Here is a 229,541-nt window from a genome sequence, read left to right as displayed (position 1 = left end):
ACTCAAATCAGCGCTCAATTTACACCTGTCCTCGACAGATCGCGGCCACCTGACCACCCAGGACGTCATGGCCCGCAATCAGGTGAATCTGCTGCTTAGCCTCTATGCGTACCAGGTGCTGCACAGTGTGCGTTGCGTGATGGAACGTCGGACCGGGCAAGGTTGGAGCTTGATCAAGCTGCGTGAGCAAGTGTTAAAAGTGGCGGCCACGTTCACGGTGAAATCCCGCCAAATCCGCATGCGCTTGAGTGTTGCAGCCGACAAGTGGTGGCCTCGTTTACTCCCGGGTATCCGCCGACTGCAGCCGCTTCCCGACTGACATTGGCAGCTTCAACGGCGCAAGTATCATCATCGGCCAAGGGCCGAGAGCACACCGTGGGAAGATGACGGCTATCTATGCAAAAACGCGATAGAAACGGGACACTAAAGGCCTATCTCGCATCACTATCGCGTCGGTAAGACGTTAAATAGCCTCAACGCATCCACCATGCAGACGTAAAGCGCTAAATAATGGCGCTACCGCCGCGATGAATGAGGCGGGGTGAAGTGTCTTTTCAGGCCTAATTGCTGATCAGATTATGAATTATCAACAGACAGCTAATCTTTCAGTTCACCCAATGATTCTGGCTGGCAATGTTGGTAACGACGTCACCATCATGTCGGTGGTCGTTTGGCAATACGGATACTAAACAAAGCCGCCAAAAAAATACTGGCGGCATTGGCTGAGTCACAAAATAGACGGCCTATTGCGGTTGTAAGGCAGGAGGTTCAGGCCGCCAAAACAGGTTTTGGCCGAGTCGGCTAAAGCCCCAGCCACCGGTACGGCTAAACGCTCGCGCTTGGTTATCCACCATGGCGCTTTGCCCGTCGGCATCGCGCACATAGCGTGCCAGCGTCATGGCGGCCGGCTGGCCGTAGCGCGCGCCAGGTGACGCACATGTCCATACGTGTCGCAGCATGATCGCAATATCCGGTGCATGCTGGTCCAAGTACGCCAGTCCATAGGCGCAAGCTTCCAAGGTCAACGCATCATGGCTGCAGAGTTTCCATGCCGCGTTCGGCTTGCCTTTCGAGTCGTAGGTGTAGGTTTTACCGATATCGTGCAATAGCCCCGCAACGAAACACGTCTCCTGCATCAGGCGTGACATTGTGGGCTCGTTTAAGCGCAGCATTGCTACCGCATTATTAGCGACGTCGAGTGAGTGCTGCAGCAACCCACCCGGGTAGGCATGATGATACGAGACGCTGCCCGGGGCGTTTAAAAATGACTCCAGGCGATCCTCGCGCTCAAGTACCCGGGTTAAGCACTCGCGCAAGTGTTCTGACTGCAGGGATTGCGCGGTCGACACCAACTGATCGAAGGCCTCGGGCACTGGGCAATACAAGCGCGGCAGCGACTGAAGCGTCTTTAATGCGGCCACTTCTTGTTGATCCGCCCGGCGACACGCTTGAACCACAAACTGACCTGAAAAGGACTTTACACCGGTCGCCGTCACAAGATCCAAGTGGCCAATACGCTCAGGGGCCAGCATTTTATCCAAGTTTAGAAAGGCAACATGATCCCCCTCACAGTCGGAGAACCGCAGCTTTAAGAAAGGCGTTTTGGCATCGTCGAATACCGCCAGGCGGCCTGTCAGACGATACGTGCCCGAAAAGGAGCGCGAAAGGGAGTGATGTGGGTGGTTATCAAGCCGTTTCATGGCTGTGCTCCTTCTTTGTTGACGTAGTAGCAGATGACGTATTGCCGAGTAGGCGCTCAAAGGCCGAACCATCCATACGGGTGGCATTCGGGACGTAGCGCGAATAGACCTTAAACAGCATTTCGGTAGAGCTGTGGCCCAGCATCCGCGCGACCCATTCCGGGTTCTCCCCGGAAGCAAGAAACAGCGTCGCGGCGGTATGACGGGTTTGGTAAGGGCGGCGCTTATTCAGGCCAAGCGCTTTCAGCAGCGGATACCACACCCGCTTGGTCACGTTGTTGTGATCCAGGGGTTGGCCCAGCTGATTGCAGAATACGTACTCACTCTGTTGGCCTGTGGCCGCGTATTGCGTCTTGAGCGCGTCATACACCTGGCTGAACATCGGGATTTCCCGCTGAGAGCCGTCGGTTTTGGTGTACTCCGTTTCGCCATTGATCAGTGTTTCGCGCACCAAAATTTCCCGCTTGGCAAAATCGACGTTTTTCCACTTTAGGCCATCAATTTCGCCGGTACGCATGCCGGTAAAAAAGCGCACGGTGTAATAGTTGCGATAGTCCGGGCGAACGTTATCGATGATGCGCTGCACTTCTTGGAGCGAAAACGGTTCGATGTGCGTCTTCTGTAGCTTCAGCGGCTTGATGTTCTTGTAGGGCGTTTCAAAATCGAAGCGCTCCGCCGCCTCATCGAGCACCATCCGCAGAATGGTCATATGGCTATTGATCGTCTTGGGCGACACCACGCCCGTCGCACTGCGGCCTTTGCGTTTGGCCAGCTTGGCGCGAAACGCCATGATGTGCGCTTTGGTAATCTCTCCAACCGGCTTTTTGCCAAACGCCGGTATGAGCGAGCTATCCAGAATCGAGTTGACGTTGCGCACATGCGAGGCACGCCACTGAATTTTGTTCTCTTCAAACCACTGCGAAGCGAAGTCGTTGAATGAGGGAGTATCGGCAGGTGTTTGGCTACTCTCTAATTGTGTCTCTGAAGGCGGTTGATGACTTGACGCTGCAGTATCTAAACCAAGTTTGCGCAGATTTTTACTGCCAGGAAAGAATTCAGCGTAATCAAAATCACCCAATAAAATCTTTGCCTCTACGCGGGCAAGTAGCTGTTCTACTTTTTTTCGATTCGCGGGGGTGTCTTTAAGCGCTGTTTGTTCGCGAAGGCGCAGTCCCTGGTAGAAGAAATCCAGATAAAGCTTTCCCGTCTCTTTGCGTTGGCGAACCTTACCCATGGCTGAAACCTCCGTTGGCCATAGGGATAGCGATATTGCTGGTAGCACTTTTCAGCATTTCTTTTTCGACGGCTTCCCAGAGGAAGAGGATTTTCCGACGTCCAAAGGGCTTGATGTAATGAGTGCCCTCAATCAAGACACTATCTTTGAGTTGCTGGCGAATAGTGCGGCAGTCGTACTTGATGCGCTGAGCAAGCTCCTCAGTCGTTAAATAGGTGTATGACGCTTCCATCGAAAACCTCCAAAAGGGGTGGTATTCTGCGTGACTAAAAGGCATTCAAAACATCAGAATGTCATTCTAAATGTTATTTTAGACAGCATTAGGCCATTTGCAAGGTTTTTTTGCTATCCAGAATGACAAAAATGCTTTTGAGGAGGTTTAGATGGTCCGTTGCCACCTTGCTCGTTTGATGGGCGAGCACAAAATGAAAATTGTCGATGTGGCACGTGAAACCGGCCTAAATCGCAATACCGTGACGCTGCTTTACAAGGAGACTGCCCAGAGAGTTGAGCTAGATGCGTTGGATAAGCTATGCAAATTATTCAACTGTGAGGTGGGAGACTTGCTTGAATTTCAAGATAAGCGTGGAGAGTAGGGTGGCGATTAAACGGTTTGCGCCGATGCCTGAAGGTCACGAGAAAAAAATGCAGAGGGAAGCGTAGGCGTGAATGTGTCACATATGCGTCACAAGAAATTAGCATGCTAAAGACAATAAAAAAGGCAGATCAGTAAGTAACTGATCTGCCTCTAAAAATATTGGTAGCGGGGACCGGATTTGAACCGATGACCTTCGGGTTATGAGCCCGACGAGCTACCAGACTGCTCCACCCCGCATCAACGTGTTGCGTATACTACGCTTTTTTAGCGCTGCGTCAAGGCTTAATACCAAACCTTTGCCTTATAGTCGTGAATGTCCTGTTGCTGCAACATGGCTGTATAGAAGCTATGCTGCTATAACAACGACATAGCGCTCGCTTACAACAACAAATTTTGTTGGCGGCATGCATAAATCAACGCAAATACGCGTGCCGTTGATGTTTTGGCGCAAATGCGCCTGTTCGTAGATGGCTTGCGAAACACGAACGTGATCCAAGCCATGTGTCATATCAGGGAGGTAGTCTATGGCCAATCAAGCCCCCGTCGCCTGGGTAACTGGTGGAACTGGTGGTATCGGTACAGCAATTTGCCGCACGTTGGCGGATGCGGGTTACCAGGTAGTGGCGGGTTATCATAACCCCGACAAAGCCAAAACCTGGCTAGAAACGCAAAAAGCTGACGGCTACAACAATATTGCGCTCTCCGGTATTGACCTATCTGACTTTGATGCGTGCCTTGAAGGTGCGCGCGAAATTGAAAGTCAGCATGGGCCGATCACGGTACTGGTTAACTGTGCGGGGATTACTCGAGACGGCACGCTGAAGAAGATGTCGCACGAGCAGTGGAGCGAGGTAATCGATACCAACCTCAACAGTGTTTTCAATACTTGTCGTAGCGTTATCGAGAGTATGTTGGAGCACGGCTACGGCCGTATTATCAATATCTCTTCCATCAATGGTCGAAAAGGCCAGTTTGGGCAAGTGAACTACGCGGCAGCCAAGGCGGGTATGCACGGCCTTACCATGTCGCTCGCACAGGAAACAGCGACAAAAGGCATTACCGTTAACACGGTCTCTCCCGGCTATATCGCAACCGATATGATAATGAATATTCCGGAGAAGGTCCGAGAAGCCATACGCGAAACCATTCCGGTGAAGCGTTACGGCACGCCAGAAGAAATCGGCCGCTTGGTAACATTCCTGGCAGATAAAGAGTCGGGCTTTATTACCGGTGCCAACATCGATATTAACGGTGGCCAATTCATGGGGTAACCCCAGGCCAACAAGTAGCTAGAATCAAGTAGCTACTGTTTGATAGCGATAGAAATGCAAAGCGGGAGGCTCTAAGCCTCCCGCTTTGTTGTTACGGGCTGTTGTTACGAGCTGTTGTTAAGGACTTTTTACATACTGTCGATTCGCTAAAAATGAATAGAGGGTTTATGGCGGAGGCAGGCGCGAAAGTCGTGAGAGCAAGTCGTCGAGTTCGCCTACCTCAGCGTTCCACAGTGTTTCTGGCATCGGGCCGAGCGCAAGTAGTGCGGTGAGAATCGCTTCTAGCTCTTCGGCGCGGCTACGCGTTTGCTGTAAGCCCTCGTTTAAGCGCTCAACTTGAATGGCCAAACGAAGGGGTTCGTCGCTTTGCTTTACGCGTCCGAGCGCCAGTAGCGAGAGATGAACGCGTAACCGTGCCAGCTCTTCGTGTATGGCGTCTTGCTGCGTTGAATCAAATGTGGCGGCGTTTGCACGCTTCGCATTGCGGGCGTCATGGGCCGGAATAAATGCGTCTGGTAGTGGCGTTTTGAGTGTTTCGTCGGCATCAACGGAAGCTACTGCATCAGGGTTGTCCAGCGCGAGTTGATCAGCGGCTAGATGCGCATTGACAAGCGGTAAGATGTCTTGCCACTGAGTGACTTGCAACATGACATCGAGGCGGCTCAAGCGTTCTCGCCGGGCGCGAACGATGCCGCTTAGGCGTTTTTGCATGCCGTCACTTCGCCGGCTTCTGGGAAGAGGCTCTAATGCTTCTGCTTCGCGCAGAAACCCTTCAAGCGTTGCAGCATCGTCAGGGCTATTCGGTTGCCAGGCGTCCATGCGCTCAATCAGTGCCTGCATAGCATCAAGCTGTTGTTGCTGGTGCGCGGCGCGTTCTGATTGCTGGGCGTCACGCTGGGCAAATACTTGATCACAAGCGTGGCGGAAAGTTTTCCACAGCGCTTGTTCTTCCCCTTTAGGCGCACGGCCCAGTTGGCGCCACTGCTGTTGCAAATGCTTGGCCTGCTGTGTGCGTGCGCTGATGGGGGTGTCGCTTGTGTCCACAAGGGCGCGCGCGTGCTCCACCAGCTCGCGTTTTTGCTCAGCGATGACGTGGGCGCGTTCGTCGATCAGCGTTTGCAGGCGGTGGCGCACGCGGCCAAAACGGCGGCCGATGCTTTCGGCGTGTTCGCGCGGCACCGGCGAGTAATGGCGCCACTGGTGACGGGCTTTATCGCGAATTTCGCGCAATACGTCAGGGTCAGCGTCGGCGGAAGGCTGTTCTAACAACGCTTCAAGCTGCTCGCATAGGGCTTCTCGCGCGGCAAGGTTCTCTTGGCGCTGCTGGGTTAGGCGCTCGCGCCACGACGCTAAACGTTCATGGATACGGTCTGAGGCCGCGCGAAAGCGAGTGGAAAGTTCGCGGTTGGCGGCTGCATCGCCGAGGGATTTCCACTCTTTGACGAGTTGCCGGTGACGTCGGTCTAGCGCGGCTTCGGCGAGTTGTGAGTCGTCAGCAAGCGCTTCGATGCTTTCACATAGCTGCTCGCGTTTGGGGCCAGCGACAAAGCCGCGCCAATCACGAAGTTCCGCAAGTCGGGCGCCCAGATGTTTGAGCCGTGAGATAAGCGGCTTGGCCTGTTTGCCGCTAAGCGCCTCAATTTGCGGTTTAATACGCTGATGCAGGCGGCTAGCACTTTTGAAAGCGCCGCGCTCAAGTAAGTGCTCAAAGGCGTCGAGCTCTTGATTCAACGCCTCCAGTGTGTCGGGCGTGGGTGCATCTGCCGTATTGGCTTCTTTCTGGGCGTTTAGGGCTGCTTGAGCCTGCTGCAGAAGTGCTGGTGCCACCAGTGAACGGGGCCAACGGCAGGCGCTCACATGCGCGGCGAGGGCGGTGTTATCCGCATCGTATTCATCAGCCTCGTGTAACGCGCTTTTAATGGCTGGCTGCTCGGCAAGCCAACGTTCCCACGCGGCACTGATTTCTTCATAGCGTTGCATCGCGCGGTGGTAGCGCTCAAGGCTTGCCTCGCTTGGCAAATGCGTATCTGAAAGGGCTTGCCAGCGTTGGGCCAGTAATCGGTGTTGCGCGCGCAAGCTGTCGATATCTTGGTCGCTGATGCTCTCGCCATGCTGAAGGCCGTTTAGGGTCTCTTCCAGCCCTTCAAGCAGTTGCTCCCGCGTATTTTCGGCGGCTTCTTGGTGCTGTTGGCGCTGCTGGCGGGCATGCTCGTGAGTTTCATGGTCGTGAAGGGTTTTCCGACACCCTAGCACCGCTTGCTGGTAGCGCGCGTCTTGCTCAGTGGTGGGAGGCTTTTCAAGTTGTTCCCACTCACGCTGAAGGTGGCGAAAACGCCCCGCGTAGAGTGGCTCCCAGGGCGATTTTGCGTGTTGCTCTAGGGCCTTCAGCAGCGCTTCGCGCCGTTTGTGCTGGTTTTCCCCCCACTCGGCATCGGCCTTGAGGCGGTTGAGCCGTTCACGCGCGAGGCGTGTCACCTGGCGGTCGCGGCGTGACTCTTTGAGCAAGCGCTTAAGGCCGGCTTCGCTTTCTACCTGCTCGGCAGCGCGGTGGCGCACCGTGACGACGGCGTTGTGACACGCTTGATGAATCAAGTCGTCTTCTTCAGTGAGCTGTTCGAGTGCGCTCAAGCGCAAATCTAAATTGTCACCTTCAAGGGCGACGGCATTGAGTAAACGCGAATCGTCAAGCGCCTTTAACTTGGCTTGGCGCTCGGCTAAATCGTGTTGGCCAACCTGCCCACATAGACGCACTAATATAGCGGTGAACCAAGCCTCGTCATGGCGCTGCTTAGGGTACTCCGCGATCAGCCCGTCAAGATCATCAAGGGTGATGAAGGCTTCTAAACGAATATCGGCTTGCTCATCATTAGCCAGCGTTTCGAGCGCTTGATGCTGTTCAGGCTTTGTGGGGTCGAGCCGTGAAAGGGCCTGGCGACGCACCTCGGGGTCGGGATGTTGCCACCGAGGAGCGAACAGGCGTCGTAACAGTCCGTGCATGGGTTATCCTGCTGTGAGGGGCCTAGCGAAAAAAATAGACGTAAAAAATCGATCAGTGCCTTTTGGCGGTTGCAGTTGCCGGCACTGTCGCTTAGTTTTGGTTGACTTAGCTTTAGCAGACATAGTTTTGGCAGACATAGCTTTGGCTGACATAGTGTTGCTTACGCATCCTTTTGATGGTGCCTCCTAATGGTACTTTCTGATAGTGCAGAGTCTTTATAGAGCAATTCTTTTTAGAGCAGCGCCTTCATAGGGCAGAGAATGTTAAGCTCCATCGCCGTATCGCATGGGAATGCGCTACCTTTAAATTCTACCTGATCAAGACACGGAGTTTCGGCCATGAATCTAACAGCGGATAATGCCGACGTGGCCTTCACTTTTAAAGGCGGCATGTTGCCCATGATGGTGATGGAGCTTAACAGCGCCGACCCTGAGTCGATCCGCCAGCAGCTCAAGGACAAACTCTCGCAATCGCCAGCGTTCTTTCAGCATACACCGGTTGTCCTGAGTGTGGAAAAGCTTGATACGCCACATTTAGCACTTGAACGGATTTGCGCAGTGTGCCGTGACCATAAATTGCTGCCGGTGGCGGTGCGCGGCGGGGCAGACCCAGTGAAGCAGTCGGCGTGGGCACTGGGGCTAGGCTGGTTCGCCCCGGTAGAAGAAGAGCGTGCACGTCGCTTAGCCAGCATAGCAGCGGAAAATGACAGCGTAGAGGAACAAACTCCTCAAGACGCGTCGGAGGAAGCGCCGGCCGGGGCGCGCGTATACCGCGGCACAGTGCGTTCAGGACAGCAGGTAAGCGCCTCAACGGGAGACTTAGTAGTGATCGGTGCGGTTAACGCCGGCGCTGAAGTGTTGGCAGCGGGCAGTATTCACGTCTACGGTGCGTTGCGGGGGCGAGCGCTTGCGGGGATTCATGGCAATTTAGGCGCCGGTATTTATTGTCGCGAATTGCATGCCGAGTTGTTGTCGGTGGCGGGTAACTATAAGCGCCTGGAAGATATTGACGCGCGCCGTCTCGGGCTGCCCGCCGAAGTGTATTTTGCTAGGGAGCAGCTGGAAATAAAACCGCTTGCCTAGTGACGTGTGGAACTTAGTGACGTGCGAACAAAAGCTAAGCGCGAAATATCGTAAGAAAACGTCACTATCCGGCGAATGACCTAGGTTTAAGTCAAAAATGTTAGCGTCATTTATTTGCGGGATGTCAGGGCGCAAGGTGCTGGCGTATGATGCGATGCAGTAAATACTGTCAACCACGACTATTGCCATCTACGATTTAAGCGTGCGCGATGCACGCCAGCAAAGCGTGCACAATGTCAAAAAGGAAGAAGACCTTGGCCAAAATTATTGTAGTAACCTCAGGTAAGGGTGGGGTGGGTAAAACCACCAGTGCCGCCGCGATTTCGACGGGTCTTGCGCTGCGCGGTAAAAAAACCGTCGTTATCGACTTCGACGTGGGCCTGCGCAACCTGGATTTAATTATGGGGTGTGAACGGCGCGTGGTGTACGACCTAGTCAATGTCATTCAAGGCGAGGCCGGGTTGAACCAGGCGTTGATTCGCGATAAGCGGGTCGAGAATCTGTTTATTCTCCCTGCGTCGCAAACCCGCGATAAAGATGCGCTGACCCAAGAGGGTGTGGAAGACGTCCTCACCAAGCTCAAAGAAGAGTTCGACTATATTCTTTGCGACTCGCCTGCCGGTATAGAGCGTGGCGCGCAGTTGGCAATGTACTTTGCCGATGAAGCGGTCGTGGTAACCAACCCCGAAGTATCATCGGTGCGTGATTCTGATCGCATTTTAGGCTTGTTAGCCTCTAAAACGCGTCGCGCGGAACGCAGCGAGGATCCGATTAAAGAGCACTTGCTGGTCACGCGTTACAACCCAGAGCGGGTTACCAGCGGCGACATGCTGACCTTGGACGATATTCGCGAAATCTTGGCTATCGACCTGTTGGGCTTGATTCCGGAATCAGAAGCGGTGTTACGTGCCTCTAACCAAGGGGTTCCCGTGACGCACGATGCGGCGAGTGACGCCGGCCAAGCTTACACCGATACCGTATCGCGCCTGCTAGGTGAAGACGTACCACTACGCTTTCATGAAGCACAGAAGAAAGGCATTTTGACGCGTATGTTTGGGGGAAGTCGCCGATGAAACTTATGGAGTTTTTGAAACGCGAGCGCAAAAAATCGGCCTCGGTGGCGAAAGAGCGCTTGCAAATCATTGTGGCGCACCAGCGTAGCCAGCGCGGCCAGCCAGACTATATGCCGATGCTTGAGCGCGAGCTTTTGGAAGTGATTCGCCGCTACGTCCACGTTGACGACGATGCGATCCAAATCTCGCTGGACAGCGAAGATAATTGCTCTGTGCTGGAGCTTAACGTTACGTTGCCCAAAAGCTAACGTCCATTAATCTCGTTGGTTTGATTAACGACCTCGTTTTTATTAAAAATAAGTGGAGCACGGGTTTTCATGGCGCCACCTAACGCGGCCCCGGCCAGCTTTCTCTGGCACGATTACGAAACGTTTGGCGCCGACCCGCGGCGCGACCGCCCGGCACAGTTCGCGGCGCTACGCACTGATGCCGAGCTCAACGAAATCGGCGAGCCGATTGAGCTTTACTGTAAGCCCGCTGATGATTTTCTGCCGCATCCAGCGGCGTGCCTGATCACTGGCATTACCCCGCAAAAAGCCCGCCATAAAGGCTTGCCTGAGACGGAGTTTGCGGGAGAAGTGCTGCGCCATATGAACGAGCCCGGCACGTGCGTGGTGGGCTACAATAATTTGCGCTTTGACGACGAAATTTCGCGCCACCTGTTTTACCGTAATCTCCTTGATCCCTACGCTCGGGAGTGGCAAAACGGTAATTCTCGCTGGGATTTAATCGATGTCGTGCGCGCATTTTATGCCCTTCGCCCCACCGGTATTGAGTGGCCCCTGCGCGACGATGGCGCACCAAGTTTTAAACTCGAAGACCTTACTGCCGCCAATGGTATTGAGCATGGCGGGGCTCATGATGCCCTGGCCGATGTGCGTGCCACCATTGCACTGGCGCGGCTTCTGCGTGAGCGTAATGCCAATTTGTTTGATTACTTGCTAGGGCTTCGCGGTAAGCGTGCGGTGGCCAAACTGTTGGATTTGCCTCACGCTAAGCCGCTGTTGCACATTTCCCGGCGTTACCCGGCAAGCCGTGGCTGCAGTGCCTTGGTCATGCCGCTGGCGGAGCACCCCTCCAACCCCAACGGGGTGATTGTTTACGATTTGAGCGTCGACCCGAGTGAGCTATTATCGCTCTCCGCCGCCGAGGTGCGTGAACGCGTCTTTGTCAGCCAACAGGATTTGGCCGAAGGCGAAACGCGCATTCCACTTAAAGTGATCCATATTAACCGCTGCCCAGTGGTGTTTCCGGCCAGTGCGCTGAAAGACGTTTCTGGCCCGCATCAGGGAGAGTACGGCGAGATTGTGTCCCGCTTGGGGCTGGATATGCCCGCTTGCCGGGCGCACTGGAAAGCCTTGCACGACGCTATCGTGCCGGTGGCTAATAAAGTGGCTGAGGTGTTTGCAGAAGGTTATGCCGAGGGCGTGCAAGACCCTGATTTGATGCTCTATTCCGGCGGCTTTTTCTCCGCGGCAGACCGTCAGCAAATGGAGCGTGTGCGCAGCATGGAGCCGTGGGATCTGGTCGGGCAGCGCTTTGCTTTCCAAGACCCTCGCCTTGAGGAAATGCTGTTTCGCTATCGGGCGCGCAACTACCCCGAAACGTTGGAAGGCGAGGAGTTAGCGCAGTGGGAGGCGTTTCGTTGGTCACGGCTAAATGACCCGGCTCTGGCAGGTTTCACGCTGAAAGACTTTGCCCGCGAGATTGAGCGTTACAACCAGCAATCACTGAGCGACCGCGAACGGCAAATTCTTGAAGAGTTAGTGATGCACATTGAGGCGATTTTGCCGGCCCAAGCCTTTGATGCCGACTAACGGCAACGAGCGGAGGGGCGCAATGCCCCTCCTGATGGTTGCCGGTACGGGTTTGCAAGTGCCGTATTAACTTGCGGTTAACGCGCAAATGCCTCAAGCGATTCGCGATAGGCTTTGACGTCGCTTTTCTCATCATTGGGATCAAAGCGGATATCAAGTGTCCGCTCGCGTAGCGTGTCCCATAACCCCCGCAGATCATCGACATTTACCTCAAGAGCCAAATCGGCGCGCTGCTCGCGGCGGTCGAACGCAACGTCATCCAGCGCGGTCGTCTGCCAGTGTCGGTTAGCCAGTGCTTCAAGGCTGGTATCGCGCTGGGTTAGGCGCTCATATACCGCCTGTCGGTAAGGCGCCAGCGCCTCATTATCAAGCTCGTGCAACCGCATTTCGGCCTCTTGTAGAAAGGCATCCATACGTTCGGCAATCGCGGCGCTTGGTGTATCCGGTGACTGCACCACAAGCGCTATGCCCGGTGCTTCAAGTAGCGGCGAGTAGCCGGCATTGACGATATAGCCTAGCTGCTCTTCGGTGCGCAGGCGTTGGTAGAACGGCGTCTCCAGCCATTGGGCCAACACAGCAGCGACCGCTTGTTGCTCAAGCGTTGCGGCGTCCCCTTGCAGGTAGCGCAGCACTAACGACTCATCCCGGGTGCTATTGGGGTGCAGCACCGGGGCATTCGCGTTGACGCTAAGCGGTGTGAGCTCTGGTATGTCGTCGCGGGTTAAGCGTGGGCGTAGCGCGCCGCGAATGAGTTCGGCCTGAGTCCTGGCGTTGGCCTCGTTGATGTTGCCGACGGCCATGGCATCCACGTACAGCGACGCTAAAAAGCGCTGGCGGAAGTCTTCAAGATGATGGCGGCGTAAGCGTTCACTGGCAGCTAAAAGTGCTTCGCTTGAAAACTGCGGGGTGAGAAGCGCTTCGCCGAGTGTGCGCTGCGCTTGGCGTGTGAGCGAATCATCGGGTGCGTTGCGCCATTCGCGTTGCAGCTGGAATTTCACCCGTTCGAATGCGCCATCGGCGATGTCCGCGTCTGCCAGTTGCGTTAGCGTACGCTCAATCAGCGGTGTTTGCCCGTCGCGCCAGCCGGAAAATGCCAGCGTGATGCCGCGCGAATGGGCGTAAGCCCTGAGCGACTGCCCGGCAAGCCGCGCGGGGTAGAGTGATTCGTTCAAGCTGTCGTTAAGCCATTGAGCCAACAACCGTGTTAACACCGCCTCTTCCGCTGAGTAACTCGTGCTGGGGTGCTGCAGGCTAACGCGCCACTCTACCTTAGGGGTATTAAAGCGATCCTCTTGCATGTGCCAGACGCGGAAAGTGGGGGCGTCGATCAAAGCGCCTGGCATGTCGTCGCTGCCCGTGAGAAGCGTTAAATCTTCCGCAATAAACGGGTTGGGGTTGGGCAGTGCCAAGCCCTTAAGCGGGGTGCCGGCCGTGGTTGAGGTTCCCTTGCGCCATTGGGTATTAAACCACGGCGAGACGCGCTCGCTTTCTACGTCGGGGCCGGTATAAACGCGTAGCCTTTGCGCCGGCGTTAGGTTGTCGAGGTAGGCGTGGTGCATTGCGGCGTCAAAGCCATCCATACGGTAGGGCGCATACTGCACGTCTTCGACTGGGTAGCGTGACAGATTCATCGCAAGCCCGGTGGCTTCCTGTTGCGGCGCGCCGTGTTGCTGAAAACGAAACGCCTGTTCACGCAGGTTTGCTTGCTCTTGGTAGCGCCATGGCTCCACGCCATGGGCACGAATGTTGTCGATGGCGGCAAACAGCGTGGCTTCAATGTCGTCGAGTCGCTCGGCACCTTCCGGCGTTAAGCTGACGGATACGCTAAATAACGCGTGCTCCCCATCGCGGCGCCCTACGCCAGCAGAGAGTCCATCGGCCAGGCCGGCTTCGCGCAACAACGCCAGTACGCTGCCATCACCCTCGTCGCCAATCAGGTGGCTGAGAAGCTGGGTGGGTTGGTGGGTGTAGTCGTCTATCGGGTCTGGGATGGGGAAGTGAAAGCGGACTTGGCGGCTGTCTTTCAGTGATTGGCGCTCTAGGGTGATCGGCAGTGCCTGTTCATCGACGAGCGGCTGATCAATCTGAGGTACCGTTAGCCCGCGATTGGGGATGGCGGCAAAGCGCTCGGCGACCCACTTTTCCAGTGTATCCAATGGTTGTGGGGCGACGATGGCGAGCGTCATGACGTTGGCATCGTAATGCTGATGATAAAAATCGATGACGCGCTCGCGCAGTGAGGGTTCGCCCTCTGGTCGGTCGGCTAGGGTTTCGCGACTGCCCACGGAGAAATGCGTCATTGGGTGGTTGGGGTTTAAGACCTGATTCATTACGTCGTTTTCGCGCCGGCCTTCGTCGCGGATGCGTGCCATGTACTCGGAATGGACAATATTGCGTTCGCTTTCGAGTTTCTCGGCATTAAACAGCGGCGAGAGGAAGAACGCGCTAAAGCGGTCGAGCGCACCCGGCAGCGCGGAGGGTTCGATATCAAAGAAATAATTGGTGTCTTGTGGGGCGGTAAAAGCGTTGTGCGAGCCAGCATTGCGGGAGATGTAGCCTTGGTAAGCATCCGATTCTGGGTACGGCTCGGTACCGAGAAACAGCATGTGTTCAAGAAAGTGCGCCAGCCCTTGAAGATCTTCAGGGTCTTGGGCACTGCCCACGCGTACATTCATCGACGTGGCGGCTTTGTCGGCGTCGGGGTCGCTGACCAGCAAGGTTTGCAGACCGTTTTCTAGCGTAAGTACGCGGTAACTGCGCTCATCAAACGGGCTAACGATGGGGGTAACGACATCGCTAACGCCTTTGGCGTTGCTGGCATTCGCAGGAGAAAACCCGAGCAGGCTCAGCGAAAGCGCCGTGCCTACCGCAAGGGGAGGCAGGGCAAACGGTCGGTGATAAGCAGGTAACGTAAAAATTCGTAACATTAATGACTCCTAAGGCGAAGCCCATTGCAGCATCGGGCCGACAGGGTGCGCGCAAGCCGGTGACTGATAGGCAGGGTTGTTCACATGTTTTGATACCGGAAAAGCGCCCAACAGTTTCAACGGCGCGGGGGTTAGTTGCCGTTTCGCTTTGGCGATGTCGGTTTCCGGGTGAAGCCATTGATCCATGTCGTTAGGCGCCACAAGCGCGGGTAAGCGGTCTGTGAGGGGGGAAAGCCATAAGTTGGCGGGCACGGTTATCAGCGCCATGGAATCGGTAAACTCGGTGAGCGTGGTGTGATAACGACACCAAAGCCCTGCCAGCAAGAGCGGTGTGCGCTGCACATGGGTAATCAAGTAAGGCTGTTTGCTTCTTGGCTTTATTTTCCACACGTAAAAGCCGTTTACCGGGATAAGACAGCGCCGCGATTGAAACGCGTCACGAAACATCGGGCGGGCGTCCAGCGTTTCGGCCCGCGCGCAGTGAGGGGCGTGATCGAGCACCTCCAGCCACGGCGGTGTCAGGCCCCAAAAAAGGGGGGTGAGACGGCGTTCGCCTTGCTCCCAACGGATCGTTGACACGCCTTGGCGTGGGGCTAGATTGGGTGATGTCACGAGGGGGGTGGCGACGTTGATGGCAAGCGCGTCAGGCAAGGCGTTGTCGCGAACATAAAGGCGTCCGGTCACACGAGCCTCCCAAGGGAGTGGAGTAAGGGCGTGGAGTCAAAAGACATGAGGCGAAATCAGCGTGTGAATGAAGCGCAATACAACATTCGTGTCGAAAGCGTATCGAAAACAGTGTTCGATTTGAGGTATCCTATCGTATTCCCTTTCTATGCAACAGTGCGAAAGGTTTTCCTCCTTCTGCTGTAACCTCAAGAGATTGCCATGGCCCGTCCACGTCAGCATGCGCCCGATGCCCTCCACGCGCAGGTAATGCACGCCTGTGATACGTGGTTGGAGGACAAGCCCGTTCACGGGTTATCGCTGCGTGCTATTGCCCGTGAGGTGGGGTGTGCGCCGAGTACGCTACTGAAACTCTACGGCAGCTTTAATAACTTGTTGCAGTACGTCAACGTCGAAACGCTGGCGCACTTGGAGCAGACGATTACCACGTTAGCCGCGGACGACCCGGAACCTTGGCTGCGTTCGCTGGCCCACGCGTACTGGCAATACGCTGAGCAGGCATGCTATCGCTGGCAATTACTTTTTGACTACCCCCTCGCCCAGGAAGGAGAGCTTGATCAACGTCAGAGTGACTTGATCGAAGCGCTGTTTACCCAAGTCGAAAATTGTTTGAAACGCTACCAGCCCGCGCTAGATGAACTAGAAGCACGGCGGTTGGCTCGCACGCTGTGGGGCAGTGTGCATGGGCTCGTACAATTAGGCTTGAATGAGCGGCTTGGCTATTGGCAGGGGCAGCAGCTTAAAGTCGATGAGCTCTTAGAGCAGCTGTTAAGTACGGTGCTGGCTGGGCTTCGTCATCATGGGGTTGTTGAGTGATGGCGCCAGTGGTTTATATGCGCTACGGGTTGCGTTGGGTGATTCTGGCAATAATGCGGATTTGTTACCGCTTAACGGTGCGCGGCCAGCATCATGTGCCGAATAAAGGCGCGGCGCTGATGGTCTGCAATCATGTCAGTTTCATGGATGCGCTTGTGCTAGGGGGCGCGAGCCCACGGCCGGTGCGTTTTGTCATGGATCAGCCGATTTTTGAGTCGCCCTGGCTGAAATGGTGGTTTCAGCTGGTGGGGGCGATTCCGGTTGAGTCGGAGCGACGTAATCCCGGTTCGCTACGTCGCGCGCTTGACGAGGTGAGCCAGGCATTACAAAACGGCGAGGTGGTGATGGTGTTTCCGGAAGGTCGGTTAACTCCCGATGGAGACGTCCAAACGTTTCGCCGTGGCGTGGAGACGATTCTTGCCCGCGATGCCGTGCCGGTGATTCCGGTTGGACTTGCGGGGCTTTGGGGGTCTTGGACGTCAAACCAAGGCGGGCCGGCATTGAAAAAGTGGCCCAAGCGCTTTCGCGCACGGGTGAGCTTGCACTTTGGCCCGTCAGTGGATCCGCGCAACACGCAAGAGGTGGCGTTACGCCGCTATCTTGAAGCGCGGGTTCGCGTGCTTAAAGCTGCCGCGCTTGAAGACGTGCGTCCTTAACGTCGGCCGCTGCGTGCCGCCTGCCAGCAGCGCGCTGAGGTAATCAGATTGTCGCGAATTTCGATTATCTCCATTCGCGTGGTACCGATTTGCAGGCATGCGGCGCCATCCGGAAAAGACTCCAAGTGCTCCAGAATTAGGCCGTTAAGGGTTTTGGGACCATCGGTCGGCAGGTGCCAGCCCAGCAGCTTATTGATATCGCGAATATTGGCGGTCCCCTCGATGACGTGGCTGCCATCTTCTTGGGTGTGAATCTCCTCATCTTCAGAAACGTCGGTCGTAAACTCGCCGACAATCTCTTCGAGAATATCCTCTAGTGTCACAAGGCCTTCTACGTCGCCATACTCATCGACAACAATGCCAATGCGGCGCTTTTGCTTTTGAAAGTTGAGTAATTGCGTGTGCAGTGGCGTGGATTCGGGGATGAAATAAGGCTCACGCGCCTCTTGGACGATGGCGGCTTTGGTGACTTCGGGTCGTGAGAGAAAGCGTGCGGCGTTACGTAGATGCAGCATGCCGACAATGTTGTTGATATCGCCTTTATAGACCGGAAGCCGTGTGTGTTGGCTGGTGCGAATTTGCTGCAAGATTTCCTCAAGCGAGTCGTCAAGGTCGATGCCTAGCACTTCCTGGCGGGGGACAAGAATGTCATTGACCGTGACATTCTCAAGATCAAGGATAGACAAGAGCATGGCCTGGTGACGGTAAGGAATCATGCTGCCCGCTTCATGCACCACGGTGCGAAGCTCGTCCCGCGTTAAATTGTCACCGCCGTTTTCAACACTTTTTACGCCCGCTAGGCGCAGTAAACCGTTGGAGATGACATTGACTAACAGCACCAGCGGATAGAGCAATTTTAACAGCGGTATCAGCACGCGGGAGGCGGGATACGCGATGCGCTCTGGCCTGATGGCGGCGTAGGTTTTGGGTGTCACCTCGGCAAAGATCAAAATCGTTATGGTCAGTAAAACAGTAGCAACGGCGGGGCCTGTCACTTCGCCAAAGAAGTGAATGGCAATAATGGTGGCAATCGACGCTGCCAGGTTATTGACAAAGTTATTGCCAATTAAGATAACGCCAATAAGGCGGTCAGGGCGCGCTAACAAATGCAGCACGCGCTTAGCCCGAGAGTCGCCGCTATTCGCCTGGTGGCTCAGGCGGTAGCGGTTGATTGACATCATTCCGGTCTCAGAGCTGGAGAAAAATGCAGACAAGAAAATGAGTAGCGCTAGCAGGCTAAAGAGTAGTCCCAGAGGGAAATCGTCGCTCAAGTTGGGCGTCCTTTATTGCGTGTCGAGCTTGGTTTTTAGAAGTTAGGCCTTTGCGTGTCAAGGCAACGAAAGTCAGAGTGACACGCTTAGGCTCGCCTAGCGGTTTAGCAATATCTCAAGCACGAACTTGCTGCCGAAATACGCGAGTAGCAAAAAACCGCAGCCGGCGAGTGTCCATTTGACGGCACGCATGCCGCGCCAGCCAAAACGGTAGCGGCCGACCAGTAGCGTGGTAAACACCAACCAAGCAACAATCGAAAGTAGTGTTTTATGCACCAAATGCTGGGCGAATAGGTTGTCTAAAAAGAGAAAGCCGCTGGCGATGGAAAGCGTCAACAGCAGCACGCCCGCCCACACGAGCTCAAACAACACTCGCTCCATGGTGGTCAAGGGCGGTAGGGATTGCACAATCCCACGGATATGGTGATGCCGCAGGGCCTGGTTTTGCAGCCCCACCAACACCGCTTGAACCGCGGCAATGGCGAGTATGGCAAAGGCCAGGGCGGAACTAATGGCATGAAGCAAAATGCCCGGCGTTAGCCCGGTTTCGCTACCCTGGCTTGGCAGCCCCGTCGCCGTAATGAGCACGATGCCGGCGAGAGGAAAGAGGGCCACGCCAGCATTAAGCACCGGCTTGAACAAGCTGGCCACTAAGACCACGTTAACCGCGACGGCCATGAAAAGCGTCGCGCTGGTGGTGAAGCCAGGCAACAGCCCCGGCGCTTGGCCCAACAGTTTGACCACCATGGGGATATGCAACAGAAGACCTAACGCCGCGAGCACGCGGACCATGCCCGGGCGTGGCGGTACGCGACGCAGAAGTGTCATGCCCTGCCAAGTTCCAGCGGCGATATAGAGAATAAAAGCCATCGTGGCGAAAGGGAGCGCCTGCATAATGCAATCCGTACGCTGTTTAGCGTGTTAATGAGAACATATCGTGAAAAGACGCCACTACTATAACCAATCCGTTGCGCTGCGCACAGACGCTTGAGGCGCAATTGCACTGTCTGTTTGGCCGCGTAGGCACGCCACCCATGGAGACTCGCGGCGCCAGGGCGTATAATCGCCCCCATTCTTGTCCGCGGCGCGTGCGCCTTGTGACCACGACGGAGGCAGAGAGGCCCCATGTTTCAGAATCTTAGTGAGCGTCTATCGCAGACGCTAAAGTCGATCAAAGGTCAGGCACGCCTGACCGACGATAATATCAAAGACACCCTGCGTGAGGTGCGTCGCGCGCTGTTGGAAGCCGACGTTGCGCTGCCGGTGGTGAAAGACTTTATCGAACGTGTGCGCGAGCGGGCGGTGGGCCAAGAAGTCTCGAAGAGCCTGTCGCCAGGTCAGCAGTTCGTCAAAATCGTCCAGCAAGAGTTGGAAGTCACCATGGGCGAGGCCAACGAGGGGCTTAGCCTTAAAGGCACGCCCGCCGTGGTGTTGATGGCTGGCTTGCAGGGCGCGGGTAAAACGACCTCGGTGGCGAAGCTGGCGCGTTACTTGCGCGAGCGTGAAAAGAAAAAAGTGCTGGTCGTGTCAGCGGACGTCTACCGCCCGGCGGCGATTGATCAGCTAGAGACGCTGGCGAAAGAAGTTGAGGTCGATTTCTTCCCCTCGCGCTCAGATCAAAAACCGGTTGATATTGCCAATGCGGCAATGAAGCACGCCAAAATTCAGTTCCATGATGTGGTGCTGGTCGATACGGCGGGGCGTCTGGCCATTGATGAAGCGATGATGGCCGAGATTCAAGCGCTGCACCAGGCGATTAAGCCGGATGAGACGCTGTTCGTGGTCGATGCCATGACGGGCCAGGATGCGGTCAATACCGCCAAGGCATTCCACGAAGCGCTGCCGCTGACCGGGGTGATTCTCACCAAGGCCGACGGTGATGCTCGTGGCGGCGCGGCGCTTTCAGTGCGCCATATCACCGGTAAACCGATCAAGTTTATGGGGGTGGGGGAGAAGGTTGATGCACTGGAACCCTTCCACCCAGATCGCGTGGCGTCGCGCATCCTCGGCATGGGCGATATGCTGTCGCTGATTGAGGAAGCCGAGCGCACCGTCGATCAATCCAAAGCGGAAAAGCTGGCCAAAAAGGTCAAAAAAGGCGACGGCTTCGACCTTGAAGACTTTCGTGATCAGCTTCAGCAACTCAAGAAAATGGGCGGCATGGGCGGTTTGCTCGGTAAGATGCCGGGGATGGGGCAGATGGCCGAGATGGCGCAGGGTCCCGGCCCTGAAAAAGAGTTGGCCAAACTTGAAGCGCTGATCAACTCCATGACGCCTAAAGAACGCCATAAGCCTGACATCATTAACGGCTCGCGCAAGCGCCGCATCGCCAACGGTGCCGGGTTGCAAGTGCCGGATCTTAACCGTCTGCTCAAGCAGCACAAGCAGATGCAAAAAATGATGAAGAAAGCCGGCAAAAAAGGCGGGATGCAAAAAATGATGCGCGGCATGTCCGGTATGATGGGCGGCGGCGGTCCTGGTGGACCCGGTGGCCCAGGCGGCATGGGTGGTATGGGTGGCCCCGGGGGTATGGGCGGCCCGGGTGGCTTCCCTCGTCGCTAGCGTTATAGCGCTGCCCTGTTGTTGGTGACGCGTTGTGGTGAAACGTTGTTGCAAACCGTATTGCAAGCCGTCGCGTCTAAGCGTTGCGGCCAAACGGGGCAGTTTTCCTGCGCCTAGGCTTTCCAAATTGGGCGCATTTGCGTAGAATGCGGCCTCTTCATGCGTAGGGGGTGCGTCAATATGGCGTTGCTTGATGCGTTATGAGGGGCTTAAAACACGATTTTATATCGTCGATAGAGGCTTAAACCGTTAGTGGTTACCTCTCTTGTAACCTCAACCGAAGGATAGTTATCGTATGGTTACCATTCGTTTGGCACGTGGTGGCGCCAAAAAGCGTCCCTTTTACCATCTGACCGTGACTGACTCACGCAATGCGCGCGACGGTCGTTTCATCGAGCGTATCGGCTTTTTCAACCCGGTCGCCCGTGGCCAAGAAGAGCGTCTGCGCGTCGATCTCGACCGTGTTGTTCACTGGCAGAACCACGGCGCGCAGCTTTCTGGCCGCGTTGCAGAGCTGGTTAAAGAAGCACGTAAGCAAGCCTAAGTTTGCTTCAATGCTGTCGAGCCGAGGTCGTCAATGACGCGTTTTGCAACCCATCACTTAGACGACACGCACGTGGTGCTCGGCAAGTTGACTAGCCCCCATGGGGTGAAAGGCTGGCTTAAGGTGTATGCCTATACGAGTCCCATTGACAGTATTTTTGATTACCCCGAATGGTGGCTGCGTAAAGATGAGAATCTAACGTGCTATACCGTGACTCAGGGGCGTCGGCAAGGCAAAGGCTTGGTGGTTCAGCTTGAGGGCGTGGAGAACCGCGACGCGGCCGAAATGCTGGCGAACGCGGATATTCTAATGCCCAAAGAGGCGCTACCAGCGCTTTCCGACGATGAGTATTATTGGCATGAGCTCGAAGGTTTAAGCGTCTTGACTCAGGCCGGCGAACGGTTAGGGCGGGTCAGTTACCTGTTCGAAACCGGCGCCAACGATGTCATGGTGGTACGCGGCGATGCTGAGGCGATCGACAAGCGCGAGCGTTTACTGCCGTTTCTCCCCGGCGATGTCATTATCGACGTGGATACAAACGCGCAGTGCATGGTGGTGGATTGGGATCCTGAGTTTTGACTGAGCATTTTGAACAGGATGCGCAGGACTTCGATGTTCCGCCTGCCATGTGGATTGGGGTCGTATCGCTTTTCCCTGAAATGTTCGATGCGCTGACCCGTCACGGGGTTACCGGTCGAGCGGTCGAGCGTGCGCAAATTGCGCTGGAGTTCTGGAATCCACGCGATTACGCCACCGACCGCCATCGCAGTGTCGATGATCGCCCCTACGGCGGTGGCCCTGGCATGTTGATGAAGGTTGACACGCTGCGCAGTGCGATTGCGGATGCACGTAAGCGTGCGTTCGCCGCTACCGGTAAAACGCCGAAAGTGATCTATCTCTCCCCTCAGGGGCGCACGTTAGATCAGCAGGGCGTAAAAGCCCTGGCGAGTGAAAGCCCGTTAGTGGTGGTCGCGGGACGCTACGAAGGCATCGACGAGCGTGTGGTGGAACATGACATTGATGAAGAATGGTCGATTGGCGACTATGTGCTGAGCGGCGGTGAACTGCCGGCGATGGTGCTAATTGACGCGGCGGCAAGGCTGGTTCCCGGCGTGTTAGGGCATCAAGATTCCGCCATTGAGGACTCATTTAATGATGGCTTGTTGGACTGTCCGCATTACACGCGTCCGGAAGTGATTGACGGGCGGCAGGTACCGGACATTCTGCTAAGTGGCAACCACGCAGCGATCCGACGCTGGCGATTGAAACAATCGCTGGGCCGCACGTGGCAGCGGCGTCCTGATCTACTCGAAGGGCGAACGTTGAGTTCCGAGCAGCGCAAGCTGTTGGATGAGTTCATCGAGGAATACGCTGTGACCAATCGGTAGGTCAAAGCGGCGGTGCAGGGCGAAGGCGAGTTATGTAAGTCGAACGTACACGCCGCGTACCTGTGTCACCCATCACGACTCCCGTGTGGCTCGTTTTGAGCGCCGGGATCACGGCTTCCGCCTTCCACAACTGAGCGGTTAAGCCACAAAGTTATTTAGGAGTGAGATGATGAGCAGTAAAAACAAGGTGATCCAGGCGCTTGAAGCCGAGCAAATGGGCAAGGAAATTCCGGCATTCGCCCCGGGTGACACCATCATTGTTCAGGTAAAAGTGAAGGAAGGTAACCGCGAGCGTTTGCAGGCCTTTGAAGGCGTTGTCATCGGTAAGCGTAACCGTGGTCTGAACTCCGCATTCACCGTGCGTAAGATTTCTCACGGTGTGGGTGTTGAGCGTACCTTCCAAACCTACAGCCCGCTGGTTGACTCCATCGAAATCAAGCGCCGTGGTGACGTTCGCCAGGCCAAGCTCTACTATCTGCGTGAGCGCAGCGGTAAGTCGGCGCGTATCAAGGAAAAGCTGGCGTAAGCCAGGCTTACCACAGACGCTGCCGCTGTGCGGCGCGTCTGGATACCAAAACCCCGTCACCGCTTTGCGGGGCGGGGTTTTGTTTGTCGACTAATCACTGTCGTTAATCGTTGTCGTTAATAACTGTGAGACTGCTTGCCTATGGACCTTATTGACGCCTTTCTGGATAGCCTTTGGCTAGAGCGTGGCGCCAGTGAGCATACGCTAGCGGCCTACCGGCGAGATTTGAGCGCTTGGAGCGCGTGCTTGGTCGAACAGGGCGGTGAGCTGACTGCGCCGCCTGACGGCGTGCTCATCGCTTGGTTTGATGAGCGTCGGGCACAGGGGTATCAGTTGCGTAGCAATGCACGGCTACTCTCCAGTTTGCGTAGTTTCTACCGTTGGGCACGTTTGAATGGTCATGCCGAGCGTGACCCACTCGCGACCATCAAACTGCCTCGCGTGCAGCCAGGATTGCCCCATACGCTTGATGAAGATGAGGTGGAGCGACTGCTTATCGCGCCCGATACCGCCACTGCCATCGGCGTGCGCGACCGTGCTATGTTGGAGCTTTTATACGCCTGTGGCCTGCGTGTTTCTGAGCTTGTAGGCTTAACGCTTGATGCGCTCAACCTGAAGCAAGGGGTGGTGCGCGTGCGCGGCAAGGGCGATAAAGACCGCCTGGTGCCGCTCGGTGATGAAGCGGCGGATTGGCTTGAGCGTTACTTACGCACCGCGCGTAATGAAATGATGAAGGACCCGATGCGTCCGGCGCTTTTTCCTGGGCGCAGCGATAACTCCATGACGCGGCAGACGTTTTGGCACCGCGTCAAAGCGCATGCGATCACCGCGGGGATTCGCAAACCGCTTTCGCCGCACACGCTGCGCCATGCGTTTGCCACGCATTTATTGAATCATGGCGCCAATTTGCGGGTCGTACAGCTGCTGTTAGGCCATAGCGACCTTTCCACTACCCAAATTTATACCCATGTCGCGCAGGCTCGATTAGAGAGCCTGCACGCACATCATCACCCACGAGGTTAAGCGGACAATGCGTCGATACCCAATGTTTACCCTGGCTCTGGCTGCCGCGCTCTTACCGGTGACGGCGATAGCGCAAAGCGTGCCTGAGCAGTTAGCCAACTCCTTAAGCGTTAATGGCCAAGCCATGCCGGTGGAAGACGTGACCGAAACACCGCTAGACGGTATTTATCAGGTGCGTCTGACCAGCGGTGAATCTTTCTACTCTAACGCTGATGGTAGCCACTTTGTGGTGGGCGATTTGTACGAAAACAGCGATAACGGGCTTGTGAACCTCACCGAGCAGGCGCGCAATCAAGAGCGTATTGCGGCACTACAGGCGGTACCGCAAAGCGAGCAAATCATCTTTCGCGGTATAGAGGAGCCTGAGGCGACGGTGACGGTTTTTACCGACACCAGCTGCCCTTATTGCTCGCGGCTGCATGAAACCGTGCCGGAACTCAATGCGCGTGGCATAGCCGTTCACTATTTAGCGTTCCCACGAAGCGGCATGCAAAGCGAAGCGGCCCGGGTGATGCAGCAGGTCTGGTGCGCCGATAACCCCAGCGAGGCGATGACGGCGGCCAAGCAAGGCGAAGCGCTTTCGAGCAGCGCTAGTTGCGATAATCCGGTAGCATCGCAGTACGATTTGGGCTTAGCGCTCGGCGTGGAGGGTACGCCCGCGATTATTCTTCCAGATGGCCAAATCGTGCCCGGCTTTGTGCCGCCGGAACGCTTGACCGCCATGCTGGGCCTGGATGACGAATAAGGTGCGAGACGCCTAGGCTATAACGATTCAGTCACTTTTTAACGCTGAGACACACGCACTTTTAAGTACATACATTCGAGTGCAATACGGAGAGGGGATTTATTTTGAAACCGGTGAGAGTAGGCATCTGTGGGCTAGGTACGGTCGGTGGCGGTACCTTTAACGTGCTAACACGCAACGCGGACGACATCGCCCGTCGCGCGGGGCGCCCTATTGTGATTGAGCAGGTGGCGCATCGCAGCATCCATCCCGATTGCGACATCACCGGTATTAAAGCCACCACTGATGTATTCGAAGTGGCCCGCAACCCCGACATCGATGTTATCGTCGAGTTGATTGGTGGCTACGATACGGCCCGTGAGCTGGTGTTAACCGCAATTGATAACGGCAAACACGTGGTTACTGCCAACAAAGCACTGATCGCGGTACACGGTAACGAAATCTTTCAGGCCGCCCACGAAAAAGGCGTGATTGTCGCGTTTGAAGCCGCCGTTGCCGGCGGTATTCCAGTGATTAAATCGCTGCGCGAAGGGCTCGGTGCCAACCGTATCGAGTGGGTCGCGGGTATCATCAACGGCACCGGCAACTACATCCTGACGCACATGCGCGACGAAGGCCGTGCCTTCGAAGACGTGCTCGCCGAAGCCCAAGCCCTTGGCTATGCCGAATCCGACCCGACGTTTGATGTGGAAGGGATCGATGCCGCGCACAAGCTCACCATTCTCGCCTCCATCGCTTACGGCGTGCCGCTGCAGTTCGATAAAGCCTTCACCGAAGGCATCGCCCGGATTACCGCCGAAGATGTCGAACAGGCGGATAACCTGGGCTTTATCATTAAGCACTTGGGTATTTCTAAGCGCACCGAAGCGGGGCTTGAGCTGCGCGTTCACCCGACGTTGATTCCCAAAGAGCGCCTTCTCGCCAACGTGCACGGGGTGAAAAACGCCATCGAAGTGATGGGCGACGCCGTGGGGCCGACACTTTACTACGGCGCCGGCGCCGGCGCGGAACCCACAGCCTCAGCCGTGGTGGCGGATTTGTTGGACGTGGCGCGCGATATCGCCACCGACCACCATTACCGTGTGCCGTATCTGGCTTTCAGTGGCGTCGGCCAAAGCGCTAACGCGCTGCCGATTATGCCGATGGAGGAGATCACCACGGCTTACTACCTGCGCTTGTTGGCGGTGGACCGCCCCGGCGTGTTGGCGCGCGTGGCTACCATCCTTGCCGAGCAGGGCATTTCGATTGAAGCGTTGATCCAGAAAGAAGCCACCGAAGGCGAGCTGGTGCCGATCATTTTGATGACGCACCGCACCAAAGAGAAGCAGATGAACGATGCGATTCGTGAAATCGAATCCATGGCAGACATTGCCGGCGCCGTGACCCGTATCCGTGTCGAAAGTCTGGACGAAGGCGAATAAAAGGAGCATAACGCCATGCGTTATATCAGCACGCGCGGGCAGGCGCCCGCGTTGTCTTTCGAAGAGGTGGTGCTCACCGGAATGGCGAGCGACGGTGGCCTTTACGTGCCGGAAACCTTGCCTTCGTTCTCGCACACCGAGCTTGCCGAGATGGCGGGCCTGTCTTATGCCGAGATCGCGTTTCGCGTGATGAAGCCGTTCGTGAACGGTGAAATCGACGACGCGACATTCCGCCAGCTTGTGCATGACGCCTACGCGACGTTTAACCACGACGCCGTGGTGCCGCTTAAGCAACTCGACGCCAATCACTTTTTGTTGGAGCAGTTTCACGGCCCGACGCTGGCTTTCAAAGACGTCGCGCTGCAACTACTAGGCCGCATTCTCGATCACTTCCTGAAAAAGCGCGGCGAACGTGCGGTGATTATGGGCGCCACGTCCGGCGATACCGGCTCGGCGGCGATTGAAGGGTGTCGTCATTGCGACAACCTGGATATTTTTATCCTGCACCCATATAACCGCGTCTCCGAGGTGCAGCGTCGCCAGATGACCACGGTGTTGGCCAACAACGTGTTCAACATTGCCATTGAGGGCAATTTCGACGACGCCCAGGCAATGGTGAAGGCGAGCTTCGCCAATCAAGACTTTTTGAACGGCACGCGACTGGTGGCGGTGAACTCGATCAACTGGGCGCGCATCATGGCGCAAATCGTTTACTACGTGGCGTCAGGTGTTGCCTTGGGCGCGCCACACCGCGAGGTGAGCTTTTGTGTGCCGTCGGCGAATTTTGGCAACGTCTTTGCCGGCTTTATGGCGTATAAGATGGGCTTACCGGTGAAGCAGTTCATCATTGCCACCAACGCCAACGATATCCTTCACCGCACGCTAACAGCGAACGATTTCTCCAAGCAAGAGTTGGCCGCCACGCTTGCGCCATCAATGGATATTGTCGTTTCGTCCAACTTTGAGCGCTTGCTGTTTGACGCCTACGAGCGTGACGGGGCGGCGGTAGCGGCCTTGCTGGAACGCTTCCAACAAGAGCCCACGGCGCTTGCCGACGCACCGCTGGCTAAGCTGCGCGAGAAATTTGCCAGCCACAGCGTGGATGATGCGACGATTCTGGAAGTGATCCGCGAAGCGCACCACCGCACCGGCGAAATCCTCGATCCGCACACCGCTACCGGTTATCGCGCCGCCGAGCGTGCCCGGGCCGATCAGTCCACGCCGGTCATTACGCTTGCCACCGCGCACCCGGCGAAATTCGCCGAGGCCGTGGTGAAAGCGGGCTTCCCCGGTGTGTCGCTGCCCCCGCACATGGATGATTTATTGGAGCGTGAAGAGCGCTATAGCGTGTTGCCCTCCGAGCTTAGCGCGGTGCAGCAGTTCGTCGCCGAACATCGGCGCTAAACGGGGTGATATGAACGCGCTAACCGATTTGCCCCTTAGTCTGACGCAACCGCGCCTGGAGCCTCGTCCCCGCGACGAGGCCATTTACACGCGCGCTCAGGACGAAGGCTTAAGCGAGCTGCAGGCGCGCCTTTTGGCCTCGCGGTTACCGGGCTATGAAGGCGAACTTGCGCCGCTAGTGTCGCCGAGTTTGCGCTACCTGGCCCACCCGGAGAAGCTCAAAGACGGCCGCCGCGCCGCCGAGCGTATCGCTCAGGCCGTGGCCGAGGGCGAATCGATCGGTATTCTGACCGATTACGACGTCGACGGGATCACCTCGCACGTGGTCATTCGGCGCACGCTGGTCGAGCTTTTTGGTGTGCCCGAAAGCAAGCTGCACAGTTTGATTGGTCACCGAATTCACGATGGATACGGCATTAGCCTGCCGCTCGTTGAGCGCACACTCGCCCTCAAGCCTGAGCCAACGCTGGTGATCACTGCCGACTGCGGAAGCTCTGACGAGCCACGCATTGCGCGGATGAAAGCGGCCGGGATCGACGTGGTAGTGAGTGACCACCACGCACTGCCGCTAGAAGGCCCGCCGGCCTCGGCTTTTGCCTGTGTGAACCCCACGCGGGAAGATTGCGCTTATCCGGATAAAACCATCGCTGGCTGCATGGTGGCGTGGCTTTTAATGTCGCTTGCCCGCGGCGTGCTGATCGAGTGGGGCGCCTTGTCAGAAGCGACGCCTAAGCTCTCGCCGTGGCTCTCTTACGTGGCGCTAGGTACCGTGGCGGACTGCGTATCGCTAGGGGGCAGCCCCGCCAACCGCGCGGTGGTCAGTCACGGACTTACGCTGATTAACCGCATGGACGCCGCTTGCTGGCGCGCAATGGCTGCCCGTCTTGGGCAAGATAGCGTGCCGTTTAACGCTGAAACCCTGGCGTTTCAGATGGGGCCGCGCATCAATGCCCGCTCGCGGCTCGATGACCCCTATGCGGCGTTGCATTTTATGCTCGCGGAAAGCGATGGCGTGGCAACGCGCCAACTCAACGTGCTCGATGAGGACAACCAGTCGCGCAAAGCAATTGAAGCCGACATGGCCGAAGAAGCATGCGCCCTGGCTGCCGATGACCTCGCCGCTGACTCGCCTGCTGTCGTGGTGCTGCTTGAAGATGGCCACCCTGGCGTTCAAGGCATTGTTGCATCGCGGCTGGTGCAAGCCTACGGCCGCCCCGCGCTTGTGCTGACGCAAGCGGCGCAGCCGGGAATGCTCACTGGCTCGGGTCGCTCAATCGACGGCCTGCACCTGCGCGACTCGCTGCAGCGCACTTTTGAGCTCGCGCCTGAGGCGCTGCCGCGCTTTGGCGGCCACAGTGGGGCGGCGGGAGTCGGTGTGCCTCGCGAGCAGTTAGATGCGTTTAAAGCCGCGTTTTTACACGCCGTGAGCGAGCAGCTCGGCGACACGCCGCTTTACCCGCGGCTCTGGACCGACGGCGAGCTATCTACCGCGCAGTTAACCCTTGGTACGCTCAGTGAGATCGAAGCACTGGGTCCTTATGGGCGCGAGTTTGACCCGCCGCTGTTTGAGGGACGTTTTATTGTTGAGGCATTGCGCCCGGTGGGGGCTGACGGCACCCATTTAATGCTGGAGCTCTCCACGGGGCCGGTTACCTGCAAGGCGATTTGGTTTCGTGCCCTCACCCCTGGCGAGCTGCCTTCGTTTAGCGTGGGCGATACGTTGCACTGCGCGTATAAGCTTAATCGCAACCGTTGGCGTGGCCGCGATTCATTGCAGCTGATGGTCGAGCACGCCCGTCCCGTTGCATAAAACGTTAGCGTAAAACTCCTCTCCTCTTAAGTAAGGACACTGTCATGCGCGTGGAAGATTTTCCCCAAGACCCGCACAAGCCCTATGAAGACGTGATGGCGATGCTGCTCGGCACATTGTTCGTGGCGCTAGGCGTGACATTTTATACCCATTCGGTATTGCTGACCGGCAGCACCGCGGGGATGGCGCTGCTGATCAACTATATAATTGGTGGCGGCTTTGGCGTTTGGTTTTTTGCCATCAATCTGCCGTTTTATTACTTGGCCATTAAGCGCATGGGCTGGAGCTTTACGCTGCGCACCTTTGCCGCCATTGGCTTGGTGTCGCTTTTCTCAGAGCTAACCCAGGGCTGGGTGCAGTTTGCCGAGGTGCCATCGCTTTATGCCGCTATCATGGGCGGGGGGTTAATGGGTATCGGCATGCTGATGCTGTTTCGCCACCGCACAAGCCTTGGCGGTATCAATATTTTGGCGCTCTACCTGCAAGACCGTCACGGCCTGCGTGCAGGCTATGTGCAGCTGGGTATCGACGGTTTGATTTTGCTCGTTGCACTGACGCAGCTGCCGCTGGATCGCGTCGGCTATTCGGTACTCGGCGCATTGACGCTCAACCTGATTATCGCCCTGAATCACAAGCCAGGGCGTTATATTGGGGTGAGCTGAAGAAACTTTTTCGTTTTTAGTGGGCAGCAGTGCTGGGCGGGTTCGCGACGCTTAATGTATAGCGACTTGGTAAGCGGCCCCCAACTGGTTTGCTAAATCAGCTAGCCGCTTATCTAACGTCCATAACTTGGTCTCTGGCGTAATGAGTGTTGAGGCCAGCAAACATATATCGACTAGCCCGCAACCTTTGCCATACAGCGCTTCGCGCTCAATGAATGTCATCACCTCTCGCAAACTGGCTTGGTTGCAGGGTTTAAGAAGACTAATGTTACGTAGTGTTTGTTCACGTGGTGATGGTGGTGTGCCGCAGGCAAGCTCTGCCGTTACCATTGGATGACTCAAGGCGCAATCAGCCTCCAATAACTCGATCAGACCCGCATTTCCATTTCGGAAATGCTCAACCCATACCGAGGAATCAATTAGCACGCTGAAAGCGCTCATTGAGCAGAAGACTCCTCTCGCCGGCGGGGAATGTCTTGCATGTTGGGCGCCTTTCCGCTCAAGGCGGCAAGGCGCCGAGCTGCCTGTACGCGTACGTAGGTTTTCATCGCTTCTCTGCAGAGATCGGATGCATTCGAGACGCTAGGATCAGCAAGTTCGAGAGCTTGCTGATATAGGTCATCGTTGATTGTTACCGTGGTTCGCATTGCCCTTTCCTCATCTTAAATGATGCCTAAAGGTATCAATATAGGCATCAATCTGATGTATGCACAAGAATAGTCGCAATATTGCCAGCGATATGAGGAGGAAACGTTACGTTTCACTCAGCCAGAACCACCAAACAATCAGCGCGATCAGGCCCAGGCCTGCGAGATTAACCAGTAAACTCATGCGTTATCTCCTTTGGATGCGTTTCCACTGGCTTGCCAGAGGCGTAGCCGGTTGGCGTTACTGACCACGGTGATAGAGGAAAGCGACATCGCCGCCCCTGCAATCATGGGCGAGAGCAACATACCGGTGACGGGGTAGAGCACCCCAGCGGCGATGGGAATACACAGTACGTTGTAGCCAAAGGCACCGACCAAGTTCTGCTTGATGTTGGTGAGCGTTGCTTGGCTGATTTCGATGGCATCAGTCACCCCGTGCAGCGAGCCGCGCATTAGCGTCATACCAGCGCTTTCAATGGCGACATCCGTGCCTTGGCCGATGGCGAAGCCGACATTGGCACGCGCAAGCGCCGGGGCGTCGTTGATGCCATCGCCGACCATGCCGACGACCTCGCCGTTGTTTTGCAGCCGCTCGATTTCAGCGTGTTTATCCTCGGGTAAAAGCCCCGCGCGGAAGTCATCGATGCCCACTTCGCGGGCAATCGCACCGGCGGTGTGCTCGTTATCGCCGGTGAGCATCACCACTTTGATGTTATCGGCCTGCAGGCGTTTGATGGCGTCGATGGTATCCGAGCGCAGCGGGTCGCTGATGCCAAACAGGGCGGTAAGCTCACCGTCCACGGCGAGATACACAAGGGTACGGGCTTTCTCTTCCAGTTCGCGGGCTTTGTCTTGGCCAGCGCTGAGATCAACCCCGGCTTCTTCCAGCAGGCGTGCGTTGCCGAGCAGCAGCGGTTTATCGTCGTCGGTGCGCGCTTTGACGCCGCCGCCGGTGACGGTGTCAAAGTCGCGTATCTCGGCGGGGTTGGCGTCACGCTCTTCGGCCTGTTCTTGACAGTAGTTCATTAGCGCTGCGGCCAGCGGGTGCTCTGAGCCACGCTCCAGCGCGGCCACCCAGCCAAGCGCGCGGTTTTTGTCGCCGCTTAGCACTTCCGCCTCGGTTACGCGGGGCTTGCCTTCGGTGAGCGTGCCGGTCTTATCCACCACCAGCGTCGTCAGCTTGCTCGCGGTTTGCAGCGCTTCGCCGCTTCTGACCAGTACGCCGTGTTCGGCCGCTTTGCCCACGCCGATCATAGTAGAAATCGGTGTGGCAAGCCCCAGCGCGCAAGGGCAAGCGATAATCAGCACGGCGGTGGCGGTGACCAGCATGTGAATGATCCGCGGCTCAGCGCCGAAGTTAAACCACGCCAGCGCCGTCAACACGGCGATAATCATCACCGAGGGCACAAAGATGCTGGAAACTTTATCCGCCAGCTCGCCAATTGGGGGGCGCGAATTTTGGGCGCTAGCGACCTGCTCGGTAATTTGACCGAGACGGGTATCGGCGCCCACGCGGGTCGCGCGATACACCAGCCCGCCTTTGCCATTGACGGTACCGGCGCTGACTTCGTCGCCTTCGCCTTTTTTCACCGGCACGGGTTCGCCGGTGAGCATGGATTCATCGATATGGCTTGCGCCTTCGATCACCACGCCATCCACCGGTAAACGCTCGCCGGGGCGCACGCGAATTTGGTCGTCTTCGCGCACGGCGTCAATCTCGATCTCTTCTTCCTTGCCGTCGCGAATTACCCGCGCGGTGCGACTTTGCAAGTCCAGCAGGCGCTTGAGCGCATCGCTGGTACGGCCGCGCGCTTTCAGCTCCATGGCGTTGCCCAATAGAATCAGGCCGATCACCATGGCGGAGGCTTCAAAGTAAATGCCGAGGGCGACCTCGGGCAGCCAAGGAGCCAATGTCACGACTACCATCGAATAGAGCCAAGCGGTGCCGGTACCCATGGCCACGAGGGTGTCCATATTCGCTTGATGGTGTGTGAAATTTTTCCACGCGTTAACGAAGAAGTGGCGGCCAGGGAACGCCATGATGGCTAGCGTTAAAAGCCCAATGACTAGCCAGAATAGCCGACCGGTGCCCTCAGGGTGCGGGTGGTAGACAAACATGCTGAGCATTAGTGGAATGGCGAGCGCTAACGAATAGATGCCGCCTTTTAGCCGCCGCTTGTATTCGCGAGCTTCCTGTTCGCCGCGGGTCTTCTCGGCTTCGCGCATGTCGAAAATCGGCTCGGCGCCGTAGCCCACCGATTCTACCGCGTCGATCAGCGCTTGCTCGTCGGCACGGCCAAATACCTGCGCGGTGTGGGTGCCAAAGTTAACGCTGGCAGTGTCAACGCCTTCGGTGCGCTCCAGCGCTTTTTGCACGCTTTTGACGCAGCTAGCGCAGGTCATACCGCTGATGGCGAGGCGGAATTGTTGGCCGCTGCTGCGCGTTTCGCTTTTGGCGTTTTCGCTGTTTGAGGGCCTCTCTTTCGCATCGCTTTCTGTGGCATTGCGTTTATCGTCGGCGTCGCTTTCAACGTCGGTTTCTTCACCGTCATCCGGTAGCTCGCCGGGTGGGTAGCCGGCATCCATCAGCGCTTGATCGAGTTCTGCCTCATTCAATGCGGTGGTGACGTCAAGGCGTTTTTCCGCCGGGGTGCCGGTTACCTCTGCGTGGCTGTCTTGCTGTTGAATCGATTCGCGCATGCGTTTAACGCAGCCCTGGCAATTCATGCCGGGTACCGTGCGCGTTAGGGTGTGTTGGCTCATTGTGACTCCTTAGGTTCAGGGACGCGCTCAGGAAAACTTTCGATCAAGCGGCACAGGCTATGGCCGTCGGGAGCAGCGTCGGGCATGTCCTGCCAGCTTTCTAGCGCTTGTTCCATACGTGATGCCAGCGCTTCCAGCTCGGCGATCTGCGCGCGTACTTGGGGCAATCGGTTGGCGAGCAGGTCGCGTACCAGTGGGCAGGGCGAGTCGCCGTGGTCGGCATGGGCGAGAATGTCGCGGATTTCTGCCACGCTAAACCCGAGTTTGCGCGCCCGTTGTATAAAGCGTAGGCGCTCCAGATCATGCTGATTAAAAAGTTGGTAGCCGTTATCGGGGTGGCGCTCAGGCGAAATTAAGCCTTCGCGCACGTAGTGACGCACGGTCTCTCCGGTAACGTTTGCCTGTTTGGCGATGTCATTCACTTTCATCCGCTGCCCCTGTCGCTGACGAATGTCCTAATAAATAGTGTAAAACCTTTGGGTTACCCATAGGTCAAGGCGCTCCGGTAGAAATTTAAAAAAGCAGTAAAACGCTGATTTAAAACGACTGTGCGACTAATGTATAAGGCTTAAATGAAATAAAACGCTCGTTTGCCCTTGAACCAAACGCCAGTGTGCGAGAAAACAGTTATGTAAAAACAAATGGGTGGTCGCTAGCACTAGTCGACGCCGGATCATCGGGAAGATAGAGGCTCTATATGTATAACAACTTTAAAAAGCTCACGTTAGCGGCAGCTGTCGCCGCAGCCGCCTTCGCCAGCCAAGCCCAAGCGGGTGGTTACCAAATCAACGAGCAAAGCGTCAGCGGCCAAGGCTATGGTCACGCCGGACGTAGCTCCAACGTCAACGATGCCACTATCGTCTTCGGCAACCCAGCGGGTATGTCGTTTCTTGACCGCGCGCAGATTTCAGTGGGTGGGACATATTTAAACGTAAATAGTGATATCAGCAACGTGCAGGCTTCTCAGAGTAGCCCGGCGTTCTTGCAAGCTACAGGAGGACAAACGGATACACTGCCGGTTTCGGGAACTAACGAGGGTGATATGGTGCCGGGCACACTAATCCCTTACGCCTTTTACGCGCATCCCGTTGACGAAAAGTTGGCGTTTGGTTTTGGTGTTTACGCACCGTTTGGTTCAAAAACAGATTACGAAGATGGTTTCCAGGGGCGTAATCAGGGTAACTATACGGAGGTCGCCGTCTTAAGTGCCCAGCCGACTGTCTCCTACCGTTTTAATGAACAGTGGTCTGCCGGTTTAGGTATTACCTACAACCGTGTGGAGGGCGAATTACATCGACAAGTCCCTGTGGCAACACCGGCGGGACTGACTGAAGCTGATTCACGGGTGGATGGTGATGATGAGGCGTGGGGATATAACCTCGGGGTAATCTACCAGCCTGTTCCCGAAACGACGCTAGGCCTTACTTACCGTTCTAAAGTGGATTACACACTGGAAGGCGATTTTACCGCTAGTTCGCCCGTTTTAGATCAGCTCGGTATCGGGACTGTAACTGACGATGCATCGCTTGATTTGACGACGCCAGAAACGGTTAACTTCTCCCTAACGCAGCAAATGAGCGACAACCTTAAGCTCATGTTCGGCGCATCCTGGGCCCGTTGGAGCCGTTTCGATCAGATTCGCGTTGATGGGCGTGAGCGAGGTATTGTTACTCTCGAAGAGCAGAGCTACTCTAACGCTTGGGCGTTTTCAACCGGTGGTGAGTACCAGCTTACGCCTACGCTTGCCCTTCGCGCTGGGGTAGCGCTTGATTTTACGCCGACTCAGGATGATACGCGTAGCGTACGTATCCCTTCTGACGATCGTCGTATCTTTTCCCTTGGCGCAGGCTGGAAACCGACACCCGATCTGACACTGGATGTTGCTTACTCCTATTTAACCGAGCGCAGCACTCAGGTTGAGCAAACTAAAACCGACAGTTTCACTGTGGCCGGTCAGCAAACGCCACCGATTACCTCCAACTACTCCGCCGACTACAAAAACGAAGCCCACGGCTTCGGGGCGCAGTTGACCTACCGCTTCTAAGCGAAATGCGGTGCTTTGACGCAAAAACCCGGCTACGGCTGGGTTTTTGCGCTTTTGTCACTAGTCCAGTGGATGCGGTAGGCGCTGTGTTTCGTTACAATGCGCGCTTTACTTCACTAGGGCTGACCCATGCTGGAAACCAACCCGATTCATAGCCAAATCAAGGATCTGTCGGAGCGGACAGAGGTTCTTAGGGGGTATCTTTGACTATGCCGAAAAGAAAGACCGGCTAGAAGAAGTCACCCGCGAACTGGAAGACCCCAATGTCTGGTCTGATCCCGATTACGCTCAGAAACTGGGCAAAGAGCGCGCCTCGCTAGAAACGATCGTCGCGACCATCGATGAGCTGGAGCAGGGCCTGGGCGATAGCGGCGACCTCTTAGAACTTGCCGAGATGGAAGACGACGAAGGCACGGTGGCTGAAGTCACCAAAGAGCTCAATGGCTTGCAAGCGGCGCTGGAAAAGCTTGAGTTCCGCCGTATGTTCTCCGGTGAAATGGACGAAAATAACGCGTATCTCGATATCCAGTCTGGCTCCGGCGGGACAGAGGCACAGGACTGGGCCAATATCTTACTGCGCATGTACCTGCGCTGGGCCGAGCACCATGGTTTTAAAACCGATATTCTTGAAATATCGGCCGGCGACGTCGCGGGGATTAAATCGGCGTCGTTGCATATTCAGGGTGATTACGCCTTTGGCTGGTTGCGCACTGAAAACGGCGTACACCGCTTAGTGCGCAAAAGCCCGTTTGACTCCGGCGGGCGCCGCCATACGTCTTTTGCTTCGGTGTTTCTCTCCCCGGAAGTGGATGATAATTTCGAGGTTGAGATTAACCCCTCTGATTTGCGTGTGGACACCTACCGCTCCAGCGGTGCGGGCGGGCAGCACGTTAACACCACCGACTCCGCGGTGCGGATTACCCACGAGCCGAGCGGCATTGTGGTGGCGTGCCAGAGCCAGCGTAGCCAGCATGCTAACCGCGACTTCGCCATGAAGCAGCTGAAGGCGAAATTGTGGGAACTGGAGATGCAAAAGCGCAACACGGCGAAGCAAGAAGCGGAAGATTCCAAAGCCGATATCGGGTGGGGTAGCCAAATTCGCTCTTACGTATTGGACGATCAGCGCATTAAAGACCTGCGCACCGGCGTGCAATCCAGTAACTGCGAAAAAGTGCTCGATGGCGATTTGGATCAATTCATCGTTGCCAGTCTCAAGCAGGGCCTGTAAGCAACGCCTTTCGCGTTAACGGTTATTTTTCAGGGTTTTATTATTAACAAGGTGCCACATGGCTAACCAAGACGCCTCTTCTGAGAACGAAAACCACCTGATCGCCGAGCGCCGCGCCAAGTTAGCGGCGCGGCGTGAACTCGCCGCCGAGCAGGGTAAAAGCGCCTTTCCCAATGATTTTCGCCGCGACAGTCTGACCGTCGAGCTGCAAAATACCTTCGGCGACAAAGAAAAGGCTGAGCTGGAAGCGCTTGACCATCACGCCTCGGTGGCCGGGCGCGTGATGCGCAAACGAGGCCCCTTTATCGTCATTCAGGACGTGGCTGGCCAGATTCAGCTCTACGTGGACAAAAAAGGGCTGCCTGCCGAGGTGCTCGAGGATGTTAAAGGCTGGGACATTGGCGATATCGTCGCCGCCCACGGCCCGGTGCATAAATCGGGAAAGGGTGACTTGTACGTGATGATGAAGGAGGCGCAGCTTCTGACCAAAAGCCTGCGTCCGTTGCCGGATAAATTTCACGGCCTGACCGACCAGGAGGCGCGCTACCGTCAGCGCTATGTGGACCTGATTATGAATCCGCAGTCGCGCAAGGTCTTCGAGACGCGCGCGGCAGTGATCAGCGCCATGCGCCGTTTCTTTGAAACGCGCGGTTTCATGGAGGTGGAAACGCCAATGCTGCAGCCGATCCCTGGCGGTGCGGCGGCGCGACCGTTTATCACCCACCACAATGCGCTGGATATCGATATGTACCTGCGTATCGCACCGGAGCTCTATCTAAAGCGCCTGGTGGTGGGCGGCTTCGAGAAAGTCTTTGAGATTAACCGCAACTTTCGTAACGAAGGCCTTTCGACGCGCCACAATCCAGAATTCACCATGGTCGAGTTTTACTGGGCCTACGCGGATTACAACGACCTTTTGGACCTGACCGAATCGATGGTGCGCACCACCGCCGAAGAGGTGTTGGGAACGACAACCATTACGTACCAGGGCGCCGATTACGACTTCGGCAAGCCGTTTGCGCGGCTGACACTGCGCCAAGCGATTCTGGATCACGGCGACGGTATTACCGATGCCGATATTGATAGCCTCGACGCCGCACGAGCACTGGCGAAAAAGCTCGGTATGCAGGCCAAAGAAAGCTGGGGCCTGGGCAAGCTGCAAACGGAAATCTTCGAGGAAGTGGCCGAGTCGAAGCTCGACCAGCCGACCTTTATCACCGAGTACCCGGCGGAAGTCAGCCCTCTGGCGCGGCGCAACGATGCCAATCCGTTTGTCACCGACCGCTTTGAGTTCTTCGTTGGCGGGCGCGAAATCGCCAATGGCTTTTCGGAGCTTAACGACGCGGAAGATCAGGCCGAGCGCTTTCGCGAGCAAGCGGAGGAAAAAGATGCTGGCGATTTGGAAGCCATGTATTTTGACGCCGACTACGTGCGTGCATTGGAGTACGGCCTGCCGCCCACCGCGGGTGAAGGGATTGGCATTGACCGTTTGGTAATGCTATTTACCGATAGCCCCTCGATTCGTGATGTGCTGCTGTTCCCGGCGATGCGCCCAGAAACGAGCGAATAAGGCATTGCGAGCGCTGGCAAGTGGGCGCGTTAGCGCCCATAATGTTCCCGTTTCGACGGCGAGGAGAGACCTATGAAACTGCTAAACCGCTCCGCTCTAAGTGTTAGGCCGACCCAAGCCTTTGTGGATTGGATCAATGCGCTCGAACCCACCATGGGAGACGACGACCTAACCCTGGACGACGTCGAACGTGAAAGCACGATTTACCTGATTCCTGAGATGGACGCGCCCGAAGCGCTGCATGCCTTTGTGCATGAACGCTATGCCGAAATTCTCGAAACCGAGCTGCGTGCGTGGGAAGAGGACGAGCGTCAGTGGCCCGAGACGTTGGATTGGTCACTGTTCCAGACGTTTCTGCGCATCGAGCACAGCTATCTCGCCATCGATTTAGATGACGAGACGGCGCTGGAAATTTCGGAAGTCGACGATGCACTGTTGCTGGACAGCGACGAAGCTTAATGCTCAATTGGTAGCACCTTTAAGCGTTAAGCATAAGCGTTGAAGGAACCGGCCTAGGCCGGTTTTTTTGGCACTCACGTTTGCTGTGAAAAAATTTGCCGGGAAAATGGTACTGGGAAACCCTCATGCGACTGTTTGAAACCCGCTCGGGAGATGACGGCCTGCCTGGCCGTGAACGTTTGCTCGCCGTGCTGGCGCTAATCACCGGTACGCTGATGGCGGTGGTCGATACCACCATGATTAACCTGGCGTTGCCCACGATTGCCGCCGATTTGGGCGTGCCCGGCTCGCGAGTGGTGTGGATCACCAACCTCTTTCAAGTGGTGTGTGCGGCGTTTTTGTTGGTCTTCGCCGGGCTGAGTGAACTGGTGACACGGCGGCGGCTGTATCTTGTTGGTTTAAGTACTTTCGTACTGGCGGCACTCGGGGCGGCCCTTTCGCGTAACCTTGAGACGCTGTTGGTATTTCGCGCGCTGCAGGGGCTTGGCGCCGCCGCAACGCTCTCCATCGGGCCGTCTATTTACCGCGCGATTTTTCCCTCACGGCTTCTGGGTAGCGCCCTTGGGCTCTCTGCGCTGGTGGTGGCAGGCGGCTACGCGGCGGGGCCAACGCTTAGTGGCGTGATTCTCTCGTTTGCTGATTGGCCGTGGCTGTTTGCGCTTAATGTGCCCCTTGGCTTGGCCTCATTGTGGCTTGCTAAGCGCGCGCTGCCGCGAGAAACCCCACGCCAAGGCAGTTTCGATGTGCTGGGCGCGCTGTTGTCGATGTTGATGCTGGCAAGTTTTTTCTTGGCCATGGACGCCGTGGGCCACGCCGCGCCGCTATGGCAAAGCGGCGGTTGGTTGCTTATCTCGGTGACCTCCTGCACGGGCTTTATCCGTCGCCAACGCCGAGCGCCTTACCCCTTGCTGCCTCTGTCTGTGTTTACGGAAAAGCGGTTCACGCTAGCCGTGTCGGCCTCGGGGCTGGCGTTTATTGGCCAAGGGCTAAGTTTTGTGGCGCTGTCGTTTTTCTACCAAGAGCAGATGGGCTTTTCGCCGCTTGAGACCGCGTGGCTGTTCACGCCTTGGCCGCTTGCCATCATGGTGGTCGGCCCCTTGGCCGGGCGCCTGGCGGATCGCATCAACCCTAGCGTGCTTTCAAGCACGGGGCTTGTCTTGTTGATGATTGGCCTGATTTCGCTCGGGCTGGTGGATGAGAACACCGGGGTGGCGGGCAGTCTATGGCGAACGGCGCTGTGCGGGATGGGGTTTGGGCTGTTTCAACCGCCCAATAACCGCGAAATGATGGCGAGCCTGCCGCCAGAGCGAAGCGCCAATGTCTCCGGCGTGATGAGCACTACGCGCACGGTAGGGCAGTCGCTCGGCGTGGCGTTGGTGGGGGCGGCATTGGCGCTGGGGTTGGCGGTACAGCTGACGCTGTGGCTTGGCGCGCTGACCACGCTGTTGTCGTTGGTGGCAAGCCTTGCCCGAGTGCCGCTGGCGCGCGAGGCGAACCGTGCCCGTCGGGCATCGTCTCAGCCAAGCTGAGCGCGTACAATGAACGTATTTCGAGCGAGGAGTGAGGCATGACGCTGCAGACCCAAATCGAGCAGAAGCTCGCGGCGCTAGAACCCGAGGTGGTGCAGGTGGAGAGCGAAAGCCACATGCACAACGTGCCGGCTAACTCAGAAACGCACTTTAAGGTTACGCTGGTAAGCGATGACTTTAAGGGTTTAATGCCGGTGAAGCGTCACCAGAAAATCTATGCGCTGCTGGCCGATGAGCTCTCAGGACCGGTTCACGCGCTGGCGCTGCATTTGTATACGCCGCAGGAGTGGCAAGCGCGCGGCGGAGAGCGGCCCTATTCACCCAACTGTCGTGGCGGCGGGAAGTGAACACAGAGGTCGTTCGCCGGCAGTATCTGGATGCCATGGGCATTACCGCCTGGGCATCCCGTTATCGGCTGCCCAATGCACTGGAAACACCCGCCTGCGAGTGGGAAGACACCACACCGACGCCAGTGTCGCCTAGCCAGCGGCTTCATACGCTGTTGGATGACGCCCAGCAGGCGGAGCAGGCGCGCAAAAAAGTCTCTCCATCGACTTCATCGGCGTCGTCACCCGCCTCTGTGAGAGCGCTACTGGACGATTCGCCGGTCAATTCGGCACCCGGCACGCCATCCGAAGCACCACCCTCTTCGCTGTCGCCAGCACACACTGCCACCACTGAAAGCACAGAAGCCTCTCGCGAGCCGGTAACGTTCACGCTGTCGTGCTTTTGTTTAGCGGGGCGCTGGCTGAGCCTCCATGCTGGCCAGCTAAGTGCTCAAGAGCAATCGCTGCTCGCCAATCTTTATCGCGCCGTAGGCGTGACGTTTTCGCACCCATTACAGCGCGTGACGTTCAATTGGCCACCGATGGCGGACGCCCCCGCGCCTGAGGAGCCGCTAGAAGAGGCGCGCGAAGGCCTTCATGCGTTCATTAATGGTGTCGCCGGGCGTAACGGTTGGGCGCTTGAACGCGTGCTTTGGTGGGGTGATGCCGAGGCGTATCCGTTTGGTGAGGTACTGGCTATCGCGGAAGGGCAAAGCCGCACCCTGGAACTTCCTGTTTGGCAAGGGCCGAGACTTGCGACGCTTTTAGACAGCGCTGACGCCAAGCGTGCGCTGCTGCCCTCGCTTCTTGCGCTCGCTCGGCAGTGGTAGCAGCGATGAAGCCGTCGCAATGGCCGTCTCAATGAAGCCGTCTCGATGAACTTGTCAATCCGAACGCTGAGCAGCGTCGATGCCGAGGCGCTGTTAGCGGTGGAGGCGCAAGCGCAAAATGCCATGACGCCCGCTCAGCTCAGAGAGGCACTAGCCGATGTGGAAGTTGCCGTGCTGGGAAGCTATCGGGGTGAAACGCTGGTGGGTTACGCGATGGTGGCCAAGCAGCCATTTGATGCCGAGCTTCAGGCCATCGGTGTTCTGCCCGGAGAGCGTGGTTGCGGCGTAGGGAGCGCACTCATGCAGGCGGTAGTGTGGGAAGCGTGCCAATGGCAAAGTGAACGCTTGTTGTTAGAAGTGCGGGCGGGCAACCAAACAGCGATTGCCCTCTACCAGCGCATGGGCTTTAAGCAAGACGGGCGGCGTAAAGGCTATTATCCATCAGTGCCAAAAGAACACATACGGCTGCAAAACGTTCGTCCGGAAGCGCAGGGGGCTACCGGACGAGAAGATGCACTGCTGATGTCGCGGGTATTAACGCCCTAGGCGTTTGTGCTTAGGCGCTAAAGTTAAGGCGTGCTGCTAGAGTTAAGGCGCGCTGCTGGTATCCACCTCGTCAAACTTACTGAGTAGACCGTTCAAACGGCGCTCCCACTCATCGCGATCTTCCTTCAAGCGGCTGTTCTCTTCGCGCAGCTCTTCGTTTTCGAGTTTCATCATCTCAAGCGCGTCGACGGCGGCAGTGATTTTTTGCTCAAGCTGGTTAAACAGTTCCTGACTCATTGATAACTCCTTAAAAGGGGGTGATGTAGCAGTTTTGTATGGCTTGGGCGAGCCTAACGTTACGTGGAATTAGCGGCAAGCGTTGATGTAGGGCTTTCGCGTTGATAAAGCCGGGCGGTGCTCTCGCCTGCCGTCGTTTCGCGGTGTAGCGCCCAGTTAGCAGGCACTTCTGGGGGCAGCGCCGTTTCGGTCTCAACATAGATCATCGCACCTGGTGACAGCCAGCCGTTTGCCTCTAGCGCTATGCAGCAGGGCGCGGCAAACCCTTGGTGGAAGGGGGGGTCGAGAAACACGAGATCAAACAGCGCCACAGGTGTTGCCAGAAACGCCAAGGCATCGTGCGTGATGACCTCGGCATTTGTCGCCTTCAATGTTGTTAAGTTGGCGCGAATTTGCGCGGCCACCCCGCGGTCTTGCTCAATAAAGTGTACGCTTGCTGCCTCACGGGAGAGCGCCTCGATGCCGAGCGCGCCGGTGCCAGCGAACAAATCCAGCACGCGCTGACCGTAAAGCGCCTGGCCGAGCCAGTTGAATAGCGTTTCTCTCACCCGATCTGGCGTCGGGCGTAGCCCCGGGCGTTCGAGCACGGGTAATTGGCGGCGACGAAAATCACCGCCAATAATGCGTAGTTTGCCGCTAGCGCTTGCACCTTGATGGAAGCCGGATGAGCGGGCAGGGCGTTTTCGTTTGTGAGCATTGCGTTTCATGAAAGAGATTGTAGCGGCCTGCGTATCCAAAGTCTTGAGGCGCAGTGGTAGGATGGCGCTAATGTTTCCCCGATTGGTTGGATGACACCCATGTTTGGTTTGTTTAAGCGTAAATCGAAGCAAGAGAAAACCCCGCAAGATACAACGCAGCAAGATACAACACAGCAGGAAGCTCAGCCCGATGAGGAGGCCGGCGGCGCGGCCACGGGAGAAAACGAGCGACAGGCCGACCAGGCGTCGTCTCAAGCCCAGGAGCAAACGCCTGATATCGAGACCCTCGAACCGTCAGTTGAGCCTGATTCTGAGCCCGAGCCTGAGCCCGAGCCCGAGCCCGAGCCCGAACCGGCTTCCAAGCCGGAACCGGAACCTACACCTGAACCTGCTCCAGCGCCCAAGCCCGCGCTGCAGGAAAAGCCGAAAGCGGCCGATAAGGGTGGCGAGAAAAAAGGCTGGTTCTCCCGCATCAAAGCCGGCCTGGGGAAAACCCGCGCCAATTTAACCGATGGCATTGCGGATCTGTTTTTGGGTAAAAAGCAGATTGACGATGAGCTGTTGGAAGATTTGGAAACGCAGCTGCTGATGGCCGATGTGGGGATTGAAGCAACCACCGATATTATTGAACGGTTGGAAGCACGCGTGTCGCGTAAAGAGCTCAAAGACCCTGAAGCGCTCTACCATGGTCTGCAAGAAGAGCTTGCGGCGATGCTCGAACCGGTCGCTAAGCCTCTTACGCTTGAAAAAGAGGGGGATGGCCCCTTCGTGATTCTAGTGGTCGGCGTCAACGGCGTGGGGAAGACCACGACCATCGGCAAGCTTACCCAGCGCTTTCAGCGTGAAGGTAAAAGCGTCATGCTCGCCGCGGGTGATACGTTCCGTGCAGCGGCCGTCGAGCAGCTTAAAGTGTGGGGCGAACGTAACAGTGTGCCGGTCATTGCCCAGCACACCGGCGCCGATAGCGCCTCGGTCATTTACGATGCCGTGGCCGCCGCAAAATCCCGCGGCGTTGACGTGTTGATCGCCGATACCGCCGGGCGTTTGCATAACAAAGGCCACCTGATGGAGGAGTTGAAAAAGGTCCACCGGGTGATGCAGAAGCTGGATGCCACCGCTCCCCACGAAGTGATGCTGGTCCTTGATGCAGGCACCGGGCAGAACGCAATTTCCCAAGCGAGCACCTTTAACGAGGCGGTGCCGGTCAGCGGTATTACCCTGACCAAGCTCGACGGTACCGCCAAAGGCGGCATTATTTTTGCGCTGGCCAAGCAGCTGGAAACGCCAATCCGCTTTATCGGCGTGGGTGAGAGCTTGGATGATTTACGCCCGTTCGAGGCAGATGATTTTGTCGGCGCGCTGTTTGATCGCCAGGGCCAAGGCGACGATACACGCGCATGATCGCTTTCGAGCATGTGGGAAAACGCTATGGTGGACGCTTTGAGGCGCTTGCCCACCTGAATTTTCGCGTGGGACGCGGGGAAATGGTGTTTCTTACCGGCCATTCCGGTGCCGGAAAAAGCTCGCTATTACGCTTGGTGATGCGCCTAGAGCGCCCAACACGCGGGCGGATTGTGGTGGCAGGGCATGACATCGCCACGCTGCATTCGAGCCAAGTGCCGTTTTATCGCCGCCAGATTGGCGTGGTGTTTCAGGACCACCAACTGCTGTTTGATCGTTCAATATTTCACAATATCGCCCTGCCGCTGGAAATTCAGGGCATGGAGCCGCGTGAATCCGCACGCCGCGTACGTGCGGCACTCGATAAAGTGGGGCTTTTGCACCGCGAAAAGGCACTCCCTATTGAGCTGTCTGGGGGTGAGCAGCAGCGGGTCGGCATTGCGCGCGCGGTAGTGAATAAACCTGCGCTGCTGCTCGCCGATGAACCCACTGGTAACCTCGACCCGCAACTTTCCGCCGATATCATGGCACTATTTGAAGACTTTAACCGCATTGGCACGACGGTGATGATCGCAAGCCACGATCTGGCGCTAATTGCCCGCCTGCGTCATCGTATTTTGCGCCTGCGTGATGGGCGCCTGGTGGGCGATGAGGGGGCACGATGAGCGCATCACGAACGTCACAGCAGCCACCCCGCGGCGCACGCTCGCAACAGGCGCGCTTGGGTAGCCGCTTGCGAGCGTGGGGTCGTCATCATCGTGCGATGGCATTGGATAGCCTGCATCGCTTGGTTCGCTACCCACTGGGTAATGTGTTGACGATGCTGGCCATCGCGATTGCACTGGTACTACCGGCTGCGCTCTGGTTGACGCTGGATAGCGCTCGCCTGTTAGACGCAGAACTCACCGAAAGCGCGACTTTGACCGTGTATTTGGCTAATGACGTTAATGCGGCGCAAGCGCAGCGTATCCATGAGGCCGTGACGGCGCAGCCAGCGGTGGAGCAGACCCGTTTTATCAGCGCCGAAGAAGGCATGGCGGAGTTTCAGCACTCGCTTGGCCTGGAGGATACCCTCGCCGGGCTTGATGCTAATCCGTTGCCCGCGAGTATTGTGATTCAGCCCGACGACGTAGACTCGACAGCCATGCAGGCGCTAGCCGAGCGGTTAGGCGAGATGGCAGGCGTCGATGAAGTGCGCCTGGATCTTGCTTGGATCGAACGGCTGCGCCACTTGGCTGATCTCGGGCGGCGTTTGGCGCTGGCGCTGGGCGTGCTCTTTGGGCTTGGGGTGCTGTTGGTGGTGGGCAACACGGTGCGCCTCTCAGTGGAAAGTCGGCGACGGGAAATTGAGGTGGTGATGCTCATCGGGGCGACGCATGCTTTTGTGCGCCGACCTTTCTTATACAGTGGTGCCTGGTATGGCCTCGGCGGCGGTTTTTTAGCCCTGGCGTTATTGAGCCTTGGTGGGCAGTGGTTGGCGTTGCCCGTGGCGGCCCTGGCCGAAAGTTATGGAGCGGCGTTTTCGCTACCGTCACTTGACGTGACAGGCTCTACAATTTTGCTATCTTGCAGTACACTACTCGGCTGGCTGGGCGCGTGGCTTGCGGTCACGCGGCATTTGGCCAGCATCAAGCCGGGGTAAGTAAAAACGCTAATGTCGTTGTTATAAATGCGTTTTTACTGATTTGCCCGGTCAATGCATTGCAATGTGGTGTGTTTGGGAAAGGCGATAATGGCCGAATTGGCGAACTTTTCCTGGCAGACAGTGTCTAAGAATTTAGTCAACCACAATGGGGTTATAAGGGAGACCACCTGCACATGAGCAACAGTCTTCTACCGGTGGGACAGCTTTCACCAGGTCATGACCTGGGCGGCTATATTCATGCGGTTAATAGCATTCCGGTGCTGAGCGCCCAAGAAGAGCGTGATCTAGCATTTCGACTGTACGATGAGAGTGATTTAGAAGCGGCCCGTCGGCTCGTGCTTTCACACCTGCGTTTTGTGGTGCATATTGCCCGCAGTTATTCAGGCTATGGCCTGCAGCAGGCTGACTTGATTCAAGAGGGTAACGTGGGCCTGATGAAGGCCGTGAAGCGTTTTGACCCGAATCAAGGGGTTAGGTTGGTGTCGTTTGCGGTGCATTGGATCAAAGCCGAAATCCATGAGTTTGTGTTGCGTAACTGGCGGATTGTGAAAATTGCCACGACCAAAGCTCAGCGCAAACTGTTTTTTAACTTGCGTGGCGCGAAAAAACGTCTGGCATGGCTGAATAACGACGAAGTCGATGCCATTGCCAAAGATCTCAATGTGAAACCTGAGGTCGTGCGTGACATGGAAGGGCGGCTAACATCGTTCGATGCAGGCTTTGACGCCTCGCCAAGCGACGATGAAGAGAGCGTCTATCAAGCGCCGGTGCACTATCTTGACGATGCGGCCTCTGATCCGGCAACGCAGCTTGAGGATAGCGATTTTGAACAGGATTCCACGCGCCGTTTGCAAACGGCCCTAGAGAGCTTGGACGAGCGTTCGCGGGATATCCTACAGCGGCGCTGGCTTGGCGAGTATAAATCGACGTTGCACGATCTGGCGGATGTTTATGGCGTCAGCGCAGAGCGTATTCGTCAGTTGGAAAAAAACGCGATGAAAAAACTGCGTCAAAAGATGGGTGACGACGCTTTCGCGGCCTAATAGTCTCTTCGCAGTGAAAAAAACCGGCTCATCGAGCCGGTTTTTGTGTATCAGGCAGGCTGGGGAATATCTCGCAGCAGCGGCTCGGCAAGAAACGCCCATTGATCCTCCCAGTGTTCGGTTGGCAGGCGCTTGAAGTCGCTGCGAACGTATTGCGAAATGCGTCCTTCGGCTTGCGCGATGAGTAAGTTGGCCGCAGCGGAAGCGGTAATGGTCGGGCGGCGCCCCTCGTTAATTTCGGCTTCGCGTAGCACCTGCTTTAATTGCATCTCTAAGCGCTCAAAGAGTTGGTGCACGCGCTGTCGAAGACGCGCGGTTTCGCCGGTGAGTACGTCGCCATGCATCACCCGAGCCAACCCTGGGTTTTTTTCCGCGAACCCTAATACCAGCGTAAGAAGGGTGCCGCAGCGGCCAGTGGCGTCGGGTACGTCTTCGAGAATCCGCGTGATACGGGCAAACAAACTCTCTTCGATAAAATCGATCAAACCCTCAAACATGCGCGCTTTGCTCGGGAAGTGACGGTACAGCGCCGCTTCCGATACGCCTACCTGGCGTGCAAGCGCGGCGGTCGTAATGCGCTTGCCACTATCTTCTTCCAGCATGAGTGCAAGCGCCTGCAAAATCTGCTCACGGCGATGCGGCTTTTGTGAATCGCTCATGGCCACCTCCCTTAGCTGTTAACCCGCATCGGTGATCAGTGTGCCTACCCCGGCATTGGTGAAGATCTCAAGCAGCACCGCGTGCGGAACGCGTCCGTCAATAATATGGGCGCTGTTGACGCCGCCTTTGACAGCATCCAGCGCGCAGCGAATCTTCGGCAGCATACCGCCGTGAATCGTGCCATCGGCAATTAAGCCGTCGACTTGGGCCGTGGTAAGCCCCGTGAGCACTTCACTTTGAGCGTTCATCAGGCCTGCCACGTTGGTTAGCAACATCAGTTTTTCAGCGCTGAGGGCTTCGGCTATTTTGCCCGCGACGAGATCGGCGTTAATGTTAAAGCTGCGGCCATTTTCATCTACGCCGATGGGGGCAATCACGGGGATAAAGTCGCGGGCGGCGAGCATTTCGATCAAATCGGTGGAAATGGACTCGACTTCGCCAACATGGCCAATGTCGATAATCTCCGGCGCGGTCATTTCGGGACTTTGGTGCTCTACCTTGAGCTGGCGGGCACGGATTTGACCGCCATCTTTGCCAGTCAAACCAATGGCTTTGCCGCCGCTTTGGTTAATCAAGTTGACGATGCTTTTGTTGACCAACCCCCCGAGCACCATTTCTACGACGTCCATGGTTTCGGCATCGGTGACGCGCATGCCGTTAACAAAACGCGACTCGATGTTGAGCTTGGTTAAAAGCTCGCCGATTTGTGGCCCGCCGCCGTGGACGACGACCGGGTTAATGCCCACCTCCTTCATGAGCACGATATTACGCGCGAAGGAGTCGATCAGGGTGGTTTCGGTCATGGCGTTGCCGCCGTACTTCACCACCACGGTTTTTCCGGAGAACTGCTGGATGTACGGGAGGGCTTCGGAAAGCACCTCCACAACGACCTGCGGGTCGCGACTGGGTGAACTCATTGGGTTTCCCTTGCTTAATAATGCGTTTTGAACGCTTATTTTAGAATTTACATCTGCGGCAGTGCTGGGTCGACCTGGGCGAGTGCTTCGGCAAAACGTGTTTGAATGCGCGCGAGCGCCTCGGCGTTTTTGCCCTCAAAGCGCAGCACCAGCACCGGCGTGGTGTTGGATGCACGACATAGCCCCCAGCCGTCTGGATAATCAACGCGAATGCCGTCTATCGTGGTTTTGATACCTTCGCCGAAGTCGCCTTCACGAGCAAGCTTCTCGACCAGTGCGAACTTGTTTTCGTCGGTGACGTTGATATTGATTTCCGGGGTGCCCACATCGAGCGGGAAGCGTTGGAAGTAGGCATCGGCATCGTCTTCCTGTTTGGCCAGAATCTCCACCAAGCGAGCGGCGGCATAAAGGCCGTCATCGAAGCCATACCAGCGTTCTTTGAAGAAAATATGCCCGCTCATCTCGCCGGCAAGTTGCGCGCCGGTTTCTATCATGCGCGCTTTGATCAGCGAGTGGCCGGTGCGCCACATTTCCGGTTCGCCGCCGGCTTGTTCAATGACGTGGGTGAGATTGCCGGTGCATTTGACGTCGAAAATCACCTTGGCGCCGGGGTTGCGTGAGAGCATATCGGTGGCAAACGCCATCAACAGATGATCCGGGTAAATCAGCTTGCCGCTGGGGGTAATCACCCCTAGCCGGTCGCCGTCGCCATCAAAGGCAAGGCCGATATCGGCGCCGCTCTCTTGTACAGTGGCGATCAGGTCTTGAAGGTTTTCCGGCTTGCCGGGGTCCGGGTGGTGGTTGGGAAAGGTGCCGTCGATTTCGGCAAAAAGCGGTATCGTTTCCACGCCTAAACGCTCGATCAGTTTGGGGCCGAGTTCACCTGCAACGCCGTTGCCGCAGTCGACCACGGCTTTGAGCGGGCGGCTAACGTTGATGTCGCCAAGGATGCGTTCAAGGTAGGTCTCGCGGACGTCTTCGTCGCGCACCGTGCCTTCGCCGCTTGCAAGATTGTCGTCTTGAATGCGCTGATACAGCGCGGTAATCGCATCACCGGACAGTGTTTCGCCGCCGAGCACGATTTTGAAGCCGTTGTAATCGGGTGGGTTGTGGCTGCCGGTGACCATCACGCCTGAGGCGGTGCCATCGAGCACGTGGGTGGCAAAATAAAGTACCGGCGTTGGCACCATGCCGATATTGATAACGTTTTGCCCGGCGGCGTTAAGCCCGCGAGTCAGCGCCGCCTGCAAGCGCTCGCCGGAGAGGCGACCATCTCGCGCCACCACCACGGTGGATTCCCCGCGTGCGGCGGCTTCACTGCCAATGGCGCGGCCAATCTGCTCGACACCGGTTTCCGTTAAGGTGTCGTCGACGATGCCGCGAATGTCGTAGGCGCGAAAAATTGAGGCCGGAAGTGTTGTCGTCATTATGTGAATCCCTATCGGTAGGTGATGAGTCGTTAAGTGGTGAATCGCTATGTGAGTCAACGTGCGTTGCTAACGTCGGTGGATACAAGCTTAGACCGCACCGGTGCTACCGAAACCGCCACTGCCGCGCACGCTATCGGTAAATTGTTCCACTACGTCGAGTTCGGCTTGCACCACCGGTACCAACACGTATTGTGCCAAGCGCTCAAGTGGCTCAATGGTAAAAGCGCGCTGACCGCGATTCCACGCTGAGATCATCAACTCGCCCTGATAGTCGGAATCGATGAGCCCGACGAGATTCCCCAGCACGATGCCGTGTTTATGCCCAAGCCCTGAGCGCGGCAGAATCATTCCCGCAAGCGTTGGATCCTGGATATGAATAGCAAGCCCCGTGCGGACCAGCTCGCATTCGCCGGGCGCTAGGGTTAGGGGCGCATCAAGGAGTGCGCGTAAATCCAACCCGGCTGACCCCTCGGTGGCGTAAGTGGGCAGGTAATGACGAATGCGCTCGTCGAGAATTTTGCACGGCAGCGTGGGGTGCGGGCGGGCGGTCATGATGAGGTTCCTTAAACAAAAATACGCAAACGATAGACGTTAAAAAGGTAAAAGTGATAGCGCGCGTTGAATGATGACGTTGGCCAGCGCTGTTTTGGATTGTGCGGGCTGGTGTTCACTATCAGTGCCGTCTGGCGTGCGCCACAAAAGCCACGCGGCATTGTCGTCGCTGCCAAAGCCCAATTCGGCGGAAGAGACATCATTGGCAACGATCATATCGAGCCCCTTGCGCGAAAGTTTCTCGCGGGCGTAGTGCTCAACATCTTGTGTCTCGGCGGCAAATCCCACCACCAGCGGGCGCTGATCGGCGGGTAGGGCAGCGATACCGGCGATGATATCGGGGTTTTTGACCAGTGTAAGCGTGAGCGTATCGCTATTCTCGCGTTTTTTGATTTTATGCGCGGCGGCGGATTCGGCGCGGTAATCGGCCACCGCCGCGCAGCCAATGAAAAGCGCAGCCGTTGTCGCCAGGCGTTGGGCTTGGGCGTTCATTTCGGCGGCGGATTCCACGTCGATGCGCGTCACGCCCCGTGGGGTAGGCAGATTTACCGGGCCGCTGATTAGCGTCACGTTGGCGCCACTTGCGGCGGCCGCAGCGGCCAGCGCGAAGCCCATTTTTCCCGAGCTGTGGTTGGAAAGATAGCGCACGGGGTCAAGCGGTTCGCGGGTAGGGCCGGCGGTAATCACTACCTGTAGCGCATCGTTTGCCATGGGCGGCGGAGTAAGGCGCTTCAATACGGCGTCAACGATGGCCTCGGGCTCGCTCATGCGCCCCGGCCCCACATCGCCGCAGGCTTGATCGCCCGCATCAGGGCCAATCTGCTGCCAGCCGTCTTGCTCAAGTACCGTGATATTGCGCTGGGTCGCCGGGTGGCGCCACATGGCTTGGTTCATCGCCGGGGCGATGAGCTTGGGCGTCTCACAGGCCAAACACAGCGTGGTGAGTAAATCATCCGCCATGCCGTGTGCAAGGCGCGCAATGAGATCCGCCGTTGCCGGTGCAATCAGCACCACGTCGGCCCAACGGGCGAGTTCGATATGCCCCATGCCTGCTTCGGCTTCAGGGTCGAGAAGCGAGGTGCGCACCGGCTCGCCGGAGAGCGCCTGCAGCGTCATCGGGGTGATGAACGCCTGGGCACCATCGGTCATCACGACGCGCACCTCGCACCCTGCCTGTTTGAGCAGGCGGATAATCAGCGCGCTTTTGTAAGCGGCAATGCCGGCACTTACGCCAAGTAGTACGCGCTTTCCTGTCAATAACGCCATGTCGGGTGATCCATGCTTAACGGTTGTCGGTTAAAGACAAAGACTGAGAGGGGTACCATACCACTGGCACGCGTGCCTTGGCAGGCCTAAGCTAGTTCAGCAATGGCTGATATCAATGGATCGATAAAACCGCAAGGAGAGCGAATGGGCATCAATCATTGGCCTGAGGGTGAAAGGCCGCGGGAAAAATTACTCACGATGGGCGCGCAGGCGCTATCCGATGCCGAGTTATTGGCGATTTTTTTACGCGTGGGGGTACAAGGGCGTTCAGCGGTGGATTTAGCCCGGGACTTGCTCGCGAGTTTCGGCGGTTTGCGACCCCTTTTAGAGGCGGATCAAGACGCGTTTTGTGCCGCGAGAGGCTTAGGCAGCGCCAAGTTTGCTCAACTTCAAGCCACGCTTGAGCTTTCACGTCGCCATCTCGCCAGCCAGTTAGCGCGCGGCAATGCGCTGACATCGCCGGCATTGGTGCGCCACTATCTGACCTCGCAGATGCGCCATCTCGGCCACGAAGAGTTTGCGGTGCTGTTTTTGGATACGCAGCACCGCATCATTCGTTACGAATCACTATTTCGCGGCACGTTAGATAGTGCCTCGGTGTACCCGCGTGAAGTTGCCAAACGGGCGCTGGAGCTTGGGGCGGGGGCGATGATCTTGGCGCATAATCACCCCTCAGGCGTTGCCGAGCCAAGCGATGCCGACCGGCGCATCACCGAGCGCTTACAAGAGGCGCTAGGGCTTTTTGATATCCGCGTACTGGATCATTTCGTGGTTGGCGACGGCGATGTGGTGTCATTTGCCGAACGCGGCTGGATATAGTAACCAAGGTATGTGATCATAATGGGCTGTCAGTAGCGTAACTATCGCGCGGCTGCTCCCGTATTTTTCAGGCCTTAGCCTCTGGATGCTGCGATAAAATGAAGCAAATAGGCGTATTTTTGCTCTTTTGAAGCGGTTTGACTTGCCGCTTGTCAGGTCCTCTGGTATAAAGTGCCCCCTTTAACTTGGGTTGAATATCGGGCTTGGGAAACGTCAGGCGGTTCATCGCGCCAACTGCCTCCCTGCTCCGGTTTGCCCGACAGTTTTGAACAACTCGCCAAGCGGTTGGAGGCTCTTATGTCCAAAGTATGTCAGGTTACCGGCAAACGTCCGGTATCCGGTAACAATGTATCTCACTCCCAGCGTAAGACGCGTCGTCGCTTCTTGCCGAACCTGCATACCCATCGCTTTTGGGTAGAGGCAGAAAGCCGCTTCGTTAAGCTGCGTGTTTCCACTAAGGGCATGCGCATCATCGACAAGAAAGGCATCGAAACGGTTCTGGCTGATATCCGCAAACGCGGCGAAGCTATCTAATAACGCAAGGCAGTAAAATTGGGAGAGTTAAATCATGCGCGATAAGATCAAGTTGGTGTCTAGCGCCGGTACCGGCCACTTCTACACCACTGATAAAAATAAGCGTAACACCCCGGATAAGTTCGAATTCAAAAAGTACGATCCGGTCGTTCGCAAGCACGTGATCTATAAGGAAGCTAAGATCAAGTAAGCGTTTTACGTTGATCAGCTTTCACCGCAGGCGAGCAAGCCTGTCGAAAAACCCGGCCACGGCCGGGTTTTTGCATGCTCAACAAGCACAGATGTCACGCTTATTCCAACGACGCCACGATTCCTGAATTGCCATGCCCGAATTGCCCGAAGTTGAAACCACGCGTCGCGGTATTGCGCCGTATGTGAAAGATCAGGAAGTGACCGAAGTGCTCGTGCGTCAGTCGCGCCTGCGGGTGCCGGTGCCCCAGGATTTGTCTGAGCGTTTGGTCGGCACGCGCATCGGCACGCTACGTCGGCGCGCCAAATATCTGCTCTTGCCCGTCGAGGGTGCCGACCAAACACAGACGCAGACGCTTTTGTGGCATCTGGGTATGTCGGGGAGTTTGCGCATTGCTCGCGTGGGCGATCTGCCCAAAAAGCACGACCATATTGATCTTGTGCTCGCAAGCTCGCATATTTTGCGCTATCACGACCCGCGCCGATTTGGCTTTGTTGATTGGCTGCGCCATGAGGAACGGTACGATCCACGGCTGGCGCATTTAGGCCCCGAGCCGCTTTCTGACGCGTTTACGGGCGCGCACCTTTACCGTCTTTCACGCGGCAAGCGTATGGCGGCAAAACCGTTTTTGATGGATAACCGGGTGGTCGTGGGCGTGGGTAATATCTACGCGACAGAGGCGCTTTTTATGGCGGGCATTGACCCGCGTCGCGCCGCCGGGCGTATTTCGCTTGCGCGCTACGAGCGCTTGGCCGCTGCCGCGCGCGATGTGCTTTCGGCGGCCATTACCCAGGGCGGCACCACGCTGCGCGATTTTGTTAGTGGCCAAGGTGAGCCGGGCTACTTTGCCCAACGTCTTAATGTCTATGGTCGCCATGGCCAGCCTTGCCGGCGCTGTGGCAGCGAGTTAAAGCGTATTATGCTCGGGCAGCGTGCTAGCGTTTATTGCCCCCGGTGCCAGCGTTAGAAAACGCTTACCCGACACTACCGTTTTTTGGAGACAACCGTGACCCAACGCCTGCGACTGAATAAAAACGCCGACCGCCGTTTAAAAGCCGGTCATCTGTGGATCTACTCCAACGAAGTGGATACCAAAGAAACCCCATTGAAAAACTTCGCCGGCGGTGAAACGGCCATTATCGAAGCATCGAACGGTAAGGCGCTGGGTGTGGCCTACGTGAATCCGCACTCGCTGATCTGTGCGCGGGTAATGTCTCGCGACCCGTCCATGCGCTTAGATCGGTCGTTGTTTGTGCATCGCTTTAATCAGGCGCTAGCGCTGCGTGAGCGGCTGTTCGATAAGCCGTTTTACCGTTTTATCCACGGCGAGGGCGATCTATTGCCGGGGCTTGTGATTGACCGCTTTGGCGATGTTGTCGTGGTGCAGCTCAATACGGCGGGTATGCAGGCGCTCAGTGAAGAGATTGTCGACGCGCTGGAAAAAGTGCTCAAACCGGATGCCATTGTCTTTCGTAACGACACGGGCGGACGTCGGCAAGAAGGCTTGGACGCGAACGTGGAAGTGGTCAAAGGTACGTTGCCTGATGAAGTGGTGATTGAAGAGAACGGCGTGCGTTTTGTCGTGCCGGTACTCGAAGGACAAAAAACCGGTTGGTTCTTCGACCACCGCACAAACCGTGAATGGTTGAACCGCCAGGTGGCGGGTAAGCGCGTACTCGACGTGTTCAGTTATGTGGGTGGTTGGGGCGTTCAGGCAGCCGCCAGCGGCGCGTCAAGCGTGCTGTGTGTCGACAGCTCCGGCCCGGCGCTTGCACAAGTGGCGCGCAATGCCGAGCTAAACGGCCTTCATGAGCAGGTCGCTATTGGCGAGGGGGATGCCTTTGAAGCCATGGCAGCGTTGAAAGCCGATGGTGAAGAATTCGACGTGGTGATCCTTGACCCGCCGGCGTTTATCAAAAAGCGCAAAGACATTCCCAATGGCGAGCGCGCCTATGCACGCCTTAATCGTGAAGCGATGCGCCTTTTGGGTCGTGATGGGCTGTTGCTTTCCGCGTCGTGCTCAATGCATTTGGCGCCGGAGCGGTTGATGGAAGTGGTGCGCAGCTCAGTTCGCCATCAGGACCGCCATGGTCAAGTGATTTTTCAAGGCCATCAGGCAGGCGATCATCCGGTGCATCCGGCAATTGCCGAAACGTCATACCTCAAAGCGTTGGGCGTGCGCGTCTTCCGCGACTAATGTACTGCAAGCATGGAGGTGATTTTTTCGTGCTTGCAGCGTAAACATACGTTTTTTCTCCTAAAAAACGCCTTCACCGGCGTTTTTTTTGTTTTATTGTTAGGGGGATGGGAAGTGCGTTCAGCTGTGCTGTAATGGCGTCGAAAACGTACGTCACACCCGTTGATATAAGGAGCTCGCCCATGCGCGTCGCTGTCCCCAAAGAGATTAAAAACCACGAATATCGCGTTGCATTAACGCCCACCGGCACGCGGGAGCTGACCGCCCGGGGTCATGAAGTGAGTGTGCAGGCCAGCGCTGGGGAAGGCGCTGGCTTTAGCGATGCGGACTATGAAGCCGCTGGCGCGCGTATTGACGCTGATGTAGATGCGTTGTGGCAAAACGCCGAGCTCATACTGAAAGTCAAAGAACCGCAGCCAGACGAAGTGGCGCGGCTAACGCCGCAGCATACGCTGTTTACTTATCTGCACTTGGCGGCGGAAGAATCGCTTACGCGCGGATTGATCAAGAGCGGTGCGACGTGTATCGCGTACGAAACGCTCACCGATGCCCGTGGCGGTTTACCACTGTTGGCGCCGATGAGTACCGTCGCCGGACGCATGGCCGTTCAAGCCGGCGCGCATAGCTTGGAGAAAGCCCAAGGCGGCGCCGGTGTGCTGCTGCCTGGGGTGCCGGGTGTGCCGCCGGCCACCGTGACTGTGATTGGTGGTGGCGTCGTGGGGGAAAACGCCGCCCGTATGGCGTTAGGGCTAGGCGCTGACGTGACCATCTTGGATAAATCGCTGGAGCGGTTGGAGGTGCTGGATGACCGTTATCAAGGCCGCATCAAAACGGTTTACTCCACGGCCGATGCACTCGATAGCGCCGCGCGCGAATCCGACATGGTGATTGGCGCGGTGCTGATTCCGGGGGCCGCCGCGCCGAAGCTGATCACGCGCGAGATGCTAGGCAATATGAAGCCGGGTAGCGTGTTAGTGGATGTGGCGATCGACCAGGGCGGCTGCTTTGAAACCAGTAAGCCCACGACCCACGCGGAGCCCACCTATCTCGTCGAGGGTATCGTGCATTACTGTGTCGCCAACATGCCAGGTGCTGTGGCGCGAACTTCCACTCAAGGGCTTACCAACGCCACCTTACCGTTTGTGTTGGCGCTGGCGGACAAAGGTTGGAAACAGGCACTGAGCGATGACCCACACTTTTTGCCGGGACTTAACGTTCACGCCGGGCAAGTGACGTATCAAGCGGTTGCTGACGCCTTTGGTTTGGATAGCGTCGACCCGGCGAGCGTGGTTCGGTAAAAGCTAGAGGTTAGCGTGATTTAATAGTGCGGCGGCACGTCGTCTTCGGGGCGGAGTGTCGTCGTGCTGTCGTGGTTGGAGGGGTTTTGATGCTGATCGCGCAGACGCTCACGCATTAAAGCGCTTATGTGTTCAAGCTTTTCTAAGCGGCGCTCTTGCTGGGCGACCGCGTTATCCAACGTGTCTAGCCAGTGCTCTTGATAAACGAGGCGAGTTTCTAACGTTTCAAGACGTTGGTAGAGCTCGGCGGGCGATAATGCTTGGGTCATGGTAACATCGCAACCTTGTAAGTGTGTGAATAGTAATCACATGTAAAGTAGGGCCGCTGCGTATTGGCAGTGGATGGTAGGACGACGTATTGTCCTGTTTCTGTTACCCATACAACAAGAGAGCTTTTTATATCCATGAACCCGAAAGTTGTAGTTCGTTGCATCTTAATCAGTCTTTTACTTGCCGCCCCCGCACCGTTGCTACTCGCGGGGATCGTTCACCTATTCAATGCACCATTGGCAGGGCTTTTGATGACGGAGCTTGCCATCAGCGGTATCGCCGGTACGTATTTTGCCGTGGCGTTTGGTAGCTTTATCGTTTTGTGTATCGGTACCTTGGCAACGGCGGGGCTTGCGCCTTCGGTGGTGGTAACGCCTGACGTCGCACGCACGAAACCCGCGCCGCGTCAGCCGGCGGCCTCAGCGCCAGAGGAAGACGATTGGGATGAAGAAGAAGATATTATCGATCCCAACGATGGCCGCGAAGAAGGAGAAGTAAAGTGGTTTAATACCAATAAAGGCTATGGCTTTATTACCCGTGATAACGGCGAAGATGTGTTTGTACACTTTCGCGCGATTCGTGGCCGTGGGCCGCGGATGCTAACGGAAGGGCAGATCGTACGTTACTACGTGATCAAAAATGAGCGTGGTTTACAGGCGGATGACGTGAGTATTATCGTCGAGTAGACGCGCGAATAGCACCCTCCGCTAGTGCATCCCACTCAACCCCGCTTAGGGGTTGAGTGCGTTTGGGAGCTAAAAATGAAGGTCAACGCCCCGAGTCGGGCCAGTTAATGGCACGCTCTTCGCCGCCAGGTAATACCTGCCAGAAGCGGTCAGGGTCGTCGCCCGGGCTCCACCCGCCCAGTGAGCAGCGAACCTCGGTTTGCAGCGCTTCGGCGGCATGCTGGGCGGCTTCTTGGTCGGTATGCCACGGTGTATGTTGGCTATCTATCCATAGGCTGGCAAAGCCGTCGGCGACTTTTTCGACCAGTAATACGGGTACACGCTGACCATTAAAGTGTCCTTGGGTGCGCCATTTGCCTTTGCCGGCAGGGTCCAGTGGCGGCGCATCAAGTGCCTGTGCCAGCCAGGTGTTGAGCGCGTCATGGGGCGCGCGCGCCAGATAGATTTCAATATCCGGGTAATGCTCCATCAGCCGTTCTCCCTGGCGTTACCAGTGTCGTCGACAAACAGCGCCTTGAGCGTTGCCTCGTAGATGCGGCTTAAATCATCCAGGTCGGCTGCGCGTACGCGCTCGTTGACCTTGTGAATCGTATCGTTAAGCGGTCCTAACTCCACCACTTGCGCGCCGAGGGTGGCGATAAAGCGCCCGTCGGAGGTACCCCCGGAGGTAGAGAGCGTCGGGCGTTTGCCGGTTACCGTTTCAACGCCTTGAATCGCGGCATCCACCAGTGCGCCCTCGGCGGTCAAAAAAGGCTCGCCGTTGAGCGTCCAGTCCAGTTCGTACTCAAGCCCATGCGCGTCCAGAATGGCGTGGGTACGCGCCTTCAACTCGTCGTGGGTGACCTCGGTGGAGAAGCGTAAGTTGAACACCACTTCCACCTCGCCGGGAATGACATTGGTGGCCCCGGTGCCCGCGCGGAAATTGGAGATTTGAAAGCTGGTCGCGGGGAAGAAATCGTTGCCGTGATCCCAGTGCTCGTGAGCCAGCGCATCCAAGGCGGGCATGGCCTGATGAATCGGGTTGCGTGCCAAGTGTGGGTAGGCCACATGTCCCTGCACGCCTTTGACATGCAACACGCCGCCTAGCGAGCCACGTCGGCCGTTTTTGATGACATCCCCGAGGCGCGTTGTCGACGAGGGCTCGCCGACAATGCAGTAATCCAACCGGTCGTGGGCTTCGCGTAGATGCTCGACGACCGCACGGGTGCCATCGATGGCAGGTCCTTCTTCGTCGGAAGTGATCAAAAATGCGATGCGGCCGTCGTGGTTGGGGTGGGCGGCGACGAAGCGCTCTACCGCCGTTACCATGGCCGCAAGGCTGCCTTTCATATCCGAGGCGCCGCGCCCGCATAGCATGCCGTGCTCGTCGATGCACGGCGTAAATGGCGGGTATTCCCAGCGCGTGGGCGGGCCGCTGGGAACGACATCGGTGTGCCCGGCAAAGGCGAGCACCGGGCCGTGATGGCCGCGCACCGCCCAGAAATTGTCCACGTCGCCAAACGGGAGACGCTCGACGTGAAAGTCGAGCGCTTTTAAACGCTCGATCATCACCTCTTGGCAGCCTTCATCGTCCGGTGTCACCGATGCGCGGCTGAGCAGGTCAAAGGCAAGCTGCAGCGTCGGCGATAGCGCCTTGGCTTCAGTTATGGGCATGCAGTGCCTCGTTTAGTGCAACGGCGCTTTTATTGGTCAGGCACTCAATGCGACCGTTTTGCGAGTTACGGCGTAACAGCAAATCGTCCTGGCCGGCAAGATCACGTGCGGCGACGGTGTCAACTTCCTGATTTTTCTCGTCAAGCAACGTGACCTTAGCGCCGGCAGTAATATAGAGGCCCGCTTCGACCGTACAGCGATCACCCAGCGGAATGCCGATCCCGGCATTGGCACCAATCAGGCAGCCGTCGCCGACTTTGATGACAATATTGCCGCCGCCGGAAAGCGTGCCCATGGTAGAGCAGCCGCCGCCTAAATCTGAGCCTTTGCCGACCATCACCCCGGCGGAAATACGCCCTTCAATCATGCCCGGGCCTTCGGTGCCGGCGTTGAAGTTGACGAAACCTTCGTGCATGACGGTCGTGCCTTCGCCAAGGTAAGCGCCTAAGCGCACGCGGGAGGTATCACCGATGCGAATGCCACCCGGCACCACGTAATCGGTCATCTTGGGGAACTTGTCCACACAATCGACCGATAGCGCGCGACCGGCCAGGCGCGCTTTCAAACGGCGGGTAGGGAGCTCTTCAATATCGATAGCGCCTTCATTGGTCCAGGCGATGTTGCGTAACAGGCCGAACATGCCGGTGAGATCCAACCCGTGTGGCTTAACCAAGCGGTGCGAGAGCAAGTGCAGCTTGAGATAGACTTCCGGCGCGGTTTGCGGCGGCTGGTCGATTTCCATAAACATCGCCACTAACGGGCGCGTGCTTGCTGCAAATGACTCGGCAAGCTCGGCCTGTGCCGGGTGGCCAGCCGCTTCGAGCGCTTTTGCCAGGCGTGTGCAGTCTTCGGGTAGGAAGCTGATGGCAGCGTTGCCTTGTGGCGCGTCAAGCACCTCTTTAGCGGCGTTTACCAGACCCTCATCGGGGTTCAAGAGTGGGGCCGGGTAGTAGATCTCCAGCCAGTCGCCTTGGGTGTTTTGCGTGCCGATTCCAAGCGCAAAGCTCAGCATAGTTAAATTCCTTTGAGTCAATGTTCAGTCAAGCTGTTTAACGTTTGTCGTAATCTAGCGTTGTGATATCTAGAGTCTGTGTGATCTAGCGTTTGTGTGATTTAGAGCTTGTCGTAATCGCCGTCTTGGTAGCCGACAAGGATGGTGTCGTCGTCAAGTTCTAGCAGAGGGCGCTTTAAAAGCGTTGGGTGTTTTAATAGCAATTGGCGGCCAGAATTGGCGTCAAAATCCTTCTCTTCGTCGGAAAGCTCGCGCCAGGTTTTGCTGCGTTTATTGATCGCCTCAACCAGCGGAACGCGATGCAGAATGTGCTCTAAAAGGGCCGCTGAAAGCCCGTCTTTACGGAGGTCGTAGGTCTTGAAAAGAAGCCCTTTTTCTTCCAGTGCCTTACGCGCTTTGCGGCAGGTATCGCAGTTATCGATCATGTAAAGCGTGAGCATATGACCTCCTTTTGTCTATTAAAACGGGTCTCGATTAAGACAGACCTTGATTGAGACACAGACCTTGGTGAAGACGGATCGTGGTGAAAACGGGGTTGGATTCTGGCTAGCGGTTAGAGGCCCGTTTCGTCATTCGCAATTAGCCGCTCTCAATTAGCCGGCGAATCCGCTGGGCAGCTTCACGCGTGGGGCCAAGCTCCGCCACCAACGCTAAGCGCAGTCGCCCGGCGCCGGGGTTAGCGCCGTTTGTGCCTGGGCGCCCCATAAGACTACCGGGCAAAACGCTAACGTGCGCCTGCTCAAACAAGCGCTGGGTGAAGGCGATATCGTCACCATTAGGTACCGCTGGCCAGAGGTAAAAACTCGCTTCGGGCGTGGGGAAATCCAGCACCGGGGCAAGTTCCTGCGTCACGGCGGCAAACTTATCCCGGTAGGCGTCGCGGTTGACGCGCACGTGGCTCTCGTCTTGCCAGGCGGCAATAGAGGCGTGTTGCAATGGCAGCGACATCGCGCAGCCATGGTACGTGCGGTAGCGTTTAAATGGCTCAATTAACGCCGCGTCGCCGGCGACAAAGCCCGAGCGCAGCCCCGGCAGGTTGGAGCGCTTGGAGAGCGAATGAAACACCAAGCAGCGGCGGTAGTCGTGGCGGTTGAGTTCAGCGCAGGCTTGTAAAAGTCCAGGCGGCGGGTTGGTCTCATCCAAGTAGAGTTCGGAATAGCACTCGTCGGAGGCGATGAGAAAATCAAATTCATCGGCCAGGGCAATCAGCTCTTTGAATTCTGCAAGCGGGGTCACCGCCCCGGTGGGGTTGCCCGGCGAGCAGATAAACACCATCTGAACCTCGCGCCAGGTCTCGGCTGGCACCGCGGAAAAATCGGGACGAAAGCCGTTTTCCGCGGTGCAGTCAAGATACAGCGGTTCGCCACCAGCGAGTAGTGTTGCGCCCTCGTAGATTTGGTAGAAGGGATTAGGCATCGCGACCTTCGCCGCCCGGGTACGGTCGAGTGCAGCCTGCACGAAGGCAAAGATAGCTTCTCGCGTCCCATTGACTGGGAGTGCCTGGGTCTCTGGGTCAAGCCCCTTCAGGGAGAAGCGCTCTGTCGCCCAATCAGCGATGGTTTGACGCAGTAAAGGTAGCCCCGCAGTGGCGGGGTAGCGGGCGAATTCGGCTTGATGGGCATGAAGCGTATCAAGCGCGGCGGCAAACGGCGCGTGCTGCGGCTCGCCGATGGTCAATGGGATATGGGCGAGATTCGACGGCGCTGTGAGCGTTGCCTTTAGCGCGGCCAGCTTTTCAAACGGGTAAGGGTGCAAGGCATCAAGATCGGGGTTCATGAGAATCCAGAGTGCGTGTCCAGGGTGCCTGAGCGGCATCGTTGTCGGCGTTTGGCTTGCCGATTATAGGCAAGCCCCAAGGCAGGCTCAAATAAGCCGGGCTCAAATTAAACACTCAATTCGTCCGTCAAACGCTCGCGTAGCTGCTGCTGACGATCCGGGTCGGTCAGTGGCTCACCAGCTTTGGTGGTGATGAAAAAGACGTCTTCCACCCGTTCCCCCAGGGTGGCGATTTTAGCCGCCGAGAGGGCAATACCTTGCTCCATGAAAATGCGCCCGACGCGTGCCAAAAGCCCGGGGCGGTCCGGTGCGCTGAGTTCCAGCATGGTGCGATCATTGGCCGGATCCTGTTCGATCAGCACTTCGGTGGGGACTTTGAAATGCTTAAGTTGGCGCGGCGTGTGGCGGGAGACGATATCGGGATAGTCGTCTGGGTCATCAAGCTCTTCCACCAGGTGACGGCGCATCTCTTCGATGTGTTCGGGGTCGCAGATGGCATGACCTTGGTTGTCGAGCACGATAAACGTATTGAGTGTCCAGTTGTTGTGCGACGTCGCGATGCGCGCATCGTGAATCGAGAGCCCTAGTTGCTCCATGGCGGCGGCGGTCGCGGCGAAGAGATCATCCACCGAGCGGGTGTGAATAAACACCTTGGTGCCCCCTTCGGTCATGCCCTCTGTCGGGGCGCTGATCAACACCAGCGGCAGGTGGGTGTCGTTGTGGGCCATGATGCCTTGGGTTTGCCAGACAATTTCGCTGGGCGCGTACTGGAGAAAGTAGTCTTCGCCGAGCGAATCCCACAGCGGGTCGATGTGCTCGGCGTCAATGCCGATGGTTTGTAAAAGCGAACGGGCTTCCATGCGGGTTTCGCGCACCCAGTCGTCGCGGTCGGGCGGATTTTTTAGCCCGCGACGTAGCGCGCGCTTGGTTTCGCTATGGAGTTGACGCAATAACGACGCTCGCCAACCGTTCCAGAGCGTCGGGTTGGTAGCGTTGATGTCGGCGACCGTAAGTACATAAAGGTAATCCAGGCGCGTTTCGCTGCGTACGACTAGGGCAAAATCGCGAATCACATCGGGGTCGGTGATATCGCGTTTTTGCGCTGTCATCGACATCAAAAGGTGCTGCTCGACCAGCCAGCTCACTAGATTGGTATCGTGAGTAGAGACACGGTGGCGTTTGCAAAAATGCGTGACATCTTCCGCGCCGATCAGCGAGTGATCGCCGCCGCGGCCCTTGCCGACGTCATGAAAGAGCCCGGCAATCCAAAGGAGGTCGAGCTTGGGCAGCTGCGGCATGATGGCGGCGGCGACCGGAAATTCTGCTTTCGCTTCCGGTTTGCGGAAGCCGTGAAGAAACTTAAGCAGACGCAAGGTGTGGGCGTCTACGGTGTAAATGTGGAACAAATCATGCTGCATCAGCCCGACCGCACGACCGAATTCGGGCAGGTATTTGCCTAAAATGCCATAGCGATTCATCCGCCGTAGTTGGCGCGGCACGTTGCCAGCCGAGCGCAGCAGCGCCATAAAGAACCGCTGGTGCAGCGGGTCTTCGCGGTAATGGTCATCAATCTGATGGCGATGATCGCGAATGAGGCGAATGGTGTCGGCGCGCACGCCTTCGATCTCAGGGTGTTGCGCCATGAGCAGAAAAAGCTCCAGCATCGCTGAAGGTTTATCGTGAAAAAGCGTTCGTGAACGCACTTGAATATAGCCGCCCTTGGTCTCAAAGCGCTCATTGAGCTTAATCGTTTCCAGGGATTCTTGGCCGCGCAGGATGACTTCGTCAAAGTGCTGCAAGAGCATGTCGTTGAGCTGTGCAAGGGCTGTTACATGGCGGTAGTAGCGCTTCATGAACTGTTCGACCGCGAGGCGTTCAGGCGTGTCGCGAAAGCCGAATAGCTCGGCAATGGTGCGCTGATGGTCAAATAACAGTCGGTCTTCAGCGCGGCCGGTGAGCATATGTAAGGCGTAACGTACTTGCCATAAGAACGCTTGGCCTTGGCTTAAAATGCGCAGCTCAGCATCGTTCATGAAACCATTAGCGACGATGTCGGTGTACTGCTCGGTGCCGAAGTGGCGCTTGGCGACCCAGCCAATCATCTGGATATCACGCAAGCCCCCAGGGGAGCTTTTAAGGTTAGGCTCTAGGTGATACTCGGAGTTATTGTAGCGATAGTGACGCGTGATCTGCTCTTGCCATTTCGCTTCAAAAAAACGATCCGCTGGCCACACCCGATCCGTGCTAATGCGTTCACGCATGGCGTCACGCAGACGCTCTGGCCCTGCGATTAAACGCGACTCCAGCAGGTTAGTGATCACCGTAACATCGGCGTCGGCTTCGCGCTCGCAGTCATTGAGTGAGCGCACGCTGTGGCCAATCTCAAGGCCGATATCCCACAAAAAGGTAATAAAGGCGGTGAGTGGTTCGCGGTAGGGCGTGTCGTCGTCGTGCTCCAAGAGTAGCAGTAAGTCGATATCCGAGTGCGGGTGAAGCTCGCCGCGCCCGTAACCGCCTACAGCGACTAACGCGACGCCATCATCGGGCCATGCATGTTGCGCCCACGCCATTGCCAGCAGTTGGTCTAGGTACCAGGCGCGCCCACGCACGAGGTCGCGAATGTCCGCCCCGGCGCGGAATTTCTCATCCAGGCCCGCTTGTAAATCCCGTAGCGCCGCTTTGAACGGAACGACCGGCGAGCGAGAGCCAGCGAGTTCGTCGCGAAATACGTCGAGATCAAGGAGCGATGTGTCCGGCTCAAATCGGTAATGGTGAAGTAGCATGGGCCGCCTAGTGGTTGTGCGTTCGGTGAATGCGTTAGGCGTTGAGAAAGCTGAAATCTTCATCGCTGCGCGCGGTGAGCACTTCTACGCCGTTGTCGGTAACCAGAAGCGTGTGCTCCCACTGAGCAGATAGGCTGCGATCCTTCGTGACCGCGGTCCAGCCGTCGCGCAGTATCTTGGTTTTGTAGTCACCGACGTTGATCATCGGCTCAATGGTAAAGCACATGCCGGCCTTCAGGGTAATGTCGGCATCCGCGGCATAGCCATCGTAGTGCAAAAATTGCGGCTCTTCGTGAAAGTCGGCGCCAATGCCGTGCCCGCAAAAATCGCGCACAACCGAGTAGCCGTGAGCTTCTGCATGGTGCTGAATTTCACGCGCAAGTTCAGAAAGACGCACGCCCGGCGTGATGCGCGCAATACTTTTATACAGGCACTCTTGGGTCACGCGACTTAAGCGTTCGCCTTGAATGGTGTCACCTAGCACGAACATAACGCTGGAATCGCCGTGGTAACCGTCAGCGGTTTTGACGGTGATATCCAAGTTCATGATGTCGCCGTTTTTAAGTTTTTTGCTGTCATCGGGAATGCCGTGACACACCACATGATTGATCGAGGTGCACGTTGCTTTGGGAAAGCCATGGTAGTTCAGGGGCGCTGGTGTAGAGCCGAGTTCTTTGACGATGTAGTCGTGGCAACGGCGGTCGATCTCACCGGTGGTAACGCCCGCTTCAACGAAAGGGGTGATCATCTCAATGACGCTGGCGGCTTGGCGGCCAGCGTCGCGCATTTTTTCGATTTCAGCAGGGGTTTTGATGGGAACGTTCATGGGCACTCGTTACCTTGGAAATGGGTCAGCCGTTGCGCCAGTATAAAGGCTTGGCAGCAATAACGGGAAAGTGGTGGTGATAAGTGGTGGTGAAAGTGGTGATGGCTTCATCTTAGCGGTAATCTATGGTATAAAGCCGCGCGCTTTCCTGCAATCGCCCAGCCGTTTTTGCATGAGGTTAATGGAAAGGCACAACGGCATGGCGCAATGGTGCGCGATGCTGCTAACAGCAAGCCTTAAATCACACATGCACCGTCACATGGTCCCGGGTGCCTTTGAACGCCACGTCTGAGCCGATATCAAACGTTGTGTCTCTGGTCGGATCCATGGGGTGTGTGGAGGCCTAACCCGAGTTTCAGGAGTTTTACCATGGCACACGTTAATATGCGTGACCTGCTCAAAGCAGGCGCTCACTTCGGTCACCAAACCAAGTACTGGAATCCGAAGATGAGCAAGTTCATCTTCGGTGCGCGCAACAAAATCCATATCATCAACCTTGAGCACACCCTGCCGGCGCTGAACGAAGCGATCGACGTGGTTGAGAAAATGGCGGCTTCCAACAACAAAATTTTGTTTGTTGGTACCAAGCGCAGCGCGAGCAAAATCATTAAAGAAGAAGCGAATCGCGTTAACCAGCCGTTCGTCAACCATCGCTGGTTGGGCGGTATGCTGACCAACTTCAAGACCATTCGCGTGTCCATTAAGCGCCTGCGCGAACTCGAAGCGATGCATGAAGATGGCACGTTCGAGAAGCTGACCAAGAAAGAGGTCTTGATGGCAACGCGCGAGCAGGACAAGCTTGAGCGTTCCGTGGGTGGTATCAAGAATATGGGCGGTCTTCCTGACGCGCTGTTCGTGATTGACGTTGACCACGAGCGTATCGCGATCAACGAAGCCAACAAGCTGGGCATTCCGGTCATCGGCGTGGTCGATACCAACTCTAACCCAGACGGCGTTGACTACGTTATCCCGGGTAACGATGACTCTATTCGCGCGATTCAGATTTACGTGAAGGCCATTGCCGATGCCTGCGGTCGTGCTAAAGAAGGCCGTCCGGACGAGTTCGTTGAAGTCGCCGAAGACGCCGCCGACACTGAAAGCAGCGCTGCTGCCGAGTAATAGGCCGCATAAGATGGGATGTGTGCGAATATGTCTCATCGCGTTAGGAGGGGGCCTTATGCCCCCTTTTTCCCGCCTTGGCGGGCCTTGTCTCCAATTTCTAGACCCATTTAGATCAGAGGTGAATCCTTATGGCAGCTATTAGCGCCGCTCAGGTAAAGGAACTGCGCGAACGCACCGGCCTTGGCATGATGGAGTGCAAAAAAGCACTTGCCGAAGTTGACGGTGATATTGAAGTCGCGATCGAAAACCTGCGCAAAAATTCTGGCCTCAAAGCCGCGAAAAAAGCCGGCCGTACCGCAGCAGAAGGTGCCGTGGTAACGCGTGTCTCTGAAAGCGGTGATTACGGCGTTATGGTTGAGATTAACTCCGAAACCGACTTCGTGGCTCGCGACGACAACTTCATAGCGTTCACAGACAAAATCGCGGATGCCTTTTTTACCGCGAAAAACGAAGATGTCGCTGCGGTAATGGAAGGTGATCTGGAAACCGCTCGCGAACAGCTGGTGCAGAAAATCGGTGAAAACATTGGCGTGCGTCGTGCCGTCGTCATCGAAGCAGGTGAAGGCAATCTCGTCGGTGAGTACGTCCACGGTGGCCGCATTGGCGTTTTGACCGTACTTAAAGGCGGCACGTCTCAAGCCGCAAAAGACGTTGCCATGCACGTTGCCGCGATCAATCCGACGGTAGCCCGTCCGGATGAAATGCCGCAAGAGAAGCTGGACGAGGAAAAAGCGATCATTTTGGCCCAGCCGGACATGGCCGGTAAGCCGGAGCAGATTGCTGAGAAAATGGTTCAAGGCCGCTTGAAAAAGTACCTGGCCGAGAACAGTCTCACCGAACAGCCGTTCGTTAAAGACCCGAACCAAACCGTGGCTGAGTACGTGAAAGATGCCGGTGGCGAAGTGCTTGGTTTTACGCGCTTTGAAGTTGGCGAAGGCATTGAGAAAGAAGAAGTCGATTTTGCTAAAGAAGTGATGGAACAGGCTGGCCGCAGCTAAGGTCATAAGTTCCAAGCAAGTGGGCGTGCGCGCAAGCGCACGCCTTTGCGTATCCGGCTTTTGTGCTTACGTTGCATGCGCTAACGCTCATTTGGTTTGCGCTAATGTTGAAAAGAGAGCGCAGGAGTCACACGCCAATTCGGTGTAGGTCTGCCTTGTTGTTAAAGCCTTACGTGTGGTTAACGCTTTAGGAGAGATGCCATGTCCCGCAATGCTGATGAGCCCCTTGCCTCGGTTTCCCCCAGCAAAAAAACGGAAGGGTCGAAATCGAAGTCGAAGTATAAACGTATTTTGCTCAAGCTTTCGGGTGAAGCCCTGATGGGCGAGCACGATTTTGGTATCGACCCGGCGGTATTGGATCGTATGGCTTTAGAGATTGGCCAGTTAGTCGGCATTGGTGTCCAAGTAGGGCTTGTCATTGGCGGTGGTAACCTGTTTCGAGGTGCTGCGCTTAATGAGGCGGGAATGGATCGTGTGACCGGCGACCATATGGGAATGCTGGCGACCGTAATGAATGCGCTGGCAATGCGTGATGCGCTTGAGCGCTCTAATATTCGCTCGCGGGTGATGTCAGCGATTCCTATGAGTGGCGTGGTCGAGCATTATGACCGACGCACGGCGATTCGCTATCTAACGTCGGGAGATGTCGTACTCTTTTCTGCGGGTACTGGTAATCCGTTTTTCACCACCGACTCCGCCGCTTGCCTGCGGGGTATTGAAGTGGATGTCGATGTGGTCATCAAAGCCACGAAAGTTGACGGTGTTTATAATAAAGACCCGGTGAAACACCCTGATGCGGTGAAGTATGAGCAACTTTCCTACGACGATGCGTTGGATCAAAAGCTTGGCGTGATGGATTTGACCGCTATCTGCCTGGTACGTGACCATGATATGCCAGTGCGGGTATTTGACATGAATAAGCCTGGTGCCCTGCTGAACCTGGTTGTTGGGGGCAAGGAAGGCACGCTGATTGACAGAGGGGAATAACGTGATTAAAGAAATTAAGAAAGATGCGCAATCGCGGATGAAAAAAAGCGTGGATGCGCTGCATACCAACTTTAACAAGATTCGCACCGGGCGAGCGCATCCGAGTATTCTCGATGCGGTGACCGTGGAGTACTACGGCAGTCAAGTGCCGCTGGGGCAAGTGGCGTCTATTAACGTAGAAGATGCCCGCACGCTTTCCATCTCCCCGTGGGAGCAGGGCATGGTGCCGAAAATTGAAAAGGCGATCATGACCTCGGATCTAGGCCTTAACCCGGCAAGCGCCGGTACCGTCATCCGGGTGCCGATGCCGATGCTGACCGAAGAAACACGTAAAGGTTACATCAAGCAAGCGCGTAGCGAAGCCGAGCACGCGCGCGTGGCCGTGCGTAATGTGCGCCGTGATGCTAATGGCGACTTCAAGTCGCTGCTTAAAGACAAAGAGATCACTGAAGACGATCAACGCCAAGGTGAGGAAGAAATTCAAAAGCTTACCGATCAGTATGTTGCTGAAATCGATAAAGCATTGGCTGCTAAAGAGCAGGATTTGATGCAGGTGTGATATTGACACTTTAGTCGCGGGCAGTGTAGCTGCCCGTTCGGCTTTTTGCCGGTGAGATGAACGATCTTTGGTGCGATATTTTTATGACGTTACCGCAACCTCCGGATAAACAGCCGGCGAATGTAAGTACGCGCTCATCGACTGAGCTTTCAGCGACAAAATCTGAAGGGTTAGCTTTGATTCCATCTCATGTCGCCATCATTATGGATGGCAACAACCGTTGGGCGCGCGCGCGTGGCCTTTCGGGTGCGCGAGGCCATCGGGCTGGGGTTGAGGCTGTGAGGGCGGTGATTCGCCGCGCGGTAGAGTGTGAGGTTAAAACGCTGAGCCTTTTTGCCTTTTCCAGCGAAAACTGGAAGCGTCCTGCGGCGGAAGTCAACGCGCTGATGGAGCTCTTCTTAATGGCGCTCAAGCGTGAGGTGAAGAAACTTCACGAGCGCAATATTCGCCTCACGATATTAGGCGAGCGCGAAGGGTTTTCGCACGCGATTCAGAAACACATTCAGCGCGCCGAAACGTTGACGAGTGAAAACACGGGAATGCACCTGGTGATTGCGGCCAACTATGGCGGCCAGTGGGAAATTACCCGTGCTGCACGAGCGTTGGCTCAGCAAGTTGCTGATGGAGAGCTGACCGCCGACGAGGTAGATGAAGCGCGTATGGATCAAGCCATCTACACAAGCCAAATGCCACCGGTAGATTTGTGTATTCGCACCAGCGGTGAGCAGCGATTATCCAATTTTATGCTATGGCAGCTAGCGTATGCGGAATTGTACTTTTCGCCTTTGCTTTGGCCCGACTTTGGTGCCGAGGCATTTGATGCAGCACTTGCCGACTTTAGCCAGCGTAAACGACGTTTTGGTATGACCGACGAGCAATTATCCTCAACGCCGTCGCCAACAAAAACAGAGGCGCAGGGTGCTTAAACAACGAATTATCACCGCCGCTTGGCTGGCACCGCTGGTATTAGCGGGGCTGTTTAGTCTTCAAGGCGGCGCTTTCGCCTTTTTTACCGCCGCAATCGTGCTGCTCGGCGCCTGGGAGTGGAGCAATCTAGCAGGTGTTCAGCGTGCGACTCACCGAGCAATCCTTGTGGTCGGGGTTGCCCTCTTGATGGTATTGCTTTGGCAAAGCGGCGGCGTGTTATCGCCCTGGCCGTTATGGGTTGCCGCCGTTGGCTGGCTGGTCAATCTTTATTGGGTGACGCGTTATCCCGCAGCGCTGTCGCAGTGGGGCTCCACGCCAAGGCGCTTGTTGATGGGGCTATGGGTGCTATTACCGTGCTGGATTGGTTTTAACGTGCTTCGCGACAGCGGCAGCGTGTGGTTGCTGTTCGTCTTGCTGCTAGTGTGGGTCGCCGATATTGGCGCCTACTTTGCCGGTCGAGCATGGGGCAAGCGTAAATTGGCTCCTCAGGTCAGTCCGGGGAAGTCTTGGGAAGGCGTTGTAGGTGGCCTTACTGCCACGCTACTCCTGGCGTTGGTGTTCAGCGCTTGGCAAGGCCTTAGTTGGAGCGGTGGTCTTGTGCTCTTGGTCGTGACGTTCTTTGTCACATTGGTATCGGTGCTAGGGGATTTGCTCGAAAGTATGCTCAAGCGCTACCGCAAGATTAAAGATTCAAGCCAGTTACTCCCCGGTCATGGAGGCGTGCTGGACCGTATCGATAGCCTGACCGCCGCCGTTCCGCTATTTGCCTTATTGTATACTCTGGTGCCTAACCTATGAGCCGCCTTCAGCGTGTGACCGTCTTAGGGGCAACCGGCTCGATTGGCACCAGTACGCTAGACGTCATCGCCCGCCACCCGGAACGCTATCAAGTGTATGCACTGACAGCGCATACTGCCCGTGATGCGTTGTTGGCTCAGTGTATTGCCCACCATCCCGAGATCGCCGTCATAGCGCATGAAACTGATGCGCAATGGCTGCGTGAGGCGCTTTCTAACGCGCGGGTGAAAACGCAGGTAGCCGTTGGAGAGCAGGCGTTGGTAGAGGTTTCTCGTGATAGTGCCGTGGATGTAGTAATGGCCGCCATTGTTGGCGCCGCCGGTCTACTGCCAGCGCTTGCCGCCGCGCAAGCGGGAAAGCGAGTGCTGCTTGCGAATAAAGAAGCGTTGGTGATGAGCGGCGCGCTGTTCATGCAGGCAGTGGAAGCCGCGCAGGCGACGCTTTTACCTATCGATTCTGAACATAATGCAATTTATCAGTGTCTACCTAGCGAGCATCGCGGTGGGCTTGCGCGTCACGGGGTTTCGCAGCTGCTTCTTACGGCATCGGGCGGGCCATTTCGCACATGGAGCCGCGCAGCACTGGCGGATGTTACCCCTGAGCAGGCGTGCGCTCACCCTAACTGGTCGATGGGGCGCAAAATTTCAGTCGATAGCGCCACGTTAATGAATAAAGGCTTAGAGCTGATTGAGGCGTGTTGGCTGTTTGATGCCACGCCCGAACAGATTCAAGTCGTCGTGCACCCACAAAGTGTCATTCATTCCATGGCGGCCTATCATGATGGCTCGGTGTTGGCACAGTTGGGCAACCCGGATATGCGTACGCCGATTGCTTATGGTTTGGCTTGGCCAGAGCGTATTGATGCAGGCGTTGAAGCGCTAGACCTCTTTCAGGTTGCCCGTCTAGACTTTGAAGCCCCGGATGAGGCGCGTTTTCCCTGCTTGCGGCTGGCGCGCGATGCCATGCAGCAAGGCGGTAGCGCGCCGGCAATTTTAAACGCCGCCAATGAAGTTGCCGTTGAGGCATTTTTAGCCAAACGGTTAGGCTTCAATGCCATCAGTGACGTCGTGGCGGCCGTTTTGAACGATCAGCCAACCGAGCCGGTCCATAATCTCGACGTCGTGCTCAATGCCGATCAGCAAGCACGCCGCACCGCTCAGCAGTGGGTTAGGCACTATGCGCGCTAAGGGGTTACTCTAGCGGGCGACCAGCAAGAGCGAAATCAGTGGGAATTCAACCAGCAAGACAAGAACTGCGGAGATAAGCGTGGGCCTAATACAAAACATATTAGCGGTGATCGTCGTGCTGGGCCTTTTGGTGACGTTTCACGAGTTTGGTCACTTTTGGGTGGCACGTCGCTGCGGTGTGAAGGTGCTGCGTTTTTCAGTCGGGTTTGGTAAACCGCTGTGGTCTCGTACTGATCGCCACGGCACTGAATATGCCGTGGCGGCCATCCCGCTTGGTGGCTACGTCAAAATGCTGGATGAGCGTGAAGCGCCCGTGCCAGATGAAGAACTTCAATACGCGTTCAACCGTAAAAACGTCTGGCAGCGTGTGGCCATTGTGGCGGCAGGGCCGTTGGCCAATTTTTTGTTGGCCATTGTGGCTTACTGGGCGCTTTTTGTGGCGGGCACTTCAACCGTAATGCCGCTTGTTGGTGACGTCGTATCGGGCTCGCCGGCAGAGCAGGCAGGTCTTGAGCGTGGTGCCGAAATCGTTGCGATTGAAGACGAGCCTGTGCGTGCGTGGGACGAGATCAACCTTAAATTGGTGGCGCTGATTGGCCACAATGGCGAGCTTAACATTGAGGCACGCCCTGAAAATACGACTACTTCACGTCGCTATGCGCTGCCGGTGAATAACTACCTGGTACGTCAAGATCCGCCACAACCGCTGCAAAGCTTAGGGATTACCCCTTGGCAGCCAGACTTTCCGGCGGTGTTGGGCCAAGTGATGGACGGAGAAGCGGCGCACGCGGCGGGGCTTCGTTCGGGGGATCGTATTGTCGCGGTGAATGGTGAAGCGGTCGACGATTGGATGACGTTCGTTAATATTGTGCGCGGTAATGCGGGAGAAGCACTTGATGTGCGCATTGAGCGTGACGGTAGCGAACAAACGTTGTCCCTCACTCCAGGACGTAATACGTTAGAAAACGGCGTTGAAGTAGGCTACATCGGCGCCGGGGTTGAGCCTGTGGAATGGCCGGAAGAGCTGCGTCGTGAAATCCGCTATGGCCCTGTCGAGGCCGTGGGGCAAGCGTTTAATAAAACCGGTGATATGGTCATACTAACCCTCGATGCCATCCGCAAGATGCTGGTGGGGTTGATTTCACCGTCGAATTTATCGGGACCAATTACCATCGCGCAGATTTCTGGTGACTCCGCGCGCGCTGGCATGGAAGCGTTCGTTGGCTTTCTCGCCTATCTTTCTATCAGCCTGGGCGTACTGAATCTGTTGCCCATCCCGGTTCTCGATGGCGGCCATTTGCTTTACTACCTAGTGGAAATTGTCCGTGGGCGCCCGGTGTCAGAGCAGGCGCAAGCGGTTGGGTTACGTATTGGCTTGGCCATGGTAGGAACGTTAATGATAATGGCGCTCTATTTTGATTTGATGCGCCTGTGGTGATCACGCGTGTAGCGAGCAGCTGGCTTGCCAGCCGCCTGCACAAATGTATAAGGTGCCTGTCGAAACATGAAGGCAGACTAACGCGAGCGAACTGACTGCATGAAAATTAAGACCCTGGGAGTGGCGGCATTCCTGCTGGCAACAGCGGGGAATGTCCAAGCAGAATCTTTTGACGTTTCCGACATTCGTGTAGAAGGGCTACAGCGGGTTTCTGCCGCCTCGGTCTTTAATGCATTCCCCGTGAGTGCTAATGATCGTGTTGATGACCAAGAACTTGCGGAAGCGGCGCGCGAACTATTTGCGACCGGTTTATTTGATGATGTTTCATTAGCGCGTGAAGGCGATGTGCTGGTGGTTCAAGTCGTTGAACGCCCGACGATTGCACGGCTAACTATTACCGGGAATAAGCAGATTTCCGAAGATGATCTGCGTCAAGGGTTACAACAGTCAGGCTTGTCCGAGGGACAAGTGTTGCAACTGTCTACCCTCGAAGAGATGCAGCGCGAGCTCGAAGGCGTCTATCAATCGCAGGGTCGTTACAGTGCACAGATTGACGTTGACGTAGAAGAGGTCGATGAAGGGCGCGTTCAGGTCAATATCGACATCAACGAGGGAGGGGTGGCGAAAATTCGTCAAATCAACATCGTTGGCAATGAATCTTTTGATGATGAGACCTTGCGTGATCTGTTTGAGCTAGAAGACTCCCCGGGCTTCTTTTTTGGCTGGTTTTCAAGCGACGAATACTCGCGTGAAGCGTTAGCCGGTGATATTGAAAGATTGCGCTCATATTACCTGGATCGCGGCTATGTGAACTTCGAGGTAGTATCCACTCAGGTTTCTATTGGACCTGAGAAGAATGATATTTTTATCACCTTGAACGTTGACGAGGGCAGGCAGTTCCAGGTGGGGGATATCCGTTTCAGCGGCGATCTGCAAATCGCGGAAAACGAAGCGCGTGATCTTTTGCAAGTGCAAAGCGGCAACACCTTTTCACGTAGCGAGCTCAATGCTTCGACAGAAGCGTTGCGTCAGCGTTTGGGTACGGAAGGGTTTGCCTTCGCCGAAGTGGAGGGCATCCCGCAGGTGGTTGATGATAGCGGCACGGTAGATTTGATCATCGGCGTTGATCCTGGTCAGCGTACGTATGTGCGGCGCATTGAATTTGTCGGCAACACCACGACTCAGGATGAAGTGCTGCGACGTGAGATGATTCAAATGGAAGGCGCACCCGCGTCTACCGAAGCGATTACTCAGTCGCGACAGCGTCTGCAACGGCTAGGCTTTTTTAGTCAGGTCGAAGTGGATACCCGTCGGGTGCCGGGTGAAACGGACCAGCTTGACGTGACTTATAACGTTGAGGAACAGCCATCAGGGTCAATTTCCGCTAGCATTGGTTTCTCTCAAAGCGCCGGGGTGATTTACGGCGCCTCGCTGTCACAAAACAACTTCCTCGGTACGGGGAACCGCGTCAATGTCGGCGCTCAGCGAAGCGATACGTTTACCAGTATTAACTTCGGTTTTACCGACCCTTACTGGACCCTAGACGGGATTTCGCGTGGCTACAACGTCTTCTACCGTGAAACGGATTACGAAGATTCGGATATCTCCACGTATTCAACCGACGCTTACGGCGCAGGAATCAACTTTGGCTACCCGATCAGTGAACTCGCGCGGTTAAATTTTGGCGCGAGTGTTGACGACACGACGGTGAAAACGTATTTCGACACGGCCTCAGAAATTGAACGCTATGTCATGGACGAAGGCGACAATGCCCAAAGCATTAAGCTGACGGGAAGTTGGACGCGCAATAACCTTAACCGCGGGATGATGCCGACCGCCGGTAGCTACCAGCGTATTTCATTAGAGACGGCGGCCCCCGGCAGCGATGTTGGCTACTATAAAGCCCGTGCGCGTGCGCAGCAGCTCTTTCCCATCGATGACGATCATCGGTGGGCGCTCAAGTTTAGCGGTAATTTAGGCTACGCTGATACCTTGGGCAATAACGATCCTTATCCTTTCTATGAAAATTTCTATGCGGGCGGTTTAGGGTCGGTGCGCGGCTTTACCTCCAATACGTTGGGCCAGCGCACCACACCGAAGCGTGAAGGGGGGCGCGACCGCACCATGGGGGGGAACATCCTCGTGGAGGGCAGCGCCGAAATGATTTTTCCACTGCCCTTTATTGAAGACCAAAGCGCGTTGCAGTCCTCTGTGTTTTTCGATGCGGGTAATACCTTCCTGACGTCTTGTTATGACGTGCTAGAAAATGATGCGGATCGTCAGCGTTGCAACTCAGGTGTGGATCTGGGGGACTTGCGCTACAGCGTGGGGATGGGTCTGTCTTGGCTAACGCCCGTTGGGCCGCTAACCTTCAGCGTGGCAGAGCCGGTGAATGACGAAAGCGACGATGATACGCAGTTCTTTCAGTTCTCTTTGGGGCAAACGTTTTAAGGCATAAGCCAGGGCGAATCCAGTGGTAACCGGGTTCGCTTACTTAGCGCCCCTTGATGGCGACACATACTTTGGTTGCGATGCATACCGATAAAATTTAGGAGTGAATAACATGCGTAAACTCATAGCGGCAGTGTGTTTGATGGGTGCGATGATTCTTCCGGCACACGCGGCCGAAGTTGCGGTGCTTGATTGGCGAGCCGCGCTGATGAATACCGAGGCAGCGCAAGCCTCGTTAAGCCAGTTAGAAAGTGAATTGGGCGAGCAGCAGCGTGAAGCACAAAGCTTGGGCCAAGAATTGCAGTCTCTACAGCAACGCCTAGAGAACGAAGGCGAGTTGATGTCTGATGCTGAGCGTGAGTCATTGATTCGCGAACTGCAGCAAAAAGGTAGCCGCTTTGAGCAGCTGCGCCAACAGGTGGGTCAGGCTCAGCAGCGTTCCGAACAGCAGTTTTTGCAACAAGCTGAGTCTACTCTTGAACAAGCCGTGGATCAGGTCATTCAGCGCCATGGCATTGATATTTTGGTCGAGCCTCAAGGCGTGTTGCACTCATCCATGGATTTGCCCAACCTGACCGATGAAGTGACGCAAACCTTTAATTCGCTGAACTAAATGCGCCAGAAAGGTTAATGTCGTTGAGAACGTCGCTGCGGTGTTTTAATACCGTTCGCAATTTGTGCTACGAGTTTGGGCTAACATGACGCACGCTGCTTACACCATCCCCCTGGCGGATATTGCCCGCCACCTAGATGTCGCGTTTAGCGGCGACGGAAACTTGCCCATTCGTGGCTTAGCGACGCTTAAAGATGCTAAACCAGATCAAGTGGCATTTCTTGCTAATCGCGCTTACCTGAAAGATTTGGTCAAGACTCAGGCTGGCGCCGTTCTGCTTCATCCCGAGCACAGCAAAAGCTGTCCGGTACCCCGCCTGGAGATGGATAATCCTTACCTTGGCTACGCCAAGCTTTCTCAGTTATTCGACCCTCTGGCGGCCCTGGATACGCCCGGTGTTCATCCCTCGGCAGTAGTGGCGAAAGATGCCACGTTAGGGGCTGATGTTTCGATTCAAGCAAACGCAGTCATCGCCTCTGGCGCGGTACTTGAAGACCGTGTAGTCGTTGGGCCGGGCAGCGTTGTAGGGGCGGATAGCCATCTCGGTGAAGCGACACGGCTGCATGCTAACGTGACGGTTTGTCACGGCATTGTGGTGGGTAAACGGGTGATTTTGCATAGCGGCTGCGTCATCGGCGGCGATGGCTTTGGTTTTGCCCATGATGGTGCCGGTTGGCACAAAATTGCGCAGTTAGGTGGCGTGATTCTTGGAGATGACGTAGAGGTCGGTAGCTGTTCAAGCATTGACCGAGGCGCGCTCGGGGATACCGTTATTGGCCGTGATGTTAAAATCGACAGCCAGGTGCAAATTGCCCATAACGTGCAGATTGGGGATCATAGCGCGCTAGCCGGATGTGTGGGAATCGCCGGCTCCACCAGCGTGGGAAAACACTGCATGCTTGGCGGGGGGGTCGGCCTTTCGGGGCATTTAACCCTGTGTGATGGCGTACAAGTCACGGGAATGAGCTTAGTGACCAACTCCATCCATGAGCCGGGCGTGTACTCATCAGGGACGGGGGCAATGAATAATCGCCAATGGCGGAAAAATGCCGTGCGTTTTAAGCAGCTTGATGAGATAGCCAAGCGCTTGTCACGGCTAGAAAAAACAGCAGTTAAGTAAGCATGAAACAAGACAATAGTTACGAAGGGTAGGTTGAGGCTAATGCGTCGCGCGTTATAATCCACTGCCTTCACCAGCAGGAGAGCTGGACGTTCCTGAGGTTGGCTCAGGATATATGTTATTTAGAGGTCGCCACGATGGTCATGGATATCAACGAAATTCGCGAATTTTTACCCCACCGCTACCCGTTTTTGCTGGTGGATAGGGTGATCGAGCTCACCGAAGGCGAAACCATCGTTGCGTATAAAAATGTCAGCATTAACGAGCCGTTTTTTAATGGTCACTTTCCCCATCATCCGATTATGCCGGGCGTGTTGGTGGTAGAAGCGCTCGCGCAGGCTTGTGGGATTTTAGGGTTCAAAACCGTCAATAAACGCCCAGCCGATGGCTATGTTTATTATTTAGTAGGTAGCGATAAAGTCCGTTTTAAGCGCCCTGTCATGCCGGGCGACCAGTTAAGGCTGGAAGCGAATGTGATTCGTGGTAAGCGCGGTATCTGGAAGTTTGCCTGCCGCGCCACGGTAGAAGGCGAATTGGCCTGCGAAGCAGAAATTATTTGTGCTGAGAGGAAGGTGGCTTGATTCATCCGACTGCACTGATTGATCCATCGGCCCAGTTGGCCGATGACGTCGAAGTAGGTCCATACAGCATCATTGGGCCTCAAGTCGCGATTGGAGCCGGCTCAGTGATTGGTTCCCACGTGGTGGTGAAAGGGCCGACAACGCTGGGTGAGCGCACGCGTATTTTTCAGTTCGCGTCGGTGGGGGAAGATTGCCAGGATAAAAAATACGCGGGTGAGCCTACGCGTTTAGTCGTAGGCGATGACAATGTTATCCGTGAGGGAGTGACCATCCATCGCGGCACCGTCCAAGACCGGGGCGAAACCACGATTGGCTCGCGTAACCTGTTGATGGCGTATGTGCATGTGGGCCATGACTGTGTCATTGGTAACGATTGTATTCTTGCTAACCAAGTGACGCTCGCGGGGCATGTCAATGTGGGCGACTGTGCCATTTTAGGCGGATTGGCCGCGGTGCATCAGTTTTGCCACTTTGGCGAGCATGCGATGGCCGGTGGCGGGTCCATCATCACCAAAGATACCCCTGCTTACACCATGATCAATGGTAATCCAGCACAAGTGCATGGACTCAACCTGGTCGGCTTAAAACGGCGTGGTTTTAGCCGTGAGGCGATCAAAGCGTTAACGGACGCGTATAAACTGCTTTATCGCCAAGGGCTAACGGTTGAGCAAGCGCTTGTGGAGATGCGTAAGCGCTATGAGCTGCCGGAAGTTGAACGCTTTGCCGCCTCTATTGAGTGCTCGACTCGCGGTATCGTGCGCTAAACGAGGCCTGCCATGACGCTTAAGCGTATCTACATTGTTGCCGGTGAGTTATCGGGCGATATCCTCGGCGCGGGCCTGATGCGCGAGCTCAAAGCGCGCCACCCCCACGTTGAGTTTCGTGGCATCGGTGGGCCGCGAATGATGGCGCTTGGCATGCAAAGCCGCTTTCCGTTAGAAACCTTATCGGTGATGGGGTTGGTCGAAGTGCTCAAGCACTTGCCCGAACTGCTTCGCGTACGAAAAACACTCAAAGCTGACGCTCTCGCGTGGCAACCGGACTTGATGCTAGGGATCGACGCCCCCGATTTCAACTTAGGCCTAGAGCGCGCGCTGCGCGATACGGGCATCACAACCGCGCACTACGTTAGCCCATCGGTATGGGCGTGGCGCCAGGGACGGGTGAAAAAGATCGCCCGCGCAGTCGATGGGATGCTGACGCTGTTGCCGTTTGAAGCCGATTTTTACCGTGAGCATCGCGTGCCGGTGACCTTTGTCGGCCATCCGCTTGCCGATGAATTACCCCTTCATACCGACCGCCACGCGACGCGCGAGGCGCTTGGTTTGTCCTCTGAAGGGCCGCTTGTGGCGCTACTGCCCGGCTCGCGAGCCAATGAAATCCGCTTCATGGGGCCGACGTTTTTAGCCGCCGCGGTAATGCTGTGCGAGCATTTTCCCGCGCTTCAGTTTGTGATCCCCGCCGCCACGCCTGCGCGTTATCAAGAACTAAACGCCCTGCTAACCGAGTACCCTGAGCTCGCCACGCGAGTGACGTTACGTGACGGCCAAGCGCGTGAGTCGATGGTAGCAAGCGACATTGTGCTGTTGACCTCTGGCACCGCCGCGCTGGAAGCGATGCTTTGCCATCGGCCGATGCTCGTTGCGTATAAAATGGCGCCGGCCACTCACTGGCTTGCCAAGCGGCTGGTGAAAGCCCGCTGGATCTCATTACCCAATCTTATCGCTCAAGACACATTGGTGCCGGAGCTGATTCAAGAGGCGGCAAGTGCCCAGGCAATTGCCGAGCAGTTAACGCAGCTGTTGGATCATCCGGCCGAACGCCAAGCGCTTGAGACGCGCTTTGCTTCGATGCACGCGACGCTTCAGCGAGGAGCTAGCCGTCGCGCGGCTGAAGCGGTTGAAGCGCTGGCGGCGGGGCAGCCGCTTGTTCAAGGTGATTCATGAGCCAAAAAACAGCCATGAACCAAACGATAGCCGACTGGCCTCCACTGGAAATTGCCTACCAGGGAGAGCGGCTGGCGGGCATTGATGAAGTGGGGCGTGGGCCGCTGGTGGGCAGCGTGGTCGCGGCAGCGGTGATATTAAACCCCGCGATGCCCATTGACGGGCTGACCGATTCCAAAAAACTGTCGGCGCGAAAACGTGAAGCGCTGGATGGAGAAATTCGCCAGAAAGCATTGGCGTTTTGTGTCGCTGAGGCATCGGCTGAAGAGGTGGATGCGCTCAACATTTATCACGCCACGCATTTGGCCATGCGCCGCGCCATCGATGGGCTGCTTCCGGCTGCGGAGTATCTGCTGGTTGATGGCAATCGACTTCCGGGGCATGCCTTGCCGGGGCAAGCGGTGGTGAAGGGTGATTTGCGCCATAGCGCGATTGCCGCCGCGTCGATTTTGGCCAAGGTGGCGCGCGATGCGCAGATGCTGGCGCTTGATCAACGTCACCCAGAATACGGTTTCGCTCGCCATAAGGGCTACCCGACGACAGTGCATTTGGCGGCCCTAGAAACCTATGGCCCCTTGCCTGAGCATCGCCAAAGTTTTGCCCCGGTTAAGCGCCAGCTCGCGTTGTTATAAATTCGTCATTCATTCATGTTGTTGCCCTGCCACGAGATTCCTATGACGGTTCCGTTTGTCCATTTGCGTATACACAGCGAATATTCCCTGGTCGATGGCTTGGTCAAACTTAAGCCATTGGTCAGCACCACCGCAGAGCAAAAGATGCCGGCGGTGGCACTGACGGATGAGGCGAATCTGTTCGGATTGGTGAAATTCTATACGGCCGCGCAAAATGCCGGCATTAAGCCGATTATTGGCAGTGATCTGTGGCTGCATAATCCCCACGATGAGTCGCACCCGTACCGGCTCACTCTTTTGGCCATGAACGAGACGGGCTATCGCAATCTCACCGAGCTGATTTCCAAAGGCTGGACTGATGGCCAGCGCCAAGGGCGGGCGATTCTCGACAAGCACTGGGTGTTAGCGCAAAGCGAGGGCCTTATTGCCCTTTCGGGCGCGCGCGACGGCGACATTGGCCGCCACTTGCTTGCCGAACATTACCAGGATGCCAAAGCGCTTTTACACGAATGGCAGGCGGCTTTCCCCGACCGTTTTTATCTCGAACTGACTCGCACCGGGCGCTCGCTTGAAGAAACCTGCGTGCACGAAAGCGTCAAGCTTGCCATTGACACCGATACTCCCGTGGTGGCCACCAACGACGTACGCTTTCTTAAGCGCGACGACTACTGGGCCCATGAAACTCGCGTGGCGATTGGCGAAGGTAAAGCGATCGACGACCCGCGGCGTGAGCGCAAATACGCCGAGGAGCAATACCTCAAAAGCCCCGACGAGATGGCGGCGCTCTTTGCGGATATCCCCGAAGCGCTGGAAAACAGCGTCATGATTGCCAAGCGCTGCAGTGTCGATGTGCGCCTGGGGGAAATCTTTCTGCCCGAGTTCGAAATCCCCGAAGGCATGACCCAGGACGAGTTCTTTCGCAAGATCTCCCACGACGGCCTGACCGAACGGCTGGATTTTCTGTACCCCGTCGAGCGTTATCCGCGCGACGGTGACGAGTACCAGGCGATTGACGAACGCTATCGGGAGCGGCTCGACTTCGAGCTCAACATCATCATCCAGATGGGCTTTCCCGGTTACTTTTTGATCGTGATGGACTTTATTCAGTGGGCCAAGGATAACGACGTGCCGGTAGGGCCGGGGCGCGGTTCAGGTGCCGGGTCACTGGTGGCTTACGCGCAGAAAATCACCGACCTCGACCCGATTGGCTACGACCTGCTGTTTGAGCGCTTTTTGAACCCCGAGCGGGTGTCGATGCCCGACTTTGACGTCGACTTCTGCATGGAGAAACGCGACAAAGTCATCGAATACGTGGCCGAGCGCTACGGCCGCGATGCGGTGTCGCAGATTGTTACCTTTGGCACCATGGCGGCAAAGGCGGTGGTGCGCGATGTCGCCCGTGCCCAGGGCAAACCCTACTCGTTGGGCGACAAGCTCTCCAAGCTGATTCCGTTTGAAGTCGGCATGACGCTTTCCAAGGCGATTGACGCCGAGCCTGCCCTGCAAGAGTTTGTTGAAGCCGACGACGAAGCCGGCGAAATCTGGGAAATGGCGCTGAAGCTCGAAGGCATTACCCGCGGCACCGGCAAGCACGCCGGCGGCGTGGTCATTGCCCCGACGAAGCTAACCGATTTCGCGCCGCTTTTGTGCGACGAAGACGGCTCGGGGCTGATGGTGCAATTCGATAAGAACGATATCGAAGAAGCGGGGCTGGTGAAGTTCGACTTCCTCGGTCTGCGTACCCTGACGATTATCGACTGGGCACTGGAGATGGTCGATAAAGTGCGCGCCGTCGACGGCGAAGACCCACTTAATATCGATGCCATCCCGCTGGATGACGTGCCGACGTTTGACATGCTCAAACGTGCCGAAACCACCGCGGTGTTTCAGCTTGAATCCCGCGGGATGAAGGAGCTGATTAAGCGGCTTTTGCCCGACTCGCTCGACGATATGATCGCGCTTGTCGCGCTGTTCCGCCCCGGCCCGCTGCAGTCGGGCATGGTGGACGACTTCATCAACCGCAAGCATGGCCGCGCAGAAGTATCTTACCCGCATCCGGATTACCAGCACAAGCTGCTAGAGCCGGTGCTGGGGCCCACCTACGGCATCATTCTCTACCAAGAGCAAGTAATGCAGATTGCCCAGGTGATGGCGGGTTATAGCCTTGGTCAGGCGGATATGCTGCGCCGGGCGATGGGTAAGAAAAAGCCCGAAGAAATGGCCAAGCAGCGCGCCGGTTTTATGGACGGCTGCGCGGCCAACGGGATTGATAAAGACCTCGCGGGCAATATCTTCGACTTGGTCGAGAAATTTGCCGGTTACGGTTTTAATAAATCCCACTCAGCTGCCTACGCCTTAGTGTCTTACCAAACCGCGTGGCTCAAGGCGCACTATCCGGGGCCGTTTATGGCCGCGGTGATGTCCACCGAGATGGATAACCTGGATAAAGTCGTCCCGTTGATCGAGGAGTGCCGCCACCTCAAGCTCACCGTGACGCCACCGGACGTCAACGTGGGTGGCTACAAGTTTACTGTCGATACCGATGGCCGTGTGGTCTATGGCCTTGGCGCGATTCGCGGGGTAGGCGAAGGACCGATTGGCGCGATTGTCGAGGCGCGCAACACCGAAGGCCCGTTTACCGATCTGTTCGATTTCTGCCGTCGCATTGACCCTAAACGCATGAATAAGCGCACGCTGGAAGCGCTAATTCGCTCCGGCGCGTTGGATAACCTTGGTCCTAATCGTGCCGTGCTGTTTGCATCGATGGAGGATGCTCTCAAGGCCGCCGCGCAAAACCATACCAACCAAAACCTTGGCATGCTGGATATGTTCGGCGATGCGTTTGAAGCGGCTGAAGATAACGATGTCTACACCGAGTATCTGGGCGTGCGTGAATGGACCGACCGCGAGCGCTTGGCGGGCGAAAAAGAGACCTTGGGGCTTTACCTCACCGGCCACCCAATCGACGAGTACGAGCGTGAGTTGAAGCGTTTTGTCTCGACCCGGATTGCCGATTTATCCCCTTCCTGGGAGCCGCAACGCGTTGCCGGCTTGGTGGTAGGCGTGCGCACAATGAAGTCCAAGCGCGGCGATACCATGGCCTTTATTACCTTGGATGACCGCACCGGCCGTATTGAAGCTTCGCTGTTTGGCGAGCTTTTCGATCAGCTTCGCGGTCAGATCGAGTCGGATCAGGTGCTAATCGTCGAGGGTGATGTCTCAAGCGATGATTATTCGGGCGGGTTGAAGCTGCGCGGTAAAGACGTGACCCCGATGGTGGCGGCGCGCGTGCGTTACGGCGAATCAATCGACGTAGCGCTTGAAGCCAAACGTATTAACGGTCGCCTGGTCGAGAGCTTGCGCGAGAGCTTAGCGCCGCACTGTAATAACGACGGTTTGCCGGTACGACTGCAGTACCGCCATCCAGAAGCCACCGTATGGTTGGAACTTGCCGCCGAATGGCGGGTGGCGCCAAGCGATGACTTGTTACTGGCGCTTCAAGACGTGCAAGGCCAGGTTGGCGTTCAACTTCGCTATCGCTAATTAGCCCGGCGGTAATGTGCCAGCGCTTGCGTGACAAGGCCAAGGTGCGATAATGCGTGACAATATTGCGCGATCCGAGAAGGCTTAATTTTTACAGGCTTAGCCGATGAACCCTAATTATCTCGATTTTGAACAGCCGATTGCCGAATTGCAGGCAAAAATTGAAGAACTGCGTTCGGTTAGCTCCGATAGCCAAGTCAATCTCTCTGATGAAATTGACCGCCTGGAGGAGAAAAGTCGCAAACTCACGGCGTCAATCTTCAAAGATTTAACGCCTTGGCAGGTGTCACAGATTTCGCGGCATCCACAGCGCCCTTATACGCTGGACTATCTTGAGCACATTTTTACCGATTTTGACGAACTGCACGGAGACCGTCGTTTTGCCGACGACGCCGCGATTGTCGGCGGTATTGCACGCTTTAACGACAAGCCCGTGATGGTGATTGGCCACCAAAAAGGCCGTGAGGTAAAAGAGAAGGTACGGCGCAATTTCGGCATGCCCCGGCCTGAAGGTTATCGCAAGGCATGCCGCTTGATGGAGATGGCCGAGCGTTTCAATATGCCGGTCTTCACCTTTATCGATACTCCTGGTGCTTATCCCGGTATCGACGCGGAAGAGCGTGGTCAGTCTGAGGCGATAGCGCATAACCTGGCGGTCATGTCGCGGCTCAAAACGCCGATCATCTCGACGGTTGTTGGTGAGGGCGGCTCTGGTGGTGCGCTCGCCATTGGGGTGTGTGACGAGTTGCACATGCTGCAATACTCGACGTACGCCGTTATTTCGCCTGAAGGCTGCGCCTCTATTTTGTGGAAGAGCGCCGCAAAAGCGTCCGATGCGGCGCAGGCCATGGGCATTACCGCCGAGCGGTTAAAAGAGTTGGGTTTTGTCGATGCGCTAGTGCAAGAACCGCTAGGCGGCGCGCACCGCCATCCGATTAACACCGCCGCGCGCGTCAGGGAGACGCTCCAAGAGAGCCTAGAGCGTTTGCAATCGCTGGATACCGACGCACTGCTATCGCGCCGCTATGAACGGCTGATGAGCTATGGCGCCCCCGCCGCTTGATCCTCTTTTAACGCGATTACATAGCGCCCTGGTGGAATCCCCACCGGGGCGTTCTGTTTGGGTGGCGCTTTCCGGGGGGCTAGATTCAACGCTGTTGCTGACGCTGGCCGCCGCCGCGTGCAAAGAGACGCAGACACCGCTAAAGGCGATTCATGTTCATCACGGTCTACAAACGGCCGCGGAGACGTTTGAGGAGCACTGCCACGCTCTCTGTATGAGCCTGAACGTGCCGCTCACGGTGGCTCGCGTGAGTGTGCAACTCACAGGGCAGGGAGTTGAAGGCGCGGCGCGAGAGGCTCGTTATGCTGCGTTTGCCGAGCATGTTCCAGCAGGTGATGTGCTGTGGCTGGCGCAACATCAAAACGACCAAGCGGAAACGTTTCTGCTTGCCGCTCTTCGCGGCAGCGGCATCCGCGGTTTGGCCGCCATGCCCTATGCGCGTCAGTGGAACGGCGTGAAGATCGTGCGCCCGTGGCGAGACGCGCCCAAACAAAGTCTGGAAAGGGCAGCGCGAGCGCTGGCACTTAACTGGTGCGAGGATCCTTCCAATGTCGAGACGCACTTTGATCGTAACTTCTTACGCCACCGGGTCGTTCCCATGCTCGGTGAGCGCTGGCCGCACGGGCAGGCCGCGTTTGCCGCTGCCGCCAGCCAGGCCGGGGAAGCCGATGCGCTGCTAAGCGAGTATGCCCTTGAAGAGCTCGCTACGCTTCGTCTGGGGATAGAACAGCTTGATGCAGTGGCGCTCAAGCAGCGCTCAGCGCCGCGTCAGCGGCTTTTAATCCGCATTTTCTGCCAGCAGCTGGGCGTGCCAACCCCACCGCGCAAGCGCCTGGAAAGCCTGCTTTCGCAGTTGGATGCGGGAGTCGACGCCCAGGTGCGCGTTGCGTGGGGAGCTGCCGAAGCGCGAGTGTGGCAGCAAAGGCTCTACCTCTTGGCGAACCGTGACCCACTGCCCGCCTGGCAAATCCAGTGGGACGGGCGCGCGCCGCTGAAAACACCGCTAGGCGAGATGTCGCTTTCGGTGGAGAGTAAAGCACCGCTCATCGCTACGTGGCGCCAGGGTGGCGAAGTCTTAGACCTACCGACGCGCGGCCGGCGGGATCTCAAGCGGTTACTGCAAGAAGCCAATATCCCCCCTTGGGAGCGCGAACGAGTCATCGTGTTTTGGCGAGAGAGTGCTGGTTGTACGCCCCGTTGCATTGCCGCTGTATACTCGCCTAGCAGGCTTTGCTGGCAGGCGGCGGGTGAAAAGGTGGCGTGGCATGACGCGCATAATGTGAACGAATCGTGGGGTTAACGCACCACGAGCGAAAATCCCGCGTTCTCCATGTAAGCTTGTTCCTGCTCTAGGTCCGTGCTCAGTAGGGTAGGCTCGTCGTCACTTTCGGGCAGTTCAATGTAAAGTGTATCACCTTCGACGTTAAAGGCAGGCAACGGCGGTGGGGTTTCAGGGCGTGAGTGGTTGAAGAGTACGCTTAAACGCAAAAGTCTCGCCAGTCGAGCGTATCCAGGTTGCTGCGCTTTGGGGAGCGCCTGCCACTCTTTTAGTGGAAACTTGCGGCGGTGGGCGCGCACCAAAAAGGCCATTAGGCGCTGCTCTGGGCGTGAAAAACCCGAAAGGTCGGAGTGCTCAAGAAGGTAAGCGCCATGACGGTGAAATTGGCTGTGTGAAATGGCTAAGCCAATTTCATGCACTTCGCTTGCCCAGTGCAAATAACGCCGATGATCTTCAGTGAGTTGCCATGTTTTGCGTACGCCGGCAAAAAGAAGATCCGCGGTATCGGCGACGTTTTCCGCCTGACGGGTATCCACATCGTAGCAACGTCTGAGCGACGCCAGGGTTTTTAGCCGTGAGTCCTCGGCGCTGTTGCGCCCGGCCATATCGAAAAGTACCCCTTCACGCAGGGCACCGTCGGCAAAGCGCATCTGCTCAAGCGCAAAGGCTTCAAAAATGGCGCTTAAAATGGCGACACCGGCAGGAAATACCTTCGCGCGGTCAGGTTTCAACCCCTCAAGGGCGACTTTATCGACGTGTTTGCACTTGATAATGCGTTCGCGAAGTTTTTTCAGCCCTGCTTTTGTGATGAGCCCTTCTTGAGGCGTATCGGTGTACGCGTGCAATACGCTGGCGGCGGCTTTAATCGTGCCGCTAGAGCCAACGGGGTCTTCCCAGCCCAGGCGCTGATAAGGGCGCTGGATATTGGCAAGCTCAGAGAGCGCGGCGAGCTCCGCTTTACGCATGCGTTTTTCGCTGAGTTCGCCATCCAGGAAAAACCGGCGGGAAAACGTGATACAGCCCATGCGCAAGCTTTCCAACGCCATTGGTTCAAATGACTCGCCGATAATAAACTCGGTTGATCCTCCACCGATATCCACAATCAACCGACGTCCGCTTTCGGCAAGGGCATGCGCCGCGCCAAGGTAGATCAAGCGGGCTTCTTCGCGTCCGGCGATAATTTCGATGGAGTGGCCTAGTTGTGCTTCGGCCAGGTCGATAAACGTTTGGCTATTATGCGCATCGCGCAAGGCGTTGGTGCCGACGATACGTAACTGTGACGCCGGGATACCGCGCAAAAAAGGGGCAAAGCGGCCAAGGCAATCAAGCGCGCGTTGCATGGCGACATCGCTAAGAAAGCCGTCTTCATCAAGCCCTGCGGCGAGCTGGACCTTTTCTCCCAGACGCGCGACGACTTGCAGCCGCTCGTTTTGATAGTTGGCGACAAGTAGGTGGAAACTGTTAGAGCCCAGGTCAATGGCGGCGAGCCGCCGGGGTTCGCTGCTGTCAGCGACACGGTGGGTGAAACTGGGCAAAAGATCGTCAGTCGGGCGCAATATTTCCTTGGGCATGAGCTATCCTTGAGGGTGGACATGTCAAGGTTGCGGGGCACTTTGTTCATTGTCAATTGCTGAAGGCTTGCGTTTGGCTCATAGCTTGACTACCATCTTGCTATTGGTTTGATTCGAATCGACATGTCATACATTTCGGCATTGATCAGTTTCGGTCACCTCAGGCTTTGTCAGTTCAATGGCTAGCCGCCCCGATGTCCAAGTCGTCAGATAGCCCGCCGGTATCGGTGATTCCCGTCTGAATCACGATACGTTAGGGATCAAGCAAGTGTTAGCACCCTCGCGCTGAGCGCAGCAGATCACGTTCAGCAGTGTATTTTTCGAGCGCGTGCTCCCGGGATCTGAACGCACCCTGCGACGTAGCGGTTTAACGCGTCGCTTCATGCCTCCTTTCTTATTTCCGGCGCCTGGCGCCCAGCTTCCATGAGCAACGTTCTTACACGCCGATGAATCTCACTGAACTTAAGCAAAAACCCGTTCCCGAGCTGCTCGATATTGCCCGCGAGATGGGGATCGACAACCTCGCCCGTTCGCGCAAGCAGGACATCATTTTCGCCATCCTCAAGAAACACGCCAAAAGTGGAGAGGATATTTACGGCGACGGTGTACTGGAAATTCTTCAGGATGGCTTTGGCTTCCTGCGCAGCGCCGACAGCTCTTATCTCGCCGGGCCGGACGACATTTACGTCTCGCCCTCTCAAATCCGCCGCTTTAACCTGCGCAAAGGTGACTCGATTGCTGGGAAAATCCGCCCGCCAAAAGAAGGCGAGCGTTATTTTGCCCTGCTGAAAGTCAGTCAGATCAATTTTGATCGGCCGGAAAACGCCAAGCACAAGATTCTCTTTGAGAACCTGACGCCGCTGTTTCCCGATGAGCGTATGTTCATGGAGATCGGCAACGGCTCGACGGAAGACCTAACGTCGCGCATCATCGATCTCACTGCGCCCATTGGCAAAGGTCAGCGTGGACTTTTGGTGTCGCCGCCTAAAGCGGGTAAGACATTGATGTTGCAGAACATCGCAACGTCGATCACGCGCAATAATCCTGAGTGCCATTTGATCGTACTGCTGATCGATGAGCGTCCTGAGGAAGTGACCGAAATGTCACGCACCGTGCGTGGTGAAGTGGTCGCGTCGACCTTTGACGAGCCGCCGGCGCGTCACGTGCAAGTCGCGGAAATGGTGATCGAGAAAGCCAAGCGCCTCGTTGAACATAAAAAAGACGTGGTGATTCTGCTCGACTCCATTACTCGTCTTGCGCGTGCCTACAACACCGTGGTGCCAAGCTCCGGCAAAGTATTAACCGGTGGTGTCGACGCGCATGCACTTGAGAAGCCCAAGCGCTTCTTCGGCGCGGCGCGTAATATCGAAGAGGGCGGTAGCCTGACGATTATCGCCACGGCACTGGTGGATACCGGCTCGAAAATGGATGAAGTGATTTTCGAAGAGTTCAAGGGCACCGGTAACATGGAGGCGCACCTTGATCGTAAGCTGGCCGAAAAGCGCGTTTTCCCCGCCATCAATATTCGCCGCAGCGGTACCCGCCGTGAAGACTTGATTGCCTCCGAGGATGAAATGCAGCGGATGTGGATTCTGCGCAAGCTGCTCAACCCGATGGATGACATCGCGGCCACTGAGTTCTTGATCGACCGCCTTAAGGATACCAAAACTAATTTGGAGTTCTTTGAAGCCATGAAGCGCCGCTAAGGCGCTCTGGTCGTCCTACCCTTGAGCCGGGGAGCCAACAGTGAAGTACCATGACCTGCGAGATTTTATCGCCGCTCTGGAAGCACAGGGCGAGCTTAAGCGTATTAGCGCGGAAGTTGATCCTTACTTGGAAGTGACCGAGATTTGCGATCGCACGCTGCGCGCCGGTGGGCCTGCGCTGCTGTTTGAAAATGTCAAAGGTCACGACATGCCGCTTCTGGGAAACCTGTTCGGCACGCCTAAGCGCGTGGCACTGGGCATGGGAGAAGACTCGGTCGAAGCCCTGCGCGAAGTGGGTAAGCTCTTGGCTTTTTTAAAAGAGCCCGACCCACCCAAAGGCTTGAAAGACGCGTGGTCAAAGCTTCCAATCTTCAAACAAGTGCTCAGCATGGGGCCGAAGACGGTTAAGCGTGCCCCGGTTCAAGAGGTTGTGTTTAAGGACGACGAGGTCGATCTGGATCGCCTGCCGATTCAGCATTGCTGGCCGGGCGATGCCGCCCCTTTGGTGACGTGGGCGCTGGTGGTGACCCAAGGACCGCATAAAAAACGCCACAACTTGGGGATTTACCGTCAGCAGAAAATCGGCAAAAACCGGCTCATTATGCGATGGCTTTCCCACCGCGGTGGCGCGCTCGATTTTCAAGAGTTTCAAAAAGCCCATCCGGGCGAGCCTTTCCCCGTAGCGGTAGCGCTGGGGGCTGACCCTGCCACTATTCTTGGTGCGGTCACGCCGGTCCCCGATACGCTTTCCGAATACGCCTTTGCCGGGCTGTTACGCGGTTCGCGCACGGAGCTGGTTAAATGTGGCCATGCCGAGCTTGAAGTGCCGGCATCGAGCGAAATCATTCTTGAAGGTTTTATCTACCCTGATGATATGGCGCCGGAAGGTCCGTTTGGCGATCACACCGGCTACTACAATGAGGTTGATCACTTTCCTGTTTTTACCGTGACGCGTATCACCCAGCGCCGCGACGCGATTTACCACTCCACCTACACCGGCCGCCCGCCGGATGAGCCTGCAATTCTGGGGGTAGCGCTTAACGAAGTGTTCGTGCCTATCCTGCGTAAGCAGTTTCCTGAGATAGTTGACTTCTACTTGCCGCCGGAAGGTTGTTCCTACCGCATGGCGGTGGTGACGATGAAGAAGCAATACCCTGGACACGCCAAACGCGTGATGATGGGCGTATGGAGCTTTTTACGTCAATTCATGTATACCAAGTTTGTGGTAGTACTTGATGATGATGTCGACGCGCGCAACTGGGAAGACGTGATCTGGGCGATGACCACGCGAATGGACCCGGCCCGCGATACGGTGATTATCGAAAACACGCCGATTGATTACCTGGACTTTGCCTCGCCGGTCTCGGGGTTGGGATCCAAAATGGGTTGGGACGCGACCAATAAGTGGGCAGGCGAAACCGACCGCGAGTGGGGCGTGCCCATTACCATGGATGAGGTGGTGAAAACCCGCGTTGATGAGCGCTGGGATGAGCTGGGTATTGGTATTCCGCTGCCACCGGCCCGCCAAGGGTGTGAGTAGGCAGTTCCCCTGTTTGAGATAATAAAGAGGTTTTATGAGCGCAAGGACGTTGACTTGCCAAGTCACCGAGGTTGAAGACTTAAACCCCGATGTATTCGGCGTTACCCTACAAGGGCGTGCAGAAGCGATGCGGCACGCGCCGGGCCAATATCTGGAAATGCATCTAGAAGATGATATCTGGGTACCGTTCTCGATCGCCAGCGCCGAGCATGGCGACGGTCAGCTTGAGCTGCATATTCAGCATTGGCCAGAACGGGATAATTCTGCGCGGTTGCGTGAGCTTTTACAGGTGGCAAACCAGTTGACGGTTCGCCTGCCGGGCGGCGACTGTATTGTGGACCTTGATAGCACGACTCCGCTGCTGCTGATTGCGGCGGGTACTGGCTTTGCGCAAATGAAAGCAATTATTGAAGCAGTGCTCGCCCACCAGCCTAATCGTCAGATTGACCTGTGGTGGGCCGCGCGTGAGCATCGTGACTTGTATCTAGAGCCCTTGGCATGTCAGTGGGCGCAGGAAAATCCGGCGTTTACGTTTCATGCCGTTACCGAGCTACCACTAAGCGAGCCGATGCCCGAAAGTGAACGCATTCACCACCACTTAGGTCGTGTGGATGAGGCGTTGGAAGCGGCCTCTATCTCGCCTTCAGTTTACAAGGTGCATCTCTCCGGCTCGCCGGGAATGGTGTATGCCTGCGTGGATATTTTGCTGGATAAAGGGTTGGAAAAACGCCAGATGTTGTCCGATGTATTTAGCTATGCACCGCGCTAATGTTGTCTTAACCCATTGTTAATGAATTAGGTTAATGCAATATTAATGGTTTTTTTGTGGGTCTTTGACCTCGTCGTTGATGCAAAGATTGGGTAAGATAGCCTTCTTGTTACCCCTGACAATGCTACATACGATAAGGAGACCATCATGGCCCATGATGAAAACTTTAAAGATACCTCGGGATTTATTTCCATCGTAATGGGATTGATCGTGCTCGTTAGTATGAGCGCGCTTCCCGCCACTATTGGTTGGTTCCAGTTTTTTAACGGCTAATGGTTTGCCTCGATGACGCTGGTAACCAAAGTCGCCTAACAGGCACTTGTCAATGTCGCGTAAACCAGGCACGATCAAACCATTGATGCACGACAGAAGACATATTCGTAAAACGCGGCACATAGAGCCCCCGCTTAACCAACGGAAATAGACGATGAACATGACTTCGCTTACACGCAATGTCGTAATCGCCCCAGCAAAAGCTGGCGTCTATTTTGGCTATTGGTTTAGCCAAGGTGTGCCCGTGGCCGACGTTTAACGTCGCGCCAACAGGCACACCCCACGGGTTGCCTGCCGCAAAGAAAGCCCCGGTTGGTAACCCCAGCCGGGGCTTTCGCGTTTTTGTCATCTGTCTTGATGAACCTGATAAAGCGGAGTGGTGAACCATACGTACGATGCCCTCTACACTGGTCCACCAACACCTGTCCACCAACACGGAGAGTTAATTCATGAATGCCCCTGCTAAAACGCTTGGTACCGCGATAACACGTGATGCGGCCTGCCAGACAACCGGTTCGTCGATGAGCGATGCCTCTACCGTGTCGCTCCCAACACCTGCCGAGCTACGCGCCACGCATCCGCTGGATGCCGCACTCACATCAAACATTGCCGAACACCAAGAGACGATCCACCGTATTCTGCGCGGTGAGGATGATCGTCTGCTTGTCGTGGTAGGACCGTGTTCCATCGATGATCCGCGCGCTGCCCTGGAATACGCCGAGCGCTTGGTGGCGCTGAGCGATGAAGTCAGTGAGCAAATTGTGCCGGTGATGCGGGTTTACGTGGAAAAACCGCGCACTACGGTCGGTTGGAAAGGGCTGGCTTACGACCCGGACCTAAACGGTAGCGGCGATATGACCAAAGGGCTTGCGCTTTCTCGTGAGCTAATGGGTCGTGTCGCTCGGCTTGGCCTTCCAGTGGCCACCGAGATTTTGCAGCCGATGCTGGCGCCTTACTTGGAGGATCTGCTGAGCTGGGTAGCGATAGGCGCGCGCACTACCGAGTCGCAGCTTCACCGCGAGCTGGCCAGCGATTTACGCGCGGCGGTGGGGTTTAAAAATGCCACCAGTGGGGATGTGCAAGTGGCGATTGATGCCATGCAAGCGGCAGCGCATCCGCATCAGCGCTTTGCGTTAGATGCCGACGGGCGCCCGGTAATGCAGCAAAGTGCCGGCAACCCCAACACCCACCTTGTGCTGCGCGGCGGTCACGGTGAGCCCAACTACCAAGCAAGCCATGTGCGTGCGGCAACAAAAGCGCTGCGTGACATTGGGCAAAACCCTCGCCTAATGGTGGACTGTAGTCATGCCAATGCGCGCAAAGATCACCGTCGCCAGAGTGAAGTGATGCTAGACGTGCTGGCTCAGCGCCAGTCAGGCGAGAATAATCTTGTGGCGCTAATGCTTGAAAGCTACTTGCACGAAGGCAAGCAGCGGCTAAACCCTGGCGCACTGCGCTACGGTGTCTCGGTCACCGATGCCTGTATTGGCTGGGTCTCGACCGAGCATTTGATAAAAACCGCTGCCGAACGCTTAGCTTAACGGATTGTATCAATGCTTGTGCGTGGTGGCCGGCCACGTATCATAGAAGCCAACCCTCTCGCTAAGAAAATCATTAAAGAAATCATTAAAAAGATTGTTCAATAAGAGAGTTAAATCGCCACGACAAGAGGTTGGCCATGGCAGCGTTTCAGTTAGAGCAGCACGAACCTGAAGTATATCGCCGCAAGGCGCGCATGATCAGCTTTGCCATGGCGGGGCAACTGATTGTGTTTGGAATGTTATTTGCCCTGCTGCTGACCTCGGCGCTGGGTAGTAGTATTTGGCTCAATGCCTTGGGCGTATTTCTTGGGCTTTTGGCCACCAGCGCGCTTTTTGCTGTGCTAAAAGATCGCCCGTGGATGAACGAGGTACGTTACGTCTGGCAGCTTAAGCATCACCTTTCGCAAATTAGCGGCTACCTGCCAACGCTGCGCAAAGCCGTGGAGGAAGACAATCGCGTCGCGCTGGATATCCTGACGTTCTACCATCAGGGCATGACCCAATTAGCCGAGCTTAACGGGCGTACGACCGATGACGACGCCGAGCGGTTGGCCGAGAAGATGGAAGTCAAACTTAAGCGTGAAGCGCTGGAATTACCTGAAACGGTAGAGCAGTTTGACCCACAGGATTTGCAAGCGTTTAAGCGCCGATAGCCTATTTGTTCGTTCATAGAAAAAACAGGGAGCGTGCTATGCGTCACTTACCAACCCTAAACATATTTGCCCTAAGTCTTTTCACCCTGCTGGTGAGTGGATGTGCCGCGACATCAGCGCCAATAGAGCCGTCGGATCAACGCGCGTCTGGAGGTAAAGCAACCGCCCCATTACTGCCTTCGGCGCTCTTTGCCGGCGGTGCCGATAAATTTGAGGCGTGGCGTTGTGAGCCGGCGAGCCAACATTTGGTGACCGCTTTCAATGACGAGACACTGCGCCTGTGGTCGCTGCATGGCGCATGGCAATTGCCCCAAGCGGTCGTGGCAAGCGGTGCGCGTTATCAAGATGGCGAGATCAGTTTTTGGAACCGCGGCGACAAAGCGCAGGTCGAGACGCCGCGTGGACAGTTGCAGTGCGAGCGAGCCATCACACGCGACACGTTGACCCGTGAAACGCACCCAGGTGTCATGTTCCTAGGGCGTGGTAATGAGCCCGGTTGGTCAGTGGCGCTTTCCAGCAGTGCGCCAACGCTGACACTCACCACCGATTATGGCGAGAAAACCCAAACGCTGCCGTATATGGTGAGCGTCATGGATAATGACGCCGGCCGCGTCGTGCTCGAAAACGCCAACGCCGGACGATTCTTCCGTGTGAGGATCGAAGCTGGCGCCTGCTTCGACGATATGAGCGGGCACCCTTACCCAGCGCGGGTCACGCTTTCCATTGATGGCCAGCAGTATAGCGGCTGTGGCCAGGGTATTGCGCCATGATTGTCGTTTAGCAAGCGGCTGGCGCTAAGCGCCAGCGAGGTTCCACAAGGGCGGCGGCGCAAAGCGCACCGCTGTCGCCCTTAGCACGTGTCCATAAGCGCTTGAGCGTGGTTTGATCAACGCCGCGCTCGCTCGCTAGCTGTGTTGATATTTCCAGGGGGCGCCAAGTGGCGTGTTCGTCGAGGCGGTTGGCGATAGCATACGTGAAAGGGTAAAAACCTGGGAAGCCGAGGCGTACATCGGTGACGAGCAACGTTTGCATCTCGTCTTCACGCTGAAGGTCATAGCGTAAAAACGGCCCGGCAAACCAGCGTAGCCGCTGTATGTGGCGGTCGTTAACGGCACTTCCGGCAAGGTCGATTTGGCGGGTGAACGGCTCAAGTACCGGCGGCTTGTGATCTAACAAGCCGATCAAGCTCTCATATTGCGTGTCGCCATCAATAATAGTCGCGCGCCAGAGTAATGTGGTGAACGGAGCAGGTTGTATCAGTCGCGGCGCCTCTTCGATGCCTTGTGTGGCCAGTACGGGTTCAAGACGCTGGATGACGACACCTTTGGCGCCCATCGCAAACATTAGATAGGCACAAGAAAGCGCGAGCCCCCACGCGCAGCGACGTTTAATCTTCCCGGTAAACATTGCCACCCCTAGTGCGACTAACAAAACCAACGAGTAGATCGGGTCGATAATAAAGACAATCGGCCAGGCAACGGGAGGCGTCTTCAGTGGCCAGAAAAGCTGAGTGCCGTAAGTTGTAAGCGCATCAAGCAGCGGGTGCGTCAGTAGTATCAGCAGAAAAAATGTCAGCCACCGTCGCAGGGAAATATCGCGTGCGGGCGCAAAGCGAGCACAAAGCCACGCGAGCAGCACACCCAGCCCCGTGAGGACAAATAACGAGTGGCTAAAGCCGCGGTGCTGCGTGACATTGGCGATGGCATCGCCGTAGTCAAGCACGACATCCAAGTCGGGCAGGGTGCCGACTACGGCGCCGAGCAGAACCGCCTTACGCCCCAGGCGACGTCCGAGTACGGTACCGCCAATGGCCGCGCCCAGCGCCGCTTGCGTGATAGAGTCCACGGCTTTCTCCTATCGATAAAGACAGCTAAGATATCAGTAACGCCAGTTGCTATACCCGTCCGATTAAGAGGGTACCCAAATGTTACGATGTTGTATAAGTAAAAAGCACCTCGGTCAGCGTGTAGTGGGTTTGTCGCTTTTGGTTGCAGCCCCTTTTGCGGCTGCCGCGCCTGCCATTGAGGTGCACAGCGATCCAAACTGCGGCTGTTGCGGTGCTTGGGTTGCGCACCTTGAAGATAACGGCTTCGAGGTGAATCACCATCGCGATGGTGACGTGCGCCAGGTCAAAATCGAACACGGTGTTACGCCTAAGCTGGCTTCCTGCCATACCGCCATCATCGATGGCTACGTTATCGAAGGCCATGTGCCCGCAAACGATATCAAAGCACTTTTAGATGAGCGCCCGGATGTGGCGGGCTTGGCGGTGCCAGGGATGCCACACGGTTCACCGGGCATGGAAACAGGCCGTGTGGATGACTATGCGGTGCTAACGTTTACCCGTGATAACCGCACGCCGGAAATTTTCCGCGAGTACACACAGTAATTTTCACTCATGGCGACAGGAGTCGGATATGCAGTATCTCCATACGATGGTGCGCATCAGTGATATTGATGCCTCGCTACATTTCTATTGTGATCTCTTAGGCCTTAAAGAGGTGCGTCGCAAAGAGAGTGAGAAAGGGCGTTTTACGCTTGTTTTTCTCGCTGCGCCGGAAGATGAAGCGCGCTCAACGGAACTCCAAGCGCCAGAACTCGAGCTGACCTACAACTGGGACCCGGAAGAGTACAGCGGCGGGCGTAACTTTGGCCACTTGGCGTATCGGGTAGAGGATATTTACGCGCTATGCCAGACGCTTCAAGACGATGGCGTCACGATTAATCGCCCACCCCACGATGGCCACATGGCGTTTGTGAAATCCCCCGACGGCATTTCCGTTGAGCTTTTGCAAAAAGGCGACGCGCTGCCGCCCAAGGAGCCTTGGGCGTCGATGAAAAACACAGGAAGCTGGTAAGTGAACAACGCGATAGCCGCCGGCGGCGCTAAAAGAATGAGCATTCAATGGCTAAGCCTTTTAGGCTTGGCCGTCATGCTTAACGCTTGCAGTAGCGCACCGAAGGATACATCAGCAACAACACCATCGCCGGGTGACACTAAGCTTTATGGCCCGGTGGTCGAAGAGCGCTGGAATTTGCTGCTCGTGGGTACCGATGAGCGCCTCTCGTTACCTGAGACACCGTTTTTTCGTATCACGGAAGACGGAGACGTTAGCGGCCACGATGGCTGTAATCGGTTTACGGGTCGCGTTCAGCTAGGCGACAACCAGCGCATCGCATTCAGCGAGCTTGCCTCGACGCGCATGGCGTGCCCGGAGCAAGAAAGCGTTCAACGCGTCACGGGTATGCTGGAGAATGCCTACCGCTATCTCATCGACCATGACCGTTTGGTGTTCTTCGGCCCGGATAGCCGTGTGCTGGGTGGTTGGCGCCAAGCCAACTAATCGGTTTATCGGCAAACCAATCGATTTATCGTGAAAAAGGCGGATTGAAGCGGGCAATAAAGCGCGCATCAATCCGCTTTTTCCATCGCCAGACCCATTTTCCAGCAAACCCCACCGCCCCGTGGCTGGCAATGGCATGGCCATCGCCCGTGCCAATCAGCGCAAGCACCCGTTTGGGTGGCTGCCATTCATCCAGCGGTTGGCACTGGCAGGCAGCGCGCAGGTTATCGGCCAGATGCGGCCCCATGCGCACCGCGTAAACCCCGGCGTTTGGTAGGGCAGGGGTGAACGCCGCGCAGTCACCCGCGGCAAAGATGCCGGGCACGCCTTTCACTTCCAGTGTTTTGCCTACCTCAACAAACCCGTTGGTATCGAGCGGCAATGTGGTTTCGGCAAGCCAGCCATGCCCCATCGCGCCTGTCGCCCACAGCACGATATCTGCCGGAACGCGATGCCCCGCGCTATCGAGCACGCCTCCCTCAACCAGCGATTCCCCTCGCGTACCGTAGTGCACCGTGACGCCCGCACGCCGTAGCGCACGCTGGATAAGCCAGCGCGGCAGCCATCCCGCCTCGGGCAGAACGGCGTCACTAGCGCTTAATAACTCCCCGCGCCAAGTAATATCCGGTCGTTTTTGGCGTAACTGCGCTAAAACACTCATCAGGGTTTCGCAACTCGCGGCACCACTGCCCACGCTGACCACGCGCTGTTCTCCCCCGCTTGGAAGGCGCGCCACTCTGTCTTGTAGCGCCTGCCAGCGCTCATGAAGCGAGCTTAAGGGACGCATGGCGAGTAGGTAAGGGGCTTTTTCACTCTTTTGCTGAGGTAGCGCGAGCGTCGAGCCGATATTCAGTGAGGCAACATCGAACGTAAGCTGCTCGCCGTTAGCGAGCGTTACCTCACGGTCGACCACGCGTAACGATGTCGCCGTTGAGATAATCAAATTGGCCCCCACGCGCTGACAAAGTGCTTCTATATCGATTTGTGTTTCGCGCAGTGAACACTCACCGGCAAGCCAGGCCGGAACGCTGCCCGAGTACGCCGCATAGCGGCTGTCGCTCACCACGGTGATTTCGATGAACGGCTCCGGCTTATTCGCCAAGGCTTCAAGGACGAAAGCATGCGCGTGCCCGGCGCCTATCAGTAGTAAACGCTTCATGAGTTTTTCTCTTTGTCTTTGACTTTGTCTTCGCCTCGCCGCCAAGCGAAGTAGCGTTTGAGCATCGCCAACACCCGCTCGGGTTTGTGGTTGTTCTTCCAAACACCCGCCGTTGCCTTGGCGGCTTCGCCGAGGGTGGGGTAGGGATGAATGGTGCCGAGTAGTTTGTTCAGACCCAGACCGTGCTTCATTGCCAAGGTGAACTCAGTGAGCCACTCGCCGGCGTTCTCCGCCACGATGGTGGCGCCGAGTATTTTGTCGCGCCCTGGCACGGTGAGTACTTTGATAAAGCCTTTCGTCGCGCCTTCGGCAATGGCGCGGTCGCTGTCTTCCATGGCGTAATGGGTGAGTTCAAAATCGACACCTTTGGCCTTGGCCTCTTTTTCGTTCAACCCCACGCGCGCGACTTCGGGCTGGGTGTAGGTCACGGCGGGCATAAAACGGTAATCCACGGCAAAGCTTTTCAGCTCGCCAAATAGCGCATTGACCGCGGCGTGCCAGGCTTGGTGGGCAGCGGCGTGGGTGAGCTGATAAGGTCCGGCGACATCGCCGCAGGCCCAAATATTGGGCAAACGCGTTTGCAGGCGTTCGTTAAGCTCCAGCGTGCCTGCCTCGCTGGTGGTGATTCCTAGCGCTTCGAGCCCCAGGCCTTCTACGTTTGCTTGGCGGCCGACGCTCACCAGCAGCTGGTCAAAAGGCAGTTGGATATGCTCGCCGCCGTTCTCTACGGCGAGTTGATACCCGGACTCGGTGAGGGCGATTTCCAGCGCCTGGGTGTTGGTCATCACCGTGACACCTTCGCGCGTCAGCATCGCTTCGACGTGTTCGCCGACGTCAGTATCTTCGCGTCCCATCAGCTGGGGCGTCCCTTCTACCAAGGTCACGCTCGTGCCGAGGCGGGCAAAACTCTGGCTAAGCTCGCAGCCAATCGCCCCGCCGCCGAGTACCACTAAGCGTTTGGGCTGCTCGGTGAGTGACCAGAGAGTTTCCGAGGTGAGTACCGGTGCGTTTTCAATACCGGGAAGCGAGGGGATCCGTGGCCGGGCGCCGGTGGCAATGACGATATGGCGCGCGGTGAGCGTTTGTTCGCCAAGGTGAACTTCCCATGGGGAAGTCAGGGTGGCGTGTTCTTGGTAAACGTCTACGCCCAAGCTTGTGTAGCGCTCGACGCTGTCATGGGGTTCGATATCGCGAATCGCCTGATGGACATGCCCCATGATCTTGGCAAAGTCGATCTCGGGCTCGCTTGATGTCACGCCGAAGCGTGACGCGGTGCGAATCTCGTGGGCGGCGCGGGCGGCGCGAATCAGCGCTTTCGACGGCACACACCCGGTGTTCAAGCAGTCGCCGCCCATCTTGTGCTTTTCGACTAATGCCACCTTGGCGTTGACGGCGCTGGCGATATAGCTCGTCACCAGCCCAGCGGAGCCGCCGCCAATGACCAGGATGTCATAATCAAATGTGGTCGGGCGTTTAAAGGCTTGATACGCCTTGCGCTTTTGTACCAGCAGCACGAGGCGTTGGGCAATCCAAGGAAATACCGCGAGCAGGGCAAACGAGGCAAGCAGTGACGGCGAGAGGATACCGCCTAAACTTTCTAAGTCGCCGAGCTGACCGCCAGCATTCACGTAGACGGCGGTGCCGGGTAGCATCGCCGCCTGGCTGACCCAATAAAACGTCACGGTTTTTATTCGGGTGAGCCCCATCACCAGATTGATCATGAAAAAGGGGAAAATCGGCACCAGGCGCAGGGTGAAAAGGTAAAGGGCACCGTCGCGCTCAACCCCGCGATTGATCCGTTCAAACTGGCGCGGGAAGCGTTTTTCAATCGGCTTGCGAAACAGAAAGCGCGAGATCACAAACGCTAGGGTCGCCCCGATCGTGCTGGCAAACGAGATAATCAAAAGCCCCCAGCCAAGGCCAAACAGCGCCCCACCCAGCAGGGTCATCAAGGTGGCGCCCGGCAACGACAGCGCGGTGATGACGACATACGCGGCGAAGAAAATCCCCGCGACTTGCCACGGCGATTGCTCAAACAGCGCTTGGAAATCGCTGCGATACGCTTGCACGGTTTCAAGCGTAAAGTACGCCGGCGCACCGCTGAGGTAAAAAAGCGTCACCACGGCGGCCAAAAGGACAATTAAATAGACGCGTTTTCGGTTCACGTAAGGCTCCGGTGTTAAGGCGGGTGAGAGTCAGTGATGACCGTCAGTAGAGACCGTCAGTGGAAACAGACATTGGAAACAGTTATTAGAGACAGTCAGTGCGTCATAGCGTCAATTCCTTACGTTGGCTTACGGCGAAACTGCAGCCAGCGTTGCCAATCCTCGGGGCGGTCAACGTCCCAAACGGTGGCGGGGAAAGCGGCGGTTAGCCCGCACGCCGCGAGGCGGTCGCGAGTCTTGGCGAGCACGCGCTCGCTTCCCCAGGGCATATCGTGAAACAGAGAAGGGGTGTCCTCTTGGGTGCCGATCAACCCATACCCGCCATCCTCGGCAGGGAGTATCACCACCTGATGGTCGGCTAATTGTGCGGCGCAAAGGCGCAGTAAGCTAGGCGTGATACTGGGGCAGTCGCTGCCTATCACCATGGAGGGGCCAGGGTCGGCGTTAAGCGCGTGGCGCATTCGCGCGCCCAAATCACCGCTCACTTGAGGCGTTAGCGTAACGCCATACTGCCTAGCCAGCGCGGTAAAGAGCGGGTGCTGGTGCTCCAGCGCGGTCCAAAGCGTCACGCGTTTTGGCGCAAAGGCGCGGCACGCATTCGCCACGCTAAAGCGCACCAGTTCGGCGTGGGCATCGGCCGCGCCTTGCTGGCCCAACAGCGGCATCAAGCGGGTTTTGGCTTGGCCGGGTAGCGGGGCTTTGGCAAGCACGTGCAGCGTGACCGGGAGGCGAGTGATAAAACGCTTAGCGCACATGGCGATACGCCTTCGCGAGCTCTTCAGTATTTACGCCGCGCCAGTAGCGGTAGCGCAGCCGCCACATGAGCAAAATAGTGCGCCAGGCGCCGCGTTGATCCCAGCGCCTGCCGGAACTGACCACTTTGGCGCGCAGGCAGGCGGGGCGAGCAAGGCGCTTGAGCCGTTTCGTGATTTCAATGTCTTCCATCAACGGCTGTTCGGGGAGTCCGCCGACGGCGTCGAAGGCGTCGCGGCGCATAAACAGGGCCTGATCGCCGGTGGCGATACCGGAAAGGCGCGAGCGCAGGTTGATCATTGCGCTAATCAGCACCAGCCAGCGGCTTTTGCCGTCTAGGTGAATATCAAACCGCCCCCATGAGCGCCGTACTAGCGCTTGTGTTATTAAACCAAGCGCGTCGGGTGGCAAGCGCGTATCGGCATGGAGAAACAGCAGTGCCTCGGCGCGGGCACGCGTAGCGCCGGCGTTCATCTGCCGCGCGCGGCCTGGAGCGCTTGTGAGTACGTGATCCGCCAACGGTTCCGCCAGTGTTGGTGTGTCATCGTGACTTCCACCATCCACCACGATCACTTCCGCGCCTTGTGCGCGCAAGGGCTGAAGGGCGGCAAGTATTGCCGGCAGCGCTTCGGCCTCGTTAAGCACGGGGATAATGATGCTGAGCGGCGTGCCAGGGGGCCAATGTGCTTGCTCAAGAGGAAAAACGCTCATGAGACGCCTCGTCGAGGGTTGCGTTTCGCCCAGAGCAGCCGCGGTATGAGCAGAGCTAAGGCAAAACCGATAAATGGCAGCAGGGCTTGAAGTAGCGCCCACACCCCGATCAGTCGGCGATTCCCTCCGCTCGCCAGCGCCACCGCCTCGGTGGTGATCGTCGGCACGCGTCCAGCGCCGAGCAGAAGCGTGGGAAGGTACTGGCTAATGCTTACCGAAAGCCCGATGGCGCAGGCCGTGAGTAGAGGTGCTAACAAAAGTGGTACGCGCACCTGCCAGAAAGCGCGCCACTTAGAGGCGCCCAACGAATGCGCCACCTGCATCCAGTGTGGGTCAAGGCGTCGATAGGCTTCTGCCAGAGACAGATAAAGGTAAGGCACGACAAAAAGCAGATGCGCCGCGACGACGAGGGAGCGCTGTGGGCGAATACCCAGGCTTTCGGCGGCGACCACTACGCCAAACAGAAAAGCGACCTGCGGCACAAGCAGTGGCAGGTACAAAAGCCAGAGGGCATGTTTGGGGTGAAGGTGACGCTGAACCTCATTTTCGAGGCATGCTACCACGAGTAGAAGCGCAACCAGCGTCGCGGCGATGCCAATCAATAACGTATTACCGAGCGGCAGCGCGAGGCTGGAAAAGGCTCGCTGCCAGTGGTCCAGCGTGAATCCGCTGGGGAACGCATCGGGAAAGCGCCAAAATCCGGCGACGGAAAAAAGCGCCAGACCCACCAGGGCCAAAAGCGCGGTGACAGTTGTGAGCGTTAGGCCGACGCGTCCGGCGGCTGTCCATACGCGGCTGCCTTGCGTCCGCTGGCCGTTGAGTAACCAGCGCTTGCCAAGAGGCTTTACCAGCTGTTCACCCAGCCACCAGAGGGTAAGCGCGCTAAGGGTAACGCCCAGTTGTAAGAGTGCCCCTGCCGAGGCCATTAGGCGGCGTGAGAGATCCGGGTCGTTGAACCAGGAAAGCACCGCCACGCTCAAGGTGGAGGGGCGCGTAGGGCCAAGAATGATGGCCATATCCACCACCGAGCTTGAGTAGGCGATAACCGCATACACCGGTAGACGAATCAGCGGGTAGAGCGCAGGCAGCACCGTTTTTAACCATGCCAGAGACGGGGTATAACCTAGCGAGCGGGCAAGCTCAATTCGCCGTTCGGGCGACAGCTGCGGGAGCACGGCAAGGCTCATCAGCAGAAGAAAAGGCACCTCTTTGAGCACTAAACCGGCCATAAGCGCCACGCCCCAGGGGTCGTTGACGATCAGCCAGTCGGGTGGGCGTTCCCAGCCGGTCACACTTGGCGAGATAAAACGTGCCAACAGCCCCGAAGGCGCTATTAAAAAGGCAAGGCCAAACGCTACCGCGGCATGAGGGATCGCTAGCAAGGGTGAGACCAAACGATGCAGGGCGCGATCTAGCCAAGTGCCTTGGTTCGCCGCCAGGAAAAGGATGACAACGGCGAGGGCAATCAGCGGAGCAATAAGCCCTGCAGAAAGGCTGAGTAACACCGATTGTGCAATCCCCGGCCAAGTTAGTAGCGCTTGCCAGGGCGCGAGTGTGAAGGTGGTGGCACCTAACCCCGGGTGCACGCCAAATGCCGGCATCAACAGAGTGGCAAGCCCTGCCCCTACCGGCACCACCAATACCGCAATTAACAGCCAGGGAGCGAGCCTCAGCACGGTTTAACGGGTTCCGTAACGCTCACGCCAAGCATTCTGTAGCGCGGTCATCCAGCTCGGGTGTGGCTCGGGCAGCGTTTGCGAAAGCGCATCTGCGGGCAGTTCGGCGGGATGCGTATCGCCTTGTGCAAAGCGTGCCTGGGCTTTTTCGTCCAAGCGGTTTACGTCTAAAACGGTGCGATCCCCCCACATCTTGAGCGACTGCTTCTGCGCTTGGGCCTCAGGTGTTAGCAGGAAATTGGCCAGCGTCATTGCGCCCGCTTTATGCGGCGAGTTATACGGGATGGCGACAAAATGCACGTTGCCAAGCGTGCCGCCTTCAAACACGTAGCTGCGCACACTCTCGGGTAATTGGTACTCGCGCACGGCCACGGCCGCTTCCGAGGGATAAAAGGAGAACGCCAAGCTTAGCTCGCCATCGCTCATCAGCGTGCGAAGGGCGGGGCCTGAATCGGGAAAGCTGCGCCCGCTGCGCCATAAGTGCGGGTGCAGTTCATCTAAATAGGCCCAAAGCGGCGCGGTGACGGCGTCAAAGTCGCTTTCTGATACCGGCTGATAGAGTGCGTCGTCTTTGTCGGTTAACTCAATCAGCGCTTGCTTGAGAAAAGTGCTGCCGGTGAAATCGGGAATGCGTGGGTAGGTAAACTCCCCTGGATTTTCCTCGGCCCAACCGAGAAGCGCGTCTATGCTGCGCGGCGGGTCTTGGGTGTAGGCGCTATCGTAGTAGAAGGTGATCTGCGCTTTGCCCCAGGGCGATTCATAGCCTTCGGTGGGTAGGGTGAAATCAGTCACGACTTCCGGGTTGTCTTCGGGGTAGGTCAGGGCGAAGTTGGGCAACGCGTCGGCAAAGGGGCCAAACAGAAGGTCACGCTCGCGCATGGCGGCAAAGTTTTCGCCGTTGATCCAGATAAGATCGACGCTCCCTTCGTCGTCATTGCCTGCCTGCTTTTCTGCCAGCACCCGCGAGACGGCGCTTCCAGTGTCGTCGAGTTTAACGTGGCGCACCTCGACTTCAAAGCGGCGCCGCATTTCATCAGCAACCCAGGCAATGTAGCGGTTGGTACGCGTATCGCCGCCCCAAGCGTTCCAGTAAACGGTTTGGCCTTCGGCTTCATCCAGAACGGCTTGCCAGTCGCTTGGCTCGGGGCTAGCCGCCGCCGGCAGCGTTAGGGCAAGCAGGGTAGTGGCAACAGTGGCCCCTAAGGTAACACGTGGTTTCATCGCACACCTCATAAAATCAGTGAGTTATAGAGCATTTTTGAGACGCTGAAGTTCATTTTGAACATGCTCAATAATAGGCGGCGACAAATAGTGTTCGACCCGGTCGCGCACGTGGGCAATCACGGCAGCATCGGTGAGCTCGGCTGACCAGTCTTCGCCCCGGCGTTCGGCATCCTTCGCGTGCAAGTGCTGGGCACGCCACTTGGCGCACCAAGTCAGTGACCATAGCCAGGTAGCACGGCGGCAAGCCACTAAGGTTTCCGCGCTGGGAGATTTTCCCATGGCGGCCTGCCAGCGCTGATAAAAGGCAACCACGTCGTCAAGGGTGAGCACCGCCTGACTATTAACGTCCCAGGTAGTCGAGGTGTAGAGCGAGGTGTGGGCCAGATCAATGCCCGGCAGGCCGTAGCGGCACTTCTCTAAATCCACCAGCACCGCGCGGCCATCTTCGGTGATTAAGAAGTTACCGGGGTGGGTGTCAAAGCTGATCAAGCAACGCTCGGCATCGGGCAGTGTGGTAGGTAGGGCATCAAGTTCGGCGCGAATGCGCGCCACCACCTCCGCGTTTAACTCCGCTTTTTCCAACCATTGCGCTTGGTCGCTGACTTCCTCACGCATGGCCTGCCATGGGTCACTTGGGGCGAAAAGCGGAGCGGGTTGATCCGGCAGCGCCAGCCGGTGCAGGCTGGCCAAGGTTTCAGCGATGCGCGGCAAGTCCTCTGGGAGCTGGGCTAACCGGCCTTCAATGGCATCGACCAGCAACCCGCCTCGGGGCAGGGCGTCGCTCACGGGCAAAAGGCCATGCAAGCGCGGCACATGCCCACCTAAGCTTGCGCGCTCGTAACAGGCGGCCTCGTAGGCGAGGTTGTCGGCTGGCGCCAGGTTCATTTGGCTTTGCTTGGGCAGCCGGGCTACCCAATCATCGCCATTTCGGTGTAGCCAAACATGGTCGTGGGCTAGCCCAGTGTCCGCCATTGATGACAGCTCGCGGTACGTAATGTTCGCCCGCCGGAGTTCTGTCTCAAGCGTTGTCAAACGTTGCTCGCCTGGTGTCGGCATAAAATCGTCCTTGTTGAAGCTATCTTTATGATCTTACTCAGTGATAGCCCTTATACCAACCTTACACGGTTTATCGTAAAAAAATGATGCAGGCATGCAGCCAAGCTGAAATATCAAAAGCACTAGTTTTGCATAGGAATATCATCTTTCCAGCGAAACCCTACGCTACCGGCTTTCCAAACGCCGTCGCGATTAAAGGGGTGCGGGCCGGATAAATTAATGTACTGCGGCAAGTCAAAGTGCGGTGCCAGGTTTTGCTTCGACTTGACCGTTACGCGATCCATGATCCTCAGGCCCTGTTCTTCTACCGGCATATGCGCTTCAGGCGCTGCCCGATGGGCCAGCGCCCAGTTATCAATGTAGAGTAGATCGCTGGTGTCATAGTGATAACGAATGCCGTAACCTTTTTCGAATGACGCATTCAACAGATCGTTATAGTCGTTAAAAAGCTGCTTTATTTCGGTTTCGTTGAGCAAGCGAAGTTGTTCGACGGAGGCAGATGTTTGCTGCAGTTCTTCAATGGGTACATCTTCTTCGGGAAGTCGCTCGATTACCGCACCGGTCATTCCTAGATGAAGCCAGACGCTCTTACGCCCCGAGATGGGATGCGTGTGGACAACGGGATGGCTTACCCCTGACGCCGAGTTGACAGACACCAGCCGCTCCCAGAAGGCTTGCTTTTCCTCCGGTAGTACATCAAAGGCGGCGCCTTGGTGGGCAAAGTGAGTGCCGCCGCCCTGCTCAGGGGCGCGCGCCATATAGTAGGCGGAGTGGGAGAACGTGGCGGCTTCAAAGCTACCATCGTTATGCCACTGAGGGCCTACGCCCAGGATACCGTAGCGGTCATCATTGGAGCAGCGAAAGATATCCCGGTTCATGCCAGGCGTTGCCGGGTGGACGCCATGAGTGGAATGGATTTCGCCCGCGCCCCACCATTTGCTTGCGTTGACCAGCTCATCGGCCGAGAGATCCGCCTGGTGCTTAAAGACGATGAAACCCCGGTTTGCCATTTCCACTTCCAGCGCCTCGATGACAGGCTCGGGAAGTCGGTGACGAACGTCAGCACCGTAAATCTCGACGCCAAGCGGTTCCAGCTGCTTGACCGTTAAGCCAGCTTCCTCAAACAGCGCTACCCGGTCTGGATCTAGCGGCGGTATTGTGGGTGGCGTGTTGCTGAACTTTTCGGAGGGTGTCCGCATGGTTGAAGTGACCTCAATGGGTGAATGTAGGACAGCTTCACTCAGCGAATGTCGGTGACAGGGTCCTGAGCGGCAGGAAAAAACGGTCCACTTACGTTGGTCAGGTGAGGATAGGTTTTGTTCCTGATTTAGTCAGTGTTCTGGCGGTAGGCAGTGTTCTGGCAGTAGGTTAAAACCCAAGCGGCACCCTACTGGGTGCCGCTTGGTTAGTGCAATAAACGCTGACTTACAACGCCTCAATCTTCGCTTTCTGCTCTTCCAGTAGCTTTTTGGCGGACTGGAACTCGGCGAGTTTGCCGCGCTCTTTTTCCACTACCGCTTCGGGGGCTTTGGCGATAAAGCCTTCGTTGCCGAGCTTCTTCTCGATCCCGCCGATCAGCTTGTCCTGCTTTTCGATCTCTTTGTTGAGACGTTTGAGCTCGGTGTCCTTGTCGATCAAGTCCGCCATGGGGACCAGCACTTCCATGTCGCCTACCAGCTGCGTGGCTGAAAGCGGGGCGTCGTCAGGGTTAGAAAGCCAGGTGACGCTTTCAAGCTTCGCCAGTTTCGAGAGGAATAGGCGGTTTTTCTCCAAGCGCTCGGCGTCCTCGGGCTGGCCTTTGGTCAGCAGCACGTCCAGGGGCTTGCCGGGGGCAATGTTCATCTCGGCGCGAATGTTACGCACGGCGATGATCACGCCTTTAAGCCACTCGATATCGCGCGTGGCCTGCTCGTCGAGCTTGTGATCAACGGCCTCGGGCCACGGCTGCACCATGATCGAGTCGCCCTCACCGCCGTAGGTACCGGCCAAGGGGGCGATGCGTTGCCAGATCTCTTCGGAGATGAACGGCATCATCGGGTGGGCCAGGCGCAGTATGGCTTCCAGCACGCGCACCAGGGTGCGGCGGGTGCCGCGCTTGGCTTCGGCACTGGCAGTGTCGTCCCATAAAACGGGCTTGGAGAGCTCCAGATACCAGTCGCAGTATTCGTTCCAGACGAATTCATAAAGCGCTTGCGAGGCATGGTCGAAGCGGTATTCGTCCATCGCCTTGGTGACGTGGGCTTCGGTCTTCTGCAGTTGCGAGATAATCCAGCGGTCAGCAAGCGATAATGCTACTTCGCCGCCATCGACTCCACAGTCTTCGCCTTCGGCGTTCATCAGTACGTAGCGCGAAGCGTTCCACAGCTTATTGCAGAAGTTGCGATAGCCATCCAGGCGGCTCATGTCGAACTTGATGTCGCGCCCGGTGGTGGCTTGGGAGAGGAAGGTAAAGCGCAGCGCATCGGTGCCGTGGGGCTCGATGCCGTCCTTGAATTCGTCGCGGGTGGCCTTGGCAATCGCCTTGGCCTTTTGCGGCTGCATCATGTTGCCGGTGCGCTTTTCAATCAGGGTATCGAGTTCGATGCCGTCGATGAGGTCGATGGGGTCGAGTACGTTGCCCTTGGATTTGGACATTTTCTGCCCCTGGCCGTCGCGCACCAAGCCGTGCACGTAGACCTGCTTGAACGGCACCTCGCCGGTGAACTTGAGCGTCATCATGATCATCCGTGCGACCCAGAAGAAGATGATGTCAAAGCCGGTCACCAACACGCTGGAGGGGTGGAAGGTGTCCAGTTCGGGCGTTTTTTCCGGCCAGCCCAGCGTCCCGAACGTCCACAGCCCTGAGCTGAACCAGGTATCCAGCACGTCTTCGTCCTGGGTCAGGGCCACGTTGGCACCCAAGCCGTTCTTCTCGCGCGCTTCGTCTTCGCTACGGGCCACGTAGACGTTGCCTTCGGCGTCGTACCACGCGGGGATGCGGTGCCCCCACCACAGCTGGCGGGAGATGCACCAATCTTGCAAATCGCGCATCCAGGCAAAGTACATGTTCTCGTAGTTCTTGGGCACGAACTGGATATCACCGTTTTCCACTGCTTCGATGGCGGGCTTGGCGAGCGTCTCAACGGCGACAAACCACTGGTCGGTCAACAGCGGCTCGATCACGTCACCCGAGCGGTCGCCATAGGGCAGGGTGTTATTAATGGTCTCGACCTGCGCTAAAAAGCCCAGGGCGTCCATGTCCTCCACAATCTGCTTGCGTGCTTCAAAGCGATCAAGCCCGGCGTATTTTGCCGGCAGAGTGGCGTCTTCTTGCGGCTGCGGTTGGCCTTTGAGGTCAAAGATCTCCGCCTGCTCAAGGATGGTGGCATCCTGGCTGAAGACATTGATCAGCAGGTGATCTTGGCGTTTGCCGACTTCGTAGTCGTTGAAGTCGTGGGCTGGGGTGATCTTCACGCAACCCGAGCCCTTCGCCATATCGGCGTGTTCGTCGGCGACGATGGGGATGCGCCGGCCCACCAGCGGCAGCTCAATGAACTTACCTACCAGCGAGGCGTAGCGCGCGTCGTCGGGGTTCACCGCCACGCCGGTATCGCCCAGCAGGGTTTCCGGGCGGGTAGTAGCGACAACGAGGTGGTCTTCGCCGGCGTCGGTCGTGACGCCGTCGGCCAACGGGTAGCGGAAGTGCCAGAAGTTGCCCTGCTGATCTTTGTTTTCGACCTCGAGATCGGAAATCGCCGTGTGCAGCGTCGGGTCCCAGTTCACCAGCCGCTTGCCACGATAGATCAGCCCTTCGTCGTGCAGGCGCACGAAGACTTCCTGCACCGCTTGGTAGAAGCCGTCGTCCATGGTGAAGCGCTCGCGGCTCCAATCCACGCTCGCACCCATGCGGCGCAGCTGGCGAGTGATATGCCCGCCGGACTCCTCCTTCCACTCCCATACCTTGTCGATAAAGGCCTCGCGCCCCAAGTCATGGCGGGTCTTGCCTTCTTCGGCAGCGACCTTGCGCTCCACCAGCATTTGCGTGGCGATGCCCGCGTGGTCGGTGCCCACCTGCCACAGAGTGTTGCGGCCTTGCATGCGCTTGTAGCGCGTCAGCGTGTCCATGATGGTGTCTTGGAACGCGTGCCCCATGTGCAGGCTGCCGGTGACGTTGGGCGGCGGGATCATCATCGAGAACGGCTGCCCGTGGCCGGCAGGTGCAAAGCGGTTGTCGGCTTCCCAGCGTTCGTACCAGCGGGTTTCGATCTGTTCAGGTTGGTAGGTCTTGTCCATGGAGTCACTCACAGCAGAGACGCCCCGCCAGGGCGAGGCATCGAATACGTTGATCAGGATTACAAAATTGGCGCCAAGTATAGCGCGCCAAGGGGGAGGGCGTCAGGTCTTGCCGGCAGGTATCAATAAGCCGCGCATGGCAATTAACCCCAACACCGGCCCTGGGAGTAGCCACCAAATCACGCTAAGCCCTTGGCTGGCCCAGAGCGAAGTGACCAGCGCAATGGCGGGAATGGTAAGCGCAAAGCCGATAGCGTTCATCATGGCAAGCGCTGAGCCTAAGCGATCACTCGGCGCGGTGGCTGACGCGAGCGCGGAGAATTGTGCCGAGTCGGCAATCACGCTAAAGCCCCATATCAACAGCAGCCCCAGCAGGAAAAGCGGCGGCGCACTGCCAAGTAGCGGGTAAAGCAGACATAGCGCGCCGGAACACGCCAGCGCTATAAAGGCGACACGGCCGCTGCCGACATGGCGGCTGGCGCGCCCGGCAAGCACGCATCCCGGCATACCCACCGCTATCACCGTAAAGCTCAGCCACGAGACGCTGTCGAGGGAGGTGCCCAGCCGGGTAAGTTCGCGCGCGACCAGAAAAGGGGTGAGCGTCCAAAAAGCGTAAAGCTCCCAGCAGTGGCCGAAGTAGCCCAGTGCCGCTGCCCGAAAGCCGCGCTGTTGAAAGGCTAAAAGCCCCGCCCAGGGACGGCCGCCTTTGGCGGTAGGTGGAAGGTGGGGGCCCACCCCTAGGCGAAAAATCATCACCGCCGCGACCAACGCCAAACCTGATGCCAACAGCAGCGGCCACTGCCACGGTAAGGCAAGCGTGACGCCGCGCAGCAAATGCGGTGAGGCGGTGCCCAGTGTCAGCATACCCACGAGCCAGCCTAGTGCGGCGCCTGCGTGACTGGGCGTCCAGCTCACCACGAGCTTCATGCCCAGCGGGTAGATGCCCGCCAGACAAAGCCCGGTGGCAAAGCGCGCAATCGCGGCGAGCGTAACGTTACCCGCCACGCCAATAAAGGCAGCGTTAACCAGTGCCCCGAGAACAGCCGAGATGGCAAACAGATGGCTGGCGCGAACGCGGTCGGCCAAGCCTGTTGTTGCAATCGTCAGGGTACCGGTAATAAAACCGGCTTGAACGGCGATGGTGAGTAGACCTAAATCGCCCTCACTCAGCCCTACGGCCTCTTGCAGGGCGAGCCCCACGCCGTTAACGCTAAACCAAAGCGAGGTGCCGAATAGCTGGGCGATAACGATTGTGACAAGTGGGTAGCGTTTGAGCACTTTCAGGCCTTTTTTAGTGCGCGTTGCGTGGGAGGATAGCGTTGAAGTGATAAAAATGCAGATCTAGTCGCTTAAAAAACGCACATTGTGCGTTGGCTCAACAGGTGCGCCATGTCGTGAGCGATGATGTATTCCATTAGGTTTCTGGGCTGTTCACCCGCTCGGTGTTAAGCCGCAATTACTCAATGGTAATCAACAATTTTTCCTTATGACGAATTTTTTGAAAACAGCATTGTCACAAGCGAGGGTATAGCAAGACCCGTCTGGATTGTGTCGGGTAAAAAATGCACTTTGTACGCAATTGGAGTTTTTATGCAGCTAACCAAACTTTTCGCTCCGGCAGTCGCCGCACTGGTGTTCAGCGTTCCCGCCATGGCCCAGCAAATGGGCGGAGGTGGCATGGGCGGTGGTGCTCCCAGCGTCGATGACCAGATTAACCAACTCGACGAAATGTTGGATCTGGATGACGGGCAAAAAGAAGAACTCAACGATCTTTTGACCCAGATGCAAGATGAAAACAGTGCCAAGCAGCAGGAAGCCCGAGAGCTGCAACTGCAACTTGGCGAGCACATTCAGCCCGATTACGATGAAGCTGCCATTCGCGCGGATGCGGAGCGTCTTGGTGACCTAACGGCCGAGATGACCGCTGATAGCATCATCATGCAGTCTCAGATCGAAGACGTGTTCACTCAGGAACAGCGCGATCAACTGGATGAAGCCATGGCTCAGCGGCAGAAGCAAATGGAACAGATGCAGGAGCAGATGCAACAACAGGGAGGCTAAGGCGAAGATGCAGTAACACCGATTGTCTATGTCTGTTGACGACCCCGCCAAGTGCGGGGTCACTCGTTTGTAGCGGATGGTTTTCTCGGGCTTCTTCATGATGTCGTTCATCTCGAACAGTGTTGGCTGAACACAGGCGCAGCTGCTCAGTTATTACCCCAACTTATGCGGCACCACTTCATGGCCGAGTTCTTTATAGCGCTGCCAGCATGCACGCTTGGCCACGAGGACTTCTTGGTGTTGGTTGATGATTTCTGCTACACGGGCGTAGGCGTCGATGCCGTCGGGGATGTCGGGGTGGAGGTTAAGAAGGGCGGTCTCTGTTGTGGGTTTGGGCAGCGCGTTCCAGCCTAGTGTTACCGGCACTTGTGTGGCCATGTCGCTAGTCTCTAGCGCGTGGGGCACATAGGCGTCAGGGCGAAACGTCCATAGCGCGTCATCGGCCTGTTCGGCGAGGGCTTGGTCTTCGCAGTGCAGATGAAGGCGGTAGCCTTTGCGCCAGATCGTTTCGGCCAGTTTGCAGGCAAAAGCGAGGCGGGCGTCGAGCGTGGTGTCGGGGAGAATATAGAAATCGATGCGCGCCATATAAGGCTCCGGCGCCCGCCGCGAACCGGCATATAACGGTTCGCGGCGGGCAGGCGTGGGTTAAACCAGCTTTGTCAGCCAGCCGTATTGATCTTCGCTGCGGCCATACTGCAAATCCAGTAGCTTGGTACGCAGGCGCTTGGCCACCTTATTTTCGCCGCCTGCCGAGAGGCGGATGCGCTCGTTCTCGCTGACAAGCTCGCCCACTGGCGTGATCACCGCTGCCGTGCCGCAGGCAAAGACTTCGGTGATCTCGCCGGAGGCCGCACCGTCGCGCCACTCGTCGATGCTGATCGGGCGCTCTTCAGGCGTTAGGCCTTCGTCTTTGGCAAGCGTCAGCACGGAGTTGCGGGTGACGCCTTCTAGAATTGTGTCGGTCAGGCGTGGGGTAACCACACGGCCATCTTGATAGACGAAGAACAGGTTCATGCCGCCGAGTTCTTCGATCCACTTGTTTTCCGCTGCGTCTAAGAAAGCGACTTGGCTGCAGCCGTTGGCGCTTGCTTCTTTTTGCGCGGCGAGTGACGCGGCGTAGTTGCCGCCGCATTTGGCAAAGCCGGTGCCGCCGGGCGCGGCGCGCTTGTAGTGGCTAGAGAGCCAGATCGATACCGGGTCAATGCCGCCTTTGAAATAGGCCGCCGCCGGGGAGGCGATCACGTAATAATCGACTTCGTGCGCCGGGCGGACGCCAAGAAACGCTTCGGAAGCGATCATAAACGGGCGCAGATACAGGCTGCATTCGTCAGAGGCGTCCTTTGGCGTCGGCACCCAGGCGTGGTCCTGGGCGAGCAGCGCTTTCAGCGAGCCAATGAAGTCCTCATCGGAAAGCTCCGGCAAGGCCAAGCGGCGGGCGCTGCGGCGGAAACGCTCAGCGTTTTTCTCCGGGCGGAAGGTCCAGATGGAACCATCGGCATGGCGGTACGCTTTGATACCTTCAAAAATTTCCTGGCCGTAGTGCAGTACCGAGGCGGCGGGGTCGAGGGTCAGTGGGCCATAGGGGCGCACTTCGTGGCCATGCCAGCCAACGTCATGGGTCCAGCGAACGTGGGCCATGTGGTCCGTAAAGTGGCTACCGAAGCCGGGGTTTTTGAGGATGTTGTCGCGAATCTCGTCAGACGTCGGCTGATTGGACGGCAGAATGGCAAAATGGTCGGTGGACACGGTTTTCTCCACAGCGATCACCACGGTTTGTCAGCAAAGACTGTTGCCGAGGCGATCTTAATCAAATGAAACGGGCAATACCCCTGGCGAGTGCCGGGGCACGAATAACGCAATAAATTGCAATGGTTCAAGGTGTAACGGTTGCCGAGCTGAAAGGCAACCGTTGAACGGTTAGCCGTCGCTATTTTCTACCTGGGCGTCAGTTTCCCGGTCAAGTAGGTACTGGGTTAATAGCCCGACAGGGCGGCCGGTCGCGCCTTTCTGCTTACCCGAATGCCAGGCGGTGCCGGCGATATCCAGGTGTGCCCAAGGGAAGTGGTCGGCAAAGCGTGACAGAAAGCACGCGGCGGTAATCGTACCGGCCGGGCGGCCGCCAATGTTGGCTAAATCGGCAAAATTGGAGTCAAGCTGCTCCTGGTACTCGTCCCACAGCGGCAAGTGCCAGGCGCGATCCCAAGCGGTGTCACCGGCTTCAAGCAGATCCAACGCCAAGTCGTCATCGTTGGATAAAAGCCCGGTGGCGTGGTGCCCAAGGCCAATAATGCAGGCGCCGGTGAGGGTGGCAATATCCACTACGCTTGCCGGCTCGAAACGCTCGGCATAGGTCAGCGCATCGCAGAGTACCAAGCGGCCTTCGGCATCGGTGTTGAGCACTTCAACGGTCAGGCCTTTGAGCGTTTTGATGATATCGCCCGGCTTGGTGGCGGCACCATCCGGCATGTTTTCTGCCGCGGCAACGATAAATACCAAGTTAAGCTTCGGCTTGATTGCCAATATGGCGTTGACGGTGCCAAACACACTGGCAGCGCCACCCATGTCGAACTTCATTTCGTCCATGCCGTCGCCCGGTTTGAGCGAAATGCCGCCGGTATCAAAGGTAATGCCCTTACCCACTAGCACGTGCGGCGCTTCTTTTGGGTCTTCCGCGCCTTGATACGTCATGACGATCAGCCGCGAGGGTTCGCGGCTGCCACGCCCCACCGAAAGTAGCGAACCAGCCCCCAGTTTTTCCAGCACTTCTTCATCGAGAATATCGGTGGTAAGCGCGCCCTTTGAACTGGCGGCGAGCGTTTGTGCTTGCTCCGCCAAATAGCGCGGCGTGCAGACGTTACCGGGTAAGTTACCCAAGGTGCGAGTGAGGTTGATACCCTCGCCAATGGCACTCCCCACGCGCGCGCCTTCTTTCACGGCATCGGCTTCATCAGCGGCACTCAGCAAAAGCGTCAGACTCTTGAGCGCAGGCTTGGGGGCCGGCGAGGATTTAAACTGATCGAAGCGGTACAGCGCGCGTTTGGCGGCTTCCAAGGTTTTGCGTGCTTTCCAGGCGCTGTCACGATCTTCAAGCGGCACATCGGTGAACGAAATGCTGGCTTCATCGAGGGGGAGTTTTACCAGCGCCGTGAAAGCGGCATCGAGCGCTTTCAAGAAGGCGGCTTCTTGACATTTTTGACGCTCGCCTAAACCCACTAGCAGCAGCCGTTCGGTACCCAGCCCTGGGGCAAAGGGGATCAATTGCACGTTGCCAAGGGTCGCCTCAAAGTCGCCACGCTCAAGCAGTTGGCCGATTAGCCGCTCGCTGGCGTCATCCAGTTTCGCCACGGCGGGCAAGAGTTCGCTATCTTTAAATACGGGTACGACAAGACACGCGGTTTCGGCTTTTGCCGGATTGGCGGTCTGAACGGAAAATTCCATGACGTCTCCAACAAGACAAGCATCGAGGGATTCGGGATAATGCCTCGTTGCGTGGGTATATATTGTGCTATCTGCAATTAGTGTACCCAAGCCCTTAGTGCATTGCATGAGGACATTGTATAAGTACATTTCATAAGTACATTACATGAACTCCTTGTATACGTACCATTGCATGGCATCGAGCAGGATTAGCCGGAGAGCGCGTTGATTTTATTTCGCTATTTAACCCGCGAAGTGTTGCTGACCATGTCAGCAGTGGCTGGCATTTTGCTACTGATCATCATGGGTAGCCGTTTTATTCGTTACTTCTCCAATGCGGCGGAGGGAGACATCCCTGTCACTATCCTGGGGTATTTAATGCTGTTTCATCTGCCGGGATTTATGGAGCTAATCCTGCCGCTAGCATTTTTCCTGGGTATTCTGCTCGCCTATGGCCAGCTCTATATGAACAGTGAAATTACCGTGATGGTCGCGTGCGGGGTTAGCCCGACTCGGTTGTTAAAAGTCACGCTGTTGCCGGCCATGCTGGTAGCCATGCTGGTGGGGCTCTGCAGCCTTTGGTTGACGCCACTAGGTTCGTTTAACACCGAGACAATGCTCGAGGAGCAGCGCAGCCGCTTAGATGTTTCTGTACTGGCACCGGGGCGTTTTCAGGAGTTTGGTCAGGGGCGAACGGCGTATATCAGCGGATTTTCAGACGATGGAATGGAGATGAAGAACGTCTTTGTCCATGAACTTGGCGACCGGAGGGAGGGCGTGCATAACTACGTCACTCGTGCGGCGTCAGGCTACCAAGAGGTTCGCTCGGATACCGGTAGCCGCTTTTTGGTGTTAGAGGATGGCGAGCGCTACGGCGTGACGCCCGGGCGTTTCGAGGCCGAACGATTGACGTTTGAGCGCTATACGTTGCGTCTAGGAGCAACGAGGGAGCGTCAATCGGTTGATTCGTTTGACGTCGCGTCCACGGCATCGCTCTTTGCCAACCCTGACACGCGCGCTCAGGCGCAATGGCAGTGGCGGGTGGGGCTGCCACTGATGGTGTTTATTTTGGCGTTGATAGCGCAGCCGCTTTCCAAGGTGAACCCGCGACAAGGACGCTTTGCCAAGCTTCTGCCGGCGGTGTTCCTTTATGTCGCGTATTTAAGCCTACTGCTAGCCGCGGTAGATACTATTGGTAGTGGCACTTGGCCCGTGACGCTTGGCGTGTGGCCTGTGCACGGGTTGTTTTTAGCGCTTGGTTTACTGCTGTTGTGGCACTCGCAACGTAAGGGGATGCGCTAATGCGCAATGGGCTAACAATCGCGGATCACTTAGACCGCTACATCGCGCGCAACGTGCTCGCGGCCATTGTGGTGGTGCAAGTTGTGCTGCTGGGCTTGGATATCACCATTGCCTACCTGGATGAATTAGGCGATGTGCAAGAAGGCTACAGTGCACTGGATGTGCTGTTCTATCTGATTATGCGCATGCCGTGGCGTTTTTATCAGTACGCGCCAGTGGCAGTGTTAATTGGCGCGTTGATTGGCTTGGGCAGCATGGCGTCAAGTAACGAACTCACTGTAATGCGCGCCGCGGGGCGTTCACTAACGCGGATTGTCTGGGGTGTAATGAAGCCCGTGTTGCTTGTCGTGGTGGTGGTGTTACTGGTGGTCGAGTACGTTAGCCCGCGAACCGAGCAGTTTGCGGAAGCGTGGAAGTTGGAGCAGCGCCAAGGCGAAGGCGCGGTGCTCACCAGCCGCAGCGGGTGGCAAATCGAGGGCGATACTATTTACCGCTTTGGGGCAATTCGCGCCGATAACGTGGTGCTTGATCTGACCCGCTATCGCTTTGATGAGCGTCAACTCGTGGAAGCGGCACATGCGCAACGTGCCTATTGGGACAATGGTGAGTGGCGGCTGGAGAACGTGACGGTAACCACGCTATCTGAGGAGCGAACTGAGGCGCAAAGCTATCAAACGCTAGCATGGGAAACAGACTTAACGCCCACACAACTGGAGCGCTTGCTGCGGGATATTGAAACGCAGTCACCCAGCGAACTGCACGCCTATGCGCGATTTTTGCAGTCTCAAGGACAGCAAGCCGATGAGCCGTTACTCTACTTCTGGCAAAAAATGTTGATGCCGCTCACCATGGCGTCGCTGGTATTGATTGCAACCTCGTTTGTTTTCGGCCCGCTGCGTACGGTCGCCGCTGGCACTCGGGTATTTTACGGTGTGGTAACGGGGCTTTTGTTTAAGTACACCCAAGACTTGCTCGCACCGGCATCGACGATTTTTGGCTTCTCGCCGGTGTGGGCGGTGCTGGTGCCGACACTTGCCTGCGCGGCAGCCGGTATCTACTTTTTGCGCCGTAACGGCTGAATCCATTCAATGATGATGATAAGACACCATGTCACAACGACGTTTTACCCAGCTTGATAGCGTATGGCCGGCACCGTTGCCACGCCGCCTCGGGGCACTCATTTATGACGGCTTTTTGGTGGCGGCCATTTGGATCGCGGTGACGGTGGCCCATGTGGCCTTTTTTCGCCTAGTCGTGGGGCAGAGTGCCGAAGAGGTGGGAACCAGCGCGGTCGAGGTTTGGTCGCTGCGGCTACTACTTGTGCTCTCGGCGATGGCTTTTTTTACGTTTTCATGGACACGCGGTGGCATGACATTAGGCATGCAGTCGTGGCGTTTGCGTGTACAAACCGTCGATGGCAGTAGCATCAGTGTAGGGCAGAGTGTTGTTCGCTGCCTGGTGGCATGGGTCTCGCTTGTCGCTCTAGGCTTGGGCTACTGGTGGGTGCTCTTTGATAGCGAGCGCCGCAGCTGGCCAGACCTTGTTTCCGGCACCCGCACGGTAGTGCTGCCCAAGAAGAGGGATTAGGCCCTAGTGGTTTTAAACCCCAGTGGTTAACAAAGCAAAAAAGAGAAGGTAAGAGAAAAAAACCTGAAAGCGTGCGATTATGGCTTGCAGAAATGTATGCGAATCATTTACATTCACCTCATGACTTTTATGAGGTGTCGCTATGTATGTCTGCGTATGTAAGGGAGTCACTGACCATCAAATCCGCCAGCAAGTGAGCGACGGCGCGCGTAACTGGCGTGACGTGCGCGAGGCCACCGGTTGTGGTACTCAGTGCGGCAAGTGCGCTTGCTTTGCCAAATCGCTGACCCGCGAAGCGGTGCAAGAGGCGCGCGCAGAAGCCAATATGGGTCTGGCTTACGCGGTTTGACGGCCATCGCACCTTTTGCTTTTTCATAGCAAAGTTATGATTTATTTGAGTTTTTCTTCAATCTTTCTATACTGCTGGTAACGATGGGAGTTTCCCCTTTTGGGTGGTTTATACTTCCGTTTGTATTTCTTTAACAGCAAAAGGGCAGTCATATGAAAGGCGATTCAAAAGTTCTCGAGCACCTCAACATTGCGCTAGGCAATGAACTGGTCGCGATCAACCAGTACTTTCTGCATGCGAAAATGTACAAAGATTGGGGCCTCAAAGCGCTGGCAAAGTGGGAATATGACGAATCCATTGAAGAGATGCAGCACGCCGATAAGCTGATTGAACGTATTCTTTTCCTTGAAGGAGTTCCCAATCTGCAGGATCTCGGCAAGTTGTATATCGGCGAAAACGTCAAAGAAATGCTCGAAAGTGATCTGAAGATTGAGCACGACGGGCGCAACGACTACATCGAAGCGATTACCTACTGCGAAGGCGTTAAAGACTACGTAACGCGCGATCTTTTACGTGATCTGCTTGCCGATGAAGAAGGTCATATCGATCATATCGAAACTGAGCTTCACCTTATTGAGCAAGTTGGGATTCAGAACTATCTGCAGCGCCAAATGCAAATGGCAGGCGACGAAGAGTAACTTCGCACTCTGCAGGTATGATCAGAACGGGCGGCCATATGGCTGCCCGTTTTTTTATCCCTTTAAAGTCGGTCCCTGCGGCTATCCCGTCTATGCCAGCGGCTGCCCCCATATAAGCCGTGGCAGGACGGGTGACATCTCGTGGCCAAGCCGCGACAATAGCGCTTTATTTAGATTACTAGTGACTACTCATTAGCTGCTTATTTATTAGCTATTTTTATTAGCAATTGCCGGGGAGCGTTATGACGCCACTCAATATCCTCTATCAGGATGAGTATCTGGTGGCGGTGCATAAGCCGTCAGGGCTTTTGGTGCATCGCTCGGCGTTGGCGCGTGGCGAAACCGAATTTCTGCTCCAACGGCTGCGTGATCAGCTGGGGCAGCGCGTTTATCCGGTTCACCGGCTAGACCGACCCACCTCGGGGGTGATGGTGCTCGCGCTTTCTTCGGAAGTTGCCGCGCGCTTAAGTGATTCCTTTGGCGAGCGCCAGGTGGATAAGCGCTACCTAGCGGTTGTGCGCGGTGTTGCCCCTGCCGAAGCGCGTCTGGATTATCCGCTGCGTGAGGAAGACGGCATACGACCCAAGGCCGATATGCTGGCGATGCCGTCGATGACCGATATTCGCTGTGTGGATAGCGTTGAGCTACCGGTTCAGGTGGACCGCTATCCTAAAGCGCGTTATTCGCTGGTGGAAGCCAAGCCGCTGACCGGGCGACGCCACCAGATTCGTCGCCACCTTTCTCGGCGCGGTTATCCGGTTATTGGCGATGCCAAGCACGGCAAAAGTGTCCACAACCGCTTTTTTGCCGAACAGTTAGGCGCGCCGCGTTTATTGCTTGCCGCGTCCTATTTAGCCTTTGATCATCCGCTGGATAACAAACGCCTTGAGCTGAGTTGCGCGCTAGATGACACAATGACGGCGTTATTTCATCATCTTGGCTGGGCGGGACACCTGCCGCTAGATAGCGTGCGAACGCCGCCCATTGCCACCCCCCCTGCGCTACAAGCACTGTGAGTCTGCTGTTATGTCACTGAATGAGCCATCAACACTGCCCGCCGCAGCGCCTGCTTCAGCAGACCCAGTCTCTACAGACCATGACTTGCGCTTTGGCGGTATTCGACGTCTTTACGGTCAGCGTGCCTTTGAGGCGTTTCGTCATGCCCACGTGGTGGTGGTGGGAGTCGGTGGGGTAGGGAGTTGGACCGTCGAAGCGCTGGCGCGCTCGGGTATTGGAAAGCTGACGCTGATCGATCTGGACGACGTCTGTGTTTCCAACGTCAACCGTCAGCTCCACGCGCTGGAGGGCACCATTGGCAAGCCCAAGGTTGAGGTGCTGGCTGAACGCTGCCGCCTGATTGCTCCGGAAATTGAGATTGTCGCGGATACCGCTTTCGTCACGCCCACCAACCTGGCCGAGCGTATTCCCGATGACGCCGACCACGTGGTGGATGCCATCGACAGCGTGATGGCCAAGGCGGCGTTAATCGCCTGGTGCAAGCGGCGTAAAATCCCCATCACCGTGACCGGTGCGGCGGGTGGGCAGACTGACCCGACACGGATTCAGGTGGCGGATTTGACCCGCACCGAGCACGACCCGCTGCTCTCCAAAGTGCGTTCGCGATTGCGCCGGGATTACGGCTTTTCCCGCAACCCCAAGCGGCGCTTCTCGGTGGAGTGCGTTTACTCCGACGAGCAGTTGATCTATCCCGGCGCCGACGGTGAAGTATGCCTACAAAAGCCCGGCAGTGGTGATGCCACGCGCTTGGATTGCGCCTCAGGCTTTGGTGCCGCTACCTTTCTGACCGGCACCTTTGGCTTTGTCGCCGCCTCAAAAGTGCTTGAACGCCTCGCCAAAAAAGCCAATCAGCCCGCTGTCGCAAACGCCACTCAAGAGGAGGCCGAATGACCGCGCCTGTTCCTGGTATTTATCGCCACTACAAAGGCAACCTTTACGAAGTGCTGGGTACCGCTCAGCACAGCGAAAGCGAAGAACCGCTGGTGGTCTACCGCGCGCTTTACGGCGACTACGGCCTTTGGGTGCGCCCGCTTGAAATGTTTATGGAGGCGGTCACCAAAGAGGGCCACACCCAGCCACGCTTTGCCCTGGAGAAGGCGTTTTAGGCCTGAACTTGGTTAACAAGGAAGCAGTATAGTATGCCCTCAATGACACCCCAGCAAACGCTCAAAGATGTCTTCGGGTTTGATGATTTTCGCGGCGGCCAGCAGGCGGTGGTGGAACGCGTATTGGATGGCTACTCGACGGCAGCCATTTTCGCTACCGGTGCGGGAAAGTCGCTTTGCTACCAGCTACCGGCGCTGCATTTACCGCATTTAACCTTGGTGGTGTCGCCGCTGCTGGCGCTAATGCAGGATCAGCTCTCTTTTTTAACGCGCCACGGCGTCGCGGCGGCCAGTATTGATTCCACCCAAGACCGCGACACCACCCGTGATGTCATGGAACGCGCCAAAAGCGGCGAGTTAAAAATCTTGATGGTGTCGGTGGAGCGGCTTAAGAACGAGCGCTTCCGGCACTTTTTGCGCCAGGTGCGTATTTCGCTACTGGTGGTCGATGAAGCCCACTGCCTATCGGAGTGGGGGCATAACTTCCGCCCTGATTATTTGAAGCTGCCGGACTACCAGCGGGAATTTGCCATTCCTCAGGTGCTGTTGCTCACCGCCACAGCAACGCCCACCGTTATTACCGACATGCGTGAGAAGTTTGCCATTGCGCCGGATAACGTCATCACCACCGGCTTTTACCGTTCCAATCTTGAACTGTTGGTAGCGCCTGCCATGGAGAATCGCCAGCAGCAACTGATTAACTGGCTGACCCCGCAGATGCAGCCGGGCAGCGAAGCGCCGACGATTATCTATGTCACCCTGCAACAAACCGCCGAGCAGGTGGCGAAAGCGCTGGCGGCCCAGGGGATTGCCGCGCAGGCCTACCATGCGGGGCTGGATTCAAGCCGACGAGATGAGATTCAGGGCCAGTTCATGCGCGGTGAGTCGCCCTGCATCGTGGCGACTATCGCGTTTGGGATGGGCATCGATAAGGGCAACATCCGCAACGTGGTGCATTTTGATCTGCCCAAGTCGATTGAGAACTACAGTCAGGAGATCGGCCGGGCGGGGCGTGACGGCCTACCATCCACTTGCCTGACCATGGCGGGGCGTGATGGGCTACGAGTGCTGGAAAACTTCGTTTACGGCGATACGCCTGAGTACGGCGGTATCTACCGGCTATTGGAGGAAATTGCTGCAGCAGGCAAAGCGCCAGGTCGTCAGTGGGAAGTGCTGCTTAACACGCTTTCTCGCGACACCAATATTCGCCTGCTACCGCTGAAAACGCTGCTGGTGCGGCTGGAAATGCACGGCATGATCGCCCCGCGCTTTGCGTTTCTCGCCGAGTATCGGCTGCGCTACCACATCGAACCAGATGCTTTGGTGAGCCGTTTCCAAGGCGAACGGGCGGCCTTTGTACGCTTGCTGGTCGATAACATTCCCATCGCCCGCACCTGGGGCACGGTGGATTTTGAGCGCCTGCACAGCGCGGGGCAGGCGCAGCAGATTGATGCCTCCCGCGCCCGTGTGATTACCGCGCTTGAGTATTTTCAGGATAAAGGCTGGCTGACCCTTGAAGGCAAACGGATGACCGACGTGTACGAGGTGCTGCAGCCGAATTTTGCTATTGAGGCGCTGGCGAGCCAGCTGTATCAAGATTGTTTGAACCGGGAGCGAATTGAGGTCGAGCGGCTGCAGGCCATGCTGGCGCTGTTTGAATCGGAAAGCTGCCTGACGCGGCGGTTGGCCGAGCACTTTGGCGATAGCACTTTTGACGCACCGCCTGAGAGCGAGCAGGGCCGCTGCGGGCACTGCTCGGTGTGTTATGGCCATCCCGTAAGACTACCGGATGCGCCGCCGCTGCCCGCGCTAAGCGATGCTGATTTTGCGCGCTATGCCACACCGCTGATCGAGCGCCACACGCAGCAATGTGGCCAGCCGCCCAATGCGCAGCGGCTGGCGCACTTTCTGTGTGGCCTCACCATGCCGGTTTTCACCCCACTCAAAGCGCGTGGCCTTGACGGCTTCGCGGTCTTTGAGCAGCGCGCCTACCCGGATGTGCGGCATTGGGCGGAAAGGCACCTGGGCAATGTCGGCCCCTAGCGAAGTGTCATTCCCAAGTGGGGAAAGGGTCGGGCAGTTTTTTCCACGCTTCCATGCCTTCTAGCAACTCACCTTCGCTTAACAGGCAGGCATCTAGCGCTTCGCGCATTTTGGCTTGATCCAAGTTTTGGCCGATAAACACCAGTTCCTGGCGCATATCGCCAAACGGCTCCTGCCACTTTTCCATAATAAACTGGCGGTATTCGGGGTCGTCGGGCCAGCTGTCTTCAGGGATGGCTTTCCAGAACACACCGGCAGGGCCGTGATGGGCAATGCCACCCGCTTGGCTCCACTGGCCAGCATAGCGGGGGCGGGTGGCGAGCCAAAAAAAGCCTTTTGAACGCAGCAGGCCTTTCCCAAACCACTCTTGATTGAGCAGGTCGTGGAATTTTTGCGGGTGGAAGGGGCGACGGGCGTGGTAGGCAAAACTGCCGATGCCGTATTCCTCTGTTTCGGGCACGTGTTCGCCGCGCATCTCTTTCAACCAGCCGGGCGCCTGTTGGGCGCGTTCAAAGTTGAATTTGCCGGTATCCAGCACTTTATCCAGCGGCACGTCGCCTTGGGTGATCGGCGCCAGCTCCGCGTCGGGGTTCAGCGAGCGCAGAATTGCCTTCAGCGCTTCCAACTCTTTGTCATTGATCAAATCGGTTTTGCTGATGAGCAGCACATCACAAAACTCAATTTGATCGACCAGCAGGTCGGCAACATTGCGCTCGTCGTCTTCGCCTAAGCTCTCGCCGGCTTCCTCTAGGCTTTGCGCTTCACGGTACTGTTCAAGGAAGTTCACGCCATCAACAACCGTTACCAGCGTATCTAAGCACGCAACGTGGGAAAGGCTTTGACCGCTTTCATCTTCAAAAGTGAAGGTTTCCGCCACAGGTAGCGGCTCGGAAATGCCGGTGGACTCGATCACCAGATAATCAAATTTGCCTTCTCGGGCCAGTTGGCTGACTTCTTCCAGCAAGTCTTCGCGCAGCGTGCAGCAGATGCAGCCGTTGCTCATTTCTACCAATCGCTCCTCAGAGCGGTTAAGGGCCACATCACTATCCAATGTGGATTCACCAGGGCCGCCGCGCACCAGCGCGCCGTCGATATTGACCTCGCTCATGTCGTTGACGATCACCGCGACGCGACGACCTTCGCGGTTGGCCAAAATATGATTGAGCACAGTGGTTTTACCGGCACCCAGAAAACCCGAGAGCACGGTCACGGGTAGGGGAGAAAACGCAGTCATTGCTAGGTCACCTCTAAACGGTTTTATGTTATGTAATAATATAACAATAAAGAGTCGAAAAGAAATGGATCTGCTTTTCTCGCGCCTCTATCAAGTTCTTCAGGGGCAGTAATCAGCGCTTATATTGCGTTGGGCAGTACCCCCTGATGACATCCGGTGAGCGCAGGGCACGGTGTTTTGTGTTGCGCCCAGAAACCCGCTGACGCCATAGGCGGAAGGACGAGGGTTTGAGCTGATGGCGCATCACCTGGATAACATCAGACTCATTGAACTCAAAAAGCGTTTCGATCGCGTCAAAGGGGGTGCGGTCTTCCCAGGCCATTTCGATTAGGCGGGATTGTTCATCGTCTGGAAGACGGCGAAAGCGTTTGATGGCAGCATTTGGCATGGCGGTTTCCTTATTTTTCAGCGGTTGATTCGGTAGGCCTTTTAGCCGCCAGCAGGGCGCGAAAAAGCGATCCCATCAACACCGGTTCATCGTGTCGAATCCAGAATCCCGCCTCACTCAGTAGCGGCTGTGCCTGACGGGTAATATCGCTGGCAATGGCCGAGGTGATCACGTTTAACGCTTTGCGCCCGGCCCCCGCTGGCTGATCATCGGGCTGAAATTTATCCATCACGCAGAGCTGACCATCCCCTTTAAGCACGCGATGGGCTTCGGTTAGCCCGCGCTCTGGGTTGGGCATAACCGCGATAACTAAGTGCATCACTACGACGTCAAAATAGCCGTCTGGATAGGCCAGCGCCTCAGCATCCATTACCTGGCAGAGCGCATCGCGACGCAAGTGTTCCGCGCGCTTTGCTGTGCGTTTCACCATGGCCGAGCAGAGATCCGTTGCGTGTAGCTCAATTTCCACTGGCAGAAAGGGTAAATCTAGCCCCGTGCCTGCGCCGACAAGCAGCACACGCATACCAGGCTCCCAATCGACTTGGCCCAGTGCTATGCGCCGAGGGCGTCTCAGTACGCGCGCTGTCATGGCGTCGTAAAGAGGCGCGTAGGCAGTATAGCGAAGTTGATTCCAGCGCGTGGTATTGAGCATGTGTTCTCCCAACGCAGATATACCACTATTCTAGGCGATGACACGCATCATGCCTCTATCAGGGTATATAAGTCAGCATACACCTATTTTAGTGTGTCTAAATGAATGCACGTATCTCAATGAACGCATTTCGATAAACGAATGGAGTCATAATGACAGTGTTAACGTTCGACCACCAAGGTGAAGCTAACCGTTGGCACGCCGTTAACGACGGTGTAATGGGTGGCATGTCGCAGGGCGCGTTTACGGTTCAGGGTGGAGAAGGGCGGTTTCACGGTAACGTATCGCTTGAAAACGGCGGCGGTTTTGCCTCGGTGCGACGTGACCCCGATACGTTTGAACCAACGCTCCACCATGCTCGTGGCATTATGCTTAGCGTGCAGGGCGATGGGCGGGCCTATCAACTGCGCTTAAAAAGCGCGCGGCTTGAAGATGCCAGCGCCTACCGGGTGACATTCACAGCACCCCAACACCAGTGGGAGACACGGTACTTTGAATGGCGCGATTTTGAGGCCGTGCGGCGGGGCACGTTACTCACTGATGCGCCACCGCTTGAACCGCAAACGATCTATCAACTAGGGTTTTTGATTGCCGATCGAACCGCAGGGCCATTTTGTTTGCGCGTTGCATCACTAAAGCCACTAACGTAAATACCCACCAAGGTCGCCTCGTATGTCGTCACACAATCGGGGAAGCTAGGGAAAACTTTGAGGAGTCCGACTGTGAAACTGTCACCCGCTTATCGCTTGGCCACTACCATTTTGCACGGCTTTGATGAATACCGCGCCCGTTTTAAAGACATCACGCAGGATGCCAGCCGACGCTTTCGCGAAGCGGCATGGCGTGAAGCGCAGCAAGCCTCGGCTGAGCGCATTAACCTTTATGAAGAAAAGGTAGGGGTGACGCTTGCGCGTATGCAATGCACCTTCGATCATGACGTGCTTTCCCATTGTGAGTGCTGGCGCGAGGCCCGCACACATTACGCTGATCTCATCAGTCAACGGCTAGACTATGAGTTGGCAGAAACGTTCTTCAACTCGTTGTTCTGCTCTATTTTTCATCATCGTCACATTCGTAACGACTGGATGTTTGTGTACAGCTCGCGGGAAGACGCTGCGCACCACTCAGGCATTGAACTGTGTCGTCGCCGGTCAGTGAATGATGATTGGCAAAGTGCATTGCGTTGGGCACTAGAAGAAGCGCCCTTTGATAACCCCTTCACGGATATAGATCGTGATACGCAGCTAGGGGCGGAGTTTCTCGAAGCCAACTTGCCCGACGCGATTTCGCAGTCCGGTAATGTTGAAATTGAGCTGCTTAAAAACGTTTTCTACCGCAACAAAGGCGCGTACCTGGTCGGGCGAATTTACGGTGGTGGCGAGCAAGTGCCGTTAGTACTTCCGGTACTCCATGGTGAGGGGTTTGGCGAGGAAAAGGATGCCGATTCACGCCTGCACTTGGATACTGTGCTCATTGAGTCCAACGAGGTCTCGATCATTTTCTCGTTTACCCGCGCCTATTTTCAGGTCGAGGTCCCGGTGCCTGGGGAGTTCGTTAGCTACTTGCAGGAGCTCATGCCGCAAAAACCGGCAGGAGAACTTTACGCCGCCATTGGCTTTTTCAAACACGGTAAAACGGAATTTTTCCGTGCGCTTAATCGACAGGTCGCCAAGCGTGAAGACCAGTTTATTATCGCGCCGGGTGTACGCGGTATGGTGATGGCCGTGTTTGTGCTGCCGTCGTTTCGCACGGTGTTTAAAATCATCAAGGATAAATTTGACCCAACCAAAGAGATGAGCCGCGAAAACGTGCGCGAAAAGTATCGGCTGGTTAAACGCCACGACCGTGTGGGTCGCATGGCTGATACTCAAGAGTTCTCCAACTTTATCGCCCGACAAGACCACTTCTCGCCGGAGTGCCTGGAGCATCTTTTGGAAGTATGCCCCTCCACGGTGTATCTCAAAGACGACAAGGTCATCATCAAGCATTGTTATACCGAACGGATGATGACGCCGCTCAATATTTACTTGGAAGAGTGCAGCGAAGAAGAGAAGCACACCATCCTTAAAGATTATGGCAACGCGATTAAGCAGCTAGCGGCGGCGAACATCTTCCCCGGCGATATGTTATTGAAAAACTTCGGCGTCACGCGCCACGGTCGGGTGATTTTCTACGATTATGACGAAATCTGCTACTTGACCGAGTGTAACTTTCGCCATATTCCAGAGGCACTTTACCCCGAGCAGGAAATGTCCAGTGAGCCGTGGTACTCGGTTGGGCCTAACGATATTTTTCCGGAAGAATTCGGGCCGTTTCTTTTCGCCAATATGGAACTGCGCAAGCTCTTCTACCAACTGCATCCCGAACTTTTCGACGCGGACTACTGGCAAGGGTTGCAGCAAGCGATTCTTGATGGACGTGTGATTGATGTGTACCCCTACCGCAATAAGCAACGCTTTGCAGGCAACGTCGGGCAGTTAGTATATTAAACGTTGATAAACATAAGCGAGCGCGATGGGGGATACATGGCAAATACGCCGCACCTTGTGGTGTTTACCGGCTCGGGCATTAGTGCCGAAAGCGGGATTAAAACGTTTCGTGCCAGCGACGGGTTATGGGATAACCACCCGGTGGAAGACGTCGCCACGCCTGGTGCCTGGCGGCGCGACCCCGAACGGGTGCTGGATTTCTATAACCTACGCCGCGAGCAGGTCCGTAAGGCGAAACCCAATGCCGCTCACAAGGCATTGGCTGGCCTGGAAAAAGAGGGCTTCAAGGTCAGTATCATTACGCAAAATATCGACGATCTACACGAACGCGCCGGTTCTCGGTATGTGCTGCATTTGCACGGCGAGATCTTAAAAGCGCGTTCCAGCGTTGATGTGCGGATGCAGTACCGCTTGCCGAAAGGCGGCATCGAAATGGGAGATTTGTGCGATAAAGGCAGCCAGCTGCGCCCAGACGTGGTGTGGTTTGGCGAATCGGTGCCGCTTTTTCCCGATGCCTGCGATATCGTCGCCGAAGCAGATTTTCTGCTCGTGGTGGGCACGTCGCTTGCCGTGATGCCCGCCGCTTCGCTCTTAACCCATATCGACGACGACACGCACTGCGCGGTGGTCGACCCTAACGCCGATGAGCTAAGCCCTGCTGGCGTGTTGGCGATTAATACCACCGCGGGTGAAGGTGTGCCGGCATTGGTCAATCAGTGGAAAAAACAGGGTCACCTGGGGCTGCCTTAGGCTGCCACGCGGTGTAATCACGTGTGCTGATGAGCACAAACGACACGGTTTTTGCCGTTCTCCTTGGCTTGATACATGGCGTTATCGGCGTTTTGCAGCCATTCTTCGGTGGTGCGCCCCTTCTGTTTTATCGCAATCCCGATACTGGCGCCCACCGTAATGGGAGGGGTGTCTTCAAGCTCGATAGGGGCAGTGAGCGCGCCGAGAAGTTGATGCGCGCGACGCTTGACGACTTCCTCGTCGGGTAAGTTGGTCATCAAAATTACGAACTCATCCCCGCCTTGGCGTACCACTAGGTCCTCCTCGCGAGCTTGCTTGGAAAGTCGTTTTGCCACTTCAATAAGTAGCATATCGCCGGCTTCGTGGCCGTAGGTGTCATTAATGGGTTTAAAACCATCGAGGTCGATGAACAACAGCGCATCAAGTGTGGTATCGACTTGTTGCTTGGTGGGCGTGGCTAAGAGTCGCTCTTCCATCGCCTCATTGAGCCGGCTGCGGTTGTTTAACCCCGTGAGGTTGTCGTGAAAGGCTTCGTAACGAAGTCGCGCTTCGCGCTGACGTGACTGCGTTACGTCGTCGATCGAAATAACCGCGCCCTGGCGCTTATTCACTAGCACGATAGGCTTGACACGCAGCACCACGAAAATCGTTTTGCCGTTGCGCTGATAAAGCGTTGTATCGCGAAACTCCGCCTCTTCGCCGGCGGTGATCGCTGTAAGGATGGGGCAGTCCTGCATGTTGTGGGTGTCAGAAGGCAGTGCATCGAGTGCCTTGTCTGCAGGCGGCTGATGGAGGGCCGTATGCAAATTCTTGCCTTCAAGCGAAGATGCCTCCCAGCCAGTTATTTCCAGTAGATGCGAATTGGCATAAAGTACTCGGCCTTTCTCATCCGTCACGCACACGCCGTGTTCAACCAACTGCAGCACGGTCCGCACCTCATCAAGTAGCGCCTTACGACGATAGGTTTCTTGATGGTATTTACGCAGTATCCAAATTAATCCCACGCTAATAAGCACCAGTACGACGAAGCTTAATAAAAGGCTAATCAGCATCGATGGGAGAACGTTTGCCCAGGGAAGCGAGGCCTCAATAGTCAAGCGATAGTCGGGATCGGTCTTTTGCGCGTTAACAAAGGCACGATTTAAAGGCCCGGTAGGCTGTTCAAGCGGATGTTGACTAATCAGAGCATCATTAGCGCCGGTTAAGCGCAAAAGAAGCCCGGTGGATTGACTGAAATGCTCAAGCCAGCGTGAGATTTCTGCCATTTCCAGTATGGCAACTAAAATAACGGGTTGAGAGGAGACGCTAATGCGGTAGCTGACCAGAGAATAGGGAGGTGCATTACCGGCTTTGGGTTCGGGAGCATAAAAGCGTGCATACGCCAACCCGTTTTCGTGCTCTCGAATAAAGTCGCGGTTGGCCATGGCAAGCATCTTTTCACGCTCAGGGGTTAATCCCGTCGAGGAGATGCGTCGGCCTTCGGTATCAAGAGCCGCTAACATGACCACATTCGGTAGCGCTTCGCGCACGTCTGCCAGCGCCGCCTGCAAATCAATGGATAAGCCCGTGGTGTTCGCGTCAGGAAGGACAAGGGAATTAACGTCGGTATTCTCATCCAATTGAGCGAGGGTCTCGGCAAGTTCGCTTAACCCGTTATCCACTTGACGGAAAAAAAGCTGAGAACTAGTGAGAATTGACGATAAGTGGTTCTCGATATACACCTGATGCTGGCGTTTTGTTTCGAAAAACCCCGTGGCAATCGAAATCCCATAAAGCAGCCAAATAAGTATCAGTAAACCGGTCAAACGATGAGAGGATTTTTCGCGGGTAGGCATGGGGGATCTGCTGTTGATATTGCTATAAAAACAATATGTTAAAAATAGAGTATTCCATATCACTCTGTGCTCAAAATGGTTTGAGTTCAGACGCGAAGCAACCAAGACACCAGTAGGGGCGATTGGGCGGTAGATTCTACACGCCCGATCTGCCTGAGGGTACTCATCTACTGGAAGGCGCTACAGTGGGGGCGTCTTTGCCCACGCGAGGACGTGTTCCAAGCGGCGCCGGGGCATCGTTCAGTGCAGGGCTGAGGCATCGACCGCCAGCGCTGCCACTTGTTCGGCACGGGCGTTATGCTCGGCCTTTTGGGCTAAGCGCTTGGCGTGGGTGGCTTCATCTTCGCAAGTTTCCCGGCGCTCTGGGTGAAGGCCGAGCTTGGCGAAGAGCGCACGGTCGATATCAGCTTGAGGGTTGCCGGTGGTGAGCAGTGTGTCGCCGTAGAAGATCGAATTGGCGCCCGCCAAAAACGCCAGCGCCTGGGTGGACTCGCTCATCTGCTCGCGACCGGCGGAAAGCCGCACATGGCTTTGAGGCATCATAATCCGCGCCACCGCGATGGCGCGGATAAACTCAATGGGGTCCAGGTCCTCGACGTTTTCCAGCGGCGTGCCGGTCACTTTGACCAGCATATTAATGGGGACGGATTCCGGGTGTGGCGACAGCTTGGCCAATTGTTGCAGCAGGGCGCTGCGGTCCTGGGCGTCTTCACCCATGCCGAGAATACCGCCGGAGCAGACTTTCATGCCCGCCTCGCGCACGGTGGCCAGGGTGTCCAGCCGATCGCTAAAAGTGCGGGTAGTGATGATCTCACCGTAATAGTCGGGCGACGTGTCCAGGTTATGGTTGTAGTAATCAAGCCCCGCCTTTGCCAAGCGGCTAGCCTGTTCGCTGTCGACCATGCCCAGCGTCATGCAGGTTTCAAGCCCCAGGGCTTTGACTTGGCGAACCATCTCTTCCACCACTAGCAGGTCTTTATCCCGCGGGCTGCGCCACGCTGCCCCCATACAAAAACGGCTGGCGCCGGCTTCTTTCGCGGCCTTGGCCTGTTCGACGACTTTTTCAATTTCCAGCAGCTTCTCTTTTTCTAGCTGCGTGTTGTAGTGGCCGGACTGGGGGCAGTATTTGCAGTCTTCCGGGCAGGCGCCGGTTTTAATCGACAGCAGAGTCGAGACCTGTACCGCATTGGCGTCAAAGTGTGTTCGGTGGACCTGTTGGGCTTGAAAGAGAAGATCGTTAAAGGGCAGCGCAAACAGCGCATTAATTTCGTCAAGCGTCCAGTCGTGGCGGGGAGCGGCTGTAGTCACGAGTAAACCTTTTTGATTATGAAAGTTGACGCGACTTTATCGGCGTTGCCTTTTTGTTGTCAACTGGGACTGTCTATGCAGTTTACTTCGATGCGGTTAAGTCAAGTGCCTTGGCGCTTTTCTCCTAGTCAGCTTCACCAATGTGATTGACCTCGAAGGTAAAATACGTATAATGCCCAGCCATTGCCGGTGTGGCGGAATTGGTAGACGCAGCGGATTCAAAATCCGCCGCTGTAAAAGGCGTGGGAGTTCGAGTCTCCCCACCGGCACCACTTTAAAATCAGACGCTTAGGCGTCTTTTTTTATGCCTGAAATTTGCCCCAATCAATGCTTGGTCGCAGTTTGGTCGCAGATGGTCGCGCCAAACGATCCACTCAGGCTCGGCAATTTGCTGCCGATCGCATCCAATCCTCCATCAAATATGTGGCTGTAGCGACTGGTGACCAGAAGGCTCGAATGCCCTAGCAGGTCGCGCACCGTGGTCATGTTCTCACCCGCCTGGGCTAACAGGCTGGCGTAGCTGTGGCGCAGATCGTGGAAACGTAGATCCGGTCGGCCAACGGCTTTGCGTGCTGCATCCCATGTCCAGCGGAGTGTGTACTGGTCGCTGGCAAACGGAAGGTCGCGCAGCCATGGCTGAGCGTCCACCGGCACCGGCACCACTCGCGTTTTGCCGTTTTTGGTTTGATCTGGTCGCAGCAGGATGCGACCGCCGTGCACGTTTGATGGCTCCAAAGAAAGCAGTTCTCCCCGACGCAACCCGGTAAGTGCCGCAAGAGCGATCAGCTTTTTATCGTCGCCGCGTTTATCTGGTATGGCTTTCAGTAGTTGCTGCAACTCGCCCACTGTTAGATAAACGTGGCGCTCGTTTTTCGGGTTCGGCTTTTTGAGCTTGTCGCCTAGTGGCCTGTCCAGCCATTCCCAATCCCGATACGCCAAATTGAGCACGCGCTTCACCACCTGAACGTGGTTGTTGATTGTGCTCTGGCTCCTGCCTTGTGCTTTTAGATCGCGCGCCATTTTGCGCGCTTTGTCGACTGATTCCATCCCGAGCAATACCTCCTCGCCCATGTAGGCGATTACCGGCCGGATTGCTTTGATCTGGCTGGTCACGTCATATTCATCAATCCAGCGCTCCACGCCTTCAAGAAACGTGCGCCGAGGCGCTCTGCCCATCAGCTCGCCGTTAAACCGCGCATCGTTCAGTGCGGTTTCGCGCGCGGCGGCATATTCCCTTGCCTGGCGCTCCCCTTCGCGCGTGCCTGTAAACGAGCGTTGATGTCGTTGACCGTTGTACGTTTCCGTAACGACCCAACGCCCGCGTTTTTCTCTGTATCTGACTGTGATTCCCATTGTGGCTCCTCGATGTGAGGGCCGCGCTTGCAGCGCGAAGCATAGCCCTCGACAGCGCTGCGCTCAAACCGAACCGCAGCACCCACCTGCATAAATCCGATTTTGGCTTTATTGGCGTAGACCCAGCTGGGGCTCATGCCCAGCCATTCAGCAACTTCTTCGGGCCTTAGTAGCGCGCTGTTCATTGTTTGCACCTCGATAACGACTCGTTGAGCAAATCTTCGCTGAGGTGCGGAGGGGATTATGCGGTGCGGCTTAAGGCGCTATTTAGGATAAGCAGGAGTGTTGACTTTTATTATCTTTAGTGGTCGTTTTTTATTGCAGCGTCGCTGCTTTGGTGTGTAATCTACTGAAAAAAAGAGGAAATACAGGCCATGTCTTCACTAAGCGACACGCAAGAAACAAGTGGCACAAGGAAGGAGGAAGCGCGAAACAGGCCAGTTGCTATTTACCGTGCGGTGGGCATGACCCTCTGCAGTGAAGCTTCCTGCCTTATCGAGCGTATCTTTGATCTAACCAATGTCCGCGCGCAGAGTGCCCGAGAGGGTAAGGTCAGTTCTTTGTTTAATGAGATTGAGAGCGGTGGGCTGCAGCATGAGCACGATGTAAAGATCATTAAGCTTATTCAGGGCAAAAAAGCGTATGCGGAACAGCAAGAAAACTATGCAAACCAGGCGCTTCGTTTCGCCATTTCTGTGCAGGTTAAATTTAAGCAGTGCTTAGCCGGTTTTGAAGCTGCTAGTGGCGATCGTTTGGATACCAGTGCTCACGCTGTTTATGCACAGATGCTTGCTGACATGATGGAAGCGCAGCGTCATTTTTCAGCGTTAGAAATACTTAACAATCTCAACAATCGAAGTTTTACCCAGCGAGCCAGCAAAGGCGGCCATAGCCAGATAAAACCTCCGTCCCAGAAAGAAGAGCAGCAGCTGTTGGAAGTTATTGTAAAGTCTATATTTTACAATGATTTACTTTCATTGCGGCAGATAAAGAAGGGTAAGCCGGATCAACTTGCCAAGCTTGCCCATGATTGGGCAGAGCGCATTTATGCCGTTAATCGTGAATTTAAGTTTTTGACTATTCATTCGCTGGATCAGCTCAAAGGGCAAGTCCATACGCTACTGCTCAAACGATTGAAATTTGATAAAGACCTTTCTGCTTCTGGGGGAGGGGCTTATCGTGCGATGCCCAGGGTAAAAGAGCTACAGGAGATGTTTGACGCTTCGCGAACGGACCAAACGGCAAAGATCGAGGCGGAAATTGCGCGCGATCAGGGGCGTGTTGAAGGCTTGCAATTGGCGTTAGTTCACCAGTTACAAGCTAAATTTGGTGAAGTGAACGAATCGCAGCTGCAAAAAATCAGGCTGATTACGGAAATGGAGGCATTATCGCTTTGCTTCGAACGTCTTGATGACACTGGCTTTCTGGAAGACGTTTTAAAGCCTGGTAATGCTGAAAGTCTTAGCTCAAGCGATTAAGGAAACACTTGGGGCTTCAGCAAGCTAGAAGAGCTGCGTTTATAAGCTCCCTTTTAAAATATCCACATCGAACGCCACAATCTGTCGCTTTTCGCTGGAGAATTCCACTCCTATAAGGTGAATGGGCTTACCAGTGGCGCGGTACTTGTCGGCATAGCCTTTCTGCTTGATCTGTTCCAGCGCCTTACCTTCGGGTAGCTGTTCCACGACCTTGAACTCGAACAGGTAGAGATGGCCGCCGAAATCAACGCTCATGTCCACACGTCCATGGTGGCTAGCATCCTCCACGGTGACGTTTAGCCCCAAGGCGGCAAAGTGACTGTAGAAGACGCTGGCATAGTGCCCTTCGTATTTTGCGATAGGGTTATTGCGGTACCAGTCGTGCGGCAGCCCGGCATAGAGCGCCTTGAGGTGAGTTTCCAGGCCGGCGAGGTCATGGTGCTGCAAATGCTTGAACAAGGTGCGCCGCTCACGCGGGGCGTTCTCGACGCCCAGCGACGGTAGCAGCGCGTGGTTCAGGCTGGTCTCTACCTCACGGTTGGGAAAGCCCAGGGTGTACTGACGGTAGCCCAGCATGGGTTCCTCGATCTGCTTGATGGTCAGGTAGCCGGTCTGGAAGAGCAGGGCGTCGGTGCTGATGTTGTCTACGTCGAACTGGTTGAGCAGCTCGTACTCCGTTTCCCACTGATCCAGCTGAGGAGTGAAGACACCCCGCTGCTTGAGGACATCGACCAGGAAGGTGGGCGTGGCGCTCTCGAACCAGTAGGGACCGAACTCGCGCTTCTGGAGCAGCAACAACACATCGAAGGGGTTATATACCGATGTCACCTCACAGCTCCCCCAGCGATAGCCGTTGTACCACTCACGGATTGCCTCGCGGTCCAAGCCAGGCAGCTCCGGAGCGAACACCGAATCGATGTCTTTATCGGTATAGCCGCAGATCGTACTGAAGGGTGCATCCAGCGTAATGTCATTGAGGTTATTCAACCCCGAAAACAGGCTGACCTTGCTGAATTTGGAAACCCCAGTGATCAGCACCAGGTGCAAGTGAGAGTCAGCGTCTTTGATCACGCTGTAGAGGTTTTTCAGCCCCTCGCGCAGCTCACGGGCTCGCTCCGGACTCAGGATGTTGTCCAGGATGGGCTTGTCGTATTCATCGATTAGCACCACCGCCGGTTGACCGTGGAGCTGGTGTGTTTGGTAAATAAGCTCACGAAAGCGGCCGGCAATAGAGGTATTGCGTAGAGAAACGTTTAACGCCTCGGCTTGGGCGTTAAGCAGTTCATGGATGTGGATGTCCAGCGCCTCGCGGCTGGTCAACACACCGTCGCCAAAGCTCAGGCGAATCACCGGATAAGTGGTCTGCCAATCCCAGCGGTCGTGAATATAGAGACCCTTGAACAGCGCCTGACGGCCTTCGAACAGGCAGCGCAGGGTATCGAGCAGCAGGCTCTTGCCGAAGCGCCGGGGGCGCGACAGGAAGTAGAACTTGTTCTGGTTGACCAGGCGCTCGATCACCGGCGTCTTATCGACGTAGTAGTAACCCCTCTCGCGGATTGCCGAGAAGGTTTGAATGCCTATCGGTAGCCTTAGGTGGCGATCATTCGCCATATTGGCCTCCAGAGTACAAAATATTTTGCTAACAGCAGTTTATCACACCGGGATGAAAGAGCAGGGTTAACGCAAAATACCACTAGATTTCCACCTGACGGCATAAAAGCGGCCTGGTGGCCGGTATTAGGCGTGTTAGCCATCATGCTGTTGGTTTTACCGGCTGAGCCTTATATTACTCCCGATGGGGGGCTCTCACATGATGCATGATTCGATGTGTGCTTCACCACGAAGTCATCCGAAGACTGATGAATTCTCATGGCAAGATCATACGCTGCAGTGCAACGGCTACTATCTATCGCCTCTAATCTTTCCTCCAGTTTCTCCGGATTAATGCGGTAGACGTCATGGAATTGTTCAAGATAGTGGATATGCCATTTAGTTAAGCCTCCTGCTTGGTCAAGCAGGCTAATTAGCTCATGGGTATGCTCGGTTCGAGCTGCTTGCTCTTGAAGGCGGGTGACGATGTTTTGCAAAAACACGGTAGGCTCGCCTGCTTTTGAGAAGAGCCAATGACCCACATTATTCGGCCAGCAGCGCCAGTGTGGCGTCTCTAGGTCAGCATGGAGCAAGGTGTACTGTGTTGTGTGTCCTTTAGGGCCGACGCCGACAGCGGATTGCAGAGCGAAGGGGTAAGTCAGCCATCGTAGCGGAGTGTAACCCTCTAAAGGGTTTTCATGCTGGCTGGTAGCTAAGATGGCTTCAGGCAGCGACCCCGGAGCTGCTGGCAGGATAATAGGTATGTCACGATCAGCCAAAGCCTCCATATCGTCGAACAATAATTCGACGCCTTTTTGCTCAGTAGCAAACACGTGGTTGTCGATAGGCAGGTAACGCAAGTTGGCGTGAACTTCCGGGTTCAAGAGCGTGAGCATGAGCTATCCTTAGACTTGGTGTGCAATCTGTCTTGGTTTTTAGTTTGCGTAATGCGCTTGTTTTTCACGTAATTTGCTACGCTATCGTTTTCAGGGTAAGTGTAGGGCATTTTTATGAGCGTCTTTCGCGATGGTAAAGAACTTCGAAGGCAACGTGAAGAAAAACAGAGATTGCTGCAAGGAGGGGAGAGAGTAACAGGTGGTGGAGAAATGCACGGACGAGAGCAACCCGCTGAATTGTTTTCCCAATATCAGCCACAGGGTTCTGAGCCTGACGCCATTTTTAAGCAGCCTCAGGCATCTGAGCAGCCGTTCGAGACGTATGCAGACGTGGCACATCACCGACAAACACGCTCACTATACCAAGGGCATAGTGGGTGGAACGCTAATGGGTTGATAACGTCTCAGCCCGACACGGTGACGCCGTCTCCAAGCCACTTCTCGCAATCACTTCCTTTATCTCATCAACAACCTACTCAACAGCAAGACCACTCGCCATCTCGGTCACATGAATCATTGACTGGTGGCGAATCTATTTGGACGTCTGAGGCAGTAAAAGCTCTTTCAAATAGCCAGCCTAGTGATGCTTCTCCTGCTGAAGGGGAGACCAAAAAAAAGTCTTCCTATTACCGTCAGCGTCGTATTGATCGTGTCTCCGTTTTATTAAGAGACCGCTACGTGCGAATTACCAATGAAGCGAACAGCGCTTTACTGGTGGACACCCACACCGGAGAGGTAGTGCCTGAGGTAATTGATGCCATTTCAGCACCTTTAGCGACTCAGTATCGAAATGCTCATGGAGCTGAAGTTTACATAGGGGAGATCAAACGGGCTTTAGATCACTTCGGTCAGTCAGTACCCCCTTGGGAAGCGAAAATTTTCTTTGGTCGGGCGGGCTATGATCCGCAAAATCGGCAACGTTATATTGATGCAGCACCAGGAAGTTGCCTGACATTTGACAATTACGCTTCGTATTACCGAGTCGTGGAAGGTCAGCCGCGTATTCGACCCACGCAAAGCCGCCCTCTTGCTAATCTGGCTCATATAGGTAATTGGCATCCCGGTTTAGTAAATTCCCTATTTGATCACACGGTGTTATCTCCTGAATCGGATTTACTGCTCATTGCCTGGATGATCTTAAGCTGGATGCCAGACAGAAAGCTGGTCATGCTGGAGTTGTTGGGCGCTGCCTCTGCTTCTCTAGAGCAGGCACACACTCTTGTCAGAAACGTGGTCGACCCTGCCACGGTGGCCGAGCGCAACGATTTGCCGAGCAACGTCAAACAGTTTAATGACTTAGCGCTCAAGCACTATCTGCTGAGTTTCAATCACGTCGAAGCCCTGACGCCTACCCAGCAAGATCATCTTTTCAGCCTGATGCGGGGTAAACAAGTCGAGTGGCAATGGAAGGGTAATAAGGTGGACGTGGACATTACCGTTCAGTGCCCCGTTATGCTCAATAGTCCGGAAAGTGTTGCGACAACGCCGAAGCTCGCCGATGCAACCTTGAGTGTTGAAGTGGAAGAGGATGATCACCATTACGCTATGCCAGGACAAATGCCATCTACGGAACCAGCAATCGTGGCCGGTTTGCTAATGATTTTTGGGCAGGTCAATGCACAGTGGTGGAAGGTGGAATATGACAAGGATTTTGATCGTTACGGTGGCTTGGCCGATCTCTGTCGCGTGGGGGTGTTGGTGGCAGAATGTTTGCGCCAAGACACGGATGCGTTTTGGCAGCAGTTCTGGGCCAATCAGCGAGGTCGGCGCGAGTTCGAGCTGGAAGAGTCGCCTGTGGCGTTAGCCGTAAAAATGATGCTGGATGACGAACCAACGGGGGTTATCGATATCTCGGTCAAGGAGTGGCAGGAACGTCTTGAGGCCTATCGACCTGAAGGTGCGTCTTCAGAGCTGTGGCCGACTCGCTCAAGAGGCGTAGGAGCAAAGTTCAAGCAGATAAAGCCCTTGCTACGCGATATCGGGATCACCCTGACCTCGAGGGGGCAGCGTGGTCCCCTGCGCTACTGGCGGGCGGAAAAGACGATGCCGCCTTACATGAATGAATGAGAATGAATCTTTTATAGCCATGACGTTGAGACGTTAAAATTTTAAAAAATGAGAAAATAAGCGGTATAGTTCGCTATTTCAGCCTATTCCCTTTTCTCAATGTCATGATGTCATGCTTTGGTTAGCCTCCACCCACCGTAAGGGTCTATACCGTAGGCAAGAGGCGATTAGTTTTGATTCAGGAAATTTGGATTTAAGGAAAGTCGACATCACCCACTGACCAGGAAGCAGGGGACTGACGAGGGCGCCCAAGACGAGGCCCCTCACCTACATCAGGCTTGGGACTGGTCTGGAAGGTACGGCCCGTCACCAGCATTGAGGCGTACTCATCGATCTTGGTCAGGTAACGGGCGATGAAATCCAATCCACGCTGCTTCTCGTAGTCGTGATACTCGATTTGCCCAAGCGCGTTGTAGTGGTAGGTGTTCTCTGCATTGCGATTACAGTTGCGGTAGTGCCCTTGCCCGCCCGTGATCGAGCGAGCCCACAGCTCACCAATCAGACGCGCGTGGGTAATATCTTCTTGCACATGGTGACCATGGAAGAAAAACAGGAAATGGTAGTGAAAGCCTTTCTTGGGTCGCCACTCCAACTTCCAGGCGTAACCGACCAGATGGGTGAAAAGGGGATTTTTGTGGAAGGCCTGGCACAGCTGCTCACGATGATAGCGGGCGGTTTCGTAATCGATGTAAGGGCCATCGATCTCGGTGTAGCTCAGATCCACTCGCAGTACCGTCAGACGGCTGTAGCGTTCAAAGAGCGCCCCGATCAACTCACGCAGGCGCTTATAGTTATTGCGGCTGTTGCGCCGATTCCGGTTACATTCGCAGGTGAAGTCCGCTTGTTTCAGGCTCTGGTACCAGGCACCCAATCGTTGGTTAAGCTCTATGACGGTTTGCTCCGCCATGTCACGGCTCATGGTCGGCGGCTGATGGAAGCCCGCTTCTCGCAGGTAGGCACAGCTAGCGAATGCTTGCAGAAAGCGCGTCGCGTAAGGGCTAGGCCGATAGTGCTGACCGATCTCGGTCTCGCAGAACATCGTGATCAGCATCGTATAGAGCATGGTCAACGTGTCCAGCAAGGCATCCGGGGCCAGCACCACGATATGGCTGCCGTAACCATCGGGCTGTATCACCCGCTGGCTATCCAGCAACGGCTCTGTCGCAGCCAACGCCTTGAGCTGGCGATCCACCTCGATCACGTCCTGCCGCCAAAGGTGTTGGGTGTGCATCATGATGTCTTGGCCGAGAGCGGTCGTCTCCAGCATGGCATTGTCCATGACCTGGCAAATGGCCAGCATGTCGGCTTCGTTCAAGGTGTCATCGGTGTCGTGGTACATGAGAAAAACTCCAGGCAAGAAAAGGGCTTGAGCGTCATGCTCGTACCATCGCCTGGGTATGTACGGAATTACGTCACTGCTGGGTTACCGGGTCAGGCCACTCCCAAGGGGGGCCTGCCTATTACCATCACTGCTTACTACTGAGGAGAGGTGTCGTGACTCGGCTTCACCGTCACTCCCTCGTTGGTATCGGCTCTTATTACTCAGATGCACTTCACGTCGGGAAGGTCGGTGCGATCCTTTTGGGGATCGCCCCTTCCAGCCTTGGTGACGCTATTGGGCATTAAGACGGATATGAGATCCGTCGTTACCGTCTCCCATCTTTCTGCCTATTGGGCTCTACTACGTGAGCCCATTGCCTCTCTGGTGCTACTGAGTATTCCTATTAGAACCCTTTGTTATAACCAATAACATACAAAGCCAAATACCCATGGCGTGCCCAGGTAGAGAATACCGAGGATTAAAGACCTCATGGCCGGTAAATTCCAGGCATAGTGAAGGTAACTAGCTGAAAAAGTTAGTGTTTTAAGAAGGTGGGTTGCTGATGGGGTAACTGCCCATTCGATTCCAATAAATCTCAGCCCTTTATTACCTCCATGAAGCCAGGAACGATCGGCTTCGTTGATCGTTACAACATCATCTCTGGAGGGTTGTCTATGTCAGTCTATTGTCCGAGCTGCGGCTCGCATCACGTCATTACCCGCAATGTTGGCCGTAAAGTTGGCGGTACCACGGGGGCCGCCGCTGGCACAGCATCAGGCGCAGCGGGGGCGTTGGGCGGCGCTAAAGCGGGCGCTGCCATTGGTGCCTTTGCCGGACCGGTGGGAATAGGTCTCGGCTCATTGGCCGGGGCCATCTTCGGTGGCTTGGTCGGGGGCACCGCCGGTGGCGTCGCCGGGGCCAAGCTGGGCGAAGAGCTGGATACCAAGGTCCTCGATAACTACGAGTGCCGCACCTGCGGTCACGCCTTTCGCCCCCACGTCGAATAAGAACTTCGATTTTTCTCTTTAATCATCACGACGTCTAGCCCGCGCCTATTGGCAGCGGGCTGTTATGCCGTGCCTAACGTTTACACAGGAGATTTCCCATGGCGCATTTACTGGAACAAATGGCGTATGTCGGTACTACCCCTTGGCATGGCTTGGGGCAGCAACTTTCTCGCCACCAACCGCTGGAAGTGTGGCGGGAACAGGCCGGTATGGATTGGCATATCGAAGAGGCCCCGGTGCGCTTTATTGCCGAAGGCGCAAGCCATCTCGGCAGTATTCACTCATTCCCTGAACAAAAGGTGCTCTACCGCTCGGATACCAAGTCGCCGCTCTCCGTGGTGTCGCAGCGCTATAAGGTGGTGCAGCCAGAAGAAATTCTGGAGTTTTACCGAGATCTGACCGAGTACGCTGGGTATGAGCTGGAAACCGCCGGGGTACTCAAAGGTGGGCGTAAGTTCTGGGCCTTGGCGCGTAGTGGGCTGAGTACGTCGCTAAAAGGCCAGGATGAAGTGAACGATTACCTGCTGTTGGCCACGTCTTGTGATGGCACCCTGGCGACCATGGCCACTCCGACCACGGTTCGGGTGGTGTGTAATAACACGCTCCAGATCGCTGTCGATGGCACCTCACAAGCGGTGAAGGTGCCCCATCGCTCTGAGTTTGATCCGCGTGCGGTGAAGCGTCAGTTGGGGATTTCGGTCTCGCAGTGGAATGACTTCATGTACCGGATGAAAACCCTGGCGGAGCGCAAGATTGACCGGCGGGAAGCCCAGCAGTATTTCCAGTCGGTGATCTGTGGGGCAGAAACGCCGCTGGATGATCCCTCCAAGCTGCCCAACTACCGCGCGCTGAACAAGGTGCAGAAGCTCTATCACGGCGAAGGTCGGGGCTCTCACCTGGTGACGGCGCAGGATACCGCCTGGGGCTTGCTCAATGCGGTGACCGAGTACGTGGACCACGACAAGCGGGCACGCAGCAATGATACCCGCATGGACTCAGCGTGGTTTGGCCAGGGGGCTCAGCTTAAGCAGGAAGCCCTTGATGCTGCCCTTGCCCTGGTGGCGTAGGCCACGACGCTTTTGGCTTTCCTTTTCTAACCCTGTCTCTACGGCATAAACGCCTCGCTCTCACCAGCGGGGCGTTTTGCTGTGGGGTTTATACCGCGAGGTGACTCATGACGTTTATTTCCCATGCCGTCGAAACGGCGCTAACCCGTCTCACTCAGCAACTCATCGCCCATCAAACGGATCGCGCCGAAACGTTGGTGTGCGCCAGGGGCGATTTCTACCGGGCAGAACTGCGCCTGGAACGGATTGAACCGTCGGAACTCAGCCAGTACCTGCCGGACTGACGGCGCTTTTCTCATCTCACTCTCTTAATCGCAGGAGGTGCCCCATGGCACAACGTATTGATGTAGTAAATTCTCACCGCACTGCCCCATCGTCGGCTATCCAGGCCGACGCCAACCTGAAGGCGTCCCCGGCATCGGTCGAGGCGCATCCCACCGCTGACAGCACGGCCATCATCCAGGTGATCGAGCGTGCCGCCCTCAATCCGGATGTCGATATCGACAAAATGGAGCGCTTGCTGCAAATGCAGGAACGGGTCATGGATCGCCAAGCCATGATGGCGTATAGCGCGGCCATGGCCGCCATGCAGACGGAACTGCCCAGTATCGAAGAACGCGGTAAAACCAATAACGGCTTCTACGCCACCTTGGAAGACATTGTCGATACCGTGCGGCCGATTATGCAGAAACACGGATTTGCCGTGAGCTTCCGTATTCAGACGCAGGAACGTGGCATTCAGATAACGGGGGTGCTGATGCACAAGGATGGCCACCGCGAAGAGACCAGCATGCTGCTACCCGCCGATGTCAGCGGTAACAAAAACGCCGTGCAGGCGTTTGGCTCTTCCACCAGCTACGGCAAGCGCTATGTGCTGTGCGCGCTGCTCAATATCACCACACGCGGGCAAGACGATAACGGCAATGCGGGCGGCGGCGTGAAACTCGTTACGCCGTTTCAGGCAGGGCAAATTCAGCGCTTGATCAGCCAATGCCCCGCGACCACCCAGGAGTGGTTCGGCGGCAAATACGGTTCAGCGGTGCAGGTGCCACAAAGTGACTTTGACAAGCTGCGCGCCTCGCTAGCGAAGCGAGCCGTTCAATAACCAGCGCTCCCACTCTTATCCAACCTAAATCCTCATTCAAAGGAGGCCACCATGGACGTGCTTCACATGGAGCAAGGCTCCCCCGAATGGCTGGCGGCGCGCTTAGGGCGCGTCACCATGTCAGAACTCAAGACCTTACTGGTCAAAGGCAAAGGTCCTGGTGGATTTGGCACCGGGGCCTTTTCGTATATGCACCAATTGATTGGCGAGCGGATCACTGGCGAGCTGGCCGAGCCGTTTCAAGGCAACGCCCATACGCGGCGCGGCCATGAGCTAGAAGGCGTGGCCCGCGAGCTTTACCGCGATGCCACGGGAGAAGCTGAGCCGCAGGAAGTCGGTATTATTCTCAATCACGACGTGGGTTACTCGCCCGACAGCCTCATAGGCGATAACGGCCTGTTGGAAATCAAAACCAAATTGCCTAAATACCAGATCGAGGTACTGCTAAGCGGTGAGATTCCCGCCGAGCACGTCGCGCAGTGCCAAGGTGGATTATGGGTCAGCGAGCGGGAATGGATCGATTTCGTGAGCTATTGGCCCGGTATGCCGCTCTTTATTAAGCGCGCCTATCGCGACGACATTATGATTCGCACCATTGCCGAGCGCGTTGAGGCGTTCCATGAAGAGATGGAGCGCCGTATCAGTCAGGTGATGGCGGCTTGATGCCAACCACTCACCGATACGCAACATATCTGACGACATAAACGCCGGGGCCAACACCCCGGCGTTTTCTTTTTTTGGAGGCAACCATGACGCACAGCAAACTCAAAGCCGGAGAAGTGGCGGGCACGTATCACGTCACCTCGCCCGTGACCGAAACCGACATCATCACCATGGCCAAACGCTTTGCGCGGCGTAAGCTCGCTAAAGGCCGCAAGATTACTCAGCCTGCTCAGGTCTTTGAATACCTGCGGCTGTTATTGCAGGACTACGAGCACGAGGTCTTCAGCGTGTTGTTCCTGGATAGCCAGCACCGTGTGATCCGATTCGAGGAGCTATTTCGGGGCACAATTGATGCCGCCAGTGTCTACCCACGGGAAGTGCTGAAGGCAGCGCTGGCCTACAACGCCGCCGCTGTCATCCTGGTTCACAACCATCCCAGCGGTGACCCGGAACCTAGCGATGCTGATCGGCGTATTACTGAGAGACTTAAGGAAGCCCTGGGGCTGATGGATATCAAGGTGATTGATCACATTGTGGTGGGTAGCGAAGGCTGTAAATCGTTTGCAGAGCTAGGTTATCTTTGATTATGAATAGAACATCGCGCCGAAGCTACTTGAAAGGGGACGGAGTTTAAGCGATAAGCTTTTTTGGTTAATTTTCCTAGCATGGGTAAAAACCAAAACTATACGGCTCTAAGCAGTCCTATGCCCTTTTACGCAGATTAAATTTATTGAGTGCCTTTTAGTGCCAAGTTATAGTCATCAGCTATGTGAGCTAGGTTTACATCGCCTCAATTCAACAACGTACTTTCAGAGCGGTACCTGTTGCCCATCAGGAGCGGGAAATGGCTAATTTCGAAGACCGTTGGTTATCAGTAGATGAAATAAGTAAATACCTCGGTGTCAGTGGTGACACCGTCTATCGCTGGATCGACAAGCATTCGATGCCGGCTCATCGGATGGGGCGGTTTTGGAAGTTCAAAAAAGATGAGGTTGATACCTGGGTTAAGGCTGGCGGTGCGGCTGATAGACCCGATAAGTCAAATACCGAGCAGTAAGGAGCTATTGTGGCCGAGCGGATACCCGACAAAGTAAAGCGATCACTTCAGTCAGCTGAAAAACTTTATCACCGTCTCGTGTTGCTAGTGGGCGAAACCAGCTCTGGAAAAACCGGTGTTCTTCAAAATATTGCCGAGGAGTTTGGGGCAACCGTCATCAACGTCAACCTGACGCTATCAGGCGAACTGCTTGAGCTGACAGTAAAGCAGCGGACGCTTCGGTTACCGGGCATCCTTGACAAAATAGCCGCTCAGACTCAGCCACTCGTGGTGCTGGATAATCTAGAAATCCTATTCGATAAGGATCTTCAACAGGATCCCTTGCGCTTGCTGCAGTCCATCTCGAGGAATCGGACTGTGGTGGCTTCATGGAATGGAGTTATGGATGCCGGAAGGCTTTTGTATGCCGAAACCGGCCATCCCGAGCATCGTAGCTATGACTCGGTCGGAGCACTGATTGTGGACATGGATGGCACGGCAACGGTCGATTCGGCTAATAACGATATAGAGGCAGGGCAGGTATGAAATACGGAGAACTTATTCAGTTCGATCCGATTGAGACGGTCGTTCAATTGCGTGATGCTGGCAAATCCAGTGCCGCGCATACGCTCGTGAGTTCATATGTTATTTCTGAGGAAATGGCAGAGAAACTCACTGGAAGAATTTATAAAAATGGAAAACTAGAAAAAGAGAACGTTGAAGCTCTCTTTCTTCAGCTCCAATTTGAAAAACCGGTCGATAACAAGGGCCTGCTGGTCGTCGGTAACTACGGAACCGGTAAATCGCATTTAATGTCAGTGGTCTCGAGCCTTGCCGCAGACGCGTCTCTTCTGGATGAGTTGAACCACGACGATGTTCGCGACGCCGCTGAAAAGGTCGCTGGTCGTTTTAAAGTTATCCGTACTGAAATCGGAGCCACCACAATGTCCCTGCGCGACATCTTGGTGGGCGAATTGGAAGAGCATCTCGAAAATATCGGCGTGGAGTATGTGTTTCCCAAAGCAGGAACCATCAGCAGCCACAAACGTGCCTTCGAGGACATGATGGCCAAGTTTGGCGAGATCTACCCTGAACATGGCCTCCTGTTGGTGGTCGATGAGCTGCTCGACTACTTGCGTACCCGCAAGGATCAAGAACTGATCCTCGACCTCAATTTTCTCCGTGAGATCGGTGAGGTGTGTAAGGACCTGCGTTTCCGCTTCATAGCCGGTGTTCAGGAAGCTATTTTTGACAGCCCTCGCTTCGCCTTTGTTGCCGATAGCATCCGTCGGGTTAAGGACCGCTTTGAACAGGTTCTTATCGCCCGCAGTGATGTAAAATTCGTTGTGGCAGAGCGCCTGCTTAAAAAGACGACCGAGCAACAGGCCAAGATCCGTGAATACCTGATGCCCTTTGCCAAATACTACGGTGGACTTAACGAGCGTATCGATGAGTTTGTTCGCCTTTTTCCGGTGCATCCTGACTACATTGATACGTTTGAACGAGTGACTGTGGTGGAAAAGCGTGAGGTGCTCAAAACGCTGTCTATGAGCATGAAAGGCATCCTAAGTAAGGATATACCGCAGGACGAGCCAGGTTTGATTGCATTCGATAGTTACTGGGATGTTTTGTCAACCAATGCTGCTTATCGAACAGTGCCAGAGATCAAGCAGGTGATTGACTGCAGCAACACGTTGCAGAATTTAGTTAACTCAAACTATCAAAAGAAAAAAAATAAGAATTTTGCACTGCGAATAGTTCGTGGGCTAAGCGTACATCGCCTTACGGTGGGTAGCCTTTCATCGCCGAATGGACTTACTGCTGAGGCACTTCGGGATTCCTTATGTTTGTTTGACCCAATGATTGCCGAACTTGGAGGCGATGATCCTGCAGATGATCTGCGTGGTGAAGTAGAAACGGCAATCCGCCTGATTAGCCAAGCGGTCAGCGGCCAGTTTATTTCAGCAACAGAAATTGATGATAGAGGGAGGTTAAGCGGTCAGTTCTACCTTGATGTTTCCAAGGACATCGATTATGACGAGAAAGTAAGAACTCGGGCTGAAAGCTTGGGTCAAGGCCAGCTTGATCGCTTCTATTACGAGGCACTTAAGCGGGTCATGGAATGCCAAGATGCCACCTATGTAACTGGCTACAAAATCTGGCAACACGAACTCGTTTGGCAGGAAAGAAACGCAGCCCGTACAGGCTATCTTTTTTTTGGTGCTCCGAATGAGCGTTCAACAGCTGTACCCACCCGGGATTTTTATCTGTACTTTATTCAGCCCTTCGACCCAGATGGAAAGCTAAGCCGTTTCATAAACGAAAAAAACGGGGATGAAGTTTTCTTTCGCTTGAAAGGTCACAATGAAGAATTCCAAACTGCATTGAAGAGTTATGCAGCCGCACTAGACCTTGCAGCTACCTCATCGGGTCACGCTAAAGTCACCTATGAATCAAAAGCTAACGCTTTTTTGAAAAGGCTCGTCCAGTGGCTGCAGAAGCATATGAGCGATGCGTTTGAAGTGACTTATCAGGGGCGCACAAAGTCTATGACCGAATGGGCCAAAGGAAAGTCGGTCCGAGATCTGTCTGGTCTTTCGCCGCATGAAACTATTAACTTCCGCGACTTGGTGAATACTATTGCTGGTGTTTGCCTAGCTACGCACTTCGAGGACCAAGCTCCAGATTATCCATTCTTTTCTGTCTTGATCACCGGCAACAACCGCGCCCAAGCTGCTCAAGATGCACTAAGAACCATTGCTGGGCAGAACCGTACCAAGCAAGCCACTGCCGTATTGGATGCACTGGGATTGCTTGATGGTGAGAAGATCGATCCCTACATGTCGAACTACACCAAGTTCATCCTTGGTGTAGTTAAGGCGAAAGGGCATGGTCAAGTGGTAAACCGTAGTGAGATTATCCAGGATGACTACGGCCTTGAATATATGAATCCGGGAGGTTCGCGTTTAGAGCCTGAATGGGTGTGTGTATTGGTGGCAGTGCTGGTTTACGCCGGTGATATAGTGCTCTCCATTCCAGGCAGGAAATTTGACGCTACAGGGCTACATCAACTGGCTTCAACCAGCATGGATGAGTTAGTCCGCTTCAAGCATCTAGAGCAGCCCAAAGAGTGGAACCTGCCTGCGCTCAAGGCGTTATTCGAGTTGCTAGGCTTGCCTCCTGGGAACGCGCAATTGGTGACGCAAGGGGGTGATGAACCAGTTCAGCAGTTGCAGCAAAGTGTGAGTAAGATCGTCGAGCGTATCGTCATGACCCAGCAGACCCTGCGAGAAGGGCTTTCTTTCTGGGGGCTGGACTTACTTGCGAGTACCGACTTGGCATCTCATACCGCTGGCCTGGATAAAGCAAAAAACTTCTTTGAATCACTCCAAGCGTATTCCTCGCCGGGTAAGCTAAAAAACTTCCGTTATAGCGCTAACGAGGTGCTGGCCCATAAAAAAGCTGTGAAGGCACTCGATGAATTGGACGCTCTACGGTTATTTATGATGGAGCATGGACCAACCGCGTCCTGGCTTTCCGCAGCAGAGGGAGTGTTGCCTGCTGATCATGAATGGATAGATCGCATGATGACCACCCGTAAGGATGTGTTGGATGCTCTTCAGCAGACAGATCTAACCGAATTAGCGAGCCAGTCACGGAGCATCGGAGCCAAACTCTCGAGCTTGAAGAAAGATTACACTGTGGCCTATATAGGCATGCACACTAAAGCGAGGCTCGGTGTAAGTGATGATCAGCGAAAAGCGAGCCTGCGTAACGACCAGCGGTTACAAGACTTGCTCAAGCTAGCCGGTATTGATTTGATGCCCCGGCAGCAGCTCACCGATTATCAGAACCGCCTGGCTGGGCTGACAACTTGTTTTGAACTGACTGAGCACAACCTTCGATCCTCACCCGTATGTCCGCATTGTGGTTTTAGGCCTTCGGTCGAAACTAGTTCGGCGATAGGCTCGCAGATCATTGATCAAATGGATGCCCAACTCGATACCATGGTAGCGGCCTGGACCTCTACCCTCCTCAGTAACTTGGACGATCCAATCACTCAGTCCAACATGAGTTTGTTGAAGAGCGAAGACCGTGAACCGCTGGAAGTCTTTTTGCAAGTGAAGAAACTACCAGCGCCTGTTGAAAATAATTTCGTACAAGCCCTGAAAGAAGTGCTGTCCGGTTTAATTAAGGTCACAGTTAAAGCTCAGGAACTGCAACAAGCGCTAGAAGTTACCGATGGACCGGCCACTCCGGCAGAGATGAAGAAGCGTTTCGAGGTATACATTGATCAGCTCACAAAGGGGCAAGACCCTACAAAAGTAAGAATCGTCATGGAGTGATATCGTGGGTATGGAAAAAAAAGAGAAAATATATAGATCAAAAGAAGAGCTAGAGGTGCTCACTGGTGTAATCGACTATGCCGATAGAATGGTCTACGAAGAAGGTCGCCGTGCCCAGTACGAGCCACTGAGGCGACATGCCTACGGTAAGACAGTAGTTATCGATACGGAGAATGAAGGTACATTGATTTTTCGTCTCAGCTCGACGCCAGCTGTCTACCCGAACCGCTCATCGGGCTATGCTACGCCCCATTCGCCGGTGGGGAGGCTGTGTGCAATTTTGCAAGCTGGAGATAAGCGTGAGTCGCCCCTTTGGGGCAGTTTTACTGTTTCAGAGGTTCGTATTTTTGACCGTTTTGAGGGAGCAGCATTTGAGCCCAATGTGCGCAATTTTTTACGCATGGAACTGCGGCAGAAACAAGGAAAGACAGAGGTCACCAATCTACGGGCTTTCCTGAATAAAAAAGCTACAGCGCTAAGCACTGGCTCGAGCGAAAAAGAAAAGCGAGATAAAAGCCGAACTGCCCACTCACCAGAGCCCCCCCAAGAGTTACCCCCTGTTGAGCCAATTGAGTCGCCTGCTCCTGTCGCTCTCACTGTGTATGAAATCGACGAAGACGAAGATGAAGAAAATTGGATGATCGCTGATCAGGAAGAGGAGGATGAAGACCAATTAATCGGGCCATCAGTTGTGGATGAGTATTTTGGTCTTAGTGAGAGGTTCTATTTGGATCGTACGCCTCAACAGGACCAAGTGATTTCTCGTTCACCGATAGGTGCTATGTACGTTGAAGGTGTTGCAGGGTCAGGAAAAACCTCGGCAGCGCTGGGGCGGACCAAGATGCTTTGTGACTTCAACGCCCAGAATGTTTTTGGTGAAGAAGAGTTTCGGGACATTCATGGTGAGCTTGGAGATTATTGGTCCGGCACATTTGCCGGTCAGTTTTCACCGGAAAGTAGCGTAGGGTTTGTACGCACGGGGGAATTAATACAGTACCTTAAGGAGACCTGCCGCCGTCTGGACCTGCCTAACCTTCCGGTTCAAGAGTACCCTGAACTTCGCAGTAGACTTCGGCAGTTTCGACAAGTCGACCAACCGCGTAAAGGGTCGCGACGGTGGTCTGGGCTTGATAAACCCCGAGGGACCCATCCAGATACCACTATGACGTGGTTGAAAGCAGCAGATCGTGCCATTGCCCATCAATGGGCAGCGGTTCTAGTGAAGTCGGTGCCTACTGTTGATGAGGTCGTGAAAGTATTCAAGCCAGACGTTAATCACCTTGCTGCTGGGATTGCTCGACCTGCGATAGAACGACTTCGTACTGAGCTAGCGTCAATAAGTCGAGATTTAATTCGTTCAAGGGACGAGGGCCGTTTTGCACTTGATGGCCTAGCAAAGAGAATTAACAGCTGTATCGAGAGTGTTCGTGATGAAGTGCTGGGCCCCAACACATTTTGGGTAAACCTCGGCGAGCATTATTGGCATGCGTTCAGCGAACACGAGCTAGCTAAGCTACTGATTTCTGAGAAAGTGGCACTTTATGTAAGCACATCTGCTCGACTAGTGTTTTTTGACGAGAATGGTTTGGTGGATTCTCAGCTCACTATGCTCAGTCAGTCAGATGAACCATTGCCATCTGAGCAAGTGACAAAGGATTTTTTGGCTAAAAATAGATGCTTGGTTCGCGACGAGAGGACTGGCGAAAAATTACTAGCTGTTATTTCTGATGTCGAGGACCTTTATTTTCGACTTCTTCCTGAGTCTGCTCAGAAGTTGTATGTCCAGCAGGCGAGACGACTCAAAAAGTTGCAAGTTCAACGAAAACTGGGACAAAAGCAGCTGCCCACTACACCCGCTACACAAAATGTTAAAAGCGAACCTGATGAAGAACAGCCCGGTGACGGTCTACCTGCTAAACCAAAAGAACAGGAAATAACAAGCAGGTCTGTGAGGACTGTATTTTCAACGGGAATGCGTAGAGCGTTATTAAATCCTCTTGGGTTTCTCGCTGACGCCTATGTAGATGCCTTGGAGTCGGATGCAACACAATTTCCCGACCAGAAAGTTGCCATACAAATCGTAGAACAACTGAATGACAGAAAACTGTCACATGAAGACATTGATCTTCTGCTGTGTTTATTTCATCTGGTGGGCCGGGGATTTGAGGGTAACCCGAAACGATTAACCACAACTTTTTTTTATCAGTCAGTATTTGTTGACGAAGTACAAGACTTTACCGAGCAACAAGTCTATCTGATGTCGGAGCAGGCGAGGCCAGAGTATTCTGCCGTAACCGTGGTGGGGGATTCTGCTCAAAAACTTCACAATGGTAGCCGAATCGATGTGCGAAGCTGCTTTCCAAGCAAGCGCCTGGAAGAAGTTAAGTTGAGCAAGAACATGCGGCAGGCAGAAGCACCAGGTATTGCATGGTTTAGTGCTCGGTTCCGATTGGAAATGCAGGGCAGTGCGCTGGGTGAGATTCCTGACGATGAACTGCTGGAGCGGTTGATCAACGCACCTGATGACATCAGAGGCCCAGAGCTGTTTCACTTTGCAGAAAAGTTTCAGTTGATTACCAAAACAGTCGATCTGCTTAAATCTGCAAAACCTAAAGAAACGGCAGTGGTTATTTTGCCAACAGAGGAGCTTGCGACGAAGTTCTTTGATGCCTGTAAACCAAGCCTGGCCGAAGAGATGGTCGATGCTGAAATGTCCGACAAAATAGATCTTTCACGCAGGCATATTCGGCACTTTACTTCAATTAACAATGCCAAGGGCTTGGAGTTTGACTTGGTAATTCTTCCATATTTCGAACATTATGATTTGACGGATGCCCAACAGCAAAATCAGATGTACGTGGGGTTGACCCGGGCGAAGCGTCGCTTGGTGTTAATGGGCCACAAGGATAGATCACCGTCAGCGTTTGATCACATTTGGCAACAATATCTAGACATCCTAGCTATCGCTCAGTGAATGGAGCACGTATTTGCAATGACACAGAACACATTAGAACTTGGCGATACCGGCCAGCAAAAAAAAACAGGGCCTGTCACTTGTCTCGGCATAACGTTCGAGAATGAAGAGGTGCGGCGAGCCTACTTTACTGAGGAACTTCGTAAGAAACTGCAGGATCCAGAGTTTCGAAAAATCGAAGGCTTTCCTATCGGCAACGACGAAAACATCCTGAATCTAAGTGATCCTCCGTATTATACTGCCTGTCCAAATCCATGGATGGCAGATTTTATTGCAGAGTGGGAGGCTCAGAAGTTGGAGTGTCAAAACTACCATTACCATAGGGAACCACTTGCAGCTGATGTGAGCGAAGGAAGAAGTGGTTTATTTTACGACGCACATTCTTACCATACTAAAGTGCCGCATAAAGCTATTATGCGTTATATCCTCCACTACACGGAGCCGGGAGATATAGTATTTGACGGATTTTGCGGTACGGGTATGACTGGTGTGGCCGCACAGATGTGTGGCGACCGCGATATGGTGATTTCTCTTGGCTATCAAGTGAAGCCCGATGGCACAATCCTTCAGGAAGAGGTAGACGAAAATGGTAAGAAGGTTTGGATACCATTTTCAAAGCTTGGAGTGCGTAGAGCTATTTTAAATGACCTTTCCATAGCAGCGGGCTTCATTGCTTATAATTTTAATGCCCCTGTTGATGTGAGTGCGCTTGAAATAGCAGCAAAAAATATAATTTCAAACGCAGAAAAAGAGTATGGATGGCTTTATGAAACTCGCCATAAACCGACCGGAAAAAAAGGAAAAATAAACTATACGATATGGTCTGATGTTTTTACATGCCCAAATTGTTTATCTGAGATTATTTTTTGGGAGTCTGCGGTTGACCACTCGTTAGGAAAGATGCGGGAATTTATAAAATGCTCAAGTTGTGGAGTGAGTAATTCAAGGAGTAACTTGGAGAGGTTTTGGGTTTCAGAATTTTCCCGCGATGAGAACACCATAATAAGAAAGGCCAAGCAAGTTCCGGTGCTTATTAATTATACTGTTGAGGGTAAGCGACACGAAAAGAAACCTGATTTAGAAGATTTTGATTTAATCAATAGAATAAATGACATGGATGTCCATGAAATAAGTGGTGAAAAAGAAATACCGGATGGTTTCAATACACGCCAACCTAAGCTTTCTCACGGTGTCAGACGTATTAGAGATTTTTATACTAAACGAAATTTTTATGTATTATCAGTCTTAAGAAAAAATCTACCTAACGATAGAATAGGTAAGGCTTTAGACTTTATTGTTAACTCATACGACCTCACTCACAGTACATTAATGACGCGAGTGATTTTTAAGGGAGGTGGAAAAAAACCAGTTTTAACAGGTTATCAATCAGGTACCTTATATATATCCTCTTTGCCCGTAGAGAAAAATATATTTCAAGGTATATTAAGGCAAAAACTCCCGATCATTATAAAGTCTTTAAGAAGCGTCGATAAGTATCAAGTTGTATCAACTGGTAGCGCAGCACAGACTAATCTTAAAGATGAGTCTCTTGATTATATTTTTATTGATCCCCCTTTTGGGGCGAACATTATGTACTCGGAGCTTAACTTTATTTCCGAAGCGTGGGCTAAAATATTTACAAACGAAAAATCTGAAGCTATTGAAAATAGTGTGAGAAAGAAAAGCCTTTTAGATTATCGCCTATTGATGACGCTTTGCTTTAAAGAAGCATATCGCACATTAAAAAAAGGCCGCTGGATTACAGTAGAGTTTTCTAATACGAAAGCTTCGGTCTGGAACAGTATTCAAGCTGCGCTAACAGAGGCAGGATTTATTGTTGCTAATGTGTCAGCTTTAGACAAGAAGCAAGGCAGTTTCAAAGCTGTTACTACTCCTACAGCTGTTAAACAAGATCTCGTTATCTCTGCTTATAAGCCCAACGGCGGTTTTGAAGAGCGTTTTCAGAATGAGGCAAAAACTGAAGAGGGTGTGTGGGATTTTGTTGCCACCCATTTGAAGTATCTGCCGATCACCAAGCGTCAAGGGCTATCGATGTTTTTTGTTCCCGAGCGCGATCCGCGCATACTATTCGATCAAATGGTGGCTTATTTCGTCCAAAAGGGTTATCCAGTGCCAATCTCCAGCCAAGAGTTTCAGAGTGGTCTAGCTCAGCGATTCAGTGAGCGGAACGGTATGTATTTCTTGCCAGACCAAGTGGTTGAATACGACCGTAAAAAGATAACCTCTGGTGAAATAAAACAAATGACTATGTTTGTTTCTGACGAGGCTTCCGCTATTCAATGGCTCCAGCAGTTGGTTAAAGAAAAGCCGCAAACCTTTTCTGATATAAACCCGCAGTTTATGCAACAGCTTGGAGGCTGGAGTAAAAATGAAGCGCAGCTCGACTTGCGCGAATTGCTAAATCAAAACTTCCTTAACTACGATGGCAAAGGTCCTGTACCAGAACAGATTCATGCTTATCTTTCCTCTAACTGGAAAGAGCTGCGAAATCTGCCTAAGGATGATCCGGCGCTGGTCGACAAGGCGAGCGACCGCTGGTACGTGCCCGATCCAAATAAGGCTGGCGACCTTGAAAAGCTGCGCGAGAAATCGTTGCTCAAGGAGTTCGATGAGTACAAATATCGAAAAGGAACATTCAAGCGAGGTGAAAAATTTCGTCTAGAGGCTATTCGCGCTGGGTTTAAAAAAGCTTGGCAAGAGCGCGATTACGCCCTGATTGTCTCAGTGGCTGATAAGATTCCTAGTAACATAATAGAAGAAGACCCCAAACTGCTCATGTGGTACGACCAGGCCGTTACTCGCTTGGCTGATTAATAGGTCCTGACTGAATGAAAAAATTACTTTATGAATCCAAGAAAAGTGTTTTCAGTAATTGGTTGAGTAATTACTGCTTGGAAAAAAAATTAAAATGCATTTGGGCGCAAATTTGTTATGACTGGAATACCGGTGAGCTATTGCATGTAGTCTTTGAAAAGAACTCTGATAACGAACATTACATTCAATGGCCTGTAGATATGCCAGAACTTTCGATAACTAATATTGACTTTACCACCGATTTACCAACATTAGAAAGTGGAGAACTATGGGATTATCGGGTGTGGCACAAGAAAGCATTAGGCTGTGTCCTAAAAAATGAGCCAACAGAACAGCCTATTTCTTTTTGGGACTGGAGAGAGAAAACTGAACCGCAGGGAAATGCTACTTGCGATTTGGATTTTTTTTGTAAAACTGTTGAGGGTGAATATATAGGAATTGAAGCTACTGAAATCTACTACGTAGAGACTTCTCATCAAAAGAATAAAGACTCACTTGAACACCTTCAGAGGCTTTTAACGAAAAGAAAGGGCAATAGCAATAGACCTGGTTTCAATCTGAGGCAGCTTCAGGCGCAGAAAAAATTTGTCCAGATTTTTGAAGGCAGAATGTTCATGTTATTTCATCAAATTTTGAAGGCGCAGGAACCATATTGTATTCGCGAAGATAAGTGTCTGTTACTTGAAATAAATGATGAAAATCATAACGCAATAAAGTCGATAGTTGATCCGAGCAGCGTTGAGTTAAATAAGTCAGCAGTTAGCTGCCATATTGAATATGCACCTGAAAATCCGATTCACAGAATAAAGGAAAGTCTTCTACGCGTATCTTTGCAAAAAATATTCGATAGATTTATGGTTTAAAAGGCTCTATGTGGCAATACAATACAAAGTACCAAAGTGCTTGCAAGGTCATCGAAGAACAGACCTTGTGGGGGCGAGTTATATGCCGTGTCTGGTTGCCAAACCAGGACGCTGTGGTTCGCGTGCCTCGCTCCACTTTGCAGCCGCTGAGCGCCGAACTGCAGCCGGAAATCGAAACCGGACGAATTGCTTATGTGGCCGCTGCCGCCAAGGTGGCCGAGGTGCTCGAAGGCTCCACTAGCGACATCGACGGCCATGTGCTGTTGGCTCCTATGGAGTCCAACGTTATCCCGCTGCCGCACCAAATTCACGCCTTGTCTCGAGCCATCTCCGGAGACCGCGTGCGCTACCTGCTGGCCGACGAGGTGGGGCTCGGCAAGACCATCGAGGCTGGGCTAGTCATGCGCGAGCTCAAGCTGCGCGGACTTGTACGCAGAATCCTGATTGTCTCTCCTAAAGGCATCGCTACCCAGTGGGTGGCGGAAATGCAGACCCATTTCAACGAGCAGTTCAAGCTTGTGTTAGGCGATGACATTGGCACTTTGCAGCGTCTGGCTTCAGTGGCAGACCACCGAAGATCAGCCTGGTCGATGTTCGATCAGGTCATCGTCTCACTGGATTCAGTCAAGCCCATGGACAAGCGACGAGGCTGGACTGCTGAGCGCGTCGCGGAATACAACCGCAGCCGTTTCGAAGATCTGATTACCGCCGGTTGGGATCTGGTGATCGTGGACGAGGCCCACCGTCTTGGCGGAAGCACCGACCAGGTCGCGCGCTACAAACTCGGCAAGGGGTTGGCAGAAGCAGCGCCCTACGTGCTGCTGCTTTCGGCTACGCCCCATCAGGGTAAGACAGATGCCTTTCATCGCCTGATGAACCTGCTGGATGATGACGCCTTCCCTGATATAGATAGCGTCTCTCGCGACCGAGTGGCTCCGTATGTTATCCGCACTGAAAAGCGCAAGGCCATCGATGCCGATGGCAAGCCGCTCTTTAAGCCCCGGCGGACACAGATGGTGCCGGTGGTATGGGAAAGCCGTCACCACTTGCAGCAGCTTCTTTACGAGGCAGTAACCGACTATGTGCGCGAGGGCTACAACCAAGCCCTGCGGGAGAAGAAGCACCACATCGGCTTTCTGATGATTTTGATGCAACGCCTGATGGTCTCAAGCACCCAGGCAATCCGCACCACACTGGAACGGCGACTCGCCGTACTCAAGCAAGGTGAACAGCAAGCCAGCCTGCGCTTGACGGAGCTTGAAAACGTCGAGGAGGGGTCGCAGAACTTCGACGATCTGTATGACATGGACGGCCAAGAGCTGCTTGATGAGTTGTTGAAATCCCATGTATCAGCTTTGCAAAGCGAAGGCAGTCATGTGGAGGCACTGCTGGATGCAGCGGTGCGCTGCGAAAAAACGGGGCCGGACGCCAAGGCTGAGTCGCTGATCGAGTGGATCTACAAGCTGCAAGCTGAGGAAAATGAACCGGATCTGAAGGTATTGATCTTCACCGAGTTTGTACCTACCCAGCAGATGTTGAAGGAATTTCTGGGAGCTCGAGGCATCTCGGTGGCGACCCTCAACGGCTCCATGGACATGGGGGAACGCATGCAGGCCCAAGACGCCTTCCGCAAATCACACCGCGTGCTGGTTTCCACCGACGCGGGCGGTGAGGGCCTGAACTTGCAGTTCGCCCACGTTATTATCAACTATGATATCCCCTGGAACCCGATGCGGCTGGAGCAGCGTATCGGCCGCGTTGACCGTATCGGCCAACCCAAAACTGTCCAAGCGATCAATTTCGTATTTGAGGGCTCAATCGAGTATCGGGTTCGCGAAGTTCTGGAGCAAAAGCTTTCGGTGATCTTCGAAGAGTTTGGCATCGACAAGACCGGCGACGTACTCGATTCCGCCCAGGCCGGTGAGTTGTTCGAGGATGTGTTCGCTTCGGCCATCCTTAATCCTGACGGTATCGAAACCTCCGTTGATCACACGGTAGCCAGGATTCGTGATGAGATTAAACAGGTGAGCGAGTCCTCCACCATCTATGGCATCTCCGAAGAGCCGGATGCGCAAGAGGCTGAGCGTCTGCGCTCTCATCCGCTACCCTACTGGTTGGAGCGGATGACAGTGGGCTATCTCAATTCCCATGGTGGGGTGGCCAGTCGTAAACGCTCCTGGTGGGACCTGAAGTGGCCGGACGGTCAGGAACACCGTAAAGCCGTGTTCAACGCACGGGAAGTAGAGCGCCTGACTGATGCCACCTTGCTTAATCTTGAAAACAGTCGCATCCGTGGGCTGGCCCTGAACCTGCCGCAGCTCGCGGCTGGCCAGCCATTGCCCAGCGTGACAGTAGGCGGACTACCGGCAACCATCTCGGGTTTTTGGGGGCTTTTTGAGATCCGCGTTCAGGCCGGTATGCACCAGAAAACACAGTTTCTGCGCATCCCTATGGTGAGGCGGGGCTATGTCAGTGTTTTTTTGAGCGAGGAAGGCAAACTGTTTTTACCTACTGCCCGTCATATCTGGGATGCGTTGCAGACAGCAGAAGCTGAGGTGCAAGCAACTCTAGGCCAGGATGAATCCGTGACCGCCCATGAGCGTTTGCAGGAAGCAGCTGAACAGGCCGGACAGGCGCAGTTTGACGCCCTGCAGCAGGCGCATATAGCTTCGGTGTCCCGAGAAGAGGAACGCGGCATGGTTGCCTTTACTTCACGGAGGAAGGCTATAGAGCGGGTGGGGCTACTCGAAGTGCGCCAGTATCGTCTGGCCCACTGTGATGTCGATGAATCCGAATGGCAGAAAGAGCTTCAGTCAGCTCGGCAAATCGTGCCGGAAATCCGACCGCTGCTAATGCTGCGGATTATCAATGGAGGGATTCAATGAGTAGTTGGCGAGATGCCATCCTGCACGACTTTATACCTAATGTTAGCAAGCTGACTCTGGTTGCGGACCCGGATTGCCTACTGATCGAGGAAAAGCTTGCATTGGAACTTCGCGGGCGCGGGTTCGACCTGATTGAGTTCAGTGACCCAGTCGAATTTAGATACGCCTATGAGTCTAAGTACCGCACGATCTGGGATCGGGATGAGCATACAGACCTAGTGGTGGTTCTTCACTTGCAGGATACGGATCTGGAATCGCTGCCTTACGATCTGCTACATACAGGCCGTAAGCTATCATTCAACTTAGGGGGTCTATTTCCTAATTTTAGCTATACGGTCGTTGAAAAGCTCGACAGGAGCTTGTTGGATTTGCTTTTTGATGCTCAGCGCAAGTCGCCGCCGAACCGTATGGGAGACAACGCCACTAAGGATTTTATTCTTCGCCATGTATTCGGAATCGCGTCAGAATTAATTGTCAACGAGGTGGACCTGCTTCGCACTCTACTCCGTCTGCACTACGGGAAGATTCAGCTCTCGCCGATACTTGCCGAGCGGCTTATTCAGGTTCTCGAAGGTTATGGTGGATTCAGCGGTTGGCCGCTCTCTAAAATCGTTCTAGATGATGAAGCATTTTTCACTTTTTTGCAGGAACGCTGGCCGCTATTTCTTTCCAAACTCGGTAATGCCTATAAAGTGCGGGAAGGCTCATCTGTATACAAGCTCACGTATTCCGGTCCTGAGCATTTGCCGTTTGATCACCAGGACATCAAGGTCTACATCGACAACCTATTTATTGAAAGAAAGCTTATTCCTGTAGAAATCAAAGGCATTGAAGTGGATGGCAAGTCTTGGATTCGGAGTGGTATCGCCACCACGAACGTGGACGATAAGGAGTTGCGGTTCACTCGTTTGTTTGACCTTGTTGAGAAGGAGCTGCCCACTACCGAAGCGCGTTATTCAGACTGGACGGTATTTGCACAAAAATGGGCTGAGCTGTCTTCGTTGGTTCATTGCAGCGGGAGCAAAGAGCATCGGGTTAGGCTCATAAAAATCGGCGACGCATTGAATACTACTTTTTCTAGTTGGCTTGCTGAACACTATTCTAGCTTAATTAACTTACCGCCAACTAATATGGCTATGCTGCATCATGTACCGCGTCGTCTAGCTCGAGATATCGAGGGCTCAGCTGGTCGTGTGGCGTTGATTGTGGTTGATGGCTTGGCTTTAGATCAATGGGTGACTATTCGCCAGCTCTTGCAAAAACAAGACGCTAATCTGGTTATGCGCGAGTTTGCAACTTTCGCTTGGATTCCAACGCTGACCTCGGTATCGCGGCAGTCAATTTTTTCCGGCAAGCCGCCTCTCTATTTCCCTTCATCCATTCACTCAACGAACAGTGAAGATAAGCATTGGAAGCAGTTCTGGGAAGGTCAGGGGCTGTCACGGCTGGATGTCGCTTACCAGCGAAGCCTTGGTGATGGCAATGCTGCAGACGTTCTAGACTCTCTAATCCATCCAGGGAAAACTAAGGTAGTGGGGCTGGTCGTGGACAAGGTTGATAAGATTATGCACGGGATGCAACTAGGCTCAGCAGGGATGCACAACCAAATCAAACAGTGGTGTCAGGATGGTTTCCTAGCTGAGCTGATAGGCCAGCTATTGGAATATGACTATGAGGTTTGGCTGACAGCCGATCACGGTAACATTCAGTGTGAGGGAAAAGGCAGTCCATCTGAAGGTGCGATTGCTGAAACTCGCGGTGAACGAGTGCGTGTCTATCCTACTCCGGAACTCCGCGCTCATGTGGCTGAGGCCTTCTCGTTTGCTCAGGAATGGCAGCCGATTGGATTACCAGAAGCTTACTTCCCCTTAGTGTCTGGTGGTCACGACGCATTCGTGAAACCGGGAGACGTCATCGTCGGCCATGGTGGAGCAGCCATTGAAGAAGTTATCGTGCCCTTAATTAAATTAGAAAAGAGAAAGTAATGATGGTTACAAGGCACGAGAAACTCGGAATAAAACAAACATTACAAAAGCCATGGATGGATAAGACAGTACAAATGATGCTGGCAGGGTTGTCAGTAAAGGAAATCAGGGCAGAGCTAGATGAGTATTTGAGTACTCAGAAACAAAGCGGTGGTTTTGGTGAAAGAGGTAAGAAAACATACGGAATGGCCATATCACTTCTGGCAGCTTGGTACTCTCCAGACGTTGACTTAGTGAATTTCAGGAATGATGCGCTGAAATTAGCGAGAAGCATGCCGATAACTGATTGGCTTCCGTTGCACTGGGCGGTTATTTCCGCTTCTTACCCGTTCTGGTTTAATGTTGCAAAACAAACGGGGCGATTGCTAAACCTTCAAGATCAAATCACGCAGCCCCAAATATTTAATCGCTTGAAAGAGCAATACGGTGATCGTGAGACTGTGGCTAGGAATTCTCGTTATGCAGTGCGCTCTTTCGTTGCATGGGGAGTTTTGAAAGATTCCGATACCAAAGGCTGCTATGAGAAAGCCGCTTCTGTCGGCATTACTGATCCAAATTTGGCTACTTTGATGTTCGAATCCGCCCTCATGGCTACCCTGGAAGGCAAGGGTGCGTTGGGAACACTTCTGAGCAATCCAGCATTTTTTCCATTTCAACTCCCTGTGATAACCGGTGACTTTATATCTTTATGCAGTAGTCGGATTGAAGTGGTGCGCTATGGGCTGGATGATGAGCTCCTGAAGCTAAGTGCCTAGAAATATAAGACTTACAATGTGTTACGGCGAGAATGCAAGTTAGCGAAGCAAGCTTATTAAAAAAAGCTGGGTTGTTCTGAATCGTCGTCAGTACCTTAGCGGCTAGCCCCGGAGGGTTACGGCGCTTGGTTTCCCAGCTTTTAATGGTTTCCACACTGGTTCCCATAGCCTCGGCAAACACAGCCTGAGATACGTGTAGTTTTGCGCGAATAGCGAGGTTCAACAAACTGGAATTGGTCGTGAATAACTTGAAATTCCAGGACGGGGAGCCCTTAACCGATCAGTCAGATAGGATTGTCGCCTAAACGGTCATACACAAACTTTGACAATAACTCAGATAAAGCCCACCAAAAGGTTTTCCGCATGTCCGAGAATATTGATATCAAGCTAGTTCCTCGCGATGGGGTAAGTATCTGTAAAGAATAAAACCAGGGTAGATGGACAGTAATTTACTGTTTTTAATAAATATTAATACGCGAGTACTTTCGCATAAGCACTTAATCAGAGGACTTGCTTTGAGCGTTTTCGGGAAACGCCCTTTGCTAAGCCGTCGGCCCCACGCTTCGGTGCAGGATGTTGTGAGGCCGGGGGTGGTTAATTTTTGGCAATCAGATTAACGCTAAACTTCATTTAATCTTCATCAAATGATAGCGAGTCAACAAACTGAGAGATCCGTTGTGCCTCCCGAGGAGTAATATCTTCGGGCAGTTCTAGCACAACAGTTAGGTCAGGCCTAAGAACATAAGTATGCTCTATCATTTCGCTTTCATATTCTTCGAAATCATCATCAATTTCTTCTACAGACTCGACAGATTCGTCGCCTTCAACAGTATCTCGTAACAACATACTCTTCACAGACCAATCAAAACGAGACTTATATCCGTGGCGTCCCTCAACATAACGCCCGCAGTCAGCTTCCTGAAGCTGACGAAATGCTGCTATTACTGCAGACCTCTTAAAATCATACCCTTCGCGATTGAGGTGGTGTAGCATTCTATGAAGCCTAGTACTCTTCTGATTCTTTGGGCGTTCAGCCATATGGTCGCAAATGGCACGAACTATCTCATCTCGATCATAAGCTAACTTCAATTGTTCCACGTCCATTATTTTTCCTCTCTATGAATAATAGTAACACTAACGCTTAACCCTATATCAAACCTTTACTAAAAATACACTATGAATTAACTTATTATCGATTACACCCCCTATTCAACGACTGTCCTGCATCAAAGATTAGCGGCAAAGCCCATTGGGCGCCCACCCATGTTTTTTAGAGCCAACTCCTCTTTTAGAGCGTTGAAAAGAACCTTGGCATCGGACTTTTCCGAGACCAACAGTGACTGTTGGCGTGCAACCACAGCAAAATCACCCGGTGTTAGTCCGGAAAGCGCCGTGATTCTGTCCCGGCACCCATTGAGCCCGTCCGTCCACCCCAGCTGGTGGACACTTTCCTCGAACAGGTCAGCACTCTGGCCGGGTGTTAAGTAATCAAATCGTACCTTAAACATGAAGCGACGTAGACTTGCCTGATCCAACCTATCCAACAGGTTAGTGGTGCAAATGAAAATGCCGTCAAAGGCTTCCATCTGTGTAAGGAACTCATTGACCTGGGTTACCTCCCATGAGTGAGTGCCGCCTTTCCTGTCACCTAGAAAGCTATCAGCCTCATCCAGAATAAGCGCCGCATCCTGCTCCCGCGCCTCACTGAACATTGATGCAATATTCATCTCAGTTTCGCCCACATAGGGGGAAATTAGATCTGAGGCTCGTCGCACCAAGGGCGTCACACCAACAGCGTCGGCAATATAGTGAGCTAGCTGAGTCTTACCGGTTCCGGGAGGACCATAAAAGCAAAAGGTACCACTCAATGTTTTTCGTAGGCCCTCAATAAGCGGCGTTACGTCAAGCGTTGTATTAAGGTAGCGCAGGTCGAAACCTGTTGCCGACTTAGGCCGTCTCGGTAAATTGCGCTGTCCCAGAAGACGGCTGCTCTGATCGAGTACACGCTCAACGGTCTTTCGCGCCGTGGCACTGTTTTGCCCCGAAATAGCGGCTACTTTAGCCGCACGCTCAAACTGTGCAGGCGTAATTTGTTCATTGTTCGCTAACGCATCAATCCAGGCATCTGTGGGCTGAAACTGCGCAAGATGATATTTTATTATCTCACAACGTACAGCCTTGGGAGGCACTGGGAACCCGACGGCATAATCGAAGCGGCGCCGAAAAGCAGGATCGATTTGTTGCACTTGATTGGCGATCCATACTGCGGGTGTTCGGTTCTTTTCCAACGTTCGATTGACCGAGGCTTTACCGGTGTCAGCTTTTCCGGTTCCGCTATCACCGAATAGCGACTCAAACAGCGCATTTTCTCCACCTCCAAAAACGTCCTCAACTTCATCGAAAAGAAGCAGGGCATTGTTTTTGTGGGCGAGTAGGTTCTGGCAAAAATGATACGCGCGAAGGCGCGACTGGCCCTTAAGAGGAGAGCCATCATTGTGATTAAAGGCCACTTCGTAGAGCTCAGCGTCGATCGCAATTGCGAGCGCTGCCGCGAATTCAGTTTTGCCAACGCCAGGCGGACCGTACAAAAATATATTGGTGCCCGTGACACTCTTGGATATAGCAGCGCTTAGATAGTCCTGGAGCAAATGAGCATCGTGTTGAAGGTGAGGGTAGTTAGCGAGGGTCAATGTGCCCGGCTCTACTCGGCGTATGAAGTGGTTGACGATTTCCTCCACATCGTTATGTGCCGTCAGTAAAACCTCATCCAGTCCTTCAATCAGGTCGATTTTGTCATCGATGCCCTGGACTCCGGGTTCAACCTCGACTAAACCCGATTCAACCAGTAGCCCATCTTTAGCGATCGAGCGTTCAAGCTGTTTAGCAGGCAAACCTGTGATGTGGCCGAGAACTCGACAGAATTCAGCTGCAGTTACCGGACTGGGACCTCCGCAGAGTAAAGCCGTACTAAAGTCAGAAAAGGCACTCATTGCAGTTGCAAAAACGAGAATGGCCTTATCAGCATCCGATAGATGCAGAAGGTCCCCAAGCAAGGTAATGTTGTTAAAGAGTGGGAGGTCTTCCGGTAACTCATGATCTGACATCCGAGCGAGACGCCTTTTTAATAAACGACGAGTCTTCTGTCGTGCCCCCCTGATGGTGCTGGATTTCTCGACAAATTCATCGCCGACACCCTCATCAATGCCGGTGACATGGAGAAATTCCGAGCAATCTAAAAGCTCGATTTGCTGCTGTCCAACGTCTTCCCAGCGAAACATCAAGGCAATTTCGATCAGCCAATATCCCAGAATTGGCTGATAAGGCGTCATGGTCGGATCCAGTATGAGGGACTTCAACGACTCGCTGGCGACCATTGAGGGGGAAAGAAACGGCAGCTTGATCATCAGTTATTCCTTCATTTGTGAGTCGGTATCATTGTGATCTATCTGCTCAATTTTGAGGCTCGGGGTACTCAAGCTGCGCCTCGGCCAGCCATTCCCGATAATCCGTATCCCACTCTCTCAGGGTGTATTGCAGAACGTGGCCGGCCTCACGGGACAGAATGCAGTGACGAGATTTTTGTCGCTTGCGCGTCGAAAGGATCGGATCGATACCCAGGCGCTGTGCAATTTTGACGTTGCCACCAATCCTGGATGCAATGCTTCTGTCCAGCAGGTTCCAGTTCGTCTCTAGGTAGTCGTAAGGAAGACTGTAGTTGCCGTCTTCATTTAAGAGATCTTCGACATACAAAATGTGGCACAGGTAAAACGTTTTCCAGCTGGCCTCGTAGAGCAACTCGAAGATCGGATCATCAATTGGCGACTCCCGTGAAATCGCTCCCGCCTCGTCCAGCGCCGTGATCAATGCCGAAGCTCGTGACTCGCCCACGAATTGCTCAAAAAAATTCAGAACCTCTTCATCAGATCCCTTAATTGAAAAATGAATTTCCATGCCGCCTCTCCCGTTTCGTGATTTTTTAATTTTAGTGCAAACAACCTCTATTGTCAATATCGTTATGCCGTAACGACTATAACGACTATAACGACTTGGTTTCAGGGCCTGCTCACCTATAATGACTGCAGTTTGCTCGGCAATATTGGTATCAGTGATTCGCTCTCTTGCACCCTTGACCACTCATCTGGAGAGGCAATCCAACTGAAACTCTTGTCTGTTAACGCGAGGAGCTAAACGTGGGGTACGCAGAAAAAATTATTGGGTTTTATAAGGGCGAGGCGCCAGACCACTGCGGCCGACAGATAGACGAGATCTGGCAGATGTCACACTTCTGGCTGGAGCATACCCACGACTACATCCAGTGGCTGTTCCCCATACCTGAAGCCGGGCGCTTTAATGGTTTTGCGCCATTGTTAGGTGCCGAGGAGCAGGCCGCCTTTGTGAGTGACGAGATGCTTCGGGGGAATCAGCAGCACTCGCTGGACGTGATGCTGGCGTTCTTCGGCATGGTGCGCAAGGAATTGAATATATTGCCTTTACCCGAGCTCAACATGCGCGAGCATATCTGGCTAAAGCGGGGTGGGCATAACCACCAGCGCATCTCGCGGATTATTCGTAGCCTCCATTTATGCCACCAGACTGAGCTGGCGGCAGCTTTCCAGCAGGCGGTGGAAGATATCGGCACTACCCAGGGTGTGGTGTCGGAGCAGTCGGTGGCGTATTGGAGGGCGGCTAAAAATCCGTAAAAAAAGCTTGGTAGAGATGAGATGCCGTGCCGCTACGCTATGAAACCCGAGGCGATTCACTATGCGGGTTGGATGAAATTAAAATAATCACGAGTGCAAAGTCCTTGCTTGTCACAATCAAGCATTTAACTAACTGGCGGTTTCGATACGCTTCATGACTTGTCGCTGTAATGCTGGGTCTCCGCGAGACAACACCTCTGCTTCCTTATACCAAAAAGGCAAATGAGTAAAAGCATGAGGGCTGTGCGTGACTTGGCCTAGCAGCAAGGCAAGCCGCACTCGCTGTGCCTCAACAGAGGTCTTAGCCAGTTGTTGCAGTGAACTCTCCCAAAGGTCAGCATACCCCGTCTCCTGATCGAAGTGCGTGGAAGCATTGGCCACCAGAACGGCGATTTCGTCGCCAAACGTTTTCAATATTGAATCATGTTTTATGGGGCCAATATCGTTGAGCAGCACGAGCTCAGCAGCTGTTATCAGTGTGTCGGCGTTCTCGTATGCGGTTAGCGCCTTGCTGGCGTGGGCAAGGATTGCAGCATGACCCTTGCGGCTTGAACTCACGCTGACCATGATAAAGGGTAGCTCATCTAGTCTTTTCTGCTGCACAGCGCAATGCTCATCGCAAAAGCGTTGGAGGCGGCCCTTCAGACTGGTGGCTGATTTGCCAGAGTCGGCTCTTTGCATTACATGGTCTCTTTGCGAATTGCTGAATCGATGTGTGTTTGCCACATGAAAGTTAAGGTTTTACCTTGCTCATTAATATTAGCTACTGTTTGTCCCGAATGGCTTTTACATCGGGTACTGCGTGGCGAGTAATTCGGTTAGCCTCATTGTTGCCCTGCTTAATTTTAACGGCCTCCTGCAGCGATGCTTGGAGTTCGTCAAAAATGCTCATCCGGAAACCACCTTGTTACTCATTGTTGGTTGCTATGAATTGCACCTGACTTCAAATATGGTCGTCGTCTGATTGTCATCTGGCTGCTAACAAGGTGAAAGCTATGTAAATAGTGTACACCTTGGAAAATGCTAACTCCCTGTTAAGGTTTGGTTTCCACGTGGCAGGCGCGATCCCAAAGTTGATTTTGTTGCACTCATAATCCTTTGGTCGTAGAAAATGACCTGCGATATAGTGCCGTCACTTACGCAGCGGACGCTCGTCAACTGCAGTGGCTGACGTGATGTGGTCGCAGAATGGTCGCAGATTGCTTGTAAATAATTGGCTGTATGTAAACATAGTAAAACTCTAACCCACTGTTTTTACTGCAAAGCCTTGTGCAAGCGCGGCCTTGAAAGTGCGATTGTACGGATTCAAAATCCGCCGCTGTAAAAGGCGTGGGAGTTCGAGTCTCCCCACCGGCACCACTTTAAAATCAGACGCTTAGGCGTCTTTTTTTGTGCCTGAAATTTCTTAACGTCGACAAATTGTGCCAGTAAAGGCAAAGTCGCTTTACCGTCAGCCTTTTAAAGGTGCGCGAAAGCGAATGTCGACCATGTCTCTCAACACCCTCTCTCCTTATATAAGTGAAATCTTACTGGCCTTGATGCTGGTATGCGTGGCGTGGGCGACATTGTTTGACCGCCACTTATTGCGTGCTTGCTCAATGTTTGTCGTGTTTGCGCTGACGTTGACACTTGCCTGGTGGCGCTTGCAGACGCCTTGGCTGGCGTTCGCTGAGTTAATCTTTGGCGGCGTGTTGACTTCGCTGGCGTTCTTTTATGTCTTAGGTGTGGTGCCGCTGGCCTCGCCGTTGTTGCCCAAGCGCGACGGGTTAGTGGAAACCTGGTCGCATGCTGGGGTGCGAGCGGTTTTGGCGCTGAGTTGGTTGGCGCTTTTGCTGGTGGCGCTTTACGCCTTGACGCCTACGTTTGCCGATGCCTTCGAAGGTAATCCATTAATAGTGGCAGGGGCCGTGATGGTGGCCAGTGGGTTGGGCGCTTTTGCGCTGCATCGTCATTTGTTACGCCGCTTACTGGCGTTCAATGTGCTGGGCTCGGGTGTATTTCTATTTTTAGCGGGGCTTGCTGGCACGTTGGTGAAGGTGCAGGCGTTGATTGTCGTCGGGTTGTTGGTGGCTTGGCTGGGGACGCTTTTAGGGGCGCTGTTGATACGTCGTATCTATATGCTGCAGGGGCAACAGGCCCTAGCGGATGGTGACGCTAAGGAGGCTGAGTGATAGCGCGCTGGGGGCTTTGGGAAGTGCCGCTGCCAGCGCTTGCGAGCACGTCTTGGCTCATGATGATCAGCGTGTTGCTGCCTGTTGCACTGGGGGTGCTCGGGTCGTGCTTTCCTCCTCGGCGCGTTTGGCCAGTGCTGTTGGCGGGTACGTCGCTAATGGCGGTCGGTGTGGCGTTATTAGCGAGCGTCATGATGGCAGGGGCTCAGCTGGTGTCATTTTCGCTTGGCAGTATTCCCATTGCGCTGCGTCTGAACGGGGTGGCGGTACTGATGCTGCTCGTCACACAGTTGATTGCGGTGGCGACGGCGTTGTACACGCCAGGCATGCTTCGGCAGATGGCGCCTCTCGCGCTGGGGCGCTGGCTGTGGGGGCTGATGGGTGCGCTGGTTGCCACGCTGTCACTGATCTGGATGGCGGTAGATTTACTCACGCTTTACTTTGCGCTAGAGCTGATGGGACTTTGCGCTGTCGGCATGCTGCTGTTATCGGGCAAAAGCGATGCGCTGGTAGCCGGAACGCGTTACCTGCTGTTGGCGCTGGTGGGCTCGCTTGCTTACCTGCTGGGGGTGGCGTTGATACTGGGGCGGTGGGAAACGCTCTCGCTGATAGCGCTTGCGGAGCAGCATGTGTCAGGGCCGGTCGCGTGGATCGCGGCAGCACTGATGGGGGCGGGGCTGGCGTTGAAGGCGGCGCTTTTTCCACTGCATGCCTGGTTAGCGCCGGTGCACGTCAACGCCTGGACACCGGTGAGTGCGCTGCATGCGGCGTTGGTCATCAAGGCGTCGCTGTATATTTTACTGATGCTCTGGAGTTTGCTACTGCCGGCAAGTGAGGCGGTGCCTTTTATGATGGCGGTGCTCGGTACGCTGGCAATCGTTTGGGGAGGGCTGTCCGCTTGGCGCGCGGATTCGCTGAAGGTGTTAGTGGCTTCATCCACCGTGGCACAGCTAGGCTATCTTATGTTGGTGTTTCCGCTTCTGTTAGCGCCCGATATCAGCGCTCAGGCTCAACAGCTGGCCTGGGAGGGATACTGGCTGCTATTAATTGGCCATGCGCTAGCTAAAGCGGCGATGTTCATGGCGGCGGGTAATCTGATTTTTGCCACCGGTGAAAGCACCTTAAAAGGCCTGGCGGGGACGAGCCGTCGATTGCCCCTGTCGCTATTGGTGTTTGGCCTGGCCTCGGTGACGTTGATGGGGCTGCCGCCGAGTGCTGGGTTCATTGCTAAGTGGCAGCTACTCCATGCGATGATCTTGACGACTCAGTGGTGGATGGTGGTTGTGCTTCTGATGGGAACATTGCTAACCGCCGCCTATGTGTTTCGTCTGTTTCGCTATTCTTTTATTGATTCAGCCCCGCGCCATGAGTTTAAGCGGCTGTCGCCAGAGATGGACGTGATCGCACTCTTTCTGGCGCTGGCGGCCCTAATGCTTGGGCTTTTTGCTTATTGGCCGCTGACACTGCTGGAAGGTGGGCTGTGAATATGGCCTGGTTACCGCTGGTGACGTTGGCAGTTTCACTGGTGGCGGCGGCAATCATCTTTTGGCTGCCAGAACATGCTTGGCATCGGCGCACCTGGGTTAACCTGGCAGCCGCCGTGATTAAGTTGATGCTCGTGGGCTTTATTATATTGCGCATCGTCAACGGTCACGAGGATACGTTCTCGCTGCCGGTAGTGGAGAATGTTGCATTTGTCCTGCGCGCTGATGCCTTAGGCGTGATGTTCGCCGGGCTGTCGTCGCTTTTGTGGCTGTGTACCACGATCTATGCCATCGGCTATCTCGAAGACTCCCCAAACCGTAAGCGCTTCTTTGGGTTTTTCAGCCTCTGCGTGGCCAGCACGCTCGGCATTGCGCTAGCGGGTAATTTATTCACCTTTGTTATCTTCTACGAGATGCTCACGCTCTCGACCTATCCGCTAGTCGTACACCGCGGCAATGAAAAAGCCTTGGCGGCGGGGCGGGTGTATTTGCGCTATACGCTGACGGCAGGAGTGGTGCTGTTGTTGGGCGTCGTGTGGCTGCACAGCCTTGCCGGTAGCCTCGCCTTTTCCGAAGTGCCCAGCCTCATACACTATCTGCCGGATTATGGCATGCAGTTGAGCATGATTTTCGTGCTCTTGGTGGGCGGTTTGGGCGTCAAGGCGGCGATAGTGCCACTGCACGGCTGGCTACCGCGGGCCATGGTGGCGCCGGCGCCGGTGAGCGCACTACTGCACGCGGTGGCGGTCGTGAAGGCCGGGGCGTTTGGCATTTTGCGCGTGGTGTATGACGTTTATGGCATTGAACTCACGGTGGCACTTGGCATGAATACACTGCTGGCGGTCATCGCGTCCATTACGATCATTTATGGCTCCCTAAGAGCGATTGCCCAGCAAGAGCTAAAACCCTTACTGGCGTTCTCGACTATCAGTCAGGTCTCTTATGTGATTTTGGGGGTGAGCCTGTTTGGGCCCTCTGGCACCATTGGCGCGCTGGTGCATCTGCTTCATCAGGGGTTGATGAAAGTGACACTGTTTTTTTGTGCTGGCAATTATGCGGAAGAGTTGGGGATTCATCGTATTGACGACCTCAACGGCGCGGGCCGACGTATGCCGCTGACCAGTATTGCGTTTACCGTCGGTGCGCTGGGCATGATAGGTCTGCCGCCGATCGCCGGTTTTATCAGCAAATGGTATCTCGGCGTGGGAGCCATTCAGGCAAACATGCATACCGTGGTGCTCGTGTTGGTGCTGAGCAGCATGCTAAATGCGTTGTATTTCTTCCCTGTGCTCTACCGTCTTTGGTTTTGCCAGGGGCCGGCGCACGGTCAAGGTAAGTGGCCCGAAGAGCGTCGGTTGGGCCGCTTAGAAACCAGCGGCTGGCTACTGTGGCCGACCATGTTGACGGCGCTTATCAGTGTGTTGGCTGGGCTTTTCGCCGGGCTACCCTTTAGCCCGCTGGAATGGGCCATACGGGTGGCGGCGTTGGAGTATTTACCATGAGCCCAATCGATGTGGTGTTGCTGTTAGCGCTAGGATGGCCGCTCATGATGGCTTTGCTGAGCCTTGCGCGCGTTTACTCCCACGCTACCCAACCGCACGTTTATCTGACCTGGGGATGGGTGTCGGCGCCGTGGCCAGCGCTGTTGCTGGCCTTTCTCGGCGAAGCGCAATGGGTAATGGAAAGCTGGCTGTTAGGCGCGCTCTGGGAGCTGGATGCCATCAGTCGCGCTTGGCTGGCGTTTACGGCGTTGTTATGGAGCTTGGCGGCGCTGCATGCGCGCGGTTATTTCGCGGGTGAACAATTAAAGGCGCAAGCGGGTGACAGCGCAGCGCAGCGCCGCATGATTCGGCTGGCGATTCTGTGGCCGTTGACGTTGACCGGCAATGTTTTGCTGATTGTCGCGGAGGATATTGCCAGTTTCTACCTCGGGTTTGCGTTGATGACATTCGCCGCTTACGGGCTAGTCATTCATACCGGTACGCGTGAGGCGCTTCATGGCGGTCGCGCTTACCTGATTCTCGCCGTGCTGGGTGAGGGGTTGATCCTGGGGGGATTGCTGTGGGGTGCCGGTGACGCGCAAACATTGACGCTGCCGGGATTACGCGAGGGCATTGCCAGCGCGGAGCAAGGTGTGTGGATGGCGGCCCTTCTATGGCTCGGGTTTGGGGTAAAAGCGGGCGTGATGGGGTTGCACGTGTGGCTTCCGCTGGCGCATCCGGTGGCACCGGCGCCCGCCAGCGCGGTACTGAGTGGGGCGATGATCAAAGCGGGGCTTTTAGGTTGGCTCAATGTGTTCCCGCTTGGCCTGTCGGGGGCGGGTGATGACATCGCCACGCTGGGCCGCGTCATGCTGGTCATGGGGTTAGCGGCGGCGTTTGGCGCGGCACTCTACGGTATTTGGCAGCGTCACCCGAAAGCCGTGCTGGCGTATTCGAGTATCAGCCAAATGGGGATGCTCACATCGCTGGTGGCGATGGGGTTAGTCGCTCCCGATACCTGGCCGTTTTTGTGGCCGGCGGTTGTGCTTTTCGCGGCGCACCACGCGTTGGCCAAAGGCGCGCTGTTTATGGGAACCAGTGTTAGTGAGCACCCGCCGCGCATGCCGTTGCCACTTTTGTTTGGGCTGTTAGCGTTACCGGGGCTCTCCCTGGCGGGCGCTCTTGGTGCTGGCATGGTGAGCAAATGGAGCATGAAAAATGCGCTTTACGCCCAAGGGCACACGGGGCTTATTACGCTTTTAACCCTTGCCGCGGTGGGTACCTCGTTGCTTGTGAGTGTCACGCTTTGGCGCCAGTGGCAGCAGCGTGGTGAGCCAGGGAGTCACGCCTGCCAGCTGGGGGGGTGGTTGGCCGCGCTCATCGCGACACTGCTTGCGCCGCTATGGCTGCCGCTGCCCGCGGATAGCGTTACGCCCCCACCATTGGCTGAATGGTGGGGCCTAGTGTGGCCCTATTTGACTGGCATCGGGATAGTGGTAGTGGGATGGGGGCTGTTGCGTCGCGGCTCGGGGCCGAGCGTGAGCCTACCCGCGGGGGATGCCTGGTGGCTCTACGCGTGTTGGGTCGGGTGGATGCAACGCTATATTCAAGTGTTGGCGGGACGTCTTGCTGGCACGAAAAAACGCATCGTAGCGAGCAGCCTGCAAGTAGAGCGGCACGTGATGCGGACGATAGAGCGTCTGCTGGCTTACGAGGGTTGGCTGCGCCACCACACCAGCGGTTTGATGATGGCGCTGGCGCTGGTATTAGCTCTACTCATGCTAATTTAGTTAAGCTAGCGTGACTCGAGAGGCTTTAGGGCACTATGGTTGAGGTTCACACAAATACGCAGGTAACGGATGCGCCCAAAGCAAGCGACTCACCATGCTGATTCTCATTCGCTGTATGTGACGGCGAAGCACATCGCGCGCCAACTGGAACGTGACCGTGTGACCATGCTGGCGGCAGGGGTCGCGTTTTATGCCCTGCTGGCGTTGTTTCCTGCCATTGCCGCGGTTATTTCGATGTGGGGGTTACTGTTCGACCCTTTTGATGCGGGGCAACAATTGCGTGAGCTCAGCCAGGTGCTGCCCCCGCGTGCGGCGAGGCTGGTGAATCAGCAAACGCAAAATGTGGCGGAAAGCGCCTCCGAGCGCGGGGGCATTGCAGCCTTGGCAGGCGTGGTTGCAGCCGTTTTCGTGGCATCCAAAGCTGTGCGTGGGCTGATGGTGGGGCTCAACGTTGTGTATGGCGAAAAGGATCAACGTAGCCGCCTGGTACGCAGTGTCGTGGTGCTGGCGCTAACCTTTGGCTTGGTGGGAATGACGCTGGTGACCTTGGGGTTTATCGCCCTGGTGCCGTTTGTGGTCGATGTGTTGCAGATTGCCTCGCCGTTGGACCAGCTGATTGACTGGCTGCGCTGGCCGGCGCTGTTGGTGATCATGACCTTCGTTATTGCGCTGCTTTACCGATTTGGGCCTTACCGCGAGAGCGCACGCTGGGAGTGGCTGAATGCCGGTACGCTGGTGGCGACGCTGTTGTGGTTGCTTGGCTCTGCTGGGTTATCGCTTTACGTGCGCTATTTTGCCTATTTTAGCCAGCTTTATGGTTCGTTAGGCGCTGTCGTTATGTTGATGCTATGGTTTTGGCTATCGGCGTTTGTGGTGTTGCTAGGCGCTGAGATCAACGCGTATAAGGTCGCACAACGCCGAAAATAACGGCGTTCATGATGAGCCATCTATGCCCTATCCGATTCATAATAAAGGCGATAAAAGGAGGCATGATGCAAAATCGCTCTGTACCGTCGAGCCAAGTGCTAATCGATGAGGAGAGAGCACAAGCGCACCTGCTTCAATCGGAAAAACTCGCGTCTATCGGCCAGCTAGCGGCGGGCGTCGCGCATGAGATTAACAACCCCGTGGGCTATGTGTTTTCGAATCTTTCGACCTTAGCGGGTTACGTGCAAGAGTTGATCAAGCTGATCGATGCGATCGATAGCACGGCAAGCCTTGACGAGCTCAAGCAGTTCAAGCAATCGAGCGACTATGACTATATCCGCAGCGATGTTCAGGACCTGATTCGCGAATCCGAAGAGGGTATTGAGCGCGTTAAGTTAATCATCTCGGCGTTGAAAGATTTTTCCCATATTGAAGAGGATGCGTTTACGTACGCCGATCTTCATCGCGGCATCGAGACCACACTGAATTTGGTTAACAACGAGCTTAAATACAAAGCTGACGTGGAGAAAGAATTTGCCGAGCTACCGGAGGTGGAGTGCTTGCCATCGCAAGTTAATCAAGTGGTACTTAATTTGCTGACCAACGCGGTGCACGCGATCGAGAACCGCGGCACGATTTATCTGCGTACCGGGTGCGAAGGCGAGTATGTGTGGTTCGAGGTAGAAGACACGGGTAAAGGAATTGAGCAGGCACAGCTTGCGCATTTATTTGAGCCTTTTTATACCACCAAACCTATGGGAGAGGGCACGGGGCTCGGGCTTTCGCTTTCTTACAGTATCGTCACTAAACACAGTGGCGACATTCAAGTGTTCAGCGAGCCTGGCGAAGGAACGCGTTTTCGCGTTTGGCTACCGATTCAGCAAAGTGCATGCCCACAGGAGGTGGTTGAATGAGTCAGTCTGCTAGCGTATTGATCGTGGACGATGAACCCAATATCCTGCGCGCGCTCCGGCGCTTACTGCGAAGCGAAACCTTCCGAGTACTGACAACGAGTAGCGGGGAAGAGGCGCTGGAAATTCTGGCCGATGAGCCTGTTAATGTGGTGGTTTCGGACAGCAAAATGCCGGGCATGGACGGTGCTGAGCTCTTAAGCCGCGTTCAGGCGAGTTACCCTGACTGCATCCGCATTCTGCTTACCGGTCATCACGATTTAGAGGCGGTGACACGCGCGATTAATGAAGGGCATATTTACCATTATATCGCTAAGCCCTGGCACGATGACGATTTATGTTTCATTTTGCGCCAAGCAATTGCCTTTAACCAAAGCGAGCGTGAGCGTAAGCGCCTAGAAGCGTTAACCCAAGCGCAAAATGATGAGCTCAAGCGCTTTAATAGCGAACTAGAAGCACGGGTAGACGCGCGTACCGCCGAGCTCTCCGAAATAGCCAACCAGCTCGATAGCGCTCATGAGACACTCAAACACAGCTACGTAACGACAACGCGGGTGTTTTCGTCGCTTATTAATATGCGTTTACCCGAGCGGCATCAAACCAACAGCCAAATCACGCAAGTGATCAAAGGGTTTTTACAGGTACACCCCGTAGAAGAAGGGCTACGCTATGACCTGCTAATGGCGGCTTCGTTGTATAACCTGGGTAAGTTAAGTTGGGACGATCATCTGCTCGGGCTTTCGTCGGAAAAGATGTTTGGCGATGATCGCGAGCGCTACCAGAAATATCCCGAAACCGCAGGTGAGCTGTTAATGGCGCTAGAACCCTTGCATGGGGCGGCCAAGTTGATTCGCCATCATCAAGAGCGTTGGAATGGCAGCGGCTTCCCTAACCACCTTAAGGCGGAGGCGATCCCTTGGGGAGCGCGGCTTTTGCGCTTAAGCGTCGACTTTATTGAGCTACAACGCGGTTTGATGCTAAATCGCAATGTCAGCCGCGACAATGCTCTTATGCTGTTAGAGAAACTGGCCGGTCGGGTGTACGACCCGATGTTAAGCCGCGAACTGGTGACCTTTTTGCACGACCATGCGCCGGATATGGGCATTATCGACGCCTCGGTGATGGCACTGAGCACCGATAAGCTAGAGCCGGGGATGATCTTGTTGCGAGATTTGCACTCAAAAGCCGGGCATTTGTTGCTTAACGAAGGACGCGAACTGACGGCAGGGCTAATTGATAAGCTCATAAGCTTTGAGAGCACCGAATCGATCCGTTACACCTTGCTGGTGCGCCTGCCCGATGAAGAAGCGCTTATTGAGGATGAAACAGAAACGTAACGCCTTCCCTGTCGCAAGTCCCTCACTGCTACCAGCCCCTCACTGTTACAAGCCCCTTCCCGCCGCGAGCTACCTACAGCGGTGAGAAGGGTATTCGGGTGGAGAGCGGTAATGCGATAAGACTGGGGGGTAGTTCTATCGTAGTTCTATCGTCGTACGATAAATAGTCGTGCTATAAAAGCTCTTCGGCCGCCAGCGCCAACCGCGAGCGCTCCACGCTTTTTAGCGTGATATGGCCGGCGTGAGGCCAGTCGCGAAAGCCCTCCACGGCGGCCGCCATGCCGCAGGTATTGGCGGTTAAGTAGGGCGTATCGATCTGACCGACATTACCCAGGCAGACAATTTTGGTGTTGCGCCCGGCGCGGCTGATCAGCGCTTTGAGCTGTTTGGGGGTGAAATTTTGCGCCTCATCAATGATTAAAAACGTATCATTCAGCGTGCGCCCGCGCATAAAACTGGGAGCACGAATTTGTACACGCGACCCAATTAACTGCCGTGTGGCACCGCTGTCCCAGCTCGATTCGCCCTCCTCGTTGCGCAGCAGGTTATCCATGTTGTCGTGAAATGCGCCCATCCATGGCGACATTTTCTCTTCTTCGGTGCCGGGTAGAAAGCCGATATCTTCCCCCATGGGGATTGGCGCGCGGGTAAACACCACACGCTCGAATTGCTTGGCATCGAGGGTTTGTTGGAATGCCGCCGCGAGCGTCATAAAGGTTTTACCGGTGCCCGCGTTGCCGGCAATGGTCACAAGATCAATGTTCGGCTCCATTAGTAGATTAAGGGTGAAATTTTGACGGCTATCGTGGGCATGAACGCCCCAGACGCCGTCGTGATGGCGATAGTTGGTTAGAAGCTGCAGGCGCGCCGAGGTGGGGGAAAGCTCGCGAATGATTGCTTCAAATTCAGCGCCGTTTTCGCTGTCCGAAACCAGCATGCCAACGTGCCATTCGCGTGGCATATGGCCTTTGAGTTGATAAAAGGTGTGGTGCTCGACACGCTCGACGTTGATCTCGACGTTAAGCGACTCCCAAAGCGAGGCACCGTGCTGGTCGGTACTGACGTAGATTTGAGCGCCTTCGATCATGGCGTCGCTATCGTTGAAGGCGCGATCGCTGAGGTAGTCTTCCACCGGCACTTTAAGCGCCGTGGCTTTGACACGCAGGTTAATATCTTTGCTGATCAGAATCACTGAGGCGTCGGGGCGCTCTTCGCGCAGCCGGCAAGTTTCCGCGAGTAAGCGGTTATCAGGGCTCGCCTCCAAGTTGTCGAGTGGTTTTAGGTCGTTGTAACAGAGAAAATGCAGCCGGCCAGAAGTGCCGGTGGCGCGGGGGATGGGAATACCGCGCTGGATATCATCAAAGGTGGCGTGGTGGGTGAGCTCCGAAAGGGTGCGGCTTACTTGTCGTGCGGTGCGGGCAATGTCGCGGATGCCGTTTTTGTGTTTATCCAACTCCTCCAAAACGGTCATGGGGATTACCACATCGTGCTCATCGAAGTGATAAAGCGCCATGGGGTCGTGGATTAAAACGTTGGTGTCTAGCACGTAAAGCCGTGTGGCTTTTTTTTCGAGTCGAACCATCGTTGGAAGTACTCCTTGGTAGACGGCAACGTCGACACTGACAGGCACGTTTTACAACGATGTGACAGACAAAAACGTGGCGGATGCAGTGTCGCTCCCCGGCGGACTCACTTGACTCCTTTTTTGCCTGTATTAAAAATTAGCATGGTGTGCTTTACATCATTTCGCCAGATTTGTTGTTCAACGTAATATGTCACTCTCATTAACGGTCACAAAGCGAGTAAGCGATGACACCCGCGGTTGAACAAGCTAAAAAGGCCGAGGTTGACTTTCTTCTACATGAGTATGCTCACGACGCCATCGTTGAGTCTTACGGGCTGGAAGCGGCGGTAAAACTGGATGTTGCCGCCGAGCAGGTATTTAAGACCCTTGTGGTAACGCTTGATGGCAAGCAGCTTGCGGTCGGTATTGTGCCGGTCACCTGTCAGCTGGGGCTTAAGCAGATCGCCAAGGCAGCGGGGGCCAAAAAAGCGGCCATGGCCACCCCCGCCGAGGTTGAACGTGTTACTGGCTATGTGCTCGGTGGGGTAAGCCCCTTGGGGCAAAAAAAACCTTTACCCACGTGGGTGGATCAATCTGCTCAGTCTCACGCCACAATATACGTCAGCGCTGGGCGCCGTGGGCTGGAGATTGAACTGGCTCCAAGCGATCTTGTCGCACTAACGCAAGGCCGCTTAGCCGCGATTGCCGTGTAAACGCCGCGCAGGGCAGGCGGCTTTCTGGTAGTGTGCGCGATTAAAGGCGCGTTGCGCCGTATTTGTTTTGCTGGGCGTCTTTGCCCTTTCAGGAATTTTTTGTGTCCGACACTTCTTTTGCATCGCTTGCGCTGCCTCACGCGCTTGCGACGAATTTAGACTCTCTTGGCTATCACGCGATGACCCCGGTACAGGCCCAAAGCTTGCCGCCAATGCTGGCCGGGCGTGATGTGCTGGCGCAAGCCAAAACCGGCTCGGGTAAAACCGCCGCGTTCGGTTTGGCGCTGCTGGCTGGGCTTCGCGTTGAGGCCTTTAACGTGCAAGGGCTGGTGCTTTGCCCCACGCGGGAGCTTGCTGATCAGGTGGCGGAGGAACTCCGCCGCCTGGCCCGTGGCATGCCCAATGTGAAGGTGCTGACGCTGTGCGGCGGTGCACCTTTTGGGCCGCAGTTGGGTTCCTTGGAGCACGGGGCACACATTGTGGTGGGTACGCCAGGGCGTATTGAAGAGCACTTGCGCAAAGGCTCGCTTGCCCTAAACGCGTTGACAACGCTGGTGCTCGATGAAGCTGACCGGATGCTCGATATGGGCTTTCAGGCGTCTATCGATGCGATCATTGCCGATACCCCCGCTAAGCGCCAGACGCTGCTGTTTAGTGCAACGTTTCCTGAAGAGCAGGCATCCGGCGGCTTGGCGGCCATGACTCGCGGCGTGATGCGCGACCCAGTGACGGTTAACGTGGCTGAGACCCACGATGCGAGCAGCATCGCTCAGCACTTCTACGCGGTACCCAATGAAGATGCCCGTTTTGATGCACTGAAGACGTTGCTGCTTGCTAAGCGCCCAACGAGCAGCGTGGTGTTTTGCAACACCAAACGCGAAACCCAAGCGGTCGCCGACGGGCTTGTCGACGCAGGGTTTAGCGCCTTAGCGCTGAACGGCGATTTGGAACAAAAAGACCGCGACCGGGTGTTAATTCTGTTTGCCAACCAAAGCGCGTCAATTTTGGTCGCAACCGATGTTGCCGCCAGGGGCTTGGACATCGCCGAGTTAGATGCGGTGTTCAATTACCAAATTGCCCGTGAACTTGAGGTTCACGTGCACCGCGTGGGGCGCACTGGCCGGGCCGGAGCGAGCGGTGCTGCTTATACATTGGTGACGCCTCAAGACACCTATCGCCTGACGCGTTTAGCCGATGTCCTAGGCGAGGCGCTTACCACCGAGGCGCTACCCAAGACGCCGCGTAGCGCGCCGTTTGACCCACCCATGGCCACGCTGCAACTGGCGGGCGGTAAAAAAGATAAGCTGCGTCCGGGGGATATTCTTGGTGCGCTGACCGGTGAGGGCGGCTTGCGCGGCGATCAGGTAGGTAAAATCAAAGTGCTGGCCCGTAGCGCCTATGTGGCGGTGGAGCGCAGTGCGATTCAACCGGCTCAAGCCAAGCTTGAGCGCGATAAATTAAAAGGGCGAACTTTTAAGGTTCGTCGTGTCCGTTATTAAGTGTGTGCGATGAAAATACCCAAACGATTACAGCCTTTAGTCGACGATGGCATGATCGACGAAGTGCTCATGCAGCTGATGAGTGGCAAGGAAGCGCAGGTGTACGTGGTGCGCTGCGGCGACGACGTACGCTGTGCCAAGGTGTTTAAAGAAGCCAAACAGCGCAGCTTTAAACAAGCGGCGCAATACCAAGAGGGGCGCAAAGAGCGCAACACCCGCCGTGCTCGCGCCATGGCAAAGAAAACCCGTTACGGCCAAAAAGAGCAGGAGCAGGCGTGGCTGAATGCCGAAGTCGACGCGCTCTACCGCCTTGCCTCGGCTGGTGTGCGGGTACCCGAACCTCATGGCTTTGTGGATGGTGTGCTGCTGATGGAAATGATCACCGACGCCGACGGCAATGTGGCACCGCGTTTGGACGAAGTGACCTTGACCCATGAACAGGCGCTTCGCTACCACGCCAAAGTGATTCAAGACGTGGTGCGTATGCTCTGCGCCGGTTTGATTCACGGCGATTTATCCGAGTTTAATGTACTGGTCGACGCTGAAGGTCCGGTGATTATCGATCTTCCCCAGGCCGTTGACGCCGCCGGTAATAACAGTGCCGCAGCGATGCTTGAGCGCGATGTGAACAACATGCGCGCTTATTTCGGCCGCTTTGCGCCTGAGCTTTTGAAGACCCATTACGGTAAAGAGATGTGGGCGCTTTATGAAGCGGGCGAACTGCACCCGGATAGCCAACTGACCGGCGACTTTGACTTTGACACCCATATCGCCAACGTCGATGAGCTGATGGAAGTGATCGACGATGCCAAAGAAGAAGAGGACGAGCGTCAGGCGCGGATGCGCGACGATGACGACGACGACAACAACAACATCCCCTACGGGTGATGATCCCCTGCGTTTTACCTCCTGAGGAGCCGTTATGCTGACGCGCTGGCTTCAGCCGTTATTTCGCTACTTTGAATCGCGTATCGGCCCCTATCCCGAAGGCGACGTAGCCACCCCGCCCAAGGGGCTTTTCCCCTTTATCTGGCACTTTTCGCGCCCGGTGTGGCCGTGGCTATTGGTGATGTCGCTGCTCACCGCGCTGGTGTCCGCCGCTGAAGTGGTGTTCTTTCGCTATATGGGCGAACTGGTGGACTGGCTGGGGAACGTCGAGCGGGCCAACTTTTGGGCCGAACACGGCGCTTGGCTAATCGGCGTCGGTGCTGCGGTATTGGTGGGGCTGCCGCTGCTGGTGCTCGTTCAGTCGCTGGTGACCCATCAGAGTATCTTCGGCAACTATCCGATGATTGGCCGCTGGCTGTCGCACCGCCACATGCTCAGCCAGAGTTTGGCCTTTTATCAGGATGAGTTTGCCGGGCGCGTCTCGCAAAAGGTGATGCAAACCGCGCTCGCCATCCGCGAGACGGTCACGAAGGTAATGGATTTGATGGTGTACGCCATCGTCTATTTTACCGGCGCCGCCTTTTTGCTGGCCCAAGCCGACCCCTGGCTGACGTTGCCGCTGGCCATCTGGCTGGTGGGGTATCTAGCGATCATGCGCTTTTTTGTTCCTAGGCTTAGGGATATCTCCATGGCCCAGGCGGATGCGCGTGCACAGATGACCGGGCGCGTGGTGGACAGCTACAGCAATATTCAGACCATTAAGCTCTTTGCCGATACCCGCCGCGAGCTCGATTACGCCAAAGACGCCATGCAGGACTTCATGGCCACCGTGCACCGCCAAATGCGCCTGGTGACGGTGTTGAGTATCTGCATGACGCTGTTAAATACGCTGTTATTGGTGGGCATGGCCGCGATGGCGATCACCACTTGGTACCTTGACGCGATCTCGCTGGGGGTGCTGGCGATTGCCATCGCCTTGGTGATGCGGGTGCGCTTTATGTCCGACTGGATACTCTGGGAGGTCGCCGGGCTTTTCGAGAACATCGGCACCGTGCAGGACGGCATGAATACCATTGCCCAAGCGCCCGCCGTGCGAGATGTGACCAACGCTCCTGCCCTTAGCGTGCCGCGTGGCGAGATTCACTTTGAAGCACTACGCTTTGGCTATCCGCAAGCGGTGGGGGAGGATAAAACCGAGTATAAAACCGTTTTCGATGGGCTCGACCTGACCATCGCACCGAACGAAAAAGTCGGGCTGATTGGTCGCTCTGGCGCGGGGAAGTCCACACTTGCCAATCTGTTGTTGCGTTTTTATGACCTTCAGGGCGGGCGCATTACCATTGATGGGCAAAATATTGCCGAGGTGAGTCAAACGTCGCTGCGTCATCAAATTGGCATGGTGACGCAGGATACCTCGCTGCTGCACCGCTCGCTACGCGATAACATCCGTTACGGCAGCCCTCATGCCAGCGATGACGCTATCTGGGAAGCCGTTGAGCGCGCCCATGCCGATACCTTCATTCACGACCTGGTTGACACACAAGGGCGCCGCGGCCTAGATGCCCACGTGGGCGAACGTGGCGTGAAGCTCTCGGGTGGCCAACGCCAGCGCATCGCGATTGCCCGCGTGCTGCTCAAAAATGCCCCGATTCTGGTGCTGGATGAAGCCACGTCGGCGCTGGATTCCGAAGTGGAAGCGGCCATTCAAGAGCAGCTGGAAACGCTGATGGAGGGCAAAACGGTCATTGCGATTGCCCACCGGCTCTCCACCATCGCCATGCTGGATCGGCTAATCGTGGTGGACGAGGGGCGCATGGTAGAAAGTGGTACTCACCAAGAGCTGTTGGCGAAGGGCGGTATTTACGCTCGCCTGTGGCAGCGCCAGTCGGGTGGTTTTATTGGCCTTGATGTCAACGCTGATCGCCCCAACGCTCAGTGATAAGCCAATAACCAGTATGCAAGCGACACGTTTCGATGAGGAGAGAACGATGCAAGCGATTCAACTGAAAGCACCGGGCGGGCTCGACAACCTCAACGTGGTGGCGTTAGATGCCCCTGGCGAACCGGGGCCAGGGGAAATTCGCGTGCGCCTTCACGCCAGCTCGCTTAATTTTCATGACTACGCCGTGGTCGTGGGGATGATTCCCACCGACGATGGCCGTATTCCCATGTCCGACGGCGCGGGCGTGGTTGACGCCGTCGGTGAGGGCGTAAGCGAATTCGCCGTGGGCGATCATGTGGTATCGACTTTCTTCCCCGGTTGGCAGGAAGGTCCCGCGCGAGTGGGCGACTTTCGCACCACGCCGGGCGATGGTGTTGAGGGCTACGCGCGTGAGCAAGTCGTCGCGCCAGTGACAGCGTTTACCCATCAGCCGCAGGGCTACAGCCACGCCGAATCCGCCACGTTGACCACCGCGGGGCTTACCGCCTGGCGCGCGTTGGTCGTCGATGGCGGCCTGAAAGCCGGCGATACGGTATTGGTGCTCGGCACCGGGGGCGTGTCTATTTTTGCCCTGCAGTTTGCCAAGATGATGGGCGCCCGTGTGATCGCAACGTCGTCGTCTGATGCCAAACTCGAACGGCTAAAAGAGATGGGCGCCGAGCACGTGATCAACTACAAAACCACGCCCGCCTGGGGGAAAGAAGTCAAAGCGCTGACCGACGGCAAAGGGGTAGACCATGTGGTTGAAGTGGGCGGCTCTGGTACGCTGCCGCAGTCGATTGATGCGGTCAAAATCGGCGGTCATATTGCCCTGATTGGCATATTGACCGGCCGTGAAGGCGAGATTCCTACCGCGAAGCTGATGGCCAAACAGGCGAAACTACAAGGCTTGATTGTCGGTAGCCGCCGCGACCAGATTGAGATGGTGCGTGCCATCGACGCTAATGGCCTACATCCGACGATCGATCGGGAATTTGCCTTAAATGAAATTGCCGACGCGTTCCGCCATCAGGAATCCGGCAAGCACTTTGGTAAGATTTGCCTGACGTTCTGATGCAGTAGGCGAGCAATCTTTCGATGATTGACTGAAACCGGGCGGCCATTTGGTTAAAATGGCCGCCCTTATACGTTGTTACCCCTGAGAATTAGATGAAGAAAATTGCTCACCTTATCCACGATAGCCTGCCGCAAACGCTCACCCCAGAAGGTTTGAACGTGTTGGAGCGTGAAGCGGCGCGGGCCATTGTCACCCGCGATGATAAAATTTTGCTGCTTTATACCGAACGTTATGACGATTTTAGTTTCCCCGGTGGCGGCATAGATGCGGGAGAAAACCCCGAGAGCGGCTTACACCGTGAGCTTTTTGAAGAAACCGGCGCCAATGACATCAAGGTGATATCGCACTTTGGCTATGTCACTGAATACACGCCAACGTGGAAAAAACCGTGGGATGTGATGTTTCAAACCTCGCACTGGTTTACCTGCCATATTGGCAATACGCTAGGCGAGGCGCGGTTAGAAGATTATGAGGCCGCTAATGGCATGGCCGCCGCCTGGGTAACATTGGAGGAAGCGCTGAGCCATAATCGCGGTGTTATTAAACGCCGCCCTGCGAGTATGGGGCTCTCGATTCAGCGCGAAACGCTGGTGATGGAGCGCGTTGCCAGTGCCCTGACGTCACCCACCTGCGTTACTGTTGGCGCCTGATATGACGTCTCGCCCGGTTTACTACCTCGGCTGGGACGTTGGCGGTTGGAATTGCGATAAAAATCCCGCTAGCCGTGATGCGGTGGTGCTACTTGATACTGAGTTGAGACTTAAAGGCCAGCCATGGCGAGGTAACTTACGCGAGACATTCAATGTCGCCGCCTCCCCGCGAGAGCTGGTTACACGGCTGCTTGCTCTGTGCGGGCTTACGGCAAAGGGTAATGAGCGCCTCGTCATGGCGATTGACACGCCGCTGGCACTTCCTCAAGCGCTGTTAGCTCTGGCCCGTGGCGAGCCGGTTGACTCGCTTGGCCGCTCGCAGGATAACCCTTATCTTTACCGCGACACCGAACGCTGGCTTTTCCAGCGCGGTGTCACGCCGCTATCGCCCATCAAAGATATGATTGGCAGCCAAGCGACCAAAGGTATGCACTTGCTGGCGCGCTTCGCGCCTCATATTGCCATCTGCGGTCAGTGGCAAAGTCACGATGGCTTGCTTACGGCGATCGAGGGCTATCCCTCTCCCGCCAAGCGCTCAGCGGTCATGGAGAGCCTTCAGATGCGCTGCCAACTCTCCACCGATTGGCAATGTGCGCTCACCCACCCCACCTCTAATAAACAGCAGGACCTGCAAGATGCCTGGCTATGCGCGTTAGTGGCGTGGAGCTTGGAACATGCGCAAGCGGTGCTGGCCTGGCCGCCGGTTGATATGCCAGCAGCAGAAGGGTGGATATTTGTGCCTCATGATGCTCTGTCTAAAGCGACAACGCTTGTTTAACAAACGTTTGTCCAGCGAAATTAGTTGCTTGGAATAAATGAGCTATCTTTAATGGGTTTTAATCCGGCGAGCAATGTTTCCGGCGCAATATCTTGTTCATGAGGCCATGTGACAGCCCCCAAAAAGACGCCAACCTGTGAGAAATACGCTTTGTCTTTCAGTTCCTTAAATATACCGCGGTCTAGATACGGCTTAAGGTCAAAAAAACCTTTCCGACCATCTTTAAGCTCAACAAAGATGAGATAGTCATCCATTGGACATACTTTTTTTACATCCCAGTACATCGTCACACCTCATAAGGGGTCAATTTTGTAAAGGGCTTCTCCGGCTATGGCTAACTCCCAGTCAGCCATCAATTCATCCCGGTGTAGTTCAATCCATGCTTGTACTAACCGTAGCTGCTTTTTGGGCAGTTCTCCTGCGAGAAGTTCTCCGTCATTAATGCATATGGACGCCTCAAATTCAGCATAGCGTGCATGAATGTGAGGCATGCCGTGATGCTGGTTATCCAAAAAGTACATTCGAATAATAATGCCGTAAAACATTGAAATGACGGGCATGATGAACCTTTATAAGTGACTTTTAAGCGCTCTCCGGCAGCTCGCCGCTGTGGTAGACGTTTTGCACGTCATCAAGATCGTTGAGCATATCCAGCAGTTTCTCGAACGCTGCCACGTCATCGCCTTCCACCGGTGTGGTGGTTTGTGGTAGAAATTGGATTTCGTCAGCCTCGAAGTCAACTTCACCAAAGGTATCTAATAGTGCCTGCTTGGCCTTAGCGTAATCGGTGTGCGGAGCAAAAACCGTGATGCGGCCGTCTTCGTGTTCGATGTCAGTGACGTCAACGTCCGCTTCCATCAACGCTTCGAGCACGGCTTCTTCGTCGTCACCGGCAAAGGCAAAAATCGCGCAGTGGTCAAACATGTGGCTGACGCTGCCGGGCGTGCCGATCTTGCTTTTGGTTTTGGTAAAGCAGCCGCGCACATCGCCGAACGTGCGGTTGGGGTTGTCGGTGAGACACTCAACAATCACCATCGCGTTACCGGGGCCAAAGCCTTCGTAGCGCGCGACAGAGAAGTCTTCACCGCCGGCACCACTGGCCTTGTCCAACGCTTTATCGATCACGTGCGAGGGTACCTGGTCTTTCTTGGCGCGCTCAATCAAGCCTCGTAGCGCTAAGTTGCCGTTAGGGTCGGTGCCGCCGGATTTGGCGCAGACGTAAATTTCACGCCCATATTTGCTGTAAACCTTGGTTTTCGCATCCGCCGTTTTGGCCATGGATTCTTTACGGTTCTGGAAGGCCCTACCCATCGTGCACTCCTGTGTTGTGGGTATTGCAATGTAGTTGGCATCGCAATGTGGTTGGCAATTAAAGCGCCGATTTTACTCGACAAGCCTGCTGCCTAACAGCGTTATTGCGCCGCTATAACGCCACATTTTGCGCTAAAATGGCCGGCCGATTAACGCTCAAGGAGGAACTGTATGCCGTTTTCGCTATGGTTATCATTAGCGGCGATTTGTGCCATGGGCGCGATGTCGCCGGGGCCGAGCTTGGCGTTGGTGCTGCGTCATACGCTGGGCGGAGGGCGCCTGCCCGGCGTTACGGCAGGCCTTTTTCATGCCTTGGGCGTGGGGTTTTATGCGCTACTTACCGTGCTAGGGTTGGGCGCGTTGATGGCGCGCTTTCCACTTTTATTTCAGCTGGTGACGTGGGGTGGGGCGGCATACCTTGCGTGGCTCGGCATAAAAGCCTTACGAGCAGGAAGGGCGGGGGCGGTTCAAGCACATGCGGTGATCACCACTAGCCCACAGGCGGCGCGCGAAGGCGTGCTGGTGGCGCTGAGCAACCCTAAGCTTATTTTGTTTTTTGTGGCGCTGTTGAGCCAATTTATCTCACCGGAAATGAGCGTCACGGCAAAGGCGATCATCGTGTTAACGGCCATGATCATCGATGGCGCCTGGTACGTATTGGTGGCGCTTTTGCTCTCGCACTCGCGGGTGTTGCCATGGCTACAACAGCGCGCCCACTGGATCAATCGCGCCACTGGGGTGATGCTGATCGCGCTGGCGTTAAGAGTCGTTCTGGGGCCGCTTGCCTAGCAAAATGGGGTTCTCAAGGCTGGTGTGGATTTCGCAGGCGTGGCAAAGTAAGCCGTATGTATTTGTTGCTATAACGGGGCTGCCATGAACATCTATGATTACGACTGTTTTACCCACGATGGGCAGCCGTTTAACCTCGGCGCACTACAAGGCCAGGTGCTTTTAGTGGTGAATGTGGCGAGCCAATGCGGCTTTACCCCGCAGCTCAAAGAGCTAGAAGCGCTCTATCAACGCTATCGTGATCGGGGATTTACGGTACTGGGATTTCCTTGCAACCAATTTGGTCATCAAACCCCGGAAAACGCCGAAACATTTGCCGCGTTTGCTAAACGCGAGTTTAGTGTTGAGTTCCCGCTAATGGAGAAAGTGAACGTTAACGGCCGTGATGCCCATCCCTTATTTGTCCAGCTCAAGAACGAAGCGCCTGGTGTGTTGGGAACAAAAGCGGTCAAGTGGAACTTTACTAAATTTCTTGTCGGGCGAGATGGCCATGCCATCGCGCGTTTTGGACCAAAAGAGCACGGCGTGGCGCTAAAGATCGACTTGGAGCGTGCGCTTGATACTGAATAAGCGTGAACTCACGAAGGGTGCTCGCCACGGGCGATAAGTACACGTTGCATTAACTCGTGCCAGCGGTGGCGCACCATCATAGTCGTGAGGCCAGAGAACAGCGCCCAGCTTTTACGCCGCCAGCCGGTTAAGCGCAGATTATGGCTGACCAGCTGTTTCATCAATTTGTAATCATCGTATTCACGCCACTCGCTGGCAATTGAAAGTTGATGGCGCGACATGACCGGCGCAAGCTCTAAACGAAACATCCACTCAAGCTCTTTGAGTGTCATTTCATGGCGCTGAATTTCCTCGACCATGGCGGCAAAATCACGCTCGCTGGGTTCTCGGTCGAGCCATAATGGCGCTAGCGCCAACCATAAATCTCCGCGTTCATCGACCAACTGCTGTGCGTTCATTGCTTGTTTCCCCGCGCCCGTATTTTGCCCGTCATCCTGCCGTGAATACCTAGCCATCTCAACCACAAAACGCTTAGCCACCCCACAAGGGCGGACAGCGGCGACGTTGGCGGCTAGAATATGGCCAACATTTATTTTACGCCAATTCCCGATAACGAGGTTCGATGTGATTATTAAACCCAAAGTGCGTGGCTTTATTTGTACCACTACCCATCCAAAAGGCTGCGAGCAGAACGTTCGCGAGCAGATCGAAACCACGCGGGCGCGCGGGCTTGATAAAAGCGCCGGGCCGAAAAAAGTGCTAGTGATTGGTGCCTCAAGCGGCTACGGCTTAGCGGCGCGTATTACCGCCGCGTTCGGTTACGGCGCCGATACCCTGGGGATTTTCTTTGAAAAGCCGGCTAGCGAGAAAAAGCCGGGCACAGCCGGTTGGTACAACAGCGCAGCGTTTGACAAATTTGCCAAAGAAGAAGGCCTTTACAGCAAGTCGATTAACGGCGATGCGTTCTCCCATGAAGCGCGGGAAAAAGCCATTGAGCTGATCAAGCAGGATATGGGCGAAGTCGATCTGGTGGTTTATTCGCTGGCGTCGCCAGTGCGCAAGCTGCCTGACAGCGGCGAAGTTAAGCGCTCAAGCCTCAAGCCGATTGGCGAGACCTATCGCGCCACGGCGATCGATACCAACAAAGACGCCATCACGGAAACCGAAGTCGAGCCGGCAACGCAACAGGAGATCGACGACACCATCGCGGTGATGGGCGGTGAAGATTGGGAGCTGTGGATGGACGCCCTCGATAAAGCGGGTGTGTTAGCCAAAGGCGCGCGCAGCGTGGCGTTTAGCTATATCGGCACCGAAATCACCTGGCCGATTTACTGGCATGGTGCACTGGGCAAAGCCAAGGAAGACCTTGACCGCGCTGCTGGTGAAATCGACGCAATGCTCAAAAAGCGCGACGGTAGTGCGAACGTGGCAGTACTTAAATCAGTGGTGACACAGGCAAGTGCCGCGATCCCCGTGATGCCGCTGTACATCGCCATGGTGTATCGCATTATGAAAGAGAAGGGGCTGCACGAAGGCACGATTGATCAGCTTAACCGCCTGTTTGATGAGAAACTCTACGGTGATGATGCCAGCATCGATGACGTTGGCCGCGTGCGTTTGGACGATTGGGAGCTGCGTGATGACGTGCAGCAGGCGTGCAAAGATCTATGGTCGGACGTTACCACCGACAACCTCTTCGCGATTACCGACTATGCTGGGTATAAGCACGAGTTCTTGAAGCTGTTTGGCTTCGAACGCGACGATGTCGATTACGAGGCAGATGTGAACCCGGTCGTGGAGTTCGATGTCATCCAGTTGTGAGAGCATTGTGTATGACGCTTAACCCGACATCTGGACATCTGGAGGTATCGTATGGATACCAAGGAAAGCAAGACCCCAGAAGAAGAGAAAGAGCATTTGACTAACGAGCGGAAACCCGAAAACTATGCAGCCTCTAAGCCGGAGAAACAGCCTGAGGCACAAAAGCCGGCTGGGGGTATGCAAAAAATACTGCCGCTTATTATCATTGGTGTTGGCATTTTAGTCGTGGCGCTGCTGTTCTTTGGCGGGGCCGACTAACCTTAGCTGATCAACCCAATAGGCCGGGCCATTGCTCGGCCTATTTCGTTTCTTCTCTTTGTTTTACTTTACGTGTCCCACGTTTTTCGCAATGCCTCGTGTGGCGCCATGGATAATTTTTCGCCTCATTGCCGAAAACGGTTAACCTAGTAAGCTTCTTGTACTTTTTCTTTTTTGACACAGTGGAGATAGCGTCTCATGAGCCACACCCCGAGCCGTCAAGATTTTGATCACTACATGGCGCCCAACTACGCCCCGCAACAGGTGATTCCGGTGCGTGGAGAGGGGAGCCGGCTATGGGACCAAGCAGGGCACGAGTATATCGATTTTGCTGGCGGCATCGCGGTGAACTCGCTAGGCCACTGCCATCCGGTCTTGGTTGATGCGCTCAAAAGGCAGGCCGATACGCTCTGGCACCTCTCCAACGTGTTCACCAACGAGCCAGCGCTGGCGCTTGCCAAAGCGCTCGTTGAGCGCACTTTTGCCGATAAAGTCTTTCTCTGCTCGTCCGGCGGTGAGGCCAACGAAGCCGCGCTTAAGCTGGCGCGCCGCTGGGCGGTGGAGCATCACGGTGAGCACAAAGATAAAATCATCTCGTTCTATCAATCCTTCCACGGCCGTACCTTCTTCACCGTGAGTGTTGGCGGTCAACCTAAATACTCTCAAGGTTTCGGCCCAGTGCCGGGCGGCATTTTGCACGCAGAGTTCAATGACCTAGAGAGCGTACGCCGGCTCGTGGGCGACGATACCTGCGCAATTATGGTCGAACCGATGCAGGGAGAGGGCGGTATCGTGCCCGCCAAGCCCGAGTTCTTACAGGGCCTACGCGAGCTGTGTGACGAACACAACGCCCTACTGATCTTTGATGAAGTACAAACCGGCGTGGGCCGCAGCGGCGAGCTTTATGCGTACAAGAATTTCGCTATTACCCCGGATATTCTCACCAGCGCCAAATCCCTCGGCGGCGGTTTCCCGGTCGGCGCAATGCTCGCGACCGACGACGTTGCCAAGTCATTGGCGGTGGGCACCCACGGCTCAACTTACGGCGGCAACCCGCTGGCTTCGGCTGTCGCGTTGGCGGCGGTGGAGTTTATCGATACCCCCGAAGTGCTCGCCGGCGTGAAAAAGCGTCACGACCTGTTTCGCGAGCATTTAGACACCATCAACCGCAAATACGGTGTGTTTAAAGAGGTGCGTGGCATGGGGCTTTTGATTGGCGCGCAGATGGCGGATGCCTACGAAGGTCGCGCCAAAGATATCCTGCCGCTGGCGATCGAGGAGGGGCTGATGGCGCTGATTGCCGGCCCCAACGTGCTGCGTATGGCGCCTTCGCTAGTGATCCCGGAGGCGGATATTGAGGAAGGCATGGCAAGGCTTGATCGCGCGATTGCCCGCTTAGTCGCACAAGGGTGAAAAACGAGATGAGGAGCCGAAGATGTTGACGTTTCGACCCGTTGAGACGCGCGATATCGACGCCTTAGCGCGGCTAGCGGAAAATGCCACCCCAAGGCTGACCAACTTGCCCGCCAGCCGCGAACGGCTTGAAGAGCGCATTGTTCGTTCTCAACAGGCTTTTGACCATGAGGGGGAAGTGTCTGGCAACGAGCACTATACCTTTGTGTTGGAAGATATCGCGGCTGATGGGGTGTCTCATGGTGTCGTGGGCACGGCGACTATCCGCGCCCTGGCGGGCGCAGCCGAGGCCTATTACACCTACCGCCAGGAGACGCTGATTCATGCCTCCCAGCAGCTCAACGTGCGCCGTGAAGTAAAAACACTCTCGCTGTCTCACGAGATGTCCGAGGCCACGTTGCTGTGTGCGTTCTCGCTTGACCCGCGCTACCAAGGCACTGACGCGGAAAGCCTGTTACGTCGGGCGCGGCTGATGTTTATCGCCCAATATCCCGAGCGTTTCTCACGCATTCTGGCCGTGGCGTTTCCCGGTTATCTCGATGCCAAGGCGCAATCGCCGTTTTGGGAGAGCGTCGGGCGCCACTTTTTCGCTCGCACCTTTCAAGAGATCAACCACATCGCCGGAGTGCGCTCGAAAAGCTTTATCGCCGAGGTGATGCCGCAGTTTCCGTTGTATTTGCCACTGCTAACGCATGAGGCGCGTGCGGCGATCGGCCGTGAGCATCCAGCGCATGAGGCGGCGCTAGCGGAAATGCTGGCGGAAGGCTTTGTGCGTTCTCGCCATGTGGATATTTTTGACGCCGGCCCGATTGTGAAAGTGGAATGCGAACGGCTGGCCACGTTTTGTCATGCCGCGTGGCATCCGGTGCGCATAGTGCCCGAACACGCGCTGCCCGATGCTGAGCCGGCGATGATCGCCAACCAAAAGCGCCGTGATTTTCGCTGTATTGTCGCGCGCTACGCACTTTCCGCGACCAGTCAGCTGATGTTGTCAACTTCACATGCCGAGCAGCTTGGGGTGGGAGACCGTTGCGCGGTGCTCGCCACACCGTTAACGCTGCCAAGTGACGACGCTACGTTCGATGGCGGTGCTGTGTTCAATGAAAGTGCTGTGCTCAATGAAGGAGGAGTGTAATGCGTCTTCGCCCCATTGCCCGCGACGACCTAGAGGGGCTGCAGGTGCTGGCACAGCAGACCGGTGTGGGCTTTACCTCGCTGCCGGATAATCGCGAATTTTTGGCAAGTAAGATTGAAACTGCCGCCCGCGCGTTCGAGGAGCGCACCGCGAAAGACGACCGGCTGTATTTTTTCGTGCTGGAAGACGAAGACAATGGCGAGCTCGCCGGCTGCTGTGCGATTGAAGGCCAGGTCGGCCGCGAGGTGCCATTCTACAACTACCGGCTCGGTACCCTGGCACACTCTTCTACACAGTTAGATTTGCACCGTACCCTCGATACGCTGTTTTTAAGCTCCGATCATACCGGCGATGCCGAAGTGTGTTCGCTGTTTTTGCGCGCGGAGTATCGCGGTGAGGCCAACAAGCAGTTGCGCAATGGCGCGCTGCTGTCGAAAGCCCGCTGGCTTTTTATCGCGCAGTTTCGTGACCAGTTTCCAGATAAAGTGCTGGCGGAAATGCGCGGCGTGTTCGACGACGATAACAAAAGCCCATTCTGGGAAAGCTTGGGCAAGCATTTCTTTCCCATGGATTTCAACGAGGCTGATCGCTTAACCGGCTTGGGGCAGAAAAGCTTTATCGGCGAGCTAATGCCCAAGTTTCCCATCTATACCACCTTTATGAGCGAGCCGGCGCGCGCTTGCATCGGCCAGGTCCACCGCCATACACGCCCAGCACTAGAAATGCTCAAAAAAGAGGGGCTACGCTGGGAAGGGTATATCGATATTTTTGATGGCGGCCCCACGGTGGAAGCCTACATTGATGACGTCCGCGCGATTCGTAACTCACGGCTTTACACGGTGGCGGTGTCTCAAAACGCAGCGCAGGAGAGCGTCAGCCGTTGGTTGGCTGCGACGACCAATATGCTCACTTTTACCGCTAGCTGGGTAGGGCGCGCGCCTAGCAACGACCACACTATTGTGCTTAGCGAACAAGAAGCGCAGCGCCTGGGCGTTGCTACCGGCGATACCCTGCGGCTACTCGAAACCTAGGCGACGATTACAGGAGAGTTTTTTATGCACGCCCAACAGCAGCAACTGATCAACGGCGCCTGGGTAGCAGGTGCGGCAGAAGCGTTGACTAAGCACAACCCTGTCGCCGGCGCGCTGCTCTGGCAAGGTGGTTCGGCATCAAGCGAGCAGGTAGCCGGTGCGGTAGACGCCGCGCGAAGCGCTTTCCCCGGCTGGGCGCGCACGACCTTTGCCGAGCGCCAAGCGCTGGTGGAGCGCTTCGTTGAGACATTAAAAACGCACCGTGAGGACCTGGCTGTGGCGATTGCCAGTGAAACGGGCAAGCCGCTTTGGGAGACGCGTACCGAAGTGGGGGCGATGATTGGCAAGGTGGCGCTTTCGCTTAAGGCCTACCATGAGCGTACCGGCGAACGCGAGAAAGCCGTCGACGGCGCAAAAGCCGTGCTTCGCCACCGCCCCCACGGTGTGATGGCGGTATTCGGCCCTTATAACTTCCCCGGCCACCTGCCCAACGGCCATATCGTGCCCGCACTGTTGGCGGGTAACTGCGTGGTGTTTAAACCCAGCGATCAAACCCCACTCACCGCTGATTTAACCCTGCAGTGTTGGCTTGAGGCCGGGCTGCCGGCTGGGGTGATTAACCTGGTGCAGGGCGGTGTGGCGGTCGGCCAGGCATTGGCAGGCAACCCCGATATTGATGGTCTGCTGTTTACCGGCAGCGCCAAAGTCGGCGGCATGCTGCACCAACAGTTTGCCGGGCAGCTGGATAAAATCCTGGCGCTGGAGCTGGGCGGCAACAACCCGCTGGTGGTGAAAGACGTGGAAGATGAGCGGGCCGCGGTGCTGGCGATTCTGCAATCGGCGTTTCTTTCTGGCGGCCAGCGCTGCACCTGCGCGCGGCGTTTAATGGTGCCCCAGGGCGACGTCGGAGACAGGCTGATCGACGCGTTGTCTGACGCTATCGCCAAGCTACACGTGGCCGAGCCGTTTGAACAAGACCCCGCGCCGTTTTATTCAGGCCTAGTCAGCGTGGCCGCCGCCGATGGCTTGCTCAAGGCTCAGGAGGAGCTGGAAGCGATGGGCGCTACGGTGATCAACCGTATGCAGCGTTTGCAAGACAACACCAGTCTGCTAAGCCCCGCGTTGATCGACGTGACTGGCTTAGACGTTCCCGATGAGGAGCATTTTGGTCCGCTGCTGAAAATTCACCGTTATCGCGATTGGGACGAAGCGTTAACGCTTGCCAATAATACGCGTTATGGGCTTTCCGCCGGGTTGATTGGCGGAGAGCAAGCCGATTGGGACGACTTTTTACTGCGCATTCGTGCGGGCATTGTGAACTGGAATCGCCAGACCACTGGCGCGTCGGGGGATGCTCCCTTCGGTGGTGTGGGCGATAGTGGCAATCACCGCCCCAGCGCCTACTATGCGGCGGATTACTGCGCCTACCCGGTCGCCTCCATGGAAGCCCAAGCGCTGGAAATGCCCGATACTCTGCCGCCAGGAGTGAGCTTGTGAGTGTCGCTGATATCGTCAACGCCTGTGAAGTCAATTTCGACGGGCTGGTCGGCCCGACCCATAACTACTCGGGGCTGGCGGTGGGCAACGTCGCGTCCATGAGCCACGGTGGTTTGGTTTCTAACCCCAAAGAGGGCGCGTTGCAGGGGCTTTTAAAAATGAAGTCGCTGATGGACGCGGGCTACGCTCAAGGCGTGCTGCCACCTCAACAGCGCCCGGATATTCACGCGTTGCGCGCGTTAGGTTTTGGCGGCAGTCATGGTGAGGTGTTAGCGCGCGCGGCCAAGGATGCCCCGCAGCTGCTGCGAGCGGTCTGTTCAGCGTCCAGCATGTGGACCGCCAATGCCGCTACCATTACCCCCAGCGTGGATGCGCCGGATGGTCGGGTGCACTTCACGCCTGCGAACCTGCAATCGAGTTTTCATCGTTACTTGGAGTCGCCCACAACCGCTCGCGTGCTGCGTGCCATATTTTGCGACGGTCAGCACTTCGCCCATCATTCGGTGCTGCCAGCCACGCCGGCGTTTTCCGATGAAGGTGCGGCCAACCACACCCGTCTGTGCAGTGAGCCTGGCGAGCCCGGCGTGCATCTGTTTGTGTATGGTCGCCAAGCGTTCGGTGGCGAGCGTGAGCCCAAACGCTATCCTGCCAGGCAAACGCTGGAAGCCAGTCAAGCCGTGGCCCGCCAACACGGGCTATCTGAGGCGCAAACGGTGTTTGCTCAGCAGCACCCGGATGCTATTGATGCGGGCGTCTTCCACAACGATGTCATTGCCGTGGGTAACGGCCCCGTGCTGCTTTACCACGAAATGGCATTCTTAGATGAAGGGCGCACGTTGGATGAGTTGCGCGCCAAGATGGCCACGCCGCTGATTCCCGTACGCGTACCCAAGGAAGCGGTGAGCCTGGAAGACGCAGTGGCATCGTATTTGTTTAATTCGCAGCTGCTCTCCAACCCGGACGGCACCATGTCGCTGGTCGTGCCCGGCGAATGCCAGGCAGATGAAACAGTATGGCGCACCATTCAAGACCACCTCCTGGCGGGCCATAACCCGATCAGTGAGGTGATTGTTAAAGACGTTAAGCAAAGCATGCGCAATGGCGGCGGCCCCGCTTGCCTGCGCCTGCGCGTGGTGCTCACAGAAGCCGAACGCGAAGCACTTACCGGCCGCGTGCTGCTCACCAATGCGCTTTATGATGACTTAACCGCTTGGGTGAATCGCCATTATCGCGACCGGTTGGCTGTCGACGACCTCAAAGACCCGCAACTCGCGGAAGAGTCGCTCACCGCACTGGATGAACTCACCCAACTGTTAAAGATCGGGTCTGTTTATCCGTTTCAGCGTGATACCACCGCGTAAGACTCGCGTTGCTTTGCCAGCGACGCGTTACTTTGCCAGCGAGTAGGAGTAAACGTCATGGTTAGAGGTAAGCTAGAGTGAGAGGTAAGCTATCGTTAGAGATGAGCTATCGTTAGAGGCAAACCATTCAACCTGCGACCCTTGAGTTCCGCGCGTTGCTCATAGCGGATGTCGTTGAGAGAATGCCATTTTATCACCATCGCAAGGAGTACCTGGGTATGAGGGCGTTGTCGAACATGAGGTTTGCGTTATTCGGTGCAGCGCTGGTGGCCATCAGTTATGGCTTGGCGCGCTTTGCGTTTGGCCTCTTTGTGCCCTCTATCAGTGCGGAGTTGACGCTATCAGCGAACCTAGTCGGTACTATCGGGGCGCTGCCCTTTATCAGTTTTGTCCTGGCTTCTTTGGTGGCGCCGATGGCGGCCGACCGCCTCGGGGCGCGCAACCTTGCCGTGCTTTCAAGCGTTGCCGGTGCGGGTGGCATGGGGATGATCAGCCAATCTGCAGATGTTTACATGCTGGGTGCCGGCGTTTTTATCTGCGGTATCTGCACCGGCTTTATGATGCCGGCCTTAACGGCTGCCATGCAGGTGTTGGTAAGTCGCTCTATGCATGGGCGCGTCAGTTCGATCCTGAATGCAGGCACTAGCATTGGTGTCATCGTCGCAGTACCCACGGTTGTTTTTTTGGCGGATGCTTGGCGATTAACCTATAGCATGTTTGCCGTGTTGGCAGGCTTGGGTGCTATTGCCGCCTGGTTTTTTATCCCCTCAGTATCGCGAGTCATTCCCTCGAATGCAGCACCGCCGCCGCCCATCACCCGGTTGCAGTGGTCGCGCCTGATTCGTCTCTCGTTGTTCGCTTTTGCCATGGGCTTTGTGTCGTCGGCGTATTGGGTATTTGCCCCAGACCTAGCGGTGACATTGGGTGCGTTACCGGCAAATCAGACCGGTTGGTTATGGTTTGCCGTTGGCCTTGCCGGCTTAGGCGGTGCCGTTGTGAGTGACCTGGCTGACCGTAACAATCCCCCTATCACGCAGGCCTTGATGCTGATGCTACTGTCGTCAAGCCTGGTGCTGTTGGCCGCAAGCCCAGACCGGCTGGTATTGGCGATGTTTTCGGCGTTGGTGTTCGGTCTTGCCTATATGAGCCTGAGTGGGCTGTACCTAATGACCGGTATCCGTCTCTTGCCCGGTCGGTTATCGGTTGGGCCGGTGTTGCCCTTTATCGCCATCGCACTGGGGCAGGCGGTAGGTTCCCCGGTGATTGGGGTGCTGGTGGAAAGCATTGGCTATGCGGATGCATTTTCCATCTTTGCGACAATCGGCATTGTCATCGCGATTGTGTCGCCGGCGTATCCTGGGCATATTGATTACTGGGCTGATTGGACAGAAACCGAAACGGAAGAAATGCCAGCACCATGGGTAGAGCCTGAACCGGACGAAACTGGCCTTCAGGCAGCCTATGATAATCAGTTGGTGGATGAAGCCGGTGAGCCTCTGGATTTGGACCCCGACCCTGTCGTTGAAGAAGATTCAGTAGCCGAAGAAACAGAGACAGAGTCTGAAAAAAACGATCAGCGCTAAACACGACGGGTAGAAACCCAGCCGCTGAACCTAAAAGGACTAAGGGGCAGCGGCTGGTTTGTCAGCGCTGTTGCCGCCATCGGTCGAACCAACGTCGTGGTTGGAGTACGTGTAGCGTGGGTTCGCTGTCGTCTAACGCAACGCCTAGTCCCCAACGCCCTAAACGGGCATAAAGCGCCCCATTGGCGCGTTGATTCGCTAGTGTCAGGTCAGCGAGCATTAAAAGCGGGCCACCGCCGAGCGTTAGATCGCTCAGCTCAAGTTGGTTGCCGGTTAAACGCAGCTGGGCATCGCCCGTTATATTGCGCACGCTGAGCATACGCCCAAGCCAGTCGTTTTCTCTGGCGCGGGCAAGAAACAGTCGCGCGAGTAGGCCGCTATCGCGCAGCTGAAGCGCCAAGTGTGCACTAAGGTCAATGGGGGTGTCCCACGTCAATGTCGCGTCGCTCATGTCGAGCTGCGCCCACCAGCCAGCGTCTTGTTGGCCTTCTTCGCTTAAGCGGGAGACGTTTTCCAGGCGCAGGAAGGAGTCGTTGGCGACAAAGCGCATGGTGTCGATATCGCCTTCGCTTAAGGTTAAGTGCATGTGTACATCGCCCCGCAGCCGTTGTTCCAGTAGCGAAAGCTCCGCGCCAAAGGCGCGCAGGGTGATGTCTCCTTGGCCTTGTAACCCGCGCAGTGTTAGCTCGCTTTCGAGGCTTGCCTGACCATCTAAAAGCGCAATGCCAACCCCTTCGGGAAAGTAGGCGTTGTAACGGGTAATATCTGGCACATCGATAATCGGCAAGCTAACCCGGGTAATGAAATGCTCCGGCTGAGGGTCATCCATGGCGGCGCTAAAGGCATCCGTGCGGGTGGTAAGGGCGAGGTGGCGACCTTCAACATGGGGGCGCTCATCGTCTTGGCGTTTAAGCGAAAAACGTGGAATGCCAAGGGTCAGCTGGGCTTGCTCGTCGCTATCCAACTGAGCGGTAAGTTCACCTCGCCCGCTGGCTTGGTAGTCCAAAAAATTGACGCTTAGCGGATGAGCGTCGATTCGAAGACGTGTCGGCACGGTAAGTTGGCTATCGTGAAAACCTCCTTGTGCGAAAAGCTGGCCCTCCCCGCTTATCGCAAGCCCGTGAGCGCTGGGCAAAAAGGCGTTAAGAAAACCAAGACGCTCGACGCGACCCGATAGGGAAAATTGCCCCCGTGGCTTATCATTCTCGCGCTGAAAACGTCCCTCGTGCAGCGTCAGAGTGCTCGTCAGACGTTCTTGTTGGGTGGCGTCCGCTATCTGCCAGCGCAGCTGGCTGCCGCTTAAGTCTAACTGGCTGCCATCGAGTGCTGCGTCACGGATGGCGAGATCAAGCTGCATATCGCTGGTTAAGCGGTGGATATGCTCGCCTGCGTGCCAGTCGGTGATCCAGCGGTTCCCCGCGAGCGCCATGTTGCCGTTTAACGACGTCGGGTTCAGCGTTAACTGGCCGTGGCTTTGAGCCTGCCCGCTCACCAACCGCAGTGGCGAGGGGTCGGGTAAGAAGGGGGCGAGATAGGGCTGCAATACCGCGATATCCGGCAGGGTGGCGTCCTGCCAATGCAGTGCGGCCTGCTCGGGCGCTTGTAAACGGTCAAGGCGGCGGTTGTCTAGCGAGGTGGTGAGTCGTAGCTGGGTATCGGTGGCATAGGGTGCTTCGTCCAGGCGTTGATGAACCGTGACGCCATTGAGCCTCGCGCTTAACGTGAGCGTTTCCGGCAAATCGTCGGCAACTGCTAGGGTGATGGTGCCGTCGCCCTGGGCGGTATGAACCGTTGGCCGGCGCTCGGGATAAGCCCAGGGTGTCGTCTCGCCGGCATCATTGACGGGGCTCAGGGCCGCTTCGTCGACGTTAAGTGTCAGCGCTGGGGCATTTAAGGTAAGTTGGCTGCCTGCGTCGAGCTGACCGTGCGTTAGCGAGAGCGTGCCCCCAAGCGCGCCACGACCGCTGATGGCAAGCCAAGGTAGCGCCTCAAGATAGGTCATGAACACGTCCCAGGCATCGGCGTGGGCGCTTAGTTCGGTATTGGCGGAGAGCGCTGCCGCAAGATCGGGGTTGAGGGTGCCGTCGGCGGTCGTCGGCGCCACTGTATCCAGCGTGGCGCTGGCGATGAGATGAATATCGCGTGCCAATATGGCGTTGTCGCTTTCACGCAACACGTGCCCCTGGGTTAAGTCTAATTCAGCGTGGGGAATGGTCAGGGTGTCACGGCTAAGAGTCGTTTGGCGAATGCTGAAGCGCCCGTCGCCCTGCAGGCTAATATCGCCTAGCTGCAGTTTGCGAATGCCGTTCGCTTCTAGGGTGGCAATGTGCAGCTCACCGCGCAGCAGCGCTAATAATGAGAGTTCAAGGGTTGCCTGTTCTGCTTCAACGGCAAGCGCCAGTGTGCCGTCATCGCGGCTTAGCCTCAGTCCTTCGACCTCCCAGCGACCGGGATGGTGGCTACTGCCTTGGCTCCAGCGCACCTCCACACCGTCAATTTGCGAAATGCGGTTAGGCAACCACTGACTGTTAAGCAGCCAGTAGCTGCCTGCCAACCATAGCGCCACGAAGCCAAGGGCAAGTGCCAGTGTTATCGCTAACCATCGGGGTAAACGTCTTTTGGCAGTGATTTGGGTGGTTTCTTTTTCTGATGCCGGGGTTGGCGATGTTTTGATTGGCGGTGTTTTGATTGACATAGATGCGCTCTAAAAGACGACTCCTGTTAACCGCGGTTTTGTGGCATGATGCGCGACGTTGTTTATGATGGACAATTAACTTTAACGCTAGGCAGGCAGCAAACGCCATGTTCAAGGATTTTTATGCGCAGCGCGGAGAATACGTGGTGATCTCCGCCGAGCAGGCCAGCCGCTTCGCCAAAGGCGTTGCCGGTGATTACAATCCCATTCATAACCCGGATGCACGCCGCTTTTGCGTGCCCGGCGACCTGCTGTTTGCGCTTGTGCTCGAACGCTTTGGGCTATCGCAAACGATGGAGTTTCGTTTTTTGAGCATGGTGGGCGCGGATACGCCTCTGCGTTTTCATGAGGCGGATGACGGCACGATCCACGTCTGCGATGAGGGCGGTAAGTGCTTCTTGCAAGCAACACGCAGCGGCGCCACTACTCACGAAGCCGCTGCGGTTGATGCGTTTGTGCGCTGCTACGTGGCGTTTTCGGGTAAAAACTTCCCGCACTATTTAAAGCCGCTGATGGAGGAGCAGGGGGTAATGTTTAACCCCAAGCGCCCGCTGGTGATTTACGACAGCATGGGATTTACCTTGGAGCAGCTCGATGGCTTGCTACCCGGTTTGGCGTTGATGAGTTCCTCGCTTGAGGTGCTGGGCAAGCGCGCCGACGCACTGCTGGAGTTCTCCATTCAATCCAATGGAAAAGCGGTCGGTGTCGGCTCGAAAAAGCTCGTGGTCAGCGGCCTGTGTGACTACGACGCCGAGGCAATGGAAGCCATTGTTGCTGAGTTCTACCGTCTGAAAGACGCCTATGAAACCTCAAATGCCTAGACCTTAGGCTATACCACGACGGTGACTGGGCAGGGGGCAAGCTCAATGACTTTTTGGCTTACACTGCCCAGTAGTGACTCCCGCCAGTGACCCAGTCCGCGTCGACCCATCACGATAACGGGGCTGTTGTCGCACTTATGCGCTTGCTCGACGATGGCTTCACCGTAGCGCTCAGCGTGTAATACGGTATCGTGGATGCCCGCCGGCACATCTCCCAGTGCGTCGCGGGTATCGGTTAACACCCGTTGCGCCTCTTGCTCGCCGTTATCCAGCGGTGGTACCTCGCCGGAGGGCTGGCAATAAATAATCTCGACGGGGATATTGCCGCTGCGGGCTAAATCGCCTGCTAGGCGCGCAGCGAGAACGCTGGTTTTGGAACCGTCTGTGGGTAGCAGGATACGCCCAATAGAGGCCATCTCGGTCATATGGGCGTCGGCGTGCAAGATGGTCACGGGGCCTTTGGCGTGGTGAATCACGGCGTTGCTGACACTGCCTTTGACCCATTTGCCAATTTCGCTTAAATGCCGAGCGCCCATTACCAGCTGAGATTTTTTATGCTGGCATGCGTGTTCGACAATGGCGCGCTCGGGTTGGCGCACAAAGCTTGTGTCGTGCAGGCGTACTTCTTCAACCGTTAGGTCCGAGACAAAAGAAAGGTCGTTGAGCACGCGGCGAGCCTCGGCAAAAGCGGTATTGGCTTTGGCGTCTTGCTGTTCGTGATCAAAGTCCTCTGCATTATAGCGGTTGGCAGGCAAGTCGCTCAGCTCGGCGGGGTATAAAGGTAATACGTTAACGAGCTGTAAGGTGGCGTGGTAGAGGTTCGCAAGCAGCGCTGCGTGGCGCGTTGCGATATTGGCCTCGTTGGAACCGTCGACGGCCACGATCACCGATGAAATTTGTTCACTCATCCAAAGCTCCTCACGTATCCATTCAGCCGGTTCAGCTTCTACGTCGTTAGTTTAAGCGGGTGCCATCAACGTTGCCACTGGGGTATTCTCGAAAGCGGTAACGTAAAGGGCTTTAACGACTACCCTATCAAACGCATCTCAAAAGCGTCGGTTGCGCTTTTGAGATGCGCTGTCTTGCCGGACTTTTTTACTGGACTTGCTTGTTTAACAGGAAATTACCATGAATCAACGCAAAACGTTAACGCTGACAGTGGCGGTTACTGCCTTCGCGCTCTCTTCGCTGTCGGCGCAGGCGCGTGATTTTCGTCTGGGCTTGATTACGCCGCCGTCACATTTGTGGTCAACCGAAGCCGAAGCGTTCGCTGAAACCTTGCAAGCACGCTCGGACGGCGAGCATAGCGTGTCGGTTTTCCCGGCGCAGCAGCTGGGCAACGAAGCGCAAATGGTCCAGCAGCTGCAAACCGGTGCGTTGGACATGGCATTTTTGACCATTGCCGAAATTTCCAACCGGATTCCCGATTTTGGGGCGCTTTATGCGCCTTATCTGGTCGATGACGTGAACCATGCGGCAAGCCTTTTGCGCTCCGATGCCGCAGGAGAGCTTTTGGACTTAATGCCCCAAGGCGTGGGCTTGGTGGGGGTTGGCTACGGCATGGTGGGGATGCGTCAGGTCTTGAGCCGCGACCCGATTACCTCTGCCGAGGATATGCAGGGCCTGCGGCTGCGGATTACCCCCTTCGAGCCGATTCGCGATTTCTACACCGCTACCGGGGCGGCACCAGCGCCCATGCCGCTGTTGGAAGTCTATGATGCGCTAGCCAACGGCCAGGTGGACGCCATCGACATGGATTTCGACTCGATTCTGATTCTGAAATTCTACGAGCAGGCCGAGAATTTACTTATTTCCAACCACATGATGTTCCCCATGGTGGGCGTCGTCTCCGGGCGGGTATGGCGTGAGCTTTCCGCTGAGGATCGCGCGTTGATCGAGTCCACCATGTCCGAGCATTTGGAAAACGTGCTCTCGGGGTTTGAAGCGAAGGATGCTGCCCAAGAAGAGCAAATTCGCGCGCTGGATATCAATATCGTCGAAGCCGATGCCGAGTTCTTTAGCGAGGCGATTGCCGAGTGGGAAGCGATCTGGGCGCCCAAGGCCCCAATGCTAGATACCCTGCGCGAGGAGGCCGAGAGCTTACGGGATCAGTGATGCTTCAGCGTTTATCCACCGCGCTTGCCCGTGTTGAAGAAATGACCGCCGCCGCGTTGGCGGCGGTGGTGACGTGCCTCATTCTTACCAATATCGCCTTTCGTGTCGTGGGGAGTCCGCTTTATTGGATCAGCGAGCTATCAATCTACGCCATGATTTGGATGACGTTTTTGATCGCCAGCGCGGTATTAAAGCGCCGCCAAGGCATCGCGGTGACGCTGTTGCCTGAGGCGTTGTCGCAAACGGGACGTAAGCTCATCATGCTCTGGGTAGATGGCATGGTGTTACTGTTTGCGCTTGCGATGGTAGGGCTCTGTTGGCAGTGGTACCAGCCTCTGACGCTTGCTCGGCTTGGCTTTGATACCCAGGCGTTTCAGGGCGAAACATTTAATTTCATCTACGCCGAGAATACCTCCACCTTGGGCATCAAAAAATTTTGGTTTTGGCTTATCGTGCCGTGGTTTGCGCTGTCGTTAACCCTGCATAGTATAGCGAATTTTGTTCAAGGCCTTTGGCAGTGGCGAGACCCGACCGAAGGGCCCGGCGCGGAGACACTACCATGACCGTGATGGTATTCGCGCTTTTGCTCTTGGGCGCCGTACCGATTGCCTTGGTGCTGGCGATGACGGCGATGTGGTACATCTATGCCTCTGGCAACACGGTGCTTTTTGCGTCCTACCCGCAGCAGCTCTTCAGTGCGATTGAAAGTTACGGCTTGCTGGCGATACCGCTTTTTATGCTTGCCGGTGAGCTGATGAACGAAGGCGGTTTAACGCGACGGCTAATTGCGCTAGCAAGAATTTTTGTCGGTGGCTTTCGCGGTGGCTTGGCATATATCAACTTGGTCGCCAATATGATGATGGCGGCGATAATCGGCTCGGCGGCTTCGCAAATTGCGATTATGTCGCGCGCGATGGTGCCGGCGATGGAGCGCGAAGGTTACGATAAATCCTACAGCGCGGCGATTACCGCGGCGGGCGGTTTGCTCTCACCGATTATCCCACCGTCGATGCTCTTTGTGCTGTTTGGCGTGATCGCACAGGTACCTATTGCCGAGATGTTTATCGCCGGGCTGTTGCCGGGGCTGTTATTAGGCTTGGCCTTTTTTATTGTGATTGCGGTGGTGGGGCTTTTGCAGCAGTACCCGCGCGGGCAGTGGCCTAGCCGCCAACAGGCGCTTTCCGATTTTGCCTGGGGATTGCCGGCGCTCTCGATTCCGGTGATTATTATTGGCGGTATTTTGCTCGGTATCGCTACCCCTACCGAGTCAGCAGCGCTTGCCTCCTTTGCTGCGCTTTTCATCGGCCGCTTTGTTTACCGTGATCTTGATCTGGGGCGACTGCCCCAAGTGCTGCGCCGCACGGCGGTGAATGCGGGGCTGGTGATCATGCTTATCGCGGCGGCGGGAGTGTTTGGTTGGGTGGTCGTATATGAGCAGTTGCCGCAAATGGCGGCCGCCTGGATTGCTGCGCTGACCACCGACCCGTTTATATTCTTACTGCTGTTGATCGGCGTGTTGTTGCTGGTTGGGATGGTGATCGACGGCATCGCCGCGCTTATTCTGGTGGTCCCGATCGTGCTGCCAATTGCGCAAAATCAGTTTGATATTAGCGCGTATCAGTTTGGTGTGGTGGTGTGTTTGACGCTGGTGATGGGGCTACTCACGCCGCCTGTCGGCGCCGGGCTTTTCGTGGCATCGTCGATGACCGGCGCGCCACCGCTGAAAATCTTTCGCGCGTTGCTGCCATTTCTGTTGGCAACGTTAATCACACTGGTGATGCTAGCTTGGCAGCCCTGGTTAACAGAAGGGCTCATTAACCGCTAGGGGCGCCTGAGAGCTTAAATACAGCGCAAGGCGGAAGGGGCATTGACCCCACCTTGAGAATCTTGTTTACTCGCATAACGCCCGTTGACGCTTACGTCAACTTACTGCTATATCCTTTATCTACAACAAACATTGATTCCTAACAAACACTGATTCCCAACAAACATAAAGACAACAGGAGAAACTGCATGTCCATTCGCGAAATCCCCATGTATATCGATGGCAAGCCGGTCATATCGCAAAGCCAAGACTGGCATGACGTGGTCAACCCCGCGACACAAGAAGTTGTGGCGCGGGTCCCGTTTTGTACCGCCGAGGAAGTTGAACGTGCGGTGGAAAGCGGTAAAAAGGCGTTTAAAGAGTGGCGCAAAGTGCCTCTGGGTAAGCGCATGCGCATTATGCTCAAGCTACAGGCGCTGATCCGCGACAACACCGCCGAGCTTGCCGCACTGATTACCGAAGAGCACGGCAAAACCCTACCGGATGCAGAAGGCGAAGTGGGCCGCGGGCTGGAAGTGGTTGAGCACGCTTGCTCCATTACCTCGCTACAGCTGGGTGAGCTTGCGGAAAACGCCGGCAATGAAGTCGACGTTTATAGCATGCATCAGCCGCTAGGCGTCGGGGCGGGTATCACCGCGTTTAACTTCCCGATCATGTTGCCCTGTTTTATGTTCCCGCTGGCCATTGCCACCGGTAATACCTTCGTTCTCAAGCCGTCTGAGCAAGACCCAAGCTCCACCATGCGTTTGGTTGAGCTGGCCCACGAAGCGGGCGTGCCTGCGGGCGTGCTGAACGTGGTCCACGGCGGGCCGGATGTGGCTAACCAGATCGCGGATCATCAAGACATCAAGGCGCTTTCGTTTATCGGTTCCACCCACGTGGGTTCGCTACTGTATAACCGCTCCGCCGCGGCGGGTAAGCGCATGCAGTCGATGATGGGGGCTAAAAACCACTGTGTCGTAATGCCGGATGCTAACCGCAGCCAGGCCATCAATAACCTGCTTGGGTCAGCCTTTGGCGCTGCCGGTCAGCGTTGCATGGCTAACTCCGTCGTTGTCTTGGTGGGCGATGCGCGCGAGTGGCTGGATGATATCGTCGAAGGGGCTCGCGGTATGAAAGTTGGCCCTGGCACTCAGCGTGACGCTGACTTGGGACCGCTGGTATCGCCGCAGGCCAAAGAGCGCGTTGAGCGGTTGATTGCCGCGGGCGAAAAAGAGGGTGCCAAGTTAATGGTGGATGGTCGCGGTTGCACGGTTGACGGCTACCCAGAAGGTAACTTTGTGGGGCCAACGCTTTTTGCCGACGTTAACGCCGATATGACAATTTACCGCGAAGAAATTTTCGGCCCGGTGCTCTGCGTGGTTAACGTGGAAACGTTGGATGAGGCGATTGAGTTCATTAACGCGAACCCGAACGGCAACGGCACCTCAATCTTTACCAACTCCGGTTGGGTGGCGCGTCGCTTCGAAACCGATATCGACGTAGGCCAGATTGGTATCAACGTACCGATTCCAGTGCCGGTCGCCTACTTTAGCTTTACCGGTTCGCGCGGCTCTAAGCTTGGTGATCTTGGCCCCAACGGCAAGCAAGCCATTGCCTTTTGGACGCAAACGAAAACCGTCACGGCACGCTGGTTTGAACCGGAAAACGTCTCTAGCGGCATTAACAGCACAATTTCACTGGGCTAATCGCTTTGTGCATAAACTTTTGCATAAACCACATTGTATAAATCACGTTGTATAAACCACGTCGAATAAACAATGGTAAACAAACAACAAAGCCCCGCAAGGCGGGGCTTTGTTGAATGCGTGGTGTTGAATATGTGGTGTTGGATGTGTGGCGCACTATGCAGTGCCGACGTTAAGCGAGCTCAAACAACGGCGCGCTTTCTATCAGCAGGCGCTTCAACGGTTCGAGTTGGCTTTCGTGCAGTATTAAAAGCGTTTTTTCCGTGGCGAAGTGGCGCCCAGGCGGCGTCAAAAAGGCGAATTCTCCCTCTTCGAGGTGAAATTCGTGAATTTCACGCGTGCCTTGGGAGGTGCGGCACTGGCTACTCCGGTAGGCATCATCTTCACCGTATACGAGACGGTGATACATCTTAAACTGGGTATAAAGCGCAAGGCCGCCTTCAAAAGAAGGCCAGCGTGCCGGGCGTGCTTTGGTTTCATCGTCCAGCGGTTGGCCGTCAGCTTTGGCATCGGCCATCGCGTCGTTCAAAGGCTTGGCCAGAAGTGAGCCCGCTGTTTCGGGAAACGCTGTGTTGTTTTTCATCGCGGCGGAAAATTCGTCTGCCGCTTGACGTAAATCGTTGATGTCGCTGAGCGGGTATTCCGCGAATTTAAGGTCGGCAGGTTCACAGCCACCGTTTTCCCAGCCGTGAATTACGCGCAGCGTAAATAGTTCGCGGTGTATGGGGCGAATGGCCAACAGATAGAGCATTACACGGATATGCAGCTGCCGTTCGTGGCTGTCGTTGTCAAATGCGTGGTAGGGGTCGGCAAATAGTTCGTGAAGACGCCCGGGGGTATGTTCCTTCGCTTCGGTATAGCGCATGAGGCTTCCCTATAAACTCACGTTGGCGCAGGTTAGCGCCTTTGTAGCAGATTAAGAGTCGATGTATGACGAATACAAAACTTACCTCAGTATGGCGAGACTCGCGATAGATTAAAAGAGCTAAGCAACTGAATGGCGTGTTTGTCTTGACTTTCATGCGTGAACGTCACTCTCTAACGCGCTACGTTAACGTCATGCCTGTAATGCGTTAATTTAACACCGATATTTCACAACCGTATTTCACAACAATAAAAGGAGTCTTTATGACGTCACCTATTAGCCGTTTTAGCGTTCCGGAATCGCTGGAAGCACTGCCCGAAGACATTCGCGACACCATACTGGCTGTGCAGGAAAAAGCCGGTTTTGTGCCCAATGTGTTTTTGATGCTGGCGCATCGACCGGCCGAGTTTCGCGCCTTCTTTGCGTATCACGATGCGTTAATGGAGCGTGAGTCGGATACCTTAACCAAGGCGGAAAAAGAGATGATTGTGGTGGCGACCAGCGCGCGCAATCGTTGCCTTTATTGCGTCGTCGCTCATGGTGCGTTGGTGCGTATCTACAGTAAAAACCCAGAGCTTGCCGATCAGGTAGCCGTGAACCATCGCACCGCGCCGATTAACGAGCGCCACCGCGTGATGCTCGATTTTGCCATGCATTGTGGCGTGGAGGTCGGCGAGTTAACCGATGCGTGGGAAGAGCGGCTGACGAATGTGGGTTTTACCCGCGAAGACATCTGGGATATTGGCGCCATTACGGCGTTTTTCGGCCTATCGAATCGACTCGTCACCCTTACCGGTACGCCGCCCAACGAAGAGTTTTACCTGATGGGGCGTGTGCCACGGGAAAAATAACGCCGGTACTTCGGCTTTACTGCTCAGGCGAATTGCGTAACCATGCGCAACGCGGATGACCGCAATCACAATTCAATTCACTGTCGCCAGGGGAGCCCATTGGGCTGAGAGCGCACACATTCGTGCTGACCCTGGAACCTGATCCGGTTCGTACCGGCGGAGGAAGTGCGACATGCCTTACCTAACCACTGCGGCGCTAGCCGCGGCGCTTTTCTGTTTTGCTTACCTTGGCCTGCGCGCACGCCGCGCTGACGGCTTGCTAGATGACTACGTCACCGCGCGCAATTCCCAATCGGCGGGAACGTTAGGGCTTTCGTTTTTGGCCTCGGGAATGGGCGCGTGGATTTTGTTTGCGCCGCCGGAAATCGGCGCCTTTGTCGGTCCGGTAGCCCTTGCCGGCTACGCGATTGGCTCGGCGCTGCCGTTTATCGTACTGGGCCTTTACGGCCCCAAAATCCGCCAGGCGTTGCCGCAGGGGCGCAGTATTGCCGAGTTTGCCGAGGCCTGTTATGGGCGCGGCGTGCGGCGCTGGGTGTCGTTGGTGTCGGTGGCCTATATGGCGTGCTTTCTCGCCGCCGAGTTAACCGCTATCGGCGCGATTACCTCGCTTCTATCCGACGTGCCGCCGGCGCTGGTGATCTTGGGCGTGGCCTTAACAACGTTGGCTTATACCGCCGTGGGTGGCCTGCGGGCGAGCCTGGCCACCGATCGCTGGCAAGCGTGGTTGTTAATCGCGCTGTTGTTGATCGTGGGCGGCGTTGCGCTCACGGCGTTGCCTGAATTGCCGCAAACCGCCACGATGCCAAGCGCCCCAATAGGGAGTGCCTTGAGCGTGGCGCTGACTCTGGTGATTGCGGTGACCGCGGCAAACTTGTTTCACCAAGGCTATTGGCAGCGGGTATGGGCTGCTGAAAATAACCAAAGCCTGGGGCGCGGCGCCTGGCTTGGCGGCGGTGCGACGGTGCTGGTGGTGATGCTCATTGGGGGGCTTGGGATGCTCGCCGCGATGAGCGGTGTTGCCCTGGGAGAGCCGCCGATTCCCTTTTTTGCGCTGTTAAGCGAGGCGCCCAGCTGGCTGGCGCTGCCGGCATTGATCCTGGCGGTCACGTTGGTGGCGTCGAGTGTCGATACCCTGCAAAACGGCATCGCCTCATTAGCGGCGGGCAATAGCCGCCAACGCCAGTGGTCGCTGGCGGCGGCGCGGTGGGGCACGGTGGCGCTGATGGTGCCGGTCGTCGTGGTTGCCCTGCAGGGGCTCTCTGTGTTGCGGCTATTTTTGATCGCCGATCTGCTCTGCGCAGCGATCGTGATTCCGGTGCTGCTCGGCTTATGGCGGCGCATGACGCCGCTGGCGGCGGTGGCCGGTGGCGTCGCCGGCATGCTTGGTGCCATTCTTCCTGGTTGGGTAGCGCAAGGTAGCGTAAGCGCTGGGCTGATGGCCGCGAGCTTCCCCAATAGTATCCCCACGCTGCCGCCATTTTTAGGGGCGCTGGTGGCGTCTACACTTGTTAGCGTGTTAATGGCAAAAATGAACCGGGCGCGTTGATAGAAAGTCAGCGTAACGGCAGAAGTGAGGCGTTTAACGCGTTATGCTAGAAAAAATATAAACGTGATTCGCCTCTATGCTTGACTACCCTGTTCCTGCCAATGAAGCCCAGCGCCTGGCTGTGCTTCATCAGCTTAAACTGCTAGATACCCCTGATGACCCGGTGTTTGACCGGGTCACCCGGCTGGTTACCCAACTGCTCAACGTCCCCATTGCGACAGTGACGCTAATTGACGCCGACCGTCAGTGGATTAAATCGCGCGTGGGCACCGACACCCGCGAAACACCGCGAAGCGTGGCGTTTTGTTCGCATACCATCGCTGAGGGCGCCTCCTTGGTAGTGGAAGATGCACGCCAAGATCCGCGCTTTAGTGCCAATCCGTTAGTCGATTGCGAAAATGGTATCCGCTTTTACGCCGGCATACCGCTTATCACGTCTGAGGGCTATGCGCTCGGTTCGCTTTGCGCCGTGGATACGCAACCGCGTCCCCTGTGCGAAGAGGAACTTGCCGCACTGAAAGACTTGACCGGCATCTTGAATGACGAGATTCGCCTGCGCGAGCATTTGACCCAAGAGCAGCAGCGCCGCGCGGCATCACAACGCGAGCTTGACGCGCTGCACAGAAGCTTGGAGGAGCAAATTGAACGGCGCACCCGCGAGCTGAATTTAGTGATTGAATCGGCGTACGATGCCTATATTAGCGCGGATGAAAATTACCGCGTACTGGATTGGAATCGTGCCGCGACGGCGATGTTTGGCTGGTCGCCTCACGAGACGTTAGGGCAGCCGCTGCACGCGTTGATCTTCCCTCAGGGTGTCCCGCCGTACGATGAAACCAAACCCATCGAACTCAACGCGTATCGCCGGGATGGTCTCGAGATGCCGGTTGAGGTGCGAATGAAGTCGCTGCGCATTGAAGGTAAAAAGCGTTATAGCCTCTTTCTTCACGACATTACCGAGCGTCGCCAGCTAGAGCGGATGCGTGATCGGGAAGCCCGCCAGGATGTACTCACGCTCTTGCCTAACCGGCGGGCGTTGGATGAACGGCTGCCCGAGGCAATGGCCCGCGTGCGGCGGCTTAACCAGCCGCTCGCGGCGTTGTTTTTAGACCTGGATGGTTTTAAAGCCGTGAACGACCGTTATGGGCACGCCGCGGGGGATGAGCTGCTGCGAGAAATTGCCAAGCGCCTACGCCACAGCGTGCGCGAAACCGATTATGTCGCACGCTGGGCGGGCGATGAGTTTGTGATGATATTAGAAGGGATGGCGCCCGAGGCGATGCTGGGGCTGGCGGAAAAGCTGATTCAGACCATCGAGACACCGATCCGGGTTGGCGACCTGTCACTTAGTGTCAGCACCAGTATTGGCGTGGCAAGCTACGCCCCGGCGAGCGAGGAAACCGCGCAAGAGTTGTTAAAACGTGCCGACGTCGCCATGTACGACGCCAAGCACGCTGGCAAAGCGCAAGTGAAAGTCGCCGATTAAAGAATGACCAGTAAGGAGACGCATGATACGCGTATTACTCACACTGCCGGATGGCACCACGCAAGAAGGCGATGAAACGCTGATCGCGCGCTTTCGCGAAACCCCTCAAAGCCATGTCTGGATCGACATGCGTGGCGTGGAGCAAACGCAAGAACGGGCATTGCTTGAATCCTTTGAATGCCATCCGCTTGCGATTCAAGATGCCCATAAAGAACGTCATCCGCCGAAGATCGAAGAGTTTGAAACGCACACGCTGATTATCTATCGCGGCATCTCTTCGTTTGATGCTGAGCTTAACTACGTGCCGCAACAGGTGAGCTTTTTCATCGGCGAGCGTTTTTTGATCACCTTGCACGCCGGCGAAGCCCTGAGTATTGAGCGCTTATTCAACGAGGCGGGGGCCGCACTTTTGCGCCAATCGCCCGAGCGAGTCGCGCTGCGCGTGATGTACACCTCGGCCGGGTTTTATATCGATAGCCTATTGCAATTTGAAACCGCATTGAGCGATATCGAAGATGAGCTGCTAGCGGCGGGCAACGACGATCTGATGCGGCGTATTACTGCCTACCGTTCGCGGTTGGTTAAAATGCGCCGCGTGTTTAGCTATCACAAGGGCATCACGCAAGAGCTTACCGCTTACGACTATGCCCATCTGCCCCGCGGCGATAGCGAAACGCTGCACGCCATCACCGATGTGGAAGATCGCTTTGAGCGCCTCTATACCCTTACGCAGATGTATTACGACATTTGCGGTGACTTGGTCGATGGCTACATCTCGATTTCCTCGCACCAGCTTAATATCACCATGCGCGTACTAACGGTAATCACCGCCATTTTTGTGCCGCTGACGTTTATCGCCGGTATTTACGGCATGAACTTTGAATACATGCCCGAGCTTGGCTACCGCTATGGCTATTTCTTTGTTTGGGGTGTCATGCTGGGTATTGGCATCGCGCTCATTTGGATCTTCAAGCGTCAGCGCTGGTTTTAACCTGTTGCGATAAGTGGGGTGATTGCGTGTATGCCCCATGGCGACGCCGCGAAAGTTTGTTATCGTCATGGCTTGATTAACGACAACCAAGAGGAGTCAGCCATGGCAGATAACATCGCTAACCTGCCCACCCGCATGGCCGCTATGGTGCTGACTGGGCACGGTGGCATTGAGAAGCTTGACTACCGCGACGATGTCCCCGTGCCAACGCCAGGGCCTGGCGAAGTGCTGGTACAAGTGACCGCAACCGCCAAGAACAACACCGATCGTAAGGCGCGCGAAGGGCTCTACCCAACCAAAGAGAAAGAGGACGTAACCTCGTTTGCCATGGGCGGCGAGCCGACGCTGACCTTTCCGCGCATTCAAGGCGCGGATATCGCCGGGCGCGTGGTCGCCGTGGGCGAGGGCGTTGCCCCCACGCGGGTGGGCGAGCGTGGCCTTCTGGATTTTAATCTCTACGCGGATGCACGCCGCGATATCAACCTAACGCCGGATTATTACGGCCACGGCGCAGATGGCGGCTTTGCCGAGTACGTTGCGCTGCCGGCGGATCAGTTTTATGCCATTCCTAACCCTGACCTCAGCGACGCCGAACTTGCCGCCATGGGCATGTGCTCGTACCAAACCGCGTACCACATGATGACCGCCGCCAAGGTGAGTACCGGGGAGCGCGTGCTGGTGAGCGGTGCCAGCGGCGGTGTGGGCACGGCGTTGATTCAGCTTTGCCGCGTGGTCGGGGCAATTCCCTACGCGGTGAGCCAGCCCGATAAAGCCGATGCACTGCTTGAACTTGGCGCCGAGGCGGTGATTGACCGCGATGATTTGCCAACGTTCGTGGATCGTGTGCTTAAGGCAACCGCCGGCGCACCGATTGACGCAGTGATGGATTTGGTGGGCGGTGAGATGACGAACCTCTTTATTGACACCATGATTCAGGACATGAACGCGCGCACCACCTACCCGCGCCTCTCGATTGCCGGTGCCAGCGGCGGCAACGTCAGCGAGATGATGTGGACGCGGATTTACCTGTATCAAGTGCAGATTTTCGGCGTCTCACACGGCACCCGTGAAGAGGCCGAACAGTTGATGGAGTGGATTCGCAGTGGTGAGCTTAAGCCGGTGCTCCACGCCGCGTTTAAGCTTTCTGAGCTGCACGAAGCCGAACGCTACTTCGTCAATCGCGACAGTAACTACCTAGGCAAAATTGTGATCGTTCCGGATAGCCAGTGGGATACCCACGGCGCCCCGTTTGCCCTAAATCCTTCTAACAATTAAGTGAGCCGCCGCATGAATACCATCCATACCATCCAACTAATGGACACCCACGCGGGCGGCGATGTGAGCCGGATTGTCACCGGCGGCATCGATTTACTGCCGGGCGCCACGGTGCGCGAGCAGATGGAGTACCTGCGCGACGACGCCGATGGCCTGCGCGAGCTGCTCTTAACCGAGCCTTACGGCATTGCGGAAATGTCGGTGGATTTGTTGGTGCCGCCCTGCGATCCGCAAGCGGTCGCGGGCTACATCATCATGGAGGTCATGGGCTACCCGATTTACTCTGGTTCCAACACGCTATGTACCGCCACGGCTGTGCTGGAAAGTGGCATCGTGGCCAAACAAGAGGGCGTGCAGCACTTTAAGCTCGAAGCGCCGGCGGGGCTGGTAAATATCGAAGCGACGGTGAAAAACGGCGTGGTGGAGGCGGTGACTTGCGAAGGGCTGCCCAGCTACATTGATACGTATCGCGCCACTATCAACGTGCCCGATATCGGTGAAGTCACCTATTCCATCGCCTACAGCGGCGGTTTTTACGCATTGGTCGAGGCCGAGGCGCTAGGCTTTAAGTTGGTCCGCGAAGAAGAGCGCGCATTGGCTGACTGCGCGTATAAAATCGTGGAGGCGATTAAAGCCGAACGGGGGTTCTCCCACTACACCTTAGGCGATGTCGGGCCACTGCCGTTTCTGCACTTTATGGGCCCGGAAGAACGCATCGCTGAAGGCTATGTGCGTTCGCGTTCCACCACCTACGTTCATCCTGGCGTTATTTGCCGCAGCACCACCGGCACCGGCACCTCGGCGCGGCTAGCCTTGATGCATTATGAAGGGCGGCTTGCGCTTGGCGATAAGCTGGAAACCGTCTCGCTACGCGAAACCGGCTTTATTGGCACCTTTACCGGCACTCATACAGAGGGGGCTTATCAGGTAGTGGAAAATACCATCACCGGGCGCAGTTACGTGCTGGCAAAATCCGATATCGTGATCAACTGCGGCGATCCGCTGGTCTATTGCGGCAACCTTCACCACATCTTAAGCGACCGTCATTCCTTCATGGCTGAGAGTGGCCAGTAACCTTGCGCTTCTAATCGATTCCACACCGGAGCCTTTTCCGTCTCGGTCATGTGGCCCCAACCGGCAATCTCGTCTAGCGTGCGTCCACAGCCCTTGCAAGTCTGTGTGTTATTTTCGATGCGACAAACCTGTATGCACGGTGACAGTGGGCGTTGGCTAGGAGCATTTTTTGTCATGGCTGAGCACTTTTAATAGCAGAATGAAAGGGCGAGGCGCTTGTGAGTTCAGCGCAAAAGGCTAGCATATTGTGACGTGGTTTGTGCTTTGATGTCTCTGCGGTGTCGCTTTTCGTGTTCAACACGTTTCATTTGCTGCCTGAAGGCGGCAATCTTGGCTTTTCTATTTCATCTTTCTACTACACTCATCCTTGCAGTTGCCACAGATTGCAGTTGCCACTAATCCAGCAGTATTTTTCACTGCTTAACGGCGAGGAGTACCGACATGAGCGGCAAGCGTATCCTAATGATTACCGGTGACTTTACCGAAGATTACGAAACCATGGTGCCCTTCCAAGCATTGATGGCGGTAGGTCACCAGGTTGATGCCGTGTGCCCGGATAAAAAAGCGGGTGATAGCGTTGCCACCGCGATTCATGATTTTGAAGGCGACCAAACGTATACCGAAAAACCGGGTCACCGTTTTGCACTAACCGCTGATTTTGCAAGCATTAATCCTGCCGATTACGATGCTTTGGTCCTGCCAGGAGGCCGCGCGCCGGAATACCTGCGTTTAAATAAAGAAGTGCTAACAATGATTCAGCACTTTTTTGAAGCAAATAAGCCCGTAGCGGCGATCTGTCATGCCGCGCAGCTACTCGCTGCCGCCAAGGTGTTGGAGGGCAAGCAGTGCTCGGCTTACCCGGCGTGTCAGCCGGAAGTCGAGCTGGCGGGAGGACGCTTTGCGGACCTGGAAGTGACCGATGCCGTCACCGACGGTAACCTTGTCACCGCACCGGCTTGGCCTGCTCACCCCGCGTGGTTGGCACAGTTTATGGCCTTGCTGGATCGTTAATGACGCAGCGCGATACGAACGCAGACATCGCACCCGAGGTGCGCGCACTGCTGGTGAATACACCTGATGACGCATTACCCATGACTTACCAGCAAGTGGCCCATGCGCTTGGGCTTGCGCCACCGCGCACTATTCAGCGCGTTGCCCAAGCGCTTGAGCAGCTCATGGCGGAGGATGTCGCCGCCGAGCGGCCGATGATCGCCGCGCTGGTGGTTAGCCGTCGAGGTGAGAACCTGCCCGCCATCGGCTTTTTCGAGCGAGCGGTGGCCTTGGGCCGTTTCCCCGCCGATACCTGCCAGCACAAAGCATTATATATCGTTGAACTTGAGCGGGCACTTAGGTGTCGGTGATGACGAGACAGGCACTAATGTCAGGTACTAATGACAGGTACTGACAACACATACTGGGCACATTATTTTTTTTGAATGAATATGTTATCGCCCAATGAATGGAGAACTAGATGAGTGAAGTGAATGCATATGCAGCCCACGCCGACGATAAGCCGCTTGAACCGCTAACGATTGATCGCCGTTCGCCGCGCCCCGATGATGTTGCGATTGAGATTCTTTACTGCGGCGTGTGCCACAGTGATTTGCACTTTGCCAAAAACGATTGGGGGCTGACGCGTTACCCTGTTGTGCCCGGCCATGAGATTGTTGGCCGTGTTACCAGCGTTGGTGATGACGTCACGCGTTTTAAGGTTGGCGATGTTGTTGGTGTTGGCTGCATGGTCGATTCGTGCCGCACTTGCTCGGCCTGCCAGGATGATGTGGAGCAGTACTGCTTAAACGGCTTCACCATGACCTACGGCAGCGATGATCGCCAAGATGGCACCATGACCCAAGGTGGCTATGCTGAATCGATTGTGGTCAGCGAGCCCTTTGTGCTGACCATGCCGGAAGGCATCGACCTGCCGTCGGCCGCGCCGATTCTTTGTGCCGGTATCACCACGTACTCACCGCTTCGCCACTATGGCGTGAAAAAAGGCCACAAGGTCGGCGTCATCGGCATGGGCGGCCTTGGCCACATGGGCGTGAAACTGGCCAAAGCGCTGGGGGCAGAGGTGACGGTATTTACTCGCTCTGACGCGAAAGTCGAAGAAGCCAAGCGCCACGGCGCTGACCACGTCGTCGTCTCATCCGACGAAGCACAAATGAAAGCGGTGGCAGAAACGTACGATTTCATGCTCGATACCGTGCCGGTACAGCACGATATCAATCCTTATCTTGCTACTCTCAAGTACGACGGCACCCACATCATGGTCGGGTTGATGGACCCCATTGAACCGGCGGTTCAAGGTGCCAACCTGATCTTTAAGCGCCGTGTGTTGGCGGGTTCGTTGATTGGCGGCATCGCCGAGACGCAAGAGCTTTTAGATTTCTGCGCCGAGCACAACATCACCTGCGATGTGGAAATGATCGATATGCAGAACATCAACGAGGCGTTTGAGCGCATGAAAAAAGGGGATGTTCACTACCGCTTTGTGATCGACATGAAGTCGCTGAAAAACTAGCCGCGACGCGGTAGAGCTTGAAGATAACGCCATCGAGACTTTCTCGGTGGCGTTTTACCTTACCGGTTACACGTGCGCGCTGACTCTGAGGTAGACGTAATCCGCCGTCCAGTGGTCATAGCTATCGCGCAGGCTGTAGCCCAATGTTAATAACGCATTGTCGATAATCGTAAAGCGCAGGTCTTCATCAAGGCCGTGCAAAAATGGCTCAGCAAACTGCGTTAGCCAGCGTTCCATCCCCGGGGGTAGCGTCTTCGGGGAGGGTTCTAGCACAATACTTTTGACCTTAAACCCAACGGTTTCCAAGACATGCCGGTATTCATCTGGCGAGGGGAAATACCAAGGGTAACGCCCGTGAGTGCTAATGCCACGAAACTGCAATGCAGCGATCAGCGCCGTGCAAATCGCGGCGGTATTGCCGTGCCCACCAAACTCCGCCACAAAACGCCCGCCGGGCGTTAGCGCCCGCTTAATGCCAGCCAATACCGCTTGCGGGTCCAGCATCCAGTGCAGCAAACCACAGCTAAACACCGCATCAAACTCGTGATCGAAGGGCATTTGGTAGGCATCCATGACGCGGGCATCCACCCCGCGCGCTTGCGCGGCCTCAACTCGCGCTTTTGCGGTATCGACGCCTACTACTTCAGCGCCGCATTTGGCTAATTGCGCTATCAGATCACCATCACCGCAACCCAACATCAAAATGCGCTCGCCGGGTTGAGGGGCCAGTAGGCTAAGCGCTTCATGGCCGTAAATAGCGTGAGCAGACGTGGTCATAAAGCCCCCTTAGCGCGACAGGCGCGGTAATGGTATGTGTCTTTTTCAGTATAGTGCGGTGCTGCCGTGCTCGGAACCTTGCTTATCCTAATGGCTCAACGTCTTGCCTTCGACAAGCTTCCTTCGACAGGCTCAGGATGAGCGGTTATTACCCGCTTGCGCGTCAACGACAAGCAGCAATAGACACTCGCTATGACCGCGTTTGGTACGTTTTTGACGCTTAACTGCTAGGCTGAAAGCATAAAGTGGTAACAACTGATATTTAAGACTGAAACATGTTAACAAGAGGACGTAAGCAATGAGCCAACCTGTCGTGGCGGAAATTTCGCCTATTGGTGTCGAGCTAAAAAAAGGTAAAGAGTACTACTTTTGTACCTGTGGGCGTTCAAGCGGCCAGCCTTTCTGTGATGGCTCCCACGCTGACACTGGTTTCACGCCGCAAGCGTTTACGGCTGAAGGAACCGGCGAAGCGTTTCTTTGTCGCTGCAAACATACCAAAAATCCGCCTTATTGCGATGGTTCGCATGCTCAGTTTGATAACGATGATATCGGTCAAGAAGGCCCCATTTCACGCGAAAACGAAGGTTCAGACGACAACGAAGGTTCAGGTGATAGCAACGACAGCAAATCGGATAACACCCCACCCACCGCTAAAAATACCACCGAAGAACCCACGGTTGAGTTTATTCATCAGCTGGCCAAAGAAGGGTTGTCAAAGACCGGCTCCCACGGCCCAGTCGATGCGATGGGGGTACCCGGCCACACCTTACCTCAGTGGGATGACATACAGTTGATGACCGCCCAGCTGGCGACCAAGCCATTGATGGAGGATGCCGAGGTCTCGACTGAGCTGGTCATTGGCCCTGAGGCAAAGAAGCCACTGACGCTGAAAACGCCATTGATGGTGTCTGACATGAGCTTTGGCGCGCTGTCGCAAGAAGCCAAAGTGGCCCTGGCCAAAGGTGCCGATATGGCGGGCACGGGCATTTGCTCAGGTGAAGGGGGCATGCTGCCCGAAGAGCAGGCAGAAAATTCACGCTATTTTTACGAGCTTGCCAGCGCTAAATTTGGCTACGATGAAGCGCTTTTAGCGCACGTTCAAGCCTTTCATTTTAAAGCCGGCCAAGCAGCTAAAACCGGCACCGGTGGGCACCTCCCCGCGAACAAAAACACCGCTAAAATTGCTCAGGTGCGCAATCTGGAGGAGGGCACCGCGGCCAACTCACCGCCCGCCTTTGAAGACCTTTCCAGCGTGGAGGATTTCCAACGCTTTGCCGGGCATGTCCGCGAGCTAACAGGCGGTATTCCAGTAGGCTTTAAACTCAGCGCCAACCATATCGAGCGGGATATTCAGTTTGCCCTTGATGCGGGTGCGGATTACCTGATTCTAGATGGGCGTGGCGGCGGTACTGGGGCGGCTCCGACGATGTTTCGAGATCACATCAGCGTACCCACTATTCCTGCGCTGGCCCGTGCGCGGCGCTATTTGGATCAACACAATGCCAGTGGCCGCGTCACGCTGATTGTCACCGGCGGGCTGCGCGTGCCGATGGATTACGTCAAAGCCCTGGCACTGGGTGCCGACGGTATTGCCCTGGCCAACAGTGCCATTCAAGCCATAGGGTGCGTGGGCGCGCGGATGTGCCATACCAACCTTTGTCCGGCAGGTATTGCCACTCAAGATGAAACGTTGCGTAAGCGTTTGGACGTCGACGCGGCGTCAAAGCGGCTTTATACCTTCTTGAATGCCTCCACCGAGCTCATGCAGGTGATGGCACGCGCCTGCGGCCATTCCTCGTTAAGCGCGTTTAACTTGGACGACCTCGCCACGTGGAATCGAGAAATGGCGGACTTATCCGGTGTTAGTTTCGCAGGGGTTAATTTCGCTGGCATGCCCCAGCATTGAGCGTAGGTCTGAGGCCTGAAGGCACGCTTGGGTGGATTGGCTATACTCCGAGGAACAAGATGTCTGCATAACGACAGTCATAACAACAATGATAACGATGCTCAGGAGAACTCTATGACCCTCAAGCGTGCCTACTGCCTTTTGGCAGCGTTTTACAGCTTATTGCTGGTAATCGGCATTATCGCGGTGCTCATGGGCGGCGGCACACCGCTGGCGGCGGTGTATTTGGTCGTCGGTTTTGTTGCCGTGCTGGGTTTGTGGGGAGTCAGTCTTCAGCGCGGGGTGATGAACCCGAGAATGTGGCGCCCGCTGGCTATTATCTTGGCAGTGGGTGGCGGCGTGCAGTTGGTGATCATCGTAATGGTGCCGGTATCGAACGTGGTCCTTACCTGGATGCTGCTCAGCAGCATTTTTGCTCTATTGCTGGCCATAATGCTCTACCACTACGGTAACCGTGATCAGCCGTTATGGGCCACGGAAGAAGAGCGAAGCACCGCCAACCGGCTGCGCAGCATGTTCCAGCAGCAAGCCGCGCTCACCGCCGTTCACCAAGAAGGTGGGCGCGAAAATCACGCCAATGTGTTTAAAGTGGGTGATGAATACGAGGCCACCATTACCCGCCACTCGCCGAAAGGCCAGGAAGCCTTTAGCGAACGCTTCCACCATCTTGAATCACTGGTGTTTTTTCTGGAAAAATTTGCCAGCATTTCAATTAACGATTTTCAGCGGCCCGCTACCTAGCCGAATGTGAACAGCCGAGCAGAGCATGCTGTTCTGCGGCGCCGCGTACCGACTAGCGGAGGAACCGATGATTGGCGCGATAGCAGGTGATATGGTCGGTTCGGTGTATGAACACCAGCCGATCAAAATCAAAGACTTTCCGTTGTTTTCGCCACGCTCGTGCTTTACGGATGACAGCGTGCTCACCGTGGCGGTTGCCAGTGCGATTCTCAATAAAACGCCTTACGCAGAAACCGTTCGGCAAATAGGGTGTCAGTACCCCAACGCGGGGTATGGAGGTTCGTTTATCCAATGGCTGGCTGGTCCAAGCGCAGGGCCGTATCACAGCTGGGGAAATGGGGCCGCCATGCGTGTCAGCCCCGTCGGCTTTGCTTTTACAACGGAGACCGACGTTCTCGCTCAAGCCCAAGCGACCGCTGAGATCACCCATAATCACCCCGAAGGGATAAAAGGCGCACAAGCCACGGCGCTTGCGGTGTTTTTAGCGCGTACGGGTGCAGACAAACGCACGATACGCGAGGCCATTGTCGAGCGGTTTGATTACGATCTTGCGCGTACGCTAGAGGAGATTCGCCCTAGTTACCGCTTTGATGTTTCTTGCCAGGGCAGCGTGCCCGAAGCCATCATCGCCTTTTTAGAAGCGGACTCTTACGAAGATGCCGTGCGCAATGCGGTATCGCTCGGCGGCGATAGCGACACCCAAGCCTGTATTGCCGGGGGCATTGCTGAAGCCTTTTATGGCGGCGTGCCAGATGATATCCGCACGGAAGTGGAGCAACGCTTAACGCCGGATTTATGGGCGGTTACCGATACCTTTTGTCAGCAGTATCGATAACCGCCCAATAATAGTGGGTGGTCAACTTAGATGGGTACAGCGTTACTCCACTACCTCCAGCAAACGGTCAGGATAGTTGGTGAAAATACCGTCGACGCCCCAATCTAACAGGCGTTGCATTTCCTCGCGCTCATTGACGGTATAGACATGCACCGGCAAGCCGTTATCCTGTGCCTGGCGTATAAAGTCGACGTTGATCACGTCTTCGCCATCGTAAGTGACATTGGTGCCGATACCCGCTGCGTAGTCAGCAACCGCTTGGAAGTCCGCATCGGTGATCTCGCCCGGCCCTGGGGTAACGCCCGTCCATTCCAGTAGGCGCGAGTCGTCTTCTTCATCAGGGTAATACCACACCAGCTGGATCAACGGCACGTTTTCATTAAGCTCACGCATCTTGAGCAAGCTGTCCTGCTCGAAGGACTGCACCAACACGCGGCCGCTTTCGATCATGTCGTGCGCTTCCAGCGTTTCCACCAGCGCTTCTTCCAAACCGGGGTTGATTGAGGGCGATTTGGTTTCTAGGTAGTAGCGGGCTTCATGGCCAAAGCGCTGGAAGACCTCATCAAGGGTCAATATCTCGGCGCCTTCAAAGGCCGTCTCGGCTTGATCAGGGTGTGCTTCGTTGAACCACGTGCCAGCATCCAGCGCTTTCAGCGCTTCAAGCGTATGGTCGTTAATCTTGCCTTCGCCACTGCTGGTGCGGCTGATTTCGTCATCGTGAAACGCGACCAGCTCGCCATCAGCGGTGATTTGAACGTCTAGCTCCAAGTAATCGGCACCCATTTCATGGGCTAGCTCCAATGCCGCCATGCTGCTTTCCGGCGCGTGGCCGCTGGCGCCGCGGTGGGCGATGACTTGAAAGCGCTGAAGCTCGGCAAGTTGTTCTTCAAGTGCGGGAGTGCTCGCGTGGCTAACAGCGGGAAGGGTAGCGGCAGTCAATAGTGCAACGGGGATCGTAAGCGTGAACTGTTTCATTAAAACTCCAATGATCAGGGTGAATGATTTTATTGAACATCTGTTCAATAAGGGTACACGCGATACGTCGTTATGCAAGTAAGTGCTTTTATACGAAACCTATATAACGTTTCACCAGGTGGGTTGAGGGCCTAAGCGTCACTGGCAAAATAGTGTAATGCGTTGTTCCACGTTGGTTGAGGAAATTTTACACGCATGTCATTAGTCAAGCTGATTCATGCCCATAAAGGCTGGCATTCTTGTGAATGCGGTCAATATGCTCAAATTCCAAACTTGAGTGGGAAATGCCGAAGTGCTCTTTAAGTCGTTTTTTTATATCGGCTTTGATCATCTCAAGCTGCTGCCAGCCGGATTCCGTGACCACTACGTGGCAATCAAGTGCGACGGTATTTTCTTCCATCTGCCATAAATGAACGTGATGCACTTCTATAACGCCTTCAGCGTCACACATTGCGTTAATGACGCTTTGCCCGTCTATATCGGGCGGAGAGCCCAACATCAGTGTACGGATCGGGCCGCCGATCTCAGAAAAGGCAAGATAGAGAATATAGACAGCAATGCCGATCGTAATCGCCGGGTCTACCCAGCGCATGTCGTATAACAGGATGAGGGAGCCGCCAATGATCACCGCGACAGAAGCAAGCGCATCAGAGAGATTGTGCAGAAAAAGAGCACGGATATTGACGCTATCTTTTTGCATTGACCACGTGAGTAGCGCCGTGAGGGCATCGACTGCAAGGGCAACGCCGCCAATAATCACGATCATCCAGCCCTGAATTTCGGGTGGGTCGATCATGCGCATGGCACCTTCATAAATCAGATAGGCGCCGACAAGAATCAGCGTGGTGTAGTTAACCAGTGCCGCCACAATTTCGATTCGACCATAGCCAAACGTCATCTGGGCGTCTGCCGGTCTCCTCGCTATCTTGCGGGCCGCAAACGCAATGACAAGCGCGGCCATGTCAGAAAAATTATGCAGCGCATCCGCGATGAGCGAAAGGCTTCCCGCTAAAATGCCGCCGATAATCTGGGCAATGGTCAATAACCCGTTGGCCCAGATGGAGATCGTCACGCGTCGATCACCGGAGGCAGGATCAATATGATGGTGGTGACCATGATGCTGTCCCATATGGCTATCCTCACTTTTTGGCTAAAAGTCGCAAAGGTTGATGTAAACACGGCAGCATTAACGTTCAATGATGACTTTCAGCTCCCGTTGATGGCGACCAAACGCTTAATAAAAACGCCTCTGCATATTGACAGTTTTACCTCGGCTTAGGCGAGTGACCAGTTTAGCATCGTCTAAACTCCTAGACTTTGCATGGTGGCTTCACCCACACTGAGATGACATCTCCCTTTAGGGCTTAACTCATGCGCGTTTTTTCCAATCCTGTCGGCTCTGGTTCACTCTGGTTTGATAACCTGATAACCGCCGATGGCACCCCGGTTGCTTACGATCCGCAGGCGCGGGCGTTTTTGCCTATGCCGCCTTTTTGTGCCAACAGAGAGGTGATCGGGTGTAACTGGATCGCGCCCAAACAGGGCGCTTTTTGCCGCTCTTGTGCCATGACGGCGCTGGCTCCTGATCCTTCGATTCCAAATGCTATCCCCAACTGGACGCAAACAGAAGCCGCCAAGCGCTGGGTCATCGATAATCTCGGCCGCTGGAACTGGTTTCGGCCTGAAGACCCTGGTGCTCCACCGGTGTTTCATATGCTTGCCGAAGGGGTCACGCCAGTTCCCATGGGGCATGTGGGCGGTGTGGTGACGATCAGCGTGGCCGAGGCCGACCCGGTGCTAAGCACGACTCGCCGCGAGGCGCTGGAAGAGCCTTATCGCACCATGATTGGGCATATGCGTCATGAAATTTCGCATATGCTGTGGTGGCGTTTAAGCCTGCGGGATGACTTTTTAGATGCCTTCCGTGAGATGTTCGGCGATGAGCGTGAGGATTATCCGGCGGCACTTCAGCGGTATTACCAAGATGGCCCCCCGTCAGATTGGCGCCAGCGATTCATGACGACCTATGCCTCTGCGCACCCACATGAAGACTTTGCCGAAACCGCGTCGCATCTGCTGCACTTAACGGATATCACCGATAGTTTTGTGTCGTCTGGGATGACCTCACCTGCGTTACCGAATAGCTACGGCTGGGATGCCTACGCTGAGCCGGATGCCGAACGATTGATTCATATCGCCGCATCGCTGGTGGCTGGCGTCAACCATGTCAACCGCTCCATGGGGCTGGCGGACCTTTACCCCTTTGTGCTATCCGACATGGCGATGCGCAAACTGGCCTTTGTGCATGACTGGCTGCGCCGAGGGGCACAAGGGCTTTAACAAGGACGTTATCAAGGAGTTTCACTAGAACGCTAAGGAGCTAGCCGCTGACACCTTACTTCGTGTCAGCGGCCGCTTACTAGATCAAAGTGTTTCCAGCGCTAGCGCGATGCCCTGGCCGCCGCCGATGCATAGCGTCACGATACCGCGATGTTCGCCATTGCGCTGCATGGCATGCAGTAGGCGGGTAGTGAGCACCGCCCCGCTCGCGCCAATAGGATGACCGTGGGCGATGGCGCCGCCTTCCATGTTAACAATGTCTTCTGGCAAGCCCAGTTCGCGCTGGCAAGCTAGGGCAATCGCTGCGAAGGCCTCGTTGATCTCCACCCGGTCCAGATCGCCAACTGACCAGCCGGCACGTTCAAGCGCCTGCTTAACGGCCGGTACCGGGCCGATGCCGAAGTAGTCAGGGTCCACGGCGCCGATACCAACCGCCACCAGGCGAGCGACAGGAGCTAAGCCTTGCTGTTCGGCCCATTCCCGCTCGGCAACGATCATCGCCGCCGCACCACTATTGAGGCCGGGAGCGTTGCCAGCGGTGATGGTGCCGTCTTTGCGGAAGGCGGGTTTGAGCTTCGCCAAAGACTCTGCCGTGGTATCGCCGCGGTTATGTTCGTCACGCGCAAACGTGGTGGTCCCTTTGCGGCTAGTGAGCTCTACGCCGGCGATCTCAGCGTCGAAATAGCCAGCCTCCTGGGCCTTGGAGAAGCGCTGCTGCGAGCGTAGCGCCCAGGCGTCTTGGTCGTCGCGGGAAATGCTATAACGAGTTACCAAATCCTCCGTGTGCCAGCCGGAGTGTTTACCGCTGAAGGCGTCGTTTAAGCCGTCAAGCAGCATGGTATCGTACATGGTCACGTCACCCATGCGTGCGCCCCAACGGCCCTGAGGCAGCACATAAGGCGCACGATCCATATTTTCCATGCCGCCAGCGATGGCGCAATCGGCCATGCCGCTCCAAATCTCCATGGCGGCACTGGCCACAGCTTGAGCGCCGGAACCGCATACCCGGTTTACGGTCAGCGCTGGCACTCCCACCGGCAGCCCGCCACCAATACCGGCCTGACGGCCCGAGTTCATGCGACAACCCGCTTGGATAACGTGCCCCATTATCAACGATTGCACCTTATCGGCAGCAAGCCCGGAACGGGCAAGGGTTTCTTGAATAACCCGCGCGCCGAGCTCCGTGGCGGGGGTGTCTTTGAGGCTGCCGGCGTAGGTGCCGATGGCGGTGCGAACAGGATGGCAAATGACAACGTCACGAGATGACATAGCTAACTCCTCGGTTGGATAGTAAAGCGGTATTCATGGGTATGCCCTAATATGCATAGATCCATATGTAGTGTAGTCATCACACGGATTAAGGCCAAAAATAAGAGCTGTGTTGAAAACAGTTTTTTAAGAACGATGTTTTAACCCGCCTCATTCATCGCGGCAGTGGTAGGGCCATTATTTAGCGCTTTACGTCTGCATGGTGGGCGCGTTGAGGCTATCGAACGACGTATCG

Annotated in this window: 210 protein-coding genes, 2 tRNA genes, 1 pseudogene and 1 riboswitch; of the genes and pseudogenes, 141 read left to right on the top strand and 72 right to left on the bottom strand. The window is 55.5% G+C overall.

What is annotated here, in order from left to right; translation table 11 throughout:
- Positions 1–319, top strand: a 319-nt coding sequence (locus QC823_RS02265) for a transposase (RefSeq protein WP_309654735.1), incomplete at its 5' end; no start/stop codon positions are given.
- Between the two features lie 424 nt (positions 320–743).
- On the opposite strand, the gene QC823_RS02260 is transcribed toward QC823_RS02265, so the two are convergent.
- The 3 genes from QC823_RS02260 to QC823_RS02250 are packed head-to-tail and all read right to left on the bottom strand — an operon-like array spanning position 744 to position 3,166.
- Complete coding sequence (locus tag QC823_RS02260) at positions 744–1,700, bottom strand: TraI domain-containing protein (RefSeq protein WP_309654734.1); 957 nt, start codon at positions 1,698–1,700, stop codon at positions 744–746.
- Positions 1,687–2,934: a tyrosine-type recombinase/integrase gene (locus QC823_RS02255; RefSeq protein WP_309654733.1), complete on the bottom strand. Its 1,248-nt coding sequence runs from the start codon at positions 2,932–2,934 to the stop codon at positions 1,687–1,689. The genes QC823_RS02260 and QC823_RS02255 overlap by 14 nt, the downstream gene beginning before the upstream one ends.
- Positions 2,927–3,166, bottom strand: a complete 240-nt coding sequence (locus QC823_RS02250; RefSeq protein ID WP_309654732.1) for a hypothetical protein — start codon at positions 3,164–3,166, stop codon at positions 2,927–2,929. The genes QC823_RS02255 and QC823_RS02250 overlap by 8 nt, the downstream gene beginning before the upstream one ends.
- A 151-nt stretch (positions 3,167–3,317) precedes the next feature.
- Between QC823_RS02250 and QC823_RS02245 the strand changes: the two genes are divergently transcribed.
- The gene (locus QC823_RS02245) at positions 3,318–3,530 is read left to right on the top strand and encodes a helix-turn-helix domain-containing protein (protein ID WP_309654731.1); all 213 of its coding nucleotides are present in this window, start codon (positions 3,318–3,320) and stop codon (positions 3,528–3,530) included.
- 162 nt (positions 3,531–3,692) lie between these two features.
- Here the strand turns inward: QC823_RS02245 and QC823_RS02240 are convergent.
- Positions 3,693–3,769, bottom strand: a tRNA-Met gene (locus tag QC823_RS02240).
- A 287-nt stretch (positions 3,770–4,056) separates the two neighbouring features.
- On the opposite strand from QC823_RS02240, the gene phbB reads away from it, so the two are divergent.
- Positions 4,057–4,803, top strand: a complete 747-nt coding sequence (phbB, locus tag QC823_RS02235; protein WP_309654730.1) for an acetoacetyl-CoA reductase — start codon at positions 4,057–4,059, stop codon at positions 4,801–4,803.
- 165 nt (positions 4,804–4,968) lie between these two features.
- Here the strand turns inward: phbB and QC823_RS02230 are convergent, their stop codons facing one another.
- Positions 4,969–7,800 (bottom strand): DUF349 domain-containing protein, encoded by a 2,832-nt coding sequence (locus QC823_RS02230; RefSeq protein WP_309654729.1) that lies wholly within the window; start codon positions 7,798–7,800, stop codon positions 4,969–4,971.
- 339 nt (positions 7,801–8,139) lie between these two features.
- Between QC823_RS02230 and minC the strand changes: the two genes are divergently transcribed.
- From minC to sbcB, 4 genes are all read left to right on the top strand, one after another.
- On the top strand, positions 8,140–8,883 hold the full coding sequence (gene minC / locus QC823_RS02225) for a septum site-determining protein MinC (RefSeq protein ID WP_309654728.1): 744 nt from the start codon (positions 8,140–8,142) through the stop codon (positions 8,881–8,883).
- Between the two features lie 254 nt (positions 8,884–9,137).
- Complete coding sequence (minD, locus tag QC823_RS02220) at positions 9,138–9,956, top strand: septum site-determining protein MinD (protein ID WP_309654727.1); 819 nt, start codon at positions 9,138–9,140, stop codon at positions 9,954–9,956.
- Entirely contained in the window at positions 9,953–10,204 is a 252-nt protein-coding gene (gene minE / locus QC823_RS02215) for a cell division topological specificity factor MinE (protein WP_179930010.1), read from the top strand. The genes minD and minE overlap by 4 nt, the downstream gene beginning before the upstream one ends.
- Before the next feature lie 69 nt (positions 10,205–10,273).
- Positions 10,274–11,773, top strand: coding sequence for an exodeoxyribonuclease I (sbcB, locus tag QC823_RS02210; RefSeq protein WP_309654726.1), 1,500 nt, complete (start codon positions 10,274–10,276; stop codon positions 11,771–11,773).
- Positions 11,774–11,850: 77 nt separating this feature from the next.
- Here the strand turns inward: sbcB and QC823_RS02205 are convergent, their stop codons facing one another.
- Together QC823_RS02205 and QC823_RS02200 are read right to left on the bottom strand one after the other, a co-directional pair.
- The gene (locus QC823_RS02205; protein WP_309654725.1) at positions 11,851–14,700 is read right to left on the bottom strand and encodes an insulinase family protein; all 2,850 of its coding nucleotides are present in this window, start codon (positions 14,698–14,700) and stop codon (positions 11,851–11,853) included.
- Positions 14,701–14,709: 9 nt separating this feature from the next.
- Entirely contained in the window at positions 14,710–15,384 is a 675-nt protein-coding gene (locus QC823_RS02200) for an SOS response-associated peptidase (protein WP_309654724.1), read from the bottom strand.
- Between the two features lie 201 nt (positions 15,385–15,585).
- Here QC823_RS02200 and QC823_RS02195 point away from each other — a divergent pair, with 201 nt between their 5' ends.
- A complete protein-coding gene (locus QC823_RS02195; RefSeq protein ID WP_309654723.1) occupies positions 15,586–16,200 on the top strand; it encodes a TetR/AcrR family transcriptional regulator in 615 nt (204 codons plus the stop codon).
- Positions 16,200–16,856, top strand: coding sequence for a 1-acyl-sn-glycerol-3-phosphate acyltransferase (locus QC823_RS02190; RefSeq protein WP_309654722.1), 657 nt, complete (start codon positions 16,200–16,202; stop codon positions 16,854–16,856). The genes QC823_RS02195 and QC823_RS02190 overlap by 1 nt, the downstream gene beginning before the upstream one ends.
- Here QC823_RS02190 and QC823_RS02185 read toward each other — a convergent pair.
- Positions 16,853–18,127: an HlyC/CorC family transporter gene (locus tag QC823_RS02185; protein WP_309654721.1), complete on the bottom strand. Its 1,275-nt coding sequence runs from the start codon at positions 18,125–18,127 to the stop codon at positions 16,853–16,855. The genes QC823_RS02190 and QC823_RS02185 overlap by 4 nt on opposite strands.
- 96 nt (positions 18,128–18,223) lie before the next feature.
- Complete coding sequence (locus tag QC823_RS02180; RefSeq protein ID WP_309654720.1) at positions 18,224–19,021, bottom strand: cytochrome C assembly family protein; 798 nt, start codon at positions 19,019–19,021, stop codon at positions 18,224–18,226.
- Positions 19,022–19,252: 231 nt separating this feature from the next.
- Here QC823_RS02180 and ffh point away from each other — a divergent pair, with 231 nt between their 5' ends.
- The 11 genes from ffh (at position 19,253) to QC823_RS02125 (ending at position 30,212) form a co-directional block, all read left to right on the top strand.
- On the top strand, positions 19,253–20,689 hold the full coding sequence (gene ffh, locus QC823_RS02175) for a signal recognition particle protein (RefSeq protein WP_309654719.1): 1,437 nt from the start codon (positions 19,253–19,255) through the stop codon (positions 20,687–20,689).
- Between the two features lie 295 nt (positions 20,690–20,984).
- A complete protein-coding gene (gene rpsP / locus QC823_RS02170; protein ID WP_179930001.1) occupies positions 20,985–21,233 on the top strand; it encodes a 30S ribosomal protein S16 in 249 nt (82 codons plus the stop codon).
- Between the two features lie 33 nt (positions 21,234–21,266).
- Positions 21,267–21,812: a ribosome maturation factor RimM gene (rimM, locus tag QC823_RS02165; protein ID WP_309654718.1), complete on the top strand. Its 546-nt coding sequence runs from the start codon at positions 21,267–21,269 to the stop codon at positions 21,810–21,812.
- A gap of 47 nt (positions 21,813–21,859) precedes the next feature.
- Entirely contained in the window at positions 21,860–22,621 is a 762-nt protein-coding gene (trmD, locus tag QC823_RS02160) for a tRNA (guanosine(37)-N1)-methyltransferase TrmD (RefSeq protein ID WP_309654744.1), read from the top strand.
- A gap of 169 nt (positions 22,622–22,790) precedes the next feature.
- Complete coding sequence (gene rplS / locus QC823_RS02155) at positions 22,791–23,147, top strand: 50S ribosomal protein L19 (RefSeq protein ID WP_309654717.1); 357 nt, start codon at positions 22,791–22,793, stop codon at positions 23,145–23,147.
- 141 nt (positions 23,148–23,288) lie between these two features.
- On the top strand, positions 23,289–24,170 hold the full coding sequence (gene xerD, locus QC823_RS02150; RefSeq protein WP_309654743.1) for a site-specific tyrosine recombinase XerD: 882 nt from the start codon (positions 23,289–23,291) through the stop codon (positions 24,168–24,170).
- 22 nt (positions 24,171–24,192) lie between these two features.
- Positions 24,193–24,915: a DsbC family protein gene (locus tag QC823_RS02145; RefSeq protein ID WP_309654716.1), complete on the top strand. Its 723-nt coding sequence runs from the start codon at positions 24,193–24,195 to the stop codon at positions 24,913–24,915.
- A gap of 104 nt (positions 24,916–25,019) precedes the next feature.
- Positions 25,020–26,336: a homoserine dehydrogenase gene (locus QC823_RS02140; protein ID WP_309654715.1), complete on the top strand. Its 1,317-nt coding sequence runs from the start codon at positions 25,020–25,022 to the stop codon at positions 26,334–26,336.
- A 15-nt stretch (positions 26,337–26,351) separates the two neighbouring features.
- Complete coding sequence (thrC, locus tag QC823_RS02135) at positions 26,352–27,740, top strand: threonine synthase (protein ID WP_309654714.1); 1,389 nt, start codon at positions 26,352–26,354, stop codon at positions 27,738–27,740.
- Between the two features lie 10 nt (positions 27,741–27,750).
- A complete protein-coding gene (locus tag QC823_RS02130) occupies positions 27,751–29,550 on the top strand; it encodes a single-stranded-DNA-specific exonuclease RecJ (protein ID WP_309654713.1) in 1,800 nt (599 codons plus the stop codon).
- A gap of 44 nt (positions 29,551–29,594) precedes the next feature.
- On the top strand, positions 29,595–30,212 hold the full coding sequence (locus QC823_RS02125) for a DUF6198 family protein (RefSeq protein ID WP_309654712.1): 618 nt from the start codon (positions 29,595–29,597) through the stop codon (positions 30,210–30,212).
- Positions 30,213–30,263: 51 nt separating this feature from the next.
- On the opposite strand, the gene QC823_RS02120 is transcribed toward QC823_RS02125, so the two are convergent.
- From QC823_RS02120 to QC823_RS02105, 4 genes are all read right to left on the bottom strand, one after another.
- Entirely contained in the window at positions 30,264–30,653 is a 390-nt protein-coding gene (locus tag QC823_RS02120) for a type II toxin-antitoxin system VapC family toxin (RefSeq protein ID WP_309654711.1), read from the bottom strand.
- A complete protein-coding gene (locus QC823_RS02115; RefSeq protein WP_309654710.1) occupies positions 30,650–30,859 on the bottom strand; it encodes a type II toxin-antitoxin system VapB family antitoxin in 210 nt (69 codons plus the stop codon). Before QC823_RS02115 ends, QC823_RS02120 begins: the two co-directional genes overlap by 4 nt.
- A gap of 180 nt (positions 30,860–31,039) precedes the next feature.
- Positions 31,040–33,622 carry a heavy metal translocating P-type ATPase gene (locus QC823_RS02110; protein ID WP_309654709.1) on the bottom strand — a complete coding sequence of 861 codons (2,583 nt, stop codon included), beginning with the start codon at positions 33,620–33,622 and terminating at the stop codon, positions 31,040–31,042.
- Positions 33,619–34,050 carry a MerR family transcriptional regulator gene (locus tag QC823_RS02105; RefSeq protein WP_309654708.1) on the bottom strand — a complete coding sequence of 144 codons (432 nt, stop codon included), beginning with the start codon at positions 34,048–34,050 and terminating at the stop codon, positions 33,619–33,621. Before QC823_RS02105 ends, QC823_RS02110 begins: the two co-directional genes overlap by 4 nt.
- A 269-nt stretch (positions 34,051–34,319) precedes the next feature.
- Between QC823_RS02105 and QC823_RS02100 the strand changes: the two genes are divergently transcribed.
- The 8 genes from QC823_RS02100 to rimI all read left to right on the top strand — a co-directional run bounded on the left by QC823_RS02100 (position 34,320) and on the right by rimI (position 42,154).
- Positions 34,320–35,666, top strand: coding sequence for an OmpP1/FadL family transporter (locus tag QC823_RS02100; RefSeq protein ID WP_309654707.1), 1,347 nt, complete (start codon positions 34,320–34,322; stop codon positions 35,664–35,666).
- A 129-nt stretch (positions 35,667–35,795) separates the two neighbouring features.
- A protein-coding gene (gene prfB / locus QC823_RS02095; protein ID WP_340323844.1) for a peptide chain release factor 2 occupies positions 35,796–36,894 on the top strand; the annotation gives its coding sequence in 2 pieces (ribosomal slippage) (positions 35,796–35,870 and positions 35,872–36,894; 1,098 coding nt in all).
- Between the two features lie 58 nt (positions 36,895–36,952).
- A complete protein-coding gene (gene lysS / locus QC823_RS02090; RefSeq protein WP_309654706.1) occupies positions 36,953–38,464 on the top strand; it encodes a lysine--tRNA ligase in 1,512 nt (503 codons plus the stop codon).
- A gap of 72 nt (positions 38,465–38,536) precedes the next feature.
- Complete coding sequence (locus QC823_RS02085) at positions 38,537–38,923, top strand: hypothetical protein (protein ID WP_309654705.1); 387 nt, start codon at positions 38,537–38,539, stop codon at positions 38,921–38,923.
- A gap of 125 nt (positions 38,924–39,048) precedes the next feature.
- Positions 39,049–40,452, top strand: coding sequence for an MFS transporter (locus QC823_RS02080; RefSeq protein WP_309654704.1), 1,404 nt, complete (start codon positions 39,049–39,051; stop codon positions 40,450–40,452).
- A gap of 38 nt (positions 40,453–40,490) precedes the next feature.
- Positions 40,491–40,799: a BolA family protein gene (locus QC823_RS02075; RefSeq protein ID WP_309654703.1), complete on the top strand. Its 309-nt coding sequence runs from the start codon at positions 40,491–40,493 to the stop codon at positions 40,797–40,799.
- Positions 40,796–41,608: a hypothetical protein gene (locus QC823_RS02070; protein WP_309654702.1), complete on the top strand. Its 813-nt coding sequence runs from the start codon at positions 40,796–40,798 to the stop codon at positions 41,606–41,608. The genes QC823_RS02075 and QC823_RS02070 overlap by 4 nt, the downstream gene beginning before the upstream one ends.
- A 45-nt stretch (positions 41,609–41,653) precedes the next feature.
- Positions 41,654–42,154 carry a ribosomal protein S18-alanine N-acetyltransferase gene (rimI, locus tag QC823_RS02065; RefSeq protein WP_309654701.1) on the top strand — a complete coding sequence of 167 codons (501 nt, stop codon included), beginning with the start codon at positions 41,654–41,656 and terminating at the stop codon, positions 42,152–42,154.
- Positions 42,155–42,196: 42 nt separating this feature from the next.
- On the opposite strand, the gene QC823_RS02060 is transcribed toward rimI, so the two are convergent.
- Both QC823_RS02060 and rsmD read right to left on the bottom strand, forming a co-directional pair.
- On the bottom strand, positions 42,197–42,391 hold the full coding sequence (locus QC823_RS02060) for a cell division protein ZapB (RefSeq protein WP_309654700.1): 195 nt from the start codon (positions 42,389–42,391) through the stop codon (positions 42,197–42,199).
- A gap of 59 nt (positions 42,392–42,450) precedes the next feature.
- Positions 42,451–43,098: a 16S rRNA (guanine(966)-N(2))-methyltransferase RsmD gene (gene rsmD, locus QC823_RS02055; RefSeq protein WP_309654699.1), complete on the bottom strand. Its 648-nt coding sequence runs from the start codon at positions 43,096–43,098 to the stop codon at positions 42,451–42,453.
- Positions 43,099–43,188: 90 nt separating this feature from the next.
- Between rsmD and ftsY the strand changes: the two genes are divergently transcribed.
- The 4 genes from ftsY to rpoH all read left to right on the top strand — a co-directional run bounded on the left by ftsY (position 43,189) and on the right by rpoH (position 47,178).
- The gene (gene ftsY / locus QC823_RS02050) at positions 43,189–44,490 is read left to right on the top strand and encodes a signal recognition particle-docking protein FtsY (RefSeq protein ID WP_309654698.1); all 1,302 of its coding nucleotides are present in this window, start codon (positions 43,189–43,191) and stop codon (positions 44,488–44,490) included.
- Positions 44,487–45,155, top strand: a complete 669-nt coding sequence (gene ftsE, locus QC823_RS02045) for a cell division ATP-binding protein FtsE (protein WP_309654697.1) — start codon at positions 44,487–44,489, stop codon at positions 45,153–45,155. The genes ftsY and ftsE overlap by 4 nt, the downstream gene beginning before the upstream one ends.
- Complete coding sequence (gene ftsX, locus QC823_RS02040; protein ID WP_309654696.1) at positions 45,152–46,132, top strand: permease-like cell division protein FtsX; 981 nt, start codon at positions 45,152–45,154, stop codon at positions 46,130–46,132. Before ftsE ends, ftsX begins: the two co-directional genes overlap by 4 nt.
- A gap of 176 nt (positions 46,133–46,308) precedes the next feature.
- Entirely contained in the window at positions 46,309–47,178 is an 870-nt protein-coding gene (gene rpoH, locus QC823_RS02035; RefSeq protein ID WP_309654695.1) for an RNA polymerase sigma factor RpoH, read from the top strand.
- A gap of 50 nt (positions 47,179–47,228) precedes the next feature.
- Here rpoH and slmA read toward each other — a convergent pair whose 3' ends face one another.
- The 5 genes from slmA to coaBC all read right to left on the bottom strand — a co-directional run bounded on the left by slmA (position 47,229) and on the right by coaBC (position 52,003).
- Positions 47,229–47,837, bottom strand: a complete 609-nt coding sequence (slmA, locus tag QC823_RS02030) for a nucleoid occlusion factor SlmA (RefSeq protein WP_309654694.1) — start codon at positions 47,835–47,837, stop codon at positions 47,229–47,231.
- 18 nt (positions 47,838–47,855) lie between these two features.
- The gene (gene argB / locus QC823_RS02025; protein ID WP_309654693.1) at positions 47,856–48,755 is read right to left on the bottom strand and encodes an acetylglutamate kinase; all 900 of its coding nucleotides are present in this window, start codon (positions 48,753–48,755) and stop codon (positions 47,856–47,858) included.
- 47 nt (positions 48,756–48,802) lie between these two features.
- Positions 48,803–50,182, bottom strand: a complete 1,380-nt coding sequence (locus tag QC823_RS02020) for a phosphomannomutase/phosphoglucomutase (protein WP_309654692.1) — start codon at positions 50,180–50,182, stop codon at positions 48,803–48,805.
- A 90-nt stretch (positions 50,183–50,272) separates the two neighbouring features.
- Positions 50,273–50,737: a dUTP diphosphatase gene (dut, locus tag QC823_RS02015; protein WP_309654691.1), complete on the bottom strand. Its 465-nt coding sequence runs from the start codon at positions 50,735–50,737 to the stop codon at positions 50,273–50,275.
- Between the two features lie 39 nt (positions 50,738–50,776).
- Positions 50,777–52,003 carry a bifunctional phosphopantothenoylcysteine decarboxylase/phosphopantothenate--cysteine ligase CoaBC gene (coaBC, locus tag QC823_RS02010; protein WP_309654690.1) on the bottom strand — a complete coding sequence of 409 codons (1,227 nt, stop codon included), beginning with the start codon at positions 52,001–52,003 and terminating at the stop codon, positions 50,777–50,779.
- 144 nt (positions 52,004–52,147) lie between these two features.
- Between coaBC and radC (QC823_RS02005) the strand changes: the two genes are divergently transcribed.
- The 6 genes from radC (QC823_RS02005) (at position 52,148) to ald (ending at position 57,041) form a co-directional block, all read left to right on the top strand.
- Positions 52,148–52,822, top strand: coding sequence for a RadC family protein (gene radC / locus QC823_RS02005; RefSeq protein ID WP_309654689.1), 675 nt, complete (start codon positions 52,148–52,150; stop codon positions 52,820–52,822).
- Positions 52,823–53,119: 297 nt separating this feature from the next.
- Positions 53,120–53,356 (top strand): 50S ribosomal protein L28, encoded by a 237-nt coding sequence (rpmB, locus tag QC823_RS02000; protein ID WP_250080379.1) that lies wholly within the window; start codon positions 53,120–53,122, stop codon positions 53,354–53,356.
- Between the two features lie 34 nt (positions 53,357–53,390).
- Positions 53,391–53,546 (top strand): 50S ribosomal protein L33, encoded by a 156-nt coding sequence (gene rpmG / locus QC823_RS01995; RefSeq protein WP_009098622.1) that lies wholly within the window; start codon positions 53,391–53,393, stop codon positions 53,544–53,546.
- A gap of 133 nt (positions 53,547–53,679) precedes the next feature.
- Positions 53,680–54,513, top strand: a complete 834-nt coding sequence (mutM, locus tag QC823_RS01990) for a bifunctional DNA-formamidopyrimidine glycosylase/DNA-(apurinic or apyrimidinic site) lyase (protein WP_309654688.1) — start codon at positions 53,680–53,682, stop codon at positions 54,511–54,513.
- A gap of 39 nt (positions 54,514–54,552) precedes the next feature.
- Positions 54,553–55,743: a class I SAM-dependent rRNA methyltransferase gene (locus QC823_RS01985; RefSeq protein ID WP_309654687.1), complete on the top strand. Its 1,191-nt coding sequence runs from the start codon at positions 54,553–54,555 to the stop codon at positions 55,741–55,743.
- Positions 55,744–55,925: 182 nt separating this feature from the next.
- Positions 55,926–57,041 carry an alanine dehydrogenase gene (gene ald, locus QC823_RS01980; RefSeq protein ID WP_309654686.1) on the top strand — a complete coding sequence of 372 codons (1,116 nt, stop codon included), beginning with the start codon at positions 55,926–55,928 and terminating at the stop codon, positions 57,039–57,041.
- 20 nt (positions 57,042–57,061) lie between these two features.
- Here the strand turns inward: ald and QC823_RS01975 are convergent, their stop codons facing one another.
- Positions 57,062–57,310: a SlyX family protein gene (locus tag QC823_RS01975; RefSeq protein WP_309654685.1), complete on the bottom strand. Its 249-nt coding sequence runs from the start codon at positions 57,308–57,310 to the stop codon at positions 57,062–57,064.
- 135 nt (positions 57,311–57,445) lie between these two features.
- Between QC823_RS01975 and QC823_RS01970 the strand changes: the two genes are divergently transcribed.
- Positions 57,446–57,997 (top strand): cold-shock protein, encoded by a 552-nt coding sequence (locus QC823_RS01970; protein ID WP_309654684.1) that lies wholly within the window; start codon positions 57,446–57,448, stop codon positions 57,995–57,997.
- 82 nt (positions 57,998–58,079) lie between these two features.
- Here QC823_RS01970 and QC823_RS01965 read toward each other — a convergent pair whose 3' ends face one another.
- The 7 genes from QC823_RS01965 to map all read right to left on the bottom strand — a co-directional run bounded on the left by QC823_RS01965 (position 58,080) and on the right by map (position 66,047).
- On the bottom strand, positions 58,080–58,466 hold the full coding sequence (locus tag QC823_RS01965; RefSeq protein ID WP_309654683.1) for a hypothetical protein: 387 nt from the start codon (positions 58,464–58,466) through the stop codon (positions 58,080–58,082).
- A complete protein-coding gene (dapE, locus tag QC823_RS01960; RefSeq protein ID WP_309654682.1) occupies positions 58,466–59,650 on the bottom strand; it encodes a succinyl-diaminopimelate desuccinylase in 1,185 nt (394 codons plus the stop codon). Before dapE ends, QC823_RS01965 begins: the two co-directional genes overlap by 1 nt.
- The gene (gene dapD / locus QC823_RS01955) at positions 59,637–60,662 is read right to left on the bottom strand and encodes a 2,3,4,5-tetrahydropyridine-2,6-dicarboxylate N-succinyltransferase (RefSeq protein WP_309654681.1); all 1,026 of its coding nucleotides are present in this window, start codon (positions 60,660–60,662) and stop codon (positions 59,637–59,639) included. The genes dapE and dapD overlap by 14 nt, the downstream gene beginning before the upstream one ends.
- Before the next feature lie 101 nt (positions 60,663–60,763).
- A complete protein-coding gene (locus tag QC823_RS01950; RefSeq protein WP_309654680.1) occupies positions 60,764–61,102 on the bottom strand; it encodes a Spx/MgsR family RNA polymerase-binding regulatory protein in 339 nt (112 codons plus the stop codon).
- 139 nt (positions 61,103–61,241) lie between these two features.
- A complete protein-coding gene (gene dapC / locus QC823_RS01945; protein ID WP_309654679.1) occupies positions 61,242–62,438 on the bottom strand; it encodes a succinyldiaminopimelate transaminase in 1,197 nt (398 codons plus the stop codon).
- Between the two features lie 107 nt (positions 62,439–62,545).
- On the bottom strand, positions 62,546–65,221 hold the full coding sequence (locus QC823_RS01940) for a [protein-PII] uridylyltransferase (RefSeq protein ID WP_309654678.1): 2,676 nt from the start codon (positions 65,219–65,221) through the stop codon (positions 62,546–62,548).
- A 34-nt stretch (positions 65,222–65,255) separates the two neighbouring features.
- Complete coding sequence (map, locus tag QC823_RS01935) at positions 65,256–66,047, bottom strand: type I methionyl aminopeptidase (protein ID WP_309654677.1); 792 nt, start codon at positions 66,045–66,047, stop codon at positions 65,256–65,258.
- A gap of 369 nt (positions 66,048–66,416) precedes the next feature.
- Between map and rpsB the strand changes: the two genes are divergently transcribed.
- The 18 genes from rpsB to tilS all read left to right on the top strand — a co-directional run bounded on the left by rpsB (position 66,417) and on the right by tilS (position 87,312).
- Positions 66,417–67,166 (top strand): 30S ribosomal protein S2, encoded by a 750-nt coding sequence (gene rpsB / locus QC823_RS01930; RefSeq protein ID WP_309654676.1) that lies wholly within the window; start codon positions 66,417–66,419, stop codon positions 67,164–67,166.
- A gap of 131 nt (positions 67,167–67,297) precedes the next feature.
- Positions 67,298–68,167: a translation elongation factor Ts gene (gene tsf, locus QC823_RS01925; protein WP_309654675.1), complete on the top strand. Its 870-nt coding sequence runs from the start codon at positions 67,298–67,300 to the stop codon at positions 68,165–68,167.
- A gap of 201 nt (positions 68,168–68,368) precedes the next feature.
- Positions 68,369–69,154, top strand: coding sequence for a UMP kinase (pyrH, locus tag QC823_RS01920; RefSeq protein WP_309654674.1), 786 nt, complete (start codon positions 68,369–68,371; stop codon positions 69,152–69,154).
- 1 nt (position 69,155) lies between these two features.
- Positions 69,156–69,713 carry a ribosome recycling factor gene (gene frr, locus QC823_RS01915; RefSeq protein ID WP_309654673.1) on the top strand — a complete coding sequence of 186 codons (558 nt, stop codon included), beginning with the start codon at positions 69,156–69,158 and terminating at the stop codon, positions 69,711–69,713.
- Positions 69,714–69,796: 83 nt separating this feature from the next.
- Entirely contained in the window at positions 69,797–70,639 is an 843-nt protein-coding gene (gene uppS, locus QC823_RS01910) for a polyprenyl diphosphate synthase (protein WP_309654672.1), read from the top strand.
- Positions 70,632–71,438, top strand: a complete 807-nt coding sequence (locus tag QC823_RS01905) for a phosphatidate cytidylyltransferase (protein WP_309654671.1) — start codon at positions 70,632–70,634, stop codon at positions 71,436–71,438. The genes uppS and QC823_RS01905 overlap by 8 nt, the downstream gene beginning before the upstream one ends.
- Positions 71,435–72,625, top strand: a complete 1,191-nt coding sequence (gene ispC / locus QC823_RS01900; RefSeq protein WP_309654670.1) for a 1-deoxy-D-xylulose-5-phosphate reductoisomerase — start codon at positions 71,435–71,437, stop codon at positions 72,623–72,625. Before QC823_RS01905 ends, ispC begins: the two co-directional genes overlap by 4 nt.
- Positions 72,626–72,704: 79 nt before the next feature.
- A complete protein-coding gene (gene rseP / locus QC823_RS01895; RefSeq protein WP_309654669.1) occupies positions 72,705–74,063 on the top strand; it encodes an RIP metalloprotease RseP in 1,359 nt (452 codons plus the stop codon).
- Positions 74,064–74,162: 99 nt separating this feature from the next.
- On the top strand, positions 74,163–76,514 hold the full coding sequence (gene bamA / locus QC823_RS01890) for an outer membrane protein assembly factor BamA (RefSeq protein ID WP_422823555.1): 2,352 nt from the start codon (positions 74,163–74,165) through the stop codon (positions 76,512–76,514).
- A 112-nt stretch (positions 76,515–76,626) separates the two neighbouring features.
- Complete coding sequence (locus tag QC823_RS01885; RefSeq protein WP_309654668.1) at positions 76,627–77,127, top strand: OmpH/Skp family outer membrane protein; 501 nt, start codon at positions 76,627–76,629, stop codon at positions 77,125–77,127.
- Positions 77,128–77,212: 85 nt separating this feature from the next.
- Positions 77,213–78,247, top strand: coding sequence for a UDP-3-O-(3-hydroxymyristoyl)glucosamine N-acyltransferase (gene lpxD / locus QC823_RS01880; protein ID WP_309654667.1), 1,035 nt, complete (start codon positions 77,213–77,215; stop codon positions 78,245–78,247).
- A 137-nt stretch (positions 78,248–78,384) separates the two neighbouring features.
- Complete coding sequence (gene fabZ, locus QC823_RS01875; protein WP_179930052.1) at positions 78,385–78,828, top strand: 3-hydroxyacyl-ACP dehydratase FabZ; 444 nt, start codon at positions 78,385–78,387, stop codon at positions 78,826–78,828.
- The gene (lpxA, locus tag QC823_RS01870) at positions 78,825–79,592 is read left to right on the top strand and encodes an acyl-ACP--UDP-N-acetylglucosamine O-acyltransferase (protein ID WP_309654666.1); all 768 of its coding nucleotides are present in this window, start codon (positions 78,825–78,827) and stop codon (positions 79,590–79,592) included. The genes fabZ and lpxA overlap by 4 nt, the downstream gene beginning before the upstream one ends.
- Positions 79,593–79,604: 12 nt before the next feature.
- Positions 79,605–80,774, top strand: a complete 1,170-nt coding sequence (lpxB, locus tag QC823_RS01865; RefSeq protein WP_309654665.1) for a lipid-A-disaccharide synthase — start codon at positions 79,605–79,607, stop codon at positions 80,772–80,774.
- A complete protein-coding gene (gene rnhB, locus QC823_RS01860) occupies positions 80,771–81,406 on the top strand; it encodes a ribonuclease HII (RefSeq protein WP_309654664.1) in 636 nt (211 codons plus the stop codon). Before lpxB ends, rnhB begins: the two co-directional genes overlap by 4 nt.
- 42 nt (positions 81,407–81,448) lie before the next feature.
- Positions 81,449–84,949 (top strand): DNA polymerase III subunit alpha, encoded by a 3,501-nt coding sequence (gene dnaE / locus QC823_RS01855; RefSeq protein ID WP_309654663.1) that lies wholly within the window; start codon positions 81,449–81,451, stop codon positions 84,947–84,949.
- 106 nt (positions 84,950–85,055) lie between these two features.
- Entirely contained in the window at positions 85,056–86,012 is a 957-nt protein-coding gene (accA, locus tag QC823_RS01850) for an acetyl-CoA carboxylase carboxyl transferase subunit alpha (RefSeq protein ID WP_309654662.1), read from the top strand.
- Entirely contained in the window at positions 85,993–87,312 is a 1,320-nt protein-coding gene (gene tilS, locus QC823_RS01845; protein WP_309654661.1) for a tRNA lysidine(34) synthetase TilS, read from the top strand. Before accA ends, tilS begins: the two co-directional genes overlap by 20 nt.
- On the opposite strand, the gene ppx is transcribed toward tilS, so the two are convergent.
- Positions 87,309–88,862 (bottom strand): exopolyphosphatase, encoded by a 1,554-nt coding sequence (gene ppx / locus QC823_RS01840; RefSeq protein ID WP_309654660.1) that lies wholly within the window; start codon positions 88,860–88,862, stop codon positions 87,309–87,311. The genes tilS and ppx overlap by 4 nt on opposite strands.
- 446 nt (positions 88,863–89,308) lie before the next feature.
- Between ppx and rho the strand changes: the two genes are divergently transcribed.
- From rho to QC823_RS01820, 4 genes are all read left to right on the top strand, one after another.
- Complete coding sequence (rho, locus tag QC823_RS01835; protein WP_179929941.1) at positions 89,309–90,568, top strand: transcription termination factor Rho; 1,260 nt, start codon at positions 89,309–89,311, stop codon at positions 90,566–90,568.
- Between the two features lie 40 nt (positions 90,569–90,608).
- Positions 90,609–92,108, top strand: a complete 1,500-nt coding sequence (gene ubiD / locus QC823_RS01830; protein WP_309654659.1) for a 4-hydroxy-3-polyprenylbenzoate decarboxylase — start codon at positions 90,609–90,611, stop codon at positions 92,106–92,108.
- 34 nt (positions 92,109–92,142) lie between these two features.
- Positions 92,143–92,877 carry an FAD-binding oxidoreductase gene (locus QC823_RS01825; RefSeq protein WP_309654658.1) on the top strand — a complete coding sequence of 245 codons (735 nt, stop codon included), beginning with the start codon at positions 92,143–92,145 and terminating at the stop codon, positions 92,875–92,877.
- Positions 92,878–93,024: 147 nt separating this feature from the next.
- Positions 93,025–93,150 (top strand): hypothetical protein, encoded by a 126-nt coding sequence (locus tag QC823_RS01820; RefSeq protein ID WP_309654657.1) that lies wholly within the window; start codon positions 93,025–93,027, stop codon positions 93,148–93,150.
- A gap of 49 nt (positions 93,151–93,199) precedes the next feature.
- Here QC823_RS01820 and QC823_RS01815 read toward each other — a convergent pair whose 3' ends face one another.
- On the bottom strand, positions 93,200–93,499 hold the full coding sequence (locus QC823_RS01815; protein ID WP_309654656.1) for a hypothetical protein: 300 nt from the start codon (positions 93,497–93,499) through the stop codon (positions 93,200–93,202).
- Positions 93,500–93,599: 100 nt separating this feature from the next.
- Between QC823_RS01815 and QC823_RS01810 the strand changes: the two genes are divergently transcribed.
- The 3 genes from QC823_RS01810 to QC823_RS01800 all read left to right on the top strand — a co-directional run bounded on the left by QC823_RS01810 (position 93,600) and on the right by QC823_RS01800 (position 96,114).
- Positions 93,600–94,691 carry a 3-deoxy-7-phosphoheptulonate synthase gene (locus tag QC823_RS01810; RefSeq protein WP_422823552.1) on the top strand — a complete coding sequence of 364 codons (1,092 nt, stop codon included), beginning with the start codon at positions 93,600–93,602 and terminating at the stop codon, positions 94,689–94,691.
- Positions 94,692–94,828: 137 nt separating this feature from the next.
- Positions 94,829–95,344: a DUF3087 family protein gene (locus tag QC823_RS01805; RefSeq protein WP_309654655.1), complete on the top strand. Its 516-nt coding sequence runs from the start codon at positions 94,829–94,831 to the stop codon at positions 95,342–95,344.
- A 38-nt stretch (positions 95,345–95,382) separates the two neighbouring features.
- Entirely contained in the window at positions 95,383–96,114 is a 732-nt protein-coding gene (locus QC823_RS01800; RefSeq protein WP_309654654.1) for an MliC family protein, read from the top strand.
- A 7-nt stretch (positions 96,115–96,121) separates the two neighbouring features.
- On the opposite strand, the gene QC823_RS01795 is transcribed toward QC823_RS01800, so the two are convergent.
- Entirely contained in the window at positions 96,122–97,189 is a 1,068-nt protein-coding gene (locus tag QC823_RS01795) for a metal-dependent hydrolase (protein ID WP_309654653.1), read from the bottom strand.
- A gap of 124 nt (positions 97,190–97,313) precedes the next feature.
- On the opposite strand from QC823_RS01795, the gene QC823_RS01790 reads away from it, so the two are divergent.
- From QC823_RS01790 to QC823_RS01780, 3 genes are read left to right on the top strand one after another with little or no spacing between them, the layout of a single operon-like run.
- Positions 97,314–97,733: a DUF411 domain-containing protein gene (locus QC823_RS01790; RefSeq protein WP_309654739.1), complete on the top strand. Its 420-nt coding sequence runs from the start codon at positions 97,314–97,316 to the stop codon at positions 97,731–97,733.
- 28 nt (positions 97,734–97,761) lie between these two features.
- Complete coding sequence (locus QC823_RS01785) at positions 97,762–98,202, top strand: VOC family protein (protein ID WP_309654652.1); 441 nt, start codon at positions 97,762–97,764, stop codon at positions 98,200–98,202.
- A 36-nt stretch (positions 98,203–98,238) separates the two neighbouring features.
- Entirely contained in the window at positions 98,239–98,688 is a 450-nt protein-coding gene (locus QC823_RS01780; protein ID WP_309654738.1) for an META domain-containing protein, read from the top strand.
- Positions 98,689–98,713: 25 nt separating this feature from the next.
- On the opposite strand, the gene QC823_RS01775 is transcribed toward QC823_RS01780, so the two are convergent.
- The 10 genes from QC823_RS01775 to QC823_RS01730 form a co-directional block, all read right to left on the bottom strand.
- Positions 98,714–99,847, bottom strand: a complete 1,134-nt coding sequence (locus tag QC823_RS01775; protein WP_309654651.1) for an FAD-dependent oxidoreductase — start codon at positions 99,845–99,847, stop codon at positions 98,714–98,716.
- Positions 99,844–102,012 carry an FAD-dependent oxidoreductase gene (locus QC823_RS01770; protein ID WP_309654650.1) on the bottom strand — a complete coding sequence of 723 codons (2,169 nt, stop codon included), beginning with the start codon at positions 102,010–102,012 and terminating at the stop codon, positions 99,844–99,846. Before QC823_RS01770 ends, QC823_RS01775 begins: the two co-directional genes overlap by 4 nt.
- 119 nt (positions 102,013–102,131) lie before the next feature.
- Positions 102,132–102,767, bottom strand: coding sequence for a TIGR04282 family arsenosugar biosynthesis glycosyltransferase (locus QC823_RS01765; RefSeq protein ID WP_309654649.1), 636 nt, complete (start codon positions 102,765–102,767; stop codon positions 102,132–102,134).
- Positions 102,757–103,476, bottom strand: coding sequence for a TIGR04283 family arsenosugar biosynthesis glycosyltransferase (locus QC823_RS01760; protein WP_309654648.1), 720 nt, complete (start codon positions 103,474–103,476; stop codon positions 102,757–102,759). Before QC823_RS01760 ends, QC823_RS01765 begins: the two co-directional genes overlap by 11 nt.
- Positions 103,473–105,152: an ABC transporter permease gene (locus QC823_RS01755; protein ID WP_309654647.1), complete on the bottom strand. Its 1,680-nt coding sequence runs from the start codon at positions 105,150–105,152 to the stop codon at positions 103,473–103,475. Before QC823_RS01755 ends, QC823_RS01760 begins: the two co-directional genes overlap by 4 nt.
- A gap of 3 nt (positions 105,153–105,155) precedes the next feature.
- A complete protein-coding gene (locus QC823_RS01750; protein WP_309654646.1) occupies positions 105,156–106,373 on the bottom strand; it encodes an ABC transporter substrate-binding protein in 1,218 nt (405 codons plus the stop codon).
- Between the two features lie 24 nt (positions 106,374–106,397).
- Positions 106,398–107,432, bottom strand: a complete 1,035-nt coding sequence (locus tag QC823_RS01745) for a phosphotransferase family protein (protein WP_309654645.1) — start codon at positions 107,430–107,432, stop codon at positions 106,398–106,400.
- A gap of 122 nt (positions 107,433–107,554) precedes the next feature.
- Positions 107,555–108,631 (bottom strand): TauD/TfdA dioxygenase family protein, encoded by a 1,077-nt coding sequence (locus QC823_RS01740; protein WP_309654644.1) that lies wholly within the window; start codon positions 108,629–108,631, stop codon positions 107,555–107,557.
- 226 nt (positions 108,632–108,857) lie between these two features.
- Entirely contained in the window at positions 108,858–111,704 is a 2,847-nt protein-coding gene (locus tag QC823_RS01735; RefSeq protein ID WP_309654643.1) for a valine--tRNA ligase, read from the bottom strand.
- Positions 111,705–111,806: 102 nt separating this feature from the next.
- Positions 111,807–112,982 carry an MFS transporter gene (locus tag QC823_RS01730; protein ID WP_309654642.1) on the bottom strand — a complete coding sequence of 392 codons (1,176 nt, stop codon included), beginning with the start codon at positions 112,980–112,982 and terminating at the stop codon, positions 111,807–111,809.
- A gap of 312 nt (positions 112,983–113,294) precedes the next feature.
- Between QC823_RS01730 and QC823_RS01725 the strand changes: the two genes are divergently transcribed.
- Positions 113,295–113,765 carry a Spy/CpxP family protein refolding chaperone gene (locus QC823_RS01725; protein WP_309654641.1) on the top strand — a complete coding sequence of 157 codons (471 nt, stop codon included), beginning with the start codon at positions 113,295–113,297 and terminating at the stop codon, positions 113,763–113,765.
- A 153-nt stretch (positions 113,766–113,918) separates the two neighbouring features.
- Here the strand turns inward: QC823_RS01725 and QC823_RS01720 are convergent, their stop codons facing one another.
- The 3 genes from QC823_RS01720 to QC823_RS01710 form a co-directional block, all read right to left on the bottom strand.
- Positions 113,919–114,350 carry a DNA polymerase III subunit chi gene (locus tag QC823_RS01720; RefSeq protein ID WP_309654640.1) on the bottom strand — a complete coding sequence of 144 codons (432 nt, stop codon included), beginning with the start codon at positions 114,348–114,350 and terminating at the stop codon, positions 113,919–113,921.
- Between the two features lie 60 nt (positions 114,351–114,410).
- Positions 114,411–115,511, bottom strand: a complete 1,101-nt coding sequence (locus QC823_RS01715; protein WP_309654639.1) for a branched-chain amino acid aminotransferase — start codon at positions 115,509–115,511, stop codon at positions 114,411–114,413.
- 171 nt (positions 115,512–115,682) lie between these two features.
- The gene (locus tag QC823_RS01710) at positions 115,683–117,203 is read right to left on the bottom strand and encodes a leucyl aminopeptidase (RefSeq protein ID WP_309654638.1); all 1,521 of its coding nucleotides are present in this window, start codon (positions 117,201–117,203) and stop codon (positions 115,683–115,685) included.
- Positions 117,204–117,407: 204 nt separating this feature from the next.
- Between QC823_RS01710 and lptF the strand changes: the two genes are divergently transcribed.
- From lptF to QC823_RS01665, 9 genes are all read left to right on the top strand, one after another.
- Positions 117,408–118,484 (top strand): LPS export ABC transporter permease LptF, encoded by a 1,077-nt coding sequence (gene lptF / locus QC823_RS01705; protein ID WP_309654637.1) that lies wholly within the window; start codon positions 117,408–117,410, stop codon positions 118,482–118,484.
- A complete protein-coding gene (gene lptG / locus QC823_RS01700) occupies positions 118,484–119,563 on the top strand; it encodes an LPS export ABC transporter permease LptG (RefSeq protein WP_309654636.1) in 1,080 nt (359 codons plus the stop codon). Before lptF ends, lptG begins: the two co-directional genes overlap by 1 nt.
- Before the next feature lie 28 nt (positions 119,564–119,591).
- Positions 119,592–120,071: an RDD family protein gene (locus tag QC823_RS01695; protein WP_309654635.1), complete on the top strand. Its 480-nt coding sequence runs from the start codon at positions 119,592–119,594 to the stop codon at positions 120,069–120,071.
- Positions 120,072–120,213: 142 nt separating this feature from the next.
- Positions 120,214–120,420, top strand: a complete 207-nt coding sequence (locus QC823_RS01690; protein WP_309654634.1) for a (2Fe-2S)-binding protein — start codon at positions 120,214–120,216, stop codon at positions 120,418–120,420.
- 152 nt (positions 120,421–120,572) lie between these two features.
- A complete protein-coding gene (gene bfr / locus QC823_RS01685) occupies positions 120,573–121,058 on the top strand; it encodes a bacterioferritin (protein ID WP_309654633.1) in 486 nt (161 codons plus the stop codon).
- Positions 121,059–121,300: 242 nt separating this feature from the next.
- Entirely contained in the window at positions 121,301–122,074 is a 774-nt protein-coding gene (locus QC823_RS01680; RefSeq protein ID WP_309654632.1) for a pseudouridine synthase, read from the top strand.
- Between the two features lie 10 nt (positions 122,075–122,084).
- Positions 122,085–122,966, top strand: coding sequence for a tRNA cyclic N6-threonylcarbamoyladenosine(37) synthase TcdA (gene tcdA, locus QC823_RS01675; protein WP_309654631.1), 882 nt, complete (start codon positions 122,085–122,087; stop codon positions 122,964–122,966).
- Positions 122,963–123,181 carry a DUF1653 domain-containing protein gene (locus QC823_RS01670; RefSeq protein ID WP_309654630.1) on the top strand — a complete coding sequence of 73 codons (219 nt, stop codon included), beginning with the start codon at positions 122,963–122,965 and terminating at the stop codon, positions 123,179–123,181. Before tcdA ends, QC823_RS01670 begins: the two co-directional genes overlap by 4 nt.
- Positions 123,182–123,214: 33 nt before the next feature.
- Positions 123,215–125,224, top strand: a complete 2,010-nt coding sequence (locus tag QC823_RS01665) for a RecQ family ATP-dependent DNA helicase (RefSeq protein ID WP_309654629.1) — start codon at positions 123,215–123,217, stop codon at positions 125,222–125,224.
- Between the two features lie 7 nt (positions 125,225–125,231).
- Here the strand turns inward: QC823_RS01665 and zigA are convergent, their stop codons facing one another.
- From zigA to QC823_RS01650, 3 genes are all read right to left on the bottom strand, one after another.
- Positions 125,232–126,458, bottom strand: a complete 1,227-nt coding sequence (zigA, locus tag QC823_RS01660; RefSeq protein ID WP_309654628.1) for a zinc metallochaperone GTPase ZigA — start codon at positions 126,456–126,458, stop codon at positions 125,232–125,234.
- 112 nt (positions 126,459–126,570) lie between these two features.
- Positions 126,571–126,846 carry a TIGR03643 family protein gene (locus tag QC823_RS01655; protein ID WP_309654627.1) on the bottom strand — a complete coding sequence of 92 codons (276 nt, stop codon included), beginning with the start codon at positions 126,844–126,846 and terminating at the stop codon, positions 126,571–126,573.
- Positions 126,847–126,856: 10 nt separating this feature from the next.
- Positions 126,857–127,498 carry a class I SAM-dependent methyltransferase gene (locus QC823_RS01650; protein ID WP_309654626.1) on the bottom strand — a complete coding sequence of 214 codons (642 nt, stop codon included), beginning with the start codon at positions 127,496–127,498 and terminating at the stop codon, positions 126,857–126,859.
- A gap of 152 nt (positions 127,499–127,650) precedes the next feature.
- On the opposite strand from QC823_RS01650, the gene QC823_RS01645 reads away from it, so the two are divergent.
- From QC823_RS01645 to QC823_RS01635, 3 genes are all read left to right on the top strand, one after another.
- Entirely contained in the window at positions 127,651–128,148 is a 498-nt protein-coding gene (locus QC823_RS01645) for a CIA30 family protein (RefSeq protein ID WP_309654625.1), read from the top strand.
- Between the two features lie 72 nt (positions 128,149–128,220).
- Positions 128,221–129,987 (top strand): bifunctional isocitrate dehydrogenase kinase/phosphatase, encoded by a 1,767-nt coding sequence (gene aceK, locus QC823_RS01640; RefSeq protein WP_309654624.1) that lies wholly within the window; start codon positions 128,221–128,223, stop codon positions 129,985–129,987.
- Positions 129,988–130,023: 36 nt separating this feature from the next.
- Complete coding sequence (locus tag QC823_RS01635) at positions 130,024–130,737, top strand: SIR2 family NAD-dependent protein deacylase (RefSeq protein WP_309654623.1); 714 nt, start codon at positions 130,024–130,026, stop codon at positions 130,735–130,737.
- Between the two features lie 17 nt (positions 130,738–130,754).
- Here QC823_RS01635 and QC823_RS01630 read toward each other — a convergent pair whose 3' ends face one another.
- Both QC823_RS01630 and bioB read right to left on the bottom strand, forming a co-directional pair.
- The gene (locus QC823_RS01630; protein ID WP_309654622.1) at positions 130,755–132,572 is read right to left on the bottom strand and encodes a diguanylate cyclase domain-containing protein; all 1,818 of its coding nucleotides are present in this window, start codon (positions 132,570–132,572) and stop codon (positions 130,755–130,757) included.
- 240 nt (positions 132,573–132,812) lie between these two features.
- Entirely contained in the window at positions 132,813–133,880 is a 1,068-nt protein-coding gene (gene bioB, locus QC823_RS01625; protein ID WP_309654621.1) for a biotin synthase BioB, read from the bottom strand.
- Between the two features lie 185 nt (positions 133,881–134,065).
- Between bioB and QC823_RS01620 the strand changes: the two genes are divergently transcribed.
- Positions 134,066–134,152: transfer RNA gene (locus QC823_RS01620), tRNA-Leu, on the top strand.
- 52 nt (positions 134,153–134,204) lie between these two features.
- On the opposite strand, the gene QC823_RS01615 is transcribed toward QC823_RS01620, so the two are convergent.
- Positions 134,205–135,233, bottom strand: coding sequence for a tyrosine-type recombinase/integrase (locus QC823_RS01615; protein ID WP_309654620.1), 1,029 nt, complete (start codon positions 135,231–135,233; stop codon positions 134,205–134,207).
- Positions 135,234–135,607: 374 nt separating this feature from the next.
- Between QC823_RS01615 and QC823_RS01610 the strand changes: the two genes are divergently transcribed.
- A complete protein-coding gene (locus QC823_RS01610; protein ID WP_309654619.1) occupies positions 135,608–136,711 on the top strand; it encodes a hypothetical protein in 1,104 nt (367 codons plus the stop codon).
- Between the two features lie 39 nt (positions 136,712–136,750).
- Here the strand turns inward: QC823_RS01610 and QC823_RS01605 are convergent, their stop codons facing one another.
- Together QC823_RS01605 and QC823_RS01600 are read right to left on the bottom strand one after the other, a co-directional pair.
- The gene (locus QC823_RS01605) at positions 136,751–138,322 is read right to left on the bottom strand and encodes an ATP-binding protein (RefSeq protein ID WP_309654618.1); all 1,572 of its coding nucleotides are present in this window, start codon (positions 138,320–138,322) and stop codon (positions 136,751–136,753) included.
- A gap of 170 nt (positions 138,323–138,492) precedes the next feature.
- Positions 138,493–139,197, bottom strand: a complete 705-nt coding sequence (locus QC823_RS01600) for a SapC family protein (protein ID WP_309654617.1) — start codon at positions 139,195–139,197, stop codon at positions 138,493–138,495.
- A gap of 114 nt (positions 139,198–139,311) precedes the next feature.
- Here QC823_RS01600 and QC823_RS01595 point away from each other — a divergent pair, with 114 nt between their 5' ends.
- On the top strand, positions 139,312–141,264 hold the full coding sequence (locus QC823_RS01595; protein WP_309654616.1) for a hypothetical protein: 1,953 nt from the start codon (positions 139,312–139,314) through the stop codon (positions 141,262–141,264).
- Positions 141,265–141,457: 193 nt separating this feature from the next.
- Here the strand turns inward: QC823_RS01595 and QC823_RS01590 are convergent, their stop codons facing one another.
- The gene (locus QC823_RS01590; protein ID WP_309654615.1) at positions 141,458–142,603 is read right to left on the bottom strand and encodes a YagK/YfjJ domain-containing protein; all 1,146 of its coding nucleotides are present in this window, start codon (positions 142,601–142,603) and stop codon (positions 141,458–141,460) included.
- Positions 142,604–143,259: 656 nt separating this feature from the next.
- Between QC823_RS01590 and QC823_RS01585 the strand changes: the two genes are divergently transcribed.
- From QC823_RS01585 to QC823_RS01515, 15 genes and pseudogenes are all read left to right on the top strand, one after another.
- On the top strand, positions 143,260–143,592 hold the full coding sequence (locus tag QC823_RS01585; RefSeq protein WP_309654614.1) for a hypothetical protein: 333 nt from the start codon (positions 143,260–143,262) through the stop codon (positions 143,590–143,592).
- Positions 143,593–143,690: 98 nt separating this feature from the next.
- Positions 143,691–144,659: a DUF932 domain-containing protein gene (locus QC823_RS01580; RefSeq protein ID WP_309654613.1), complete on the top strand. Its 969-nt coding sequence runs from the start codon at positions 143,691–143,693 to the stop codon at positions 144,657–144,659.
- A gap of 107 nt (positions 144,660–144,766) precedes the next feature.
- Positions 144,767–144,943 carry a hypothetical protein gene (locus tag QC823_RS01575; RefSeq protein ID WP_309654612.1) on the top strand — a complete coding sequence of 59 codons (177 nt, stop codon included), beginning with the start codon at positions 144,767–144,769 and terminating at the stop codon, positions 144,941–144,943.
- Positions 144,944–144,987: 44 nt separating this feature from the next.
- The gene (locus QC823_RS01570; protein WP_309654611.1) at positions 144,988–145,764 is read left to right on the top strand and encodes an ERF family protein; all 777 of its coding nucleotides are present in this window, start codon (positions 144,988–144,990) and stop codon (positions 145,762–145,764) included.
- Positions 145,765–145,815: 51 nt separating this feature from the next.
- Positions 145,816–146,427: a lambda exonuclease family protein gene (locus QC823_RS01565; protein WP_309654610.1), complete on the top strand. Its 612-nt coding sequence runs from the start codon at positions 145,816–145,818 to the stop codon at positions 146,425–146,427.
- A gap of 164 nt (positions 146,428–146,591) precedes the next feature.
- Positions 146,592–147,011, top strand: a pseudogene (radC, locus tag QC823_RS01560) (RadC family protein); the annotation flags it as partial.
- 260 nt (positions 147,012–147,271) lie between these two features.
- On the top strand, positions 147,272–147,484 hold the full coding sequence (locus QC823_RS01555; protein WP_309654608.1) for a helix-turn-helix domain-containing protein: 213 nt from the start codon (positions 147,272–147,274) through the stop codon (positions 147,482–147,484).
- A 9-nt stretch (positions 147,485–147,493) separates the two neighbouring features.
- Positions 147,494–148,009: a BREX-3 system P-loop-containing protein BrxF gene (gene brxF / locus QC823_RS01550; protein WP_309654607.1), complete on the top strand. Its 516-nt coding sequence runs from the start codon at positions 147,494–147,496 to the stop codon at positions 148,007–148,009.
- On the top strand, positions 148,006–151,809 hold the full coding sequence (locus QC823_RS01545) for a DUF6079 family protein (protein ID WP_309654606.1): 3,804 nt from the start codon (positions 148,006–148,008) through the stop codon (positions 151,807–151,809). Before brxF ends, QC823_RS01545 begins: the two co-directional genes overlap by 4 nt.
- A gap of 10 nt (positions 151,810–151,819) precedes the next feature.
- Positions 151,820–154,783 carry an ATP-binding domain-containing protein gene (locus tag QC823_RS01540; RefSeq protein WP_309654737.1) on the top strand — a complete coding sequence of 988 codons (2,964 nt, stop codon included), beginning with the start codon at positions 151,820–151,822 and terminating at the stop codon, positions 154,781–154,783.
- An 18-nt stretch (positions 154,784–154,801) separates the two neighbouring features.
- On the top strand, positions 154,802–157,618 hold the full coding sequence (locus tag QC823_RS01535; protein ID WP_309654605.1) for a DNA methyltransferase: 2,817 nt from the start codon (positions 154,802–154,804) through the stop codon (positions 157,616–157,618).
- A gap of 14 nt (positions 157,619–157,632) precedes the next feature.
- Positions 157,633–158,481, top strand: a complete 849-nt coding sequence (locus QC823_RS01530) for a hypothetical protein (RefSeq protein WP_309654604.1) — start codon at positions 157,633–157,635, stop codon at positions 158,479–158,481.
- 122 nt (positions 158,482–158,603) lie between these two features.
- Positions 158,604–161,366 carry a DEAD/DEAH box helicase gene (locus QC823_RS01525; RefSeq protein ID WP_309654603.1) on the top strand — a complete coding sequence of 921 codons (2,763 nt, stop codon included), beginning with the start codon at positions 158,604–158,606 and terminating at the stop codon, positions 161,364–161,366.
- A complete protein-coding gene (pglZ, locus tag QC823_RS01520; RefSeq protein WP_309654602.1) occupies positions 161,363–163,351 on the top strand; it encodes a BREX-3 system phosphatase PglZ in 1,989 nt (662 codons plus the stop codon). Before QC823_RS01525 ends, pglZ begins: the two co-directional genes overlap by 4 nt.
- The gene (locus QC823_RS01515; RefSeq protein WP_309654601.1) at positions 163,351–164,106 is read left to right on the top strand and encodes a hypothetical protein; all 756 of its coding nucleotides are present in this window, start codon (positions 163,351–163,353) and stop codon (positions 164,104–164,106) included. The genes pglZ and QC823_RS01515 overlap by 1 nt, the downstream gene beginning before the upstream one ends.
- Here QC823_RS01515 and nadS (QC823_RS16220) read toward each other — a convergent pair.
- From nadS (QC823_RS16220) to QC823_RS01495, 4 genes are all read right to left on the bottom strand, one after another.
- Entirely contained in the window at positions 164,030–164,272 is a 243-nt protein-coding gene (gene nadS / locus QC823_RS16220; RefSeq protein ID WP_309654736.1) for a NadS family protein, read from the bottom strand. The genes QC823_RS01515 and nadS (QC823_RS16220) overlap by 77 nt on opposite strands.
- Positions 164,273–164,736: 464 nt before the next feature.
- The gene (locus QC823_RS01505) at positions 164,737–165,210 is read right to left on the bottom strand and encodes a hypothetical protein (protein ID WP_309654600.1); all 474 of its coding nucleotides are present in this window, start codon (positions 165,208–165,210) and stop codon (positions 164,737–164,739) included.
- 122 nt (positions 165,211–165,332) lie between these two features.
- Positions 165,333–167,510, bottom strand: a complete 2,178-nt coding sequence (locus QC823_RS01500) for an AAA family ATPase (protein WP_309654599.1) — start codon at positions 167,508–167,510, stop codon at positions 165,333–165,335.
- A 46-nt stretch (positions 167,511–167,556) separates the two neighbouring features.
- On the bottom strand, positions 167,557–168,057 hold the full coding sequence (locus QC823_RS01495; RefSeq protein WP_309654598.1) for a hypothetical protein: 501 nt from the start codon (positions 168,055–168,057) through the stop codon (positions 167,557–167,559).
- 239 nt (positions 168,058–168,296) lie between these two features.
- Here QC823_RS01495 and QC823_RS01490 point away from each other — a divergent pair, with 239 nt between their 5' ends.
- Positions 168,297–168,806 carry an opioid growth factor receptor-related protein gene (locus QC823_RS01490; protein ID WP_309654597.1) on the top strand — a complete coding sequence of 170 codons (510 nt, stop codon included), beginning with the start codon at positions 168,297–168,299 and terminating at the stop codon, positions 168,804–168,806.
- A 129-nt stretch (positions 168,807–168,935) separates the two neighbouring features.
- Here the strand turns inward: QC823_RS01490 and QC823_RS01485 are convergent, their stop codons facing one another.
- Complete coding sequence (locus tag QC823_RS01485) at positions 168,936–169,487, bottom strand: hypothetical protein (RefSeq protein WP_309654596.1); 552 nt, start codon at positions 169,485–169,487, stop codon at positions 168,936–168,938.
- Positions 169,488–169,569: 82 nt separating this feature from the next.
- Complete coding sequence (nadS, locus tag QC823_RS01480) at positions 169,570–169,698, bottom strand: NadS family protein (protein ID WP_309654595.1); 129 nt, start codon at positions 169,696–169,698, stop codon at positions 169,570–169,572.
- Between the two features lie 586 nt (positions 169,699–170,284).
- Here nadS (QC823_RS01480) and QC823_RS01475 point away from each other — a divergent pair.
- The 7 genes from QC823_RS01475 to nosR all read left to right on the top strand — a co-directional run bounded on the left by QC823_RS01475 (position 170,285) and on the right by nosR (position 178,907).
- Positions 170,285–170,977 (top strand): hydrogenase subunit MbhD domain-containing protein, encoded by a 693-nt coding sequence (locus QC823_RS01475; RefSeq protein ID WP_309654594.1) that lies wholly within the window; start codon positions 170,285–170,287, stop codon positions 170,975–170,977.
- Positions 170,974–172,461, top strand: coding sequence for a complex I subunit 5 family protein (locus QC823_RS01470; protein WP_309654593.1), 1,488 nt, complete (start codon positions 170,974–170,976; stop codon positions 172,459–172,461). Before QC823_RS01475 ends, QC823_RS01470 begins: the two co-directional genes overlap by 4 nt.
- Positions 172,458–173,963, top strand: coding sequence for a complex I subunit 5 family protein (locus QC823_RS01465; protein ID WP_340323797.1), 1,506 nt, complete (start codon positions 172,458–172,460; stop codon positions 173,961–173,963). The genes QC823_RS01470 and QC823_RS01465 overlap by 4 nt, the downstream gene beginning before the upstream one ends.
- Positions 173,960–175,732, top strand: a complete 1,773-nt coding sequence (locus QC823_RS01460; protein WP_309654591.1) for a proton-conducting transporter transmembrane domain-containing protein — start codon at positions 173,960–173,962, stop codon at positions 175,730–175,732. The genes QC823_RS01465 and QC823_RS01460 overlap by 4 nt, the downstream gene beginning before the upstream one ends.
- Before the next feature lie 69 nt (positions 175,733–175,801).
- Positions 175,802–176,659 carry a YihY/virulence factor BrkB family protein gene (locus tag QC823_RS01455; protein WP_309654590.1) on the top strand — a complete coding sequence of 286 codons (858 nt, stop codon included), beginning with the start codon at positions 175,802–175,804 and terminating at the stop codon, positions 176,657–176,659.
- Positions 176,660–176,724: 65 nt separating this feature from the next.
- Positions 176,725–177,573: an ATP-binding protein gene (locus tag QC823_RS01450; RefSeq protein WP_309654589.1), complete on the top strand. Its 849-nt coding sequence runs from the start codon at positions 176,725–176,727 to the stop codon at positions 177,571–177,573.
- Entirely contained in the window at positions 177,570–178,907 is a 1,338-nt protein-coding gene (gene nosR, locus QC823_RS01445; RefSeq protein ID WP_309654588.1) for a response regulator c-di-GMP phosphodiesterase, NosR family, read from the top strand. The genes QC823_RS01450 and nosR overlap by 4 nt, the downstream gene beginning before the upstream one ends.
- 172 nt (positions 178,908–179,079) lie before the next feature.
- Here the strand turns inward: nosR and QC823_RS01440 are convergent, their stop codons facing one another.
- Positions 179,080–180,489 (bottom strand): PhoH family protein, encoded by a 1,410-nt coding sequence (locus tag QC823_RS01440; protein WP_309654587.1) that lies wholly within the window; start codon positions 180,487–180,489, stop codon positions 179,080–179,082.
- Between the two features lie 227 nt (positions 180,490–180,716).
- Between QC823_RS01440 and ybaK the strand changes: the two genes are divergently transcribed.
- The 7 genes from ybaK (at position 180,717) to QC823_RS01405 (ending at position 187,998) form a co-directional block, all read left to right on the top strand.
- Positions 180,717–181,184 carry a Cys-tRNA(Pro) deacylase gene (gene ybaK / locus QC823_RS01435; protein ID WP_309654586.1) on the top strand — a complete coding sequence of 156 codons (468 nt, stop codon included), beginning with the start codon at positions 180,717–180,719 and terminating at the stop codon, positions 181,182–181,184.
- A gap of 101 nt (positions 181,185–181,285) precedes the next feature.
- A complete protein-coding gene (gene dbpA, locus QC823_RS01430; RefSeq protein WP_309654585.1) occupies positions 181,286–182,683 on the top strand; it encodes an ATP-dependent RNA helicase DbpA in 1,398 nt (465 codons plus the stop codon).
- Positions 182,684–182,692: 9 nt separating this feature from the next.
- Entirely contained in the window at positions 182,693–183,571 is an 879-nt protein-coding gene (locus tag QC823_RS01425; protein ID WP_309654584.1) for a PA4780 family RIO1-like protein kinase, read from the top strand.
- 34 nt (positions 183,572–183,605) lie between these two features.
- On the top strand, positions 183,606–185,510 hold the full coding sequence (locus QC823_RS01420) for an ABC transporter ATP-binding protein (RefSeq protein WP_309654583.1): 1,905 nt from the start codon (positions 183,606–183,608) through the stop codon (positions 185,508–185,510).
- Between the two features lie 49 nt (positions 185,511–185,559).
- Entirely contained in the window at positions 185,560–186,567 is a 1,008-nt protein-coding gene (locus tag QC823_RS01415; RefSeq protein WP_309654582.1) for a zinc-dependent alcohol dehydrogenase family protein, read from the top strand.
- A 95-nt stretch (positions 186,568–186,662) separates the two neighbouring features.
- Entirely contained in the window at positions 186,663–187,220 is a 558-nt protein-coding gene (locus QC823_RS01410) for an NUDIX hydrolase (protein ID WP_309654581.1), read from the top strand.
- A gap of 1 nt (position 187,221) precedes the next feature.
- On the top strand, positions 187,222–187,998 hold the full coding sequence (locus QC823_RS01405; RefSeq protein ID WP_309654580.1) for a DUF429 domain-containing protein: 777 nt from the start codon (positions 187,222–187,224) through the stop codon (positions 187,996–187,998).
- 20 nt (positions 187,999–188,018) lie between these two features.
- Here the strand turns inward: QC823_RS01405 and QC823_RS01400 are convergent, their stop codons facing one another.
- From QC823_RS01400 to QC823_RS01390, 3 genes are read right to left on the bottom strand one after another with little or no spacing between them, the layout of a single operon-like run.
- Positions 188,019–188,282 (bottom strand): DUF2442 domain-containing protein, encoded by a 264-nt coding sequence (locus QC823_RS01400; RefSeq protein ID WP_309654579.1) that lies wholly within the window; start codon positions 188,280–188,282, stop codon positions 188,019–188,021.
- A gap of 9 nt (positions 188,283–188,291) precedes the next feature.
- Entirely contained in the window at positions 188,292–188,558 is a 267-nt protein-coding gene (gene dhiT / locus QC823_RS01395; protein ID WP_309654578.1) for a type II toxin-antitoxin system toxin DhiT, read from the bottom strand.
- 22 nt (positions 188,559–188,580) lie between these two features.
- Positions 188,581–189,309, bottom strand: a complete 729-nt coding sequence (locus QC823_RS01390; RefSeq protein ID WP_309654577.1) for a YebC/PmpR family DNA-binding transcriptional regulator — start codon at positions 189,307–189,309, stop codon at positions 188,581–188,583.
- Between the two features lie 171 nt (positions 189,310–189,480).
- Here QC823_RS01390 and QC823_RS01385 point away from each other — a divergent pair, with 171 nt between their 5' ends.
- Together QC823_RS01385 and QC823_RS01380 are read left to right on the top strand one after the other, a co-directional pair.
- Positions 189,481–190,098 carry a LysE family translocator gene (locus QC823_RS01385; protein ID WP_309654576.1) on the top strand — a complete coding sequence of 206 codons (618 nt, stop codon included), beginning with the start codon at positions 189,481–189,483 and terminating at the stop codon, positions 190,096–190,098.
- A gap of 84 nt (positions 190,099–190,182) precedes the next feature.
- Entirely contained in the window at positions 190,183–190,668 is a 486-nt protein-coding gene (locus tag QC823_RS01380; RefSeq protein ID WP_309654575.1) for a glutathione peroxidase, read from the top strand.
- 8 nt (positions 190,669–190,676) lie between these two features.
- Here the strand turns inward: QC823_RS01380 and QC823_RS01375 are convergent, their stop codons facing one another.
- On the bottom strand, positions 190,677–191,066 hold the full coding sequence (locus tag QC823_RS01375; RefSeq protein ID WP_309654574.1) for a DUF7079 family protein: 390 nt from the start codon (positions 191,064–191,066) through the stop codon (positions 190,677–190,679).
- 166 nt (positions 191,067–191,232) lie between these two features.
- On the opposite strand from QC823_RS01375, the gene fabV reads away from it, so the two are divergent.
- The 8 genes from fabV (at position 191,233) to QC823_RS01335 (ending at position 200,707) form a co-directional block, all read left to right on the top strand.
- The gene (fabV, locus tag QC823_RS01370; RefSeq protein WP_309654573.1) at positions 191,233–192,429 is read left to right on the top strand and encodes an enoyl-ACP reductase FabV; all 1,197 of its coding nucleotides are present in this window, start codon (positions 191,233–191,235) and stop codon (positions 192,427–192,429) included.
- 51 nt (positions 192,430–192,480) lie between these two features.
- Positions 192,481–192,687, top strand: a complete 207-nt coding sequence (locus tag QC823_RS01365) for a hypothetical protein (protein ID WP_309654572.1) — start codon at positions 192,481–192,483, stop codon at positions 192,685–192,687.
- A 198-nt stretch (positions 192,688–192,885) separates the two neighbouring features.
- Entirely contained in the window at positions 192,886–194,100 is a 1,215-nt protein-coding gene (locus QC823_RS01360; protein WP_309654571.1) for an aspartate aminotransferase family protein, read from the top strand.
- Positions 194,101–194,122: 22 nt separating this feature from the next.
- The gene (locus QC823_RS01355; RefSeq protein ID WP_309654570.1) at positions 194,123–195,235 is read left to right on the top strand and encodes an arginine N-succinyltransferase; all 1,113 of its coding nucleotides are present in this window, start codon (positions 194,123–194,125) and stop codon (positions 195,233–195,235) included.
- On the top strand, positions 195,235–196,266 hold the full coding sequence (gene astA, locus QC823_RS01350) for an arginine N-succinyltransferase (RefSeq protein ID WP_309654569.1): 1,032 nt from the start codon (positions 195,235–195,237) through the stop codon (positions 196,264–196,266). The genes QC823_RS01355 and astA overlap by 1 nt, the downstream gene beginning before the upstream one ends.
- Before the next feature lie 24 nt (positions 196,267–196,290).
- Positions 196,291–197,763, top strand: a complete 1,473-nt coding sequence (astD, locus tag QC823_RS01345; RefSeq protein ID WP_309654568.1) for a succinylglutamate-semialdehyde dehydrogenase — start codon at positions 196,291–196,293, stop codon at positions 197,761–197,763.
- Entirely contained in the window at positions 197,760–199,124 is a 1,365-nt protein-coding gene (astB, locus tag QC823_RS01340; protein ID WP_309654567.1) for an N-succinylarginine dihydrolase, read from the top strand. Before astD ends, astB begins: the two co-directional genes overlap by 4 nt.
- Before the next feature lie 218 nt (positions 199,125–199,342).
- Positions 199,343–200,707, top strand: coding sequence for an MFS transporter (locus QC823_RS01335; RefSeq protein WP_309654566.1), 1,365 nt, complete (start codon positions 199,343–199,345; stop codon positions 200,705–200,707).
- A 61-nt stretch (positions 200,708–200,768) separates the two neighbouring features.
- Here the strand turns inward: QC823_RS01335 and QC823_RS01330 are convergent, their stop codons facing one another.
- Positions 200,769–203,402 (bottom strand): translocation/assembly module TamB domain-containing protein, encoded by a 2,634-nt coding sequence (locus QC823_RS01330; RefSeq protein WP_309654565.1) that lies wholly within the window; start codon positions 203,400–203,402, stop codon positions 200,769–200,771.
- 107 nt (positions 203,403–203,509) lie between these two features.
- Here QC823_RS01330 and QC823_RS01325 point away from each other — a divergent pair, with 107 nt between their 5' ends.
- Positions 203,510–204,223, top strand: coding sequence for a DUF3581 family protein (locus QC823_RS01325; protein WP_309654564.1), 714 nt, complete (start codon positions 203,510–203,512; stop codon positions 204,221–204,223).
- An 8-nt stretch (positions 204,224–204,231) separates the two neighbouring features.
- Here QC823_RS01325 and QC823_RS01320 read toward each other — a convergent pair whose 3' ends face one another.
- Complete coding sequence (locus QC823_RS01320) at positions 204,232–205,131, bottom strand: universal stress protein (RefSeq protein WP_309654563.1); 900 nt, start codon at positions 205,129–205,131, stop codon at positions 204,232–204,234.
- A gap of 220 nt (positions 205,132–205,351) precedes the next feature.
- On the opposite strand from QC823_RS01320, the gene QC823_RS01315 reads away from it, so the two are divergent.
- The 4 genes from QC823_RS01315 to QC823_RS01300 all read left to right on the top strand — a co-directional run bounded on the left by QC823_RS01315 (position 205,352) and on the right by QC823_RS01300 (position 209,851).
- Entirely contained in the window at positions 205,352–206,338 is a 987-nt protein-coding gene (locus QC823_RS01315) for a TRAP transporter substrate-binding protein (protein WP_309654562.1), read from the top strand.
- Positions 206,338–206,901 (top strand): TRAP transporter small permease, encoded by a 564-nt coding sequence (locus tag QC823_RS01310; protein WP_309654561.1) that lies wholly within the window; start codon positions 206,338–206,340, stop codon positions 206,899–206,901. Before QC823_RS01315 ends, QC823_RS01310 begins: the two co-directional genes overlap by 1 nt.
- Complete coding sequence (locus tag QC823_RS01305) at positions 206,898–208,163, top strand: TRAP transporter large permease (RefSeq protein WP_309654560.1); 1,266 nt, start codon at positions 206,898–206,900, stop codon at positions 208,161–208,163. Before QC823_RS01310 ends, QC823_RS01305 begins: the two co-directional genes overlap by 4 nt.
- 188 nt (positions 208,164–208,351) lie before the next feature.
- Positions 208,352–209,851 carry a CoA-acylating methylmalonate-semialdehyde dehydrogenase gene (locus tag QC823_RS01300; RefSeq protein WP_309654559.1) on the top strand — a complete coding sequence of 500 codons (1,500 nt, stop codon included), beginning with the start codon at positions 208,352–208,354 and terminating at the stop codon, positions 209,849–209,851.
- Positions 209,852–210,023: 172 nt separating this feature from the next.
- Here QC823_RS01300 and QC823_RS01295 read toward each other — a convergent pair whose 3' ends face one another.
- Positions 210,024–210,716, bottom strand: coding sequence for a hypothetical protein (locus QC823_RS01295; RefSeq protein WP_309654558.1), 693 nt, complete (start codon positions 210,714–210,716; stop codon positions 210,024–210,026).
- A 263-nt stretch (positions 210,717–210,979) separates the two neighbouring features.
- Here QC823_RS01295 and QC823_RS01290 point away from each other — a divergent pair, with 263 nt between their 5' ends.
- The 6 genes from QC823_RS01290 to QC823_RS01265 all read left to right on the top strand — a co-directional run bounded on the left by QC823_RS01290 (position 210,980) and on the right by QC823_RS01265 (position 217,939).
- Positions 210,980–211,567 carry a peroxidase-related enzyme gene (locus QC823_RS01290; RefSeq protein WP_309654557.1) on the top strand — a complete coding sequence of 196 codons (588 nt, stop codon included), beginning with the start codon at positions 210,980–210,982 and terminating at the stop codon, positions 211,565–211,567.
- Positions 211,568–211,645: 78 nt separating this feature from the next.
- Positions 211,646–211,750, top strand: a riboswitch (TPP riboswitch).
- The gene (locus QC823_RS01285) at positions 211,740–213,113 is read left to right on the top strand and encodes an SLC5/6 family protein (RefSeq protein WP_309654556.1); all 1,374 of its coding nucleotides are present in this window, start codon (positions 211,740–211,742) and stop codon (positions 213,111–213,113) included. (Overlaps the previous riboswitch by 11 nt.)
- 76 nt (positions 213,114–213,189) lie before the next feature.
- A complete protein-coding gene (locus tag QC823_RS01280; RefSeq protein WP_309654555.1) occupies positions 213,190–214,599 on the top strand; it encodes a sensor domain-containing diguanylate cyclase in 1,410 nt (469 codons plus the stop codon).
- Positions 214,600–214,621: 22 nt separating this feature from the next.
- Positions 214,622–215,590, top strand: a complete 969-nt coding sequence (gene corA / locus QC823_RS01275; RefSeq protein WP_309654554.1) for a magnesium/cobalt transporter CorA — start codon at positions 214,622–214,624, stop codon at positions 215,588–215,590.
- A 102-nt stretch (positions 215,591–215,692) separates the two neighbouring features.
- Positions 215,693–216,865, top strand: coding sequence for an alcohol dehydrogenase catalytic domain-containing protein (locus QC823_RS01270; protein ID WP_309654553.1), 1,173 nt, complete (start codon positions 215,693–215,695; stop codon positions 216,863–216,865).
- 12 nt (positions 216,866–216,877) lie between these two features.
- Positions 216,878–217,939: a proline racemase family protein gene (locus QC823_RS01265; protein ID WP_309654552.1), complete on the top strand. Its 1,062-nt coding sequence runs from the start codon at positions 216,878–216,880 to the stop codon at positions 217,937–217,939.
- Here QC823_RS01265 and QC823_RS01260 read toward each other — a convergent pair.
- Positions 217,909–218,115, bottom strand: coding sequence for a DUF1289 domain-containing protein (locus QC823_RS01260; protein WP_309654551.1), 207 nt, complete (start codon positions 218,113–218,115; stop codon positions 217,909–217,911). The two genes, QC823_RS01265 and QC823_RS01260, sit on opposite strands and share 31 nt — an antisense overlap.
- Positions 218,116–218,380: 265 nt before the next feature.
- On the opposite strand from QC823_RS01260, the gene QC823_RS01255 reads away from it, so the two are divergent.
- The 3 genes from QC823_RS01255 to QC823_RS01245 all read left to right on the top strand — a co-directional run bounded on the left by QC823_RS01255 (position 218,381) and on the right by QC823_RS01245 (position 220,463).
- On the top strand, positions 218,381–218,950 hold the full coding sequence (locus tag QC823_RS01255; protein WP_309654550.1) for a DJ-1/PfpI family protein: 570 nt from the start codon (positions 218,381–218,383) through the stop codon (positions 218,948–218,950).
- Entirely contained in the window at positions 218,950–219,300 is a 351-nt protein-coding gene (locus tag QC823_RS01250; RefSeq protein ID WP_309654549.1) for a hypothetical protein, read from the top strand. The genes QC823_RS01255 and QC823_RS01250 overlap by 1 nt, the downstream gene beginning before the upstream one ends.
- Positions 219,301–219,410: 110 nt before the next feature.
- Entirely contained in the window at positions 219,411–220,463 is a 1,053-nt protein-coding gene (locus QC823_RS01245; protein ID WP_309654548.1) for an NAD(P)-dependent alcohol dehydrogenase, read from the top strand.
- 66 nt (positions 220,464–220,529) lie between these two features.
- Here QC823_RS01245 and QC823_RS01240 read toward each other — a convergent pair whose 3' ends face one another.
- A complete protein-coding gene (locus QC823_RS01240; protein WP_309654547.1) occupies positions 220,530–221,240 on the bottom strand; it encodes a class I SAM-dependent methyltransferase in 711 nt (236 codons plus the stop codon).
- A 298-nt stretch (positions 221,241–221,538) separates the two neighbouring features.
- Here QC823_RS01240 and QC823_RS01235 point away from each other — a divergent pair, with 298 nt between their 5' ends.
- From QC823_RS01235 to QC823_RS01225, 3 genes are all read left to right on the top strand, one after another.
- Positions 221,539–223,146, top strand: coding sequence for a glutamate synthase-related protein (locus QC823_RS01235; protein WP_309654546.1), 1,608 nt, complete (start codon positions 221,539–221,541; stop codon positions 223,144–223,146).
- Positions 223,147–223,260: 114 nt separating this feature from the next.
- Positions 223,261–223,887, top strand: coding sequence for a hypothetical protein (locus QC823_RS01230; protein ID WP_309654545.1), 627 nt, complete (start codon positions 223,261–223,263; stop codon positions 223,885–223,887).
- A gap of 67 nt (positions 223,888–223,954) precedes the next feature.
- On the top strand, positions 223,955–224,722 hold the full coding sequence (locus QC823_RS01225; protein ID WP_309654544.1) for an ADP-ribosylglycohydrolase family protein: 768 nt from the start codon (positions 223,955–223,957) through the stop codon (positions 224,720–224,722).
- Between the two features lie 42 nt (positions 224,723–224,764).
- Here the strand turns inward: QC823_RS01225 and QC823_RS01220 are convergent, their stop codons facing one another.
- Both QC823_RS01220 and QC823_RS01215 read right to left on the bottom strand, forming a co-directional pair.
- On the bottom strand, positions 224,765–225,697 hold the full coding sequence (locus QC823_RS01220) for a glycerophosphodiester phosphodiesterase (RefSeq protein ID WP_309654543.1): 933 nt from the start codon (positions 225,695–225,697) through the stop codon (positions 224,765–224,767).
- 205 nt (positions 225,698–225,902) lie between these two features.
- The gene (locus tag QC823_RS01215; RefSeq protein WP_309654542.1) at positions 225,903–226,826 is read right to left on the bottom strand and encodes a cation diffusion facilitator family transporter; all 924 of its coding nucleotides are present in this window, start codon (positions 226,824–226,826) and stop codon (positions 225,903–225,905) included.
- Positions 226,827–227,068: 242 nt separating this feature from the next.
- Between QC823_RS01215 and QC823_RS01210 the strand changes: the two genes are divergently transcribed.
- Positions 227,069–228,037: a zinc-binding metallopeptidase family protein gene (locus QC823_RS01210; protein ID WP_309654541.1), complete on the top strand. Its 969-nt coding sequence runs from the start codon at positions 227,069–227,071 to the stop codon at positions 228,035–228,037.
- An 84-nt stretch (positions 228,038–228,121) separates the two neighbouring features.
- Here the strand turns inward: QC823_RS01210 and QC823_RS01205 are convergent, their stop codons facing one another.
- On the bottom strand, positions 228,122–229,306 hold the full coding sequence (locus QC823_RS01205; protein WP_309654540.1) for a thiolase family protein: 1,185 nt from the start codon (positions 229,304–229,306) through the stop codon (positions 228,122–228,124).
- Positions 229,307–229,541: the final 235 nt, after the last annotated feature.

This window comes from Vreelandella vilamensis, assembly GCF_031451755.1.
Classification (GTDB): domain Bacteria; phylum Pseudomonadota; class Gammaproteobacteria; order Pseudomonadales; family Halomonadaceae; genus Vreelandella; species Vreelandella vilamensis.
Note: the sequence above shows the minus strand (reverse complement) of the source record. Positions and strands in the feature narration are given on the sequence as shown.

What these genes read in the sequence shown, in the direction of transcription:
- QC823_RS02260 (WP_309654734.1), bottom strand. Translation starts at nt 1,700, where the DNA reads ATGAAACGGCTTGATAACCACCCACATCACTCCCTTTCGCGCTCCTTT.
- QC823_RS02255 (WP_309654733.1), bottom strand. Translation starts at nt 2,934, where the DNA reads ATGGGTAAGGTTCGCCAACGCAAAGAGACGGGAAAGCTTTATCTGGAT.
- QC823_RS02250 (WP_309654732.1), bottom strand. Translation starts at nt 3,166, where the DNA reads ATGGAAGCGTCATACACCTATTTAACGACTGAGGAGCTTGCTCAGCGC.
- QC823_RS02245 (WP_309654731.1), top strand. Translation starts at nt 3,318, where the DNA reads ATGGTCCGTTGCCACCTTGCTCGTTTGATGGGCGAGCACAAAATGAAA.
- phbB (WP_309654730.1), top strand. Translation starts at nt 4,057, where the DNA reads ATGGCCAATCAAGCCCCCGTCGCCTGGGTAACTGGTGGAACTGGTGGT.
- QC823_RS02230 (WP_309654729.1), bottom strand. Translation starts at nt 7,800, where the DNA reads ATGCACGGACTGTTACGACGCCTGTTCGCTCCTCGGTGGCAACATCCC.
- minC (WP_309654728.1), top strand. Translation starts at nt 8,140, where the DNA reads ATGAATCTAACAGCGGATAATGCCGACGTGGCCTTCACTTTTAAAGGC.
- minE (WP_179930010.1), top strand. Translation starts at nt 9,953, where the DNA reads ATGAAACTTATGGAGTTTTTGAAACGCGAGCGCAAAAAATCGGCCTCG.
- sbcB (WP_309654726.1), top strand. Translation starts at nt 10,274, where the DNA reads ATGGCGCCACCTAACGCGGCCCCGGCCAGCTTTCTCTGGCACGATTAC.
- QC823_RS02205 (WP_309654725.1), bottom strand. Translation starts at nt 14,700, where the DNA reads ATGTTACGAATTTTTACGTTACCTGCTTATCACCGACCGTTTGCCCTG.
- QC823_RS02195 (WP_309654723.1), top strand. Translation starts at nt 15,586, where the DNA reads ATGGCCCGTCCACGTCAGCATGCGCCCGATGCCCTCCACGCGCAGGTA.
- QC823_RS02190 (WP_309654722.1), top strand. Translation starts at nt 16,200, where the DNA reads ATGGCGCCAGTGGTTTATATGCGCTACGGGTTGCGTTGGGTGATTCTG.
- QC823_RS02180 (WP_309654720.1), bottom strand. Translation starts at nt 19,021, where the DNA reads ATGCAGGCGCTCCCTTTCGCCACGATGGCTTTTATTCTCTATATCGCC.
- ffh (WP_309654719.1), top strand. Translation starts at nt 19,253, where the DNA reads ATGTTTCAGAATCTTAGTGAGCGTCTATCGCAGACGCTAAAGTCGATC.
- rpsP (WP_179930001.1), top strand. Translation starts at nt 20,985, where the DNA reads ATGGTTACCATTCGTTTGGCACGTGGTGGCGCCAAAAAGCGTCCCTTT.
- rimM (WP_309654718.1), top strand. Translation starts at nt 21,267, where the DNA reads ATGACGCGTTTTGCAACCCATCACTTAGACGACACGCACGTGGTGCTC.
- trmD (WP_309654744.1), top strand. Translation starts at nt 21,860, where the DNA reads ATGTGGATTGGGGTCGTATCGCTTTTCCCTGAAATGTTCGATGCGCTG.
- rplS (WP_309654717.1), top strand. Translation starts at nt 22,791, where the DNA reads ATGAGCAGTAAAAACAAGGTGATCCAGGCGCTTGAAGCCGAGCAAATG.
- xerD (WP_309654743.1), top strand. Translation starts at nt 23,289, where the DNA reads ATGGACCTTATTGACGCCTTTCTGGATAGCCTTTGGCTAGAGCGTGGC.
- QC823_RS02145 (WP_309654716.1), top strand. Translation starts at nt 24,193, where the DNA reads ATGTTTACCCTGGCTCTGGCTGCCGCGCTCTTACCGGTGACGGCGATA.
- thrC (WP_309654714.1), top strand. Translation starts at nt 26,352, where the DNA reads ATGCGTTATATCAGCACGCGCGGGCAGGCGCCCGCGTTGTCTTTCGAA.
- QC823_RS02130 (WP_309654713.1), top strand. Translation starts at nt 27,751, where the DNA reads ATGAACGCGCTAACCGATTTGCCCCTTAGTCTGACGCAACCGCGCCTG.
- QC823_RS02125 (WP_309654712.1), top strand. Translation starts at nt 29,595, where the DNA reads ATGCGCGTGGAAGATTTTCCCCAAGACCCGCACAAGCCCTATGAAGAC.
- QC823_RS02120 (WP_309654711.1), bottom strand. Translation starts at nt 30,653, where the DNA reads ATGAGCGCTTTCAGCGTGCTAATTGATTCCTCGGTATGGGTTGAGCAT.
- QC823_RS02115 (WP_309654710.1), bottom strand. Translation starts at nt 30,859, where the DNA reads ATGCGAACCACGGTAACAATCAACGATGACCTATATCAGCAAGCTCTC.
- QC823_RS02110 (WP_309654709.1), bottom strand. Translation starts at nt 33,622, where the DNA reads ATGAGCCAACACACCCTAACGCGCACGGTACCCGGCATGAATTGCCAG.
- QC823_RS02105 (WP_309654708.1), bottom strand. Translation starts at nt 34,050, where the DNA reads ATGAAAGTGAATGACATCGCCAAACAGGCAAACGTTACCGGAGAGACC.
- QC823_RS02100 (WP_309654707.1), top strand. Translation starts at nt 34,320, where the DNA reads ATGTATAACAACTTTAAAAAGCTCACGTTAGCGGCAGCTGTCGCCGCA.
- lysS (WP_309654706.1), top strand. Translation starts at nt 36,953, where the DNA reads ATGGCTAACCAAGACGCCTCTTCTGAGAACGAAAACCACCTGATCGCC.
- QC823_RS02085 (WP_309654705.1), top strand. Translation starts at nt 38,537, where the DNA reads ATGAAACTGCTAAACCGCTCCGCTCTAAGTGTTAGGCCGACCCAAGCC.
- QC823_RS02080 (WP_309654704.1), top strand. Translation starts at nt 39,049, where the DNA reads ATGCGACTGTTTGAAACCCGCTCGGGAGATGACGGCCTGCCTGGCCGT.
- QC823_RS02075 (WP_309654703.1), top strand. Translation starts at nt 40,491, where the DNA reads ATGACGCTGCAGACCCAAATCGAGCAGAAGCTCGCGGCGCTAGAACCC.
- rimI (WP_309654701.1), top strand. Translation starts at nt 41,654, where the DNA reads ATGAACTTGTCAATCCGAACGCTGAGCAGCGTCGATGCCGAGGCGCTG.
- QC823_RS02060 (WP_309654700.1), bottom strand. Translation starts at nt 42,391, where the DNA reads ATGAGTCAGGAACTGTTTAACCAGCTTGAGCAAAAAATCACTGCCGCC.
- rsmD (WP_309654699.1), bottom strand. Translation starts at nt 43,098, where the DNA reads ATGAAACGCAATGCTCACAAACGAAAACGCCCTGCCCGCTCATCCGGC.
- ftsY (WP_309654698.1), top strand. Translation starts at nt 43,189, where the DNA reads ATGTTTGGTTTGTTTAAGCGTAAATCGAAGCAAGAGAAAACCCCGCAA.
- ftsE (WP_309654697.1), top strand. Translation starts at nt 44,487, where the DNA reads ATGATCGCTTTCGAGCATGTGGGAAAACGCTATGGTGGACGCTTTGAG.
- ftsX (WP_309654696.1), top strand. Translation starts at nt 45,152, where the DNA reads ATGAGCGCATCACGAACGTCACAGCAGCCACCCCGCGGCGCACGCTCG.
- rpoH (WP_309654695.1), top strand. Translation starts at nt 46,309, where the DNA reads ATGAGCAACAGTCTTCTACCGGTGGGACAGCTTTCACCAGGTCATGAC.
- slmA (WP_309654694.1), bottom strand. Translation starts at nt 47,837, where the DNA reads ATGAGCGATTCACAAAAGCCGCATCGCCGTGAGCAGATTTTGCAGGCG.
- argB (WP_309654693.1), bottom strand. Translation starts at nt 48,755, where the DNA reads ATGAGTTCACCCAGTCGCGACCCGCAGGTCGTTGTGGAGGTGCTTTCC.
- QC823_RS02020 (WP_309654692.1), bottom strand. Translation starts at nt 50,182, where the DNA reads ATGACGACAACACTTCCGGCCTCAATTTTTCGCGCCTACGACATTCGC.
- dut (WP_309654691.1), bottom strand. Translation starts at nt 50,737, where the DNA reads ATGACCGCCCGCCCGCACCCCACGCTGCCGTGCAAAATTCTCGACGAG.
- coaBC (WP_309654690.1), bottom strand. Translation starts at nt 52,003, where the DNA reads ATGGCGTTATTGACAGGAAAGCGCGTACTACTTGGCGTAAGTGCCGGC.
- radC (WP_309654689.1), top strand. Translation starts at nt 52,148, where the DNA reads ATGGGCATCAATCATTGGCCTGAGGGTGAAAGGCCGCGGGAAAAATTA.
- rpmB (WP_250080379.1), top strand. Translation starts at nt 53,120, where the DNA reads ATGTCCAAAGTATGTCAGGTTACCGGCAAACGTCCGGTATCCGGTAAC.
- rpmG (WP_009098622.1), top strand. Translation starts at nt 53,391, where the DNA reads ATGCGCGATAAGATCAAGTTGGTGTCTAGCGCCGGTACCGGCCACTTC.
- mutM (WP_309654688.1), top strand. Translation starts at nt 53,680, where the DNA reads ATGCCCGAATTGCCCGAAGTTGAAACCACGCGTCGCGGTATTGCGCCG.
- ald (WP_309654686.1), top strand. Translation starts at nt 55,926, where the DNA reads ATGCGCGTCGCTGTCCCCAAAGAGATTAAAAACCACGAATATCGCGTT.
- QC823_RS01975 (WP_309654685.1), bottom strand. Translation starts at nt 57,310, where the DNA reads ATGACCCAAGCATTATCGCCCGCCGAGCTCTACCAACGTCTTGAAACG.
- QC823_RS01970 (WP_309654684.1), top strand. Translation starts at nt 57,446, where the DNA reads ATGAACCCGAAAGTTGTAGTTCGTTGCATCTTAATCAGTCTTTTACTT.
- QC823_RS01965 (WP_309654683.1), bottom strand. Translation starts at nt 58,466, where the DNA reads ATGGAGCATTACCCGGATATTGAAATCTATCTGGCGCGCGCGCCCCAT.
- dapE (WP_309654682.1), bottom strand. Translation starts at nt 59,650, where the DNA reads ATGCCCATAACTGAAGCCAAGGCGCTATCGCCGACGCTGCAGCTTGCC.
- dapD (WP_309654681.1), bottom strand. Translation starts at nt 60,662, where the DNA reads ATGCTGAGCTTTGCGCTTGGAATCGGCACGCAAAACACCCAAGGCGAC.
- QC823_RS01950 (WP_309654680.1), bottom strand. Translation starts at nt 61,102, where the DNA reads ATGCTCACGCTTTACATGATCGATAACTGCGATACCTGCCGCAAAGCG.
- dapC (WP_309654679.1), bottom strand. Translation starts at nt 62,438, where the DNA reads ATGAACCCCGATCTTGATGCCTTGCACCCTTACCCGTTTGAAAAGCTG.
- QC823_RS01940 (WP_309654678.1), bottom strand. Translation starts at nt 65,221, where the DNA reads ATGCTACTTCACCATTACCGATTTGAGCCGGACACATCGCTCCTTGAT.
- map (WP_309654677.1), bottom strand. Translation starts at nt 66,047, where the DNA reads ATGAACGTTCCCATCAAAACCCCTGCTGAAATCGAAAAAATGCGCGAC.
- rpsB (WP_309654676.1), top strand. Translation starts at nt 66,417, where the DNA reads ATGGCACACGTTAATATGCGTGACCTGCTCAAAGCAGGCGCTCACTTC.
- tsf (WP_309654675.1), top strand. Translation starts at nt 67,298, where the DNA reads ATGGCAGCTATTAGCGCCGCTCAGGTAAAGGAACTGCGCGAACGCACC.
- pyrH (WP_309654674.1), top strand. Translation starts at nt 68,369, where the DNA reads ATGTCCCGCAATGCTGATGAGCCCCTTGCCTCGGTTTCCCCCAGCAAA.
- uppS (WP_309654672.1), top strand. Translation starts at nt 69,797, where the DNA reads ATGACGTTACCGCAACCTCCGGATAAACAGCCGGCGAATGTAAGTACG.
- ispC (WP_309654670.1), top strand. Translation starts at nt 71,435, where the DNA reads ATGAGCCGCCTTCAGCGTGTGACCGTCTTAGGGGCAACCGGCTCGATT.
- bamA (WP_422823555.1), top strand. Translation starts at nt 74,163, where the DNA reads ATGAAAATTAAGACCCTGGGAGTGGCGGCATTCCTGCTGGCAACAGCG.
- QC823_RS01885 (WP_309654668.1), top strand. Translation starts at nt 76,627, where the DNA reads ATGCGTAAACTCATAGCGGCAGTGTGTTTGATGGGTGCGATGATTCTT.
- lpxD (WP_309654667.1), top strand. Translation starts at nt 77,213, where the DNA reads ATGACGCACGCTGCTTACACCATCCCCCTGGCGGATATTGCCCGCCAC.
- fabZ (WP_179930052.1), top strand. Translation starts at nt 78,385, where the DNA reads ATGGTCATGGATATCAACGAAATTCGCGAATTTTTACCCCACCGCTAC.
- lpxB (WP_309654665.1), top strand. Translation starts at nt 79,605, where the DNA reads ATGACGCTTAAGCGTATCTACATTGTTGCCGGTGAGTTATCGGGCGAT.
- rnhB (WP_309654664.1), top strand. Translation starts at nt 80,771, where the DNA reads ATGAGCCAAAAAACAGCCATGAACCAAACGATAGCCGACTGGCCTCCA.
- dnaE (WP_309654663.1), top strand. Translation starts at nt 81,449, where the DNA reads ATGACGGTTCCGTTTGTCCATTTGCGTATACACAGCGAATATTCCCTG.
- accA (WP_309654662.1), top strand. Translation starts at nt 85,056, where the DNA reads ATGAACCCTAATTATCTCGATTTTGAACAGCCGATTGCCGAATTGCAG.
- tilS (WP_309654661.1), top strand. Translation starts at nt 85,993, where the DNA reads ATGGCGCCCCCGCCGCTTGATCCTCTTTTAACGCGATTACATAGCGCC.
- ppx (WP_309654660.1), bottom strand. Translation starts at nt 88,862, where the DNA reads ATGCCCAAGGAAATATTGCGCCCGACTGACGATCTTTTGCCCAGTTTC.
- rho (WP_179929941.1), top strand. Translation starts at nt 89,309, where the DNA reads ATGAATCTCACTGAACTTAAGCAAAAACCCGTTCCCGAGCTGCTCGAT.
- QC823_RS01825 (WP_309654658.1), top strand. Translation starts at nt 92,143, where the DNA reads ATGAGCGCAAGGACGTTGACTTGCCAAGTCACCGAGGTTGAAGACTTA.
- QC823_RS01820 (WP_309654657.1), top strand. Translation starts at nt 93,025, where the DNA reads ATGGCCCATGATGAAAACTTTAAAGATACCTCGGGATTTATTTCCATC.
- QC823_RS01815 (WP_309654656.1), bottom strand. Translation starts at nt 93,499, where the DNA reads ATGACAAAAACGCGAAAGCCCCGGCTGGGGTTACCAACCGGGGCTTTC.
- QC823_RS01810 (WP_422823552.1), top strand. Translation starts at nt 93,600, where the DNA reads ATGAATGCCCCTGCTAAAACGCTTGGTACCGCGATAACACGTGATGCG.
- QC823_RS01805 (WP_309654655.1), top strand. Translation starts at nt 94,829, where the DNA reads ATGGCAGCGTTTCAGTTAGAGCAGCACGAACCTGAAGTATATCGCCGC.
- QC823_RS01800 (WP_309654654.1), top strand. Translation starts at nt 95,383, where the DNA reads ATGCGTCACTTACCAACCCTAAACATATTTGCCCTAAGTCTTTTCACC.
- QC823_RS01785 (WP_309654652.1), top strand. Translation starts at nt 97,762, where the DNA reads ATGCAGTATCTCCATACGATGGTGCGCATCAGTGATATTGATGCCTCG.
- QC823_RS01780 (WP_309654738.1), top strand. Translation starts at nt 98,239, where the DNA reads ATGAGCATTCAATGGCTAAGCCTTTTAGGCTTGGCCGTCATGCTTAAC.
- QC823_RS01775 (WP_309654651.1), bottom strand. Translation starts at nt 99,847, where the DNA reads ATGAAGCGTTTACTACTGATAGGCGCCGGGCACGCGCATGCTTTCGTC.
- QC823_RS01765 (WP_309654649.1), bottom strand. Translation starts at nt 102,767, where the DNA reads ATGTGCGCTAAGCGTTTTATCACTCGCCTCCCGGTCACGCTGCACGTG.
- QC823_RS01760 (WP_309654648.1), bottom strand. Translation starts at nt 103,476, where the DNA reads ATGAGCGTTTTTCCTCTTGAGCAAGCACATTGGCCCCCTGGCACGCCG.
- QC823_RS01750 (WP_309654646.1), bottom strand. Translation starts at nt 106,373, where the DNA reads ATGAAACCACGTGTTACCTTAGGGGCCACTGTTGCCACTACCCTGCTT.
- QC823_RS01745 (WP_309654645.1), bottom strand. Translation starts at nt 107,432, where the DNA reads ATGCCGACACCAGGCGAGCAACGTTTGACAACGCTTGAGACAGAACTC.
- QC823_RS01740 (WP_309654644.1), bottom strand. Translation starts at nt 108,631, where the DNA reads ATGCGGACACCCTCCGAAAAGTTCAGCAACACGCCACCCACAATACCG.
- QC823_RS01735 (WP_309654643.1), bottom strand. Translation starts at nt 111,704, where the DNA reads ATGGACAAGACCTACCAACCTGAACAGATCGAAACCCGCTGGTACGAA.
- QC823_RS01725 (WP_309654641.1), top strand. Translation starts at nt 113,295, where the DNA reads ATGCAGCTAACCAAACTTTTCGCTCCGGCAGTCGCCGCACTGGTGTTC.
- QC823_RS01720 (WP_309654640.1), bottom strand. Translation starts at nt 114,350, where the DNA reads ATGGCGCGCATCGATTTCTATATTCTCCCCGACACCACGCTCGACGCC.
- QC823_RS01710 (WP_309654638.1), bottom strand. Translation starts at nt 117,203, where the DNA reads ATGGAATTTTCCGTTCAGACCGCCAATCCGGCAAAAGCCGAAACCGCG.
- lptG (WP_309654636.1), top strand. Translation starts at nt 118,484, where the DNA reads ATGCGCAATGGGCTAACAATCGCGGATCACTTAGACCGCTACATCGCG.
- QC823_RS01695 (WP_309654635.1), top strand. Translation starts at nt 119,592, where the DNA reads ATGTCACAACGACGTTTTACCCAGCTTGATAGCGTATGGCCGGCACCG.
- QC823_RS01690 (WP_309654634.1), top strand. Translation starts at nt 120,214, where the DNA reads ATGTATGTCTGCGTATGTAAGGGAGTCACTGACCATCAAATCCGCCAG.
- bfr (WP_309654633.1), top strand. Translation starts at nt 120,573, where the DNA reads ATGAAAGGCGATTCAAAAGTTCTCGAGCACCTCAACATTGCGCTAGGC.
- QC823_RS01680 (WP_309654632.1), top strand. Translation starts at nt 121,301, where the DNA reads ATGACGCCACTCAATATCCTCTATCAGGATGAGTATCTGGTGGCGGTG.
- tcdA (WP_309654631.1), top strand. Translation starts at nt 122,085, where the DNA reads ATGTCACTGAATGAGCCATCAACACTGCCCGCCGCAGCGCCTGCTTCA.
- QC823_RS01670 (WP_309654630.1), top strand. Translation starts at nt 122,963, where the DNA reads ATGACCGCGCCTGTTCCTGGTATTTATCGCCACTACAAAGGCAACCTT.
- QC823_RS01665 (WP_309654629.1), top strand. Translation starts at nt 123,215, where the DNA reads ATGCCCTCAATGACACCCCAGCAAACGCTCAAAGATGTCTTCGGGTTT.
- zigA (WP_309654628.1), bottom strand. Translation starts at nt 126,458, where the DNA reads ATGACTGCGTTTTCTCCCCTACCCGTGACCGTGCTCTCGGGTTTTCTG.
- QC823_RS01655 (WP_309654627.1), bottom strand. Translation starts at nt 126,846, where the DNA reads ATGCCAAATGCTGCCATCAAACGCTTTCGCCGTCTTCCAGACGATGAA.
- QC823_RS01650 (WP_309654626.1), bottom strand. Translation starts at nt 127,498, where the DNA reads ATGCTCAATACCACGCGCTGGAATCAACTTCGCTATACTGCCTACGCG.
- QC823_RS01645 (WP_309654625.1), top strand. Translation starts at nt 127,651, where the DNA reads ATGACAGTGTTAACGTTCGACCACCAAGGTGAAGCTAACCGTTGGCAC.
- QC823_RS01635 (WP_309654623.1), top strand. Translation starts at nt 130,024, where the DNA reads ATGGCAAATACGCCGCACCTTGTGGTGTTTACCGGCTCGGGCATTAGT.
- QC823_RS01630 (WP_309654622.1), bottom strand. Translation starts at nt 132,572, where the DNA reads ATGCCTACCCGCGAAAAATCCTCTCATCGTTTGACCGGTTTACTGATA.
- QC823_RS01615 (WP_309654620.1), bottom strand. Translation starts at nt 135,233, where the DNA reads ATGGGAATCACAGTCAGATACAGAGAAAAACGCGGGCGTTGGGTCGTT.
- QC823_RS01610 (WP_309654619.1), top strand. Translation starts at nt 135,608, where the DNA reads ATGTCTTCACTAAGCGACACGCAAGAAACAAGTGGCACAAGGAAGGAG.
- QC823_RS01605 (WP_309654618.1), bottom strand. Translation starts at nt 138,322, where the DNA reads ATGGCGAATGATCGCCACCTAAGGCTACCGATAGGCATTCAAACCTTC.
- QC823_RS01600 (WP_309654617.1), bottom strand. Translation starts at nt 139,197, where the DNA reads ATGCTCACGCTCTTGAACCCGGAAGTTCACGCCAACTTGCGTTACCTG.
- QC823_RS01595 (WP_309654616.1), top strand. Translation starts at nt 139,312, where the DNA reads ATGAGCGTCTTTCGCGATGGTAAAGAACTTCGAAGGCAACGTGAAGAA.
- QC823_RS01590 (WP_309654615.1), bottom strand. Translation starts at nt 142,603, where the DNA reads ATGTACCACGACACCGATGACACCTTGAACGAAGCCGACATGCTGGCC.
- QC823_RS01585 (WP_309654614.1), top strand. Translation starts at nt 143,260, where the DNA reads ATGTCAGTCTATTGTCCGAGCTGCGGCTCGCATCACGTCATTACCCGC.
- QC823_RS01580 (WP_309654613.1), top strand. Translation starts at nt 143,691, where the DNA reads ATGGCGCATTTACTGGAACAAATGGCGTATGTCGGTACTACCCCTTGG.
- QC823_RS01575 (WP_309654612.1), top strand. Translation starts at nt 144,767, where the DNA reads ATGACGTTTATTTCCCATGCCGTCGAAACGGCGCTAACCCGTCTCACT.
- QC823_RS01570 (WP_309654611.1), top strand. Translation starts at nt 144,988, where the DNA reads ATGGCACAACGTATTGATGTAGTAAATTCTCACCGCACTGCCCCATCG.
- QC823_RS01565 (WP_309654610.1), top strand. Translation starts at nt 145,816, where the DNA reads ATGGACGTGCTTCACATGGAGCAAGGCTCCCCCGAATGGCTGGCGGCG.
- QC823_RS01555 (WP_309654608.1), top strand. Translation starts at nt 147,272, where the DNA reads ATGGCTAATTTCGAAGACCGTTGGTTATCAGTAGATGAAATAAGTAAA.
- QC823_RS01545 (WP_309654606.1), top strand. Translation starts at nt 148,006, where the DNA reads ATGAAATACGGAGAACTTATTCAGTTCGATCCGATTGAGACGGTCGTT.
- QC823_RS01540 (WP_309654737.1), top strand. Translation starts at nt 151,820, where the DNA reads ATGGAAAAAAAAGAGAAAATATATAGATCAAAAGAAGAGCTAGAGGTG.
- QC823_RS01535 (WP_309654605.1), top strand. Translation starts at nt 154,802, where the DNA reads ATGACACAGAACACATTAGAACTTGGCGATACCGGCCAGCAAAAAAAA.
- QC823_RS01530 (WP_309654604.1), top strand. Translation starts at nt 157,633, where the DNA reads ATGAAAAAATTACTTTATGAATCCAAGAAAAGTGTTTTCAGTAATTGG.
- pglZ (WP_309654602.1), top strand. Translation starts at nt 161,363, where the DNA reads ATGAGTAGTTGGCGAGATGCCATCCTGCACGACTTTATACCTAATGTT.
- QC823_RS01515 (WP_309654601.1), top strand. Translation starts at nt 163,351, where the DNA reads ATGATGGTTACAAGGCACGAGAAACTCGGAATAAAACAAACATTACAA.
- nadS (WP_309654736.1), bottom strand. Translation starts at nt 164,272, where the DNA reads ATGGGAACCAGTGTGGAAACCATTAAAAGCTGGGAAACCAAGCGCCGT.
- QC823_RS01505 (WP_309654600.1), bottom strand. Translation starts at nt 165,210, where the DNA reads ATGGACGTGGAACAATTGAAGTTAGCTTATGATCGAGATGAGATAGTT.
- QC823_RS01500 (WP_309654599.1), bottom strand. Translation starts at nt 167,510, where the DNA reads ATGATCAAGCTGCCGTTTCTTTCCCCCTCAATGGTCGCCAGCGAGTCG.
- QC823_RS01495 (WP_309654598.1), bottom strand. Translation starts at nt 168,057, where the DNA reads ATGGAAATTCATTTTTCAATTAAGGGATCTGATGAAGAGGTTCTGAAT.
- QC823_RS01485 (WP_309654596.1), bottom strand. Translation starts at nt 169,487, where the DNA reads ATGCAAAGAGCCGACTCTGGCAAATCAGCCACCAGTCTGAAGGGCCGC.
- nadS (WP_309654595.1), bottom strand. Translation starts at nt 169,698, where the DNA reads ATGAGCATTTTTGACGAACTCCAAGCATCGCTGCAGGAGGCCGTTAAA.
- QC823_RS01475 (WP_309654594.1), top strand. Translation starts at nt 170,285, where the DNA reads ATGTCGACCATGTCTCTCAACACCCTCTCTCCTTATATAAGTGAAATC.
- QC823_RS01460 (WP_309654591.1), top strand. Translation starts at nt 173,960, where the DNA reads ATGAGCCCAATCGATGTGGTGTTGCTGTTAGCGCTAGGATGGCCGCTC.
- QC823_RS01455 (WP_309654590.1), top strand. Translation starts at nt 175,802, where the DNA reads ATGCGCCCAAAGCAAGCGACTCACCATGCTGATTCTCATTCGCTGTAT.
- QC823_RS01450 (WP_309654589.1), top strand. Translation starts at nt 176,725, where the DNA reads ATGCAAAATCGCTCTGTACCGTCGAGCCAAGTGCTAATCGATGAGGAG.
- nosR (WP_309654588.1), top strand. Translation starts at nt 177,570, where the DNA reads ATGAGTCAGTCTGCTAGCGTATTGATCGTGGACGATGAACCCAATATC.
- QC823_RS01440 (WP_309654587.1), bottom strand. Translation starts at nt 180,489, where the DNA reads ATGGTTCGACTCGAAAAAAAAGCCACACGGCTTTACGTGCTAGACACC.
- ybaK (WP_309654586.1), top strand. Translation starts at nt 180,717, where the DNA reads ATGACACCCGCGGTTGAACAAGCTAAAAAGGCCGAGGTTGACTTTCTT.
- QC823_RS01425 (WP_309654584.1), top strand. Translation starts at nt 182,693, where the DNA reads ATGAAAATACCCAAACGATTACAGCCTTTAGTCGACGATGGCATGATC.
- QC823_RS01420 (WP_309654583.1), top strand. Translation starts at nt 183,606, where the DNA reads ATGCTGACGCGCTGGCTTCAGCCGTTATTTCGCTACTTTGAATCGCGT.
- QC823_RS01415 (WP_309654582.1), top strand. Translation starts at nt 185,560, where the DNA reads ATGCAAGCGATTCAACTGAAAGCACCGGGCGGGCTCGACAACCTCAAC.
- QC823_RS01410 (WP_309654581.1), top strand. Translation starts at nt 186,663, where the DNA reads ATGAAGAAAATTGCTCACCTTATCCACGATAGCCTGCCGCAAACGCTC.
- QC823_RS01405 (WP_309654580.1), top strand. Translation starts at nt 187,222, where the DNA reads ATGACGTCTCGCCCGGTTTACTACCTCGGCTGGGACGTTGGCGGTTGG.
- QC823_RS01400 (WP_309654579.1), bottom strand. Translation starts at nt 188,282, where the DNA reads ATGTACTGGGATGTAAAAAAAGTATGTCCAATGGATGACTATCTCATC.
- dhiT (WP_309654578.1), bottom strand. Translation starts at nt 188,558, where the DNA reads ATGCCCGTCATTTCAATGTTTTACGGCATTATTATTCGAATGTACTTT.
- QC823_RS01390 (WP_309654577.1), bottom strand. Translation starts at nt 189,309, where the DNA reads ATGGGTAGGGCCTTCCAGAACCGTAAAGAATCCATGGCCAAAACGGCG.
- QC823_RS01385 (WP_309654576.1), top strand. Translation starts at nt 189,481, where the DNA reads ATGCCGTTTTCGCTATGGTTATCATTAGCGGCGATTTGTGCCATGGGC.
- QC823_RS01380 (WP_309654575.1), top strand. Translation starts at nt 190,183, where the DNA reads ATGAACATCTATGATTACGACTGTTTTACCCACGATGGGCAGCCGTTT.
- QC823_RS01375 (WP_309654574.1), bottom strand. Translation starts at nt 191,066, where the DNA reads ATGAACGCACAGCAGTTGGTCGATGAACGCGGAGATTTATGGTTGGCG.
- QC823_RS01365 (WP_309654572.1), top strand. Translation starts at nt 192,481, where the DNA reads ATGGATACCAAGGAAAGCAAGACCCCAGAAGAAGAGAAAGAGCATTTG.
- QC823_RS01360 (WP_309654571.1), top strand. Translation starts at nt 192,886, where the DNA reads ATGAGCCACACCCCGAGCCGTCAAGATTTTGATCACTACATGGCGCCC.
- QC823_RS01355 (WP_309654570.1), top strand. Translation starts at nt 194,123, where the DNA reads ATGTTGACGTTTCGACCCGTTGAGACGCGCGATATCGACGCCTTAGCG.
- astA (WP_309654569.1), top strand. Translation starts at nt 195,235, where the DNA reads ATGCGTCTTCGCCCCATTGCCCGCGACGACCTAGAGGGGCTGCAGGTG.
- astD (WP_309654568.1), top strand. Translation starts at nt 196,291, where the DNA reads ATGCACGCCCAACAGCAGCAACTGATCAACGGCGCCTGGGTAGCAGGT.
- QC823_RS01335 (WP_309654566.1), top strand. Translation starts at nt 199,343, where the DNA reads ATGAGGGCGTTGTCGAACATGAGGTTTGCGTTATTCGGTGCAGCGCTG.
- QC823_RS01330 (WP_309654565.1), bottom strand. Translation starts at nt 203,402, where the DNA reads ATGTCAATCAAAACACCGCCAATCAAAACATCGCCAACCCCGGCATCA.
- QC823_RS01325 (WP_309654564.1), top strand. Translation starts at nt 203,510, where the DNA reads ATGTTCAAGGATTTTTATGCGCAGCGCGGAGAATACGTGGTGATCTCC.
- QC823_RS01320 (WP_309654563.1), bottom strand. Translation starts at nt 205,131, where the DNA reads ATGAGTGAACAAATTTCATCGGTGATCGTGGCCGTCGACGGTTCCAAC.
- QC823_RS01315 (WP_309654562.1), top strand. Translation starts at nt 205,352, where the DNA reads ATGAATCAACGCAAAACGTTAACGCTGACAGTGGCGGTTACTGCCTTC.
- QC823_RS01310 (WP_309654561.1), top strand. Translation starts at nt 206,338, where the DNA reads ATGCTTCAGCGTTTATCCACCGCGCTTGCCCGTGTTGAAGAAATGACC.
- QC823_RS01305 (WP_309654560.1), top strand. Translation starts at nt 206,898, where the DNA reads ATGACCGTGATGGTATTCGCGCTTTTGCTCTTGGGCGCCGTACCGATT.
- QC823_RS01300 (WP_309654559.1), top strand. Translation starts at nt 208,352, where the DNA reads ATGTCCATTCGCGAAATCCCCATGTATATCGATGGCAAGCCGGTCATA.
- QC823_RS01295 (WP_309654558.1), bottom strand. Translation starts at nt 210,716, where the DNA reads ATGCGCTATACCGAAGCGAAGGAACATACCCCCGGGCGTCTTCACGAA.
- QC823_RS01290 (WP_309654557.1), top strand. Translation starts at nt 210,980, where the DNA reads ATGACGTCACCTATTAGCCGTTTTAGCGTTCCGGAATCGCTGGAAGCA.
- QC823_RS01285 (WP_309654556.1), top strand. Translation starts at nt 211,740, where the DNA reads ATGCCTTACCTAACCACTGCGGCGCTAGCCGCGGCGCTTTTCTGTTTT.
- QC823_RS01280 (WP_309654555.1), top strand. Translation starts at nt 213,190, where the DNA reads ATGCTTGACTACCCTGTTCCTGCCAATGAAGCCCAGCGCCTGGCTGTG.
- corA (WP_309654554.1), top strand. Translation starts at nt 214,622, where the DNA reads ATGATACGCGTATTACTCACACTGCCGGATGGCACCACGCAAGAAGGC.
- QC823_RS01270 (WP_309654553.1), top strand. Translation starts at nt 215,693, where the DNA reads ATGGCAGATAACATCGCTAACCTGCCCACCCGCATGGCCGCTATGGTG.
- QC823_RS01265 (WP_309654552.1), top strand. Translation starts at nt 216,878, where the DNA reads ATGAATACCATCCATACCATCCAACTAATGGACACCCACGCGGGCGGC.
- QC823_RS01260 (WP_309654551.1), bottom strand. Translation starts at nt 218,115, where the DNA reads ATGACAAAAAATGCTCCTAGCCAACGCCCACTGTCACCGTGCATACAG.
- QC823_RS01255 (WP_309654550.1), top strand. Translation starts at nt 218,381, where the DNA reads ATGAGCGGCAAGCGTATCCTAATGATTACCGGTGACTTTACCGAAGAT.
- QC823_RS01250 (WP_309654549.1), top strand. Translation starts at nt 218,950, where the DNA reads ATGACGCAGCGCGATACGAACGCAGACATCGCACCCGAGGTGCGCGCA.
- QC823_RS01245 (WP_309654548.1), top strand. Translation starts at nt 219,411, where the DNA reads ATGAGTGAAGTGAATGCATATGCAGCCCACGCCGACGATAAGCCGCTT.
- QC823_RS01240 (WP_309654547.1), bottom strand. Translation starts at nt 221,240, where the DNA reads ATGACCACGTCTGCTCACGCTATTTACGGCCATGAAGCGCTTAGCCTA.
- QC823_RS01235 (WP_309654546.1), top strand. Translation starts at nt 221,539, where the DNA reads ATGAGCCAACCTGTCGTGGCGGAAATTTCGCCTATTGGTGTCGAGCTA.
- QC823_RS01230 (WP_309654545.1), top strand. Translation starts at nt 223,261, where the DNA reads ATGACCCTCAAGCGTGCCTACTGCCTTTTGGCAGCGTTTTACAGCTTA.
- QC823_RS01225 (WP_309654544.1), top strand. Translation starts at nt 223,955, where the DNA reads ATGATTGGCGCGATAGCAGGTGATATGGTCGGTTCGGTGTATGAACAC.
- QC823_RS01220 (WP_309654543.1), bottom strand. Translation starts at nt 225,697, where the DNA reads ATGAAACAGTTCACGCTTACGATCCCCGTTGCACTATTGACTGCCGCT.
- QC823_RS01215 (WP_309654542.1), bottom strand. Translation starts at nt 226,826, where the DNA reads ATGGGACAGCATCATGGTCACCACCATCATATTGATCCTGCCTCCGGT.
- QC823_RS01210 (WP_309654541.1), top strand. Translation starts at nt 227,069, where the DNA reads ATGCGCGTTTTTTCCAATCCTGTCGGCTCTGGTTCACTCTGGTTTGAT.
- QC823_RS01205 (WP_309654540.1), bottom strand. Translation starts at nt 229,306, where the DNA reads ATGTCATCTCGTGACGTTGTCATTTGCCATCCTGTTCGCACCGCCATC.